The 230,686-nt window shown below is 40.6% G+C and carries 227 protein-coding genes, 3 tRNA genes and 1 pseudogene (2 of these 231 running past the window's edge); 97 read left to right on the plus strand and 134 right to left on the minus strand.

Translation table 11 applies throughout. From position 1 onward, the window contains the following. From ACYQ3L_RS10660 to ACYQ3L_RS10685, 6 genes are all read right to left on the minus strand, one after another. Positions 1-1,193: the 5' portion of a G protein-coupled receptor family protein gene (locus ACYQ3L_RS10660; RefSeq protein ID WP_379996054.1), read on the minus strand. The gene continues 283 nt to the left of window position 1, outside the view; 1,193 of the gene's 1,476 nt are visible here — the first part of the coding sequence; it begins with the start codon at positions 1,191-1,193; its stop codon lies beyond the left edge, outside the window. A 66-nt stretch (positions 1,194-1,259) separates the two neighbouring features. Then, complete coding sequence (gene purL, locus ACYQ3L_RS10665) at positions 1,260-4,955, minus strand: phosphoribosylformylglycinamidine synthase (RefSeq protein WP_379996051.1); 3,696 nt, start codon at positions 4,953-4,955, stop codon at positions 1,260-1,262. Positions 4,956-5,185: 230 nt separating this feature from the next. Beyond that, entirely contained in the window at positions 5,186-5,785 is a 600-nt protein-coding gene (locus ACYQ3L_RS10670) for a hypothetical protein (protein ID WP_379996049.1), read from the minus strand. Then, positions 5,775-6,278, minus strand: a complete 504-nt coding sequence (locus tag ACYQ3L_RS10675) for an RNA polymerase sigma factor (protein WP_379996047.1) — start codon at positions 6,276-6,278, stop codon at positions 5,775-5,777. The genes ACYQ3L_RS10670 and ACYQ3L_RS10675 overlap by 11 nt, the downstream gene beginning before the upstream one ends. Positions 6,279-6,505: 227 nt before the next feature. Beyond that, positions 6,506-7,534: a 23S rRNA pseudouridine(2604) synthase RluF gene (rluF, locus tag ACYQ3L_RS10680; protein ID WP_379996045.1), complete on the minus strand. Its 1,029-nt coding sequence runs from the start codon at positions 7,532-7,534 to the stop codon at positions 6,506-6,508. 158 nt (positions 7,535-7,692) lie between these two features. Beyond that, positions 7,693-8,607 carry an AraC family transcriptional regulator gene (locus ACYQ3L_RS10685; protein ID WP_379996043.1) on the minus strand — a complete coding sequence of 305 codons (915 nt, stop codon included), beginning with the start codon at positions 8,605-8,607 and terminating at the stop codon, positions 7,693-7,695. Positions 8,608-9,001: 394 nt separating this feature from the next. On the opposite strand from ACYQ3L_RS10685, the gene ACYQ3L_RS10690 reads away from it, so the two are divergent. From ACYQ3L_RS10690 to dprA, 3 genes are read left to right on the plus strand one after another with little or no spacing between them, the layout of a single operon-like run. Continuing rightward, positions 9,002-10,321: a UDP-glucose dehydrogenase family protein gene (locus ACYQ3L_RS10690; protein WP_379996040.1), complete on the plus strand. Its 1,320-nt coding sequence runs from the start codon at positions 9,002-9,004 to the stop codon at positions 10,319-10,321. A gap of 41 nt (positions 10,322-10,362) precedes the next feature. After that, positions 10,363-11,034, plus strand: a complete 672-nt coding sequence (locus tag ACYQ3L_RS10695) for an ABC transporter ATP-binding protein (RefSeq protein ID WP_379996038.1) — start codon at positions 10,363-10,365, stop codon at positions 11,032-11,034. Next, the gene (dprA, locus tag ACYQ3L_RS10700) at positions 11,035-12,156 is read left to right on the plus strand and encodes a DNA-processing protein DprA (protein WP_379996036.1); all 1,122 of its coding nucleotides are present in this window, start codon (positions 11,035-11,037) and stop codon (positions 12,154-12,156) included. A 34-nt stretch (positions 12,157-12,190) separates the two neighbouring features. Here the strand turns inward: dprA and ACYQ3L_RS10705 are convergent, their stop codons facing one another. Together ACYQ3L_RS10705 and ACYQ3L_RS10710 are read right to left on the minus strand one after the other, a co-directional pair. After that, complete coding sequence (locus ACYQ3L_RS10705) at positions 12,191-12,838, minus strand: DUF1349 domain-containing protein (RefSeq protein WP_379996034.1); 648 nt, start codon at positions 12,836-12,838, stop codon at positions 12,191-12,193. Positions 12,839-13,176: 338 nt separating this feature from the next. Next, positions 13,177-13,728: an RNA polymerase sigma-70 factor gene (locus ACYQ3L_RS10710; protein ID WP_379996032.1), complete on the minus strand. Its 552-nt coding sequence runs from the start codon at positions 13,726-13,728 to the stop codon at positions 13,177-13,179. Positions 13,729-13,854: 126 nt separating this feature from the next. On the opposite strand from ACYQ3L_RS10710, the gene ACYQ3L_RS10715 reads away from it, so the two are divergent. From ACYQ3L_RS10715 to ACYQ3L_RS10780, 14 genes are all read left to right on the plus strand, one after another. Next, on the plus strand, positions 13,855-14,886 hold the full coding sequence (locus tag ACYQ3L_RS10715) for a FecR domain-containing protein (protein WP_379996030.1): 1,032 nt from the start codon (positions 13,855-13,857) through the stop codon (positions 14,884-14,886). A gap of 218 nt (positions 14,887-15,104) precedes the next feature. Next, positions 15,105-18,566, plus strand: a complete 3,462-nt coding sequence (locus tag ACYQ3L_RS10720; RefSeq protein WP_379996028.1) for a TonB-dependent receptor — start codon at positions 15,105-15,107, stop codon at positions 18,564-18,566. 21 nt (positions 18,567-18,587) lie between these two features. Further along, on the plus strand, positions 18,588-20,372 hold the full coding sequence (locus ACYQ3L_RS10725; RefSeq protein WP_379996026.1) for a RagB/SusD family nutrient uptake outer membrane protein: 1,785 nt from the start codon (positions 18,588-18,590) through the stop codon (positions 20,370-20,372). 126 nt (positions 20,373-20,498) lie between these two features. After that, complete coding sequence (locus ACYQ3L_RS10730; protein WP_379996024.1) at positions 20,499-21,755, plus strand: Gfo/Idh/MocA family oxidoreductase; 1,257 nt, start codon at positions 20,499-20,501, stop codon at positions 21,753-21,755. 35 nt (positions 21,756-21,790) lie between these two features. After that, on the plus strand, positions 21,791-25,216 hold the full coding sequence (locus ACYQ3L_RS10735; RefSeq protein WP_379996021.1) for a DUF1080 domain-containing protein: 3,426 nt from the start codon (positions 21,791-21,793) through the stop codon (positions 25,214-25,216). A gap of 434 nt (positions 25,217-25,650) precedes the next feature. Next, the gene (locus ACYQ3L_RS10740) at positions 25,651-25,881 is read left to right on the plus strand and encodes a hypothetical protein (RefSeq protein ID WP_379996019.1); all 231 of its coding nucleotides are present in this window, start codon (positions 25,651-25,653) and stop codon (positions 25,879-25,881) included. Then, on the plus strand, positions 25,878-27,020 hold the full coding sequence (locus tag ACYQ3L_RS10745; protein WP_379996017.1) for a T9SS type A sorting domain-containing protein: 1,143 nt from the start codon (positions 25,878-25,880) through the stop codon (positions 27,018-27,020). Before ACYQ3L_RS10740 ends, ACYQ3L_RS10745 begins: the two co-directional genes overlap by 4 nt. 23 nt (positions 27,021-27,043) lie before the next feature. Beyond that, complete coding sequence (locus tag ACYQ3L_RS10750) at positions 27,044-29,950, plus strand: hypothetical protein (RefSeq protein ID WP_379996015.1); 2,907 nt, start codon at positions 27,044-27,046, stop codon at positions 29,948-29,950. Between the two features lie 440 nt (positions 29,951-30,390). Continuing rightward, positions 30,391-33,933, plus strand: coding sequence for a DUF6443 domain-containing protein (locus tag ACYQ3L_RS10755; protein ID WP_379996012.1), 3,543 nt, complete (start codon positions 30,391-30,393; stop codon positions 33,931-33,933). Continuing rightward, positions 33,911-34,390, plus strand: a complete 480-nt coding sequence (locus ACYQ3L_RS10760; protein WP_379996010.1) for a hypothetical protein — start codon at positions 33,911-33,913, stop codon at positions 34,388-34,390. The genes ACYQ3L_RS10755 and ACYQ3L_RS10760 overlap by 23 nt, the downstream gene beginning before the upstream one ends. A gap of 235 nt (positions 34,391-34,625) precedes the next feature. Continuing rightward, positions 34,626-35,768 carry an RHS repeat domain-containing protein gene (locus tag ACYQ3L_RS10765; protein WP_379996008.1) on the plus strand — a complete coding sequence of 381 codons (1,143 nt, stop codon included), beginning with the start codon at positions 34,626-34,628 and terminating at the stop codon, positions 35,766-35,768. Continuing rightward, entirely contained in the window at positions 35,731-36,099 is a 369-nt protein-coding gene (locus tag ACYQ3L_RS10770) for a DUF6984 family protein (RefSeq protein ID WP_379996005.1), read from the plus strand. Before ACYQ3L_RS10765 ends, ACYQ3L_RS10770 begins: the two co-directional genes overlap by 38 nt. 402 nt (positions 36,100-36,501) lie before the next feature. Next, positions 36,502-37,734 carry a JAB-like toxin 1 domain-containing protein gene (locus ACYQ3L_RS10775; RefSeq protein ID WP_379996003.1) on the plus strand — a complete coding sequence of 411 codons (1,233 nt, stop codon included), beginning with the start codon at positions 36,502-36,504 and terminating at the stop codon, positions 37,732-37,734. Positions 37,735-37,746: 12 nt separating this feature from the next. Then, positions 37,747-38,262, plus strand: a complete 516-nt coding sequence (locus tag ACYQ3L_RS10780) for a hypothetical protein (protein WP_379996001.1) — start codon at positions 37,747-37,749, stop codon at positions 38,260-38,262. 464 nt (positions 38,263-38,726) lie between these two features. Here the strand turns inward: ACYQ3L_RS10780 and ACYQ3L_RS10785 are convergent, their stop codons facing one another. From ACYQ3L_RS10785 to ACYQ3L_RS10795, 3 genes are all read right to left on the minus strand, one after another. Beyond that, positions 38,727-41,237, minus strand: a complete 2,511-nt coding sequence (locus ACYQ3L_RS10785) for a TonB-dependent receptor (RefSeq protein WP_379995999.1) — start codon at positions 41,235-41,237, stop codon at positions 38,727-38,729. Positions 41,238-41,456: 219 nt separating this feature from the next. Then, positions 41,457-41,807 carry a hypothetical protein gene (locus ACYQ3L_RS10790; protein ID WP_379995997.1) on the minus strand — a complete coding sequence of 117 codons (351 nt, stop codon included), beginning with the start codon at positions 41,805-41,807 and terminating at the stop codon, positions 41,457-41,459. Positions 41,808-41,912: 105 nt separating this feature from the next. Then, on the minus strand, positions 41,913-42,338 hold the full coding sequence (locus tag ACYQ3L_RS10795; protein WP_379995995.1) for a DUF6249 domain-containing protein: 426 nt from the start codon (positions 42,336-42,338) through the stop codon (positions 41,913-41,915). A 229-nt stretch (positions 42,339-42,567) separates the two neighbouring features. Between ACYQ3L_RS10795 and ACYQ3L_RS10800 the strand changes: the two genes are divergently transcribed. Beyond that, positions 42,568-43,122, plus strand: a complete 555-nt coding sequence (locus tag ACYQ3L_RS10800) for an RNA polymerase sigma factor (protein WP_379995993.1) — start codon at positions 42,568-42,570, stop codon at positions 43,120-43,122. Next, positions 43,119-43,499 (plus strand): hypothetical protein, encoded by a 381-nt coding sequence (locus tag ACYQ3L_RS10805; RefSeq protein WP_379995991.1) that lies wholly within the window; start codon positions 43,119-43,121, stop codon positions 43,497-43,499. The genes ACYQ3L_RS10800 and ACYQ3L_RS10805 overlap by 4 nt, the downstream gene beginning before the upstream one ends. Before the next feature lie 6 nt (positions 43,500-43,505). Here the strand turns inward: ACYQ3L_RS10805 and ACYQ3L_RS10810 are convergent, their stop codons facing one another. Then, a complete protein-coding gene (locus ACYQ3L_RS10810; protein ID WP_379995989.1) occupies positions 43,506-44,048 on the minus strand; it encodes a DUF4924 family protein in 543 nt (180 codons plus the stop codon). A gap of 523 nt (positions 44,049-44,571) precedes the next feature. On the opposite strand from ACYQ3L_RS10810, the gene ACYQ3L_RS10815 reads away from it, so the two are divergent. Beyond that, a complete protein-coding gene (locus ACYQ3L_RS10815) occupies positions 44,572-45,852 on the plus strand; it encodes a tyrosine-type recombinase/integrase (RefSeq protein ID WP_379995987.1) in 1,281 nt (426 codons plus the stop codon). Positions 45,853-45,883: 31 nt separating this feature from the next. On the opposite strand, the gene ACYQ3L_RS10820 is transcribed toward ACYQ3L_RS10815, so the two are convergent. The 5 genes from ACYQ3L_RS10820 to ACYQ3L_RS10840 all read right to left on the minus strand — a co-directional run bounded on the left by ACYQ3L_RS10820 (position 45,884) and on the right by ACYQ3L_RS10840 (position 48,771). Next, positions 45,884-46,099 carry a hypothetical protein gene (locus ACYQ3L_RS10820; RefSeq protein ID WP_379995985.1) on the minus strand — a complete coding sequence of 72 codons (216 nt, stop codon included), beginning with the start codon at positions 46,097-46,099 and terminating at the stop codon, positions 45,884-45,886. Positions 46,100-46,474: 375 nt separating this feature from the next. Continuing rightward, a complete protein-coding gene (locus ACYQ3L_RS10825) occupies positions 46,475-46,810 on the minus strand; it encodes a hypothetical protein (protein ID WP_379995983.1) in 336 nt (111 codons plus the stop codon). Positions 46,811-46,886: 76 nt separating this feature from the next. Further along, positions 46,887-47,345 (minus strand): hypothetical protein, encoded by a 459-nt coding sequence (locus ACYQ3L_RS10830; protein WP_379995981.1) that lies wholly within the window; start codon positions 47,343-47,345, stop codon positions 46,887-46,889. Next, positions 47,338-48,213, minus strand: a complete 876-nt coding sequence (locus ACYQ3L_RS10835) for an exonuclease domain-containing protein (RefSeq protein ID WP_379995979.1) — start codon at positions 48,211-48,213, stop codon at positions 47,338-47,340. Before ACYQ3L_RS10835 ends, ACYQ3L_RS10830 begins: the two co-directional genes overlap by 8 nt. 132 nt (positions 48,214-48,345) lie before the next feature. Further along, complete coding sequence (locus tag ACYQ3L_RS10840) at positions 48,346-48,771, minus strand: hypothetical protein (protein WP_379995977.1); 426 nt, start codon at positions 48,769-48,771, stop codon at positions 48,346-48,348. A gap of 332 nt (positions 48,772-49,103) precedes the next feature. Between ACYQ3L_RS10840 and ACYQ3L_RS10845 the strand changes: the two genes are divergently transcribed. The 21 genes from ACYQ3L_RS10845 to ACYQ3L_RS10945 all read left to right on the plus strand — a co-directional run bounded on the left by ACYQ3L_RS10845 (position 49,104) and on the right by ACYQ3L_RS10945 (position 58,601). Next, positions 49,104-49,412, plus strand: coding sequence for a hypothetical protein (locus tag ACYQ3L_RS10845; protein ID WP_379995975.1), 309 nt, complete (start codon positions 49,104-49,106; stop codon positions 49,410-49,412). 1 nt (position 49,413) lies between these two features. Continuing rightward, the gene (locus ACYQ3L_RS10850; RefSeq protein WP_379995973.1) at positions 49,414-50,394 is read left to right on the plus strand and encodes a hypothetical protein; all 981 of its coding nucleotides are present in this window, start codon (positions 49,414-49,416) and stop codon (positions 50,392-50,394) included. 125 nt (positions 50,395-50,519) lie between these two features. Further along, a complete protein-coding gene (locus tag ACYQ3L_RS10855) occupies positions 50,520-50,726 on the plus strand; it encodes a hypothetical protein (RefSeq protein ID WP_379995971.1) in 207 nt (68 codons plus the stop codon). 8 nt (positions 50,727-50,734) lie between these two features. Then, positions 50,735-51,115 (plus strand): hypothetical protein, encoded by a 381-nt coding sequence (locus ACYQ3L_RS10860; RefSeq protein WP_379995969.1) that lies wholly within the window; start codon positions 50,735-50,737, stop codon positions 51,113-51,115. Then, positions 51,075-51,419: a hypothetical protein gene (locus ACYQ3L_RS10865; RefSeq protein ID WP_379995967.1), complete on the plus strand. Its 345-nt coding sequence runs from the start codon at positions 51,075-51,077 to the stop codon at positions 51,417-51,419. Before ACYQ3L_RS10860 ends, ACYQ3L_RS10865 begins: the two co-directional genes overlap by 41 nt. After that, the gene (locus ACYQ3L_RS10870) at positions 51,416-51,610 is read left to right on the plus strand and encodes a hypothetical protein (protein ID WP_379995965.1); all 195 of its coding nucleotides are present in this window, start codon (positions 51,416-51,418) and stop codon (positions 51,608-51,610) included. Before ACYQ3L_RS10865 ends, ACYQ3L_RS10870 begins: the two co-directional genes overlap by 4 nt. An 8-nt stretch (positions 51,611-51,618) precedes the next feature. Then, complete coding sequence (locus ACYQ3L_RS10875; protein WP_379995962.1) at positions 51,619-51,897, plus strand: hypothetical protein; 279 nt, start codon at positions 51,619-51,621, stop codon at positions 51,895-51,897. Then, positions 51,894-52,547 (plus strand): KilA-N domain-containing protein, encoded by a 654-nt coding sequence (locus ACYQ3L_RS10880; RefSeq protein WP_379995960.1) that lies wholly within the window; start codon positions 51,894-51,896, stop codon positions 52,545-52,547. Before ACYQ3L_RS10875 ends, ACYQ3L_RS10880 begins: the two co-directional genes overlap by 4 nt. A gap of 72 nt (positions 52,548-52,619) precedes the next feature. Beyond that, positions 52,620-52,991 (plus strand): hypothetical protein, encoded by a 372-nt coding sequence (locus tag ACYQ3L_RS10885; RefSeq protein WP_379995958.1) that lies wholly within the window; start codon positions 52,620-52,622, stop codon positions 52,989-52,991. A 2-nt stretch (positions 52,992-52,993) separates the two neighbouring features. Beyond that, entirely contained in the window at positions 52,994-53,143 is a 150-nt protein-coding gene (locus ACYQ3L_RS10890; protein ID WP_379995955.1) for a hypothetical protein, read from the plus strand. Positions 53,144-53,191: 48 nt separating this feature from the next. Next, complete coding sequence (locus tag ACYQ3L_RS10895; protein ID WP_379995953.1) at positions 53,192-53,563, plus strand: hypothetical protein; 372 nt, start codon at positions 53,192-53,194, stop codon at positions 53,561-53,563. After that, on the plus strand, positions 53,532-53,843 hold the full coding sequence (locus tag ACYQ3L_RS10900; RefSeq protein WP_379995950.1) for a hypothetical protein: 312 nt from the start codon (positions 53,532-53,534) through the stop codon (positions 53,841-53,843). Before ACYQ3L_RS10895 ends, ACYQ3L_RS10900 begins: the two co-directional genes overlap by 32 nt. Then, positions 53,840-54,499, plus strand: coding sequence for a hypothetical protein (locus ACYQ3L_RS10905; RefSeq protein WP_379995948.1), 660 nt, complete (start codon positions 53,840-53,842; stop codon positions 54,497-54,499). The genes ACYQ3L_RS10900 and ACYQ3L_RS10905 overlap by 4 nt, the downstream gene beginning before the upstream one ends. Further along, positions 54,496-55,059 carry a hypothetical protein gene (locus tag ACYQ3L_RS10910; protein ID WP_379995946.1) on the plus strand — a complete coding sequence of 188 codons (564 nt, stop codon included), beginning with the start codon at positions 54,496-54,498 and terminating at the stop codon, positions 55,057-55,059. Before ACYQ3L_RS10905 ends, ACYQ3L_RS10910 begins: the two co-directional genes overlap by 4 nt. A 6-nt stretch (positions 55,060-55,065) precedes the next feature. Continuing rightward, positions 55,066-55,239, plus strand: coding sequence for a hypothetical protein (locus ACYQ3L_RS10915; RefSeq protein WP_379995944.1), 174 nt, complete (start codon positions 55,066-55,068; stop codon positions 55,237-55,239). Next, the gene (locus ACYQ3L_RS10920; protein WP_379995941.1) at positions 55,226-55,624 is read left to right on the plus strand and encodes a hypothetical protein; all 399 of its coding nucleotides are present in this window, start codon (positions 55,226-55,228) and stop codon (positions 55,622-55,624) included. Before ACYQ3L_RS10915 ends, ACYQ3L_RS10920 begins: the two co-directional genes overlap by 14 nt. Next, positions 55,621-55,947, plus strand: coding sequence for a hypothetical protein (locus ACYQ3L_RS10925; RefSeq protein WP_379995939.1), 327 nt, complete (start codon positions 55,621-55,623; stop codon positions 55,945-55,947). Before ACYQ3L_RS10920 ends, ACYQ3L_RS10925 begins: the two co-directional genes overlap by 4 nt. Before the next feature lie 60 nt (positions 55,948-56,007). Further along, positions 56,008-56,247: a hypothetical protein gene (locus ACYQ3L_RS10930; RefSeq protein WP_379995934.1), complete on the plus strand. Its 240-nt coding sequence runs from the start codon at positions 56,008-56,010 to the stop codon at positions 56,245-56,247. Continuing rightward, positions 56,234-56,935: a hypothetical protein gene (locus ACYQ3L_RS10935; protein ID WP_379995931.1), complete on the plus strand. Its 702-nt coding sequence runs from the start codon at positions 56,234-56,236 to the stop codon at positions 56,933-56,935. Before ACYQ3L_RS10930 ends, ACYQ3L_RS10935 begins: the two co-directional genes overlap by 14 nt. Positions 56,936-57,074: 139 nt before the next feature. Next, a complete protein-coding gene (locus tag ACYQ3L_RS10940; RefSeq protein ID WP_379995930.1) occupies positions 57,075-57,683 on the plus strand; it encodes a hypothetical protein in 609 nt (202 codons plus the stop codon). A 12-nt stretch (positions 57,684-57,695) separates the two neighbouring features. Then, positions 57,696-58,601 carry a hypothetical protein gene (locus tag ACYQ3L_RS10945; RefSeq protein ID WP_379995928.1) on the plus strand — a complete coding sequence of 302 codons (906 nt, stop codon included), beginning with the start codon at positions 57,696-57,698 and terminating at the stop codon, positions 58,599-58,601. A gap of 174 nt (positions 58,602-58,775) precedes the next feature. Here the strand turns inward: ACYQ3L_RS10945 and ACYQ3L_RS10950 are convergent, their stop codons facing one another. The 14 genes from ACYQ3L_RS10950 to ACYQ3L_RS11015 all read right to left on the minus strand — a co-directional run bounded on the left by ACYQ3L_RS10950 (position 58,776) and on the right by ACYQ3L_RS11015 (position 75,366). Further along, on the minus strand, positions 58,776-61,001 hold the full coding sequence (locus ACYQ3L_RS10950) for a hypothetical protein (protein ID WP_459952403.1): 2,226 nt from the start codon (positions 60,999-61,001) through the stop codon (positions 58,776-58,778). Between the two features lie 251 nt (positions 61,002-61,252). Beyond that, positions 61,253-62,344, minus strand: a complete 1,092-nt coding sequence (locus ACYQ3L_RS10955; protein ID WP_379993253.1) for a BACON domain-containing protein — start codon at positions 62,342-62,344, stop codon at positions 61,253-61,255. 71 nt (positions 62,345-62,415) lie between these two features. Next, on the minus strand, positions 62,416-64,305 hold the full coding sequence (locus ACYQ3L_RS10960) for a hypothetical protein (protein ID WP_379993254.1): 1,890 nt from the start codon (positions 64,303-64,305) through the stop codon (positions 62,416-62,418). Beyond that, positions 64,292-64,540 carry a hypothetical protein gene (locus tag ACYQ3L_RS10965; RefSeq protein WP_379993255.1) on the minus strand — a complete coding sequence of 83 codons (249 nt, stop codon included), beginning with the start codon at positions 64,538-64,540 and terminating at the stop codon, positions 64,292-64,294. Before ACYQ3L_RS10965 ends, ACYQ3L_RS10960 begins: the two co-directional genes overlap by 14 nt. Before the next feature lie 133 nt (positions 64,541-64,673). After that, a complete protein-coding gene (locus ACYQ3L_RS10970; RefSeq protein WP_379993256.1) occupies positions 64,674-65,822 on the minus strand; it encodes a hypothetical protein in 1,149 nt (382 codons plus the stop codon). Positions 65,823-65,976: 154 nt separating this feature from the next. Next, entirely contained in the window at positions 65,977-66,456 is a 480-nt protein-coding gene (locus ACYQ3L_RS10975) for a hypothetical protein (RefSeq protein WP_379993257.1), read from the minus strand. Positions 66,457-66,461: 5 nt separating this feature from the next. Further along, positions 66,462-66,986 (minus strand): glycoside hydrolase family 108 protein, encoded by a 525-nt coding sequence (locus ACYQ3L_RS10980; RefSeq protein ID WP_379993258.1) that lies wholly within the window; start codon positions 66,984-66,986, stop codon positions 66,462-66,464. 242 nt (positions 66,987-67,228) lie between these two features. Then, positions 67,229-67,567: a hypothetical protein gene (locus ACYQ3L_RS10985; RefSeq protein WP_379993259.1), complete on the minus strand. Its 339-nt coding sequence runs from the start codon at positions 67,565-67,567 to the stop codon at positions 67,229-67,231. Between the two features lie 214 nt (positions 67,568-67,781). Beyond that, complete coding sequence (locus ACYQ3L_RS10990; RefSeq protein WP_379993260.1) at positions 67,782-69,692, minus strand: hypothetical protein; 1,911 nt, start codon at positions 69,690-69,692, stop codon at positions 67,782-67,784. 79 nt (positions 69,693-69,771) lie between these two features. Beyond that, positions 69,772-73,638 carry a hypothetical protein gene (locus tag ACYQ3L_RS10995; RefSeq protein WP_379993261.1) on the minus strand — a complete coding sequence of 1,289 codons (3,867 nt, stop codon included), beginning with the start codon at positions 73,636-73,638 and terminating at the stop codon, positions 69,772-69,774. 5 nt (positions 73,639-73,643) lie between these two features. After that, positions 73,644-74,021, minus strand: a complete 378-nt coding sequence (locus ACYQ3L_RS11000) for a hypothetical protein (RefSeq protein WP_379993262.1) — start codon at positions 74,019-74,021, stop codon at positions 73,644-73,646. Positions 74,022-74,163: 142 nt separating this feature from the next. After that, positions 74,164-74,592 (minus strand): hypothetical protein, encoded by a 429-nt coding sequence (locus ACYQ3L_RS11005; protein WP_379993263.1) that lies wholly within the window; start codon positions 74,590-74,592, stop codon positions 74,164-74,166. 16 nt (positions 74,593-74,608) lie between these two features. Then, positions 74,609-74,908, minus strand: coding sequence for a hypothetical protein (locus ACYQ3L_RS11010; protein WP_379993264.1), 300 nt, complete (start codon positions 74,906-74,908; stop codon positions 74,609-74,611). Next, positions 74,905-75,366 (minus strand): hypothetical protein, encoded by a 462-nt coding sequence (locus ACYQ3L_RS11015; protein ID WP_379993265.1) that lies wholly within the window; start codon positions 75,364-75,366, stop codon positions 74,905-74,907. The genes ACYQ3L_RS11010 and ACYQ3L_RS11015 overlap by 4 nt, the downstream gene beginning before the upstream one ends. Positions 75,367-75,405: 39 nt before the next feature. Here ACYQ3L_RS11015 and ACYQ3L_RS11020 point away from each other — a divergent pair, with 39 nt between their 5' ends. Then, on the plus strand, positions 75,406-75,567 hold the full coding sequence (locus tag ACYQ3L_RS11020) for a hypothetical protein (protein ID WP_379993266.1): 162 nt from the start codon (positions 75,406-75,408) through the stop codon (positions 75,565-75,567). 25 nt (positions 75,568-75,592) lie between these two features. Here the strand turns inward: ACYQ3L_RS11020 and ACYQ3L_RS11025 are convergent, their stop codons facing one another. The 11 genes from ACYQ3L_RS11025 to ACYQ3L_RS11075 form a co-directional block, all read right to left on the minus strand. Further along, positions 75,593-76,138, minus strand: a complete 546-nt coding sequence (locus ACYQ3L_RS11025; protein ID WP_379993267.1) for a hypothetical protein — start codon at positions 76,136-76,138, stop codon at positions 75,593-75,595. Between the two features lie 164 nt (positions 76,139-76,302). Continuing rightward, entirely contained in the window at positions 76,303-77,109 is an 807-nt protein-coding gene (locus tag ACYQ3L_RS11030) for a hypothetical protein (protein WP_459952404.1), read from the minus strand. A 283-nt stretch (positions 77,110-77,392) separates the two neighbouring features. Continuing rightward, positions 77,393-78,253 carry a hypothetical protein gene (locus ACYQ3L_RS11035; protein ID WP_379993269.1) on the minus strand — a complete coding sequence of 287 codons (861 nt, stop codon included), beginning with the start codon at positions 78,251-78,253 and terminating at the stop codon, positions 77,393-77,395. 110 nt (positions 78,254-78,363) lie between these two features. After that, complete coding sequence (locus tag ACYQ3L_RS11040) at positions 78,364-78,555, minus strand: hypothetical protein (protein ID WP_379993270.1); 192 nt, start codon at positions 78,553-78,555, stop codon at positions 78,364-78,366. A gap of 78 nt (positions 78,556-78,633) precedes the next feature. Further along, on the minus strand, positions 78,634-80,109 hold the full coding sequence (locus tag ACYQ3L_RS11045; RefSeq protein ID WP_379993271.1) for a hypothetical protein: 1,476 nt from the start codon (positions 80,107-80,109) through the stop codon (positions 78,634-78,636). A gap of 52 nt (positions 80,110-80,161) precedes the next feature. Then, positions 80,162-80,491, minus strand: a complete 330-nt coding sequence (locus ACYQ3L_RS11050; RefSeq protein WP_379993272.1) for a hypothetical protein — start codon at positions 80,489-80,491, stop codon at positions 80,162-80,164. A 486-nt stretch (positions 80,492-80,977) separates the two neighbouring features. Then, a complete protein-coding gene (locus ACYQ3L_RS11055) occupies positions 80,978-81,217 on the minus strand; it encodes a hypothetical protein (RefSeq protein ID WP_379993273.1) in 240 nt (79 codons plus the stop codon). Between the two features lie 110 nt (positions 81,218-81,327). After that, the gene (locus ACYQ3L_RS11060) at positions 81,328-81,927 is read right to left on the minus strand and encodes a hypothetical protein (RefSeq protein ID WP_459952405.1); all 600 of its coding nucleotides are present in this window, start codon (positions 81,925-81,927) and stop codon (positions 81,328-81,330) included. Positions 81,928-82,006: 79 nt separating this feature from the next. Further along, positions 82,007-82,219, minus strand: a complete 213-nt coding sequence (locus ACYQ3L_RS11065) for a hypothetical protein (RefSeq protein WP_379993275.1) — start codon at positions 82,217-82,219, stop codon at positions 82,007-82,009. A 100-nt stretch (positions 82,220-82,319) separates the two neighbouring features. Next, on the minus strand, positions 82,320-82,496 hold the full coding sequence (locus ACYQ3L_RS11070; RefSeq protein ID WP_379993276.1) for a hypothetical protein: 177 nt from the start codon (positions 82,494-82,496) through the stop codon (positions 82,320-82,322). Positions 82,497-82,536: 40 nt separating this feature from the next. After that, complete coding sequence (locus ACYQ3L_RS11075) at positions 82,537-82,968, minus strand: hypothetical protein (RefSeq protein WP_379993277.1); 432 nt, start codon at positions 82,966-82,968, stop codon at positions 82,537-82,539. Positions 82,969-83,136: 168 nt separating this feature from the next. Here ACYQ3L_RS11075 and ACYQ3L_RS11080 point away from each other — a divergent pair, with 168 nt between their 5' ends. Further along, on the plus strand, positions 83,137-83,388 hold the full coding sequence (locus tag ACYQ3L_RS11080) for a helix-turn-helix domain-containing protein (protein ID WP_379993278.1): 252 nt from the start codon (positions 83,137-83,139) through the stop codon (positions 83,386-83,388). Here the strand turns inward: ACYQ3L_RS11080 and ACYQ3L_RS11085 are convergent. From ACYQ3L_RS11085 to ACYQ3L_RS11155, 15 genes are all read right to left on the minus strand, one after another. Continuing rightward, complete coding sequence (locus ACYQ3L_RS11085) at positions 83,385-84,065, minus strand: HIRAN domain-containing protein (RefSeq protein WP_379993279.1); 681 nt, start codon at positions 84,063-84,065, stop codon at positions 83,385-83,387. The two genes, ACYQ3L_RS11080 and ACYQ3L_RS11085, sit on opposite strands and share 4 nt — an antisense overlap. After that, positions 84,065-84,559, minus strand: a complete 495-nt coding sequence (locus ACYQ3L_RS11090; RefSeq protein ID WP_379993280.1) for a DUF4468 domain-containing protein — start codon at positions 84,557-84,559, stop codon at positions 84,065-84,067. Before ACYQ3L_RS11090 ends, ACYQ3L_RS11085 begins: the two co-directional genes overlap by 1 nt. 148 nt (positions 84,560-84,707) lie before the next feature. Next, positions 84,708-85,097 (minus strand): DUF5053 domain-containing protein, encoded by a 390-nt coding sequence (locus ACYQ3L_RS11095; RefSeq protein ID WP_379993281.1) that lies wholly within the window; start codon positions 85,095-85,097, stop codon positions 84,708-84,710. Positions 85,098-85,144: 47 nt separating this feature from the next. Further along, positions 85,145-85,309, minus strand: a complete 165-nt coding sequence (locus ACYQ3L_RS11100; RefSeq protein ID WP_379993282.1) for a hypothetical protein — start codon at positions 85,307-85,309, stop codon at positions 85,145-85,147. Between the two features lie 147 nt (positions 85,310-85,456). Beyond that, complete coding sequence (locus ACYQ3L_RS11105; RefSeq protein WP_379993283.1) at positions 85,457-85,729, minus strand: Txe/YoeB family addiction module toxin; 273 nt, start codon at positions 85,727-85,729, stop codon at positions 85,457-85,459. Further along, positions 85,720-85,980, minus strand: a complete 261-nt coding sequence (locus ACYQ3L_RS11110; RefSeq protein ID WP_379993284.1) for a type II toxin-antitoxin system Phd/YefM family antitoxin — start codon at positions 85,978-85,980, stop codon at positions 85,720-85,722. Before ACYQ3L_RS11110 ends, ACYQ3L_RS11105 begins: the two co-directional genes overlap by 10 nt. A 466-nt stretch (positions 85,981-86,446) precedes the next feature. Further along, positions 86,447-88,210: a hypothetical protein gene (locus ACYQ3L_RS11115; RefSeq protein WP_379993285.1), complete on the minus strand. Its 1,764-nt coding sequence runs from the start codon at positions 88,208-88,210 to the stop codon at positions 86,447-86,449. Positions 88,211-88,212: 2 nt separating this feature from the next. After that, positions 88,213-88,854: a hypothetical protein gene (locus ACYQ3L_RS11120; protein ID WP_379993286.1), complete on the minus strand. Its 642-nt coding sequence runs from the start codon at positions 88,852-88,854 to the stop codon at positions 88,213-88,215. After that, entirely contained in the window at positions 88,851-89,222 is a 372-nt protein-coding gene (locus ACYQ3L_RS11125) for a hypothetical protein (protein ID WP_379993287.1), read from the minus strand. Before ACYQ3L_RS11125 ends, ACYQ3L_RS11120 begins: the two co-directional genes overlap by 4 nt. A gap of 77 nt (positions 89,223-89,299) precedes the next feature. After that, a complete protein-coding gene (locus ACYQ3L_RS11130) occupies positions 89,300-90,118 on the minus strand; it encodes a hypothetical protein (protein WP_379993288.1) in 819 nt (272 codons plus the stop codon). 111 nt (positions 90,119-90,229) lie between these two features. After that, on the minus strand, positions 90,230-91,210 hold the full coding sequence (locus tag ACYQ3L_RS11135) for a hypothetical protein (RefSeq protein ID WP_379993289.1): 981 nt from the start codon (positions 91,208-91,210) through the stop codon (positions 90,230-90,232). Positions 91,211-91,317: 107 nt separating this feature from the next. After that, positions 91,318-93,351: a hypothetical protein gene (locus ACYQ3L_RS11140; protein WP_379993290.1), complete on the minus strand. Its 2,034-nt coding sequence runs from the start codon at positions 93,349-93,351 to the stop codon at positions 91,318-91,320. Between the two features lie 10 nt (positions 93,352-93,361). Further along, positions 93,362-94,309 carry a S49 family peptidase gene (locus tag ACYQ3L_RS11145; protein ID WP_379993291.1) on the minus strand — a complete coding sequence of 316 codons (948 nt, stop codon included), beginning with the start codon at positions 94,307-94,309 and terminating at the stop codon, positions 93,362-93,364. 51 nt (positions 94,310-94,360) lie between these two features. Then, positions 94,361-94,741, minus strand: coding sequence for a hypothetical protein (locus ACYQ3L_RS11150; protein WP_379993292.1), 381 nt, complete (start codon positions 94,739-94,741; stop codon positions 94,361-94,363). A gap of 66 nt (positions 94,742-94,807) precedes the next feature. Then, positions 94,808-95,305, minus strand: a complete 498-nt coding sequence (locus ACYQ3L_RS11155; protein WP_379993293.1) for a hypothetical protein — start codon at positions 95,303-95,305, stop codon at positions 94,808-94,810. 797 nt (positions 95,306-96,102) lie between these two features. Here ACYQ3L_RS11155 and ACYQ3L_RS11160 point away from each other — a divergent pair. After that, entirely contained in the window at positions 96,103-96,927 is an 825-nt protein-coding gene (locus ACYQ3L_RS11160) for an MBL fold metallo-hydrolase (protein ID WP_379993294.1), read from the plus strand. A gap of 56 nt (positions 96,928-96,983) precedes the next feature. On the opposite strand, the gene ACYQ3L_RS11165 is transcribed toward ACYQ3L_RS11160, so the two are convergent. After that, positions 96,984-97,706: a pirin family protein gene (locus ACYQ3L_RS11165; protein ID WP_379993295.1), complete on the minus strand. Its 723-nt coding sequence runs from the start codon at positions 97,704-97,706 to the stop codon at positions 96,984-96,986. A gap of 282 nt (positions 97,707-97,988) precedes the next feature. On the opposite strand from ACYQ3L_RS11165, the gene ACYQ3L_RS11170 reads away from it, so the two are divergent. The 3 genes from ACYQ3L_RS11170 to ACYQ3L_RS11180 all read left to right on the plus strand — a co-directional run bounded on the left by ACYQ3L_RS11170 (position 97,989) and on the right by ACYQ3L_RS11180 (position 100,417). Beyond that, positions 97,989-98,759 carry a hypothetical protein gene (locus tag ACYQ3L_RS11170; protein ID WP_379993296.1) on the plus strand — a complete coding sequence of 257 codons (771 nt, stop codon included), beginning with the start codon at positions 97,989-97,991 and terminating at the stop codon, positions 98,757-98,759. A gap of 30 nt (positions 98,760-98,789) precedes the next feature. Then, a complete protein-coding gene (locus tag ACYQ3L_RS11175) occupies positions 98,790-99,770 on the plus strand; it encodes an alpha/beta hydrolase family protein (RefSeq protein ID WP_379993297.1) in 981 nt (326 codons plus the stop codon). A 62-nt stretch (positions 99,771-99,832) separates the two neighbouring features. Continuing rightward, positions 99,833-100,417 carry a DUF1287 domain-containing protein gene (locus tag ACYQ3L_RS11180; protein WP_459952406.1) on the plus strand — a complete coding sequence of 195 codons (585 nt, stop codon included), beginning with the start codon at positions 99,833-99,835 and terminating at the stop codon, positions 100,415-100,417. Positions 100,418-100,422: 5 nt separating this feature from the next. Here ACYQ3L_RS11180 and ACYQ3L_RS11185 read toward each other — a convergent pair whose 3' ends face one another. The 5 genes from ACYQ3L_RS11185 to ACYQ3L_RS11205 form a co-directional block, all read right to left on the minus strand. Further along, positions 100,423-101,379 carry a tetratricopeptide repeat protein gene (locus tag ACYQ3L_RS11185; protein ID WP_379993299.1) on the minus strand — a complete coding sequence of 319 codons (957 nt, stop codon included), beginning with the start codon at positions 101,377-101,379 and terminating at the stop codon, positions 100,423-100,425. Between the two features lie 488 nt (positions 101,380-101,867). Further along, positions 101,868-102,344 (minus strand): hypothetical protein, encoded by a 477-nt coding sequence (locus tag ACYQ3L_RS11190; RefSeq protein WP_379993300.1) that lies wholly within the window; start codon positions 102,342-102,344, stop codon positions 101,868-101,870. 184 nt (positions 102,345-102,528) lie between these two features. Then, complete coding sequence (locus tag ACYQ3L_RS11195) at positions 102,529-104,028, minus strand: PspC domain-containing protein (RefSeq protein WP_379993301.1); 1,500 nt, start codon at positions 104,026-104,028, stop codon at positions 102,529-102,531. Between the two features lie 12 nt (positions 104,029-104,040). Then, on the minus strand, positions 104,041-104,376 hold the full coding sequence (locus ACYQ3L_RS11200) for a PadR family transcriptional regulator (RefSeq protein ID WP_006798402.1): 336 nt from the start codon (positions 104,374-104,376) through the stop codon (positions 104,041-104,043). A gap of 8 nt (positions 104,377-104,384) precedes the next feature. Next, entirely contained in the window at positions 104,385-104,966 is a 582-nt protein-coding gene (locus ACYQ3L_RS11205; RefSeq protein WP_379993302.1) for a PspC domain-containing protein, read from the minus strand. Positions 104,967-105,353: 387 nt separating this feature from the next. Between ACYQ3L_RS11205 and ACYQ3L_RS11210 the strand changes: the two genes are divergently transcribed. Next, entirely contained in the window at positions 105,354-106,481 is a 1,128-nt protein-coding gene (locus ACYQ3L_RS11210) for a GyrI-like domain-containing protein (RefSeq protein ID WP_379993303.1), read from the plus strand. Between the two features lie 77 nt (positions 106,482-106,558). Here the strand turns inward: ACYQ3L_RS11210 and mtgA are convergent, their stop codons facing one another. Then, positions 106,559-107,299: a monofunctional biosynthetic peptidoglycan transglycosylase gene (gene mtgA, locus ACYQ3L_RS11215; protein ID WP_379993304.1), complete on the minus strand. Its 741-nt coding sequence runs from the start codon at positions 107,297-107,299 to the stop codon at positions 106,559-106,561. A 200-nt stretch (positions 107,300-107,499) separates the two neighbouring features. Further along, positions 107,500-108,837 carry an NADP-specific glutamate dehydrogenase gene (gdhA, locus tag ACYQ3L_RS11220; protein ID WP_379993305.1) on the minus strand — a complete coding sequence of 446 codons (1,338 nt, stop codon included), beginning with the start codon at positions 108,835-108,837 and terminating at the stop codon, positions 107,500-107,502. A gap of 183 nt (positions 108,838-109,020) precedes the next feature. Between gdhA and epsC the strand changes: the two genes are divergently transcribed. Then, positions 109,021-109,839: a serine O-acetyltransferase EpsC gene (epsC, locus tag ACYQ3L_RS11225; protein ID WP_379993306.1), complete on the plus strand. Its 819-nt coding sequence runs from the start codon at positions 109,021-109,023 to the stop codon at positions 109,837-109,839. Between the two features lie 27 nt (positions 109,840-109,866). Then, positions 109,867-111,390 carry a TlpA family protein disulfide reductase gene (locus ACYQ3L_RS11230; RefSeq protein WP_379993307.1) on the plus strand — a complete coding sequence of 508 codons (1,524 nt, stop codon included), beginning with the start codon at positions 109,867-109,869 and terminating at the stop codon, positions 111,388-111,390. 200 nt (positions 111,391-111,590) lie between these two features. Here ACYQ3L_RS11230 and ACYQ3L_RS11235 read toward each other — a convergent pair whose 3' ends face one another. From ACYQ3L_RS11235 to ACYQ3L_RS11250, 4 genes are all read right to left on the minus strand, one after another. Then, positions 111,591-112,892 carry a redoxin domain-containing protein gene (locus tag ACYQ3L_RS11235; protein ID WP_379993308.1) on the minus strand — a complete coding sequence of 434 codons (1,302 nt, stop codon included), beginning with the start codon at positions 112,890-112,892 and terminating at the stop codon, positions 111,591-111,593. Between the two features lie 81 nt (positions 112,893-112,973). Then, positions 112,974-113,168, minus strand: a complete 195-nt coding sequence (locus tag ACYQ3L_RS11240) for a hypothetical protein (RefSeq protein WP_379993309.1) — start codon at positions 113,166-113,168, stop codon at positions 112,974-112,976. A gap of 462 nt (positions 113,169-113,630) precedes the next feature. Next, positions 113,631-116,933, minus strand: coding sequence for a fibrobacter succinogenes major paralogous domain-containing protein (locus ACYQ3L_RS11245; RefSeq protein WP_379993310.1), 3,303 nt, complete (start codon positions 116,931-116,933; stop codon positions 113,631-113,633). Between the two features lie 340 nt (positions 116,934-117,273). Continuing rightward, entirely contained in the window at positions 117,274-117,426 is a 153-nt protein-coding gene (locus ACYQ3L_RS11250) for a hypothetical protein (RefSeq protein WP_459952407.1), read from the minus strand. 221 nt (positions 117,427-117,647) lie between these two features. Between ACYQ3L_RS11250 and ACYQ3L_RS11255 the strand changes: the two genes are divergently transcribed. The 5 genes from ACYQ3L_RS11255 (at position 117,648) to ACYQ3L_RS11275 (ending at position 122,710) form a co-directional block, all read left to right on the plus strand. Then, positions 117,648-118,103: a hypothetical protein gene (locus ACYQ3L_RS11255; RefSeq protein WP_379993311.1), complete on the plus strand. Its 456-nt coding sequence runs from the start codon at positions 117,648-117,650 to the stop codon at positions 118,101-118,103. 190 nt (positions 118,104-118,293) lie between these two features. Then, the gene (locus ACYQ3L_RS11260) at positions 118,294-118,899 is read left to right on the plus strand and encodes a hypothetical protein (RefSeq protein ID WP_379993312.1); all 606 of its coding nucleotides are present in this window, start codon (positions 118,294-118,296) and stop codon (positions 118,897-118,899) included. 2 nt (positions 118,900-118,901) lie between these two features. Continuing rightward, entirely contained in the window at positions 118,902-119,201 is a 300-nt protein-coding gene (locus ACYQ3L_RS11265; protein ID WP_379993313.1) for a winged helix-turn-helix domain-containing protein, read from the plus strand. Between the two features lie 62 nt (positions 119,202-119,263). Then, complete coding sequence (creD, locus tag ACYQ3L_RS11270) at positions 119,264-120,625, plus strand: cell envelope integrity protein CreD (protein WP_379993314.1); 1,362 nt, start codon at positions 119,264-119,266, stop codon at positions 120,623-120,625. Between the two features lie 777 nt (positions 120,626-121,402). Then, complete coding sequence (locus ACYQ3L_RS11275) at positions 121,403-122,710, plus strand: Na+/H+ antiporter NhaC family protein (RefSeq protein WP_379993315.1); 1,308 nt, start codon at positions 121,403-121,405, stop codon at positions 122,708-122,710. 21 nt (positions 122,711-122,731) lie between these two features. Here ACYQ3L_RS11275 and ACYQ3L_RS11280 read toward each other — a convergent pair whose 3' ends face one another. Then, entirely contained in the window at positions 122,732-123,496 is a 765-nt protein-coding gene (locus ACYQ3L_RS11280; protein ID WP_379993316.1) for a DeoR/GlpR family DNA-binding transcription regulator, read from the minus strand. A 534-nt stretch (positions 123,497-124,030) separates the two neighbouring features. Here ACYQ3L_RS11280 and glpK point away from each other — a divergent pair. The 3 genes from glpK (at position 124,031) to ACYQ3L_RS11295 (ending at position 127,366) form a co-directional block, all read left to right on the plus strand. Next, positions 124,031-125,518 (plus strand): glycerol kinase GlpK, encoded by a 1,488-nt coding sequence (gene glpK, locus ACYQ3L_RS11285; protein WP_379993317.1) that lies wholly within the window; start codon positions 124,031-124,033, stop codon positions 125,516-125,518. A gap of 348 nt (positions 125,519-125,866) precedes the next feature. Further along, a complete protein-coding gene (locus tag ACYQ3L_RS11290; protein WP_379993318.1) occupies positions 125,867-126,565 on the plus strand; it encodes an MIP/aquaporin family protein in 699 nt (232 codons plus the stop codon). Positions 126,566-126,727: 162 nt separating this feature from the next. Next, positions 126,728-127,366, plus strand: a complete 639-nt coding sequence (locus ACYQ3L_RS11295) for a hypothetical protein (protein ID WP_379993319.1) — start codon at positions 126,728-126,730, stop codon at positions 127,364-127,366. 95 nt (positions 127,367-127,461) lie between these two features. Here ACYQ3L_RS11295 and ACYQ3L_RS11300 read toward each other — a convergent pair whose 3' ends face one another. Together ACYQ3L_RS11300 and ACYQ3L_RS11305 are read right to left on the minus strand one after the other, a co-directional pair. Continuing rightward, positions 127,462-128,604, minus strand: a complete 1,143-nt coding sequence (locus ACYQ3L_RS11300; RefSeq protein ID WP_194223569.1) for an aldose epimerase family protein — start codon at positions 128,602-128,604, stop codon at positions 127,462-127,464. 9 nt (positions 128,605-128,613) lie between these two features. Continuing rightward, positions 128,614-129,609, minus strand: coding sequence for a glycoside hydrolase family 43 protein (locus ACYQ3L_RS11305; protein WP_379993320.1), 996 nt, complete (start codon positions 129,607-129,609; stop codon positions 128,614-128,616). A 183-nt stretch (positions 129,610-129,792) separates the two neighbouring features. Between ACYQ3L_RS11305 and ACYQ3L_RS11310 the strand changes: the two genes are divergently transcribed. From ACYQ3L_RS11310 to ACYQ3L_RS11320, 3 genes are read left to right on the plus strand one after another with little or no spacing between them, the layout of a single operon-like run. Next, positions 129,793-130,773 (plus strand): polyprenyl synthetase family protein, encoded by a 981-nt coding sequence (locus tag ACYQ3L_RS11310; RefSeq protein ID WP_379993321.1) that lies wholly within the window; start codon positions 129,793-129,795, stop codon positions 130,771-130,773. A gap of 27 nt (positions 130,774-130,800) precedes the next feature. Continuing rightward, complete coding sequence (locus ACYQ3L_RS11315; protein ID WP_379993322.1) at positions 130,801-131,508, plus strand: hypothetical protein; 708 nt, start codon at positions 130,801-130,803, stop codon at positions 131,506-131,508. Continuing rightward, complete coding sequence (locus ACYQ3L_RS11320) at positions 131,495-132,271, plus strand: TatD family hydrolase (RefSeq protein WP_379993323.1); 777 nt, start codon at positions 131,495-131,497, stop codon at positions 132,269-132,271. Before ACYQ3L_RS11315 ends, ACYQ3L_RS11320 begins: the two co-directional genes overlap by 14 nt. Positions 132,272-132,523: 252 nt before the next feature. On the opposite strand, the gene ACYQ3L_RS11325 is transcribed toward ACYQ3L_RS11320, so the two are convergent. The 4 genes from ACYQ3L_RS11325 to ACYQ3L_RS11340 all read right to left on the minus strand — a co-directional run bounded on the left by ACYQ3L_RS11325 (position 132,524) and on the right by ACYQ3L_RS11340 (position 137,551). Then, on the minus strand, positions 132,524-133,117 hold the full coding sequence (locus ACYQ3L_RS11325; protein ID WP_379993324.1) for a hypothetical protein: 594 nt from the start codon (positions 133,115-133,117) through the stop codon (positions 132,524-132,526). 13 nt (positions 133,118-133,130) lie between these two features. Next, positions 133,131-133,898 (minus strand): hypothetical protein, encoded by a 768-nt coding sequence (locus ACYQ3L_RS11330; RefSeq protein ID WP_379993325.1) that lies wholly within the window; start codon positions 133,896-133,898, stop codon positions 133,131-133,133. A gap of 695 nt (positions 133,899-134,593) precedes the next feature. Continuing rightward, complete coding sequence (locus tag ACYQ3L_RS11335; protein WP_379993326.1) at positions 134,594-136,231, minus strand: hypothetical protein; 1,638 nt, start codon at positions 136,229-136,231, stop codon at positions 134,594-134,596. 102 nt (positions 136,232-136,333) lie between these two features. Further along, entirely contained in the window at positions 136,334-137,551 is a 1,218-nt protein-coding gene (locus tag ACYQ3L_RS11340) for a phage integrase SAM-like domain-containing protein (protein WP_379993327.1), read from the minus strand. 124 nt (positions 137,552-137,675) lie between these two features. On the opposite strand from ACYQ3L_RS11340, the gene ACYQ3L_RS11345 reads away from it, so the two are divergent. The 4 genes from ACYQ3L_RS11345 (at position 137,676) to ACYQ3L_RS11360 (ending at position 142,482) form a co-directional block, all read left to right on the plus strand. Next, positions 137,676-137,763: transfer RNA gene (locus tag ACYQ3L_RS11345), tRNA-Ser, on the plus strand. Between the two features lie 182 nt (positions 137,764-137,945). Beyond that, on the plus strand, positions 137,946-139,121 hold the full coding sequence (locus ACYQ3L_RS11350; protein ID WP_379993328.1) for a site-specific integrase: 1,176 nt from the start codon (positions 137,946-137,948) through the stop codon (positions 139,119-139,121). 110 nt (positions 139,122-139,231) lie between these two features. Continuing rightward, a complete protein-coding gene (locus ACYQ3L_RS11355; protein ID WP_379993329.1) occupies positions 139,232-141,988 on the plus strand; it encodes a hypothetical protein in 2,757 nt (918 codons plus the stop codon). A gap of 8 nt (positions 141,989-141,996) precedes the next feature. After that, positions 141,997-142,482, plus strand: a complete 486-nt coding sequence (locus ACYQ3L_RS11360) for a hypothetical protein (RefSeq protein WP_379993330.1) — start codon at positions 141,997-141,999, stop codon at positions 142,480-142,482. 93 nt (positions 142,483-142,575) lie between these two features. Here the strand turns inward: ACYQ3L_RS11360 and ACYQ3L_RS11365 are convergent, their stop codons facing one another. The 11 genes from ACYQ3L_RS11365 to ACYQ3L_RS11415 form a co-directional block, all read right to left on the minus strand. Beyond that, positions 142,576-143,073 carry a hypothetical protein gene (locus tag ACYQ3L_RS11365; protein ID WP_379993331.1) on the minus strand — a complete coding sequence of 166 codons (498 nt, stop codon included), beginning with the start codon at positions 143,071-143,073 and terminating at the stop codon, positions 142,576-142,578. Positions 143,074-143,166: 93 nt separating this feature from the next. Then, on the minus strand, positions 143,167-143,475 hold the full coding sequence (locus ACYQ3L_RS11370; protein ID WP_379993332.1) for a hypothetical protein: 309 nt from the start codon (positions 143,473-143,475) through the stop codon (positions 143,167-143,169). Between the two features lie 106 nt (positions 143,476-143,581). Continuing rightward, positions 143,582-144,007: a D-Ala-D-Ala carboxypeptidase family metallohydrolase gene (locus ACYQ3L_RS11375; protein ID WP_379993333.1), complete on the minus strand. Its 426-nt coding sequence runs from the start codon at positions 144,005-144,007 to the stop codon at positions 143,582-143,584. A 5-nt stretch (positions 144,008-144,012) separates the two neighbouring features. Then, on the minus strand, positions 144,013-144,510 hold the full coding sequence (locus ACYQ3L_RS11380; RefSeq protein WP_379993334.1) for a hypothetical protein: 498 nt from the start codon (positions 144,508-144,510) through the stop codon (positions 144,013-144,015). Positions 144,511-144,613: 103 nt separating this feature from the next. Next, complete coding sequence (locus tag ACYQ3L_RS11385) at positions 144,614-146,956, minus strand: hypothetical protein (RefSeq protein ID WP_379993335.1); 2,343 nt, start codon at positions 146,954-146,956, stop codon at positions 144,614-144,616. A 104-nt stretch (positions 146,957-147,060) separates the two neighbouring features. Next, complete coding sequence (locus tag ACYQ3L_RS11390; RefSeq protein ID WP_459952408.1) at positions 147,061-148,275, minus strand: InlB B-repeat-containing protein; 1,215 nt, start codon at positions 148,273-148,275, stop codon at positions 147,061-147,063. Between the two features lie 22 nt (positions 148,276-148,297). Further along, positions 148,298-149,773, minus strand: a complete 1,476-nt coding sequence (locus ACYQ3L_RS11395; protein WP_380000111.1) for a hypothetical protein — start codon at positions 149,771-149,773, stop codon at positions 148,298-148,300. Beyond that, the gene (locus ACYQ3L_RS11400; RefSeq protein ID WP_459952409.1) at positions 149,760-150,503 is read right to left on the minus strand and encodes a hypothetical protein; all 744 of its coding nucleotides are present in this window, start codon (positions 150,501-150,503) and stop codon (positions 149,760-149,762) included. Before ACYQ3L_RS11400 ends, ACYQ3L_RS11395 begins: the two co-directional genes overlap by 14 nt. Then, positions 150,503-150,991, minus strand: coding sequence for a hypothetical protein (locus tag ACYQ3L_RS11405; RefSeq protein ID WP_380000115.1), 489 nt, complete (start codon positions 150,989-150,991; stop codon positions 150,503-150,505). Before ACYQ3L_RS11405 ends, ACYQ3L_RS11400 begins: the two co-directional genes overlap by 1 nt. A gap of 69 nt (positions 150,992-151,060) precedes the next feature. After that, on the minus strand, positions 151,061-152,473 hold the full coding sequence (locus ACYQ3L_RS11410) for an SU10 major capsid protein (RefSeq protein WP_380000117.1): 1,413 nt from the start codon (positions 152,471-152,473) through the stop codon (positions 151,061-151,063). Between the two features lie 17 nt (positions 152,474-152,490). Beyond that, positions 152,491-153,288, minus strand: a complete 798-nt coding sequence (locus ACYQ3L_RS11415) for a hypothetical protein (RefSeq protein WP_380000119.1) — start codon at positions 153,286-153,288, stop codon at positions 152,491-152,493. Positions 153,289-153,509: 221 nt separating this feature from the next. On the opposite strand from ACYQ3L_RS11415, the gene ACYQ3L_RS11420 reads away from it, so the two are divergent. From ACYQ3L_RS11420 to ACYQ3L_RS11450, 7 genes are read left to right on the plus strand one after another with little or no spacing between them, the layout of a single operon-like run. Beyond that, the gene (locus ACYQ3L_RS11420) at positions 153,510-153,800 is read left to right on the plus strand and encodes a hypothetical protein (RefSeq protein ID WP_380000121.1); all 291 of its coding nucleotides are present in this window, start codon (positions 153,510-153,512) and stop codon (positions 153,798-153,800) included. Then, the gene (locus tag ACYQ3L_RS11425; RefSeq protein WP_380000123.1) at positions 153,797-154,297 is read left to right on the plus strand and encodes a rhomboid family intramembrane serine protease; all 501 of its coding nucleotides are present in this window, start codon (positions 153,797-153,799) and stop codon (positions 154,295-154,297) included. Before ACYQ3L_RS11420 ends, ACYQ3L_RS11425 begins: the two co-directional genes overlap by 4 nt. Further along, positions 154,260-156,350, plus strand: a complete 2,091-nt coding sequence (locus tag ACYQ3L_RS11430) for a terminase large subunit (RefSeq protein WP_380000125.1) — start codon at positions 154,260-154,262, stop codon at positions 156,348-156,350. The genes ACYQ3L_RS11425 and ACYQ3L_RS11430 overlap by 38 nt, the downstream gene beginning before the upstream one ends. An 11-nt stretch (positions 156,351-156,361) precedes the next feature. After that, the gene (locus tag ACYQ3L_RS11435) at positions 156,362-156,805 is read left to right on the plus strand and encodes a hypothetical protein (protein ID WP_380000127.1); all 444 of its coding nucleotides are present in this window, start codon (positions 156,362-156,364) and stop codon (positions 156,803-156,805) included. Next, complete coding sequence (locus tag ACYQ3L_RS11440) at positions 156,802-157,032, plus strand: hypothetical protein (protein WP_380000129.1); 231 nt, start codon at positions 156,802-156,804, stop codon at positions 157,030-157,032. Before ACYQ3L_RS11435 ends, ACYQ3L_RS11440 begins: the two co-directional genes overlap by 4 nt. Further along, positions 157,029-157,256 carry a hypothetical protein gene (locus ACYQ3L_RS11445; protein ID WP_380000131.1) on the plus strand — a complete coding sequence of 76 codons (228 nt, stop codon included), beginning with the start codon at positions 157,029-157,031 and terminating at the stop codon, positions 157,254-157,256. Before ACYQ3L_RS11440 ends, ACYQ3L_RS11445 begins: the two co-directional genes overlap by 4 nt. 39 nt (positions 157,257-157,295) lie before the next feature. Further along, positions 157,296-157,637 (plus strand): hypothetical protein, encoded by a 342-nt coding sequence (locus ACYQ3L_RS11450; protein WP_380000133.1) that lies wholly within the window; start codon positions 157,296-157,298, stop codon positions 157,635-157,637. Between the two features lie 39 nt (positions 157,638-157,676). Here ACYQ3L_RS11450 and ACYQ3L_RS11455 read toward each other — a convergent pair whose 3' ends face one another. From ACYQ3L_RS11455 to ACYQ3L_RS11470, 4 genes are read right to left on the minus strand one after another with little or no spacing between them, the layout of a single operon-like run. After that, positions 157,677-159,641 carry a portal protein gene (locus ACYQ3L_RS11455; RefSeq protein ID WP_380000135.1) on the minus strand — a complete coding sequence of 655 codons (1,965 nt, stop codon included), beginning with the start codon at positions 159,639-159,641 and terminating at the stop codon, positions 157,677-157,679. Beyond that, positions 159,638-172,141 carry a MuF-C-terminal domain-containing protein gene (locus ACYQ3L_RS11460; protein WP_380000137.1) on the minus strand — a complete coding sequence of 4,168 codons (12,504 nt, stop codon included), beginning with the start codon at positions 172,139-172,141 and terminating at the stop codon, positions 159,638-159,640. Before ACYQ3L_RS11460 ends, ACYQ3L_RS11455 begins: the two co-directional genes overlap by 4 nt. Positions 172,142-172,153: 12 nt before the next feature. Next, complete coding sequence (locus ACYQ3L_RS11465; RefSeq protein ID WP_380000140.1) at positions 172,154-173,407, minus strand: hypothetical protein; 1,254 nt, start codon at positions 173,405-173,407, stop codon at positions 172,154-172,156. A 1-nt stretch (position 173,408) separates the two neighbouring features. Beyond that, a complete protein-coding gene (locus ACYQ3L_RS11470) occupies positions 173,409-174,023 on the minus strand; it encodes a virion core protein, T7 gp14 family (protein ID WP_380000143.1) in 615 nt (204 codons plus the stop codon). Positions 174,024-174,141: 118 nt separating this feature from the next. On the opposite strand from ACYQ3L_RS11470, the gene ACYQ3L_RS11475 reads away from it, so the two are divergent. Next, positions 174,142-174,618, plus strand: coding sequence for a helix-turn-helix domain-containing protein (locus ACYQ3L_RS11475; protein ID WP_380000145.1), 477 nt, complete (start codon positions 174,142-174,144; stop codon positions 174,616-174,618). A gap of 138 nt (positions 174,619-174,756) precedes the next feature. On the opposite strand, the gene ACYQ3L_RS11480 is transcribed toward ACYQ3L_RS11475, so the two are convergent. From ACYQ3L_RS11480 to ACYQ3L_RS11635, 32 genes are all read right to left on the minus strand, one after another. Next, the gene (locus ACYQ3L_RS11480; RefSeq protein WP_380000194.1) at positions 174,757-175,470 is read right to left on the minus strand and encodes a BRO-N domain-containing protein; all 714 of its coding nucleotides are present in this window, start codon (positions 175,468-175,470) and stop codon (positions 174,757-174,759) included. Positions 175,471-175,711: 241 nt separating this feature from the next. Beyond that, a complete protein-coding gene (locus ACYQ3L_RS11485) occupies positions 175,712-176,125 on the minus strand; it encodes a hypothetical protein (RefSeq protein ID WP_380000147.1) in 414 nt (137 codons plus the stop codon). Positions 176,126-176,138: 13 nt separating this feature from the next. Beyond that, entirely contained in the window at positions 176,139-176,786 is a 648-nt protein-coding gene (locus tag ACYQ3L_RS11490; RefSeq protein ID WP_380000149.1) for a hypothetical protein, read from the minus strand. Continuing rightward, complete coding sequence (locus tag ACYQ3L_RS11495; RefSeq protein ID WP_380000151.1) at positions 176,783-177,229, minus strand: hypothetical protein; 447 nt, start codon at positions 177,227-177,229, stop codon at positions 176,783-176,785. The genes ACYQ3L_RS11490 and ACYQ3L_RS11495 overlap by 4 nt, the downstream gene beginning before the upstream one ends. Positions 177,230-177,239: 10 nt before the next feature. Continuing rightward, positions 177,240-177,503: a hypothetical protein gene (locus ACYQ3L_RS11500; protein WP_380000154.1), complete on the minus strand. Its 264-nt coding sequence runs from the start codon at positions 177,501-177,503 to the stop codon at positions 177,240-177,242. A gap of 11 nt (positions 177,504-177,514) precedes the next feature. Beyond that, complete coding sequence (locus ACYQ3L_RS11505) at positions 177,515-177,787, minus strand: hypothetical protein (protein WP_380000156.1); 273 nt, start codon at positions 177,785-177,787, stop codon at positions 177,515-177,517. A 495-nt stretch (positions 177,788-178,282) separates the two neighbouring features. Next, entirely contained in the window at positions 178,283-178,570 is a 288-nt protein-coding gene (locus tag ACYQ3L_RS11510) for a hypothetical protein (RefSeq protein ID WP_459952410.1), read from the minus strand. A gap of 165 nt (positions 178,571-178,735) precedes the next feature. Beyond that, positions 178,736-178,945 (minus strand): hypothetical protein, encoded by a 210-nt coding sequence (locus tag ACYQ3L_RS11515; protein ID WP_380000162.1) that lies wholly within the window; start codon positions 178,943-178,945, stop codon positions 178,736-178,738. Positions 178,946-178,986: 41 nt separating this feature from the next. Continuing rightward, positions 178,987-179,331 (minus strand): hypothetical protein, encoded by a 345-nt coding sequence (locus tag ACYQ3L_RS11520; protein WP_380000164.1) that lies wholly within the window; start codon positions 179,329-179,331, stop codon positions 178,987-178,989. Then, positions 179,328-179,675, minus strand: a complete 348-nt coding sequence (locus tag ACYQ3L_RS11525; protein ID WP_380000166.1) for a hypothetical protein — start codon at positions 179,673-179,675, stop codon at positions 179,328-179,330. Before ACYQ3L_RS11525 ends, ACYQ3L_RS11520 begins: the two co-directional genes overlap by 4 nt. A gap of 3 nt (positions 179,676-179,678) precedes the next feature. Then, a complete protein-coding gene (locus ACYQ3L_RS11530) occupies positions 179,679-179,987 on the minus strand; it encodes a hypothetical protein (RefSeq protein ID WP_380000168.1) in 309 nt (102 codons plus the stop codon). Between the two features lie 41 nt (positions 179,988-180,028). Beyond that, positions 180,029-181,486 carry a replicative DNA helicase gene (gene dnaB / locus ACYQ3L_RS11535; RefSeq protein WP_380000170.1) on the minus strand — a complete coding sequence of 486 codons (1,458 nt, stop codon included), beginning with the start codon at positions 181,484-181,486 and terminating at the stop codon, positions 180,029-180,031. After that, a complete protein-coding gene (locus ACYQ3L_RS11540) occupies positions 181,452-181,703 on the minus strand; it encodes a hypothetical protein (RefSeq protein ID WP_380000172.1) in 252 nt (83 codons plus the stop codon). The genes dnaB and ACYQ3L_RS11540 overlap by 35 nt, the downstream gene beginning before the upstream one ends. A gap of 1 nt (position 181,704) precedes the next feature. Next, a complete protein-coding gene (locus ACYQ3L_RS11545; protein WP_380000174.1) occupies positions 181,705-182,550 on the minus strand; it encodes a Lin1244/Lin1753 domain-containing protein in 846 nt (281 codons plus the stop codon). 136 nt (positions 182,551-182,686) lie between these two features. Continuing rightward, positions 182,687-184,717, minus strand: coding sequence for a DNA cytosine methyltransferase (locus ACYQ3L_RS11550; RefSeq protein WP_380000197.1), 2,031 nt, complete (start codon positions 184,715-184,717; stop codon positions 182,687-182,689). A 38-nt stretch (positions 184,718-184,755) separates the two neighbouring features. Next, on the minus strand, positions 184,756-187,275 hold the full coding sequence (locus ACYQ3L_RS11555; protein WP_380000176.1) for a DNA methyltransferase: 2,520 nt from the start codon (positions 187,273-187,275) through the stop codon (positions 184,756-184,758). A 4-nt stretch (positions 187,276-187,279) separates the two neighbouring features. Continuing rightward, positions 187,280-188,431, minus strand: coding sequence for a DNA polymerase III subunit beta (locus ACYQ3L_RS11560; protein ID WP_380000178.1), 1,152 nt, complete (start codon positions 188,429-188,431; stop codon positions 187,280-187,282). Between the two features lie 26 nt (positions 188,432-188,457). After that, a complete protein-coding gene (locus ACYQ3L_RS11565) occupies positions 188,458-188,667 on the minus strand; it encodes a hypothetical protein (RefSeq protein ID WP_380000180.1) in 210 nt (69 codons plus the stop codon). A gap of 13 nt (positions 188,668-188,680) precedes the next feature. Continuing rightward, on the minus strand, positions 188,681-189,136 hold the full coding sequence (locus ACYQ3L_RS11570) for a DUF4494 domain-containing protein (RefSeq protein WP_380000182.1): 456 nt from the start codon (positions 189,134-189,136) through the stop codon (positions 188,681-188,683). After that, entirely contained in the window at positions 189,129-189,677 is a 549-nt protein-coding gene (locus ACYQ3L_RS11575; RefSeq protein ID WP_380000184.1) for a recombination protein NinG, read from the minus strand. The genes ACYQ3L_RS11570 and ACYQ3L_RS11575 overlap by 8 nt, the downstream gene beginning before the upstream one ends. After that, entirely contained in the window at positions 189,658-190,107 is a 450-nt protein-coding gene (locus tag ACYQ3L_RS11580) for a recombination protein NinB (protein ID WP_380000186.1), read from the minus strand. Before ACYQ3L_RS11580 ends, ACYQ3L_RS11575 begins: the two co-directional genes overlap by 20 nt. 21 nt (positions 190,108-190,128) lie before the next feature. After that, complete coding sequence (locus ACYQ3L_RS11585) at positions 190,129-190,422, minus strand: hypothetical protein (RefSeq protein WP_380000188.1); 294 nt, start codon at positions 190,420-190,422, stop codon at positions 190,129-190,131. 175 nt (positions 190,423-190,597) lie between these two features. After that, positions 190,598-190,885 carry a hypothetical protein gene (locus tag ACYQ3L_RS11590; RefSeq protein ID WP_380000190.1) on the minus strand — a complete coding sequence of 96 codons (288 nt, stop codon included), beginning with the start codon at positions 190,883-190,885 and terminating at the stop codon, positions 190,598-190,600. Beyond that, positions 190,882-192,762: a HEAT repeat domain-containing protein gene (locus ACYQ3L_RS11595; RefSeq protein ID WP_459952411.1), complete on the minus strand. Its 1,881-nt coding sequence runs from the start codon at positions 192,760-192,762 to the stop codon at positions 190,882-190,884. The genes ACYQ3L_RS11590 and ACYQ3L_RS11595 overlap by 4 nt, the downstream gene beginning before the upstream one ends. Before the next feature lie 19 nt (positions 192,763-192,781). Beyond that, the gene (locus ACYQ3L_RS11600) at positions 192,782-193,594 is read right to left on the minus strand and encodes an HNH endonuclease (RefSeq protein ID WP_380000268.1); all 813 of its coding nucleotides are present in this window, start codon (positions 193,592-193,594) and stop codon (positions 192,782-192,784) included. After that, entirely contained in the window at positions 193,578-194,498 is a 921-nt protein-coding gene (locus ACYQ3L_RS11605) for an ATP-binding protein (protein WP_380000270.1), read from the minus strand. Before ACYQ3L_RS11605 ends, ACYQ3L_RS11600 begins: the two co-directional genes overlap by 17 nt. Positions 194,499-194,509: 11 nt before the next feature. After that, positions 194,510-194,851, minus strand: coding sequence for a hypothetical protein (locus tag ACYQ3L_RS11610; RefSeq protein WP_380000272.1), 342 nt, complete (start codon positions 194,849-194,851; stop codon positions 194,510-194,512). A gap of 145 nt (positions 194,852-194,996) precedes the next feature. After that, positions 194,997-195,114, minus strand: a tRNA-OTHER gene (locus tag ACYQ3L_RS11615). A 78-nt stretch (positions 195,115-195,192) separates the two neighbouring features. Beyond that, entirely contained in the window at positions 195,193-195,336 is a 144-nt protein-coding gene (locus ACYQ3L_RS11620) for a hypothetical protein (protein WP_380000274.1), read from the minus strand. A gap of 63 nt (positions 195,337-195,399) precedes the next feature. Next, a complete protein-coding gene (locus tag ACYQ3L_RS11625; RefSeq protein ID WP_380000276.1) occupies positions 195,400-195,618 on the minus strand; it encodes a hypothetical protein in 219 nt (72 codons plus the stop codon). 4 nt (positions 195,619-195,622) lie between these two features. Then, positions 195,623-196,378 carry a hypothetical protein gene (locus ACYQ3L_RS11630; RefSeq protein ID WP_380000278.1) on the minus strand — a complete coding sequence of 252 codons (756 nt, stop codon included), beginning with the start codon at positions 196,376-196,378 and terminating at the stop codon, positions 195,623-195,625. Beyond that, positions 196,375-196,551 (minus strand): helix-turn-helix domain-containing protein, encoded by a 177-nt coding sequence (locus ACYQ3L_RS11635; RefSeq protein WP_380000280.1) that lies wholly within the window; start codon positions 196,549-196,551, stop codon positions 196,375-196,377. The genes ACYQ3L_RS11630 and ACYQ3L_RS11635 overlap by 4 nt, the downstream gene beginning before the upstream one ends. A 344-nt stretch (positions 196,552-196,895) precedes the next feature. On the opposite strand from ACYQ3L_RS11635, the gene ACYQ3L_RS11640 reads away from it, so the two are divergent. Genes ACYQ3L_RS11640 through ACYQ3L_RS11665 form a run of 6 tightly spaced genes read left to right on the plus strand, consistent with a single transcriptional unit; the run spans position 196,896 to position 199,564 of the window. Beyond that, a complete protein-coding gene (locus ACYQ3L_RS11640) occupies positions 196,896-197,753 on the plus strand; it encodes a hypothetical protein (protein ID WP_380000283.1) in 858 nt (285 codons plus the stop codon). 3 nt (positions 197,754-197,756) lie between these two features. After that, positions 197,757-198,080, plus strand: coding sequence for a hypothetical protein (locus ACYQ3L_RS11645; RefSeq protein ID WP_380000285.1), 324 nt, complete (start codon positions 197,757-197,759; stop codon positions 198,078-198,080). Between the two features lie 4 nt (positions 198,081-198,084). Further along, a complete protein-coding gene (locus tag ACYQ3L_RS11650) occupies positions 198,085-198,345 on the plus strand; it encodes a hypothetical protein (RefSeq protein WP_380000287.1) in 261 nt (86 codons plus the stop codon). Position 198,346: 1 nt separating this feature from the next. Then, the gene (locus ACYQ3L_RS11655; protein ID WP_380000289.1) at positions 198,347-198,712 is read left to right on the plus strand and encodes a hypothetical protein; all 366 of its coding nucleotides are present in this window, start codon (positions 198,347-198,349) and stop codon (positions 198,710-198,712) included. Between the two features lie 41 nt (positions 198,713-198,753). Beyond that, positions 198,754-199,104 (plus strand): hypothetical protein, encoded by a 351-nt coding sequence (locus tag ACYQ3L_RS11660; protein WP_380000291.1) that lies wholly within the window; start codon positions 198,754-198,756, stop codon positions 199,102-199,104. A 37-nt stretch (positions 199,105-199,141) separates the two neighbouring features. Then, positions 199,142-199,564, plus strand: coding sequence for a hypothetical protein (locus ACYQ3L_RS11665; protein WP_380000293.1), 423 nt, complete (start codon positions 199,142-199,144; stop codon positions 199,562-199,564). A 199-nt stretch (positions 199,565-199,763) separates the two neighbouring features. Here ACYQ3L_RS11665 and ACYQ3L_RS11670 read toward each other — a convergent pair whose 3' ends face one another. Then, on the minus strand, positions 199,764-200,117 hold the full coding sequence (locus tag ACYQ3L_RS11670) for a hypothetical protein (protein WP_380000295.1): 354 nt from the start codon (positions 200,115-200,117) through the stop codon (positions 199,764-199,766). Positions 200,118-200,138: 21 nt separating this feature from the next. Here ACYQ3L_RS11670 and ACYQ3L_RS11675 point away from each other — a divergent pair, with 21 nt between their 5' ends. Next, the gene (locus ACYQ3L_RS11675) at positions 200,139-200,330 is read left to right on the plus strand and encodes a hypothetical protein (RefSeq protein WP_380000297.1); all 192 of its coding nucleotides are present in this window, start codon (positions 200,139-200,141) and stop codon (positions 200,328-200,330) included. Positions 200,331-200,504: 174 nt separating this feature from the next. Further along, positions 200,505-200,711, plus strand: coding sequence for a hypothetical protein (locus ACYQ3L_RS11680; protein ID WP_380000299.1), 207 nt, complete (start codon positions 200,505-200,507; stop codon positions 200,709-200,711). On the opposite strand, the gene ACYQ3L_RS11685 is transcribed toward ACYQ3L_RS11680, so the two are convergent. After that, a complete protein-coding gene (locus tag ACYQ3L_RS11685; protein WP_380000301.1) occupies positions 200,708-200,929 on the minus strand; it encodes a hypothetical protein in 222 nt (73 codons plus the stop codon). The genes ACYQ3L_RS11680 and ACYQ3L_RS11685 overlap by 4 nt on opposite strands. Before the next feature lie 133 nt (positions 200,930-201,062). On the opposite strand from ACYQ3L_RS11685, the gene ACYQ3L_RS11690 reads away from it, so the two are divergent. Both ACYQ3L_RS11690 and ACYQ3L_RS11695 read left to right on the plus strand, forming a co-directional pair. Beyond that, positions 201,063-201,575 (plus strand): hypothetical protein, encoded by a 513-nt coding sequence (locus ACYQ3L_RS11690; protein WP_380000303.1) that lies wholly within the window; start codon positions 201,063-201,065, stop codon positions 201,573-201,575. Positions 201,576-201,777: 202 nt separating this feature from the next. Beyond that, on the plus strand, positions 201,778-202,020 hold the full coding sequence (locus ACYQ3L_RS11695) for a hypothetical protein (RefSeq protein WP_380000305.1): 243 nt from the start codon (positions 201,778-201,780) through the stop codon (positions 202,018-202,020). Positions 202,021-202,330: 310 nt separating this feature from the next. Here ACYQ3L_RS11695 and ACYQ3L_RS11700 read toward each other — a convergent pair whose 3' ends face one another. The 5 genes from ACYQ3L_RS11700 to ACYQ3L_RS11720 form a co-directional block, all read right to left on the minus strand. Further along, a complete protein-coding gene (locus ACYQ3L_RS11700; protein ID WP_380000307.1) occupies positions 202,331-202,489 on the minus strand; it encodes a hypothetical protein in 159 nt (52 codons plus the stop codon). An 80-nt stretch (positions 202,490-202,569) separates the two neighbouring features. Then, positions 202,570-203,343 (minus strand): DUF4595 domain-containing protein, encoded by a 774-nt coding sequence (locus ACYQ3L_RS11705; protein ID WP_380000309.1) that lies wholly within the window; start codon positions 203,341-203,343, stop codon positions 202,570-202,572. Between the two features lie 108 nt (positions 203,344-203,451). Beyond that, positions 203,452-203,715 (minus strand): hypothetical protein, encoded by a 264-nt coding sequence (locus ACYQ3L_RS11710; protein ID WP_380000311.1) that lies wholly within the window; start codon positions 203,713-203,715, stop codon positions 203,452-203,454. Positions 203,716-203,765: 50 nt separating this feature from the next. Continuing rightward, positions 203,766-204,137 carry a hypothetical protein gene (locus ACYQ3L_RS11715; protein WP_380000313.1) on the minus strand — a complete coding sequence of 124 codons (372 nt, stop codon included), beginning with the start codon at positions 204,135-204,137 and terminating at the stop codon, positions 203,766-203,768. Positions 204,138-205,345: 1,208 nt separating this feature from the next. Further along, positions 205,346-208,237, minus strand: a complete 2,892-nt coding sequence (locus tag ACYQ3L_RS11720) for an outer membrane beta-barrel protein (protein ID WP_380000315.1) — start codon at positions 208,235-208,237, stop codon at positions 205,346-205,348. A gap of 672 nt (positions 208,238-208,909) precedes the next feature. Between ACYQ3L_RS11720 and ACYQ3L_RS11725 the strand changes: the two genes are divergently transcribed. Together ACYQ3L_RS11725 and ACYQ3L_RS11730 are read left to right on the plus strand one after the other, a co-directional pair. After that, the gene (locus ACYQ3L_RS11725) at positions 208,910-209,428 is read left to right on the plus strand and encodes a thermonuclease family protein (protein WP_380000317.1); all 519 of its coding nucleotides are present in this window, start codon (positions 208,910-208,912) and stop codon (positions 209,426-209,428) included. A gap of 195 nt (positions 209,429-209,623) precedes the next feature. Next, positions 209,624-211,006 (plus strand): tyrosine phenol-lyase, encoded by a 1,383-nt coding sequence (locus tag ACYQ3L_RS11730; protein ID WP_380000319.1) that lies wholly within the window; start codon positions 209,624-209,626, stop codon positions 211,004-211,006. A 145-nt stretch (positions 211,007-211,151) separates the two neighbouring features. Here ACYQ3L_RS11730 and ACYQ3L_RS11735 read toward each other — a convergent pair whose 3' ends face one another. Continuing rightward, entirely contained in the window at positions 211,152-211,751 is a 600-nt protein-coding gene (locus ACYQ3L_RS11735; protein WP_380000321.1) for a nitroreductase family protein, read from the minus strand. 514 nt (positions 211,752-212,265) lie between these two features. Between ACYQ3L_RS11735 and ACYQ3L_RS11740 the strand changes: the two genes are divergently transcribed. The 9 genes and pseudogenes from ACYQ3L_RS11740 to ACYQ3L_RS11780 all read left to right on the plus strand — a co-directional run bounded on the left by ACYQ3L_RS11740 (position 212,266) and on the right by ACYQ3L_RS11780 (position 220,993). Then, positions 212,266-212,925 (plus strand): HAD family hydrolase, encoded by a 660-nt coding sequence (locus tag ACYQ3L_RS11740; RefSeq protein WP_380000323.1) that lies wholly within the window; start codon positions 212,266-212,268, stop codon positions 212,923-212,925. Beyond that, positions 212,925-213,830: a class I SAM-dependent methyltransferase gene (locus ACYQ3L_RS11745; protein WP_380000325.1), complete on the plus strand. Its 906-nt coding sequence runs from the start codon at positions 212,925-212,927 to the stop codon at positions 213,828-213,830. Before ACYQ3L_RS11740 ends, ACYQ3L_RS11745 begins: the two co-directional genes overlap by 1 nt. A gap of 6 nt (positions 213,831-213,836) precedes the next feature. After that, on the plus strand, positions 213,837-216,413 hold the full coding sequence (locus tag ACYQ3L_RS11750) for a hypothetical protein (RefSeq protein ID WP_380000327.1): 2,577 nt from the start codon (positions 213,837-213,839) through the stop codon (positions 216,411-216,413). Between the two features lie 90 nt (positions 216,414-216,503). After that, positions 216,504-217,409: a glycosyltransferase family 2 protein gene (locus ACYQ3L_RS11755; RefSeq protein ID WP_380000329.1), complete on the plus strand. Its 906-nt coding sequence runs from the start codon at positions 216,504-216,506 to the stop codon at positions 217,407-217,409. Positions 217,410-217,643: 234 nt separating this feature from the next. Continuing rightward, a pseudogene (locus ACYQ3L_RS11760) lies at positions 217,644-218,359 on the plus strand (helix-turn-helix domain-containing protein). 421 nt (positions 218,360-218,780) lie between these two features. Beyond that, positions 218,781-219,371: a hypothetical protein gene (locus ACYQ3L_RS11765; RefSeq protein ID WP_380000331.1), complete on the plus strand. Its 591-nt coding sequence runs from the start codon at positions 218,781-218,783 to the stop codon at positions 219,369-219,371. 9 nt (positions 219,372-219,380) lie between these two features. Then, positions 219,381-220,304 carry a tRNA epoxyqueuosine(34) reductase QueG gene (gene queG / locus ACYQ3L_RS11770; protein WP_380000333.1) on the plus strand — a complete coding sequence of 308 codons (924 nt, stop codon included), beginning with the start codon at positions 219,381-219,383 and terminating at the stop codon, positions 220,302-220,304. A 30-nt stretch (positions 220,305-220,334) separates the two neighbouring features. After that, entirely contained in the window at positions 220,335-220,808 is a 474-nt protein-coding gene (locus ACYQ3L_RS11775; RefSeq protein WP_380000335.1) for a hypothetical protein, read from the plus strand. Positions 220,809-220,920: 112 nt separating this feature from the next. Further along, a tRNA-Gly gene (locus tag ACYQ3L_RS11780) sits at positions 220,921-220,993 on the plus strand. 225 nt (positions 220,994-221,218) lie between these two features. On the opposite strand, the gene ACYQ3L_RS11785 is transcribed toward ACYQ3L_RS11780, so the two are convergent. The 3 genes from ACYQ3L_RS11785 to ACYQ3L_RS11795 all read right to left on the minus strand — a co-directional run bounded on the left by ACYQ3L_RS11785 (position 221,219) and on the right by ACYQ3L_RS11795 (position 226,584). Beyond that, on the minus strand, positions 221,219-222,157 hold the full coding sequence (locus tag ACYQ3L_RS11785) for a metallophosphoesterase (protein ID WP_380000337.1): 939 nt from the start codon (positions 222,155-222,157) through the stop codon (positions 221,219-221,221). A gap of 68 nt (positions 222,158-222,225) precedes the next feature. Beyond that, positions 222,226-223,848 carry an Ig-like domain-containing protein gene (locus ACYQ3L_RS11790; RefSeq protein ID WP_380000339.1) on the minus strand — a complete coding sequence of 541 codons (1,623 nt, stop codon included), beginning with the start codon at positions 223,846-223,848 and terminating at the stop codon, positions 222,226-222,228. Between the two features lie 30 nt (positions 223,849-223,878). Next, a complete protein-coding gene (locus ACYQ3L_RS11795; protein WP_380000341.1) occupies positions 223,879-226,584 on the minus strand; it encodes a TonB-dependent receptor domain-containing protein in 2,706 nt (901 codons plus the stop codon). Positions 226,585-227,130: 546 nt separating this feature from the next. Between ACYQ3L_RS11795 and ACYQ3L_RS11800 the strand changes: the two genes are divergently transcribed. From ACYQ3L_RS11800 to ACYQ3L_RS11810, 3 genes are all read left to right on the plus strand, one after another. Continuing rightward, positions 227,131-227,709: an RNA polymerase sigma factor gene (locus ACYQ3L_RS11800; RefSeq protein ID WP_380000343.1), complete on the plus strand. Its 579-nt coding sequence runs from the start codon at positions 227,131-227,133 to the stop codon at positions 227,707-227,709. A gap of 124 nt (positions 227,710-227,833) precedes the next feature. Then, positions 227,834-228,832, plus strand: a complete 999-nt coding sequence (locus tag ACYQ3L_RS11805) for a FecR family protein (protein WP_380000345.1) — start codon at positions 227,834-227,836, stop codon at positions 228,830-228,832. Between the two features lie 305 nt (positions 228,833-229,137). Next, positions 229,138-230,686, plus strand: the 5' portion of a protein-coding gene (locus ACYQ3L_RS11810) for a SusC/RagA family TonB-linked outer membrane protein (RefSeq protein ID WP_380000347.1). 1,652 nt of this gene lie beyond the right edge of the window; 1,549 of the gene's 3,201 nt are visible here — the first part of the coding sequence; its start codon is at positions 229,138-229,140; its stop codon lies off the right edge, out of view.

Here is a 230,686-nt window from a genome sequence, read left to right on the forward strand (position 1 = left end):
TCACTATAAATAGTGTATCTGGCATCCAGATTGGTGTTTTCGGGAATTTTGTACCATTCCAATACGTTTTTCATATTTATCGGATAATATTTTCCGATGATTTCGTGGTGGGCGGGATAGAATACTTCCTTACTGTTCGGCAGATAATAGTATCGTGCAAACTGCAAAGGATAGTGGCTAATGATATAAGTGCCATATTCTTTGTAATTGCGGCTTCCCAGCCATATCCACGAAGGTGAATATCCTTGTCCGGTCTGTTGGATATATGAGAACATGAACTGCTTCAGAGGTAGGTCGTTTATCCACATAAATGCGGCAACGGCTTCCGTTCCGTCTTTCGTCCGTTCTTTTATTACATCTGTCTGTGTCAGCATGTACTGATGCAATATCCTCATTTCGGGGTCTTTTATCTTTTCAGGTTTCAGGTCTATATAAGGTACGGCATGCATCGCGTTATTTGCCAGCTGCCATCCATCGAATCCGGTCGAAAATTGGTCGAACCCTGTTGTCTTATGCATCTCTCTTTTTACCTGATTGTAAAAAATAAGCGTAACAGCCAGGGTTGCAGCTATTCCTATCCAGCGCATCTTTCCTTTTACCATAAAGAAAAAGCATATAAACAGTGGAGGGAACATAATGGCCGAATAGCGGATATGCAAAGCGAAAAACAATGAGATAAGGAACAGGCAAAGTGCGGCAGGGCCTTTTGTCCTGATATAGTAAATGAATGATGCCAGCATGAAATAAATCATCACGGCAAACAGCAGATCGCTCATCAGAGCATTCGACATGTAGAATGCGACAGGGCTGAAAACAAACAAAAATAACAAAATCCGCCAGAAAACAGAACTTACAGGCGGAATTACATATTTCAATACAAAAGAAAAAGCTGCAACGGAAAAGAAATATAGGATTGTTTGCACAATAAATACTGCATGGATACCCGGAGATATCGCGTGCACTATCTGCAGGAAGTACGAGTATCCGAACGGGCGATAGAATGTAAACATATCTTCAGCTGCCGCATGTACATAAGTACCGGAATCGGAAATTGTAGCAGGATAAGGATAACATGTTTTTAGTACGATATATCCGATTATACAACTTACTATCAGTATAATCCAGTCTGTCCTTTGCTCTTTCGCTTTCAGGAACATAAAGATGGAATTTGATGTATCGTTGTTTTTAGTCATTGGAATAAGGATAAAAGGCACGGGCTGTTGACCCATGCCTGTTTAATATATGTATCTTCTGATTTCTCACTTCTCATTTTTCACTTTTTTCACCCACTCCCTGGCATTCACGAATGCTTCCATCCAGGGAGTAAAGTCATCCTTACGATGTTCGAAAGGATGGTGGCCGCACTGCCAAGTGAAGAGAGAGCGTTCGAGATGAGGCATCATTGCCAGATGGCGTCCGTCTTTCGACACAACTCCCGTAATATTGTAATCGGAACCGTTAGGGTTTCCCGGATATTCACTGTATATATATTTGGCAACTACATTATATTCGGACTCTGCCTTTGGCATAGCAAAGCGTCCTTCGCCGTGTACCGACCAGATACCCAGTTTGCTGCCTGACAGTGAACCCAGCATCACTGAATTGTTTTGCGGAATTTCAACGCTTACATAAGTCGATTCGAATTTATGAGATGTGTTGTGTTCCATTTTCGGATGCCTGTCATGTTCCGGATAGATGAGATCCAGTTCCATCATCAACTGGCAACCGTTACAGACTCCGAGGCTCAGTGTATCTTTGCGTTCGTAGTATTTACGAAGGGTTTCTTTTGCCTTATCGTTGTATATGAAACTTCCGGCCCATCCCTTCGCCGAACCAAGTACGTCTGAGTTAGAGAATCCTCCGCAGAATACTATCAGGTTGATATCTTCCAGGGTTTCACGTCCCGAAGCAAGGTCGGTCATATGCACATCCCTTACGTCGAACCCTGCGAGATGCAGGGAATAAGCCATCTCCCGTTCGCTGTTCGTGCCTTTTTCGCGTATAACAGCAGCTTTCAGCCCTGTTGGGGTAGTTCTGTCAGGGTCGATACCGTATTGAGCGAATTTACCTGTAAACGAAGGGTTGAATTTGAATTGAAGCGGTTGCTTCTTGTAATTTTCGAAACGTTGCAATGCTAGTTTTTCGGTGCTTTGCTTCCTGTCGAGAAGGTATGACGGTTCGAACCATACATCACGCAGTTCGTCTATATTGAATTCCTGACTGAAAGTATCTTTTTGGATAACAAATTTGCGCTCTTCGATAGGGCGGGCAACAATGGCGAAGCCGATGCCGTAATCATCCAGTATTTTTTCTACCAGGTGGTGATGTTTCACCTGAATAAGGATACCCGGATTTTCTGAGAATAATACTTTGATCAGATCAGCATGATGCAGTTTGTCAAGGCGGGCTTCAAGCCCTCCCTGCGGATTGGCAAAGCACATTTCCAGCATAGCGGTAATAAGTCCTCCGGCAGATATATCGTGTCCTGCAAGTATCAGTCCCCTGTCTATCAGTTCCTGTACAGCGTTGAATGCATTCTTGAAATATTCCGGGTCTTTTACTGTCGGTACTTCTTCACCGAGCTTACTCATTGTCTGAGCAAAGGCGGAGCCTCCGAGTTTGAACGTATCGAAAGAAAAGTCGATGTAATAAAGATAAGTTCCTTTGATATATGCCAGCACCGGAGATACGATCTTGCGGATATTCTTCACCTCACCCGCAGCCGATATAATTACCGTACCCGGTGAATATACTTTGTCATCTCCATATTTCTGTGTCATCGACAGAGAGTCTTTACCTGTCGGAATATTTATTCCCAGTTCGCAGGCAAATTCCGAACAGGCCTCTACTGCTTTATATAATCTTGCGTCTTCTCCCGGATTCTTACAAGGCCACATCCAGTTTGCGCTCAATGAAATGCCTTTCAGTCCATCTTCGATCGGTGCAAAGATGATGTTTGTCAACGATTCGGCTATTGCCAGCACAGAACCTGCTGCCGGGTCTACCATCGCAGCCTGCGGTGCATGGCCGATAGATGTTGCTATACCAGTCTTCCCTTTATAATCGAGGGCTACCGCTCCAAGGTCGCTTAATGGCAACTGGATTTCTCCCTGTGTCTGCTGGCGTGCAACCTTGCCTGTTACCGAGCGGTCTACTTTATTTGTCAGCCAGTCTTTGCAGGCAACGGCTTCCAGCTGTAGCACGTTCTTGATATATTCTTCCAGTTTGGACAGATCGTATTCCGGATTTGTATAAACTTCTTCAATTGTCTCGTCGCGCATGATTGTTTTCGGCGCTTTTCCGAAAAAGTCTTCCAGTTTGAGGTCGATAGGACGCTTCCCGTCTGCTTGTTCAAATACAAACTTCATGTCGTTAGTGGTTTCTCCGACAACATACATCGGAGAACGTTCGCGTTCCGCAATGCGTTTAATTCTTTCGGCCGCATCGGCAGGTATAAGCAAGCCCATACGCTCCTGACTTTCATTTCCTACAATTTCTTTTGACGATAAGGTAGGGTCGCCAATCGGCAGTTTTGATATGTCTATTTTTCCTCCGGTAACTTCTACCAGCTCCGATAGGCAGTTTAGATGTCCTCCTGCCCCGTGGTCGTGGATGGATACGATCGGGTTGTTGTCCGATTCTGCCAGAGCGCGTATCACATTCGCGGTACGTTTCTGCATCTCGGGATTGGCGCGTTGCACAGCGTTCAGTTCTATACCACTTGAGTATTGTCCTGTGTCTACAGATGATACAGCGCCTCCACCCATACCGATACGATAGTTGTCTCCTCCGAGGATAACTACTTTTTCGCCCGGTTCAGGTTCGCCTTTCAACGCATCGCGTTTGTTCGCAAAGCCGACACCGCCGGCCAGCATGATTACTTTATCGTATGCAAATTTCTTTTGATTTTCCTGATGTTCGAATGTAAGCAATGAGCCGCAGATAAGAGGTTGTCCGAATTTGTTCCCGAAATCGGATGCCCCGTTCGATGCTTTTATCAGTATTTCTTCCGGTGTCTGGTATAGCCAGGGGCGTTCCGGCATAGTTTCTTCCCATGCCTTCCCTGCTTTTGTACGCGGGTAGGATGTCATATATACGGCGGTTCCCGCGATTGGCAGGGATGCCTTTCCTCCGCCCAGACGGTCACGGATCTCACCTCCCGAACCGGTAGCAGCGCCGTTGAAAGGCTCTACGGTGGTAGGGAAGTTATGGGTTTCAGCTTTTAAGGAGATAACAGATTTGATTGATTTTTTCTGATAAAGGCTGGGTTCTTCTCCTTTTTCCGGTGCAAATTGTTCTATTTCCGGTCCCTGGCTGAAGGCTACATTGTCTTTGTATGCGGATACCAGCTTGTTAGGATTTATCTGGGATGTTTTCTTTATTAATTTGAAAAGTGAACTTTCCTTCTCTTCTCCGTCGATGATAAATGTGCCGTTGAAAATTTTATGGCGGCAATGTTCCGAATTTACCTGCGAGAATCCGAATACTTCACTGTCGGTTAGTTTCCTGTTGAGTCTTTTGCTTACTTCGTTCAGATATTCTATTTCATCTTCACTGAGGGCAAGGCCTTCCTGCTGATTGTAGGCTTCTATATCATCTATTTCGATGATCGGTTCAGGTTGTTTGTAAATCTTGAATACTTCCTGATCCAGCCCGTCATAGATACGTTGAAGCATAGGGTCATGTTTCGCGTCGCTTGTATCTACCGGAAAAAATTCCTCGATACGCATGATTCCGTCGATACCCATATTCTGCGTGATTTCCACTGCATTGGTACTCCACGGGGTAATCATTTCGCGGCGCGGACCAACAAAAAAGCCCGGGATATTTTCTGCTTCGAGCAATGTTGCACCACTGAATGCCCATGTGAGACGTTGGATGAAATCGGCGTTAAGACTTGAGTTTGTTTGAACAGCAATGATGTTCTTGGAAGGGGTTTGAAAGAAGGAAACCATATTTGTATTTCAAGTTAATAAATTGACTTTTTAATAGGCATACAAAGGTAGTGAAAAGAATTATAAAATAATATAAATATAGATAGTGAACGCTTATTAATTTTTGATTGCCGAACAGATTTATTTTAATATATGACAAATAAATCCATATTGCTTTTAGAGCCTGTTTAAACTTTATATATATAAAATTTAAACAGGCTCTTCGTATCCTTCTGCAGCATTTTATTTTCCTAGTCTATTTGCTGATATAATTTCCTGAGGTTATACAGATTCTTTATCCGATTATTCCTGTTTTTTCGGGCTATGAGATAAGCCAGAGGAACCCCGGCAAAAGTACCTACGAGCAGGGCTGTAAAGAATTCGGGAGACAGAAGGAATTCCAGGTAAGGCCTGTTTGCTATATATACATTGACAGAAGTCAGCGTAAGTATAAAAACGACCGGAGGAACAAACTGATTTGATAATGAATATGACGATTTCTCCAAAATATCTATTCTGTATTTGAGCCATGTTTTCAACGGTTGATTAGGGGTGTATTTGTTCATTTTAGAGAACGATATAATCTTGGATATATATGTCGCAATCATTGAGACTGCAAGGATCGTATTGCCTATTACAAAAAGAGGATCATGTAAACGGCTTACAGCCGATAATACCAAATACAGCAAAAATGCCACCGCTATAAATGGCAGGGTATCGAGAGGGTAGAATTTGCGTATCGAAGTTCTGGCCTTGGCCAATAATATCTCGTTTAGTTCATCTTTTGTATAACTGCTTACTTTGCTGTCTATTTCTGATTTCCAGAAATCTTTTAATGTACTATCTTCCATGACTTAATCTATTTAATTGGATTTTCAATTCATTCTTTGCCCTGTTTATCCGTGTTCCAACGTTCGACTTCGATATGCCGAGTATTTCGGCAATCTCTTCATAACTGCGTTCTTCGAGGTAGAGTAGCATCAGCGATTTGTCGAGGTCGTTGAGCCGGTGGATAGCTTCGAGTAATATTTCCATATCTTCTTTTTTATCCATTCCCTTGTGAGGGTCGACTCCCTGTTGCGAATCCGGAAAAGACTCCTGTGTGATAAAACGGCTGTCGGTACGTATCTTTGAGATAGAGGTGTTGATGGCTACATTGTACATCCACGAACCTATCTTTCTTTTGTCTTCCAACTTGGGAAAAGATCGCCATAGCTGATAAACGACCTCTTGAAAATTATCCTGCCTGTCGGTCTCTGTTCGGAAATACACAAGGCAAATTTTATGTATGATTCCCTGATAGTTGGAAAGAATTTCAAGGAAATCTTTTTTGAGTGATTCCATTACCAAAAATATTCATTGTTACTATATAGTCGGACTCAACCTGGATTTATTACAAAAAATACAATATTTGTCTTGAATATTATAATCGATTATCTATTGTCTATTTATTTTTTATCCGTTTCGGATTCACAAAAAAAACTGAATTCTAAATCTCTGCCAAATTAAAAAGGATTTTATTTAGCGGAGATTTAGAATTCAGACTCTGAGAAAAATAAGAATTGAAAATCCTATTTCAGAGGTTTCTTTTTAGATTGATTTTTCGCTTTTGGTTTCGGACCACCTTTCGGTTTGTTGGCGGCAACTTTCTGCTTGCCTACACGTAGTCCGCTGGCCGGTTTACCTCTTCGTTTAGGTTTTACCTTATTCTCATTTTCTTCGGAGGGCGCAGAAGGGGTACTCGACATTTTCTTATTTGTATTACCCGGTTTATCCGTTTTATTGGTCTTTCCGTACTTAGCGGCAATGCTGGCTTTCCTGTAGTCGGTTTTTATATCAAATTCTTCAAGGGCTTTGTTAAAGGCTTTATTGCTCGAAGCCTTATTTGTCTCTGTTTTTTCGGAGTTTTCCAGCAAATCGAATAGGCCTTCCAGTTCGGCGTGTGTCAGGTTGCGCCAGTTTCCCTGTCCCAGATCACCTAGCTTGATATTCATTATCTGTATGCGTTCGAGTTTAAGAACTTCATAGTCGAAATATTCGCACATGCGCCTGATCTGCCTGTTTAGTCCTTGTATAAGCGATATGCGGAACATATAGGGGTTTATTTCTACAATTTCGCATCGGCGGGTGACGCGGTCAAGTATGGGGACACCCTGTGCCATGCGTGTAAGGAAGTCTTTGGTAATAGGGCGGTTCACTTTTACGAGGTAATCTTTCTTATGGTTATTTCCGGCCCGCAGTATTTTATTCACGATATCACCATCATTGGTTAACAGGATCAGTCCCTGAGAATCTTTGTCCAGTCGTCCGATGGGGAATATCCGTTGTTCGTGCCGTATGAAATTGATGATATTATCTCTTTCCTGCGGATCGGTAGTACTGACGATGCCTACCGGCTTGTTGAAAGCGATGTATACCGGCTCGATTTTGTTTATGATAAGTTCTCCGTTTACTTTCACTTTTTGTCCCGGAAGAACTCGCATTCCCACTTGGGCGCGTTTACCGTTGATAGTTACACGGCCCTCTTCTATAAAGCGGTCGGCTTCACGTCTGGAACAAAATCCGGAGTTGCTGATATATTTATTTAGTCTATATTCCATTTCTAATTTATGTGATGTAGGGTAATGATTTCGCGCAAAGATAATTAATTTGTTTTTGTTTATTTCTGTTTGATGGAATATTCATTGATAATGCAGATCAGTATTTGAAACCTTTATTTATGATATTTTAGCTGTTAGCCGTTTAGTTGTTGATTATTTTAAATGTCTTTTATGTTGTCCCTTTTGTTCTCCTGGTATTTTCTCCTGTATTCTTTCGGAGTTATTTCCATTTCCTTGATGAAGGAATTGGAAAAATGGAACGGGTCATAATATCCCAGCCGGAAAGCTATTTCTTTGATTTTTAGGTCTGAGAACTGGAGAAAAGAACATGCTCTCTGTATCTTCAGCTGGTTATAATATACCATAGGCGAAAAAGAAGTTCTCTGGGAGAATAATGTAGTGAAATGAGAACTTGAATAGCCTACAGCATCGGCAATATCTTTCAAGGTTATCTTGTTTTCAAGATTATCTTTCATATAGTGGATGCATTGCTGTATCACATCGTCTACTTTCACATTTTTAATTTCCCTGAACTGGGTAAGATATTTAAGGGAAGCCAGAAAGTGCATCAGGCAGAAACTGATATATTCGAGGTTTTCAGGATTATATCCCATTTCCAGATTCTGATACATGTCTTCAAATAAAGTGATACGGTCGTTATATCTGCTGTTGTCAGACTCTTTTATAATCAGGTGTTTCCCGATGATAGAACTGAACATATGCACATTTTTTCCGTTGAAGTGTATCCAGTATATACTCCAGGGATTGTGACTGTCTGCCCCATAACTATGGCTTTCACCCGCCGGAATGATAAATGCCTGATTTCCTGAAAGGATATACTTTTCATCCTTGCATTCAATCCATCCTTTACCTTTTTCACAATAGATGAGGATATTCTCATTAGTTCCTTCCATTCTTTGCCGAAAATGATATTTTGCATCCGGGTAATAACCGATGTGGGTTACATATAATTGTCTGGTTATTTCGTTCGATTCCTGATATTCCCTTATGTTATAGGGCGTAACGATGGCTTTCTCTCCTTTGAAACCCTCGGCTATCTCAATGTTTTCCATGATTGTTCCGATTAAATAACGTTGGTTTTGACCTGCTAAGATAATGATATTTTCCATGTTCTTGAAAAATGGAAGGGTTTTTCATCTATATAAAGATTATATTTTTACATTCGCTAAACCAACATCAAACCAATGTCACAATCAATTTTTATCGCAGGGAACAACTGTTGAAATATCGGAACCATACAGGCATTTTTTTTAAAATTAAGTTATAAGTTGCAAGAAAAATATATACAAATTTGATAATCTTTGAGTTTTCCGGTCAAATTTGTACATTAATTATAATGCGTACGGATTTACTAAAAATGTATTATCTTTGTGCCAGAAAGTCAAACAGATTAAGTTCGTATATTATCACAAGTATTTATAAAACGCAAAATAAAATTTATCATTAATGAAAATCGCAATTGTTGGTACAGGTTATGTCGGTCTTGTCACAGGAACCTGTTTTGCTGAAATGGGTACAGAAGTCTATTGTGTAGATATAGACCAGAAGAAAATTGAGAACCTGAAAAATGGAATTATACCCATTTTTGAACCTGGACTGGATGAAATGGTAGAACGTAACCATAAAGCCGGACGTTTGCATTTTACTACCGACCTGAGCGTAATACTGAACGATGTTAATATTGTATTTTCAGCTGTGGGGACGCCTCCGGATGAGGATGGCAGCGCAGACCTTAAATATGTGCTTGAGGTAGCTCGTACAGTAGGAAGGAACCTGAATAAATATATGGTGATCGTTACCAAAAGCACTGTACCGGTGGGCACAGCTAAATTGGTAAAAAAGACTATACGTGAAGAATTGGATAAAAGAGGTTTGTCCGATTTGAAATTCGATGTGGCTTCAAATCCTGAATTTCTGAAAGAAGGGGCCGCTATTACGGACTTTATGCAGCCTGACCGTGTGGTTGTCGGAGTGGAGACGGAAGAAGCTCAAAAACTGATGGAAAAACTATATAAACCATTTACCCTGAATAATTACCGTATAATTTATACGGATATTCCTTCTGCGGAGATGATTAAGTATGCAGCTAATGCCATGCTTGCCACACGTATCAGCTTTATGAACGATATAGCGAATCTTTGCGAAATTGTAGGTGCGGATGTAAATATGGTGCGTAAGGGTATTGGTTCGGATGCCCGTATCGGTTCCAAATTTTTGTATTCGGGCTGTGGATATGGAGGAAGTTGTTTTCCTAAGGATGTAAAAGCGATTATTAAAACAGCTAATAAGCTCGGGTACAAAATGGAAATACTTGAGGCTGTGGAAAATGTGAATGAACGTCAGAAAAATATCCTTTTTGATAAACTGATGAAATATTATAACGGGGATATCAAAGGGAAAACCATCGCTGTATGGGGATTAGCTTTCAAACCAAAAACAGATGATATGCGCGAAGCTCCGTCTCTTGTGTTGATAGATAAGATATTAAAGGCAGGAGGTAAAGTAAGGGCTTATGACCCTGTGGCTATGGAAGAAGCAAGGCTTCATAAACCAGGCGATACTATCGTATATGCCAAAGATATTTATGATGCGACCCTTGATGCTGATGCTATCCTGATGGTAACAGAATGGAACGAATTCCGCCTGCCGACATGGGAAGTTATTAAGAAAACGATGAATAAACCTGTTGTTTTTGACGGGCGTAATATCTATAATAAACAGGAAATGAACGATGCAGGTTTCGATTATTTCGGGATAGGCATCTGATTATAATAAGCAGATTCGGGAATTAGCAAATTCGATATAAAATGATTGCAGTAGAAGGAATAACTAAAAGCTTTGGCTCCCTGAAAGTGTTGAAAGGGATTGACTTACGTGTAGAAAAAGGTGAGATCATCTCTATAGTGGGAGCTAGTGGTGCGGGAAAAACTACTCTGTTGCAAATCATGGGAACACTGGACAAAGCCGATAGCGGAACTGTTTATGTTAAGAATGAGAACCTGAGCAGGTTCAACGATTCCCGTCTTTCGGATTTCCGCAATAAGAATATCGGATTTGTATTTCAGTTTCACCAGCTATTACCGGAATTTACGGCATTGGAAAATGTAATGATTCCGGCTCTTATCGGTAAAGTAAAAGAATCGCAGGCCAAAGCCAAAGCGAAAGAACTTCTCGATATGCTCGGCTTATCGTCCCGTATGGAACATAAGCCAAATGAATTGTCGGGGGGGGAAAAACAGCGGGTGGCCGTTGCGCGCGCGCTGATTAACGATCCGGCAGTGATACTTGCGGATGAGCCGTCAGGTAGTCTGGATACTGAAAATAAAGATGAACTACACCAACTGTTTTTCAAACTGCGTGATACACTTGGTCAGACTTTTGTTATCGTGACTCACGATGAACATCTGGCTTCTATAACAGACCGTACCATTCATATGAAAGATGGTATGATATTGGAAAATCAGCCTGAAATTTTATAAATGAGTATATCTGCTGATAAACGTCTTTATCAGATCGCCCTTACCCGCATATTGGGAGTAGGGGATATTACCGCGCGTAATCTGCTGCAGGTGGTGGGTGACGAAGAAGAAATATTCAGGTCGGGCAGGAAATCGTTATTAAGTATTCAGGGGCTTCCGTCCAAACTGGTAGGGGAGATATTAAATCCGGAAGTATTGAATAAGGCGGAGAAGGAACTGGAATTTGTAGAAAAGAATGGTATTTCTACCTATTTTATCAGTGATAAGGATTATCCTCACCGTCTGAAAGATTGTGCTGACGCTCCGGTGCTCTTTTATTTCAAAGGAAAAGCTGATTTTAACGCAGATAAGATTATAAGCATTGTCGGTACCCGCAATTCAACGAATTATGGCAATAGCTTTTGCGATACATTTTTAGAAAAGATATCAGGTGTATTGCCCGGTACTCTTATTATCAGCGGCCTTGCTTATGGGATAGATATACATGCGCACAGGGCGGCTCTTAAATATAACCTGCCTACGGTGGGAGTGCTGGCACACGGTCTGGATATGATTTATCCTGCTGTACACAGGCAAACCGCGATAGAGATGTTGGAAAAAGGAGGCTTGCTTTCCGATTTTCCGGGCAAGACCGAACCTGACCGTTATAACTTTGTTCGCCGGAACCGTATTGTGGCAGGTCTGGCAGATGCTCTTATAGTCGTGGAATCGGACGAAAAAGGAGGTTCGCTGATAACTGCTGAGATTGCCGGCTCATACTGTAAAGATATATTCGCTGTACCCGGCCGGATGTCGGACAGGTATTCGCGCGGGTGCAATAAGCTGATAGCTTCGCACAAAGCCGATCTGTTCCAATCGGCAGAATATTTCCTCCAGCAAATGGGTTGGGACGATGAATCTCAGAAAAAGAAAAAAATGCCGCGTCAGCAAAACCTGTTTGTAATTCTTACAGATGAAGAACAGGCCGTCACAGATAAGCTGGCAACAATAGAGTCACTCCATATAGACCAGCTGGCCAGAGAACTGAACATTCCCGCCTATCAATTATTTACCACCCTTCTGGAGTTGGAAATGAAAGGGCTGATAAAGAATCTGCCGGGGAATATGTATGCCCTTAGCTAAATAATAAGGGACGAATATTATCGCCCCCATTTCATTATTGATTATTCTTTAGCCATTGCAAACGCCGCTGATCCGGTAGATGTGTTACTTTGAAGTTTTCAAATTTGGCATCGAAGCCTTTCCCGTCCGGACATGCTGCCATTAGCCCCACCATAACGGGGATGTTATCCTGTAGATGAGCGTTACGCATCATTGTATATGTTTTGTCGTCGAAGGAATAGAATACTTCCACGGCATCGAGTCTTCTTACTGCTTTAATCCATACATAGGGTGGGGTATTATCCAGCGTGATAACGCTCCAGTCGCTTGTCTTGTGAGTGACAACGGTGCTCAGGTTAAACTTCTCATCAACAAATTCCACACCTGCTTTTATGTAATTTTCGTGGTCTATACGAAGCATTAATCCCATCTGGTCGAAACGGGCCTTGTAATCGCCTGTGATTTTTACTTTCACTTCGAATTCGCCGCCATAGGTTGCATAGTAAAAAGGTGCGTCATCTACCGTGAAACCATAATGTGAGATGCGCCAGTAATCACTTTGCGGGGTAACGAACATACTTAATGTATTATTCTTCACTTCCCATTTTTCGGGTTCGTTGAACCATTGCATCTTTTCAAGGCTTTGGGCCATTGCTAACTGAACTGAGATAATTGCCAGAAGGCAAATGATAATTTTTTTCATCCTGTTGTCCTATTTTAATTTATGTTTATAGCCGATATTTTGGGATATTTCCAGTCCGGTCCCTGTTCGCTCGGACGTTCCCCGTGTGTTGCGTAGTAACCTTTTGCCCTATATAGTAAGACACAGGCGCTGCAGGTATGAATGAATAATATTTCCTCCTGAAAATATAGATTTATTTTCCACATATTACAATATTTCCAGAGACAGTTCCTGAATCTATAATGTCAAGAAGACTTTAGTTCTTCTAACAATGCCATAAACGATCTGCAATGACATAATCTTTTATTCTCTTTTCATTATAGTATTTCTCTATCCCCCGGATACCAAATGTCTCAGTTTCAAATTATAAGCATCATGAGAGTTAGATAATCTTTCAGTTCCTTCTTTAGTACATCCATTACATAACATTTATACCTCTTGGCGGTACGGACAGAAATGTGAAGTTCTTCAGCTATATCTTCATATGACATTTTTTCAATACGGTGCTTTTCAAATATCATGCGATATGTTTCCGGAAGTTTAGCAAGCGCTTTATCCAACATTTCGTAAAGTTCGGTCAATAAATAGAGATCTTCGTTATTTTTTTGAGAGGCCGTTTTTAAGACGAACTCCTGATATCGGTAGGTAAGCCCTTCTTTTTTCAAGAAATTGAGGCAGTGATTACGTACCGAAACAAGCAAATAATTACGTACTGATACAATATGTAGTGTTTTCCTGTTCTCCCACAACGAAACAAATACCTCTTGGACGATATCTTCATATACCGATTGATTGTGAATATATCTTTTGGCATAATTTTGTAACGGCGAATAAAAAAGTTGGAACAATTGTTCAAACGCTTTTTCATCGTCAAGGTTTACTACCTTCTCTAGCAGTTGATCCAGGTCCAAGATATGCGAGGATATATTCATTTCATGTGAATACGCTAAATAAATATTGACAAAGTTAAAAAAAGTTGGCACTTTTTTCTAATAAGATTGTCTTATTTATATATCATATTTTATAAAGTATAAAGAATGGATGAACAGAATTTTGAAGGTAAAGAAGAACTTTTCTACCGTTATTGCAATGGTACAGCGACACCCGAAGAACGGCAACAGGTAGACGGCTTTATAGCGAACCATCCTTCGGCCGCGGAAGAATTGGAGATTGTCGCCCATGCCGTATCGGTCGAAAAAAACATTCGCGAATTGCAGTCATACGATACCGCTGAAGGATTCCGGCAAGTCTTCCGAACCATAAAGAAACGCAGGAAACGTGCCATAATCCGTCATATAATATCACGTGCAGCGGCCATATTATTCCTGCCATTACTACTTTCTTCCGCTGTGTTTGGCTATATGGCTTTCCAAAAATTGCCGTCCGGAACGGTATATGCCGAAATTACGGCAGCCCCTGGCTCAATCTCCCGCTTTGAGCTGCCCGATCATTCGAAAGTATGGCTCAATGCCGGTTCCACCCTTCGTTACCCCAATTCGTTCGAAGGAGATATACGGGAAGTAACGCTGATCGGCGAAGGATATTTTGAGGTCCAATCAGACAAGAAACATCCTTTTTTTGTAACAACCGTTTCCGGTACTAAAATAATGGCTTATGGCACCCATTTCAATGTAAATACTGAAAATAGTAAGATTCAGGCTATTCTTGCGGAGGGAAGTGTGAGTATGTTTGCAGCAGACCGGATGGAGACCAAACTTCGTCCCGGCGAGCAGGCTGTGTATGACGAAATAACCCGCAAGATAACCGTCAGCCGGATAAACCTATACGAGAAACTGGCGTGGAAAGACGGGAAAATAGTCTTCCGGAATGCCCGGTTGAGTGAAGTCTTCCATCAGTTGGGCCGTCGCTATAATGTGGACATCATATTACACGACAAGTATAACCGGTCGGAAGTATATAGCGCACGTGTTACTTTTACAGACGAAACGATCCAACAAATATTTACGTATCTGGAAGCTGCCGCCCCTATAAAATGGAAACTCAGCACGCCGGTACAGAATACAGATTCTACACTGGCCAGACAGCGAATCGATGTATGGCTAAAATAATACTGACAACTTATAAAATAGAATGCCTATGGGGAAGGAATACTAATCTGATACTAAAAAAACAAGGGTAAGCAGCCACTTACCCTTGTCAGGAGAACTTAATCATTTTGGACATGATGGGTCCAAAATCAATGTTGACTAAAATTCACTATAAAAATATGAAAAACAAAAGAATATTTGGAGTTATTATTTCAAATTATTTTAAAATCAGTCGAAGAATGAGAGTATGTATAATATTACTGTTCGCCGTGCTTCAACTCAGCGCGGAGAACTCATATGCACAATCCGTCTCTCTCTCGTTTTCCTTGAAGGACACAACTATAGAGAGTATATTAGATAAAATAGAAGAAGAAACGGAATTTTCCTTTTTGATCCTGGATAAATCAATTGCTCTGAACAAAACTGTTGATAATATTTCTGTTAACAAAGAAAGCATAGATCAGGTACTCAATAAACTATTAAAGAATACAGATATTAGATACCGCATCATCGACAGGCAAATCGTGCTGATGCCCGGTTCTATGGCGTCTACATTATCCGTCTCTCCCGGGCAAGCAGGACATGCCGTTACGGGTATAGTCAAAGATGTACATGGTGAAGCTATTATCGGCGCCAGTGTGCGGGAAAAAGGGACTACGAACGGAGTATTTACCGACACAGATGGTAGATTTAGATTGTCGGTAGAAGACAATGCCGTGTTACAGATTTCTTACTTGGGATATATAAGTCAGGAAATACCTGTTAAAGGAAAATCCGATATTCAGGTTATTATGCAGGAAAACTTGCAAAACTTGGATGAGGTTGTAGTTGTAGGTTATGGTGTTCAGAAAAAAGTGAACCTGACAGGCGCTATTACAAATGTAAAAGCTAATGAACTGACCAGCATTCCAACCTCCAACCTTTCAAATACTTTGGCCGGACGCGCACCCGGTGTGACGATTGTCGGCAATTCGGGACTGATTGGCGCCACTAGCAGTATTCGGATACGTGGCGGGTTTGACGAACCCCTGTTTGTCATAGATGGCGTGATTTCGAACAAAGAAGCTTTCGATGCGTTGGAAGCTACCGAAGTAGATCAGATGAGTTTCCTGAAAGATGCGGCCACCGCTTCCATTTACGGTACATCCGCCGGTAATGGTGTTGTACTGGTTACCACCAAAAGAGGAGATGCCCAGGTCGCCAAGCCTAAGTTTGACTATCAGGGAACCTACTCATTCAGTAAACCGACCAAGACTTTATTCAGCGATTTGTTTACTGCTACTGATGAATTGATCTATCAAAATCGCGTCGCAGAATTTAAAGGGCGGGTACTATCCAACGGGCCTGAAGAATTTGCGTATTTTGAAAACCGCGATTACAATGTTAATGACTGGATATGGCAAAATCCGTGGAATACGAAACATTCAATGAGCGTAACAGGGGGGAGCGACAAGTTCCAGTACTACGTCATGACAGGTTATATGAAAGAAGAAGGATCATATGTCAACCTGAAAAACGACAAATATAATGTCCGTTCCAACCTGACTGCCAAATTATCCAGGGCGATCTCGGTCAACCTCAATTTATCGGCTTACCAGACTGACGGCAAGAGGTTTTATTGGCCGGGGTCACCTGACGACAGTCAGGATGTGTACGATATGTACCGCTGTACCTTTAATGCCATGAGGACACTGCCTTTCTACTCGTATGAAGATGGAACACCAGCCAACAAAATAACAGACTATCCCATACGTCCCGAAATAGGGTCATGGACTGGTTGGAATCCTGTGGATCAGGTAATAGGCAATCGTTATGTCAAAACCCGGAAACGTAATATAAACGGGACGCTCACATTTAACATAGATCTGGGGGCAGTTACCCCGGGATTATCTACAAAAGTGCTGTACAATTATACCGGCGATGACTATATGCGTAAGAAATTCCTGACTTTCCAGAAGAATTACGTATTTCAGCGCGCTGACCCCGCAGGCAACCGTTTTTTGCCTGCTCCCCTAGATAAGACCAAGTACAGTATTTTTACTTTCAATACAACCGAGAGTTTGCAATATGGCATGAGAACCTTATACAGCCAGCAGTTCAATTGGTTCCTCAACTATGACCGGAATTTCGGTAAACACACAGTGTCCGCTATGGCGGTGTTCGAGCAGGCATCCAATGGTGGTGAATACGTTTATGCAAAAGGCGAAAACCCATTGACATATATTGACCAGATGTTTGCCTTTTCCAGCGATACGGAGAAAAGATACGGCGATGCTGAAGAGTATGCAGGCGCTCACCTGTCATGGATTGGCCGTTTCAACTATAATTATGCCCAGAAGTATATCGCGGAATTCTCTTTCCGTTATGACGGGAACACGCTGTTCGCTCCCGGTAAACGCTGGGGATTTTTCCCTTCTGTCTCGGCTGCATGGCGTATTAATCAGGAAAGCTTTATGGAATCTACCCGCGATTGGTTGAGCGACCTGAAACTTCGTTTATCATATGGTACAACTGGTAATGATCTGAATGTTAATAACGTGAAAATCACACCATTTTCATACTTGCCGAAGTATGTTTCGGGCAGTTCTTATATATTCGGTTCATCTTACCTGCAAGGTATTGTATCGGGGGCCACACCGAATCCGGACCTGACATGGGCAACTTCTACTACTTATAATGCAGGGGTTGATGTGGGCTTCCTTAATCATAGGCTGTCTGCTACCATAGATGCATTCTACCGGAAGGAAACAGACATACTTGGCTCGAGAACACTTAAATTGCCCAGTACTTACGGGCAATCCTTAGCTCCCGAAAACTATGCGGAACGCTCGTGGAGAGGCGGCGAATTTACAGCTAACTGGAGGGATAAAGCTGCAGGAGGTAAAATACAGTATTCGGTATATGCCAACATAGGATATGCCAAAGACCGATGGGATGTACTGGATGAATCGGCTGTTTACAAGACCGGGAATTTACAGGATTTGTCACAAGTGGGCTTATCCAGTGGGCGCCAAACAGGACTTATCGCTATCGATCTGATCCGTACACAGGAGCAAGTGGATGAGTTAAAGGCAAAAGGCTTCAAACAGTATGGCCGTGACCCGTATCTGGGAGGTATTCTATATGCAGATACACGCGGCGATGGCTATTCGCTGGGACCTGACGGGAAAATTGACGTTAACGACCAGTATAATCTGCTGTCCGACAATGCAACACCGCGTATTAACTACGGTTTCGGAGGTGAGATTTCATGGAATGGCTTTACTTTGTCCGCACATTTTCAGGGAGTAGGCAACTACGATAAGTTTATGTCGGGTGTTGATGCCGGTTTCTACCAACACGGAGGAGACAACCGTCCTTATTTTCCGATCTGGACGAGTCCTGATGTATGGACTCCTGAAAATCCGGCCGGCAAATACCCGCGTGTAGTGGGTTCGAGCTGGTACGAATCAGGTGTAGGTTACTCCACCTTCTGGAAAAGGAACGGAGCTTATATCCGTCTCAAAAACCTGAATATCGGATACTCGATTCCCAAGACAGTGCTAAGCCCGGTTGGTCTGACCTCGGCGCAAGTGTTCTTCAATGGAACAAATCTATTTTCGATTTCCGAAGTTAATGAACTGATGGATCCGGAACAGGCTTATTACGATTCATATCCTTTAATGAAAACGTTTACAATCGGATTAAATTTCTCATTCTAACTACCTAAAAAGAAATATATTATGAAAAAGTTTTTTATCATTATAAATTGTTTTCTCGTATCCTTTCTTTTGAGTTGCGATACATTGGACATTGAGAACCTGTCGGACTATGATGCCAATAAAGTATGGAACGATGAGGTACTGGCCACTGCATATGTGACTAACCTCTATGCCACGGTGTTCACTAATTGGGATACAGGGGCGGACCAAAACTCGGAACAACTTACCGGTATGCCTTTTTATGCGAACGTAATTACGATTTCCGGCAGTGGCTATAAGAAATGGAATTATACGGTTATCCGCAAAATCAATGAAGCTATTCAAAGTCTCGATCAAGGCGATCTTTCCGGAAATGTGAAGCAGTCTCTTATCGCACAGGTATTGTTTATGCGCGCATATGTATATTTTGAAATGGTTATTTATCACGGAGGGGTGCCTTATATCAAAGTTCCGCAAGACAAAGATAAGGATGATCTCTATGTGAAGAGGAATACGACCGCCGAATGTTATGATTTTATTATCCAGGATCTGAACGATGCTATAAATAATGGCTTACCGGACAAAATCCCGGCATCTTCCAATGATTACGGACGTATAGACAAGACCTATGCAAAAGCCTTTAAAGCCAAAGTATTACTATACAAGGCATCGCCGCAGTTCAATCCGAAATCTCCTTATACAAATTTGTATTGGTCGGATGCATACAATGCTGCCAAAGAAGCTTATGACTGGGCTAAAGACCATGGTAGCGCCCTAACCTCAAACTATGATGACATTTTCCTGAAAGAAGGCGGTACCGAAGTACTGTTTGCGGTTATCAATGAATACCCAAATAAAACCGGTTCTTGGGACTGGTACCTTCGTCCGCAATCGTTAAGTACCGGACAAATACAACGTACGCCTACCTGGGATATGGTTAAGGCCTTTCCAATGGCTGACGGGAAGAAATTTAACGATCCCGGTGGAAAATATTATGTAAGCTCGGAAAATGATTTAATGCAAAATTTCTGGAAAAACAGAGATCCCAGGTTTTACAGTTCTGTTCTATGTTCCGGACAGGCACTTCCTGTAGCGGGTATGCCTGCCGGTTATCGTCAATATACAGCATTAGGGCTGGCCGATGATGCAGATGCATATGGTACTAATCCGAATTCAGGGGGAGCTACTACAACTAAAAATGATGTCATGTCCGGCTTTTATGTTCGTAAAGCTTTAGACCTGTCACTGACACCGGATATAACCGATCAATACAGTGTCGATTGTATCAAGATGCGTTTTGCCGAACTGATGATGATTTATGCAGAAGCTGCCAATGAGACAGGACATTTAGATGTGACGGTAGAGATGTTGAAAGAAATCCGTAAAAGGGCCGGTATTGAAGCCGGAGATGGAAACTATGGACTGCCGGCATCGCCGACACGCGAACAATTGCGTCAGATTATTCTTGACGAACGTAATATTGAGTTCTGTTTCGAAGGACACCGTTTCTGGGATTTGCGACGTACCCGTAATATGATGATACTGAGTAGGCTGCAAAAATACGGACTTGAGAGTATCGCCATCAATCCGGACGGAACAGATATGCCTATCAATATAGCTAAGGAAAAAGCGGCGAACTTTGAGTTGACTCCGGACAATTTCAGATACGTAAAGCAACGGGTACCTTATAATCCGAATGCAGAAAATACTTTTGTAGTTGAAGAGTCATTTTATTTCTTTCCTCTTCAACAGACCGTTTTGGATGAAAATGAAAATCTGGAGCAAAATAATACTTGGGGAGGGACATTTAATCCGGCACTGGAATAATTAGAAATGTATTTAATAAGGATTTATCCCCGGTTATAGTATGATGGCATATCAGCATAACCGGGGGTAATCATGTAATTACAGTGAATTAAAGATTAAAAACCATTTCGATATTTTTTTTATATTATGGAAACAAACAGGAGAGATTTTTTAAAAATTTTAGGGAGTGCCGCCGCCCTGACCATTATTCCCCGTCATGTGATGGGTAATGGCTTTATCGCACCCAGCGACCAGTTGACCAAAGGTATTATCGGTACAGGAAGTATGGGACGCGGACATTTAAAGTATGCGGGTACACGATTGGTTGCTGTCTGTGATGTGGATCGGAGGCATTTGGAACTAGGCAAACAGCTTGTAAAAGATAGAATAGCTGCCTATCATGATTTTCGCGATTTAATATTAGATAAGAATGTGGACATTGTCCATATTGCGACACCTCCTCACTGGCATGGCATCATGTCTGTAGAAGCGGCGAAGGCCGGGAAGGATATCTGGTGTGAAAAACCGATGACCCGTACTATCGGCGAAGGAAAGCGTGTAATGGAAGCCGTGAAGCAATACGGATCGAAATTCCGCCTGAACACATGGTTCCGTTTTGCGGATAACTTCTACGGGCTGGGTACCCCGGTACGGCCGCTGAAAAAACTTGTACAGAGTGGTATGCTGGGTTGGCCGCTAAAAGTAACTATAAGTAAACATACAGGCTTCGACTGGAAGTTCTTCTGGGTGGGAAAAGAAAACCTTCAACCGGAGGCTATTCCTGCCGAGCTGGATTATAATATGTGGCTTGGCCCTGCTCCTTTCAAACCTTACAACAGTCATCGTGTGCATCAAACATTCCGTGGGTATTGGGATTACGACGGAGGAGGTTTGGGAGATATGGGACAGCATTACATTGATCCTGTACAATATTTCCTGGGTAAAGATCATACCAGCCCTGTAAAAGTAGAAGTGGATGCTCCACAACAACATCCCGATGCTATAGGTACATGGCGTTCCATCACATATACTTATGATGATGGCTGCCAGATCGTACTATGGGGTGGCGATTATGGTAATCCCGACACACCATATATATCAGGGCCTAACGGTAATGTATATAAGAATTTTGTTTGTGATATTCCAAACTGGGAGAAGAAGCTGGCAGATTACCCGGAACCGGAAGAACAGGTAACCGATTTTATAGAAAGTGTAAGAACCCGCAAACAATTTGCACTGAATGAACAAAACGGATTCCGTTCAGCCACAATTGTTAATTTAGGAATTGTAGCTTTAAGGCTGAACCGTACGTTACATTTCGACCCTGTGAAATTGGAGTTTATCAATGATGCCGCTGCTAACCGTCTGCTGGATCAGCCAATACGTGCTCCGTGGAATATTTAACCAATAATAAAAACAAACAAGATAATCGTATAATCATGAAAAGAATATATTCATTACTCGGCATACTGTTGCTTTGTTCGGGTATGTTATTTGCACAATATCCGGCCAACAGGACAACCAAAACCATTGTCGCTGATGTTCTGGCGCAAATGCCTGCCCAACAAACCAAACAATATTATAACCAGATAAAAGATCTGGCCTCGACCGGAGAGGAAGGTGTCTTGCTTTTGGTCAAGATGATGAATCCTCCGGGAAAAGGAACTAATTCTCAGATAGAATACGCGCTGAGCGGACTTTCACACTATGTATCGGCTGATGGAATGGAAGCACAAAGGCTGATTACATCAAATGCCTATGTAAAAGCTCTGGATATGGTCTTTGACCGGGAGATCAAAGCTTTTATTATCCGCCAGCTCGAATTGATAGGAAAAGATGAAGCTGTCGCCAAGCTTTCCACTTATCTGGACAACGAATCGTTAAGTGGTTCTGCAGCATCAGCGCTTTCAGCTATTAATACTCCTTCATCCCAAAAGGCTCTGCTGAACGCTTTGAGCGCATCCACCAACGATGAATCGGCCGAAAGTATTATCCTAGCCGTGGCCAAATTAAAGATAGCTGATGCAGAAGACACATTGAAGCGCTTATTGGATACAACCAATCCCGACAAAAGGAAAACGGTTCTGTATGCCCTGAGTAAGGCAGGTTCGAAGGCATCTTTGCCGGATTTGGCATCTGCTGCCGAAAAGGATAATTATACAATGCGGAAAGATGGAGGCAATGAAGCTTACATAGCCCTTATCAAACGGGTATTGTCCCAGGGTGATACCAAAGAAGCGGAAAAAGCCGCGACCGGCCTGATGAAAAAAGCGGAAAAAGCCGGACAGGTACAAACCCGTGAAGCGGCCCTGGAGATACTGATGAAGATAAAACCTGCCGATGCTATGAAGCTGGTACTGAATGCATTGAAAGATAGTAATCGTAATTACAGATATGCGGCGTTAACATTTGCTTCCGACTATGCGGACAGCTACATGTATGGCGAGCTGATAAAATCCCTGAAAAAAGCGAGGCCTGAAGTCCGGTTGGATATCCTGAACTGGCTGGGGCAGGAATGTGATTCACAGGATAAACGCGCCGCTATACAACTGCTGATAAATGAAACTGCTATCGGATATCTGACAACGGGCAGCCCTGAAACAAAGAAATCAGCCGCAAATATACTGACTAAGACAGCCGATCATAAAGCAGTCGCGGCGCTTGCCTATTTACTGAACGACGCTGACCCGAAAACCGTCGAAATGGCTAAGAATGCCTTATCTTCGACAAAAGGGGATATTTCATCGGCTGTTGCCCCGGTAATAGCGGGAGCCAATACTGTGGGAAAAATGGCCGGGCTGCAGTTACTGGCAGAACGAAAATCTTCCGCAAATACAGCTACAGTTCTCGAACAGATGAATTCAAATTCTCAGGATGTAAAAAAGGCCGCTTATACTGCCCTTAAAGATGTAGTTTCCACAAATGACCTGAATAAGCTATATGCTCTCCTTGAAACTGCCGAACCTGAAAATGTTACGTTTGTACAACAGGCAATTGCTGGTGCATTACAAGCTTATCCGAAAGAAAAGCAATACGAGACTATTCTGGCACGTATGAACCAGACTGCTGAAGGTCAAGAATACTTGTATTACCCTGTATTAGCTTCTACCGGTGATGTGAAGGCTCTGGATATTATAGTAGACCGTTTCAACAAAGAAGAAGGTGCGGCTAAAGACGCCGCATTTCAAGCTCTATCCGACTGGAAAGATCTCAATGTAGCTGACGAATTACTTACTATCTGTAAAAACCAGTCAGACATCCTGTATTTCGACCGCGCTATTAACAGGTATGTACAGTTGGTTTCAGACCTTAAACTCTCTGGTGAAAACAGAAGGCTGTTCCTTACGAATGCGATGGAAATAGCCCGTACGGATGCTCAGAAAAATACAATTCTTTCCCGCTTGGGAAATACGGGTTCATATTTGGGAATGCTGCTGTCTGGACAATATCTGGATAACAGGTCATTGCAACAGGCTGCTGCCGGAGCTGTAATGAACATTGCTTTGGCAAACAAGCAATATACCGGTAAAAATGTAGAAGAATTGCTTAATAAAGTAATCAACATACTGGACAACCCTGATGCCGGCTATCAGAAACAGGCTATACGGAAACATTTGAATGAAATGCCTAAAGAGGAAGGGTTCATATCTATATTCAACGGTAAAGACCTGACCGGATGGAAAGGCATTGTGGAAAATCCGATTGCCCGGGCAAAAATGAAACCTGCGGAACTGGCAAAAAAACAAGCTGTCGCCGATAAAGTAGCGGCAGACCACTGGAAGGCTGGTAACGGTATCCTTGCCTTTGATGGAGTCGGAGGGGAAAACCTTTGTACAGTCAGGCAATATGGAGACTTTGAAATGTATATTGACTGGAACCTCGATCCTGCAGGCCTGGAAGCTGATGCGGGTATTTACCTTCGGGGAACGCCACAGGTGCAGATATGGGATATTGACAGGGTGAATGTTGGTGCGCAGGTGGGTTCAGGAGGATTATATAATAACGGGAAGAATCCGAAAGATCCGTTGAAATTAGCAGATAACAAGCTGGGAGAATGGAATACTTTCTATATTAAAATGGTTGGCGACCGTGTAACTGTGAAGCTGAACGGTGAACTGGTCGTCGATAATGTTATCCTTGAAAACTACTGGGATAGGAAACAGCCTGTATTCCCTATAGAACAAATAGAATTACAGGCACATGGCAGCAAGGTATATTACCGGAATATCTATGTGAAGGAACTTGAAAAAACTAAACCTTTTGAACTATCTGCTGAAGAGAAAAAAGAAGGTTTCAGAATACTATTTGATGGTACTAACATGCATGAATGGACAGGCAATACAGTAGATTATCAGTTACAAGAGGGTTGTATAGCCCTCGATCCGAAAGGTAGTCATGGAGGAAACCTCTATACAAAGGACGAGTTCGGAAACTTTATCTACCGCTTCGAGTTCCAGCTGACACCTGCAGCCAATAATGGCGTGGGGATACGTACCCCTATGGGTGTCGATGCAGCTTATCATGGTATGGAAATTCAAATTCTGGATCATGATAATCCGGTTTATAAAAATATTACCCCGTTGCAGGTACATGGGTCCGTCTATGGCATAATCGGAGCAAAGCGTGCAGTTTTTAAACCTATGGACGAATGGAATCAGGAAGAGATAATTGCCGATGGGAATCATATAAAGGTTACCTTGAACGGAGAGGTTATTCTTGATGGAGATATCAAAGAAGCAACAAAAAACGGTACAGCTGACGGACATCAGCATCCCGGTTTGTTTAACCCGAAAGGGCATATAGGTTTCTTGGGACATGGTTCGCCTGTTAAATTCAGAAATATAAGGATTAAAGAATTGAAATAATCTTATTGATAGAATGAGATATAGGGGTTGCCTGTAGATATAATCCCCGGGCAACCTCTTTTACCATATTGTATGGAACGCCATATTTTACTTAGTGCGAGGTAGCTGGCACTGTTGCCCCAGACCTGATAAGAGGTGATTTTATAGCGAGTATGTTACTTTTCATCAAACGATGGGAATGCTGGACGGATAATCTCTTTCTCGTTATTTATATTCAAATTTGTTAAAAAAATAGAAAAAACCTTTTGAAAATAAAAAAATAACATTTACTTTTATCTCGGAATCTGGTTTATATCATAAGTGTCGAGTAACACGGTTCAATTTATTGAATTAATAAAGAGTCATTATGGTTATTATCCTTACTTGGATTCTGCAAAATTTTAACTGGAAAGACAAGCAGAACCTCTAGGCCGGATAAGATTATAACAGTTCCCATGCCTCTTTTTTATAACCTTAACATTCCGGTTGTGGGAATCGCCGGCATCAATCCTGATATGCTGAAAAACGCCATGTATAATTCTTTGAATCGCGGCAGTCTATCCTATATCGTGGTAAGTTTATATGCAGGGGAAGCTTCATATCTAAAACTGTATCCGACAGGACTAAAGGAACAGATGAATTTTGAAGTCAAGAAAACTAAAAACCTTAAAGTAAAGAGTATATGAAAAGATGTATCCTTCTTTTAATGCCAGCCGTAGCCTTATCCTTATACGGACAACTCAACACTTCGCACAACCATTTCCGCCCCGGCGATGTGTTAATTAAGCAACAGGTCGAATATGTTGCTCCCGGCGGTTCCGGGGGAAACAAAACCTGGGATTTCAGCAAATTGAGAACCATCAACGATGAGTACACCCTCACCTATGAATTGCCGCCGCTGGAAGGCGATTCGGTCTATATCGTGGGGGCTAAACGTTACGAAAAGAATAAAGTATCGGACAATGAGCTGATAGTAGGCACGGAACACAACACAATGTACTATTATCACTTAATAAACGATAGTTTGTTACAGACGGGCCATGAGAACCCGTCGGTAAAGCTGGAATATACCTGTCCGATGATACTGATGCATTTCCCCTTGAACTACGGACAAACCACTAGCTCCGCCTATAAGTCGGAAGGCCTGTATTCGGGTACGGTAGGTATCCGTACACAGGGAACAATGACCACTACGGCTGATGCCTACGGCAAGATAATACTGCCTGACGGGGATACGTTAAGTCCTGTACTAAGGATTAAGACGACACAGACTATCTTCGATATACCGGATAAAGACAGTTATACAACAGAAGAAACAGACAATGCCGGCAAGCAGCTGGAAACCTGCCGCTGGTATAGTAAAGGCTATCGTTACCCGGTCTTTGAGACGGTCATAAATATCAATCTTTCAGACAGCACGCAGATATTCTCTACAGCTTTCTTCTTCCCTCCGCAAGACCACCTGTATTTAGACACTGACCCTGAGAATCAGGCTTTATTGGATAAGTTGTGGGAAGAAACAGAAAGAGATACGGTAGGCAAGGAAGTAAAGACAGTCACCCTTGAAGATATAATGGTCTGCAAGCTATATCCGAATCCGGTAGAATCACAACTGAATATAGAATATGAGCTGAAAGAAGACGCAAAGGTATCTTTCGAATTATATTCGATAGAGGGACTGCCGGTAAAGAAGATTACAGCTAAAAGCAAAACAGCGGGTAATTATTATGAGAATATTGATTGTTCAGGCTTGTATCCGAAGAATTATGTGCTCCGAATCACTGCGAACGGAGTATTCGTGAATGAAATTATTATTAAAAAGTAAAAACGGAATCTAATTATATTGCTATGAAAAAAATATTAATAATTACATTACTATTCACATTATTATATATGTGTGCATTATATGGACAGAATGGAGATGTTTTTAACAAACCCTTAGTCAATAATGTTATCCCTCCTTCTCCGACATCATCAGTATTCCTCCAATATACAGGCTATACTCCCTCTTTGTCTATAGGGGCGGTAAATGTGCCTATATCGTTATATGATCTGAAAATAAATGATTTTACACTTCCTTTCAGTTTACAATACTACACCTCTGGAATAAAAGTAACAGATACGGCATATCCGGTTGGTTATGGTTGGTCATTCAATCCGGGTTTAAGAATAACAAGGACTGTAATAGGAAGGCCAGATGAAGCAACAGTGGCATATGATAAGATTATATTAGGTTCTACCATAAATAATGGTGATGTTGAACAGAAATTTGCCTATTTTAAATGTGCGACTTTTGATAACTTCGACTATAATTATTTAGGTCTTCAACCTTATTACAAAAAGCTTATAGATACGCAGTACGACATATTTACAATCCATTTACCTTCTGGAAACCATTCTTTTATAATGAAGGACGGAAAGGTGGAAACCTGTAATAATTTATTAAAAATAAAGGCTTTCGGGTGGGGAAATAAACTAACCGGATTTGAGATTACGGATGAAAACGGAATAATATATTATTATGGTGTTTTTGAAAATGAAAATGTTAGCACCAATGATATGTCTTTATATATGGAAATGCCATCATCCTATTCTCAACAAATACCAACAGCATGGATATTAAGAAGGATAAAACTTCCAGGAGAAAACCAGATTAATTTTACTTGGATAAAAACTACTTCGAAACAATATTTCAACGATTCATATATCCCATCAATGACTGCATATGATTATAAAGATTCCAGAGATCCCGGTTATAGAGACTATCTTACAGGAGGAGGTAGCGAGTCCGACTATGCAAACCCCAGTGTTTATGAGAAAGTGCTTAGCCTTAAACAAATTGATTTCCCTCTCGGAACTATCGAAATAAACTATAAAAATCCAGATTTGTATCCGTATATAGAAACCTTCAAGGTAAAAGACAAAAATAACAGAATAGTGAAGAATATAGATTTCAGCTATAATTCAACCCTGACATTTCTGCTCACCTCTCTGAATTTTTCAGATGAAGGGAAGTATAACTTTGATTATAACCCTATTCGGTTTGAACGTATACAAGATCAGGATTATTGGGGATATTACAATGGAAAGCAGAATCGTTCCCTGATTCCCAGAATTAAATTATCTACTTATGCCGGAACGAACGGGGGAATAATTCCTTTTGTGTTTGGTAATGCAGATAGATCGGCAGACGAATATTATGCAAAAGCCAATATATTAACAAAAGTAAAGTTTCCTACCGGTGGATTTACGGAATTTGAATACGAATTGAATCAGTTCGAAGAACCAACTTCATATCTTGTCTTAGATATTTCTGCAATAAAAAAAGGGAGAGGCTTAAGAGTTTGCAAAATATCGACAAAAGAAAATGAGGCTTCACCCTCCATCGTAAAAACATATAAATACGGCAAATATAGACAAATGACTGGCGGTTATTTTAATTATGACGGATTGGGAAACATCCCTACCATACCTACACCTGAAACTTTCTTTGACTTTTACAACGGATGGTATATCTTGACCCAGCAAACTTATACCCCTCTTATATCTAGGGTCATTAAAATTTATTCTCAGTCCAAAATCGCGTCATTATTTAAAACAACGCCATTGATTCATTATGATTTTATTACAGAATACACAAATAATGAAAATAAGATTGAATATACTTATTTACCAGTCTCCTTCGATGATGTGGAATACTATCCCAGGCCTTTTGTTAGGCATTATCAATACTTGTTTGATAAAGGGCCATATTTAATAAAAAAAGAATCTTATGCATTGAAAAATTCGCAATATGTTCCTGTTGAAAAGGTATCATATACGTATGCATGGACAACTGGGCAATCTTTACCCGGGACTTTTATTGATTTTACTACTTTAAATTTAGAGAAAGACGGACCTCATTTTTTCAGATTCGAAAACTATGAACAGCCACTAGGTGGAGGCTATTATTTTAGTAATGAAATTTATTTCAGTACTGATACTAATATTAATTTCGGCTATAATGTATTGAAAAAAGAAGAGAAAACAACATATACAGACTATGGAGAGATAAGCCAGACAATCAACTATGATTATATAGAAAATACTTTATTAAAGTCAAGGGAATCCGAATTAAGTAACGGCATAACCGAACAGCTTAACTATACCTATCTAAACGTAAATGGCCAATACAGGTCCTTTCCTACGTCTATAACCAGAACTGTGAATGGAATGGCCGAATATAAGACTATTACTTATCAAAACCTAGATAATTTAACATTCTTACCTATAAATATTTATTTATATAAAGATCTGGCAAACAAATGGGATGAACTAAGAATTACCTATCATAATTATAATGCTTTTGGAAAACCTGTTTATGTAACACAAGATGATGCTTCAAAGATTGTTTATATCTGGTCTTACAAAAGTCAGTATCCTATAGCCGAAATAAGGAATTCGACCTATTCGGAAGTTAAAAATATAATACCACAAAATATTCTTGATATTATTGCCGATGCCCATGTCCCCACAACTGAACATCTTGATCTTATTAATAGTCTCCGTCTTCGATTACCTGAAGCCCTAGTTTCCACATATACCTATCAGCCTCTTACAGGTATAAAAAGTGCAACTGACCCATCTGGTTTGACTACCTATTACAGGTACCATATTGATGGCCGTTTAGCTGAAACATATATAATAAAAGACGGAACCAAGATAAGCCTTGAGCGTTATGGCTATAATCTGGTAAACTCAAGTAATAATCAATAATCAGATATACTATGAAATTTTGTTATTTATACATAATATTGCTAGTCTTTCCAGCTTATTTATCAGCTCAGCAACAAATTAATATAGACTTAGGCTCTTTTAGCTCTAATAATACAAGCAAATATTTTCCTTCTATATATGCTTATGAGAATGCTGATGTGAATATTACATTTATATTGAATCATGATTGTGATATAGAAATTTATATAGAAGGATATCCTAATTGTGAAAGTGGTGAGTCATTAGGGATATTGGAATCCTCTATTCAGTTAAAAAATGAACGTACAAATGAAATAATACCAGTCAAAAACTTAGGGGATCGTTTTTTGGTTTACCTTCAATTTCAAAAATTAAAAGCTGGATATTACAAATTATATGCAAAATATGAAACTACATGTTCTCCTCATATGGAGTTTTATACAAGTTTATATGCAAATAATATGGATTTTTCTACCAAAATAGAAGGACCTCCAAGTGAAGAAGGGATTGACTATGGTGAAGATCCATCTGAGAGTAACAATAATTATTTCGACGGAATTTTTAGTAGAGAATATCCCGATCCTGTCAGCCCTAATTTAAGTGCTCAGAATTATGTTTATAAACGTACTTATCGTTCAGATAATAAAAACAGTTATCTTGATCAGATACAATATTATGATGGATTGGGACGGCCCCATCAAATAGTACAGGTAAAAATTACCCCAACCCAGAAAGATCTGGTTTCTTTACAGGAATATGATTCTTTTGGACGAGAATCTAACAGATGGCTACCAGGCGCGGTTACGAATAATAACGGAGCTTTGATTAATACCAGTCTCTTAATGGCCGCCTCTCAGGCTACTAATATGAACTCCGGCTCAGCAGACCAAAATCCGTTTTCAAAGACGGTATATGAAGAATCGCCGTTAAATCGTATCTTAGAAAAATATGGACCCGGGCAAGATTGGCATACTAACAGAAAAAATATAAAAACCGCTCTTATAACAAATAAATATAAAGCAGGGGCTTCATTTGTATTAGCTGATTCACTTGTTTGTGCAAAATATATATCTACAGATGATCTTAATCAGATTAGGATCTCACGTACAGATAACTATGCCGCAAATGATTTATATGTCACCCGGATAAAAGATGAAGGCGAAAATACTTCTTATGAATTTAAAAATAAATCAGGACAGGTAATATTAAGCAGACAAATTAATGAGTCAAATCTAATAGATACTTACTTTGTTTATGATTCTTATGGCAATTTGCGTATCGTAATACCACCGGAAGCTTCTACCCGTTTACTTTCATCATCTGGATGGACAGAGACGGATGATACAATGAAACAATATGCGTATTTATATAAATATGATTCAAGAAACCGTTGTATAGCAAAGAAAATACCAGGTTGTGACTGGATATTCTATATTTATGACAAAGCTGATCAATTAATATTGTCTCAAGATGGTGAACAAAGGCTAAAAAGCGAATGGTTGTTTACCAAATATGATATAACAGGTAGAGTCGTGCTTACAGGTGAAGTCGTGCTAAGTAACACTTATCAAGAACTTCAGAACATTATTAAAACGAAAGTAATCCAAGAAAAATTCAATATAAATAGTCAATGGAGTTATACTTGGACTTCGCTGCAAGGGCTAATTGACTCACACACTTACAAACGAATTTTGAGTGTAAATTATTACGATAATTATAAATTCAGAAAAAGGGTTGATTTCGAGCGAGAATATTTTGCTTATGAAGAGACTACACAAGAATATAATACCCGTTATGGAATAGATGAAAGTCAATATAAGCATAAAGGATTACTCACTGGAAACATTACTGCAATCATGAATGGAGCAGATGAAGTCCATTATCTGTATTCTGCTATGTATTATGACGACCAAAAACGGCTAATCCAAACAAAGGGTAACAACCACCTGACGGGAGGCATCGAAAAAGAATACATCGCCTATAACTTCACCGGGCAGCCGGTCAAGAAACTGCATGTGCATACCAAGGATGCCAACGGAGGAGGAAAGCTGACCGAGCTGTATACTTATACCTACGACCACGCAGGCCGGTTGCTGACCACTACCCACCAACTGACGGACGGGACAACGGTAAAACCGCAGGTTACACTGGCAGAAAACTCTTATGATGATTTAGGAAGACTGAAAACAAATAAGAAAGGAGGGGTAGCAGGTACGCTGGCTACCTATGCTTATAATGTGCGTTCGTGGACGAAATCAATCACCAGCCCGCTGTTTACTGAAACACTGTATTACAATGAAACCTACGGAGGCAGCGTTAAACAATACAACGGAAATATCTCGGCTATGAGCTGGAAACAACTAACAGAACCATTACGTTACTACGCTTACTCTTACGATAACCTGTCGAGGCTGACCAATGCCAATTACGGGGAAGATAACAATGCGACCAACCGTTTTACAACTTCGTATAGTTATGACAAGCATGGCAATATGAAAACGCTGACCCGCAGGGGAAATACCGATGGTTCGGGTACGAACGGAATGGTGGATAACCTGACGATGACACATAATGGCAACCAGCTGGCAAAAGTCAGCGATACAGGAGTAAGTGTGCCTATGAGCAGTTCGATGGATTTCAAAGACTATAGTAATGTAGCGACGGAATATACTTACAATGCCAACGGGGCCATGAATAAAGATTTGAATAAAGGTATAAGCGATATTCAATATAATTCCTTAAATTTACCCCGGATGATGGATATAAAGAGTCCCGTTGCGGAGGCAAGGAACGAATATACCTACAGTGCGTCTGGTCAAAAACTGAAAGTGGTACAGAAATGGAACCCTAATTTTTCTACAGCTCCTGTTATCGGTTCGGGTATCAACACGACATCGCTGACTCAAACCAAGACTACCGATTATACAGGTAATATCATCTATGAAAATAATGCGTTGAAACGGATATTGGTCGATGGCGGCTATTATGAAGGCGGAGTATATTACTATTATCTGGCAGACCATTTAGGTAATAACCATGTGGTCGTCAAATCGGATGGTACTTCGATACAGAGCCTTAGCTATTATCCTTTCGGGATGCATTTTGCTCCGGGAGGAGGTTATGAAAAACAGCCGTATAAGTACAATAATAAGGAATTGGATCAGATGCATGGATTGAATATGTACGATAATCTTGCCCGCTTGTATGACCCTGTGATACCGCATACACCTACGCCAGACCCGCATGCAGAGAATTACTATAGTTGGAGTCCGTATGCGTGGGTGGGGAATAATCCTCTTTCAAACATAGACCCAGATGGAATGGATTACTGGAGTACAAGCGACCCTGAATTAATCAGACAATTTATGAATTCGATGGGTAGTGGGGCTAGTGTTCATAATATGTCGGGTTGGAATCATGCCACTGATACTGAATTCTTAGGTCGGGGGACATTCAATGATGAGACAGGAAAATTCCATACCAGTTATGCCTCATACAAAAATGGGGTAGCTACAGTTACAGGGGTTACTCTTGATACAAATATAAAACCGGGATTAACATCTGACGGATTTGGTTATTCAGGAGCATTTGTATATAAATATGATAACCAATTTTGGGCTACCCTGGGTTATCATACGTATGAAATTACCCTGGGTTCTGGATACATCGCACCATTCGACCCGACAAGGTATTACGATGGTATAACAAACTGGCAAGTTAATACTGATGGTCGAATAACAGGCTTAGCTCCTATTATAGGGTATCCGCCTGGAGTAGGGAAAGGTGGAAAAGGTAGTGGAAAAGGTGGCAAGTTTGGTGGAAAAACAGGCCGAAAAGCTAATCCAGACCGAGTGAATAAATGGACTGAAGAAATTGAAACCTTACAGGAACAACTAAAGAAAGCAACAACAAAAGCAGAGAAGCAAGCTATCCAAGATAAGATTAAGCATGCTCGTTTAAAACAAAAAGCATCAGAACCTCATGGAAGAAAAGGACAAGGATAATATATTCATATTCAAACCTCAAATAGGATTAGGTAAGGTGTTATTTTCTTTTAATAAAGAAGAAGATATTTTGAAAATATTAGGAACTTCTGCTGAGCGAAGTATTGATATTTTTAGTAAGGAAGAATTTGCTATTTACTTAGATTATTGGAATTTAAGCATATTTGTCAGTTTGTATTTTGAAAATAGCTTTTTTGATCGTTTATCAATACATACACAGAATATTATTTTAGATAACTTCTGTTTCTCGCATCATAATCAAAGTGAAATACTATCTTTTATAAGAGAATATCATAATACTTATAAGTTAGATTTTATAGAAAAAATTGAATTTGATAAAAATACAGAAGAGACATGGTATTTTTATGAAAATCTTGGTTTAACTATATGGTTTGATAAAAATGGAATCTCAGATATCTGTGTTCAGAAAACCCGCTCGCGCAGACGTCCCGTCTGAGTGTTGCGTAGCAATAATTATAATCCTGCCGGTATCATCACCGGCAGGATAATTTATCTATAGTATATACAATTTGTTCAGCGGAGCAAAAAAGATACAGCCTGAAAACTATTGCAAAATGTGTTACGTTTGTTACCTTTTAACTATATATGGTTGATAAATGTAAAATTAGCTATGGGAAGAATGAAATAGAAAAAGTGTAACTTTTGTAACTTTTTCCTTAAATTTACCCCGGATGATGGATATAAAGAGTCCCGTTGCGGAGGCAAGGAACGAATATACCTACAGTGCGTCCGGTCAAAAACTGAAAGTGGTACAGAGATGGAATCCGAACTTCTCTACAGCTCCTGTTATCGGTTCGGGTATCAACACGACATCGCTGACTCAAACCAGGACCACTGATTATACAGGTAATATCATCTATGAAAATAATGCGTTGAAACGGATACTGGTCGACGGCGGTTATTATGAAGGCGGAGTATATTACTATTATCTGGCAGACCATTTGGGTAATAACCATGTGGTCGTCAAATCGGATGGTACTTCGATACAGAGCCTTAGCTATTATCCTTTCGGGATGCACTTTGCTCCGGGTATAGGTTATGAAAAGCAGCCGTACAAGTACAATAATAAGGAGTTGGATCAGATGCACGGGCTGAATATGTACGATAATCTTGCCCGCTTGTATGACCCTGTAATACCTCACACACCTACGCCAGACCCGCATGCAGAGAATTACTATAGCTTGTCGCCTTACTCATGGACAGCGAATAATCCGCTGAAAGTTATTGATCCTACAGGAATGGATACGATGTATGTAAATCCACAGGGTGAACCTATTATTACTATACCAGGAGGAGAAGATATAATTTTTCCAGTAGCACGAGATATTTATGTTATTCCTAGAGAGGTAGGGAAAGAACCTATTGACGCTTTTTTATTACCTGGTTTACCTCGTCGAATTCCTCCACAAGGAGGAAGAATAGATGGTGTATATCCTGAATTTGCAATATTAGTTCCAGCAAGGGCTGGGATTACTCTTTCAGCAGAACTTCTAATAAGTACTATGGTGACAATTAGGAATATGATGAGAGGGCCTGGTACTACTAATACGATTGATGCTAGTAGAAGTGGGTTTGTCCAATTTGGGAAAGATTCGAATCAAAAATATCATACATTTCGTCACGTAGATGATTTAGGACTTAATAAAGATGCAGTTGAAGTAGCCGTTAGATCAGACTTATTATCTGCATCATCAAGAATTGTTGCAGGGCAGCCTTATAATGGAGTCATTACCGTTTGTGGAGTAAGACTCCAATATACGGCATATAAATTATCTGATGGAACAATTAATATCGGAAGAATTCATGGAATATAAAAGAAGGCCAACGGTAAAAGAGAAAAAACTTATAGATATATTAGTGCAGAAGTCCTCAATACCATACAATAAAGATTGGGACAAGGAACTTATGGTTAGATCGATGAGTGATGGGGGGATGGGTAGCCTATACCTTTATCCCAAAGACTGTAAAGATGAATTAAGAAGATTTGGAAAACAAATAAGTGAAGTGACATTTAAAGATAAAGATGGAGTTGATGTTGTGGTCTCTTTAAATACTGATGACAAAGGTAATTTATACGAATTGGATATTTGGAAAACTGATTTCAATCAATTAGTTGAGATTCCCGATAATTTAGAAATTGTTTAAATTTTGGTCAATGAAGCATTTTGAATCTAAAACGGCTCTTCCCTCATTCGGCATATATTTCACTTGCGTAGTGCTAAAATTAAGATTTAGTCTTAAAAATAAGGACAATGAGTAAACCCCTCGCTTACGCGGTTTTGTAACCCCGCTCGCGCAGACGTCCCGTCTGAGTGTTGCGTAGCAATAATTATAATCCTGCCGGTATCATCATCGGCAGGATAATTTATCTATAATATATATAATTTGTTCAGCGGAGCAAAAAAGATACAGCATGAAAATTATTGAAAAATGTGTTACGTTTGTTACCTTTTAACTATATAGTTAATAAAAGTAAAATTGATTGTAGGGAGAAAGAAATAGAAAAGTGTAACTTTTGTAACTTTTTTCGTTAAATTTATCGGTCAGATGGTGATAAGCAGTCTGACAGCCAAAGCTAAAAATTATTACACTTATTCGGCTTCAGGCGTGAAGCTGAGGACAGAGCAGCGATACGATTCGAATTATACGGTAACGCCGTCTAATGCGACCAATCCGACAAATGATGGATTGGCTGACTATAAGAATACGGATTATGCAGGCAACATTATCTATGAAACGGTGAAAAGGAGTTCGACCATTACCAACAAAACGAGGATACTTGTTGACGGGGGATACTGGGAAAATAATGTTTATTATTTTTATGTGACCGATCATTTGGGAAATAACCGTATGGTAGCTGACGCCGGTGGCACAGCCATACAGCGAAATCATTACTATCCGTTTGGTATGTCCTTTGCCGATACACCGCTGGCTGAGCAGGGAAAACAGCCGTATAAGTATAATGGCAAGGAATTAGATCAGATGCACGGGTTGAATATGTACGATAATCTTGCCCGCTTGTATGACCCTGTGATACCGCATACACCTACGCCAGACCCGCATGCAGAGAATTACTATAGTTGGAGTCCGTATGCGTGGGTGGGGAATAATCCGATGAAATATATCGACCCGACGGGAATGGACACAATACATATTAATGAACAAGGGCGTATTGCATGGCAAAGTAATCCCTCTGATACTGATGTTTTTTATATAGTAGATGCTAATGGTAATAAAATTACAAATCAAGATGGAAGTTATGTATCCCTATCGTTTAACTCGAAAGTAGTAAATACAATGAGTAATGGTACATATCAATCATATGGATATGATCGTTATGATATAGATGGAACAAAAAATGCGACATCTCTTTTTGAATTTCTTGCGGATAATACAACTGTAGAATGGTCACATGGAGTATATGATAGTGCAGAAGACACAAAATACAATGTACTTACGACTTCTCATAATAGTTCACTTGAGGCTGGAGCAAGTGCAGTTTTCTACGATATGATTGATAATGGGCGTTTTCCATCGATATCGAATCACAGCCATCCCAGAGGAACAAGAATTCCAAGTGGATTAGTGGAAACAGGATATCCATCTGGGGATGTTATTGCTGCAAGAGCTGAAGTACGATATATACAACGGAAAAACCAGAATCGTCAAGCTCCATCGTATAATATTTATATACCTAAGAGTCAAAGACAAACCAACCAAAAATATTTTCCTTATTCTCATACTTGGTATAATTCACCAAGAGCTATTGTTCCATTTTAAAAGATGAATGATATGAAAAAAATAATATTGTTGACTATGATAAGCTGCTCTTTATTTTATATAAAATCTAATGCTCAAGTATATAAAGAGTTAAAGACTAATATAGAATTGCCAAAGTTAAAAATAATAAATAAAAAATTGGAAAAGAACCTAATATCAGATTTAATAAACATAAATAATAAAGATGAATGGAATACTAATCTAGTCTATTCAATCCAGATTGACAAAGTAGAAAAAAGACAATCATACAAGCTAACTATTACTATGTCTGCAATATGTGATATTAACGAGTCTGCAAGTATAGGTTTTTTTAAAATACAAGATTATATTTTTGTAGTAAAAGGTGTTTATCCATGTAGCCTTTATTCGATAAGTACAGAAAAAAAAATATTTGAATGTATCAAAGAATATCGAATAGAAAATGATATACTTGAACCAATATTACCTCTTAGAGTAGAGCCTCCAATATGGATTTATTTATTTGAAAAGAACAAATTAAGATGTATAGAAATGAGAACTTTTAATTAGAAATTTTCACCCGCTCGCGCATACGTCCCGTGGCTGTTGCACAACTAAGCAAATTTAATATTTTATGAAAATAGACATTGTTTACAAAAAAATATCTATTGATAATCCCCCGCTCGCGCAGACGTCCCGTCTGAGTGTTGCGTAGCAATAATTATTCGTCCTGTCGGTGTTATCATCGGCAGGATAATTTATCTATAGTATATACATTTTGTTCAGCGGAGCAAAAAAGATACAGGATGAAAATTATTGAAAAGTGTGTTACGTTTGTTACCTTTTGTACCTTAGCGTTTCTGCATGAAATACAGCTAACTGTTAACTGAAATAAGTATTACCTTTTACTTACATCTCATAAATATAAGAAGCAGAATCCATGTGATTGGATCTTGATTTGCATAATTTATCATAAAATAAAAGAGGTTCTTCAAACCTGAAGAACCTCTGATTTGTATAATTAAGACGCCTGATTAATTCTGTCCGCCACCTTGTCCGCCTTGACCTCCCTGATTTCCTTGTCCGCTGCTCATATTATCATCATTATTGATGCTTCGTTGAGCTTTTTTGATCTGGGCTTTCATTTCTCCGAAACGGAATGAAACAGAAACTCCAAACTGGCGCATTCTGTTGGTATTGAAAGATTCGGAATAGAAATCATCGTTACGGGTGATATTCTTAAACTCACTGTCTTTCTTTAATGGATTCTGAGCATATGCACGGAATTGTAATCTGTCTTTCATAAAACCTTTTGAGAAAGATAAGCTATGAAAGAAGAAAGACGGGCCTTCACCTTGCAGGCTGATTTGGCGACTGAAATAGCCTGTGTTTATATATGCCTTGAAATTATGCGGAAATGAATATTGTCCTCCGGCAAAGATGTTCCCGGTAAGTCCGCTGTTACTCATCTTTGCATTTGATAATGAATTGCTGTTGGATTTAATGTCTACATATCTTCCCGACATATTACTGTATATGCGTATTTTATCATTAGGACTCCAGTTCACATATCCCGAAAGCCCCAGGTTTTTTCGTTCCCCTATATTCTGATATGTGGTAGTTGCAACATCATTATTGAGGGTAGTAATACTTTCGATACCATTGTTTTCGAAATCATAGGACATATTCAGATTGAGGTTCAGCGTCCTGCTGAAAGAACCGAAATTTATACTGAAATTGTGATTCTTGACCGCATCCAGAGACGAATTTCCAATTCTGGTATTATTAGGATTAGATGTATCCTCATATGGATTCAACTGATAAATACCCGGGCGCTGTATACGCATATTGTACCCGAAACGGATATTTTGCGTAGGCTTGAGCTGGTATGTAATTGTTGCCGATGGAACCAGATTGGAGTAATCATTTTTGAAGTTTTTACTTTCATCTTTAGGAAACTTAGCTTCCAGCCATGTAGCCTCATAGCGCAATCCTGTTTTCATTCCCCATTTTTGGAATTTTGCACTGTAACCTCCGTATGCGGCAAGAATGTCCTGCTCGTGCTTGAATTTATCATACATCTGCGGTTTGTTAATCCAGGTTCCGTCTGCATTGAGGAAGTCATAGCCACTATTACTCTGATTGAGACGTATGATGTATTTTACCCCGGCCTCTAAATTATGAATTTTTCCGAATGGAGTAACAAAATCAGTTTGAAAGGTATGTTCTTTCATGTCAGCGTCGGTAAACTGATTGTTTGTTTCTGCTGTTGCCGGAAGAGTACCGTTTATGTGGGTTACCAAGTTGTCCGACTTGCTGTCGTTCGGACTAAGACTGAATCTGTATGAAGCAGTGAATAACTGATCTTTTTTCTTAAAGGTGCGTTGGTAATCGACGTTAATATCTGTTCCTCCATAGTTTTGCGCGGAGCGGCTGTCGAGTTCATATGTATATTGCGGAGCATTGTCTTTTTTCAGCATTTCCGCGATTTGTTCGTTCGTTGATTTGCCTTCACCAAAATAACGGTTGAAGCCTACATTGATGAGGTTAAGTGTATCTAATTCAAAGCTGAGTTCTCCGTTTCCATATTGTCCGTTTCCGTTATTTTTAGAGAACCCGGTTTGGGATAAATACTTGAAGTCGTCGTTTTTTAAATTCTCCCGGTAGAAAGACGACTCGCCTTTCGGACGTTTATATTCATAATAATTGTATCCTCCCGTAAAACCTACGATTCCTTGTTTTATCTGCAGGTAAGCGCCGGCGCCGAATCCGCCCAAATCATCCACACGACCGTTCAATGTGGCGGTATAACCACCCATGGAAGAGTTTTTCTGAGTTATAATATTAATAATCCCTGCAACGCCTTCCGCATCGTATTTTGCCCCCGGGTCCGTGATAACTTCTATATCCTTAATGGTGCTCGCCGGCATGCTGCGCAACACATCTTTCGGATTACTTGTTATCATATTCGATGGTTTACCGTTGAGGTATATTTTATAATTAGAGGAGCCTTTGAGTTGTATGTTTTCTTCTCCGTCGACAGTCACCATAGGTACTTTTTTCAACATATCCAATACGTTATTGGTTTTAGCTTCGGGATCGTCTTCCATGCTGTATGTGATTTTATCTAAATCTACTTTCACCAATGGTTTCTGAGCCGATATGACCACTTCCGACAGAGCCTGTGCATCGTCAGGCATAAGGATTGTGCCGAGATCGAGAGTTTTCGCGTTTCCGATTTCAATGGCTTTTGTAACTGTCTTTTTACCTATAAATTCGGCCGTGAAAAGGTATTCACCCTTTTTGTTCATAGTCAACTGGAACTTTCCGTTGTCATCGGTAGCTACAGCCTTAAGCAGTTGAGGATTAGCTCCTTTGCCTGTTATTTTGATTGTGGCATAAGGTACCGTCTCATTTGTAAGAGAATCTACCAGTTGTCCTTTCACAAGCACATTTACAGTATTGGCCGTCGGGGCATTAGTCTGTGCCGACATAGATGAAAAACCTGCAATAAACAGGGTGATTAACAGGATACGGATTTTCATAAAGAAGTTTTTATATGTTTTTTTAGTTCATTTTGGGATGGCTAAGATATGAATTGATTTTACTTATTGATCCACCTCCTACGAATTTGTCGTAATAATTATATTTTTATCACTAAGCGCAGGTTTATTTTATTCTTTTTAACAAAATAATGCAATTGTTATATAAAAAAAGCGCCTGACAACAAGGTTTAGCGCTTTTAACAATATATAGTTACAAGATTACTGACAGGCCGGAAGTTCTTTTACGGGATACATTTTTCCGTAAAGTTCCAGATATTGGATATTTGCCGTATCAATTTTAAATACCATGTTATTGCGGCTACTTCTGGATACATTTATATCGATATGCAGGATATTGTCGTTGTTCCGGTTTGTACTCCAACCTGTAATACCGTATCCGGGAATCTTGCTTTGGATGGATATGACAGTATCATTCCTGTTGAAGCAGACTTTGAAATCATCTGAAGTCTTGCGGAGAAACCATCCCTGACGGTTTCCCGCAAACCATGCGCCGAAAACGATTGCCAGAATAATGAGAGTGAATAATATCGGGGATAATCTATCTTTCATAGTCAATAGATATTAAGGTCGCGGACCTGTTTATTACTTTGTTAAGATCAAATGAAACAAATGGTTAGGTTGAAATATTATATCGTTGAATATTCAACCTTCAGCTTATTCGTCATTTTTCTTCGATTTCTTCTCGCTCTTTTGTTCTACAAAGTAAGCTACAACCAGTCCGATACCACCGAATACTGCTGCACATGCGGGATAAAGTACCGATATGGTATTCCTGAACTCATGATACATTCTGCTGTCAGTGTCAATAGGGGCTACGGCCAAAAGGTCTACAACGGTAGCGGTCACTACCCCCAGACCCACACCTACAAGCAGTAATCCGATGCGGATAGCCCATGAGCCAACCGAAATATCCCTGTATTTCTGTATCTGCAGAGGACTATTTAATATCTGCGGATCAATACCCGAGGAAAGTTTTTCTATCATCGCCATACGTTCCCTGCGGCGTGCGAACAATTCGAATAAGCGGTAGACTCCGTAAGTTATTATGCCTACTACGCATACGATTCCTATCATTTCCATAATTTTCTAATTTTAGAAGTTAAACATTCTTTTCTAGTTGGTTTGCTCATTTTGACGCAGGGGGTTCGGAAAGGTTACAAAATGAATGAAAAAATATTTATTGTCGGGTCTCGATGTTAAATCGGGTTGCAGCTGTTATACTCATATGGAGTCTCTGACTTCCGGAATATTTTTCTGATTTTTTTCATTTACATTTGTAACCTATTCAATTTTGTTGCGTCATACGGGTATGGCAGATTTTGATGACATTTATTATGTACGCCGGATCAAAGATGGTCATACTGATGCTTTCGTGCATATAGTGCGCCGCTATCAGAGAATGGTATTTACCATTGTCAGCAAAATTGTTTCCCGCAAGGTAGAAGCCGAAGATATTACGCAGGAAGTATTTATCAAGGCATTTCAGTCCCTGAATAAATTTCGCGAGGAATCTGAATTTGCAACCTGGCTCTATCGTATTGCCTATAATACAACAATATCGGAGCTGCGCAGACGAAAACATGAATTTACTGCCATAGAAGATAATTTTGCCAATGTACCCGATGGAGAGATAGCTGATGCAATGGATGAAATAAGTGTTGAAGATAAATTACATTGCCTGGATATAGTACTGAAAAAGCTGCCTCCCGACGATGCTTTACTCATCACGATGTTTTATCTGAACAACCAGAGTATACAGCAGATAAGTGATATAACGAGCAACAGCATCGCAAATGTGAAAGTAAAGTTGCACAGGATAAGAAAATTTATGAACTTTGAAATAAATAAACTCATACAATTATGAAAGCAGAAGAAAAAGATAAGCTCAGGGGTTTATTTCAGGAAGTGGAATTAGACAAACCATCTGCAGCCTTCGAAAGCCGGCTGATGGAACATATACATATAGCTGCTGCAAAGCAAACTAAAAAGAGAAACATTAGATCGATTTTCGCAATTGCCGGGGGAATTATGGGAATGCTTGGTATTCCGGCTTTTATCTTCTGGAAATTAGGCCTGATATTTGAGCCCGAACTGAAACCTGTAGAAATCGATTTGACGTTTACTATGCCCGAGATAAAAATAGATCCGCTAATTATCTCTATAGCATTTGTCGTACTGCTGCTTTTAATCAGCGACACGTTGATCCGGCGGCGTATATGGGAGAAAAAACAGAAAGATTAGATTGAGTTAAACATCCAGACTGCCATCCCTGTCACTCTTATATTTCTGCGACAGGATGCGGAGAAATGAAGATATTTGCGATATAGCGGCTTGCGTCTCTCCTGAAATCTCTTTTTTTTGCAACCTCATCAGCAAATAACCGTATAATGCTGCAAAACATGTTTCCAGTTCCGGAATAGTCTTGTCTGGCGATTTAGACCGCAGTTCTACAATAAATGGCAGGGTTTTGTAATATATTGCCGAATAGTCACTTTCATCAGGTGCTTTTAACAAGCGGAGATGCAAATCTGTGAGTTCTGAAATCACATTTTTGTTTACGATCAGATGCCCTTTTTCCACGACATCCTCCCGGCGCATCATCTCTATAAGGTTTTCGTACCATTCCCTGATTTCTTTTTTCACATGGTCCGGCTGACCGAAACGGGATATGATCTGTTCATCTATTCTGTCTATATCCAGCCTGTTGGCTCGTATCATGTCTTCTACCTGCCACATATATAAAAGGTACTCACCTATATTTTCCTCTTTCAGTTTTTTAGCTATAAGCATTATATGGTAATTATGAATTATAAGTCCTGAATTGTGTACTGATATTATTGCTGTTCTTTAATTTTATGAATTCTGTGCAAAGGTAAATAATATATGGCGGATGTTAAATAAATAGTGTAAATATGTGTACAGATGAGCTTTATTCTTTAATAAAGAAAATATTAAGAGTAAGATTGAACAAAGATATATTAATCAGTGTTCTATCTACAAAACAGGTTCTTACTTTTTTCATAGTGTGTTAGATAGATTGTTTAGTTGATTTTTTATTACCTGTTTTTAATCATAGTATATGTTAGTTTTATATTAGTGTTAAGGTCTGGAAGAGGTGGTTGTGAGAACCGTCTCTTTCTTTTTTATATCTAAAAATATTTATGAGAATAAAATGTTTAAATATCAATATTTTAAGCATTTTATCTATATAGTAAGCCCGGCTATTAACACATTATAGATTTAAAATTAATTTACTTGTACTTACTTTTCAGTACATTTGTTTATAAATTGTTGATATATAATTTATCTAACTATGGCTACATTTAAAGCAGAAGTACAGAATAAACGGGCGGATGGAACTTACAACGTAAGAATACGGGTAACACATAACAGGCAAATACGTCGGATATCGACAAACTTATATGTAACTACAGATGATCTTACAATTAAGAGTTTGAAAATCAAAAATATAAAAATATTGAAAAAGACCGAGTTCCTTGTGCAGGAATGCCGGGAGGTATGTAATGATCTGGGATTCGAACTGTTTAATACACCGATAGAAGATCTTGTCGAAAAATTAAAGAGCCGCCTTCAGGGAGGCGAAAAGTTTTATCTGGATTTTATGCAATATACCAGGGACAAAGCTTCCGGAATGAAAAAGGGTACAGGTGATACATATCTGAGCGTATTAAATTCATTAAAAAGATTCACTAAGCGGGATAGCCTGGATATATCCGAAATAAACACAAATTTTCTGCGGGAATTTGAAAGATTTATAGTCACAGAACCTTCGCAACGCGGGTATAACAGAAAGAAGCCCAGGAAGGAACCAGAAGCAAAGGGCGGGCGTGCTGTATCCAAGTATCTGTCATGTATCCGGGCAATATACAATATGGCAAAGGATGAATTTAATGATGAAGAACGCGGGATAATAAAAATACCCTTTTATCCTTTTAAAAAGTATAAGTTGAAACCGATACCAAAAACGCGTAAACGTGCTTTACCGGTTGCATCGATACAGCAGATAATAGATCTTCCGTATGAAAAGGAAATAGTCGGTGGACGGACAAGCCTTCTCAATCTGGCTAAGGATTGCTTTATACTCTCTTTCGCTCTGATCGGGATAAACAGCGCAGATATGTACCACTCCGGATTACCGGAAAATAATATCATAACTTATAACCGGGAGAAAACGGAAAGCCGGCGTTCCGATGGGGCTGAGATGTGTGTAAGGATTGAGAATTGTATTATGAAGCTGATGGATAAGTATAAAGATGATAAGAAGTTATTCCGCTTTCACCGGCATTATGTTAATCCCAAGATATTCAATGCCGCTATTAATAAAGGTTTGAAGAGAGTCGGCGCACAGATAGGTATAAATAATCTGGAATTTTACTCAGCCCGTCACTCCTGGGCGACTATTGCCCGGTCGTCAGCTGTAGGCATAGATAAATATACGGTGCATGAAGGGTTGAATCATGCTCCGGACAAAGATATGAAAGTGACTGATATCTACATAGATCGAGACTGGTCCGTAATTTGGGAGGCCAACAAAAAGGTTCTGGATCTGTTTGATTGGTTGAATATCCTTTAAAATGAAAACATCGTAACTTTTTGATGAAGTTTTATTGTTGAACTTTCCGTACATCTCCTGTAGACTGTGATTCCGTCTTCGCAATTATAAACCGGCTATTCACATAGTCGTAAGCATCAAACTTCCACTTATATAGGATAGATCTTGAAACATTAATGATCGATTTGTTCGCTTCGTAAAGCGCGGCAAGCGACGTATAAGTAGTGACTTTAAGCGGTCGCTGCCGGATGAAAACAAATACTGTCATATTCTCAAATATTTTTCATTTTTGCAAATATATGGTATTATATTATCAAAAACGGGCTAAAAAACACGCTAATTTTACTACTTCGTCACTTTTGGACGAAGTTTTTTTGTAAAGTATTGATACATAGCAAAATGTGCGTTTTTATAAATTTCGGTAAAATAGAGCCTGTAATCCCGCTTTTACAGTGGGATTTTATATGAGTTCGACAGTGAAACATCGTCAAAAAGTTATGATGTTTTACTTGTATAATAATTATGAAAACTTCGTCAATAAAACATCGTCAAATTTTGACGAACTTTTTTGAGCGATGTTTGATGATGGGGAAAAGAAAGCCCCGCTGGTAGGCGGGGCTGACTAATTGGTAGTATGTCTATCTTACTTTAATAAAGTTAAAACAAGTGAACAGAATGCAATGGCAACAGCTATTATTGATATTATAAAACTTGCTTTGTTGCGTTTGATATATTTTTCAAGACCTCCCTCCTGATTAAGTAATTGTGAACCTTGATCAGTTATCTTGCAGAAATTTTTGTCATGCAGTATATCTGTGTCTTTTTGTATTTCTTCGTTATAATATTTGATGTATCCTAAGCTTTTGGCTTTCTTAATAATAGGTATGCCAAATTTCTTGTCATAGATAATCTGGCTTAATAATATACCATCTGGATCTTCGTCCAATAACCGTAATAATTTGTCGATTTCTTTGTTCATAATATAAAGTTTGATTAAGATTTATATCTATATTATTTATGTAGTATAGTACCTGTGAGCGGGGCTGTATAGTAAATCAGAATAAACTGTCCATTCTTATCTCCTTTTTACTTTCTTTATATTTTCTTATTAAAGAATCAGTTAACTTGTCTTTTGTTAAACTTATTCTATTTTCGATATACCATATCAACTGATCTTCTGATATAAACTTCATTCTCCTATATGGAGAACTGTTAAGATTTAATTTTTCTTCCAAGTCGGATATAAACGGGTGTACAATTTCATTTCGATAACTATCGATAATAGCATTACTGATTATAACCAATGAAATATCCTTATCATAATCATAATCCCGGGCGAATGCTCCGAAATTTCCCAATGCCTGATACAGATAGGATTTATCCCCTTTAAATCCTGTTGTGAAAAAGACCTCTTTCCCGTAAAAACCATTCATTTCCGCAATACTGCTATAATGGAGTACTGTTGTAAGTTGCAGGCCTTCGGGAGTCAATTTAACCGTTTCTTTTTTAGCCATGATTTATTTCGTCTAATAGTTTATATAGTTGTTCTTCCTCCAATATCTGAATGTTATAGCCCTGATCGTTTAGTTCGAAAACCTTTTCCATTTTCTTAGGCCCGGAATCTTTGCCCACAACAAATATGTTCGTTTTGGAAGAAATGCTTCCGTTGATATCCGAGCCGTAGCCCTTCAGGAGCAAGGCCAGATCGTTCCGCAAAGGATAACGGTCGAACACGCCGGAAATAACTACTTTCTTATCATAAAAAATAGTTTCCTTGTTCGTTACACAGCCTAAGTCCTGAACTTTGGCGGCAGATTCGATAACCCTTCCGGGTTCGCTAAATGTTTGCTTAGTTTTATTTTTTTTAGGCAATATGCTGTAATTGGGATTCTCCCCGTTCAGGTACCGCAGGAATATTCCGGTGCAGCATTTTGCATCAGATAAGGCATTGTGATGATTTTCCATAGGGATATCGAATGCCCGGCACAGATTTTCAAGGCTTCTGCTATACCTGTCATCAAACAGATTCATTGTACTTACCATGGAGAGGAACCGGCAGGGTGTGATGTTATAAAAATCGAATTCCTGCAGAAGTATCCGTTCATCGAACCCGTCGCTGTGATGAACGATGACCTGACGTTCAAAATACTGCTTTATTTCCGGCCACAATCCGGCGAACGTAGGAGCATTCCTGGTCATGTCCGGTGTGATCCGGTGTATCCTTTGGCAATTTACTGTTATTTCATTGCCCGGAGGCTGTATCAGGAATTCTTTTTCTTCTACTATTCTGCCGTTACGCACAACGACGAGTCCCAGTGCGCAGGCATGTTTTTGGCCATAGGCCGTCTCAAAATCTATCGCTGTAAAGTTTATGTGTTCCATAATTCCTTTGTGTTAAAACTTTTTATATAAATAATTGTTTACCAACTACTAACCCCGACACATAATGCTGCATGATAATATGTGCGCTGAGTTTATCGACCCGGCCAGAGTTTTATTTTTATACAGATGTGATCATCCAACCCCCTTTTTTGGTGCGCGAGCATCTGTATCTCTAGATACGTTTATTAATGTTTCTATTGTATCTAGTTGCTTATCTATTATTTTTTGCTTCCGGTCTAGTTCCTTTTGCTGATTTTCTATTATTTTTTTTAAAAACTGGATATCATCGTCATTTTGTTTTTCATATTTAGATGTAATATTGTAATCTATTTCATTACGATTGTCTTTTTCGGGACTATATTCCCTGAAGAAATCATAGCCAAGAACCTCAGATATTCTTACCAATAGGTCGGTATCGATACTTACTTTTTCAAAAACTGTCTTTTTTACATTTTGTCTCTGTAAACCAATGAGTTTGGCAAATGATGCACCAGACATTTTCTTGCCTTTTACTTTCAACTCAATTATCTCTCCGATATTTACATGTCTAATTTTCATACTATTAAAGTTAAATTATAGAATTATCTTGTTATTATCATTAGGTAATACTTATAATTAAAATAAATGTTAAATATCTGTGTAAATGTATTACATGTAATATATTTAATTACATTTGAGTTTTAATATTGAAATAATATAATAACCATGAGAGAAATTCTTGTAAAACATTATGTTAAAAGGGCAATAATAAATAGTCTAAACACGAATTATCCCACTGTTAGCAAGGCCCTCCGAGGCCAAACGCATACAGTTTTAGCCATGAAAATACGAGAAAAGGCTTTGGAATTTGGCGGAGTAGAAGTAAAGGATAACGACTAAATACCTACGCTATGGAAATCGATCTCTTTGCCCTCAAACAAGCCATTATAGAAGCGAGCGATGTCTCGGTTCTGGGCGTACTGAAGTATCTCTACCCGTCCTTCGATGAAGTGAAATTCGAGGAAGCGGCAAAGTTGGGAGGTAGTAAGCGCTGGCTGCGTTTCCATATCAAGGAGGGGAATATTACCCAGATACGGCATGGGGAGGCAAAGAATTCACCGATATACTACAGCCGCCGGGAAATCGCCGCGCTAAAGCAGGCGGAAGAAGAGTTTTCGAGATATAACCAGGCTCAAAAAGACGAGTTGAAAAAATCTTAATATGGCGTTAAGTTATTTAGATAGAGTAGTTAAGTTTCAAAAGTTAATCAGGCAGGAAAAACTTAAGTCCAGCGTCAGGACTGTATATATGTCTTTCCTGGACATATTTAACGAATATGGCTGGAAGAAACAGATAAGGATAACTTATAACGAAATTCAGTTTGTAGCCAATCTGTCTCTCAATTCGATAAAAAGGGCCATAATAGAATTAAAGGAGCTGGAGCTGATGGATTACCGGTCGAAACAGGGAAGTAAATATATATTTATCCATCTGGACGGGCTTATTCCCGAAGATACAAGTTATGATGACTTGGTTAAAATGAGGGCAAAATCGAAGAAAAAATACGTTGAACCCTCCGAACCAGATGATACGCCTATCCCTACCAGTAGCCCTGGCCCCAAAGGCGGCGTCATCCGCCGTCAGCCTCCATCCAACGAAACCTACTCCCCCGACGGAGATCATCCGCCCGATGACGGGTTATCCCGGAACTGGGACGACCTGAAACGAAACCTGAGCGAGCTGAATATTCCTCCGGGCGATTATCAAAAAATTGTACAACTGTCAAATTACGGACAGATCGGGCATCCGGTATGGAAAGCGTTCCACGAAATAGGCAAGAGGAAAGGCTCTAAAGATGCTGTTAAAAATCCGGGCGCATGGATTCAGTGGTATATAAATGAAAATCCACCATCTGCTACAGCTCCGGTAGCTCCTGCGCCATCACCACCGCCGGAAACACCGGAAATGCCGGAACTTCGACCGCCTGATGACGGGGTCGAGCGTGACTGGGAAGTTCTGAAAAGCCGTCTGGAGGAAATGAGATGTACCTGGCGCGGGATTCACCAGATCGCGGAACTATCCGGCTATGGAAAGACCGGCAGTCCTGTATGGGATGCATTGGAAAAAGTCCGGGATAGGAAAGACAAAGATATTCCGCCTGGCGCCTGGATAATAGAGTATCTGAATAAAAATACGTCGTAAGGCCCCCTAACCCCCGGAGTGGGGACTGGAATACAACTTATATCCTCTTTGTAGCTTCCCCCTGGGGAGGTTGGAGGGGCTGTTGTCAAAAAAAATCAATGTGATAATTTGCTAATTTATTAATTATGAATCCAAAAGAGCTTGAACATGATAAAAAATATCTGTATACGGGCGGCCCCGAGCCTATTGAAGTAACGTACCTATACGAAACGATCAACAGGTATATGTTCGATAAGAACGGTGAGAAATTTTCGCTGTCTGTCGTATCTGTGAAAATTAATATTGAAGAAATATGCCAAACCGCAAAATTGCGGTTTGACCAAACTAAATAAAAAAAACTATGACAAAAACAATTATTAAAACAGCAGCCGTAAAGGTGATGCTAAGTTACGATTACTCGCACTTCGAGGCGTCGATGTCGTTAGAGAACGAAAGCGGGCTGACCATGCAGGAGATCGACGACGCCCGGAAGAAATGCCAGCGCCTGGCAGATAAGGCCGTGGGCCAGTATAAGAAAGCTAAGAAAATGGCGGAAAACCGGAGCAATGGGGAATACAGGATGCGAAACTTTGAGGACGAATGCAAACGTATTCAGGCCAAGAATGAACAGGACCGCACGGTGGAAGAGATTGCCATTCTTAAGCAGTACGAAGACGAGAACTGGCAGGCCCAGTTTGATTATGACTACGATTACGACGATGATGATGACTATGGACTTTGAAGAATTTATCCGTAAAATGACCAAGTCTGCCAAAGACAGTAATATTCACATGATGGCCTTTGTGTCGGATGGAAGAAGGACCGTATTTGTCACCTTGGGGAATAAGCGTATCATCACGGAGGCTACTGCCATGGCTATGGCAGAGCACCCGGAAGCCTGGATCACAATCAGGGATGCAGTGGATCTTATCGAATCCCGGAACATGAAAGTCACGGAGATCAATACCGAAGACGAAGCTAACGATTACCTGATAGACCTGCATTTGAATAATAAACATCTGAACGATAGCGAGGAAGGCTTATGAAAACATATGAAGTCCAACTATTTTTTACTATTTGCATATTTGCCGGCATAGCCGCAGCGCTCGGATGGTGTACAAAGGAGGTCGCGTTACTGATAGTAATTATCCAGCTACTGGTATTGATTGTGACATTGTTATCACGCATATATACGGCTATTAATAACCACACCGCAAATTTGCGGAATGGTAAATAAACAAAATTATGAGGAAATATTTTATTGAGTTAATACTCTATGTAGGGAAAAACAATCTGGAAGAAAGACTTCAGACCGAGTTCCAAAAGCTGGAACATGTTGTTATCCCAGAAGATAAAATCACTAGTGAGATTAATTTCAGATATGCAAAAGTTTTATCCGATTATCATCGTAATAAAGGTAAGGCTAAAGCTGCCTTTGAAAAAAACACAATTGGGGACAATATTAGGTTCTCTATTGGAAAAAGCATACTGATCGATTTGATTCCAATAAAGAATGAATTGTGATATTAACCACTACGCAAATCTGCGGTGTGACAAAAACGAACAAAAACAATATGGGAAAAATAGTAAACAACATCGCCCTGGTACCCGTGGAACAGGAGACTAACAGCCGCCAGTTCCGCACCAATCCCGACGGGCTATTCAACGCCTCGTCTTTGGCCAGGGAATATAAAAAAGATGTCTACGGCTATATCCGCAGCCAGAAAGTAAAGGACTTTGTCCTCGGTGTCAGCGTCGAGTATGGTCTGGATCCGGCACACGAATTCACCGACAAAGGGAATATCGTGCGGATTATCTCCGGAGGGACCGCTCCCGGTACCTGGATGCACCTCGATATCTTTATTAAGTTCCTTGGCTGGCTGGACCCGAAGCTCGAACGCGACTTCCTGAAGAGCGCCTTCGCGGCGAACCGGAAGCCAGACGATCCTCTCCAGCGTCAACTGGCCGAAACGGAAGCCGGCATAAAAACGCTCCGGAAGAAACTCTCACGCAATCCTCTCTATAAAGATCTTCTCCGGAAAGAAAAGGAGGCGGCAACTATGCAGAAGGAGATCGACAAAGGCCAGAAATCCTGGCGAAAAAACTTATTGAAACAGTTACAAGTTACTGCGCCCTCCGGGCAGTTACAAGTTACAAGAAAAAGTAACTCGTAACCTGTAACTCGTAACTAAAAAGTATTGGATAACCCAAACCGCAGAATTGCGGACTGAAAAAAAGGAGGAAAAATGGGATTAGATACGACACATGAATGCTGGCACGGGCCATATAGCTCGTTCAACGACTTTAGAACAAAGCTTTGTTTACTTATCGGTTTGGATATAAATCAGTTTTGCGGATACAATGATAATGCCCCAGGTTGTGTATTGATGTCCCGGCATACAATTCCGCATGATATTTATCCGCTAATAAATCATTCCGATTGTGACGGGGTATTATTCCCCTATGAAGCTGAATCAGTAGTAGACGGATTGAATGACATACTGGAAAAACATCCCGGATTAAAGGATGACGATCCATATTTTTATGACAAAGTCATTCAGTTCAGGGATGGTTGTATTGAAGCGGTTAATAAAGATGAAACCATAGAATTTAAATAACAATGGAAAACGAAGAATTGGAAAAGAAAATAAATGATTTGGAAAAGAGGGTACAGCTTGACCATTTCCTTGTAACGGCATTAGGTATTTTCACCGTAGTACGTGTCGTTGTTGATATTATTGGCGAATTTATACAAGCTTATTTAAAATAAAATCCCAGACCGCAAATTTGCGGTTTGGCTAAAAAACAAATAAAAATCATGGAAACAAAAGAATTTGAAGGTATAGACATTCCGGAACAAATCACCGACCCGGAAGAACGGGAAGTGTTCGCACTGCTCAAAAAGGCCCAGAATTTAATGGATAAAAAGCACGTGGGCTATGCGTTACTGGTCTTATTCGATGAATCGAAAATAGCCATATCATTTCAAGGTGATTGTCAGAACTGCTTAGAGCGTATAATTAGAAAAGTCCTTCAGATAGACAATAAGTTTATATCTATCGTTATTAAAGCCCTTAGTATGTATTTTTTTGATAAAGCGCATAACTCTACGGATAATACCGATTCAGACGATGCAAAAGTACAAGAACTGATCCGCCATGCCTTCAAGAACGATCCAGCAGGTAATTGACGCGGCCAAATCCGGCGAAGCAGTCTCTCCGGACGAATGCCGGGAGGCTATGCTGGCTTTGCATTCGATGCTATCCTATTCGCGCATGGTACTGGAGGTTATCGCCGACAGTGCAGGCAACGCAGAAAACCTGTATGTCACAACAAATGCTCTCATCAGTGTCGATCTGGTACGCCGCGAACGTGAAAGATGGATGAATACCGTGCCGGCGGAATACTTGGGATACATTGAAGCTATGTGGAAAAAGCAGGAAAAATTTAAATCGAATAAACCGATATGAAAAAGCCTAACCTATCCTATAATAACTATTTTCCGTTCTATACCCGGAATATCTTCGGGGATAAAAAGTATTGCTACAGCATTAAAACGACTATACATATCTCCCGCGAACGGGGTATTCTTATATCCTTGGAGTATGAGCTGAAGAAACTGAAGAAGATTTCCATAAAAAGGATAGAGGACCGGAATAAGCTATATAACGCGATGGACAAGGACACCCATATCACATATATCGATTTTGCAAAAGACGTAAATACAGCCTACCGGTATATCTCCGGAGCTCTCAGGATCCTGACCCCGGAGCCGGCTTACCGAAAAACGTTCATAGGCCTCTCCAGTTATTTTAAATTCAATCCGGAGATGGAACTGGAGATCGATCACTGGCAAAGGGAAATAAATCTGCATTACGGCAAGTTCGAATATAAGATAGTAGACGGGAAGAAAGTAAAGGAGAGTAAAGAACGCGTCGATGACGGCTCGGAAGAAACTGCTATGATGAAACGTATAGATACATTTTTGCGTGTCTACGAAGACCATAAGACATACCAGGAGATTGATAACGATTATTTCAACAAGCAACTGGATGACGAATGGGATTATATCGTGGAGTATTTTGAAGCTCCGAAGTATATACGGAAAAATGAGTACAGGGTATGAAAGGTAAAAAATTATACACGGGTGATATCCCATGCTCCGGATGTGGGAGATTAACAAAGGAGTGCAGGAGATATTACAGGGAATCGATTTGTTTCGATTGTGAAAACGACCTGCGGAAATACCATGAAATAAAACGCCGGACAAAAGAACAAAAGGACACCTATGCTCAATTCTCAGTCATAAATAGCGAATTCGTATATCTTAGCGATGATCCTGATTATGCAAATTTAATCAGCGCCTTAAGATTCCTGTTTGAACTACTGGATACACCTGCCCAGGAGATTCCGGATGAAAGTCCGATTGCTAAAGTACAACATGGGAAATACTGGAACAATTCATTTTCAATAATGAGAAGGATTAATGGCTATGGGAACTCAATACAGTATCCCTTTGTTATCCGGGAAGATATTGCCCTGGCATTAGACGCCCTATTGACCTGTATAGAAGAGTATTCAAAGAAAACATATCAAGCCGGGAAAAAAGATGGAGCTAACCTTTTAAAAAGATTAGGTACCCAGGAGATTACAACCTTTGAATTTTTAGAAAAAGTAAAAAAATAAAACAACATGAAAAAAGTAACCACCTACGGACCCCAAGACCTGACGCATGGCAAATGCACATGCTGCGGGGAAACTTCCTCCGAGATCGTGATCGGGGAGGGTATGTGCGCCGACTGCGTACAGATGATAGATTTTGAAATGATGTTAATGATGGAGGACGGCAAGTATGAACAGGATTAAATTAGATGACATCCTGTCACAGGCCATTATAAAGATGTGCGACCATAACCCCGGCGCCATGGAGGCATTGGCGTACCTGTACCCCGATACAATGAATATCGATCCGGAGAGTCCAAGCAAATGGTTCTATATCTTACTTCTGGATGTATACGGTATATATGGCACGGATATATATGTCCTTTACAGTGATATTTGCGGCAAGGACCTGGCTAAAATGATAGCGGTACTGAAAGCCTCCTGCCATGCGCTTATAGGTATCGACGTTATAAAAGACGCGTGTTCCCGGCAGGACTATTCCGGGCGTGCAATGATACCTGTAGACGAACTGTATAAAAAAGTACGGGATTTATGCCCGAAATTCAACAATAAAAATGATCCACAATGAAATACAAAAAACCTGAATACTTAGCCGGAAGCACAAAAGCCACACCGCAAAATTGCGAAATGGTGACGCCTGTAACCTTTACCAAGGTAGCGCCCAGGCATGAGAGGTCCTGCATCTACAATCCACAGCGTCGTACACTGGAAGACATCGAGAGCGATATCGCCGAAGTGGAAGCCCGGATAGCCAAGGGCATAGATATTGGTCCGGAGTGGAACAAAGTTATGAACCGCTATAATAGTCTGCAGGTAGAATTTAACAATGTATCTGCAGCTAATAATGAAGACTCGGACAGAAAGAAGTACAAAGGGAAAGGACGAGATTGAGATAATGTGCCAATATTTTCAGTTAACAGTTAGCAGTAAACAGTAAAAAAAATAGCCGATATGCCAATAAATGAAAATACCACACCGCAAAATTGCGGAATGAGTACACAACAGGAACCTGAAGCCGGGATATGCAAAGTTTGCGGCTGTACCGATGACCACGCCTGCTATGATCCGGACTACGGTCCATGCTGGTGGGTGGATGAATCATATACTCTATGTTCACATTGTGCCGGCCCGGAAGATCCGGAAAGCCTGGCAGCATTACGATTAATGGATAGTGAAAATGAAGAAGATTAACTTAGAAGTAACCCTCGATGCCACGGCAGCCCAGCTGCAGGAGATTGGCATTACCATACCCGATTTTTGCGGGCAAAAGATGCGAGCCTGGGATTTTAATACGATAACACCCATCGGGCCATGTGCCATGGTATTTTTTTACTATAGCGAAAATGATTATTTTGAAATCCCGATGCGTTATATCCGGTTTGTCGACCTTACAATCGAGGAAGCAAACTTTATTTATCCGGATGCATTGGAACCCAATATAACCATAATTCCCGGCCTTTCCATTGACCGGTATATCTACAATCTGGAACAGAAATATCTACTGACAGGACCTTCCAGAGTGATTTATTATGAAGTAAATCTATCGGACATGAAGCTCCGGGCGATCCTCTCCGAGACGGCGCACCGGTATCGGCTGATAGAAAACTTTGTTCAGGATCTTCGGGCTATAGGTCTCAAACCCGTATGCGACGAAGAGGGTATCAGGCTGGAATATGACTTTAAAGACAGCCTGCAGGTATGTGTTAATAAGCTATTGAACTCATACGTCGGCTTCTGGCGGAGCATAGCGATCATGGTAGGCCATGACCGTGAAAACCGGATAGCCCGGTATTACATAAAATACAATCTGATCACCGGCAAGGACCTGACATATGACGAGCTGATAGCAGCTGTGGAGTATGTGCAAAAGGGGATGTAATGAGCAAACCGCAAATTTGCGGTGTGAGATTAAAAAAAGACAAGTAAAAGTATTGCAGAAAAAAAAATAATAATTACATTTGAAAATCTAAATAGTTATAAATAATAAGAATAGGATATAACTTAACCAAATTACAGACATGAATAAAGCATCAGGATCAACAGTATTTCCCACTATTGAGAAGTATAAGGAAGCTGTAAAGTATTTTGCTGAATTTCGTAAGAAAGAAGTAATACATAACCTAGGAGATGAACACGCCGGAATTATATTCACCAATCTGTTTGAGCAGAGTAACGGTCAACTAAGAATTGTAGCAGGTAGTTTAACAAGCCGGATATCACAGACAGATGAATATCTGTCCGCTTTGAAAGGATTCTTATCGAAAAAAGATACAAAACTGTATATAATGCTTGATTCGATTATGGATCATTCTGGTAATAAAAATAACAGCGAGCTGGATAATTTTAAATCATCGAGACTAAGTGAATTGTTAAAAGGCTTTCAGAATAAAGTTGAGATAATCTTATCTTCGAAACGTTTTTATATAAAGATAGATGACAAACCTAAGCCGATCCATTTTGCCGTCGGAGATGATTCGATGTATAGGTTGGAGACAGATATAAAGCAAAGGCAGGCAGAATGTTGCTTTAATGATTCTACGTTTGCGAAGATACTCTCAGATTCCTTTGATGAATTATATAAAGAGATGTCGTCCGACAAGTCAAAAATTGTTTCTTTGGCTAACTAAACCTTTTACACTTTGACACAAGAATACATAATTGCGCCTATTTTGGTGCTTACTCAGTTGTCCATAGCCTTAAATATAGTGTGTATTGCTGTATATAACAAGGCAAATTTTTTCATTGAAATTATAGAAGAGACAGTATTATGTACTAAAACTGATATTGATAATGAAATAAAAGATGCCGAAAATAAAATTATTAAAAATCATTGTTATATAGAAGGTTTGGATGATAGTAGAAAAAATGAAAGTATTGTTGAAGAGATGTTAAATAGTTGTGACACAGTTCAGCAAATATATTCGAACGAAAATATTAAAAATCTTTGGCAGGAAATCGAATCAAAATGCAAACCGCATTGTTTACCGGGATTATTTGCTTATTGTACAATGTATGCCATGATATTTATGCTATTCCTATTGTTTTTGGAGTGTCCGTGGGTACAGTCTGCGTTAAGGTATTTTGTTTTGTTATCGGTATTGCCAATAATTATATTTGTAGCTATTAAAGCTTATATAGACAGAGTTTTGTATTGCGAGATCGAAAAAATAAAAAATCACGATGAATCCAAAAGGGATAAAAAAATCAAGAGAAAGCAATTGATAAAATCCTTATATGTAATAAATGCATTCTGCGCAATATCAGCTATTTTGGTAGTATCTCTATTATTACCTCTTCTGGAAGAAAAGTTTGTAATATTTTATGTATCCGATAAATTTGTTTTGCTTTTAGCCACGTTTATCGCATATTTTTCTTTTGTGATATACATTGTTGTATATTATTTATATTCACAGAGAAGAAAGACGAAGATAAATGAATTTTTTGAAGAAGGAAGGAATAAAATAACAGAAATGGAAACAGATTATAACGCTATGGTTCGAATTTTCAGAGGTAATATAAAACGTGAGAGTATTACTGCTAAATGAAATCGAAATATTATATATTTGGCCCTGCGTGAAAATCATGCAGGGCTTTTTTTTATTATCTTTTTATGTGATATTTAAATCGCTATTTTTATATTTGTACAAGTGTAATTTGTGTTAGAAATATATGAAACGATTGTTTTTAGATCCAGCCTGTCGCGATGACAGGCTTTTCTATTACACCTCTGCAATTTGAGCGGGATATCCGTTAATAAACATTATCGAATCAAATATTCCGGCATCCGGGCTTACAGAAGTGATGACATCGTTTGGAGTGAAAGTCAATACCATGGTTGTTGCATTCCAATCTACATAGTATTCTTTATCTGTGTCCGCGTAAAGAAAGTTAAAGCTCGCTGCCCATCCGTTTTGGTAATCCCATATAACTGCATCTCCACCACCATAGTCAATTAGAGATATTTGACCGATTGTGGTAATACCATTACCCTCTATCCAATCTTGTGAAGACGCTGTTACTTTTAATGCATTATTTTGAATGTTTATTACATCTACTGAAGTCCCTCCCGGTATTTCAATGCTTTGGTTAATATCTCTGTTAAAAGTAGCTTCATTTATAGGAGTTTGTGGCGCAATTTGAGATGCCGGAATTCCTACAAATGTATCGGGAACTACCGGTTTAAAATATTCAATTTTATAATCGACCATGCCTCCTTCCCCTGAATAATACAGGATGTTTGATACCTGCAGGAAGCAAACGTTGCTGTCATAATTCTGTATTATATGCTTGCGCATCCAGATTCTGTAAACTACTCTCTTTGCTCCGTTATCAGGGATTTCCTCCTGGGTAATGTAGAGGTTTCCGCTTTCGAAATTGCCAGTGGCCGTATTTATTGTTATCCCGGATGGGTTTGGGTTCCACTGTCCTGTATTTACTACTACATTTGCAATACATTGATAGTTGTTGATATCTGCCGCCCTGTTTGATATAATTATATCAAATTTGAACATATCGCTATACCAAAAGCTGTTTTCAGGACGTAGGTCGGACGTTATCTTAGCTACACAGTAGTAGCGGTCTACGGATGCATCCTGGTATGTATCGTTTACGCGGCCATTGGGCATCTCCACGCTTGGAGTCTGCCATCCGGGTGCGCTGCCGCCTCCGGCAGATGTAAGCACCTGCCCTGTTGCGCCTCCTGTAATTACAGAGAACAGATATTTCAGATTATTACGGACCTGCTGAATCTTTGTCCAGATATTCCCGCTTTCAGTATCTGGTATATCGGGTGTGCCGTCTTCGTCTGTCAGTGTGCCTGTAACGGCTTCCGTTATCGCGTCTTCCAGTTCCTGTTCGTCGACATAGTCCGTATTCTCACTGTAGAGCGTCCATGTGCTGGAAGTGCCGGCTACACGCTGGTATACGTTATTCTCCGAAGTAACCCGGCATAGCCATGTTACATCCTGCTCAGTACCTGTTATTACAGGCAGATCGGCTAAAGTGGGTACAGCCGGTTTCCATCGCTGGGAGGCCGTAACAGTAGCATTCACCTGCCCTACTGTCGCGGCGTCGTTGTCACCTGTTCCGTCGGCGACGTTTGTAATACGACGTTTCAGCGTAGCATTTCCAATAGATACTATATTATTAGAGGTAGCGGTAATACTGGAATCCTTACCAAGGACTACACAGCCGCTAACGGTGCCCGATGTTATCCTTGCATTATCACCTATGCATATATTACTGTTCCCGGCATGAGTACTGGCATTATTCCCTATGGCAATCGAATAAGGCCCGGCAGTACTGGAACCGGCTCCGGCTCTTACAGAAGTATCTCCTTTCCACGCCGTAAATACCGGGTCTATTTCCGTATCCGGTATATATACTGCATACTGGAATGTAAGTATATTTTCGAATGTATCGGGTGATATCTCGCTACGAAGCCACGCATACACCGATGGGTTTCCGTTGCCTCCTAGCGGGTTTTCATCTGCATGGACGCGCGTCCATGTCTTATCGGCTGGTTTTTCAGCAAGCGAAGCATCATAGGCCAGTAGGTCGGCATAGGTAGGAAAATCCACCCCCAGCCAGTTGCCCTGCATGGCAGCAAGGGCTTGCAGGCTAGCTGTCAGCCCCGTAATAGCGGAGATCGGATGCTGATCGGCCGCATCGCGATTGGTTAATAATGTATGATCCGTTACCCCCCCGCCGCCCTGTACTTCAAAAAAGTCTGCAAATTCAGCCTCTATGTTATCCGCCGTGATGGGCGTGCCGTTCATCGTGACGCCTTTCGAAAAAGACTCACTGATACATACAGTATCCGGTGGATAGAGCAATACCCTCGCACTGTCATATCTATAAGAAACCGCGTTCTTAGCGACTACAAAAAGCGTACTCCCGTTTCTTTCCGCTTTTATTGAATTGTTGTCTGTTGTAATTATCAGCATATCATTTACTTTTAATTAAAAATTTATTTTACTTTTACATTATGTTTTTTGAGGCAGATATTATCTGCCATGTAATGTTAGTGTTTAAATTCAGGGCATGACCGTGAGGTTTGTGCCCTATTTTTTTTATTTCTTTAATCCGTTAAATATTTGTACTTTTACCCCCAATGAGATTAATTAAATAAATTATTTAATTAATGTGTTTAAGGTTATAAGTAAAGGCTTTGTCGGGAGACAGGGCCTTTCTTGCATTATGCCCCGTTCTGAAACAACTGGAAATACGCAGTCGCTACCGCGCTGTCCGTTATTACCGAGAACGGTGCGAATCTTGGCCCGCCACTATTGGCATCTACCGTAATATGCACATCCGTTACCGTGACGCCATACGCATCTCCTCCTGAGGTGATATCCGCGTGCGCCCATGCCGGCAGGTCATAAATACTCCAGCGTGCGTTCGACGTAACACGTAATGTGAATGTATCCCCTGCTCCGGGCGATTGATGGGCCGCCGGATCAAGTGTGACATAATCCTCAGTTACCACGGCTTGTATATCCATCGTATAATTATCCATGTCTGTATTCACGATCGGAATTGCCATCTCCATGGAGCCGATCCCGTTCGCATCGGTAATGATTGTGCCCACGAGTACACCGGCGGACAAAATATTCACCTGTCTGTTTGCAGGCACAGGCGTTATATTGGCTACCCACACCGTACAGGTCACCGCGTCGGGCTTTGGCTCCAGTGACGAATAGGAAATCGCCTGCCGTTCCGATTTCCCGGAATGGACATTGAACGGTCCTACTTCTTCGATCAGCTCGCTGTCGTGCCGGTTCACCTTTATATCACGCAATAGCAGTTGTCCGGAAGTAATTTCCGGATTAGCCGCCAGCGTCATATTTATATTCGCTATATAAACTGTGCCGCCTGCTTCCTGGGTGACTGTATGCGTCGCCTTGGCCAGACCGTCGATAGTTTGCACAACGATAATGCCCGTGCGTTCATGCCCGGTATTCTTGTACACGGCAATATGTATCGTTCCGTTGCCGTTTCCGGCCAGTGTGTCCGGCCAGATCCATTCAGGCCATTCCGCCATTACCCACGCTTCATCACAGAAGACTTGTATAGGGAAAGACGTATCTTCGCTTTCTTCGGATGTCACAAATACGCCTTTTATATTCTCCAGTTCCGGTTCTTCGTAATCCGAGCTGCTGACATTTACGCTGTTGATATCCTCAATCTCCGGATCTTCAGCGACCGCGCCGGTGATATTTACGCTGCTAACGCTGTCCCCTGATATATCTGTCCCGTAAGGAGGGAGGCCGTTATCGAAATCTGCCATATTTTTAAATGAAAAGCTAAAAGTGATAAGTGATAAATATTTTTAGTTTTTCACTTATCATTTTTCGTTTATTACATCGGATTTACAGTTGTTACCGGCAGCCGTACCTGCATATATGCGCCGGACATATAGATATTGTCAGGACATAGTATTCCGGATTCGGCTAATATCAGGTTATAATACTCCGGATGCCCGGACGTGATATACCTGCCGTCGGCGCCCCGTGCCATCTCGTGCGCCAGTGCGTGATTGTCTTTCATCAGACAGCGGGGATCTTCGGGTAATGTATCGCACCATTCCGGCTTTTGCTTGTTCTGCCAGAAATCGGCGTCGATGGCTTCCGCCGCTATATCGAAATCCTGATTCCAGACACGGCGAAGATGTACGGTACCGGTAACGCTTCCAACAGCCGCCCCACCTGCCGGTACAAGGAACGAATCACCTACATAGTAATTGACGCCTCCGACTGTCACATAATCGGTCGTATTACCTTGGTCCGTGTCGTGTTCCACGATATACCAGTAGTTTGCGGCCAGGTTTCCGGAGGTGATAATATCTTCCGGTATCTTGCTTACTATTCGCACCTGGATGGACTGGTAGTTCAGTATATCGTTTACCTTATACACTACCGGGTTTCCGGAAGCGACTGTAAATGCCGTTACACCGGCCACGCCTTTGAAAATATTATTCCTGGCGCTCAGGGCTGAATTGTAAGCCGTGCCGTTATAGGTTACAGATGCGCTATTTGTGTCGGATGAACGTACCATATAGATCTCACCCGCTTCTATGCTTCCGCTTGCCACTGCCTGCCCGGCGTCACACAGCAGGTTCGGGATGCTGTCTATCAATACACCGAACCTGGAAGGCAGGTCGTTCGGGATATCTATGTTCGTCAGCTTCTTTTTGCCGCCCAGCCATATTATTTTGGAGTCGATAAAGAAGTTTTGGCGCTGGGTGATATCGACAGTTTCGTCTACGGAGAGCGAGTCATCGGCGATGTCCAGTTCCGGGCTATGCGGGTTAGCCGGCGCAAAGCTGGCGGGAATATTATTGCTTGCCGTGATTGGTATCTTAGTACCTCTGGCAGCAGAATAGCCGAATAAAATAAACCTTGGTATTTCGAACAGGTTAATCTCTGATCCCGCCCAGGTAATACCCTCGAAAATTTGATTTTTGGTAAAAATCCAGCGCCCCAATGGCAATGTGATGCCGTAGTCGGTAATATCCGGGGGAACTATCAGCCCGGCAGCCGTACACCTGTTTACAAAGTCTGTCCTTAAATCTTCAGCGGTTGTGCCGGTCAGCGGGGTATAGCCGGTTTCCGTGCCTATGCGGAAATTGCAGTTGTCGAACGCATAGTAATTGTTTTTGTAGCTGTCGAGCGATGCCTGTGTGATAATCAGGTTGCATTTTTCCCATGTATGCAGATTACCGGCCATTGAGCCTATGGTAGAAGAAATGCCGGCAAAGGAATTATTATTCTGGTAAGTGACTGTCGTATTATTGATGGGAAATAAGGCATAGCTAAGGGATGACCTCACTGTAAAAGCCTTATTAGATGTTGTATTGGATAGTATGGTGATGATTTTACACTTTTCGATGGTAATGCCAACTGCCGAGTTGAATATAAGATTATCTAATGTCATATCCTTGAAATACCACCCTAGCACTGATCCGTTTTGGGTTACAGTTCCGATTAATGTTGTCCCGTTGATGCCGGAACCTATAATTTCCATATACCCTGAAGCGCCGGTTTCAATTATATTATATCTATGTATTCCCTGACTCAGTATCATTACTCCGGGATTTCCGGAAATAGTGGGCGAAGCGGGATTAGCAGGATTTCTCCTTGTGCCGTCTCCTGCTATAGCAAGAGGCGAGTAATACTTTGTTGCCGAATTATTTGAGACATCCACGCCAAAAATATCCGTGTACTTATCTTTGAAATTATATCGTAGCATCTTTGTCTTGTTTTAAAGTAACTATTACCCGACCATTTTCAAACACTTCTACAAAGCAGTTATCAAATTCAGCATTGTTAGTCTGCATAGTAGTTATTACATTGCCTTTTACATCCTTAGTTTCGATAATTCGCACAGTCTGGTACATCTGCCGGAACTCTTTCGGCTGTTTGTCGAAGAATACATTGTCATCTATCTCCAATGTCTGGTTGTCTTTTGTTACCTGGTAGATCATGTTTTTTTAGTTATAAGTTATTAATTAAAAGTTACGAGTTACATTTTTAGTTACGAGTTATAGGTTACGAGTAATATTTTTCTTGTAACTTGTAACTGCCCGGAGGGCGCAGTAACTCGTAACTGCTAACTGTTTACTGAATTACGTTTCCTTCCGCGTCCCACATCGACGCCACCGGTATCACCTGTATTCTAGCCGGGAATGAGTCTATCGGCGGCAGGGCAAAGCGTTCGTCGGTAAGCTCGGTAATCGTAAGCGGGATGCTCGTAGGCTCGGTGATCCGTTCGCGATACCTGAAGGCGTCTGTCGTCACCCGGCACCGGAACTCCTGCCCGTTTGGCCGGATAAAATATACTTCCTCGCTTTTTATCATATCGAGTATGAAAGGCATCTCATGCCGTAGCCGGTGGCCTGTCTCCACTTCGATCTTGTCCCTGGACGATGTACGTGTTTTGCGTTCTTCAAAAAAGTCGTAGTCGTTCATCACGTTGTACAGGTCTTCCTCGCCGAACTCGGAAGATCGGGAGGCGCGGGTAGTGACCTCGATCACTTCATATGCTCCCAGCGAGTTCAGGAAGCGCAGCCTGTATTTTTCTTCCGCCAGCTTTCCGGGAGTGATTACAAAGCTGAAGGCGAGGTTTCCGGATGCATATACTTTTATCACATCCGGGATCTCGCCATACTGTTCATCGAATGCCGCGCGCAGGGCCTCTATATCCATCACGCAGACAGGGCCGAATCCTGCTGTGTTTACATCGATAGCATTCCCGGATGGAGATACGAAACTAAGCGACAACTGTCCGTTCAGGAAGACAAAGGGATAGAGCTCCGTATCCCGGAGGCGTACCTCGCTGTCATGTGTCCTGGTGGTGAACAGGAACTGGCGGCGCTGCGAACTCAGACGGTAAGAAAATATGTCATATCCGTTATCCGCCAGGCGCGCGAACACTTTGTTACTGATGCCGCCCCGGAAGGCATTGCCCGTAAACTCGTAGCTGTCGCCGATCCTGACGGTATAGGGAATAATAAAGCCGTCGAGAGACGCTACGATATCTCCTGAAGGAATAACCAGGGGAGTATCCGGTGGATTCAGGTAGCCGGAGAGTTCCATCTTCACCCGGTATATGCCTTCATCCTGGTACGGGAAGTAAGATGAAAAATAGCTACGCCCGTTAACGATGGTTTCCACAACGACAACAGCATCGCTGTCGCTCTCCAGCTCGAAGACAACGGGATTGCCGGCGAAGACATTGGGGCGGGGTATTTTGGTGATAGTGATCATATCAGTGAACAGTTAGCAGTAAACAGTTAGCAGTAAGTGAAAAGTGTAAAGTGAAGAGTGAAAAATATATTTAAACTAAAAGTGAAAAATATTTTTCGTTCTTCACTCTTCGTTTTTCATTCTTCACTTAAAAATGTTCTTCACTTTTAGTTTTTCACTTTTTTTTGTATTCTATATATCCGAAAATAACGACTATCAGCACGAATGCTCCGGCGAACCAGCCCCATTCACTGCCCTGTACGGGTCGCGAATCGGTGAATTCTTTGAGCTGCTGTGTCTCCAGTTTCTTCAGCTTTATCTTCCTCGTACTGTCGGCCTTATTCTCGCTTACGTGTACAGCAGATGATCCTGTATCGCTAACAGCCATGCTAGTTCGCTCAGATTCCCGCCCTGATTCCTGTACTTTGCGTATAGTACCGTCAGGCCGGTACCAGGTTGTTCGAATATATTGTCTTTCGGAGGCGATATCCGATGTACTGTCGCGGCGATGGGTTTGTGAGGCCGCGCTGTCTTTCTGTACTGATGATGCTGTTGAAGCGCTTTCTGTATCTGTTTGTACAAAGCTATCAAGGTTCCGGTTACTCCGGCAGAAAGTAAAAACGATGGAAAGTAGAATAAGAACAGCATATTTCATATGTTTTAATTTGAATATTTGTAATCATTCAGCCTGTTGATCCAGCCCTTGTAAAATACCATTTGTGTAGGATCACGCTTTACCAGATCGTCAATAAAAACTTTCCGGGCTTGGAATATTTTTGTGAATAATCCGGCCTGATCCGGATAGCTATTCAGTGCGGCCAGTGTCTTAGGCCCTACGATACCATCGGCTGTTACACCCAGTATCCGTTGCGGGATTTTGACGCCATGAATACCGGAACCCCACACCCAGTCTACCAGGATATTCGCTATCGACTGGTTGTTTATCTGGTCGGCTTTCCACTTGTTCCAGTAATATTTCCGGAGTACGTCCACCACGTCCTGGCGGGTGATCAGCTTCAGGTCATCGGCGTCGATATCGCCGTCGCCGTCCTTGTCATAGCCCACCTGTTTCCATGTCGCCAGGGTGACGTCCATATTCGTTTTACCACCTTTGTCGTTCTTATGGTCGGCCCATCCGCCTGCCCATTTAAATATAACCGGGATCAGTAATTCAATTTTTGCCATGTTTTTAAGTTATGAGTTATAAGTGAAAAGTTATGAGTTGTTTAAAAATTCAATGTTTAAATATTTAAATATTAAATCTTTGAATCAACTTGCTGTTGACTGCTAACTGTTGACTGTTTATTGTTTTCGGCCTTACGTCCGTTGTATCTAATACTCGTAAGAGTGACACTGATAAAGATAGCCCCCCAACAGAAGGCAATGCTTAATAAAATATAAATTATCTTTTCCATTTTATTTTAGTTTTATAATTCTTCTTCTTTTTTATTTACATCATTATTCGCTTCTATACTTACCTGATTGCCGATATTGATCTTCAGGCGTTCATAAGTAGACATTAGCTGAAAAATAATACTCTGTGCGGCACCGCAGGCTACAACGATTATCGTTGCAGTCTCCCTGATCCGTTCGCCGTCGACAATAACACACCAGGCGGCCAGTATTCCCCAGAAAACAGTAACGATCCACCGGCGGCTCCGGAACTTGACCCAAAACTTGCCGACAAAGAATGTAGAGAGCAGGAAACAGGCCAGACAAATCAGGCCTACTGCTATTTCACTGTGATTTAAATTTAATTGTTGCATGACTTTTTTGTTTCAAAAGTCAGGATTTGGGAGGGAAAGGTAAAGGACAAAAAAAAGTGAAAAACTAAAAGTGAAAAACTAAAAATGAAGAATGAAGAATAAACAGTTACAAGTTACTGCGCCCTCCGGGCAGTTACGAGTTACAAGTAAACGAGATACGAGATACAAGATACAAGTTGTTTACTGCTAACTGTTTACTGTTTACTGTTAACTGCTAACTGTCCAGATACAACTTAATTGTCCTGAATACAGCTTCGCTCACCATTACCTTATCGTCCCGGTCGATGGAGAATGCCAGCTTCTCCGGAAGTAAAGGCTGGTTATCGAACATATAAATATTGTCGAAACGGAAATTCATCACATCCTGTATGCCGAGACGCAGCGGAAGTTTTACCTCATTGAACGAATCGCGGATAACGGCGGCGTATTTGGTCCAGAATTTTTGGTACAGGCCGTTGGTGCCTCCGAATATCAGATCGAAGCCTCCGGGATACGGAAGCCCTTCATCAGCCATGCTGTACCCGTGTATATTCCCGTACACGCATTTATATGCATATTGCGCTTCGTAATTAGATGAACGCCCGCGATAAAAGGCTGTCATAATAGGGCATTTCATCGTATCCTTATTACTTTCTACTACTTTGTCGTCATCTGTTCCGGCGCCGTTCAACGCCTTGAGTGTCGTATTCATATGCCGGCGCTTACCGATGTACAGCATATAGTAATTAGTACCTATATGAAGCATAGTATCGATACGGAAATAGCGCACAAATACCGTCAGGAAAGCTATATGCTCGCGCTTGCTGTCCCTGGTGTCGTAATCATCGTTTACGGAATCTTCCTTATCCTTGTATTCATCGAACAGGTATTGCGAATCGTATTTCCATTCCGTCTGCCCGGCCTCATTGACCGACTTTTGCCAGATCTGCCCTACTTCCTGCATAAAATAATATCCCTCAGGGCCGGATACGGGAGGATACGGCGTATTTATCAAAGGTCCTTTATTCGCTTCGAATTTTTCCAGCGTATCAAAGCTTACATCAGAATATTCTATGGAACGGTTATTTGTGAGCTTTATCATTTTCGAATCGGAAAGGTTGATCTCCGGTATGTCGCTGATCTTATCGTCGAGCGGTATATAATCCTTATTGTCGAGTATATCGTTCCAGAACTTTACATCCACATACTTATAATCGGGACTGATAAAAAACTCACAACCGTAATCGGTACGCGCCGACTGCAGGTAGTCGCTGATCTTCACCGACGGCACCAGTTGCGAATATTTCAACTGTGAATGTACAATTGAATCCGCAGTATTATTCAGCACGGCTATTTTCTTCATTTCCGGATCTGTATCGAATATGGATTCGCGCAGCTCATAGCCGAAATATGCGAAAATACGGCGCAATACATACGATTGCTTCAGGAACGGGCTAATGGCATAACCTTTCGGGGCGTCTATGAATTTGCTGCCCTCGTAATATTTGCGGGGGATGCGTCCGCAGAGCTTGAAGTAAGGCTTGCCGTTCATATCCGTATCCATATCGCCGGCTACAGGATACAGAGCTGAATATTGTTCGTTCAATACCTGATAGAACGTATAGTTCGTAGTACCTTCGGAATTTGTGATATCCTGGTCGAAATGATCCGTCGCTACCGGGAACAGGTAAAAATCATCCTCTATATTACCTACCATCACCAGCTCCATGTACTTGATCATCATGTCCAGGTCGCTGGTGAATGTCCCTGAAACATGGAAGTCCGAAGCCGGGCGCGTGATATCGAAGGCCTGCGACATCTCCGTTTCTTTCATCCGGGCATACATGGGCGATTCGTCCAGATAGACGGCTCCTTCTATCTCCCTGCTGCCTGATCCGATGCGCAGCAGTCCCTGTTTTTGCCATACGCCGGCCTCGACCAGCGCGTCGCGGGTACGCTTGTATTTATACAAAGAAGTGATATCCACGTCTCCCAGGCTGCGCACATTTGTAGGCGTGCGCGGCAGGGTCAGGGGCAGCGACATCGAGGCCTGCTCCTTCAGCATCGGGTTATTCAGCGTAACGCTTAGCTTTGTATTCGGTTTCATATCTAATACGGCGCCGGTATCTTTTAGTCGGATGTGCATGTTTTTTAGTTGAAAGTTGGCAATTGAAAGTTGAAAGTGAAATTTTACTGTTTACTGATGACTGCTAACTGTTAACTGATTAGTATTTCGTGCCGAAACTTTCGTAATCGGTCATTTTTTGCTTTGTATCCATCAGCTCCTGGTAGTTTATTTCGGCCTTCAGGCGGTTGTTTTTTATGAAGTCGTATATCTCCATCAGGATGTCTCGGTTGCCGGGTACGGTTGCTGTCGATGAAGCCCCCTGTCCCCCGCGGGAAGATTGGCCAGGCTCAGACCGGGCTATAAAACCTCCCGTATCTAATCCGGCCATGCGGGCGCGTATCAGGCGGTTCATATCCACGGTGGACACGGTGCCGGCACGCTGTTCGGCGTCGATAAGGTCAATGATGGGGCGGATGGTCGGGTTTTTATAAGCAGCGTTGCTGGCTACCCATTCACGGCTTTGCCCGGCAGGACCTTCGCCGACCAATACAGTAGGCTTATCCACAAACCCGCGCTTATCAGGATCGTAGAGCGCCTTATATTTCTTGCCGGCGTCGGTTTCGGCCTCGACAAAGTAACCGCCTTCCTCTTTAGGCGTGGAAAGTACACGCTCGTATTTCGTATTGCTGTCGGAGTTACTGTTTCCCAAGGTCATATTTTTTACTTTCTGGCGTTCGGCATTGGCGGAGATCAACTGTGCTGCTCCGGTAGCCGCCAGCATTACAGCTGCCACAGTGCCGGCGATAGGCCCGAGCTGGGCATAGCCTGTCATAATAGCCACAGCCGTATTCGCGATAATCTCCGAGGCTTTTACGGCAAACTGCACATCGGCATATTTTTTCTCAATGTCGAGCTTTTTCTGCGCCTTTTCGTTTTCGAGCCGTTCGGTTTCTTCCTTATTGCCTTTAGCCGCTTCGATGCGCACGTCGTATTCGGCGTCGAGCTTGGCGGTTTCGGCTTCCATCAGGGCGGAGACAAGATTAGAACTTTTTTCGTTCCAATGCTGTTGCTCTTCTACATATTTAGACGCATATTCCATTCTCAGCCTGAACTTGGCTTCTTCGAATTCTTCTTCGGAGAGTAATTTTTGTTCGTGCTGTAGTTTCAGATTCTCCAGCTCGCTGTTGTACAGTTCGCCGACAGAGGCTAATCCATACTGCTCCCTGACAGCGAGTCGCTCGTCTTCGTATTTTTTATTGAGTTGGGTAAGCAGCTTCTGATAGGTTTCATAATCTATCAGGTCAGCCGCCAGTAAATCCTGAAGGCCGCGCTGTTCACGGGATTTATCTTCAGCTACGGTAGTTAAACCATACCCGGATCGCACATCATAGTTTTTATCACGGTCGGAGCGCTGCAAGGCCCTGCGTTTGGCTTCGGCATCAGCTTCAACTTTTAGCGTATCCGCGTTTGCTTTCTTAACGGCCTCGGCCTTGATACGTCCGTTTTGTAGTTCCAGGGCTTCTACATCCATGCCGTACTTTTGCAGGATGGCCAGACGGGTTTCGGTTTCGGCGATATCGATCAGCTCCAGTTCCCGGGCCCTTTGCTCTTCACCGAGGTTACGCTCTTCCAGGGCTTTCTTTTCACCGTCTACCCATGCCTGAAGTATCTGCAGGGAAATATCACGGCCATGTTCGGCTTCGGCCAGCTTATTGGCGTCGAACTGGGGGAGAAGTTCGAATTGCGAGTTACGCGTATCGGCCTGCATCTTCCCGATATCGGCCAGGAATTTTTCATCTTTCACCTTGAACTCGTCCAGAAAATTGCCTATAAGCTGCATCCTGTCGGCATAGTATTTATAGTCGCTTTTCAGGGTTTCATATTTCAATTCTTCATCCGTCTGGTTGTTTTCGAAGGCGTATTTCTTCAGGGCAAGTATTTCGTCTTTATGCGCGTTTTCGAGATTTTCGAGGCGGGTAGCCAGTTCTTTTTTCTGTTTTTGCAATTCCTTTTTATCTTCATCGTCTCCGGTACCGCCTCCTGTTTTTTTTACTTCTTCTTCACTTATGGGTGTAATATATTCCAGTTTGCTGTTTTTTGTAAATTCGGTAAGAGATTTAAAATCTTCTTTGACGGATTTCAAATAATCCTTATACGCATTTTTGTTACGAACAGCAGCTTCTACAACAGCTTCATTTACCTTAACTATATTTCCGGATAACGCTGCCTCTATAGTCTTCCCTAGCAATATAGCCTGGCCTATTCCAAAATCAAAAGCCAGCTTCATATTATTATATAGCAATTTGAATCCAAAGGCAACCCCACCTACGGATATCCTGAGCAGTTCAGATCCATTGTACGCAGTGACAAAATGATTGTACAGATCTATCAGCTTATTCATTATATCGGGCAGCTGCCGTTCGGCGAACCGTGTTACCCAGTCCGCTATTTTACCCGATACCTGACTCCATAGTTTATTTATCCATAAAAATTGATTCCCTACTTTGAGCTGTGCATTCTCCCACTTCACAGTTGCTTTGGTTGCCATATCAGCTGCAGTAAGCGCCCGTGGTCCTTGTTTTTCGAGTTCCTTGTTAACCAGAGCGATCACACCTTTGGCAAAGGATCCTTCTTTTGCCATCGCCCGGCTTATCTCTACCGAAGAAAAACCAAGGTCATCCAGTACCAGTTTCGACTGGCGGCCTATACCGTCGATAATCCTCCTCTGGAAATCGTCTACTTCCTTGCCCATATCGATAGCCCGGCGGGCCGCAAAATCAAGCAGGTTGCCGACTTCCGAAACAGGAATTTTGTATTTATCAGCCTTGACTGCCGCCTGCATCAGGGTGAAATCGTTAATAAGCCCCCGGGTTTGCTCGCGCAGCTTGTCCAGCAGTTTTGTATCGCCCAGGCCACGGAAAGCACGGATGACGCCTTCGGCCTTGGATGCCACTTCTATCGACGTGCCTATCCATTCACGGGCTTTATTGATAAGGTCGGTAAAGAAACGGATAACCTGATAGACCATCATCAGTAGGAAAACTTTACCTATCGTTTTGCCGGCTTCCTGCGCTGCTTTTCCCAACTGGCCGAAGCGGGTTTTTATTATATCGCCTCCGGCGGCTACTTTCTTTTGCTGGGCTTCGACCAGTTGAAGCTGTTTATTGTATCTATTCCATTCAGCCAGGTTTAGCGATTTGGATATATTGGCCAGCCGGAAGCGCAGGTATTCGGCGCTGGCAGACAATTGGTTCATCGTCATATCCGTAATTTTGATTGTACGGATAAACTTTTCGCCCGGCATGGACATTTTTATCATCTGCGTCTCCACCTGGTTCAGCATGGCCGATGCCTTGGCATACGCGGCAGGCGTCATTTCTTTATTCATATTGGCCAGCCTGTTCCTGAGCCTGTCGGCAGCGGCAGCCAGTTGGTCCATACTCTTGCCTTCGAGGCTTATGTATTTACCCATAGCCTCGGATTTCACTATCAGTTTTTGTTTTTGGGTTTCGACCTCGAGAAGCTGGTACCGGTATTTTTCCCACTTCGCCGGATCGAGCGCCTGTGACGTGCTGGCAAGTTTACCCTGTAGGTATTCAGCGCGATTCGAAAGTTGAATTACGGTCATATCCGTAACCTTCATCGTGCGGTTCAGGGCTTCGCTCGTATTTTGCAGGGTATTGATAGTGGTGTTATTCTTGTTTATCTGTGTAGTATTATTATCGATATGCTGGGTTAACCTCTGTATATTCTGGGATAACTGCTTAGCCCTGTCGCTGGCGCCCTGTGCCTGTTCACGGAGTAGTTTCAGTTCCGCGTTATACTGCTTAATCAGCCTTTCGTCTTCCTTGATTTCCTGCTGCAGCTCTTTATTCTCATCCTTCAGCCCGCGGATACCCGCTTTGGCATCTTTTGCCTCCAGTTCTATCTCCTTGACACCCTTGGCCAACTTATCGAGGTCGATAGTCGCTTTGTCTACGCCTTCGCTTTTGATGACTAGCGTTACTAAATCTTTTGTTATCATAGGATTCAGATTTCGATTTTTGTTTCTTTGAGTTTTTCGGCGATAAACCGTGCCAGTCCGCCGCGGGTACGGCTGTATATATATCCCATCAGGAAGCCCCATACATATTTATTGTAGATGGGCGTGTATCTCTTCTTAGGCTTATCGCCCCGTAGCCGCAGGTCGAGGAAGCGCATATAGAGCGGATAGGTGATGGTAAGGGTAGTGCCTTCGCTTCCGGAAGTGACGCTGTAAGGATTCGATTTCATATGGGCCGACAATGCGCCTGTGCGCCTGACGGTATCGCGCCCGGCAATGGTCGACTGTATGCCTGACAGTTCTTTTCCCGCCTTGGAGAATGCTTCCGGCATATTGATCGTATATGTATTATTTTCTGTTATCATACGGCTAAATTAGCCGCGGGGGAGGGAGTGGGAAAGGACAAAAAAAGTGTAAAGTGAAGAGTGTAAAGTGAAAAATGGCGCGAAGCGGGAAAGAAAAAGCCCCGCCGGGATGGGCGGGGCTGATATGTTCTTTAGTATATATTTATAATTGCACTTTCAATTCTTCACCTGTTAATGAAAAATAGAGGTTTTGAAGTTGGTGAAGATATTTTAAATCATAAGGGATAAAAAAATCTACCTGATTTTGGTTAAATATCCATCCTTTCCATATTATAGAACCATTATCTTCAATATAAAACCTTATGTGAGAAGAATCTCTGGCTGTACTGCCTTGAACATGTAAGTGTAAATAATCATATCTAGTCTCAGGATCATTATGTTTTGTTAAACCACACTTCAATAGTATATCTTTTGTCAGGGGGATAGGCTCGAATACTAATTTATCCAGATATTCATTTCTTACTCCTTTTTCTTTCATTGCCATGTCTTGTATTACACCATAACCTATCTCTGATACAATTTCACCTAGAAACAGAATACTATTGCCTATTCGTAATTCATTTGATTTCATTTTTAAATTAATTTTCTTAAATCTTCCTTTTCTGTAATTGAAGTTTAGCGTCCTGGGCGATAATACCCAGAATACAAGAAATATCACTAAAGCTTATCTTATTGTTTTCGAGTAGGACCTTTAATCCGTCTACAGAAGATATAGATAGAATGCTTTTCAAAACGATTGACATTGGTATACCGTTATTATCAAACTGCATAAGTTCATGTTTAGTTAATACACCCTTCAGTCGGCATAGTTCAGTTACAGCAAGCAGGTAATTATAATCTGCTTTATAAAAGTTGGCAATTTCCTTTATGGCGTTTTCAAGTATCATTTTATAGTGAGTTTTCTGTTCAGCAAATATTCTACGTCTCTCTCGTCTTCACTTTTTAATACGATTTTGGCTATTTCTACGGTCAGGTGATAAAACACTTCTTCCGTGTAGTGAAAATACCGTATAGTACGGTCGACATAATTATTATATTCAGCCATAACTCTAATCCCGGCGGCAGATGTATAATAAAGTAAGAATTGCAATCGCATATTGTCCCGGTACCTTACAATATAATCGAACGGATATTCCCTTAATACATATTGGAAGATAACATCATCAAAAGGCCTCTCTTCGCGGGCAAAACCATAAGACTCTAATTCAGATATAAACGTATCTAAAGACTCTGTTTGGTCATTACATCGGCGTGGGCTATGCATGATAATATCCGCACGGTTAAGTTGCATGCGGACAAGGAAGTAAGAAAATATCTGGTATGTACTCGAAGGACTGTATTTCATATTCCCGGTTTTTAAAATAACAGTGCAATGTACTAATTTATGGAAAAACGTACAAATGTGCGACTAACTAAAAGCCGCCCTACTTATCACAAGCAAGGCGGCAGAATCAATAAAAACCTAACACAAACCATGAAAAAAACGAAAAATGAAGAAACAACATTCGTTGAAGCAAAGGCGATGCAATTATCTGTCTACTGTTAACTGATAACTGCTAACTGTTTACTGATTACTTCCCCTTCAGCATATCATATCCCTGCCGGCGTATCATGACCGTCCAGCCATATGAAGGCATATCGTAGGACAGCCAGGGCGTGATAATATGGTCGGCCTGGAAGTTCTTCAGCCAGGGAACACATTTTTCTTCCTGAATCATCATGTGGCGCATCCGGCAAAGCATATCGAGCGCACGGTCCGATTTGATGGCTCGCTCTGCCAGGTCGTTATTGCTGTCGCGCCCCGGAAAGGCTATCGTGATGGCTATCAGGAACGATTCGCGGCGCACGTTCGGCGGGGCTATCTCGTTCTCGATCTGTCCGTAGTCGACAAACATAAAGCAGTCCTGGGCGGCGGAGATGGCGCTTGCCACGTTCTGCGTGTCGGGTCCGAAAATATAATGTTTCACATCCGGAAGCAGGGCCGGAGGCAGGTCGTTCACCTCCTGCATCCACTGCGCATACTCCGGAAGCTCCGAGCGTCCGTTGTTAAATACTTGCAGTACCCCGGCTTTCTGCGGGAACCGCGCGAAGAACATAAATATATCTTTTACCAGCATAGTTTTTTTTAGTTACGAGTTACTTTTTTAGTTACGAGTTACGAGTTACAGGTTACGAGTTATAAGTTACGAGTAGACGAGATACGAGATACGAGTTATTCACTGCTTACTGTTTACTGTTTACTGTTTGTAACTGCCCGTAGGGCGCAGTAACTTGTAACTACTTAAATTATCGAATTAATTGTATTAATATCCAGCCCTGTCTTCTCCGCTATCTCCGACAGCTTCATATCCGCGCTGTGCAGGGTGCGCACGGCATCTATTTTTTTCTTCCGGAGGATTTCGAGGTATTCGGTCAGCGACATATCACCTACTTTGTCGATATCGCCGTAACCGTCTTCCGACAGCGCGTAGATACCTTCCTTTAGTCCGACCGAGAGCTTGTTTTTACCTGTATCCTTTCCCCGCTGCCACAGGATGCTGAAGTGTGTTTTGGTAAATAGCATCAGTACCAGCGCTTGGAAGTTCAGTGCCACGGCTTCGAGCGTTGCCGGATCGGCAGATGCGAACAGGGCGGCATTTCCGTGTGCCCGGTCTGGTGAATACGTGCATGGACAATAGAGTATCGCTGCCAGCAGGGGCAGCAGCTCCGGATTTTTGGCTATGCCCGAAAGGCATTCCGAGGCGTCGACATACTGGCGGGCTGTAAGCGATACGGACAGCAGGGCGCAGGAAGTATTGACGGTATAGCCCGGATAGGAGCTTTCGCCAATGGTGAGATCTGGCAACAACTGCGCGGCAAAGCAGGCATCGAGTTCATATATATATTCCGCACGGCGCAGGACGCGGCCTTCCGGTGAATCGGGCAGGTCGCCCGGCTCCGTTTTACGTGCTATACGGCGCAGTTCCGGAGACAAGCTGGCCCATACATCCTTCGGGTACCTGATGGAGAAAATAAATGTGATTTTCGACTGCAGCAGGTACAGGTTCTGCGCGATGGTGTCCTCATGTTTCCGGGGGATATAACGCATATCCACGCTCAGCACGAAGATAACGAAACGCAGGCGCACGTCTGACATGGACAGCACCCCGGCAGCATACATCCTGAGCAGCCCCGCCAGGTGTACGAATTGCTCCGGAGTCAATGCCTCCCAGCTGTTGGGGATGGTGTAGGGTTTACCTTTGATTTCTATATCCAGCCCCCCAACCCCCCGTAGGGGGCTTTCAGAGAGGGTATTTGTTTTTAAATCATTCATATTATTCTATTTTTTAGGGTAGGGGCTAAGCCTCCCCTCCGGGGAGGTTGGAGGGGCCTTACATTAAATAATACTTATTCCCTTCATCATTCAGGTTGGTCCCGGTATCCACATCGCCGGAACTATCCGTAAGTGCCAGGTCTATATTACCCAGCAGGCTGTCGGCGTCGGACAGGAAGTTGTCGGCCATATTGGTAAGGGCGTCGCGTTCGTCCTTACCGTTGCGCGAGAGGGTGTTGTCGTCGAAATAGTTACGTATGGTCGGCGGCAGCTCTATGATGTCGAATTGCAGCAGCGTGCGGGCAATGATGGTATATACGAGCGCTGTATCGAGGTTAGGCAGTAAATCATTCCGTCCGGCGGCATTCAGTTTTTCGTAATATCCGTTGAAAGTCATCAGCAGCTCTTTCTTCTGAATCGGCACGGTACGCATAAAGTACAGGTACGACGTATCGATGCTGTAAAAGGCTTCGAAGTCGAGCACGGTAAGCAGGCGCAGGCCGTCCATCTGGCGGGCTATCCATGTATTGCTCCAGTTATAGGCCGGATCTTCGCTCAGGATATGTAGGAGCGAATCCATCGCGTTGTGGTAGTTGTCGATATACTGCCGGCGCATAGCCTCCAGCTCGTACTTGTAAGTATCAGCTTTTTTCTCGTGCCGGTTGCTGACGGTAATAAATATATGATAGCCGTACATGATACGATTGGCCCAGGCGGATCGCAAATACATCAGGGCATCGGTATCCGTTTCCCCGGCTATCTGTGTCCAGATGCTTTCGGAGATAACGCCCGTGATGGACTTCCGCGCGGAGATGGCCATGGCATTCAGCGAAGCGAAATTAACGCCCGCTTTTTCGACGCCGGGAGCCGCTTCGGTGAAGTCGGCAAGGGTAGGGAAGAGTTGGGTGAGAACTAACATATAATTAAGAATGAAGAATTAAGAATTAAGAATGAAAAATTGCCAATGTTTTAAGCTAATAGCTGTTAGCTAATGGCCAATAGCTTTTTCATTGGCACATTAATTAAATATTATTCAGCAATATCTACGGAATCGGAGCTAAACCAAGGTTCTGTTATTCGTCCGTCAGACGTTAACCGGGTTAATCTAACAGATACATAACCATCAATATACTCAGCTATAGCGGTTATTTTACCTTCGAATCCTGATATGGAATCTTTTGCCTGTTTTCCTTTCACTGTTTCAAAATCAATCTTTTTCATTTTGCTTTTTTTTTAAAATTATTTAATTTATCACTTATCACTCTTAGTTTTTCACTGTTTACTGCTTACTGTTTACTGTTAACTGACATTCAGCGAATCCATCCGTTTATTCTCCGACACCTGGCTCTGCCGGCTCGGTATTTCCCGGTAGTAGCCGATCCTGTATCCGGCTTCGTACTTCTTCGGGAAATTCACCTGAAGTGCATAATTGAATGCTTCGCTGCAAATTTCGTCGTCGGCGGTAAGCGAGGCCAGATATACGATGTAGTTGTAATATACATCGGCTCCCGACTTGGAGATAACGCCCTCCTGCGATATGCCCGTAATGGAAGGGTCGAGCCCCATCGACGACACGAGCACGCCATCGACACGCTTGTCATAGGCGATCAGAGCATCGATATATTCCTTGTACTTCATGTCGATGGTTTCGAAGCGCCAGCGCTCTTCCTCCTTCGCGCCGGTACGGAACGAATAGGATACGAAGCTCTTGCCCTGGTTGTTCTTCCCGGACAGGAATTCGGTAGCTTTCTTTATCTCCGAGTTCATATAGCGCACCAGGAACGACTCGCTGTAGTCGGTGCCTATGTCTATGCCGTTGTAGGTAAGCAGGGGCTTGCCATCAGCCTTGCGCTTCTTGTTTTCCTCGCAGATAGCCTTTATCTGGCTGCGTTTGGATACGATCCACGCGTCCGGGATAATGATATGTATCTTGGCCGAAAGCGAGTTCTTCAGGAACGAGTTGATATAGTCGGGGCTGTCGTTCGCGCCCTGTATCCAGGGTTTGGTACCTAAGTACGTTTCATTACAGCCGTAGAAGTCGCCTACCGTGCTTTGCTTATGGTGCGAGATGGCAGCATACCGGTAGCGATGAATTTCGGCGATATCGAAGCGCGGATAGATCTTGAACTTGGTAGTGGCCAGTCCCCAGGCGCCGAAAGCAATGTAACGGAAATCGCTGTAGTTGGGAATTTCCATCAATGCATCGAAGGTCTTGGCCGTGGCCAGGCGGCAGTATTTGTTTTCGGCAAGCTCGATGCCTGTAATCGGGTAGCCGATGCCGAACTGCGCGCCTATGGAGAAGCGGTGCTTGGCAAAATAATCGTAAAACGTATAGAAACGCCGGATAAGGCTCATGGCGAAATCGGTATATGAGGCCTCTATACCGTTCTTTTGCCACGACTCCAGCCAGCGGAATACTTCCGGGTCGCGGTACCACTTGCGCTGGAGCGTGCCATCTTCGCCCGTGGTGATATAATAGCCGTGCGGGCCTTTACCGTACAGGAACTTCACCTGCTTATCGATCAGCCGGGGATGCAGGCGGTTACGCTTGATGGTATACTCGATTTCCTCACACTGGAGGTTGTGCTCGCCGCGGGCGTATACGTTATACCCGTTCACATTGAGCCACATCGGGATAACTGGCTGCATCACGGCCTTTTCAAATCCGGGATCGTTCAACACGGAGCTGTTCATCGGGCGGTCGCCGATCTGGAACGTCGTTACCGTGTCTTCGGCGATGCACAGGCCATAGTTGCCAAGGGTGGAGATTTCCATGTTTTTAAGTGAAAAGTGAAAAACTAAAAGTGAAAAATTTACTGTTTACTGTTTACTGTTTACTGCTAACTGATATGATTTTCCTCAATCTATAATTATCCACAGCGAAGCCGATATAGCGCATCAGCACCCGGTAACAGGTACGGGGCTGGCCGTCGGCATCGCTGTACAGGAAGAAATTATCGGAGTCGATGCTGAACTTGTCTTTCGGCAACTGGGTACGGAAGGTGCAATGTTCCTTCGTTACCAGCTTTGCCGATGCTTTCCCCTTCGATCTCGAATAAGGAAAAAAGCAGATCGTAAACCTGCATTGCGGCTCCGGCAATTGCGATACTTCACGCGCCAGGCGCACGGCTTCGGATATGCTGATCGTTTCTTCCATGCAGCGAAAGTAGGAGACGGCTGTAAAAAGGGAAAGGACAAAAAAAGGTGAAAAGTGAAGAGTGAAAGGTGAAAAATGGCGCGGGGGGCTTTACAGTAAAAGTAAGCAGTAAGCAGTCGATTCAGGAAAAAATCGGTTTTTGCTGCCATATATAGGAATCAGTTAACAGTAAACAGTTAGCAGTAAACAGTCGGTTCCGAAAAAAAATGCAAAATCGCCGCCATATATGCGGAAACAGTGAATAGTGATCAGTTAACAGTAAACAGTGCCGGAAAAATTTTTCAAAAAAAACGCTAACTGTTTACTGTTAACTGAAAAAAGCCCCGACCTTCACAGGCAGGGACTTCAACAAACTAAAATTTAAACTTATTATACATCGAAAGATTATTGTTTTACAAAGATAAAGTTAATTGTTTAGTTACGAGTTACGGGTTACTTTTTCTTGTAACTTGTAACTGCCCGAAGGGTACAGTAACTTGTAACTAATTAACTATTCTCCCTTATAGTTATCTCCACCGTATATTTATTCCCGGTGAATATATGCGTATCACATCCGGGCGACTTGGTACGCGATACCTGGAAACAGTCGCCTTCTCCCAGGCCGTCAGTCTTGGCCTGCATTTCGCCGACAAAAGCGAAATAAGAATGTATATACGCTATCATAGCGCGGAACCTGAGCGCCTTGTTATCTGCAAGGGGTTTTGATTTTGGTGTTTTGGTAAGCATATGAATATGAGTTAGAAGTTATGAGTTAGAAAAAAAAATGCGTTTTTGCTGCCATATATGTAAATCAGTTAACAGTTATCAGTTATCAGTTAACAGTGCCGGAAAAAATTTTAATTACCGGGGACGCCTACCAACTGATATAACAGCGTAAGCGGCGTGAGCTTTCGGATGTCATGGATACCGACCCTGTGGCCTCCGGCGTGTATCCGGATATCCGACGCGCCCCGAAACGCTTCCCGGTACAGGTAAGAATAGGCATGTAATACGGCGTTTTGTGTGCAAGTTCCCTCTATAGTATGTGTCATCAGGCGCCCGCCTTTGGATGTGAAAGCTATATCCAGTGTTTTCAGCTCCGGAGATATCGGCCCCCTATCCCCCGTAGGGGGAACTTTTTCTACTTTATCTGTAGCCTCCCCTTGGGGAGGTTGGAGGGGCTTTAACTGTTCACTGATTGCCTCCGGCTCCGGTTTCAAAATGGATTCACCGGCCATATATGCAGGGGCGAGCGCTCCATCCGCGGCAACCTCCGGAGATTTTTTTTCATTTTCCACTATCAACTGTCCACTGTCCACTATTGACGGGCGCAAGTCCCGGCTGATGGAGGCGCCGGACACGGTTATTATTTCGTCCTGGTACTTGCCGGTTATCCGGAAGTCGTGCCAGTCATCGCCGGGCATAGCCGGGAAAGGACCTATGTAGTTTACTTCCATAACGCCGCAATTGGTGTTGTATATGTAAGTGTGTCCGATTGAGAGAGTTACAGGGTTCATAGGGGGTATAAGTTATGAGTTATAATATTATTACATTTTCGATTCGCCCGGCCGTTGAACATGTAGAAGGGTGTTTCTTATATTCATTGCCCCATTTGCTCATTACCTCGTCAGCCTGAACGGTTACAAAACCGTTTTTTATTTCGGTTACAATACCTTTCACTTTCTTATAAAATGAACCTTCCGGCATTGCTACTATCTCTACTCTCTCACCTATTTGTATTGCTTTCATATATTATTTATTTTTAATTAGTTATTCCCGTTGTTTAATTGCAGCCCCCGGGAGCTGCAACCCATCACAATTTATTATTGCCGACTTTGGACGGCGGGGGTTAATTAAAATTAGGCTCCGGGATCCAGTCCCTTATATCGTTTACCTTTGTGATAAACTGGCATTTTAGCCAGTCGTTCATATCGTTGCTACTCATATAGGCTTTGTTAAGGGCCTCGATTTCTATCGCTTGCTTTTCGCTTATTTCTTTGCCGTCTAAAAAATATCTTGCTTTCATATGTTTGTATGTTTTTGGCCCCCGGAGGGGCCGGGGTTAATTATCTTGGTAAAGGGAAAATAAATTCATGCCTGTGTACTGGTTCGTGATCAGATCCGATGTAAAACAATCCGTTCGCGATGCCTTTCACTTGTTTTTTACAATTATAATATGTGTCGAATACGTATTGTCCGATGACAGGGGTCGCCGGTTCATCTTCCTTATTCTCTACAGTTAATTCTTCAGGTTTCACAGCAAACCAATAGCAATCTATATCGAGATATACACATCTGCCATCTTCAAGAGGTGTACGAAAACCTAAAATTGTATGTCCTTCGAACTTAACGCCGTAACCGTTCGTAAAGGTTACCTTATCACCTGTTTTTAAATCAACTCCGGGGAGGCTATCCAATACGTTTATATTACGGGATTTTGCCCAATTCTTAAAATCTGTAGCGTGGATTTCGTTTCTGTTTAACTCTGTTGCTTTCATTGTTGTTTAATTTTAGTTAGTTATTATTTCTGATACAAATGTAAAGTTATCACTTTTCATTATCAAATTATTTGATAACTATTTGCTTTACGTTAACATTATTTATGAAAAGCGATAGCTTTACAAAACTATAACTATGTACATTTGTATCAATAACAATGTATATTTATGAGTTTACGTATAAAGGAAGTATTGAAAGAAAAAGGCTTATCGATAAATGAAGTAGCTGAAATAATGGGAATATCTAGGGTAGGGCTATCACAGCACATAAATGGCAATCCCTCCTCTGAAGTGTTGGTAAGAATTGCAAAGGCTATAGGATGTAGCGCATCAGAATTTTTTGAGCCTTTAAAGGAAAATATAATAATATGTCCTAAGTGTGGTAATAAAATGGAAGTAAAAGAAAAAAGCGATGGTTAATCATCGCTTTTCTTATCTTTAGGAAATAACATAATTTTAAGGCTTATATCTTCATTGTCTTCATAGGCATTTTTATACGATACATATACATTGTAACCATATTTAATAATACCATTTGTCACTTCTGGAGATAGCGAGGCGGGTATATATCCTATATGTTCTCCTTTACTTATAACTTTTACGGCGAAGTGATCATGTTTATTTGTAGGTTCTCTTTTTAAGTGTACAGGATCACCAACTCTCAAGTATCGAGCTACATATTTTGCGTTATATGATCTGTAATATATACCATTTACCCAGCATTCAATTTTTCTTACTTTAAATTTCTTTGGTTTCTTTTTTTGTTTTTCTCTCTCCTCAATAAAAGTAGAATATAGTATATCATCTATAGGGTTTCCCCTACTTGGATTTGGCGGCTTATAATCTATAAAACCTTTTGTTGTATAAAACCGTTTATATCCATCCTTTAAAGGTGGCTCTTTAGTATTATTTTTCTCTCTCTTAGGAAAATCTATTCTACCATCAGGATAAACCTTTATAGGCTCTTCAGTTTGAGATACCGGGATATTTTTACTATTATGTTCTTTTTTGTTTTTCTTATTTTTATATGGCTTGAATAGAATATATATAGAGTAAAATATTAAGAAAAGCAATACCACATAGGCAATAATTTTCATTACCAATCATCATTATTTGCTTTAATGCCAGATTCTAAACTAGCGATTATTTTTTTTACTTTCGAGTCAAATAGTATTAATGGGGCTTCTTTACAATTTTTAAATAAAGGGAAACTTTCAATAGATCCTTTCATGGGTTTATTTAATCCTGGAACAAAGGTATCAACTCCGAAATCAGATATTTCATATTTATATCTTCCATCTTTAAATTGTATAGTTAAAGTGAAAGTATATATTTTATCAATAATACCCTTAGCTACAATTACAGAATTAACAACTTCACTTTGAACAACATCTTTTGAGATTACAAATGTTTTACCAAGCCATAATTTAGCATTGCTATATAAGGTTGCAGAAGATGCATTATCCACTATTACAACACCCTCATAAAATACCCGTCCGTCTTTAAATGGTACAATTTTTTGACAATCAATATTTTGTGATTTAGATGCAATTGTTGCAAATAATAATAGTATTAATAATACTTTTCTCATAAATAGTTTAATTTTAGTTTATATTAAGTTTTAGCAAAAGTATAAAAAAATTTAACAATCATATATTTAAGGTCACAATTTGCGACCTTGAACAACAAAAAAAGCCCCGTACGGCTCGATACGGGGCTTAGTGTCAAATATAAGCTATTTATAAAGAAATGCTTACCGAGCCTAATTTTTTAGATAAGTCATTCAGGGCGTATTTAAGTTTATCTATTTCTGCCTGGGTAAACCTGGCAGGCTTGCCGTTTACCGTATTGCCATTTATGCGCTGGTATAACCACGCATCCGTTTTATTGAAATAAGTCTTTGCAATATATACCAGGGAGACGGCGGGTATTATATCCTGTAGCTTTTGTTTCATTGCCAGCTCTGTAGCTTTGTCGGCGGTATCCTTTGCAGATTCTACCAGGGAGGCGGCGAACTTGTCACCATCTATATCTATTAGTTCCTGCATTTGCCGGTCTATATCATCGCGTTCCTTATCTGTAGACGCTTTTACAAATGCTGCTTTCAGTTCATTTATCTTTTCTTTCATAGGATTTTGTTTTTGTCCCCCTTCCTGATGGAGAAGGGGGGCTTTTGTTAATGTCCGATTTCTTTTAATTTCTCTGTTATTATCTCTATTTGCTCGTCAAAGTATTGCTTTAGCTTTTCAGACCTGGCAGATACTTCTTTGTAATAGGATAGAAGAAAGATAAGTTCTTTTTCAAGTTCCTTCTTTTCTTTTCTCATTTCCCGGTTCAACATGTTAAATAGCTTTTATATTTGACTATACAAATATAATAATGTTTTCATTATTATGCAAGAATTTCATTGTTTATTTTCAGTTTTTTTGATATAAAAAAGGCGCCGGTTCTGGCGCCTTCCCCGGATAAGATCCCGGGCAGTTATTTATCACTTCTTCGTATAATGGTATCTAAGGGATAATATATATACCTCTATCATATCTTCATGTACGGAATATATAATACGATGCTCTGCATTTATTCGTCGCGACCAATAGCCGGTAAGATCATGCCGCAAAGGCTCCGGCTTTCCTATACCGGTAAATGGGTGTTCTTCTATATCTTCCAGAAGGCGGGTAATCTTATTCATAATACCAACGTTGCCGCTTTTCTTCCAGTACTCGATATCTTCCAACGCCTGAGGGGAATAAATCATTTCCATAGATCAGGTGTTTTTATAGCTTTACCCTTACCAGCTTTCAAGTCATTTTCAGCGGCTTTTATCCGATCTACCATAATCGGCGAAACCTTAATATACTCGGTTTCTTTTATAGAATTGTATTCATCCAGGGAGAGAACTACAACGCTCTCGTTGCCGGATCTGTGTACAATTAAAGGCTCACTATCATTAATAACCTTATCAAGATAACTTTTAAGATTATTCCTTAATTCTGTGTAACTTGCTGTTTTCATAATTCTATATTTTATTTATAAGTACAAATGTAAGTACAATATTATGTACTTACAAGTTATTTGATAATTTTTTTTACAGATTATAATAAATATGCCAGGCATCAGATATTAATGCCCTCCCTGGTATATCTATATCATTTCCTATTGTCCACACAAAAAAAATGGTAATCAATAACCATATATGTAATGTATATATAAACATCTGTGTATCAGAGTAAAATATCATGTGAATGTTAATGTTTTATTGAAAATGTTAATTTTAACTTAAATCACATTTCCAGGGATCCACCCCTCCTGAAATGCGCCGGATTGAATTAGCGTTCGCGGCTGTCTCGAAAGATGTAAAAAGTTTTATCTTTTTTATTTTTCAAAATAAAGATTGATTTTTAACGGGTTGATAAGTCAGCCGATGTAAAACAGGTATGATTATATAGCTAAAAAGATAAATTTTAGAGGATAAAATGCCTCAAATGACAGTGTTTTCAGGTAAATTGTCGGGGATTGAGCTGAATTCGTTAGGTAATAAGTGTCCATAACGGCCAAAATAGAAGTAGATAAGCGCCGATGGTAGCTGCGTGGATCTTCCGGCCTGTAACTTCATTGGTATTTTCTTCTCCGATGTCTTATCAAGCTCTATTTTGCCGTCTATAGTCTTTTTCATAGGGCTAAGCATGATGGAAGAACAGAGGTTCGGGCATTGGTTTTCGCAAATGTAAGGGCGCGGAAAGGCTGCGAACTTGTTACTGAAGATATAATCCAGTAACTTCTTTTGCTGCCAGTAGTAGATCGTAGGCTGTCCCTCGTTCATTAGTTCTACATAGAACCCGTAACGTTCGAGTTCGGCCTTCAGAAGTCGGGCGTCTGTGGTTATTTGCTCCAGTTCCTCCTTTGTCTTATTCCCGGCGCGGTCGTAGTACAACTTGAGATGTTTATTGCGGGCATCATCACCGAAGAAGTTGTAAAAATCGAGAGCAAGGTGTGTCTGATCTGCAGGAGAGTAGCATGTGAACTCTTTGATCGTACGGACTTCCTCCCCGAACCGTTTCTCCTGGGATACCGTGAGGCTCTGGAATTTGCCGGGGTCATAGCCAAGAAGCAATTCATCGTCCGGATTGTAATATTTGAGATAGCCAGCAGTAATGCGGAAGCCTCCCATGAGCTCTACCTTCAGCAACATGTCGTTTTTATAACTGTCGCTAAACTGGTGTACCTTGGGAACGTAGTTTGCAAAGAAGCGGTCGACAACGGCCCGGATCCGGATAGCACAAATAGCCGTCAGGAATTCTTCCATATCGAGTGTCTCCAGCTGCGTTTTGAAATACTTCTGTCCCAGGAAGTCTTTATTTACGAATGAAGATGCACGCATGTAATAAGAAGCCTGTGTGCGCATTCTGCGAAGCCGGTCCTGCCATAGATATAAAGTTTTAAGAGCCTTTTCGTACTGAGGATATAAGGGAGTGATTTCCGAAATATGGCGGCGCTTTGCCTTAATTTCGTTCTGAAGCCACTCGAAATGCATTTTTATAGCCATAGCATCATTGACAGGCTTGGCGACGGAAGCAATTTCGTTAATCAGATCGATATTCATATTGGATTCGTATTCTTCAAACCAGTTATCTTCACCCAGATCGACGCGAGCCGTATCCGAAACACCGGTTATACCCTGATACAAATGGTGATTGCGAACATCGCGGTTGTCACTACCACGAAGCGCAGGGAAAAGACGTGTTTTAAGTTTCTCTCCTTTATTATGCTTCATCTCCTCTATGAAAGCATGTACGCCGGACCGGCCAGCTACGGAATCGGGTTGATCGGATGACACCAGCTGGAGGTTAAAACCATTGCGGAGCACAATAGAATGGCGCGGGTAATGTATCGGATAGCGTGGGCGTGAAAAATGCTTTGGTAGCTTGGCCGTGCCTATTACATAGTCGATACCTTCCTCTAACATGCACCGTTTACCGTTAAGAATAGGTTTATTGAAATAGGATAAAAGGTTAGGAACAATATTTGACAACAGGGCTGCATATGTTTTATGTACCAGGAAAGCTAATTCACGGGGCATAGCCTCAGATACACGTAATATACGAGGTCCCATAACGCCCTCCGTTTTACCTCCGGCACGGGCTATCTCGGCTATGAGAACATTCGGGTCGATCAACGTGGCGCGGAGCTGCGCCATGTTCATGTAATATTCCTGCGTCCAGTCTACCTGTTCATCCCAAATCATAATCAGTCGCTTTCTATTACTTCGTATGGAGTATCCGGTAAATCCGCGTCTATACGCAGCCTCTTTTTCTCAGGTTCGTCGACAGGCAGGCTATTTATAAGATTGAGATAATAACCTTCATTGTCCTTCCGGGCGATTTCTTTAAGGCTTTTTTGCTCAAATCCCAGATTTATAATGCTTATATTCGGCGAAAGAAGGAATACCGGTACAAAGCCCGTATCAAGGCTGGCGGCAATACTTGATTTCTCCCGGCATTCTTCCGCGGCTTTGCGGAACATGTATGCGGCACGGAAATCTTCGGCCTGGATGGCTTTTTCGGCGTCTTCCTCGTATTTATTGGCAAAATCTATATACCAGACCTTATCCGACACAACATTATCGACATGGAAGTATTCTATGGCTGAATAGATGCGCTCCTGACAGGTCCGCAGGCTTATTTTCTTTTTGAACTTGGCGACAATACGGACTTTAAGGCTTTCGGCAGCCTTGGAGATATTCCGGTTCTTATCATATTCCTGGTACGCCATGGATATTTCCTGAAGCCATTGCTGAGTTTCAGGAGGAATACCTTCGGATTCTCCCGTTTCAAGAAAATGGGAAATTATGGCCGGATCCAGTTTGGATAATATTTCGAAATGTGTCATAGTCTATTGTTCTCTATTACAGATTCAAATACAGATTTCGTTTCGGTATGCTTTTGCAGGAGGGCTTTGTCGGTATCCCGGTGATCGATCCGCTTATCGCTACGGAGATAAGACTCGTATCGTGAGATGTTGCAGCAACAGCGGTTATATTCGTCCATAAAGCGGGTATGATCGAGGGCGAACAGTTCCTCCAGCCTGGCATATGTACTCCGGTGGGTAATCAGCGGATGTTTCTGGATCCACTTGCCGGTATCGTTGAATGCCTGGAGCTCCCTGAAACAAAGAAGGTTCCTGATGCGCAATTCTGCCATTTCCATTACAGCCCTTTCGGTCGGCCTGGTATCGAGCAGTACATCAAGAACCTTCATCTGATTATGTGTATTTATCCTGTCGGAGTAAATCAGGGTCGCCGTTTTAACGTCATCATCGAGGTAATTTCTCCACTTTATTTGGGGGTACTCTTCTTCTTTGAGACGCTTTTTTTTTCAATGGTGGCCTTATTCTCCAGGTCGGCTTCCTTAACTGCTAATTCGGCGGCCTTTTCGGCTAATTCGCTTTCTTTTTCATCCAGATCTGCTTCCTTATCTTCGAGACCTTCCTCCTTATCCGACAGTTCGCTTTCCTTTTCGTCCAGTACCGCTTCTTTCTCTTTCAGAGCTTTAGCAGCAGTTTCTGCTTCAAGTTTTTTACGTTCCGCATCCTCCTGTTCTTTCCTGAGTTTTTCTGCGGCATCGGCTTCAAGCCTTTTACGTTCTGCCTCTTCCTGCTCTTTTTTGAGCTTGGCGGCAGTTTCACGGGTAGTAATGGCTTCGGCAGTCAGTTGGATGTTAAATTTGTCGCCTTCGACAAGAACCAGTTCGATCTCTCCGGGAAAAATATCTTCGTCTATAGGCCAATCCAAAGCAGCAATAAACAAAAGCAAGCCTTTTGATATTTCATCAATAAGATGCTTTATATCGATCGCTTTTTCGATATCCACCTTAGCAATATAACGGGCAAAACGCTCCCTGAGGGTTTCCGCCTGTGCTTTCTGGAACTTCTCCTTCGCAAACTGCCGGCGGAATGCAACTATGTCGCAATTGGCAGTAAGGCCAAGCAGAGCATACAATACGTCGTCCGCGTACTTCTGGTCCTTGCCCGAAGGTGCCGAAATCAGGGGATGACGCTTATCGATCGTTTTCAACAGGGCTAAGTCTGCCTCCAGGTGGGAGACAGACCGGAGCATGTTGAATTGTCCTCTTTTTTCTCTATCTAGTGAAACCATAATTTTTAAATAGTTATGAGTTACGAGTTACAAGTTACAAGTTACGAGTAACATTTTTCCTGTAACTGTAACTGCCCGAAGGGCGTAGTAACTCGTAACTAATTAGTTAATTTATATCCTGTTTACTTCTATCAGCGTATTGGCGTCGAATACCTTCAGATTCAGCTGAGAGCCTTTGGATGCCGTCCATGTGGCGCCATCCACCAGGAGGAACGGACCACCATCGGGAACAGTAGCAGCATAGGTTTCACCGTCGCCAATCAGGGTGATAACCCTTCCCACGTCGGCGGCTGTTATGCCGGATACCGCGTTAATAGCATATGTAGCTGCCGTGCCGTCAGGAATGATATAGCGGTTGTTGCCGGCAACTACTGCCAATGTGGTACTGTCGGCTGCATTGGTTGCAGGATTCTGCTGTACAATGGCGCCGATGTATGTCCATGGCAACTGGATGGTTATCTGGGTAAATGTCATGGTCAGGTACTGGCCGTCGGCGTCATCCTTGTATTCATAGCCGCTAAATACGACACCTTTACAGGCATTGCCTATACCGTACATATTACCGGATTCGCAATGCTTGAAGATTATTACGAACTTCAACCCGAAATAATCTTCCACAAAATTCTTCAGCTCGTCGCGGGTACCACCCATTACGGCAGTAAAGGTATTCGTCCCGTTTGCCACTATCGCGCCGGCATCTTTGGTACCGGAGGATAAAAACGTAGGTACGGAATGCGTATCGAATGCATGCATGAATTTGCCGGGCAGCATCGGAATAGTCGTGACCTCCCGATTCGCATTAACAGTAGGGAAAGGAACGCTATCATCGATATCCTGCACAGGTATCGGGTATATCTTATCCCCGATGGCGGATCCGGCGACTTCGCGATCCGGAACATCATTTATAGATACCATGGCGCACATGGCGTAAGTTCCGGTACCGGAACCAATGAGGATATTATACAGGGCATTGTCAGGCTCGGATACAGCCCCGTACACGGTAAGGGCAATAAAAACAAAGCCAATGATCATCAGAAAGCGAGACAGCAGCATATGGCGGCGCGCTGCGGCTTTCCGATTAACGTATTTCATATGTTTATCTAAGTGAGTCATATTTTTAATTAAATTAAAAGTGAAAAATTAAAAGTGAAAAGTGAAAAATTTTTCGTTCTTCGTTTTACACTTTTCACTCTTATTTATTATCGTACTCCCGGTACGTTAGGTTGCAGGGCGGCATTGATAGTGCGGACGCCTCCGACTGTACGCTCGAGCTCGAAGAATTTCGTTTTATCCGAATTCGGAACCAGCATGATATAGTCGCCTACGGCTGTAGGATTGAATGCGGCAGTGATCTCCGAGAACTTGCCGGCCTTGGCTATTGTCGTAGGATTAGTATCGCTTCCGATCTCCAGGATATAGGCTACCCCGTCGCGCGGAGTAGTGATATCGGCCAGAGCTGTAGCGGCGGTATTGTCCTGCGTAACGAACCAGAAGCCTTTAGACCCGTCGATAGTGGTAGATCCATCGACAAGGAAGGAAGCCGGTTTATTCATAAATATACGCTGGCGCATGAATTTGTTGGCATCGAGAGCGGCTTTGGTATTAAACTTAATGCCGACGAAAGAGGCGGAAGAGCCTTCTTTCCATACGCTCCATGCCTTGTATATCTCCATTCCGCGCTCGAACTGCAAGGCAAGCATTTCGCCCGGCAGGTATTCAATACATTGCAGGTTGCCCGGTTCCTCTATCAGGATAAACGGAAGATTACCCTCATTAGGCAACCAGATAATAGGCGTGTCGATATCCGGTACCTTGTTCATCATATTGTCGGGACCGGTGAAGTCAAGATCCTTGCCATATTTTGCACGACAGTTCTTTTTCCACCACAGGCGGTGATTGGCATTCAGGATAACGGAAAGCCTTTCGAAAGGTACTGTATAGTCCTCGGTGATTGCCAGTTTGATATCTTCCAGCATATCCTGAACGGTTTCGAGGAATGTAGCTTCAGTATAGCCCATATAGGCTGCATCGTCATGAATTTTGAGTTTGAACTCATGCGCATAGCGGATAAGTGTATAAATAATCCCTGTGGACGAGTTCAGGTAATGTCCCGGCACTCCCGTTTCAGGATGTACGTAAATACCCATTACACGGCGATGGTTCTGCTCGCTGATGGCCTGAGTCATTACATTCAGTATCTGCCATTCGATAATCGACCACTTCATCGGGTCGGAGCCTTCCGTATTCAGGTAACCGATATACATGCGCTCGATTTCCTTCATCGGCTTGAAGAGCAATTTTATCATTGCGTCATCGACGTATGCCAGTTCCGGCTGAAGCTCCATCTTGCCCTTAAACACTTCTCCTAACTGCCATGCCTGAGATACTGTGTCAAAGAATGCGGAGAACATGATCTCGCGGTCCTGAACACCATAGCGGCGCGGGAATACGTTGTATACGTTATACAATGTAATCAGGCGGGCGATCAGGGCATCCTGGCGTCGGATCAGGTAGTAATCCGGAAGATTGGCAGGATTTAGTCCGGAATAATCGTTTGTAAATTCCCCGGCCATCAGGCGCGTAGCGTCGAGCATGTTGTTTTGCTTCAAATACGCATAACGCTGTGACAGGCTTTGCCCGTAAGATTCGAATTCCCGGGTAAACTCTTTTGTTTCAGCTTTAGTAGGCTGCGGACTCTGGTTCAGATAATTCGGATTCGCTGCAATCTTGTTCCAACGCTTATCGAGCGAGAACATGGAATGAGTAATACCCAGGAAATGGGTTTTGTTTGTACCCGGCCCGTTGATATTAAACACAGGCTTTGTTTCATCTTCCGGCTTATCCATATTGGCACGTGCCGCCAGGGCTTCGATAGCGTCAGCCATTTTCTGCACGGCAGCTACAGGATCGGTATTGTCCGAAGGCTTCGGAGGCTCTTTACCGTCATCGTCACCACTGTCATCGTCATCGTCGCCAGTAGATCCTACAGGCATTACGCGGTTGGCAATGTCAAGAATCTGGTTTCGCTGCTGTTCTGCCTGCGCACGGGCGGCGTTCTCCTCCTGGAGAGCCGCGGCAACATCGGAGTCAAAGTCACGCCCCGGATTTTGTGTATTATATTCCGAGGCTACGCTCTTCCAGTCGTCTTCTGACATCTTCTTATCTTTCGATTTATCTGTCAGACCGAGTATTTGAAGAACGGTGTTCAATGCTTGAAAAAAATTAAATTTCATTTTACTATAATTATAAGTAAGACATTAGGGATTTCCGGTTATTCCGCCTTGTGGCCCATTCCTTCCCCATAGCGTCAGTTTCGGCAAGCGCGGAATCAAAAGAGGTAAGACCGTCTATCAGCGTTTTTTCGATAGCCGGAGGTGAAGCATAAAAGGATTCGCCGCGGAAAACAGGATCGTCATCAGGAAGGTCATTCAGTTGCGGACGGGCGGCGCGGACGGCAGCCTCGAATTGTTGCTGCAGCGGATCCAGTTCCTCACGGATAAATTGTTCGGGTTTACCTTTCAGAAGATCCTCGTATTTTTTGTTTTTCAGGTCGGAACGGGTCGCGACTTCACGGATACGCGTAATACCGATCTTTTCTAAGTATCCCATGATATTAAGGCCGTCGACCATGGTGCCGATACTGCCTATCAGGTCATTTTGTGTCAAAGCTTTAACGACTTTACCATGCACACCTATATAATAAGCGGCGCTGGCGGCTACTTTTTCCACCAATGTATAAACAGGCTTATCAAGGCCTATAAGCGTTTTTGCCACTTCGTCAAGATACCAGGCTTCGCCGCCTCCGGACTTAACGTGTAAAAAATGAGCGTTGATGGAAGGATTGGCTTCGGCTGCCGTAAGATCCTGTACAAACTGCTTTGAAGAGAACCACCAATAAGAATCGGCCATAATCAGGCCTTTGACCGGATGGTAGGCGATGGATCCGGGCTTAATTTCGTCGGAAGAGTAATCGGTAGTAGTATAAATTTCCCGCTCCGGAGTCGAAGCTAATAGCGGGACAGACTCCAAAGCCATGCGGGCCTTGTAGGAAGGATAGTCTTCTCCGGAGAAATTAAACTTATCCGCGAAATGGATAACAGAAAACAACGCGGCAGCCAGTTCGGCCTCGGAGCAGAAGAAACGCGCCGAAGCCGAAGAAAGCAGGGAAATGAGTTGCAGGTAAGGATTCATACACTATTGTTTGACACAAAATTGTGCAAACAATAGCGTGGTGGAAAGGACTTATACGCTAGGGAAAACGGTTGTTCTGAGAGCTACGGATAATATATCCTGCTGCATGCCGCTGACTATGTATGCGACAACGGGATATTCAGGAGAGCCATAAACGGTATGGGAGCCATCGGTATAATATACGATCATGATGCATGTGCGCGCATAACCGTATTTAGCGGCGACCGCCTCCGGAACCTTGTCTATTATAATATCGCGTGTAAGCGAGAAAACGACACCGGAATCGGTAAGATCCTTATCCATATCGACATTGAGACTGGCAGATGTTAGTTTGTCAAAAGAGCGTCCGGGTAGCGGGTATACATTTATATTATCGGCGGAAGCAATATCTTCCATTAATATTATATCGAAAACAGAGCATATTTCTTTCATAAAATGTTAAAATTTACAGGACATCGGTGGACGAAAAAAACATTGGATTTAACATTAAAATTAACATTAGTCATAAGTACGAAGTTTACCTTCCTTTTCCATGCGGGCACGGTAATATTTTTTTACCAGGGCATCGCAATGCTGCGCATAGTCGATTTTATATATTTCGCAAAACCGCTCTATCAGAATTTTTATTTGCTGGTCCGTATACTCCCTGGTAAGGGATAAGGTACGGAAAAATAATTCGTCGAACAGGATCCGGATATTTTTTTCAAACTCAATCTGTTTCGACAGGGGAAAATAGTAATAAGAATCGGGTCTTTTGCGGACATTGTCGCGTGTACCCAGCGAATTTATATAGAGTTTCAGTTGTCTTTTGCGGTAATGAACGGGCGGGATAAACTTGCAATCTTCCGGTACTTTACTCAAAAGCCTGTATAATAGCGTACCTATATAATGATCCGGAGGAACAACAGCCGCATAATTCTCTCCATCGAGCAAACCTGTGATAAAGGCTGCCAGATAAGAATCTATATTGACTATTATTGAGTTTTGCGAGTTCATATTTTTATCAATTACAAATCAAAAGTATAAAATATATAACAGTTATTAGAGGCTTATTGCTTTTAATAATTCGATTTTGATAATATATGGTATTATATTGTCAAATAGGGGAAGATATAGGAAAAATAATAAAGGTATCTGGTCAGTATTGCTCTTTTTATCGATGGGAATTAGATTAGAAAGATGATTATTTTTAAAACTTCGTCAATTTTGAGCGATGTTTATGTCGAAATTGTGGTTGTACTTAATATTTATGTCGTGGTTCTTACACATTATATAATATATAGATTAAGATTAAGACCCCCTCTATCCCCCATGGGGGAAGATTGGAAGGGGGAATTTTTTTTTGATTGTTTTAAGGAAAGAATTTTTATAAGGGATAGATTTATTTATTTCCGGGTGGTATTTTGCCTGTTTTTATGGCTTACGGTGAGATTTATAAGCATGTCTTGTATCTCTGTTAGGCAAGCTTTAATAAACATGCGGAAAGGGCTTTAAATTCGATTTTGAGATTCTTGAAAAAGAATTAGAAAGGCATTTTTGCTACTTCGTCAAAAAATGACGAACTTTATAATTGATTCAGAATAGTTAATTATTTGAAGAGAAAGATGATGCTTTGTTGACATATGATGTAATTTATAAGATTGTAATAAATTGATAATTATATTGTTATAAGTGTAAATAGTGTGGTTGTGAGAACCGTCTCTTTCTTTTTTTAGCCAACAGTTAATAATCAGGAACTTGTATCTTGTTTTACTTATAATTTATAACTCATAACTTTTTTATATCTTAGAGGTATGTTTGACATTAAGATTATAGAAACAGGGTATATCATGGCCGACGGCGGGGCCATGTTCGGGGCTGTGCCAAAACGTGCATGGCAGAGGAAATACATATCTGATACCGAAAACCTGTGCCCGCTGGCTATGCGGTGTGTCCTGGCGGTAGCAGATGACCGCCGGATACTGATAGATGCCGGGATGGGAGATAAGGATCTGGATAAAGTATCTTATTACCGTCCGTATAACTTACAAAATGCAGTTGAGGCTGTAAAACAATCAGGATATACACCCACGGAAATAACGGATGTAGTGCTTACGCATCTTCATTTCGATCATTGCGGAGGTGCTACCCGTAAGGATGAAAGAGGCGAGCTTGTACCTTCTTTCCCGAATGCCCGCTACTGGCTTAGCCGGGAACAGTGGGAAAATCATCTGAAGCCTAACCGTTTGGAGAAAGATTCTGTTTTTGCAGATAATATCCTGCCTGTATACGATTCGGGGCAATTACATTTAATAGATGAAGATACGCTATTATGCGATGGGGTTGAGTTGCAACTTTTCGACGGACATAGCGAAGGGCAGCTGGTTGTATGTATCAATACTGATGACGGAGTATATGCCTTTCCCGGCGATCTGGTACCGACATCGGCTCATGTGCCGCTGGAATGGATTTCGGCTTATGATATTTGTGCGCTTACATCATTGTCCGAGAAAGAGCGATTTCTGGCTGATGCCGAAAAAAAAGGATATACGCTGGTCTATTGCCATGATGCGAAAGTAAAGACAAGTAAAGTAAAAAGGCTTAACGATGATTATATAGCTTCGGATAAGGATAAATAAAAAAGCCCGGAGTTTTTCCGGGCCATTCATCTCGCTTACTTACACATTACCAATCATTAAAATTCCATTGGTACATCTATTAACAAGATACGTGCATTATCCGAATCGGCAGTTATTTTAACGGTATCGGTTTCCTGTATGCCGAAACCGTCGCGGTGATGTAGTTTCTGCCCTTCGACAGAAAATTCACCTTCTACCACCATGGCAAAAACGCCGTTGCCTTTTCTTTTTATCTTATACTCTATTTCCTTTCCTTTTTCAAATGTACCGATATTGAACCAGGCATTCTGGTGTATCCACAATCCGGTATTATCTGCGTCATCTTTCGGGCCTACTATCTGTACCAACTGGTTCTTGCTGTGTATGTAGTCAAAGGCCCTCTGATCGTAGCGAGGCGTCACATTCCTCTTTTCGGGAAAGACCCAGATCTGAAAGAAGTTCACAGGTTTGTCTTCATTCGAATTGTATTCGCTGTGGGTGATGCCGGTTCCCGCACTCATAACCTGTACTTCTCCGGCGCGTATTACTTCGGTATGTCCCATGCTGTCCTTGTGTTCCAGATCACCATACAAGGGTATGGATACGATTTCCATATTATCGTGAGGATGTGTTCCGAAGCCTTCCCCTCCTTTTACAATATCGTCGTTCACTACACGAAGCGCACCGAAATTGATACGTTCCGGATTGTAATAATTGGCAAAACTGAATGTATGGTATGTGTCCAGCCATCCATGATAAGCATGTCCTCTCGAAGATGCGCGGTACAATGTTGTCTTCATAAGATATTCCTTTCTGTTTGTCGTGTAAATATTTTGAATATAAACACTTTAATTGAGATAATGTTTTTTTACACCACAAAGTTAACGCTTATTTATGTATTTGTAAAATAATAAAAATTATACATATTAATAAATATATTTATAGTTATGGGTATAGATTCCCCATTGTCGCCTCTTTTATTTTCCGGAAATATGAAAAAACATATATTTAATAACAAATAGCCTTTTTTAACAACAATAAATTATTAACTTTACAGTTAAAGTAATTAAATACGGAAGGTTATGAAAAAACTGGTTTTTATATTACTACTGGCAATTTCAGCTACTGTGTATAGTCAGACAGAAGTGCCCAAGGATAGTTTTCCTCCTTTGAAAAAAGAATCGTTGAACCTGAATGAAAAGCTTGACAATTATCTGCAGTTCAACAATGAGAATGCGACTAATCAAACCAAAACAAAAGCCCCGCTTTATCATCCTTTAATAAATGAGGATGACATGTATAGACTCCCTGACGTAAGTCTGCCGCCCCTGGATGTTTATTTGGGTCCGCCTCTTGAGAGCAATACGTTTACGAGTTTTCCGTTCGCCAATGATTTTAGCTTTTATGGAGGACAGACCTTTTCTGACAGGATGTGGTTATCATCGTCGTCGTCATACAATACATATCCTCTGCTGGGGGCGACAAGGAACGTAGGCCTGAACTTCAACTATCAACCTCTCGACTGGCTGGTTGTCTCTGCCGGACCTTACGGGGCAAAATATAACTTGTTTGGCGCTACTTATAATGATGTAGGCGTTAACGGGGCTGTTAAATTTATCCTGCATGACCGTATCCGCCTCAATGGTTACGGGCAATATTCTGTCAATGGCGACCGCAACGGAGTGGCCGGCCCATTGATGAATATGTATCCTCAGACTTATTATGGAGGTACTATAGAAGTGAAAATAACCAAAAACTTCGGAATAGAAGGCGGAGTGATACGCGAATTAAACCCGTTTAGCGGGAAATGGGTGAACAGGCCTTATTTTGTGCCTGTGTTCTACACTAAATAAGATTGAATCAGTTTGTGGATTATCCTGATAATGAAATATAAAAAGCATCTTAAAATAGGGCTTGGAATATTAATTGCAATATTTATACTACTAAATGTTGCCATTATTGCCCAGGCATATAGTCTGTCCCATTTCGATGAAAATGCTAGGCCGCTTACACTCGACTATAAGCCGACATTCTTCGAGTCGGTTAAGATTGCAGTCAGCGGGCTGGACCTGGCCAGGCCACGTACAAAGACATATCCGTTGCAGCCCTACGACTCTCTTCGTATTCCAGCAGGAGAAGGCCGGCTTCTGGATGCATGGCTGTTGCACACGGATACACTGAAGCGGGGACTGGTAATTGCATTCCATGGATATATAGATGAAAAATCATCGATGCTGGATAGGGCAGAGGTATTTTTAGATATGGGCTATGATGTACTGCTTGTAAATTTTATGGGCGCAGGAGATTCGTATGGCAACCAGACTACACTGGGCTATCTCGAAGCGGAGAATGTGAAATTTGCGCATAGCTATGCTGTTAGTCAGCTTCAGGAAGAAAATATTATCCTGATAGGTTTTTCGATGGGTGCAGTCGCCATAATGAAAGCCCAGGCCGATTATAACCTGCTGGTAAAAGCTCTTGTACTGGAAGCTCCATATGCTACATTTCAGGAGACAGTGAATGCTCGGCTCGACAAGTTACAGATGCCACACTTTCCCATAAGCAAAATGTTTACTTTCTGGTTTGGCAAGATTAACGGGTTTGACGCATTTGAAGCTAATCCGCAGGATTACGCGCAGAAGATCCAAGTTCCGGTATTACTTATGTGTGGGGGAAAAGATCCCAATATTCCTGAATCCGAAACGGAAAGAATATTCAGCCGGCTTCTCTCCAAGCATAAAGAGCTGAAGATATTCCCTGATTCGCCGCATGAGAGTTATTTGCTGAAATATGGCGATGAATGGTGCAATGTTGTTTCATACTTTGTGAATAATCTGGAGAAAATGAATGTGTATAGTGAGTAAGGCGGCTAATTAATGATGACAAGTCTTATAGTGTATTCCATAACTAAGCTACGCATGTGTATATGAAAAGATGGCGGATGATACTTTTGTTTTCTCTCATGAATCTGTGCATTTATGCTCAGCAGGATGACTTTTACAAGCGGCTGTCAGCAGCAGCTATAGAGCTGACAAAAGATAAAGTTACTTATGATCCCCGTTATTATTCCATCCCTTATCCTAATGGAGATGTGCCTTCCGGTAAAGGTGTATGTACCGATGTGATTATAAGGGCATACCGGAAGTTGGGTATAGATTTGCAGCAAAAGATACATGTGGATATGAAAGCCAATTTTGGCAAGTACCCCAGGAAATGGGGGATGAAGGCCACAGACAGGAATATTGATCACCGCAGGGTTCCCAATCAGGCTACGTATTTCTCGCGTTTCGGGATTGTACTGAAAATATCGGATAAAGGGAGTGATTATTCACCCGGAGATATAGTGACATGGGATCTGGGAGGAGGAGTCACGCATGTTGGGATCGTTACCGACCGGAAGTCATCGGATAGTAAACGCCCGCTGATTGTTCACAATATAGGTAGAGGCCAGGTTCTGGAAGACTGCCTGTTTAGTTTTTTTAGAATAACAGGACATTACCGTTACAAATAGCATGGCTATTTATATCTGGAGAGAGGTCTGAGTTTCTTTATCGCTTTTCTTACGGTTTCGTGTGTGTCGAACTTATTTTGCGGGTCAAGATGTAGTATTTTCCCATAGTCATCCAATGCCTGTTTGTATTCTTTTTGCGCTTCATAAACTGAGGCCCGTTTTTGATAGGCGTTTATGTTTGTGGAATCCAGTCCTATAGCCTTATTGCAGTCTGTCAGGGCTTTGTCATATTCCTTTTGCATGATATACGCTCCTGCTCTGTTGCTATACGCTTTTATGTTGGTAGAATCTATAGCTAGTATCTTGCCATAATCAGAGATAGCCTTATCGTACGCTTCTTTAGCCAGATAGGTATTTCCCCGGTTAGTATATACATCGATAATGTAGGAAGGATTTAGCTTAATGGCTCTGTTGTAATCTTCGAGAGCCTTATCGTACTCGCCCAGTTCTTCGTAGATAATACCGCGATTGTAATAAGCGTCTGAGTAGTCGGGATTCAGTTTAAGGGCTTTGTTGTAATCTAATATAGCCAGGCTGTCTTCATTGATAATCTGATAAATGCATCCCCTGTTGTAAAATCCTTTCGGAGAAGTGGAGTCTATATCTATTATAATATTGGCATACTTTATCGCCTTCTTATAGTTTTCCAGGCTAAGATATTCATTACTTATAAAAGTATTCCCTTCTATCAGTAGTATATTTTTCTTCCGGAGAGTGATAAGGTCTTCGTCAGCATTTATACGTTCAATGATTTCTTCAAAGGCTTTAATGCGTCCTTTATGATTATCCAGGCTATCCATAACCCGGTTCATCCGGTATCTGAATTCTGCTATATGTTTGTCTTGTTTTATTTCCTTATCGAAAAGTCCACATGACGACATGCATGCTGAAAGCAGAAGGATTACGATGTAAATACGTGATTCTAAGAATATTTGTAATGTTGCGTTTTTTATCTTTATCATATCTAAAACCTGAAATTAATAAGCCCGTCTAGTCTCGATATATTGTAAAACAAAGATATTAAAAAATTATATATAATGTGACAATGCGATAATCTGATATTATCATTTCTGTAAATATTATTTCAAAAGCTTATCGATAGTATAATTCTGCTAGCGTTTAGCTGATAGTTTGTCACTCCTTGAATTGTCATTGCCGGGGCCAAATGTTTAATTATAAATGTGTGAAAAAGTAAAAGCATCTAGCCTCACGGATAAATGCTTTCTGATTAGTAGTGTTATTTTTTTATCTAAAATAAAAAGTACTATGTGTATTATGCTCTATATATATTTAACGCAAAAAAGACTGATGTGTTACATCAAATCAATTATTTGTGATTTTTTAATGAAACTCTTATTGTTACTTAATTATCTAAGTATTTGCGGTGATGGGAAAAGAGGTTTTCTATAGCTCTTTTTATTCTGTAATATTCCGGTATGTTTATGGAGCGTTAGTGTGTGAACAAACCACGTTCGAAAATGTCCATAGTATTGGCTTTCAGTATCTTATTCTTGTCTATCTTTAATTCTTGTACAACTTCATCTTTTATGTCAGATACTATATAAATAACAGAATCCTTACAGGAAAGTGTTTTTATTCCTTGCTTGTCATCCATTGTGAAATAGTTCTTATCTATTGTTTTGTATATGCCTTTTAGCGGTTCGGCATAATTTTTATAATAATAATAGGTCTTGTCGTTTTTGAACTCATAACTCACCTTATAAGCCTTGTATCTGTTATTGATGTAATCTTCTATTGTTTTCTTTAAAGAAGGATCAGTAACGTACACCTCCGCTTTTGTTTCTGTATATATCCAATGCCCTTCTATGCTTTTGGCATAGGCACTCTCTTCCCTGTCACACGACGACAACAGAACCCCCAGAGTTAATATTGATATTAAAATGTACTCTCTATATTTACCTTTCATAACCCAAAAATTAAGGTTATTTCACAAAATTATATATTATAAACGAAAAAACCTCCGTTTTGTTGTGTTTTTTTAATGAAAATCGGGTAAAATTTCTACTTTTTACCCGATTTAACAGATGGAACTAAATCCTATTTATTATCAAAATGAAAAAACGTTTCACCGAAGGATCTTGAGGAACAGCTCAATCAAAATCAAAATCATAATGATAACCAAAGCAATCATAGCGGTTGAATCTTATAGAATTGATATGATAGGACTCTTTAAGGGGTGTTTCCATGATCACTTTCTTGTTGCTCGGAGCAGTAACAATAACCTCAAATGATTCCAGGTTCCACTTGTCTTTATTATTATACCATTTCGGGTTAATAGTAATCAGCGAGTCGGTTATATTATAATCCAGGTGTAATGCTTCAGCTTTCCTTTTTGCTGTAATATTGTTGTCGGCATAATCTTTCTTGAGTATTTCCACTTTGTAATCTGTCAAAGATGTATCTTGTTTGACTTTTATATATGGTAGGATGCAAACCTGTCTGTCATTCATTTTTTCCCCTTTGTAAAACATAATCGGGTTTTGCGGTTGAGGGTTTGTAGTCAGATATTCATCTCCAAGCTTTATAATCAGGGTGTCTGACTTTGTGTTTACAGGTAAATGCTCTACAGCTTCAGCCTGTTCTCTATGTGAATGGGCAAACTTGATACTCTTATTGCTGATATATACTACTGCCCCTATCCATATCACCAGTCCGATGATGAAGCTGACCAGCGTCTGTGATGTGAATGATGAGCGACGTAATATTTTAATCAGTAAGCTGAGCAAAGCTCCTATAGGAATTAACGTTGCCAGTACAACAGCTATTTTCAGATTGATGGAGTTGTATCCAAGCAGCACCAGATAATTATTCAGCCCAAATAATTCTGTATCCATATAGAGCCATACTAATGTGATAATCATACTCAGCATGGTGAAAAAGATAATAATGGCAAAGACCCCGACAATGATATTTATTATTATATTGAGTATGGTTCCTATGGCACTGCCCTTATACTTTCGCGGAGCAGGCTGGGAGCGGTCTTCTATATTTTCAATGGAGGGATCGGCTCCGGTCATGGATAGTTTTTGATTGAATGTCCTTGCCACCGGCATGACTATCCATAGCACAATGTATGCCAGTACGATTGTTCCCACTACTTTGAATGAAAGAAAGCTGAAGAGGAATACAATACCTGCCAAAAAGATACGGACTGCTGTAGGGTCAATCTTGAAATAATGACCGAAGCCGCTGCATACACCGCCTATAAGCTTGTTATTTTCGTCCCTGTACAGTTTCTTTTTAAAGAAATTAGAAGGATCATCTCTGTTTTCACTATCATGGTAGGATTCGTTTTTAGGCATGCCTTCTTCCGTTTCTCCGGATACGGCTTCATCGAAATCCTTCGGATTGCCCATTATTTTTGTGATTTCCTGAGCATCGGTTATCGATACTACGCCGTCATTTCCATTGATTCTCATTTGCAGTAACTCACTGAGGCGCGACTCTATATCTGCAATGATCTCATCAGCTTCCGGATTTCCGCTGAAATGCCTTCTTAAAGCTTTCAGATAACTATCGAGGACATGGAAAGCATCTTCTTCAAGATTGAATGCCAATCCGCCTATGCTCACTCTTACAGTTGGTTTCATCGTATTTCGGTTTTATTTGTTTCTGATATTGTCTATAACCCTGACCAGATCTGTCCATACGGTATCGAGTTCGTCTAACACGGCACGGCCTTTATCTGTGATTGTATAATATTTCCGCGGAGGTCCTTGTGTAGATTCTTCCCAGCGATAACTGAGTAATCCCTGATTTTTCTGGCGGGTAAGGAGAGGGTAAAGTGTTCCTTCTACGACGATCATTTCCGATTCTTTCAGTTCGTTGATAATGGCCGATACATAAGCGTCGCCTTTCGACAGGATGCTGAGGATACAGTATTCCAGTATTCCTTTGCGCATCTGGGCTTTTATGTTGTCTACATTTATTGTTTCCATATTGTATATTATTTGCGTTGTGATGTAAATTTTCTGATATTATCTGCTGTCGGGGCATACCCTCTTAGTTCCAGTTTCTGGGCTATGGTTTCGGCTCTCGGCGATACGATCCACAGAATGAAGTAAGCAAGAATGGTACTGCCATAGGCAAATGCCAGTGCTACGAACAGCAGCCTGATGATGGTGACATCTACTCCTGTATATGTTGCAATTCCGCTACATACGCCAGCCAGCATTTTGTCGTCCATGTCGCGATAAAACTTTTTGTTCCCCTTGGAGTATTCTTCTCCCGGATCATAGCTGCTTTGCGATGAAGCCTGGTTCTCATTTTGGTTTTTGGGTTCCACTTCGCCCAGGTGGTCAATGACAACTTGTACAAGTCTCATGTCTACTACCTGATTCGAAAATTTCATTTCTTTCTGAAATATTTCGGCAACACGCGCTTCCACGTCTTCCATTACTTCACGCGCTTCTTTTTTGTCGGAAATAGTTTCCTCGAAACGTCTCAGGTATTCTTTCAGTCTGTAATAGGCATCGTCTTCCATTGTGAAGTTGATCCCTCCTATGCTAACTTCTATAACTTTTTTCATAACCTACTATTATTTTATGCCACTTATTATATTATACATTGTTGTTTGTATTGCAAATATATAAATAAATATTAGTACCATGCAATACATAATACTGTATGAATTTAATAGTTAGTAAGTATTATTTTGATTATTAATTAATTATGCGTTTAATGTTTTCTTATATTAACTTTATTTAACTTTCTTGTTGGGGAGTATTCTTGCTTATTACCATATTTCGCAAGAATGGACAAGCGATAATAAAGACATATTTTATACTTTTGGTTGAAGAATGATTGTCCAAATATGGAGTTGAATAAATTAGCTTATGAATCAGGATACTATGATTATTTGGAATTTTTGTGGATTTACTAATCATAGACGTTGAATAAAGAAAGTCTGCCTGATATGGGAAACGAAATATGTCAAAGTTGTGGAATGCCGATGGCGGCAGTAGAGCATTTTGGAACAAATGGAGATAAAAGTCCGAATGAAGATTTTTGCTGTTTCTGTTTTCAGAATGGAAAATATACAGATGACTTCAGTTTTGATGAATTTGTCGAGGACTCTCTGCAATATCATGACGAAGCTGAAAAACTGGATGGGCACACCCTTACATTAAATGAGGTAAGCTTAAAAACAAGAGTGAAACTGCCAGGTTTAAAGCGCTGGCAATCTCATCAGTTTACACATCTGGAATATTACAAATCGGTAAATAAAGCTGTAGACTATATAAACGATAATCTGTCCACAGTCATTAGCCTCTCCGGTCTGGCGGGCATAGCCGGGCTTTCGAGTTTTCATTTTCACCGGATATTCAGGGCTGTAATGAATGAAAACCCCGGCGATTATATACAGCGTTTACGATTAGAAAAAACGGCATTTAAATTGCATACTACGCGATTATCACTGGCTGATATTGCAGAGCAGGCAGGCTATCAAAGTCCTCAGGCATTATCAAAAGCATTTAAAAAGAGATATGGCATTACGCCATCGGCCTACCGCATGCAGTCCGACGATCTTACAGTGTCGATGGATAGCCCTGTGGAGAACCTTTTTTTAGAACCTGAAATAAGGAAAATAGCGTCGAAAGAAGTGTTCTACCTGCGTGTGGCAAATCCTTACAAGCAGGCAGACGCATTTCTCAAGGCATGGGATAAGCTGGTCAGTATTGTCGGTGTGAACGGGATACCCGATAGTAACCATGAATATCTATCATTAAGCCGGGATATTTCTACTATAACAAGTCCTGAGAATTGCAGGATATACACATGTATAAATGCTGAGAGTGCTGTTAGACCTGGTGGGCGCCTGGGACGGCAAACAATAGAAGGCGGTTTATATGCGGTTTTTACTTACCGGGGGACGTATAAGGATATGGATAAGGTGTATTGTAACATTTACCGGTACTGGATACCAAAGAGTGAATATGAATTACGGGACAATATGTCTTTCTCCAAATTCCTGAATAGCCCCGTGCTGGTTCCTGAAAGTGAATTACTGACGGAAATATATATTCCTGTCAGTAAAATTTGAGGAAAACCTCAATATTTAGAAGGTACTTATCCGGCTAGCTTCTCCAACTTCTTTCTGTTCGTGTTTCCATAACGATGCTATTTTTTAGTGTTCTTTTTAGTACTTTTCTTTACATCTTTTTTGGGTTCGGGTTCCTTGTCAAAATCAACCGGACTTACTTTTCCCATCAAGTCCAGTATCTTTCCCTGACGCTTTATAATATAAGGAGATGGCTTTGCCGAACTGAACCGTATGGGATTGGGCAATGTAGCGGCTATCAGGGCAGATTCGCCTGCAGTCAGTTTTTTTGCTGTTTTTTTGAAATGGGCTTGTGCAACGGCTTCCGCGCCATAAATATTTTTACCTGTTTCTATGGAGTTGAGATATACTTCCATGATTCGTTCTTTGCCCCAGATGGTTTCTATGAGGAATGTGTAGTAGACTTCCAGTCCTTTACGGATATAGGAACGGCCTGACCAAAGGAAAACATTTTTTGCCGTTTGCTGGCTGATAGTGCTTGCTCCCCGCTGCCGTTTGCCTTTTTCAGCTTCGTTCATAGCCTTTTCTATCTGGTCGAAATCGAATCCCGAATGGTCTAAGAATAAATTGTCTTCGGAGGCGACCACAGCCAATGGCAGGTATTTGGATATTTCACCGAGTGGAACCCATGTATGTTTGCAAACGACCTCCTCTCCCGAAAAAAGTTGTGTCGCATTGTTCCATATCATGAGCGGAGTATAATACACAGGTACAAATTTGAAAACGATAACTTGTAATATGCTGAATACAAACAGAAATATTACGATTCTCTTTATCCATTTAAAAACCTTTTTCAGCATATTTCTTTATATAAAAAGGGTGATTATATTTTTTTACTTTGAAACGCAAAGTTAGTGACAATTATTTGAGATATGCAAAAATATATGCTGTAAAATTAAGGGTAAATATTCCGGTATATAGCCAGTCTCTTCATAAATCAAAAAGCCCCTTGGATTTCTGCATCCAAAGGGCTTTTCTCACTCGATTGATTAATTAGTAGTTATACAACTCCCTGCGCAATCATTGCACGGGCTACTTTCATAAATCCCGCAACATTAGCACCTTTTACATAGTTGATATATCCGCCATCCTCTTTTCCGTATTTCAGACTCTGAGCATGTATGTTTTTCATTATCTGATGCAGCTTTTGGTCTACTTCCTCCTCTGTCCATTGCAGATGCATGGCATTCTGGCTCATCTCCAGCCCCGATGTGGCGACACCTCCGGCATTTACAGCCTTGCCCGGAGCAAACAGGGTTTTCTTCTCGATGAAGAAATCCACAGCTTCGGCGGTACATCCCATATTAGATACCTCGGCTATACAGGTAGCACCGTTGGCAACCAATGTTTCCGCATCTTTCAGATTCAGTTCATTCTGTATGGCGCATGGTAAAGCAATATCTACTTTCTGTTCCCATGGTTTCTTACCTGCAAAGAATTTAGAATCAGGATATTTATCAGCATATGGGGCTACGATGTCGTCACCGCTGTTGCGAAGTTCGAGCATGTATTCTATCTTATCGCCGCTGACACCATCCGGGTCATAAATATATCCGTCAGGTCCGGAAATGGTAATTACTTTAGCTCCGAGTTCCGTCGCTTTTGTGACGGCACCCCATGCTACATTGCCGAATCCCGAAACGGCAACGGTTTTTCCTTTCAGGTCTATATTTTTGGCTTTGAGCATTTCGTTCACAAAGTATAATGCGCCGAAACCTGTAGCTTCAGGACGGACTAGCGAACCTCCATATTCGAGTCCCTTGCCGGTGAAAGTACCTGTGTTCTCTCTTGCCAGTTTTTTGTACATGCCATACAGATAGCCGATTTCGCGTGTGCCGACACCAATGTCCCCGGCAGGAACATCTGTATCAGGGCCTATATTGCGCCAAAGTTCAAGCATGAAAGCCTGGCAGAAACGCATAATTTCGGCATTCGATTTACCTCTCGGGCTGAAATCGGAACCTCCTTTACCGCCACCCATAGGCAGTGTAGTCAATGCATTCTTGAAAGTCTGTTCAAATCCTAAGAATTTGAGTGAGGATAGGTTGACAGATGCATGGAACCGCAAGCCTCCCTTGTAAGGGCCGATAGCGTTATTGAATTGTACACGGTATCCCAGGTTTACCTGAATATCGCCTTTGTCGTCTACCCATGCTACACGGAATGTGAAAATCCTGTCGGGTTCCACCAGACGTTCGATAATACGGTTTTTTTCAAACTCGGGATGCTGGTTATATACATCTTCAATTGATACAAGCACTTCTTTTACAGCTTGCAGGAATTCATGCTCGCCGGGGTGTTTCGCCTCCAGCTCTGATAAAATGTTATTTATTTTCATGATTTAACTATTAAATCGGTTCTTGACTATACAAATATATAAATAAACAACGATTTTAAGTAATATTTTGTTTTGTTTTTCATATAGAAATACATGATTTAAAACATACAAAAATTAAGGAGAATCATAATTCCTGTTTTTCTGTATTTAATTATTACATTTGTTGTTTTCAAAGCTGAAGTTATGACTAATATATACGAAATTGCGAATAAACTGAGAGCCGAGTCAAAGCACTTGCCGATCAATAGAATTGAACTGGAAGATGCGCTGAATACACTGATCCACAGAGTCCTGTTCCCGATTTGCGATCAGGAGAAGTCCAGAGAGAAAAAACTGTATTATTTTTATTCCATTCTGGTGGAAAATATTGCCGCGTTGTCGGATAGGAAAACTGCGGAGGCGATGGTTGATAAATTCATATCCGGGTTGCCGGAACTTCAGGATAAGCTGTATGACGAAGCGGCTGTCTACTTTGAAAATGACCCAGCCGCCAAATCGATAGAGGAAGTTATTCTTACCTATCCCGGTTTTTTCGCACAGGTGGTCTATCGTATTTCCCACGAATTTTATAAGATGAATACGCCTATTATCCCCCGGTTATTTTCCGAATACGCACATTCGAAAGTGGGTATAGACATCAATCCGGGAGCGGAGATAGGGCGGGCTTTTTACATCGACCACGGAACAGGGATCGTGATAGGGGAGACTACAATTATCGGTAATAATGTAAAAGTTTACCAGGGAGTTACTCTGGGAGCATTATTTGTAACCAAAGGCCTTGCCAATGAAAAACGGCATCCGACCATCGAGGATAATGTGGTTATATATGCCGGGGCGACTATATTGGGGGGTAAAACCGTTGTTGGGCACGATTCCACAATCGGGGGTAATGCCTGGCTGACAAAAAGCGTGGTACCCTATTCACTTGTTCAGCAGAATTCAGAGATAAAGATACATAATACACTTAATGCGGGAGAACATATTATCGATTTTAATATATAGTATTCACACCCATAAAAGCTATTAACCATGAGGTCGGGAATGATAAAGTCTTTTATATGCATGCTGGCATGCCTTTTTTTTACAGTAGCCAACGCGCAAACAAGTAATCTTCTGCCTGCTCTGCCGATAAAATACGGTATGGCAACTCTTTCCGGAAAAATAACGGGTAATATGCCGGATGGCCGGAAAGTAACGGAATTGGAGATGATGATTAACAGGCCCGTCTTTGATTTTGTAGCCTATAAAATTCCTATAAAGGACGATGGCTCTTTTAGCCTTAGTATTCCTGTGTTTGTAGTGAATGGTTGTATCATAAGGTCCCCCCTGTTTCAAGGAAATCTTTACATGGTACCGGGCGAAGAAACAAAGCTGGAAATAAACTTTGACGAAAGGGGAGAAAGCCATGTGACCGTTAATGGCAGCCTGAATATTACCGCCTACGATACCATGAATATGGGACCTGCCTTATCCGCCATTCTAATGAATAAGCCCGATAATCCCGATAAAGATTGCAATATGCCACACGATGCATATGCGAAGTCTGCAAAAGAGCTTACCACATATTTACTGGAGGAGGTAAAAAAGGACGCCAAGCTGTCTGATAATGCAAAGACGATTGTTGCATATGAGATGAAAGCATTCCTTTCGGATGTACTATTTCTTGAATATGAAGATAATATGCATTTGAGATACCGGGGACTACATGCCGATACACCGGAAAGTGAAAGACCTGAGTTTAAGCCGCAAAAGCCGGGGATAGATTATTACGCAGTCTTCCAATATATGAACTTTAACGATCCTCTTTACTTTTATTCTTCTTACTTCCAGATATTTATTCAGAAATTATTGAAGGACGCAACTCTGAATATCCAGCCAATAGAAGAACTGGCGCCGGAAGAATGGCTGACCCGGATAAAAGGTGCCTTGAAAATAATTACCGGTACCGATAGTGGCCTTTTTTATGATATGGTTGTTGCGGGTATTTATGCCAAACAGCTGAATGCAATGAATCCATTGACCGAAAAACAGAAGAAGAATGCTGAGGGCTATTTTAAAGACAGGGCTTTTGTTGAGATGTTATTAGCCGAGAATGATAAAGTGGTTAAAATCATAGAATCGAGAGATAAATCATCAGGGCTCGTTATAAACAAAACACCTGCTGTGGCAAAAGAGGAATTAATGGATATCATCGTAGCTAAATATAAAGATAAGGTGGTATTCGTTGATTTCTGGGCAACATGGTGCGGACCTTGCCTGATGGCCATGAAGCAGGCCGAACTTGTGAAATCGGAACTGAAAGATAAAGGTGTGGTTTTTGTTTACATTACTAATCCTTCATCGGTACGTTCCACATGGGAGGAAAAAATTCCAGAAATAGGTGGAGAGCACTATTATATAACTGATGAAGAATGGGGTGCCATACTCGAGCAATTCGATTTCGAGGCTATCCCTACTTATCTGATATTCGACAAAAACGGCAAACTGAAAAGAAAGAGTATTTCATTTATGGGTACGCAGAATATGAAAGCATGGATTGAAGAACTATTTTGATTATCATTTGTTTATTCAACCTTACGCCGCTGGCGCGGACTTCCAGTCCGTGCCTTGCTTGATAGAGCAAAATGTTTGCTACGCAACACACAGACGGGACGTCTGCGCGAGCGGGGGAAAGGTATTGGATATAAACTTGAGAATAAAGTCAATTTAGCTTTCCCAGAAACATTTTTTCATGCAGAAGATTTCTAAGCCTGCTAATTCAATATTCCCGTGTCTGCCAGCCTTGCGTATCGTCCCTGCAAAATCCCCTGTCCGTCTATCACATAGAAGGTCGGCGTGCCGATAACCCCGAAGGTGGTAAAATCCGTTCCGCCAAAACCCCGGAAATCACAATATCTGGCTTTCCACGGGAAAGTCCCGGATGTATTCTTAAAAACAGCTTCGTCCTTGTCTGCCGCCACAGATACCACTTCATAGCCTTTCTCCCGCAAGAGCGGATAGTTGCCTTTCAGTTGCTGCATCTCGTTCTCGCAGGCATTACAGCCCGATTCGTAGAATACCAGCAGGGTTTTGCCTTCGGGTAGTTTGCCCTGCGACAGAGCCGGAGCCTTACTTCCCTTCCTTATCTTCAGTAGTGTATAGACTGACGCAACCTTTCCCTCAGGTTCTTTTATACGGTCGTCATTCAGCAGGAAGAAGGCAAACTCTATCTGCTGGTCATGCCAGCCTTTCTTTTCACAAAACACGATTACCTTTTCGCACAGGGCCGCGTAGGCTTCATCCGAAGAAATGCGGTTGACCAGACGGATCATATCGGAGATAAATGCCGGGCGGTTTTCTTCTTTGTAGCTGTACCAATCCATAAGCTGCTCCAGCACTCCCGCCCAATGCCCTGAGGTGTAAAGCGCCTCCGGGTCTAATCTGTCCAGTACGAAATCTTTCAGCAACCCGGCTATTTCCTCCTGACCGGAAGCCAGGACAGGAGGCAGCCCCCTGGTAACATCCACAACCTGCGCGAAGCGTGCCGCATAGAGGGGATTAGCTGCCGTCTCTTCCTGCAGGAGGGTATAAGCCTGCTCCTGATTCTGTAGCTCTGTGTTAAAGATGGAAAGTAATTCGTTATTGTCCTTATATGCTTCTGCCGCCATACGCATGGCGTCTATCCTGCCGAGGATATCCTGCTGGCGGCGGTAACGGCTGTTCAGGTAAACGTTCTCCCGCGTACCGGTGTAGACAATCGTTTCTTCCGATGGCTGGGCTTCAGGACAGGAGACCGAGAAATTCTCGCCGCCCGCGAAGATCATATCCAGTCCTCCGCCACCGGTGAGCTGCCACTGCGTCATGCCCCGGAAACCGTTCATCCTGTCCGGCAAAACGAGCTTTGCCCTGCCTTGCCCGTCGAGCGTCCCGGTAGCGATTGTATCTTTTCCCTCACCGCGGAATGCCCGGAAATGCCACTTCTGCCCTGCAAAGTGCGGGAAGTTGAGTTCCACGCTCTGGCTGTAGGCAGCGGCTATTGTGAATGTTGTAAAAACCAGTAAAAATATACGTCTCATTTATTCTTCTGCTTTATTCATTGTTTTAAGTTCTTTATCTCTTATCATTTAATAGGCAGGCTTATCGTCTATATCTTTCAATTAGCGCTTGCCTGCACGTTGCAGGCGTATCAGTTGGGTTAACCGCCCGTCCGTCGGGGGAGCGTGTACCTTTTGCATACCATCCCTTTGTTCACATCGCCGGAGGTAGTCGCGGATAACGGCTTTTTTGCTGTGGCTGCGCCCGCATGGCGTTTTAAGCCGTGTTATGAATAAAAGCATTATATAGATCAGCATATTATCGACATTAAATTTTTTTACTGCCTTTTGGCGTAGGCTTTGCCTGCGTCAAGGTAAAAAGAAAGTTCTTGCTTTTAGCCCTACATAGACAGAGCCTATGCTGAACGAGGGTGCAGGCTTTCTCCCGCCCGTTTGTTCCTGTAGGGAAAACAAATCCCCTACAGGATAATGATTAACCTGCCAGAGTGCAAAGCGGATAAAATCCTTTATTACAAGCTGTTAGCCCGGATTTTCTTTTCTTTGTTTACACATTGTCTTGTTTCTGAAAAACTCCGGTTCACGGAAATTGCATGTAATTGACATTTAATCAGTATTTTATACCTATTCCCGCTTTCTATGTCTTTTTCAGTTATAGGAGGGTGTCTTTCTAACACTCTATTGGTGTACAGAGATATTTATTAAACTCCTCCTGCTTTTAATGCAGGAGGAGGAATAGATAAATAGACAAATAAACCGGAGTTATTCTGCTATACACCGGACAGAAGAGCCGTACGTGCGGTTGGGGCCGTTGTAGCCCGTACTCGCGCCGCTACTGTACAGGCTCATGCCGTACGCGATGTTAGAACTGAGCTCCGTACTACTCCAGTAGGAGCCGTTGCTGCCCCGGTCGTTCAACTGCCCATTACTGGGGTTGCGGTAGCCGGCAGCCGGCAAATACAGAGCAGGCCCAAATTTCCGCCCACTACTAAAGTTTGTCTCGCTTGTGTTCCATGTAGCTCCGGGGGGTATTGTTTGTGGATTCAGGGAGGTATTGATAACACCTGTCCACTCAGAATTTTTTGGTAAACGATAATTCGGAGGGCAAGGGTCATTAGCCGTTTTTGAAGCGTCTGACCATGAGCCGTTAGGTGCGTATGTAGTATTCCAACCGGCGATAGCACCGGCCGGTGTATCGACGGTAGCTACGACTGTAGAGCGTCCCCACTGGTAGTAATCTCCATTCAGTCCTTTAGCAGGAGTATATGCGTCAAGGCCTTCGTCCGCTCCCAGGTTATGGCACATGAAGGCTTTCCACTGCCCGGATGCAACGAAAGCTCCGCAGCAAACGCAGTCCTGTATTTTTACCAGCAGCGGCACAGATACGTCTTTCGTTCCGTCGTTATAAATAGCGTAGATGGTAACCAGGGCAGCCTGGTCACGGGTACGGCCGTAGATGATATCTGTGACCTCACTCAATGTAGTCTTGTAATTTACAGTCAGGTTGATGACTTCATTATTGGCTATCGTACCCGTTTTACCTCCCGAATACGATACCACGCAGCCTTCGGTATCCACCACCACGAAACGCAGATTGCTTTTTGTCCCGCTCGCCGCTGCAGTAAAGGTGTAGGTTACAGGGCCCAGGGTCGCAAAGTCTGTTGCAACAGTTTCCCTGGCAGACTGCGGACCGCAATCGGTCGTCCAATTCGACTTGTTTATATCAAAACAGGTCTTTCCCCTAAGTGTACCGGCTCCACGGTCCATAGTCGCAGGGTTCTCGGATACCGTTACTTTATATACGCCCGATGCCATTGTGCCGGGACATCCATCGACCGATACCACACAATAATAATAATATGTATCTGGCGAAGTAGAACTAGCAATGTAAGTACCAGTGTTCGCCCCTGATATGGCGGTACCTCCTGTATTTGAATTGGAAGAGTTGCTATACCACTGGTATTTCGGTGTAGGGCTACCCGAAGAGAAAGTCGCCGATACCAAACCCAATGTTGTGCCTGTGCCGGCTACTGTACTTTTTTCTGTCAGTGTATTCGGGAATACATTCGTTATGGTAGCACAGAATGGTTGTACATCGGTTATTTCATGGGAATTCACTCCCGTTCCGCAGGCATTGGTTACCTCTACCCGGACTTCAGCGGCGCCTGTATTATCAAACATAACCACAGCATTAGGGGTATTGCCGCCGCCCGATTGCAGGGTGGCATTGGTAATTATCCAGTTGTATCCTGTAGCGGGAGTAAAGTCTATGCTTGCGGCATAGGTCACTATATCATTCAGGTTCGGATTTACATTGCTGCGGTCAAGTGTTACAGTAGGCGTTGCCGATGTCAGGTAGGGAAGGTTGCGGTGAGCCATAGGACTGGTACAGCCATCCGTTACCGTAGCATAGTAGTCGCCGCCGGAGGTAACGGTGATCGTTTGGGTGGTTCCGATCAGCGCGTTATCTTTATACCACGCATAAGTAAAGCTACCCGAGCCGGAAGGGATAACATTCAGTGTAGCCGTACCTGAGCAAAGAACCGTATTACCCGTGATAACAGGCCGCGCGGGAATAGTTCCGATGGTGATTGTCTCCACGGCCAACGCCTCCTGCGCGCAACTGCCCGGTTGGGTGGCGCGGCAACGGATGACCACGCTCGTCACGCCCGACGGAACGGTGTACATCACCGAGCTGCCCATGCCGATCTGCGTATTGTTTTCATACCAGGTATAGGTATAAGCCGCGTTGTAACTGCCGCCGGATACGGACAGCAGGATAGAGCTGCCCGCGCAGAATGTGCCGCCTTTGTCTATCACAGGCTCGGTAAGGGAACCGCCCGAATTGGGATTTTCTATAACAGCAACCGTTTCAGACGGACGCGAATAACAGGTCGCGTCCTGTACCACGGCGAACCAGTTGCCAATACCTACCGTCACCTCTGTACCCGTTATATTGTCTGTTCCGTTAGTGCCGTCCTGCAATATGCCGTTTTTAAACCACAGCACCGTACCGCCGCTGTTCGGGTTCAGGGCTACCAGTTTGGTTGTCCCGGCCGGGCCGCAGACCATACCATTGTTACCGTTTACTACGATGCTTACGGGCTGGGGGGCACCTGTACCGCTTTTGGTTACGGTCACTGCATTATTGGCCCTCAGGTTGCAGCCGATATAGCCCATCCAGACATCGTATTTTCCTTCCTGAGTGACAACAAGGTTATTTACACTGCGGGCAACCTCGATATTATTACGTGTCCAGATTACGTCCGCAAGCGTACCCGGAGCGGTGATCTGCGTTTCGTCTATCGACAGGTAAACAGCGCCGCCCGTGCAGAATGCGATATTCTTTCCCGGAGGAACGGAAGTGATTTCAGGGGCTGTACCAAGGGTCGTATCGCATGCGTGGCCATCCTGTAAAAACAAAAAGTCCTTGTACAGACCTGTGCAACTACTGGTTACGCGAACGACCACGGAACGCTGGCTTATCGAGTTGTTAGGCTGGAAGGCTATGCGGAATATACCGTCAGCCTCGTTTACATCCGTCAGCGTGGCGTAATCCTGCCCGGCCACTATAATGATGGTGAACGGCCCGTTGAGGCAGTCGGGGTCGGTCACGGTAAATTCATCGTCGCAACCCGTACCGTCAGCCGCCACATTCTGGCAGGGATCGGGACTGATGACCATCAGCGAATTGCCTTCGCAGAGGCTGACCCAACGGCTGGCGTTCCAGTATTCATAGCATTTGGTATCGGTGTTGAAGATGGCAAGCCCGGGAGCATTAAGCGATTCGTCGGCGGTGACATTGCTGCTGCCCGTGGGGTTGGCAGGATTAGTTGTGGCTGTTCCTAAAAAGTAATCACGCCAGGCGTTACGCTCGGCGGTGGTCAGATGTGGCAGGCGCAAGCCCCCTTTTGTACCGGCGGTGGAAATCTCCAGTACGGAAAAATTCTGGGGAGGTACACCGTCGCCGATAGTTACCTGCGCATAGGATGGCATTGACAATAGCGCAAATAGCGCAGCCAGCAAACAGGCCGGCATGAGGGTTTTCATTTTCTTTGGTTTCATAAAGCATGTTTTTGGGTAAATTGTGTTGCATATATTTGTTGTAAAGAGGATTGTTACACTGAGTTTCCCTGAGAAGGCACCGGGAGTATATACCCCCATGTAGCTCAGCAGGTACTCAGAGTTTCTCAGAGTAAGCAAAAACTTAGGGAACCTGGCAGCCCCGGGAATACAGGGATGTAAAGTAACGGGATAACGTGTGGGAAAATACAATGCAGAACCACCCTGCCTGGCAGCACGGGATAAATCTGACGGTTCGGGATTTGGTTGTGTGTTATATATATTCAGCGATGCATTGAATGCGCGCGCGTATAGAATGTGTAGGATCGCCGGAAAGGTAATACTAAGGCTTAGTCTCTCTCTCTCTCTCTCTCTCTCTCTCTCTCTCTCTCTCTCTCTCTCTCTCTAGTAAAATATAATTAAGCGCCAAATTTTCAGGAAGAAAAATGGCGTGTGATATTGTGTTTTTTCTATATGTTTCCGTCGTTATATGCATAGCGGAAAACGGTTTTTATTGTTCATTCAGGAAGTGGATGATGTATGATTTTGACAAAAATAGGGATAATTTTTTGATTTATCCGTCATCCTGTTATAAAAAAAATCAAACTACGGATGAGGGTTTGTGGTTTTGATGCGTTTGGCCTAAAAAGAAGCGGCAGAAAGCTGGATTACTATAATATTTTTCTAACTTTGTGAAAATTAAATCCATTATGCCTCATGGGAACAGGAGCAAACAGAGACACATCAACATTAATCAAGGATACTTTTAAAGAAGCTATCGACAGTCTGGCGAAGGATTATAAAGGCAGTTCTCTGACCGATATCTTTATCACTGTGGATAAAGAGAGTGGGGAAGTAGCGTTCTATGACGACGAGGAAAACAAGGTAGCCGAGATCGTGATCTTCAATTGGGTAGACAAAGTCGATGATTTGCCTGATGAAAAGGTTATATCCGTCTTGCGTAAGGTGACTGAGCAACTGGATGAAGAAAATATGTTTTCTTCTCTGGATTTGTTCAAACCTTTCTCTGTCAATTATGCCGATGAGAATTTTGTTGTGATAGAAGAACTTTTGCTTATCAGTGAAGACGATGTCGTGAAAATAGACAACGACCTGATGGAAAAGTTTGACCGCGAATTTGATGAGTTTCTCGATAAGTTACTGAAAGAGTAACGGCTTTATCCATCACCATTTTAATAACTGCTTTGCGCTATACAAACTTACGGTTTTTATAGGAGGGTTATTCTTGTATGGCAAGTTGCCGGGTAATTTATATCGGTTGCTTGTTTCCTGAAAAAATATTACACAGCTTATTGCATATCTCAAATATAACAGTTTACTTTGTGTTTCAAAGTAAAATGCTATGGATACAAATCTGGATGATATAAAACATATACGTTCCATGATGGAACGCTCGAGCAAGTTCTTGTCTATAAGCGGTATGTCAGGTGTATTGGCAGGTACATCCGCTATTGTAGGAGCAATAGTGGCATACCTTGTCCTCGAAGGGCGGTTTACATTTACCGGTTCACTATTGTACGATTTTATCCTCATTGCAGCCGTGGTACTGATTTCTGCCGTAACGGCCGGACTGACATTGTCTGCCCGGAAAGCAAAGTTAAGCAATGCGAAACTCTGGCAGCCTGTAACCTTGCAGATAGCGAAGGATTTTTGTGTTCCACTGGTAATTGGCGGACTGTTTTGCATTATCCTTATATATAAGCATGTCGCCTATCTGGTAGCGCCCGGCATGCTGATATTCTATGGATTGGGACTTATCGCAGCAGGGGCGCGTACATACCGCGATGTGAAAATATTGGGAGCATGTGAAATCATACTCGGGCTGGTTGCTGCTGTAGTAGTAGGCTACGACCTGATATTCTGGGCTGTCGGATTCGGAGTTTTACATATAGTATATGGTATCCTTATCTATTATAAATATGACATGAAGTCTGCTAAAAACGGTTGAATATGAAAGATATTATATCAGGATTGAATAAGGTCTTCGACAGCCGTGTACGCCTGGGGATAATGTCGGTACTGATGGTAAATGACAGCGTGGACTTCAATACGATGAAAGAGTTGCTTGATGTTACCGACGGTAATCTGGCAAGTCATCTCAAAGCATTGGAGAAAGAAGAGGTTATTGAGGTCAGGAAACAGTTTATAGGACGCAAACCTAATACTTCTTATCAGGTTACCCCATTGGGACGAAAGCTGTTTAAAGAACATATCGATGCGCTTGAAAAATTAATAAATCCTTTACCGTAAAATTTTTTATTAATATACTTTGAAATTCAAAGAACTTTTATTTAAATATTAACTTAGAACTTATGAAAACAAACTTTGGAACAAACGTAGACATGCTTATCGTCAAAATCGTTGTCGTCGCTGTCCTTGTAGCGGTAATGCTGCTACCTATTACTATGATAAGAAGCCTGATTGAAGAAAGAGAGCAGAATCAGCAGGCGGCTCAGGACGATATTGTGAACAAATGGGGAGGAGCGCAGGAATTGACAGGCCCTGTACTGGTACTGCCTTATCAGAGCGGTATCGATAAAAACGGTAATCCGCTTATCGCTTACTCTTACTACCTTCCCGATGATTTTCGTGTAGACGGCAATATCACTGCGGAGGAGCGTGCGCGCACATTATTTCATACGCTGGTGTATCAGTCGGATATGAAAATCAGTGGAAAGTTTAGCCTGCCCAATTATGCGAAACTGAATATAAAAGAGGAACAGGTGATATGGCAGGATGCTTTTGTATTAATTGGTATTCCATACCTGCAGGGAGTAAGGAATAAGATTGAGTTTAATGTAAATGGAAAGTCACTGCCGGTACAGCCCGGTGTGAAAAGCAACACGCTTATCGATTCGGGTGTGACAATCGGTATGCCTGTCGATCCGTCGGTAGAGAGTTATGAGTTTAGCTTCAATCTTGGATTGAACGGTAGTGGAGGGCTTTATTTTACCCCGATAGGAAAGGAGAATCGCATTCATCTGAAGTCGTCGTGGAGTACGGTTTCTTTCAATGGGGATTTTTTGCCTGCCGACCGTGTAATTAATAATGAGGGATTTGATGCCAGTTGGAATGTATTCGATTATAATCGCAACTATGTGCAGATGTGGACGGGGAATAACGAGGTGATCAAAACATCTTCTTTGGGTGTAGACTTACGGTATCCGGTAGATAAATACCAGATGACAATGCGTTCGGTGAAGTATGCAATAATGTTTATCGTCCTTACATTTGTAGTCTTCTTCCTTGTAGAATTACTAAGCAAGAAGCGGATTCACCCGGTGCAGTATTTGCTTGTCAGCTGCGCGTTGGTGTTGTTTTATACCTTATTGCTGGCTATATCAGAGCATCTTGGCTTTGGCCTTTCATACCTGATTTCGGGGGCGGCAACCACATTGCTGATAACGGCCTATTCCACCACCATGTTCCGTAATGTGAAACAGACAGCTATTATGGGACTCTTCCTTACAGTGCTTTACGCTTATCTGTATATTATCCTGCAACAGGAAAATATGGCCTTGTTATTCGGCGCGGTCGGATTATTTGTCGCCCTTGCCATAGTGATGTACGTTTTGCGGAAGGTGAACTGGTATAAGAATGAAGATGAAAATAATGAAGCCGGAGAGATCTCTCCGGTATACACACCTGGGGATGGGGATCGTGATATGAATTAAGTTTAGTCGGTCAATATTATCGAGGGCGTAAAGTGCATAAGTAATTGTGTGCCTTTATGCCCTTTGTTTTTGTTTACGTTGATTGAATCATTTTTATCATTTTATCCCTGAAGATATTAAAGATGTTTTATCTATACTATGCGGATGTGAGCCGGATTATCAAAAAGGATACTCTGCTCGCGCAGACGTCTCGTCTGTGTGTTGCGTAGCAAACATTTTTGCCCTGTCAACAAGACACGGACTGGAAGTCCGCGCCAGCGGGGGGCGTTTTGTTTTGTCTCACGCAAAGACGCAAAGTTTTACATCTTACGAGTTGTTGCTGATGACTGTAAATAGTGTTACCTTTGTTACCTTTTTTGATAGTTACAAGTTTGCCTCGCCTTCGCTTCGGCGAATGTTATTTCTGCGCCCTAGGGCAGTTACGAGTTACAAGTTGGTTTACTGTTTACTGTTCACTGAAAAGGTTGTTACCTTTGTTACTTTTTTGATATAGTTACGAGTTGCTTCGCCCTTCGGGCAGTTACAAGTTACGAGTAGACAAGATACGAGATACAAGATACGGGTTGTTAACTGCTTACTGTTGACTGTTAACTGATATATCTGTTACCTTTGTTACTTTTTAACTAAATGTAGTTAATAAATGTAAATATAGAGATGGATTATAAATGATGGACCGGATTTTGTAACTTGGCGTCCCAGTGTGAGAATACTGTTAATTGCTGACCGTTAACTGAAAAAGGCTATCTTTGCATCCGGTTATTAAAAAAGATTGAACAAATGAATCAAGATAAAAAGTGGTATCACTCAAAAGGCTGGGCATTGATGCCGTTGGCAGTGTTTTTCCTGCTGTATGTCCTTACCTTTATTTTCACAGGAGACCTTTATCAGATGCCTGTTTCGGTAGCCTTTATGACAGCATCCATGGTCGCGGTCTTATATTCGAAAGGAGGGAAGCTGGCAAACCGCATCACCCAGTTTTGCCGTGGTGCAGCGAACGAAACCATTATGCTGATGGTTGTTATCTTTATTCTGGCGGGAGCATTTGCTGGTACAGCCAAGGCAATGGGGGCGGTGGACGCTACGGTGAATATGCTTCTCTATCTCTTGCCGGAGCAATCTATATTGGCAAGCGTATTTATTGCAGCTTGTTTCATATCCATGTCTATGGGTACATCTACCGGAACTATTGCCGCTTTGGCGCCTATTGCAGTAGGAGTCTCGTCTCAGGCAGGACTCGATTTACCTATGATGCTGGGAATTGTGATTGGCGGGGCTATGTTCGGAGACAATCTCTCTTTCATATCCGATACTACGATTGTGGCTACACGTACGCAGGGATGCCAGATGCAGGATAAGTTCAAGGTGAATATCCGCATTGTATTTCCTGTTGTCATTCTGGTGCTTCTGCTTTATATTTATCAGGGGCTGGAACTGACCGGCGGAGCTTCTGTTTCGGCAGAGCAGGTAGAATGGGTAAAAGTGCTGCCTTATCTGGCTGTATTGATTACAGCTTTGGTGGGAGTTAATGTGATGGTCGTACTGGCTTTGGGAATTATTCTTTCGGGTGTGATAGGTCTTATAACAGGCGGCTTTGGCGTATGGGACTGGACTGCGGCCATGAGCCGGGGTATCGTCGTGGATATGGGAGAACTGATTATTGTATCGCTGATGGCGGGAGGTATGTTCGAACTGATACGCTTCAATGGGGGAGTCGACTGGCTGATAGGCAAGATGACCCGCAATATACGGTCGAAGCGTTCCGCTGAATTTTCTATCGCCGGACTTATTTCGTTAACCAATCTTTGCACGGCGAATAATACCATCGCCCTGATTATAAGCGGGCCGATAGCCAAGAATATCAGCGATAAGTTCGATTTGGATAACCGGAAAATAGCCAGTCTGCTCGATACTTTCTCTTGTTTTGTTCAGGGCCTGATACCTTACGGGGCACAATTGCTTATAGCTGCAGGGTTGGCTAATGTGAGCCCTGTGCAGATTGTACCTTATCTGTATTATCCTTTGCTGATAGGACTTGCGGCAATAGCATCGATCATATTCCGTTATCCGCGAAAATATGCCGCGTAATGCTGAATGATATAGGTATCCTTATACGAGAGTGACCATTATGTCGCGTTCACGGAGCATATCTATGATGTGAGCAGGCGCGTTGGTATCTGTAATAATATGGTGTATCTTGTTCAGATCGCATATTTTGCAGAAGCCTCGTTTGCCGAACTTTGAAGAGTCGGTCAGTATGATTATCTTTTGTGCCGCGTCTATCATTTGCTGGTTTATGCGGGCTTCGCTCATATCACTGGTAGTCAATCCGTAATCGAGGTCGATACCATCCACGCCAAGGAATAGCTTGTTGCAAGACAGGCTTTCCAGTATATTTTCGGCATAGTGGCCAATGACCGAAACAGAGTTCTTTCTCATATTACCGCCCAGTTGCACTATTTCAATATTCGGGTTGTAGCACAGGGTCAGGGATACTTTTACCGAAGAAGTGATAACGGTGATGTTATGATCGACGTTAATCTCATTTGCGAGAGTGAGCAGAGTGGTGCCGGAAGCTATGATTATTTTATCGTTAGGCTCAAGCAGGCTATTGGCGGCTTTGGCAATTCTTGTCTTTTCCTCCATCTGCATCTTCTCTTTCACATCTATATGTTTATCAGCAATGATAGAACTCAGGCTACTGGCGCTTCCGTGATTACGATAAAGCATTTTTTTGCTTTCGAGATATTTTAAATCTTTACGAATCGTAACTTCCGAAACCTCTAGTTTCTCGCTAAGCTCCTGAACCTTTACATAGCCGTCATGCTTCAGCTGTTCCAGTATGAATTTATGTCGTTTAGCTATATTTCCCATATTTCAAGTTGAAGATTACAATTACCAATTGCAAAGATATGAAAATTTTTAAGAACTGAGTATTTTAAAAACTTGAAAGATATTAGTTTCGTTTTGTATTTCATGAACTGGATTTGGATTGTGTATTGTTTGATAAATACTGTTTTTCTGGAGGACTTTGATTTTGTTGGTTTCGAAATATTTTATTTTATTTGAAAAAAAAAAGTTTCGAATTTGATTAAGAGCTAAACCGGAAAGATTGCGGGAGTGAAAGTATATGACGAATTAGGAAAACAGGAATATACCCTTCAGGCGAAAGTAGTAATAAACGCGACCGGAATTTTCGTCATATCGCGACATGGCCGAAGATGTGGTGGACAGAACTGGTGCAACATTACCTGCTTGTTCCGTATAATCCCGATAAGTAAGTAAAAAAAGTATTTAATGTAATATTTTTAGTCATAACTAACTATTGCTGTTGCAGATATAAAAGCAATAAATAGGTCTGAGACCTTAAAAGGACACAATTTTTTTAACCTAATCAATATCAACCACATGGAAAAGTATATCTTATCATTCGATGCAGGAACTACAAGTTCAAGAGCTATAGTCTTTGACCATAAGGGCGAAATATGCTCTGTTGCACAAAAGGAATTTCCGCAGATATTTCCACAAAGCGGATGGGTAGAACACAACCCGCGTGAAATCTGGGCTTCGCAGGCTGCCGTTGCTGCTGAAGCAATTACGAAAATAGGAATCAACGGTACTAATATTTCCGCGATAGGTATCACCAATCAGCGAGAGACAACCATCGTCTGGGACAGAGAGACCGGCGATCCTGTCTATAATGCCATTGTGTGGCAGGACAGAAGGACATCCGAATATTGCGATAAACTGAAAAACGAAGGACTTCTGCCTTATATTAAAGACAAGACCGGGTTGATCGTGGATGCGTATTTCAGTGCAACAAAAGTGAAATGGATACTGGATAATGTGGAAGGTGCCAGGGCAAAAGCCGATAAAGGGCAGCTGGTATTCGGTACTGTAGATACATGGATTGTCTGGCAACTGACCAGAGGAGAAGTACATGCCACTGATGTATCCAATGCGTCACGCACCATGTTGTACAATATCCATACGCTGGAATGGGATGATGATTTGCTGAAATTGTTTAATATCCCTAAAAGTATGATGCCGAAAGTATGCGCATCGAGTGAAGTTTACGGACATACCAAGACTACGATCTTCGCGTCTAAAGTTCCGATAGCAGGCATTGCCGGAGACCAGCAGGCTGCATTGTTCGGACAGATGTGTGTCGATACCGGTATGGTAAAGAACACATACGGCACAGGCTGTTTTATCCTGATGAATACCGGGGAAAAACCTGTTGTATCGAAAAATAACCTGGTAACTACTATCGGATGGCAAATCGGCGGGAAAACGACCTATGCGCTTGAAGGAAGTATATTTGTGGGAGGTGCTATCGTTCAGTGGTTGCGTGACGGCCTTAAAGTAATCAATTCCTCTTCCGAAATAGAACAACTGGCTATGCAGGTACCTGATAGCGGCGATGTATATTTTGTTCCTGCCCTGACAGGTCTGGGTGCCCCGTACTGGGATCAGTATGCGCGGGGTACGATCGTAGGGATTTCCAGGGGGACAACTTCTGCCCATATCGCCCGTGCCGCCCTCGAAGGTATTGCTTACCAGACTATGGATGTTATCAATGCGATGATCCTGGATGCAGGCGTGGGATTGAAAGAGCTGAGAGTGGACGGAGGTGCTGCGAAGAATGATTTGTTGATGCAATTCCAGGCGAATGTACTCGGGCAAACGGTAATTCGTCCGCAAACAACGGAAACAACAGCCTTAGGCGCAGCCTATCTGGCAGGATTGGCTGTCGGCTTCTGGGAAAATATCGAAGAAGTGAAGAAGCAATGGCATGTAGATTCCCGTTTCGAAGCCGATCCGAAAGTGGATATGCATCTGGCTAAGAGAAAATGGTCTGAAGCGATATACCGCGCACAATCGTGGGTGAAGTAAATCACTGAACATATTTTGATAACACAACACTAATTAGTCGTTATTTTAAATCGGGTCATGATGAAGGATTCGTCCCGGGTTCTTCATCCGGTTCCGGGAGCTGGCAAGCTAAAATAATACAGAACTAAGAGCCTGTTTAAATTTTGCCCGTTCCAATTTTTAGGACTATTTTCAGGCTGATTTATTCTTTTGAGAAACGATAATAGCGGGCTATTGGAGTTGAACAAAAGGGTAAATCAGACAAAAAGAGACTAAAAATGAACGAAGAAAAACTGAAAAAATATTCATAGAAAAATATTCGTGGAAAATTTAAACAGGCTCTAAATTAACCTTTTAATAATTAAGACCATGGGACAAGATATTTTATTCGAATTCATTGGCACAGCCATACTTATACTTTTTGGTGCAGGTGTATGTGCAAACGTTTCTTTAAAGAAAACATTGGGTAATAGCGCCGGATGGGTCGTTATCGCCTTCGGTTGGGGATTCGCCGTATTTGTCGGAGCCTTCATTTCAGCTCCGTTCTCGGGCGCTCACCTCAATCCTGCCGTAACAATAGGTCTGGCTATTGTAGGCAGCTTCAAAGGCAGTATTACCGGCTATATTATAGCCCAGATGTTAGGTGCGATACTTGGCGCATGTATCGTTTATCTTATGTACAAACCACACTTCGATGCGGAAGAAAATCCGAATGCAAAGCTGGGGGTATTCTGTACGGGGCCGGCTATAAAGAATTGGTTCTCTAACTTCTTCAGTGAAGTTGTCGGTACATTTGTTCTTGTGTTTGGCATTCTTTACGCTGCCGGTGCGGAAATAGCAGGTCCATTGCCTGTCGCAATCCTTATTGTAGCCATCGGTATGTCGTTAGGTGGAACAACGGGTTATGCAATCAATCCCGCCCGTGATCTTGGCCCCCGGATTGCCCATTTTATATTACCGATAAAAGGTAAGAGGGACAGCAACTGGGGATATGCATGGCTGCCTGTTGTAGCGCCGATATGTGGCGGATCGCTCGCAGCCTTATTGTATATTGCTCTCGCTGCTTAAATAATTCGTAGAGGCATTCTTTAACCTTTCAAATAGTTAATTATGAAATACTTTAAACTAACAATTCTCGCATTATCCCTTTGCTTATTGCCGTCATTATTTCTGCTTGTTTAGGATGAAGAGAAGTACACCCCGGTAGATTTTCCCCTGCAGTTGAAGAATATGCATCTTTGGAGAGGATTGCAGGTGACTAATACCGCTTTAGGAGTTGTTGACCTGCATCTTAAGGATAAAAGCAACAGCTTTGCCGTCGGGCTGTGGGGCGGTGCCGGATTTACGGGTGATTACAAAGAATTCGACTATTACATGTCATATTCCAGGAGTGGGTTTACAGTTGCGTGGTGGGATATCTATAATTTCTCGAAAAACGCGACATATAACAACAGGCAGGTATTTAATTACAGTGCACGGGATACAGTGCATTTTATGGACCTCTCGGTAGCATACCGTTTTCAGGGAAGTTTCCCTCTGAATATTAGCTGGACAACGGTTATTTTCGGGCGCGACAGAGGGGCTTTGAATGAGAAAAACCTTTATTCGACTTATATGTCTATGGATTATCCCGTTCTCAGGGGAGGTATAGTAGATGTGGATTTGGGGGTTGCCGGAGCATTTGCACTGAATCCGGAGGACGGTACCGATGCGCATTTCTATGCAAAAGATGCGGGGATTGTAAATATAAATGTTACAGCATCGAAGAAGTTAAAGTTTGGAAGCTATATTTTGCCCGTGTCGGTAATGGGTATGTTTAATCCGGCTAATAATGAAGCGGATTTGCAGATCGCATTAGATATATTTTAGCCACTCCTTTTTAATTAAACGTAAGTTTGTGTGTTAAAGAAAGAAGCAGCCCAGATATCCGGACTGCTTCCCATTGTTTCATATAAGATGAAAGCTTATTTCTTTACAGAGAATTTGAAAATTGTTTCGCTCTGATATTTTTCTCCCGGACGAAGCGTAGTTGTAGGCCAGTCTTTTTTGTTAGGAGTATCAGGATATTTCTGAGTTTCGAGACATACGGCTGTACGGTGTTGATAAACAATACCTTTTTTGCCTTTGTCGGTTCCTTGCATAAAGTTACCTGCATAGAACTGCATTCCCGGTTCGGTTGTATATACGTCTAATACGATACCGGTCTTAGGAGATTCTAATGTAGCGGCGACTTTGTTGATATCACCACCTGTATTCAGTACCCAGTTGTGGTCGTATCCTTTACCGTTTACCAGTTGAGTGAAAGTCGCATCGTCGATTCTTGCACCAACGGCAGTCGGTGTGCGGAAGTCCATTGGTGTGCCTTCTACAGTAAGGATTTCTCCGGTAGTCATGAACGTAGAATCAATAGGAGTGTATTGATCTGCATGCAATGTAAGCAACCAGTCTGTATTTTTAGAAGTAGGATCGCCGTCCATGTTGAAATATGAATGGTTAGTCAGATTCACGACAGTAGGTTTATCTGTTTCAGCTTCATATTTTATCTGAAGTGCGTTGTCGTCGCCAAGAATGTAGGTTACTTTCACATTCAGGTTGCCAGGGAAGCCTTCTTCTCCGTCTTTCGACAGATAGGTTAGTTCCAATATATTGTCGGCTGCAAGTTTAGCGTCGAAAATTACGGTGTGGAATCCTTTGTCACCACCATGCAGAGTATGTCCGAAGTTATTCTTTGGTAAATCATATTTTACATCATCAATCTGAAATGTTCCGTTTCCGATACGGTTACCATAACGTCCGATGATAGCACCATAGTTAGATGGTATATTGATGTAGTCCTGAATAGAGTCGAATCCCAATACGACATCTTTCTTGTTCCCGTCTTTATCCGGAACCATAATGGAAACAATACGGCCTCCGAGATTTGTTATACAAACTTCCATTCCTCCAGGATTTGTAAGTACGTACAAATCTGTTTTCTTTCCATTGACTTCCGTTTCAAAATTCTTCTTATCCAAGCCTGATTCCGTAAGCTTTCCTACAGGGGCTTTTTCATTACATCCTACAAAAAGCAGGCTAGCAGCGATTGCTGCAAAAAACATTTTCTTCATAATTTACTTTTATTTTAATGAGTTGATTTCTACACCTTCATTTGTAATCACTACAGGTTTGATATAACCGTTTTCGTCAAAGTACATTTCGTCTATACATGTTATCCTGTGGTTTCCATCAGTTTCGGTTAACGGACGACGGTGATATACAATATAGTATTTATCGGATTTGGGTTCGTGGATCACGGAGTGATGTCCGGCACCCCTGCCAATATTCGGATCTTGTTGCAATATTTTACCTATACGTTTGAATGGCCCGAACGGACTGTCGGCAATGGCGTATGCCACACTATAATCAGGTCCGGTCCATCCGCCTTCCGACCACATAAAATAATATTTACCGTCTTTGATGAACATAAATGGGCCTTCTACATAGTTTTCGGGAGTTACTTCCTTATACATCGTCCCGTCTTCGAATGGGACAATGCCGGTAAAGTCATCTTTTAATTTGGCGACATTACAATGTTTCCATCCTCCATAATATATATAATAACTGCCGTCTTTATCTTTAAAGACAAATTGGTCGATAGGTTGCGCGCCATTATAGAACTTGTCGATAAGCGGCTTCCCGAGATAATCTTTAAACGGGCCTTCAGGTTTATCTGCGACGGCGATTCCAATACCTCCGTATTCGTTATCATTCTGAATATCATTTCCGCCAAAGAGCAGGAAATATTTGTTATCTTTTTTGATTATGGCCGGAGCCCATAAAGCTCTTTTTACCCATTTTACGGCTGATGTGTCGATGATGCGTTCATACTTGGTCCAGTTAACCAGGTCTGTAGAAGAAAATGCATCCATGAAAACCTGCTCGTCGTAAGGAGCGGAATAAGTAGGATAAACCCAGTATTTGTCATCGAAAATGATACCTTCCGGGTCGGCATACCATCCTTCGAATATAGGATTTCCGGATGTCTTTTTAACACTTTGGACTGATTGTTTGTTTTGGCTCCAAGCCTGCATTGCGAGGATGCTTAGAATAATTAGTAAGGAATTGTTTTTCATCGAGAAAATCACTTTTTTGTTAATGACCCATAAAAATAGGAATAATTTCAAATTAAAATGTTCTATTTTAGAATATTTTGATTTTTGTTGTTAATAAACTATCTTTGCTAGGGTGCACGAATAAAAGAATAAGTTCTCCGTTTTATAGATTATTAAATTGTAATTATAAATAACAGTTGATAAATGAAGAAGTCTCTATATAGCTTCGATGAGGTTTTAGATATTGTAAATGCTCAGATTACTCAGATAAACTATACCAACAAACCCCAATCGCTTTTCGATCCCATAACTTATATACTTTCTTTAGGCGGAAAACGGGTTCGTCCGGCCTTGGCCCTGATGTCGTATAATTTGTATAAAGATGATGTGGAACGTGTTATGCCGATTGCGCTGGCCATAGAAGTTTTCCACAATTTTACCCTTTTACACGACGATTTGATGGACAGGGCTGATATGCGCAGGGGCAAACCGACTGTTCATATTAAATGGAATGATAATACTGCCGTGCTATCGGGTGATGCAATGCTGATTGAGGCGTATAAGGAAATAGCAAAGACCGAATCGGAGGAACTACCTCGTGTGCTGGACCTGTTTTCTGAAACAGCGACTGAGATTTGTTGCGGACAGCAATATGATATGGAATTTGAGCAACGACTGGATGTTACCATCCCCGAATATCTGGAGATGATACGGCTGAAAACGGCTGTGTTATTGGCTTGTGCTTTGAAGGAAGGGGCTATTGTTGCGGGTGCTTCGGATACTGATGCGGATAGTTTATACGATTTCGGTATCAATGTAGGCTTGGGATTCCAGCTGAGGGACGATCTGCTCGATGTATACGGAAACAGTGAAAGTTTCGGTAAGAAAATTGGCGGCGACATACTTTGTAATAAGAAGACATTCCTGTTGATTACGGCATTAACCGAGTCATTGACCAGAAAAGAGTTGCTGACATGGATAGATAAAACGGATTTTGAGGAAAATAAAAAAATAGAAGCAGTAACTAAGATATATGATAAGCTTGACTTGAAAACAAAGTCTGAAAATCTTATCAGTGAGTATTATGAGAAAGCAGTAGGCTGTCTGGATAAAGTCAGTATAAGTGATGATAGAAAGACAGAATTGCATAAATTAGCGAAAAATCTGACGTCCCGAATATCTTGAATTTTTAAATTTTAACCCTTAACTACTATGCCGTATCGTCGTTTGCCAAATACAGATAATGCACGAATAAAGGCGTTGAAAGCAGCAATCGAAAAGCATAATTCCCTTTTCGGACAAGGTGTCATATCTCTTGATATCCGCAGGATGGAACTAATGCTGCGTAACTTTGAGAACGCACAGCTTCGTTACCGCGATAGCCTTGAGACTCAGGCTGCATCGAATAGGAAATTTCAGAAACTGGTAAAGAATGCCAGATTGTATATCTCTCATTTTATACAGGTTATGAATTTGTGTGTTATCCGTAACGAAATAAAAAAAGAGCAGAAGCAACTTTATAATATCGATCCGGATAATTTCACGGTACCCGATTTAACGAGTAATGATGCATTGCTATATTGGGGAGATAGTCTTATGAAAGGAGAGCAAGCCCGTTTGGGACAGGGAGGAGCTCCTATCTATAATCCTACTATCGCAAGGGTAAATGTAGCTTTTTCACAGTTTAAGGACGCCTATTTTAATCAAAAAACATATCAGAATACGACCACGCGCCAGTTGGATGTACTTAGTGAACAGAGGAAAGATATGGACAATGTTTTGTCAACATTGTGGAACCAGATTGAATCGGCATTCGCAAATCTTCCGGCCAGGGAACGTTTAGAGAGGTGTAAGGAATATGGAGTCGTATATTATCTGAGGAAAGACGAAAAAGAGAAAGAAGAACGTGAAAATAATTGATACACATTCGCATATTTATTCTGAAGAATTTGACAACGATATCGAAGAAGTTATTCTAAGAGCAAAACAAGCGGGAGTAGAAAATATTTTACTTCCGAATATTGATGTGGATTCAATAGGGCGTTTGCATAATATAGCCGGCAAATATACAGGTTATTGCATTCCCATGATGGGATTACATCCTACAAGTGTAGGAGAGGACTGGCTTTCTCAGATGGAAATTATTAAACAGCAATTTACTAAACGTTCCTATATCGCTATTGGTGAAATAGGACTGGATCTCTATTGGGATAAAACATATGAAAACGAACAGAAACAGGTATTCGAAGAACAGCTTCGCTGGAGTATAGAATATGATTTGCCGGTAGCCATACATTCACGCGATGCGATACCGGAATGTGTAGAATGTATTAAGAATGTAGGTCCCGAAAAGCTGAGAGGGGTATTTCATAGTTTTGGAGGAAGTGAGGACGAATTAGCCGGAATACTGGGGCTGAAAAATTTTTTATTGGGAATCAACGGGGTTGTTACGTTTAAGAATTCTACATTGTCAACTGTTCTGAAACAGGTCGATTTATCTAAAATAATCATTGAGACCGATTCGCCTTATCTCGCTCCTGTACCTTATCGCGGCAGGAGAAATGAGTCGTCGTATACAATAAAGATTGCTGAAAAACTGGCTGAAATATTTGGCCTGCATACAAGCGATGTAGGAGAAATAACGACAGAAAATGCAATAAAGCTGTTTGGATTGGAAAAATAATTTTATCTTTGCAGCCACAATAGTTTTGGAGAGGTGCTCGAGTGGTTGAAGAGGCACGCCTGGAAAGTAAGCTTCTATATAAAAATACCACTTTTCAAACCACACAAAGTCAACCATTTATCAATACATTTTCACTTAAATTTATTTCAATCGTAATATTGTACACACTTTTGTGCACACTATGTGTTGGTTAATACTAATTTTATTTATTTTGTACATCTAAATTAGATGTATAATTACAATTATTATTTTTTAAAAAGGCAATTGATCTTCTTCATAATCCATATCATTATCCATTTGCCTTAAATGTTTAGAATATAAAATAGGTATTAGATTTTGCTTAGATATTATATCATCAGTTGCTATTTCATAGTACATTTCTTCTTTTGCTATTTCATATTCCAATTTAAATATCCTTTCAGTAGAATCTTTATCAATATTATATTCTTTCAGTTTTATACTACTTAAAACACCATCTGAAAAATATAAATATATTTCTCGCTGAAATACTGTCTTGTCTGGTAGGAAATATGGTTTATACATAATACGATGTGGTCTTAATTGCAAAGTAATATATCCGGTAAACCAATTAGCCATAACCTCATCAACATTGCCAAAATAAGTAGATAAAGAAACAGATTTATTATAATCTGTAATTTCATGACCTGATAATGTTGTTAAATACAATGAATTATTTTTCAGTAACCATTTAGTTAATGATAATTCCGGTTCTATTTTAGGCATGTTTGTGTGTTTTTCAAAATATTGCTCAATTGGGTCACAACTTAGATCAAAAATTTCTTTGCATTCATATAATTCAAGTAGGATTATTCTATTAGCTTCCATTGTAATCATCTGTTTATTTATATAAATCTGAATCATGCAACAGATAAAACCAATCCTCTGGAGCATCAGGTTTAGCAACTAGGCTAACAACAGGATTAGCAATACCCTCAGCAGTTTCAAACTTACTGCTAGCACCGCCAATGGCATTACCTGCATCGTTGGTCATAAACAAAGCACCAGTCTTAGGTGACTTGTGAATGTTCAACTTAGAAGTTTTAGCTCGTTCCTTAAACTCAGCAACAGTCATTGTAGAATCTTTCTTTAGAATGAATTGCTGTCGTTCAGTTTCGATTAATTTTGTTACACGAATCTTATTTGAAATATCAATCATTATATTGTTAATATTCATTGTTTTTCTGAATAACCATGCTAGCGAATGAATTACTTTCTGATCCTTTTTAAATTCCCATGTTACATCATAGTAATACTCCATTTCTTTTAATATAAAACAAGAAAATTCTTTTTCATTTTCTTCTCCAAATCTAATATAGTCTCCGGCATTTTGAATTATAATCATAGATTGATATTCTTTTTTTAGTTCATTAATAAGGGGAGTATAATATTCTAATAGCTTTATTTGCTTTTTCTCTGATATACTTATTTCAGGAGATAATGAATTTTTAATTAAACTAGAAGCAAAGTAAATAAGCGCGATTGGTGGTAATAATATTGAAAAAAGTAAATGAAGAAATGTATCATCTTTATTTTTGATTTTTGGTAAACTACATAAAAAGCTAATAAAAGCGATAGTGCACCATAATAAGAAATTTTCGATTGTCATAATTATTTTTTTTAATAAAAGAGGCGTGATACTATCTTATTAGTTCAACGGTATCACCACAACACCAAGCCATAATAAGAAGTCCACGCCCAATAGCATGAACATTTACTTATTATCGTTGTGGCTGTTAAAAGTGGTGATTTTTTGAACCAACGAATAATAATGCAAATGCACTATATGTATGTTTCGAATTTATCTATCCATAGGCAATGATTATTATAGTTTCAACAAAAATATAAATTCTTGATGACTATTAAACCATCTCAAGGATAATAAAATCTTAACATAGGCGTGGACTATATTTTTCCCATCATAATGGAATGTAATTCAGTTATCAGGATTATTTCTTATTCCTAGATTGGATATAAGCGATTAGGCATCGAATAAGAAAGCCTATAATGATTATTAGCATCCAAATTAACACGTTAGCAGCATTATTTGTCATATTATTTCAGTTTTAGTTAAACTTGTGGGGGCTAGTCGCCTTTACCAATAAAGGGCTAGGGTTAGTTATAGTCTATGGAGTACTCAAATACACAGTATATACAGTTAAATATATAGCATAATAACTGTACGGGTGTATTCTTTTATTACTCAAAAAAGGTAGGAATATAAGCAATCTTATGCTCAAACACACAAAATCCAATATGCCTTTATTACTAATTTTATTGGGCTATGTTACGATTTTTGTAAGGTTAGTTGAGGTTAGGGATTATTCTTTCTATAATTTCATTATCTAAATCTTCATTTTGGTAGTTCCAATATTCAATTTTCATTTTTGGTTCTACTCCTATACATTTTGCCAGTTCCTCCATCATAATATTGAATATATAGCCCTCATTACCTGCGGTGGTTGCAATTGAATCATGTATTGTAAAAACTGGCACTTGTCGGTCTGTTTCAGCCCATATTCTCTTACAGCACCTATGAAGTATAATCTCACTTTCTATTGCTTGTAATAAACATGCTAAACGTGCGTATGGCTTTTCTTCATTCAACCCTGCGATAGCCATCTTTATTATCCTAAAGACTTGCATTACAGCAGGAAACTTCTCTTTATAATACTTAGTCAGCCAATAATTTTCATCCTCGGGGTTATGTCTGTTGCTTGAGAATAATATCTGGAACATTGCTACTTTTGCTCTATCTCGGCTTATCTCTATATTTTTTTCATCTTTGACCCAATGTGCTATTGTTTCATACATTTGCCCCGATGCCACAATGCTTTTATATTCATCGAAAATATCAGCATGTAACCCTTGAAGCAAATTTCCCATTATAATGGAGAGGGATTCTCCAGTTGATTTTCTATATAAGAAAGGTTGTTTGATATTATCAGGTAGGGTGTAAAGGTTTATTGGTAATTTTGAGTTTTCACTCCAAAATTCAGGGTTGAATAATAAACAAGCAAGATAAGGTTGGCTGTTGCTAATATCAATAGCAACTAACGGTTGATTATCATATGTTAAGAAGCTCCTGTAATCCTTTTGCATATTAGTTAATACAGAATGTAGGCGATGCACATTATTGTCAATCTGTGCCTTAAAATCATAAATTTTGAGTGCTTCTAGATTGTATAGAATAGCTCTGTATTGGTCGTTCGGGTGCTTCTTTTTACCAGTATCTTTATTCAAATCCCAACTATCTTCTCCCAATTCAATTTTTTTATTTAAAAGTAGGTCTGCATACTGTTCAGCTTTAGTATAGTCAATATTTATTTTCTTTTGTTCGTACCAATATGCCAAGTATGGATAGTTGCGTAACGTATTTTCGTCTTTACCAGTCGATTTATCTTTTTTTGCATATATTGGGTCTATCATTTTTAAGTTGCCTTTCTTGTCAAATGCCTTTCTGTAATAGTGTATTTTGGGTTTTGAATTATTATATCTTTCAGCCCATTTATAGCCCCTTGAATGAACTTTTGGCAGATAATGAGGGTCACATTCTATCACGCCTGTAAGCTCCAAATAATCCAGATAGAATCTATAATCTGTAACTTTTTGATTGAGCATAATTGTATTGATGGGTACAAATCCATCCTCTCTTATCAAATCTTTATTTCTGGCAGGAATAGAGCCTAATAAACCCAATATGTAAATTATTTTATCAGGATCAAAACGTAAATTATATTTTGTTTCATCAAAGCCATATTCTAAAGGTGGGTACTGCTGTAAATGTGCTTCAAGGTCAAAATTACCTGCTAACATTGCATAATGACCTGATGTTTTAAGGGTAACAAGGATCTTACTAACCTTTAATTTCCTTACAGGAGAAACTCTACTATAATCCTTATCAATACCTAATAATCTCTTAATCCAACGAATCCTATCCATTATGCTGGTAAAAACGATTTAACATCTTAGCAAAAATAATAAAATAAATGAGGCGAACGTATTGTATATTCCAAATGTCACCCCATATTATTTATATATTCTTTAAAGGAGATTTTTCATAGCTTCATCAATCTGACTATTTTCGAAGCTGTCGAGGTAGATTTGAGTAGTAGCCAAATCAGAATGACCTAAAGCCTCACTAATCAATGATACATTAACGCCCGATTTCTTCAATATGCTAGCGAAAGAATGTCTTGCGACATACGTTGTAATTGGAATTGACAATCCCAAAGCATTCCCTATCTTTTTTAATGATTTGTTGGCAACATAAGTAATTTTCTTTATCCGTCTATACTTCTGTTGCAAGGTAGTATGTGTATCATCGTCTATAATTGGGAATATATAATCTCTGTCAACCTGAACATATTTGTTCACAATCTCGATAGCCTGTGTTTGGAGAGTAAAGCTTATATGCTTTTTTGTCTTATGTCGTTTATATATCACCCTGCCGTCAACTATATTATCTTTCCTTAGAAATGCCATGTCAATCATATTAATGCCGCAGCCTAAATAACTGAACAAAAATAAATCTTTACTCAACTGCAATCGTGAATGTTGATGTTTCGGTATTGTTGTGATATCAAAATCTATGATTCTTTGTATATCAGCTTTAGATATTGCCCTTTTTACAGTCTCCTCTTTTAGCTGTGAAGTGTTATAATTGTTGAACGGGTAATAATCTGCTTTAACAACATTTTCTTTTATCGCCTTATTATATGTGGCTCGGAATGTACGTATCTTTATGCTTATCGTATTGCCTTTATTACCCCGACTCCTTAGATATGTTTCGTATCTGTTCAAATAGGCTACATCCACATCTGAAAATAATATATTTAACTTTGAAAATTGCCGTAATGAATTGAGTAAAGCTTTGTAATGTTCAGCATTTCCTATTTTATTTTCATTAGTGAGGTTCGATATTATTGTTTTTAAATATTCTTCGACTGTTATTTTCTTTATTGGCTTTTCGACCTTTTCGACTAAAGTTGTTAAAGAATAGTCTTTCGCTATTGTTTGATACTCTAGAACTTGTTGTTGGTACTCTTTTAACTTTTCAGTTATAATCGCTTCTATATATTCTCGGTTAGGGCAATTGGGTTTAGGCTTGTTTTTAACAAAATCCCAGTGTTTGGGATCTAGAGTAATCCCTGTTCTAAGGTATTTCCTTTTATTATTCTTCGTTAATTTTACAACTAAAGGAACTGTTCCATTTGCTAAAGGTCTTCTTGCATCGCAAGTTACAACAATGATTGTTTTCATTTTATGTGCACACTTTTGTACACATAGCTTGCTTGAAAGTGTCTAAATATGTTGAAATATCAGCTTCCTTAAAAATTAGTTTGTGAGTACCAAAATATCTTGTATCTTTGTCCCACAAATAAAAGGAGAGGTGCTCGAGTGGTTGAAGAGGCACGCCTGGAAAGCGTGTATACCCCTAAAGGGTATCGAGAGTTCGAATCTCTTCCTCTCCGCTTTAAAAGTGGCTTAAATAGCCACTTTTCTTGTTTTAATACGGCTTTAATAGCTGTTTTGTGTTCTGTACTTGTCGGTATATTTCTGTCTTTTTCTGTTAAATTTGATACCAAAATACAAAAAGTATCAAAACGGGTATCAAAATTTTGTATCTTCGCAAATATGCTAAATCCAATAAGTTATGAAAGATTATACCATGCGTTTTATTTTCGACAGAAAAAACGAAACCGGATTTCGAGATAATGAAAAAAAAGGGAAATCCGAAAAACATCCAAAAAGAAAACTCAAAGAAACCGGATTGCTTCAAATAGAGGTTCGTAAGGACGGAACAGATAAACGGGTTTATATATCGACAAATTTAAGAATAAAGCCGGAACAATTTTCAGATAAAAACGGATTCACCTGCAAAAACAATGATAACGCAAAGTCTATCACCGGAAAAGCGCATAGCCGTTTCAGGGAAATAGATATTTTTGTTTCATCCGATAAATGCCCATCGATCGAATATGTGAAATATTGGGATAAGCAGGATTTCTCCGCTATTTCGGTAGTAGAATTTATTAATAGTGAGTTAAGGCGCACCAATGCATCTGTTGCCGTAGTGGAATACAATCATTCATTTATCAGGAGGCTGGAAGAATACGGCAAAATAAAAACATTCGAGGATATTACCTATGACAATATAATCGGATTAGATGCCGTGTTACGGAAATATATAATATCTGAACCGACTTTATATAAAAGGCATTCGTTATTCAAGGGATATATTCGGGAAGCTATTAACAGGGGTTTATTTAAGGGCCCTAATCCATACTCATTATTTAAAAATAAGAAGGGGAAATCGAAAGATCCAATCTTCCTGACAGAGGAGGAAATAAATAAGTTAAAAGAATATCAGCCTAACTACGGTTATCTGGAGAGAACAAAAGATTTATTTTTATTCCAATGTTTTTCCGGCTTAGCATATGCCGATCTAATGAAGTTTAGCAAAGAATCAATAAAAGAAATAGACGGTTATAGGGCCATACAGAGCAATCGAGAAAAGAATGATGAAAATTTTATAACTCTCTTTCTCCCGGAAGCTGAAACTATCGCTAATAAATATAAGTACGAATTGCCCAAGGTAACGAATCAGAAATACAACGAATATTTGAAAGAAGTTGCAATGGGAGCCGGCATAAACAAGCCTTTAGTATCACATTCGGCCCGGCACACATTTGCGACATATCTGCTAAACAAAGATATTCCGGTTGAAACGGTATCGAGGGCATTAGGGCATTCGAATATCAGGCAAACCCAGCACTATGCCCGGTTACTGGGTAAAAAGGTAATTGATGATATGAAAAAGTTACTATAAAGCCTATTATTGTTAATATAAAATTATTTATAAGTCTGTAAATCTTTCATATATTTAAACATCCTGTTTGCTTTTTATAATAAATACTTTTGTTTAAAAGATGATTTATTATGAAGCAAAATTCGATAATTATACCGTTAAAAGGCATTGATCGCTCAACTTCCGATCCGCTGTCTGAAAACGGAGCGATGGATGAAGTTATTAACCTGAGGCACGTAAACGGCTCATTGACGCCTTTGGGAGAGTATCAGACCCTTAAAGATACTTTCGGATCTGATATCGATGTGTCTGCGTATGACCTTGTATTTCTGCATAAAACAAATATATTCGAGCATTTTATTGTGTTGCAGGACGGCACTTTATATTATTTAAATGACAATATAAAGGAAGATATCGAAAATTTTCCATCGGGTTTAAATATACCTTCCGATGTTTCTCTATCGTATAATGGTAATATTATAGATGTATCTTACTTTCAGAATGATGATATAATTAACTTTTACCTGTTCTGGAACGGGGAGAAGTATATTTATATGGATTTAGATTTTATTGTCCCGTTGGTGGAGCTGCGGAGGACAGCCCGAGATGATTTAACCTATTCCTTTTATTCTGAAACAATCTTCAATATAGGTACAACTAATGAAATAAGGGATGCGAAAGAACGCCGTTTTTCCGCTTTAAAGGGTTATATAAATGAATCGGCGTATAATATGCAGGCTGCTGGTAATATATGTGGCAGTTTCTCGTGGATGTACGCGATTAAATTATATGACGGTACGTATATAAAGACAAGCCCTTTATTCTTTTGTACACAATTAGATCCGAAAAATAGGAACTATGCTAATTATGATAATCCCGATTATAATAATTATTCTTTCTTTCAATATTTTGGAGCGACAGATGAACGCTATTATAGTGATACGCAAGCAATTTATAAAGTAAAAGCTCAACTCCTAGGATGTAAACCGGATGTAATATTTAATTCTCTAAAAAAACTAAAGCCGGTAAAGGATATTATTCTTTCGATAGACCTGTTCATATCTTCTCCTATTATTCCTATAAGACAGGATGATAATTTAAATTTATTGATGCAAACTCCATTTCCTTATTTAAAAACAGACGATGAATTAACAAAGGAATATGAGAAAAAATCACCGTTATTTAAGTTCGCTTCATTTGAATTGGATGATCTTGATTTAGACTTAGAAGGAACCCCACAGGTAAAGCTCGTTACCGATTTTGACTTCAATAATCTGACGCTGGGAGAAGCATGGAATAGTGATTTTGATAATTACGCAAAAATGATATCCGTGGTTTCATATCTTTATAATAATAAAATACATAAAGCTGATATAACATCAAAGCTGGCTAATATATTCCCTTTCAAATATTATCAGGATCAGCCTATAAGATTCGATAAAAAGGATGGGACTTACACATACGAAACACCTGCATCCAGTAAAAGAATATCAAACTTTAGTACCCTGTCACAGCTACTGGTAAGAGTATTATTAAAGACTTCAAACGGAGATGCTTCTACAGCTTGTGTCAGATATTTCAGTATTAACGGGAATGAATTTCTTGCATACGATGGAACTTATATTAATAAAATCAGCGTGTTATTATCATATCCTGATATAAGGGCATATAGGATGCAGATCGTTCTAACGTACAATGATGGGACGACAAACGGGACTATAATAGATGTCCCGTTAAAACCTCATCCGTATTTTAATCTTGCTTATTATTTAGCTGATGGATTAAGGCCTATAGATTATCCAACAGATTATGAAATATTTAATATTGATTGGTTTACGCCTAAAAATCTAATATCAAAAAGCCCTAATATTATAAAGGTATCCGAAACGGATAATATATTTGTTTACCCGTCTGAGAATACATATACGGTCGGTGCCGGGAAGATACTGGGCCTTTGCTCAAATACGAAAGCTATTAGTACGGGCCAGTTCGGGGAATATCCGTTATATGCTTTCTGTTCGGATGGTATTTTTGCGTTAGGCCTTGGCTCGGAAGATGTCGATTATGCATCTATACGCCCGGTATCTAGGGATGTATGCAATAATCCGGATAGTATTATTCCTATCGACAATGCGGTGGTATTTTCAACTAACAGGGGATTATTAATGATTTCCGGAGAACAGATAACTGAATTATCTAAATTCGTAGAAGGCAATCCTTTTAATTTCAAAAGTGGAATAAGTACCATAAATTTATTAAACCAGGCCCTGGATAATGATAATCTTGTACGTCTCTCCGGATCTATATCTTCAGTAGACTTTAACGAATACCTGAAAGAGGCTAAGATCGGGTTTATTTATAACCACAACAGGGAATTGATCGTTAGTAACTCGGATTATGCATACAGCTATATATTCTCATTTGTCTCGCAGGCATGGACTAAAGTTGATTTTGTACCGGGCAAGTTTATGGCAAACTATCCATTGCTGTACGGTATATTTGGCGGCAAGATATTTAATATTACAGACGAAAAAACGGATGTCGCTAAAGAAACATTTTTTCTAACAAGGCCTATAAAAGTGAACGGCCAGAATTATATCAGGCCGGTACGGATAATTTTAAGGTCCCTTATCAAACCGAATAAATACTCGGGACTATATGTATTCGGTTCTGTCGATGGCCTTACATGGAGATTTATAGGAGGGCGTGAATATAACGGTAAACTATCCCATTCTGACAATCTGAATGATTTTGCCCACATCGGATGTGATGCATCCCGGGAGAAAATAAGATATATCCGCATAGCATTTGCGGGTAACGTAAAATATGACACAAAGTTAGACTACTTGGAAGTATACGCATTGCCAACAATTGATAACTCAAATTAAATAACATTATGGAACATCCTTTTTATTATAAATTAGAAGATATACACGAGAAAGTATTTGAACGGACATCCCTGATAGCCCGGAGCAAGAAGGTTGACGGAGTAGTTCCTGAGCACCTAATATTCTACAGGCAGCATGATACTATATTTAAAGACCTATTCGATAATGCAGCTTCAGATATATTCGATGCGCTTTCTGGATATAGCAAAAGTAATCATATTCCCGATAATGTAGAGGATGAGGCGTACGATGAGCGCAGCTGGTTTATAAATATTGATATGCCGGATAAATTCGATACGAATCAGGCCGGTTATATCAATACGGAAATAAAAAATGCGCTTATCAATAATATAATAAGCGCATGGCTGATGCTGGCTGGAACGGAAGACGGGAATATATACGAAGCATATTACACTAAAAATATATCGAATATCCTATTCAAATTGAGCCAGAGAAATAAGATAATAAGGCGACCGTTTAATAGCTTTCCGTAATATTATTTATGAAAAACCCAAAAGCCGCCCATCTTCCCAGACAAGCGGCTCCATCCTTACCTAACACAATACCATGAAAAACTCAAAACATTCTCAACCTTTCTTCCTCATCGATCCCGCCACTTTCGAAATAATAAATATAACCACAATCCCGATCACAAAATAAATCCACTCCGAACCCTGTATAGGCCTGCTGTCATCAGTATTCTTTTTTTTTACCTCCTCTTTTTTCTTGGCCTTGGTAACTGATGTGCTATCTACTTTCGTTTCTTTTACCGAATTATCCGATGACTCCTGATGAGAGGATTCCTTTTCCTGCTGATCTATACCCCGCCATTCCTTACTGATACTTTTTATTGTCCCGTCCGGATTGAAGTCCGTTACTTCCAGGTACCGGACTTCATTATGTACTTTTTCTTTTGAGGAAGAACTTTTTGTTTTTATGTCCGCACTGTCCTTTGTAAGGATAGAGGCATTCTTTGCCGTTTCGGATGACAGCTCTGTTTTCCGGTTCATCTCTCTGTTGCTCCGGCAACCTGCCAGGGCAAGGCATATAAGTATAAGGAGTGATATTGTGAGTGCTTTTTTCATAATGTTTTCTTTTTTCCTGCCTTATATCTTCGTGTCGGCCTGTTCTCTCTAAAATAAAGCGAACGAAGGAAATTTAATAGTCTCTTCATAATTTTATCCTTTCACCTGATTAGTTAATACAGCCATTTTCTTGCATACATCCTTTGCCATATCTGGTATTTTTGTTTTCAGATCCTGTAAGGCTTCCGTTACTTCTTTATTTTTAGGAATGTTCTTATCGTAAAATTTTTTCTGGCATTCTTTACTACAAAAGAATAACCGTTCGTATTTATCGGTGAACAATACAGGTATTTTGTAAATAAATCCTTTATTCTGGGCTTCGCATCCTATGGCTCCCCATTTCTGGGTAGTAGTAGAAAAGAGGAACCGGTTACACTCGTCACATTTTATTTGAGTTTCCATAACTACATTATCTCTATTTAAGACACTCCGGCATACACCAGCATCCCGATCATTAAAATAACGAAAGCCAACCCTATAATAAGCGCTCTGTCTTCAGTGTCTATTTTCATGGCTTCGTCCCCTTGCTGTACAATACCTGCTTCCGGTTACCTTCCCGGTTGTACGACAGATGCAGGAAGTTATTACGTCCGTCCTGATACAATATGGCCTGGTCGAAATCCAAACCACTCTTAAGTAAAGCAGCCAGCAGCTTGCGCGGTTCCTTTACCGAAACATCGGCGGCCTGCCCTTTTGTGTGTTGTGAATTTGGGACACCCCCGACTGCTTTATTAGTTTCCTGACTCCGGAAGCCGCTATTTATTATAAACGGCTCATTGTATATATCCCTTAACGGTTGCAATAGCCTTTTGGCTAAGGCTGTCAAATTCAATTGCTGCTGTACATCAGGTATATTCCTTATACCCTTTGCTACTGCCGTATTGGAATGGCTTAGCTCTTCCAACGTGAAATTTTTAGTTATTTGTGTCGCCATATTATTTATTTTTTCGTTTTCCTCTTTTCCTTAAATTCCTTATACAGATCGCATATATAGCTATTTCCCCCATCATCCGTATATTCCTTATACTTCTCATCTATATATTCTTCGCTTCGCAAAGCCGGGTTTGTCAGCAACAGCTTCAGTTCTATACGCTTGTTGATAAGCATCTGCTTTTTCCTGTATTCCTCACTGTCGCCTATAAACTTATCTACCGACTTCTGGAAAGTCCTATCGAGCTCTATATGCTCTTTCAGCTTATCCGTTAGCTTGCTGAACTCCTGCATGGACACTTCGCCCTGCTGCCGGATCACCTCCACATACTTCTGGTGAATAACCTCTGCCGCGCTTACATCGTCAACCAGGGCCTTGCTTTGCTCGCTCAATGCGTTAGCATTCGCCTTTCTCCTGTTGGCCCGGTAATGGATAAACCAGCCCCCGCCCAGCACGATAGTAGCGATAGGCATCAGCACATCCGTAATCAAATCCTTTATTTCCATCTATTTAATATTTATTATTATATTTACATCGTTTAAAATGTGTTAGAAATATATGAAACGATTGTTTTTAGGGCTAGGCCTGTCGCGAGACAGGCTTTTTCTATCACACCTCTGCAATTTGAGCAGGAGATCCATTGATAAACATTATCGAATCAAATATTCCGGCATTCGGGTCTATGGAAGTTATAACGTCACCTGGAGTGAAAGTCAATACCTTGGTTGTTGCATTCCAATCTACATAGTATTCTTTATCTGTATCTGCATACATGAAGTTAAAGCTCGCGGCCCATCCGTTTTGGTAATCCCATATAACTGCATCTCCACCACCATAGTCAATTAAAGATATTTGACCGATTGTGGTAATACCATTACCCTCTATCCAATCTTGTGAAGACGCTGTTACTTTTAATGCATTATTTTGAATGTTTATTACATCTACTGAAGTCCCTCCCGGTATTTCAATGCTTTGGTTAATATCTCTGTTAAAAGTAGCTTCATTTATAGGAGTTTGTGGCGCAATTTGAGATGCCGGAATTCCTACAAATGTATCGGGCGCCGTTGGTTTAAAATATTCAATTTTATAATCGACCATGCCTCCTTCCCCTGAATAATACAGGATGTTTGATACTTGCAGGAAGCAAACGTTGCTGTCATAATTCTGTATTATATGCTTGCGCATCCAGATTCTGTAAACTACTCTCTTTGCTCCGTTCTCAGGCATCTCCTCCTGGGTAATGTAGAGGTTTCCGCTTTCGAAATTGCCAGTGGCCGTATTTATTGTTATCCCGGATGGGTTTGGGTTCCACTGTCCTGTATTTACTACTACATTTGCAATACATTGATAGTTGTTGATATCTGCCGCCCTGTTTGATATAATTATATCAAATTTGAACATATCGCTATACCAGAAGCTGTTTTCCGGCCGTAGGTCGGATGTTATTTTAGCTACACAGTAGTAGTGGTCTACGGGTTGGTCCTGGTATGTATCGTTGACGCTTCCGTTCGGCTGCTCGTTACTTGGAGTTTGCCACTCCGGAGGATTCGCACCACCTGCAGATGTAAGCACCTGCCCTGTTGCGCCTCCTGTAATTACAAATAACAGATATTTCAGATTATTACGGACCTGCTGAATCTTTGTCCAGATATTCCCGCTTTCAGTATCTGGTATATCGGGTGTGCCGTCTTCGTCTGTCAGTGTGCCTGTAACGGCTTCCGTTATCGCGTCTTCCAGTTCCTGTTCGTCGACATAGTCCGTATTCTCACTGTAGAGCGTCCATGTGCTGGAAGTGCCGGCTACACGCTGGTATACGTTATTCTCCGAAGTAACCCGGCATAGCCATGTTACATTCTGCTCAGTACCTGTTATTACAGGCAGATCGGCCAAAGTGGAGACAGCGGGTTTCCATCTTTGGGAGGCCGCGACAGTAGCATTCACCTGCCCTACTGTCGCGGCGTCGTTGTTACCTGTTCCATCCGCGACATTGGTAATCCTTCTTTTTAGGGTAGGGTGACCTATAGAAAGTTCTCTATCTGTTGTGGTTTGTGAATTAGCCCCTAAAGCTATAGAATTTGTACTACTAGTTACGGCATTAACCCCTATAGCTACAGAACTTTGAGCACTGGCTTTACTTTGAGCAATAGCTACTGATGAATTCCCTGAGGCTTCAGAACTATAGCCAATAGCTACTGAATAGCTCCCTGATTTACTATTACTGCCGAGAGCGGTACCGGCATTTGCGCTAACAGTGGAGTTAATTCCGATAGCTACAGTTGCGCTACCCGAAGCATTGGCATTTGCTCCGGCCACGATAGAATTACCTCCTTTCCATGCCGTAAACACCGGATCTGTCTCCGTATCCGGTATATATACTGCATACTGGAATGTAAGTATATTTTCGAATGTACCGGGTGATATCTCGCTACGAAGCCACGCATACACCGATGGGTTTCCGTTGCCTCCATTCGGGTTTTCATCTGCATGGACGCGCGTCCATGTCTTATCGGCTGGTTTTTCAGCAAGCGAAGCATCATAGGCCAGTAGGTCGGCATAGGTAGGAAAATCCACCCCCAGCCAGTTACCCTGCATGGCGGCAAGGGCTTGCAGGCTTGCTGTCAGCCCCGTTATCGCGGAGATAGGATGCTGATCGGCAGCATCGCGATTGGTTAATTGTGTATGGTCGTCTGTCCCGCCCGCCCCACCAGCCTCCGGGGCTATCTCTTCGAGTAAGTCACCCAAGTTATCAGGGGTGACATCTACCCCGTCGATACTTACACCCTCACTCATAGGATGATCCAGGAATGAGGCTACCGATCCAATTTTATACACATAAAACCTATCCCCTGCATTGGATAGCTTAAAGTCAAGATGTCCTTTAAGATAATAATCTACCTGTCTATCGTTTATCTGCAATCCTATTTGCTTGGCTGTCGATGTTATTTTTAGCATAATATTCTATTTTTAAATTATTTATTTACTTTTACACCGATATTAACTGAAATTTCTACTTAAAAAAGGCTGTAATGCGTAAGCATGCAGTCTTTTTTTTATCACTATCCTACCTGATAATTAGAGCCATCCTGCATATCGGAGATAAAGACAGTACCGTTAGTATTGTCTTCTAACTTCCAATAAATAGTATAAGAACTACCGGCAATAAACTCACCACCATCTTTATCATTAGAGATAGGAATCGTATCTCCCGGAGCTATAGTATACGTGTTAGCATCTTCCCATCTGAAACTGCCGGGATAAGGAGCTACGGAGACAAATGCGAAAAATAATAACGATGTATTCTGAACATATATTGTCAGGGGATTATTCGCCGTCCACACCGCGTTAACTGTCAAATTACCTGCCGGCATAACAAACGTATCACCCAGCCCGTAAGTAACTCCCGGAAATGCTCCGGACACAAACCCCGCGAAGGTATAGCCGCTCCTTGTGGCAGATGCTGGCAGGGTGATAGTCGCGCCGGCGGGATAATTACCCGATGGAGTACCGCCGGTTACTGTACCGCCCGCCGGATAGAGTTCGTATGCGTAGGTAGTTGCATTAATAAGATTCCTGTATGGATCTATGTTCCTGTTCGGGAAGCGTTGTATAAAGGCTGCCGCATCTACTCCTGTAACTGTAATTCCGGTTACGTAAGAGGGCGCTAATATGTTATCGGTGGAGCATACTCTATCATTATGTGCGAATACCGTTGCGGGTATATTCCCAATGTTTAATAAAAGGATATTGTCGCTATTGAATATAAGATCCGTTTGGATGCTCGTTACGCTAATAAGCGGAGAAAGATCCACCGATATTAAGCCTAAGCATCCGAATAATAAATATGACCCTATACTTGTAACATTCGCAAACGGAGATAAGTCGATAGACGTTATACCGCAAGCCGAAAGAAAACTACTTCCTATACTCACAACATTCGTAAACGGAGATAAGTCGACAGACGTTAACTGAGTAGCAGCTATCATGAAATCAGTGCCTATACTTGCAACATTCGTAAATACCGATAAGTCCACGGATATTAACTGTGGAAGATTACGGAGAAAATTAGTATTCAGGGCGTTAATATTCCTGTATGACTCTCCGAATACAATATTCTTTATATTGTTTTTAGAAACGTTTATTCCTTTTATGGTCATACTCGACGCAGTGACACAGAAGTTAGTTATCGGCGTATTGCGTAAGCTAAATCTATGTTGTATGCCGGCTGTATCTTCATAATAGGAATCATTATTGGAGTATGTCCTTCGTCTCATATTTTTAGCTATTGGCTGGTTATTAATTCGGATCTCCTACTCTCATGCTATAGTTTCCTGTTATCCCGCACAAAATATTCACTTCCGCTACTTTGCCTGCCGGAATGCTTACTGTAGGCTGACCGTAATTGTTCCTTAACCCTGTTACCGTAGGCAGTGTAAGTGTAATGGCGGACGCTCCTGTATTTTCAACCTCTATTACCATCTCGTAGCAGGATTTAAGACTGCTGATATTCGCTATCGACATTGTTGCACTGGCGGATATCTGGCATAATGTGTATGAAGCTGTAGCCGGGATATTTGCTACGGAAGTGAGCGACTGGGAAGCTAACTTGAATGCGATATAAGGCAGGGCATCAGCTAAGGATGCAGCCAGCGCATCCCAACCTACTACCGACATAGAGCCGTCGTTTTCCACGAATACCTTACCTGCGTTACCCGCTATCGCCGCAACGCCTTTTACGAGCCCCAGCACATCTGTCGCCGCCTGATTGACTGTATCCGTTCCCCTGTCTATCCATTCGAATACTCCGGGGGATGTTTCCAGATAAGTCCACGCGTGACCGGCCGGTGCGTCCTGATCGAGATTGACGACGGTCGCATTATCCAAAGGGGCTGCGCCTTTTATGGCTGTCCATGCATCGGTAAGCTGCTGCTGTGTAGGAGTGTTTCCCAAATTAGCCGCTGCACGTCCCGTCCCTTTTATAATTGCAATATCCGCCGTATTTATGCCTATCTGTTGGAAGCTCTCTTTCGGCATGGCCCCATCCTGTACTTCGGAAGCGTTTGGTATTACGTTGCTTGTATTACTTGTTATTCCGGATAACAGGTTTTTAGATGTTTCATTCAGTTGCAGACGTTTTGTTGTAGGGTTGTTGTCTATGGAGATATCGGAGAGGACGGATTGGTTGAGTTTGGTATCGGTGTAGCTATTAGCATCCTGTAATACATTTTCACCTACAGCATCGGTATAGTCCCTTGATTTTCTTTCTACATTAGATAACCTGTACTTATCTTTGAAATAGCACCACAATGAGAATTCAGTTATTTCATCAGGTTGCAATATAATTGATCCTCCGTAATCATTAAAAATAGGCGATTCTGTCGGTAGCGATATGGTTATGGGATTTTGAGATACATTTTTAATTATGATACGCATCTCATATCCGGGCTTCATACATTCCAATCCCTGGAGAGTAAATTGTTGGTCAATTAATGCCTCTACGGCGACATTACCCTTTGGTTTCAGATTAAATAATGTATCTACAACTTCATACCGGGTCATAAACCGGGTATACATATTCGATGGATCTAATCCTTTCCACTCCCTTTCTTCTATATCCCAGTATGCGAATGTCTTTAAAGACTGAACAAAAGCAAACCAACCGTAATATCCTTTCGGATACCTTTCATATATATCATATATAGAGCCGTATGCGCCTTTATAATCCTGAAAGGGAACACGGTCTTTTCTGTCTATTCTATTAAATCCGCTCATTGTCTGCAATTTTTATTAATTGTAATTTTTCTATTGCTGCCTGTTTTGTTTTGTCGGATAATTCGGATTGCTCATAAATAAGTTGAACAATCGAGACTATAAGGTAAATGAATACAGGAATAAGTCTGCTGTCTATATCTTCCAGTATCTGGCTATTCTCGTTATCCATGTCAATAGTTAGTTTTGGTATGTAATAACCGAAATCAATTTTATGCTCTCTGTATGTTTTAGGAAGTGAGTAGTATTCTAACTTTTTACCCTCGCTTGTTTTTATAACAGCGCATACAGGCGATGATACGCCGCCCCGTAAATAAGGGTTGAATTGATTCATATATGCCGGACTGTCCGAGGTAATAATTTTACTAACCGGGCGCTCCCAGCCTCTCATTTTGAATAATTTCAGTGAATGAAAATCTTCCGGAAGTTTTATATAGCCGCTGCCGTCTTGATTTTTTACAATATCTATAGGAGCATCTTCCGGCGATAATTCTTTGGACGGAAGTAAATCACCCGGTGATAATTCTATTAATAGGTCGTAGGCTTCGCTTATGGATTCTTTTATGTAAATCTCTACTGGTTTGTCGTATCTTTCAGGGTCAAGGACAACCAACCCGTCAGTCAAAGGAGTAATCACTGACGAATCGGGATCAAGTACAGCTAACCCCGAACCATACGGGGTTAGCTCTTGTAATTTCACCTTAACCTTATATATAAGATCCTTTATAGTCATTATTCATTGAAAATTCTCCAATTCGGGAAATTAAACCCATTTTCTTTTGCCAGAATAACCAGGCTTTCAGCTGTCAGGGCATTATTTAATATTTCAGGGCTTACGCCTTTTGAACCCATAAATTCCCGCACCTGCTGCTGATTGGACACATGCTCCGAGTATAAATCCGGATTTTGAGGAACGCCGACGCCTTTACCATTATCGAGCGTTACTTTCTGGCTGAGGCTCTCTGTACCTTCTTCATCAGGTGCATCTTCCTCTGTCTCGCTTTCAACGTATATCTGTTTATCCTTGAATCGCTGAGATGCCTTAATGGCTTTTATCACAAGAGGATCCTTTGACATATACCGTCCTCCGATAATGGAAGTACCGTTGTTTGATCCTCCTGTATATTCTATACGCACGCCTTTACCATTATCGAGCGTTACTTTCTGGCTGAGGCTCATCAATCCTTTTAGCCTGAATATGACTATAGTTATTTTTGACATGTTTTTTAATTTTGATTATGATAATAAGCGGAGCTATGATATTGACTATAACTCCGCTTTTAAATTATATTAAGCTGCTTTCATTATTTTACAATGGCAGGATGGATATCCCAATCCTACGCAGAAGCTTTCCGAGTTAACGGTAGTGTCCGACTTCCTTACACCAAGCTGCTCCTGGTCATATTGTTTTGTAGTTCTTGCTTCCCATATATATTTATACAGGTAATCAGGATCTAATACATAGGCATTTTCTGCGTCATCGTACAAATCCAGCAATTCATGATGGATCAGATATAGTGTACCGAAGTTTGTTCTTATGGTAGTCCACTCTATACCCCATTGTACGTCTGTGCCTGTTGTAATATCTTTGTACAATGTCCAGTCTATTTTACTTACATTGGATATAAACTTGGAACCGGCAAAAATAGCGCGTTTCTTAGATCCGCTGTTTTTAGTAAATATATATTCGAGCATGTCCACGAAATCGTCTTTAGTAAACGTCGTATATTCGTACTCTTTGAACATATATTTAGTGATACCGTTACATGTATACACATCTACGTTCTGATCATCATCATACGTCATACCTTTCTCTCCATACATCAGGGAGCCTTCCATTTCCATACGCCATTCAAAGATAGCAGCCTCATTCATATCTTCTTTTTCCCAGTCCAGTATCTTATCCTGTTTTTGGTACCATTTCGAAACGTCTATCTGGCACATGAACGTTTGCGCATAGTTATTGTCTATCGTAGGATAAGAAGATGTAGGAGGTGTTTTTACGTCAAATTCAGTGGCCGCACGTCCCAAACGGAATAGTTTCGTATTTGCCGGGATAGAAGGTATGAATTTTTGTGTTTTAGGTCTTAGAGCTGTACCCGTTAATGCTCCCCCGTTGGTCGCGTATACAGTGATCTGGTTTCCTGCGATGCTTTTTACTCTCAATTGCAGGTATACCTTTGTACTACGCACAGTACCTGATTCGTCGTATCCATATACACCTTTTACACGTATTGTACTGGATTTTGCGAATATAATAGGGTTGTCTACCGTTAACACAGCTGTCGAACTGGTTGTTACTTGTGTATAAGCACTCGTCGCAAATGTCTCGAATGGCTTTATATCAACACTTCCCCATTTTGCTTCTATGGAATTCGTATTCCGTGGGGTCATATGACGCAGCATAGTATCAAGTATGGCTTTATCCGGCCTTACTTTTATTATCTCATCATCATAAAACGGTTTTAATAGCTCTGATTGGACATTTTTACCGGTATCGACACTGACTTCCCCGGCTACATGCTTTCCAAGATTATCAGCTCCGGGAGAGCTTGGATCGGCTCCTGTGTTGTTCGGTGTGAATATGCCTTCTGCCGCATGTACGGAGCCCGCATCGGTCACTCCGATAATAGCGCATGCAAGGGAAAGTAGCAAAATAATCAGCCCTCCCTTTCCAAAATAGTTTTTAAAAATTTCTTTCATTTTTTTATAATTTAATGTTACTTAATTAGTTCCGTATTTGTTCCCCAGCTTCCGTTTTTCCTTGGTGTAGAAATTCTTTCTTCCGGTTTATTCTGAGGCTTGCCGCTTGTGGCTCCCAGTGTAGGAACTCCGTCTCCCCCTCCATTATCGTTACGCACCTTTTCTACTATTTTCTGGGTACGTCCTTTCGCTTCTCCGGCTTTTATAGCACTGTCTACGTCTGTATCGTAGTCATATGCTTTTTTTAAAGCCTCCAGTCCTTCTGTACTATACACTCCTGAAAATGCAGGCATATAGATAGTATCATAAGCCCATTGCAGAAATTCCGAAAACTGCTCTTCGGTCATGCCGTTATTTTCGGCAAATGCTTTGAAGACTTCTTCCGATTTAGATATGTTATCTTCAAATTCTTGTTGCTGTTTAGCAGTTCTATCAAATGCATCCTGTTCAGACTTCATCCGCTCGTCCTCTGCCTGAATTATTTCTTTAAATTCTTCGCTTTCGGGATCAAGCTCCAATATAGATTTTCCATACATTTTCACAATGTCCGGCAACATATTATTTCCGGACATAATAGATTGGAGAAGGGCTGCGTTCCGGGGGTTCTTCCTTACTCCTTCCGCAAGTTTATTACTTGTATCGTTCACCTTTCCGTATCTGTCGAGTATATGGTCTATCGCATCGTCATCGCTTTCAAAGATCATGTCTGGACTATTTGATTTCAGATAATCCATCATTCTGGAACGTCCTCTTAACGGTTGTTCTTCCGGTTCGGTGACTACTTCCTCAGCCATTACTTTTTCTTCATCTTCCATTATTTATAATTTATATAAAACTTAAAGTATTACTTTACAAATTTGTTATATATAATTGTATTTAAAAGTGTTGAAAAATTAATTTTTTATGTTTATTTCTTATTATTTTTACAGCAGAATCATTTTTTTATAATATGTGTACGCTTAAAAAAATAAAGGATCGGGATTTTAATTTAGCTTACAAAGAAGTGATTCGTAGATATGGACAAAAAGCCAGATTTATGAAAAGGATAGATATCGTGAATGAAGCGGTAAATATGCCGGCTCCCCGATATTACATAACTGAGCATGAAGCTGGAAGAATGATAAATAAAATGATGAAAGGCTATATTCCGCAGCACAAAAGAATGGAAAGGCGCAAGATGTATTTCGATATGTTCAATGCTTTTCTGGAATGGAGGATAAATAATCCGGACAGTAAAATATCTGAAGGTATAAATTATGTGATATATAATGAGGCTCCCGGATTTTATATAACGGCGCAATATGCGTCACAAATAAAAATAAGATGAAATATATTTTTATAATAATATGCATAATTGTTTATTTTTTGCCTGTCGATATCCTTTTGGCTGGGTATTCAGATAATAGTCCGGTATATACATTCTTTATATACATGGTATTTCACAAATCGTTTATTCATTTATCATTGAATATGATGTCTTTTTATTTCATATATGGATCAATAAATATAAAGGACAGATTATTTCTTCTATTATATCCGGGCTCTGTGCTTATCGCATTTTTGTCATCTATGCCGGAGCCTACCATAGGAGCATCGGGATTGATTTATATATTATGTGGTATACGCTCAGGAGCTATAATAACCATTCCGTATAAGTTTATTCCGTTTTTCACTTTAGTTATTTCTTCTATAACTATAGGTTTTCTACTGCCGGGTATTAATGGATTAATCCATTTATTAGGCTTCTCATTGGGATTTTTAGCATATATAGTTAAGTCTATTTTTAATGAAACTGACAGCGTCATACATAAGGGAAGAGAATAAAAAACGTAACAGGGATTTACGGCAGGAAGAAGATCAGTATAACCCTTATATTGGTGCAGGATCGAATACCGTAGAAAGAACTCCTTTAAGGATAAGTGATTTACCTATTCCTCTCTTTTATGCACCTAAAGAAATGCTTTGTCATGACCTCATAAAGTCACTGGAAAAAGAAGGTTCCATATTCGCTTATCTGCAAAAATTAAATATACCACCACAAAAGGAGAATGTAAGGAAAATAATCATAGCAGTCGAGAAAATAAGGATTAAGACGGATTTTGAATACACAGCAGCTTCTTATTTCAAAATAAAACCTAAACCCAAAAAAGACCCTTTTACCGGACAGGATATTGTTATAGAAGGGGATATCCCATTTATATTGAACAGAGGACAGCGCAAACTTTTAAAAGTATTGGAATCATTCAGGCTCAGGCGGAAATCCATCAGGATAATCCTGTTAAAAGCCAGGCAATGGGGCGGCTCCACGCTTGTACAGTTATATATGGCATGGATGCAACTATTCCATCACCGGCAATGGAATAGTACAATATGTGCGCATGTTGAAAATACAGCCAGAATTGTAAAGGGCATGTATACTAAGATTTTAAAATACATACCTGTCGAATTGGTCGATAATGTAAATTATTTGATGATGCGGCCATATGAAAAATCGGCAAAGACATCTATCATAGAAGGTCCCGACTGCCGTATCACTATAGGGAGTGCCGAAAAACCGGATGGTGTACGCGGGGAAGATACAGTAATGGCGCATTGTACCGAAATAGGAATTTGGAAAGTAACAAAAGGAAAAACCCCTGAGGATATATTAAATTCGGTTACTTCCGGTATACCTATGGTAGCTGATTCTATAGTTGTCTATGAGAGCACGGCTAAGGGCGTGGGTAATCTTTTTCATAGGGAATGGCTAAGGGCTAAATCAGGAGAAAATAATATGACTCCCGTATTTATTTCATGGTTTGATATTGAAAACAATGCAGTAAAAATAGACAATGTCATTGATTTTATTAACTCGATGACAGATTATGAATATAACCTTTGGGAAAAAGGGGCGACGCTTGAGCAGATAAATTGGTATAGGAATAAATCTAAAGAATACCCTAACGAATGGGGAATGCGTCAGGAGTTCCCGTCCGATGATATCGAAGCATTTCAGAGTTCCGGGAAGCGTAAGTTTGATATATACCAGGTACAGAACATGCGTAAATTCAATAAAGAGCCATTGTTTTACGCTACCGTCGAATCTACTCTGCTTCTTAAAGAATGCGATGATTCTGATAAGCAAAAGGAATTTCTAAAAAATTCATTTATAAAAAAACTGGAAGGCGTTCCGAATAAAGAGGATAATCTTCTTAAAGTATGGGCTCTTCCAACAAAAGAATATATACGTCGTCGGTATGTCGTAAGTGTCGATATCGGAGGTAAATCCGACAAAGCGGACTGGTCTGTCATTACCGTTTTCGACCGGAAATATATGACTGAAATAGGCGGAGTTCCGGAAAAAGTAGCGCAATGGAGAGGGCATATAGATCACGACTTATTAGCGTGGCTGGCAGCTATGATAGCTACAATATATGACAATGCGTTACTGGTATTTGAATCTAATACATTTGAAACAGAAAAAACGGAAGGCCAGCACTTCGAATACATACTTGATGAATTAGGCGGCGCATATGATAATCTGTATTGCCGTAATTCGGCGCAACGCATAAAGGAAAATTTACCTCCTAAATGGGGATTCCATACGGGTGAGTCCTCAAAAACAATGATTATGGACAATATGACAAAAATGTTACGTGAGGAAGGTTATTATGAACGTGATCTGGAATGCTGTAACGAAATGGATCAGTACGAAATCAAAGAAGACGGCAAACTTGGAGCTATCGAGGGCTGTCATGACGATATATTAATGTCTACGGCAATAGGGGTATATGTCTGTTACGACTTTAAATATTTTCCCATGCCCGAAATATATATTCCATATGAACATAAAAATCATAATAAACAACCAAAAATCAGAAATGAATCAACATTTTAAATAAATAATTTATGGAAAAATCAATCAAATCAAATGTATGGTTAGAAACCATGACATTTTTAATAGCTACAAAAAACTGGATCATAGAGATCTGGCTATTGTTTATCCTGGGTCTTAGGCTCCGTATGGCTATAAAGTTAGCCGATATGAAGCATTTCATCAGAGATAAACGCTATTTTGTATATCCAGACAGGATAAGCGGGGGGCTGTTGGTTCTGAATAACGATGAAATCGATATCCGGAAAAAACAAAAGTTAATGCCTCCCGGAATGAAATATCTGGAGATAAGGAACCGGTGCTTCTACGTTACGGCGACAAAAAGGTATGGGACGGATGCGCCTACAGAGATAGAGAAAAAGGAGATGAGGGATCGTTACCTGAATTGGCAGAAACTATTGAAGCCTTTTTTCAGGAAAGCCAGGGTAGGAATACCGGTAGTAAAGAAAAAGAAATGAAAATATATACCGTAAAACGTAGAAGGAACGGGCTTTCCTTTTTATTGGATGAAGACAGGATAAAAGCCCGCTCCTGGATATATGCCGAAATCAAACTTTTTATCGGGAAATTAACGGGGAGATATGACGCCTCATGCCATATAGATGGAATGCTTGTAGAAGAGATACCTGTAAGCGTTGATAATATGTTGGATATAATGATAATGATTAAAACAATAAAACTATGACAGAGAAAAATTGGAAAGTAACAATCGATATCAGTAAAATAGGACAAAAAAACACTTTAGAAACATATAACCTGTCCGCATGGAAAAAGAAAATAGGTTGTTATGGGAAAAGAGCGGCTAAAAGGATGCTATATTGTGCCCCTGAATGCCAAGTGTCGCCGACAGGAAATGGATATTGCCTGGCAAAGGACGTTTGTAAGAATTACGTCGAAAGGAAGCATTAATATGTTATATAATTATTTACACAAATAAACAATAATGATATGTTTAAACTTAATAAAGAATTAAAAAAAGGAGATACGCTGTATATAGACGCATTAGCGGATGGAATACATGAATTTCTTGTAGAATCGGTATCAATTAACAAAAATTGCATATCCGTAAAGATAGAACGCCGGAATGATTACTACGGAAGTCCATTCCTATTCGGACATAAAAACGGAAAAACCCTTTCATCCGATTCAGAGATATTTTACGTGAATATAGGCCATGCGAAAGATGCGGTATATGAAAGGGTAACCTCGAGAATATGGATGGATTATATAAGATCCAAGAAAGAAATTAACAGGATAAACGAAATAATAGAACAAGAATCATCCATATAAATAACGTATATAGAGAGCCGGTTAATACCGGCTCTCTCTTTATCCCTGAGGCATAAAATTACCACTCAGCATATTCATCGCTTCAGGGTTTACCTGTCCCTGTATCTCCTGCATCATTTCAGGAGAAAATCCCTGCATCTGCCCGTTCTCTGCCGATTGTTCAGCCGATTCTACGGACTGTAGCAATCTGTCTTTAAATGGCAGTGTTGAGTTTTCAAGCAGCATCTTTAATGTTATGGCTCCGCCTTTGAACATATCTAACAGGAATGTATCCATGACAGACCTGTACGCAGCAGTAGATGTGCTTTGAGCAAGTGATATATCCATCTCCGAGTTTTGGACGGTTTCAGGATTATAATATTTCGACTCTTTTGAATAATACACCCCGGCCGTATTAATGAACTTCCTGGAGTCATAATACTGCTGCAACACTTTCATTAGTTTTATATCCCTGTCTGTGCGCAATGAATTGAATGAGTTTATAAGGTGTACTACATTAGTGGCCGCATTCTGCGCCTCCTGTGCATAGAGGCTGGCAGCAGTACCAGCTTTTGGCTCCTCCCCTCTTGCAGCTCCGTGAACTCCTGATATGTCGTTCATAAATGACATCATCAGGTTTATCATTTCATAGGTACCTACATTGTTATTATCCGCCTTTATCTGGTGTATCGATTCGCTTATCTTAATACCGGTCTTAGGTTTCATAACAATAACGGAACCAACTTTTACATAGGATTCAGCTATAGATTCAGGAGATTGCCCATTCAGCGCATCTGCATCTATTATAAGCGTATTCTTTGCCCCTGAGCTTATGATAAAGTCCTGGAGTATATACATCCGGTTAAGCATCCTTTGCGGGTCTATAAGGTCTTCTACGAATGAATGAGGTTCACCGTCGAACGAAGAATAGAAATTAAATGTGTAAGGATGGCCTTTATGCCAGTATGGGGATTCTCCTTCCGATAACACATTTCCGTATGGAGTTAGAAATCTGTAATACCAGTATTGGTGTATAGCCCACTCATACTTTATCAGCAACACGTCATCTATATCCACGCCCTGGGCAGTCGCTTCATTTATGCGCCTTTCATTCTCCGCTTTTATTCCGGATTCTTTATTTATATCTACCCAGTATAAAGACCCCTCAGCTTCATCGATACATCGTAGCCTTTGTTTGCTCTCAAATCTCCAGCTTTCTATTACTCTGCATGTATAATCATCCTGCGGAATATAAAAATCAAGGTTATCGATTCTTTTAGTGGTCATGTTTCCATACGATGATGATATACGTGTATTTATACCGTGGTATAATCCCCGGATATAATCAGCATCCTGTTTATTCTTCGCAAATGCCCTTAATACGTCAGCTATCCTTAAATCATGTATTTCCCCGATATGCCTTAAATCCCATCCCCTGGGGTCTTCCATATCCGCGTTCCAGAACATACGCGCCGGATTATTTATAAGTACGATACCGTCAAGCATTCCATTGGACGGTACTATGTCATACTTAATCTTGTAAAATGCGCATGCTGAAATGGCGTATTCGAACAGGTTTATAGCATCCAGCTCGGAAGTCTTATTCAGTTGTTCGTTAGCTTGTAAGGCTATTGTCATCATTTCGCCTATTTTTACTTCATCGCTGTCACGTACCGTACACACAGGTTCCGTCTGATTCGTCCTGAACTGTCCGACAATAGAATTCAGGAACCTGCGTATCATATTGTTCTGTAACGGGGTTTTACCCTGCATCATAATAGCCTGGCGTTCGGTTATAAATCCTCCCGGTCTGTCAGGATTAGGAATTAGATCTTCCCACTGCTTGCCGTATACATAACGACCGCAACGTTTACGTTTATGCCTTAATTCCCTCAGATCATACCAGTAAGCGGCACATTCTTGCAGTATATCCTTGTTATCGGCATAGTGCACGCTGTTCAGTACTTCGGATGCTTTATCGGCTTTTATGCCAAGCTTTTTTTTGTTGAATATTTTATGATTCATCTGCGGTCTATATTTATTTCTTCAAATTCCTTAATTAATTCTTCCTTTAGCTCTTTAATATATTGTTCCTGTTCTTTCAGTTCCGGCCCTTTTAACTCTTTAAGCAATTTCTCCTCATTTTTTATGTCGTTTACATAATCTTTAAGATATGAATATTCTTCGATTTCAGGCTTATCTTTTATTATACCGTCAAAGCTGTCCGGATATTCTTTTTCATATTGTTTATATTTATAATCGGCCGCTTCAATCTTTTTCGATATATTATAGTATTTATTATTCAGGTAGCTGTTATTTTCTTCAATATCCGCTTCTGATATATAGAATGATCGCAGAGGAGTATTCCTTACCTTTACTTCTTTTTCGGGGTCTGCCGCCCTGTCTGCCGTATCGGCCAGTCGTGATGCGAAAGTGAACTGCCCCCCAAGGTACGCGTTAAACACGTGGTATACCTTATCTGGGTTATAGTCTATATGTCCCTGTTCTACATTATCCCCGCCGGTTATATCATTTATGGCTTTCGATAAATCAACCATCCATTCCGGGGTTTTATATTCGCCTTTTTTATTCGTAAGAGCCTGTTTGTGTCCTGGCGCGTTTTCGTTCGCATATTGGTTATAAATCCTATTTCCGGCAAAATCCTGATTTATCGCAAGTTCAAAGAAAGGACGAATGCGGTCAGGGGTTAATTTAACCAATGATTTTGCGCCTATATCTTCAATATTGCCAACATCACTTCCCAGCGGATTTACAGGGAATAGATCTACCAATCCAAGGATACTATTACCGGCTGCCGTCAAAGCATCTTGCCGTCCTTCACAAGCCATCATAAAATTATCACCCATGCGTGTAAATACGCGTAATTCATGGGGCAAGCTGTATTTTATAAATCCGCTGCCCGTATAGATGCAAAGATGATTCTGCCTATCCCAGTCGCTCAGGTTGTAGTATTCTTCCAGTCCGTCATCACCGCCTATAGCGTAAGCCAGTAAAGATGCCAGATATGAAAGGCTACCGAATACGGCTACAGCTGCTGTCATTCTCGCCTTATTCTTAACAGCTACGCCTGCCAGGTTATACGCCGCTTGCAAAGCCGGGTTCACAAACATGTAATATCTTCTAAGGAAATCATTACCCATTTGCCCTGATCCGGTCTGGTTAAAGTTAACAGTTACATTCTTCGCGTCAGATATAGCCCGGTAAACCGATCGGCCATTTTCTATACTTGTGACGTATACAGAAAAACGGGACAGATTTTCGGCTATTTTATTAATGGCATCGATACTATCCGGCACATATTTCATCAATTCCAAAAGATTTGGATATCCCCTGATTTCCCGCTTAATATCCTTTTCTATATTTCCCTGTATCTTATCCAGTTCCAATGCCTGCATATAACCGGTTTCTCCACCTTGGAGTATAAAATCAGACAAGTGGCGGTCATATTTATTCGACATATCCATTTTTCCACGGATAAACCGTTGTAGCGCCATGAATGAACCCGGTATATTTCCTTGGAATTCAAGTGCATATTTAGCTCCTTCTTTTACACCTAGTATCGTGCTGGAAAACAGATAGTCCCGTTCAAAGTTTGTTACAATGAAATTCGGATTACGTGAAGTTACATTTCGGGCCCTCCAGTTTTGGGCCTTTTCTGCTGCATCTGCCGTTTTGTGCAAAAACTTCAATACACGCCCGTATTGTTTAGTATTTGTTTTCCGCTTGTGTTCTATAGTATTTATGCCCTTTATAGCACGACTCACCGCAGGATTGGCATTAATATATACTGAATATTCCGTACCATTCACATATACCGGTATCGTATGCTGTTCTTTCTGTATTGGTGTTGTAAATAATCCCAGATCGAATTTTCCCTGATGCGCTTTGCCTTCTTTCGAAAGTTCATACATGCGTTTATTAAACGATTTGATATTATTCGCGTACACTTCCGGATCTTCGGAATATTCTGGTTCTGTGGCTTGATATACAGGTTCGCCATCTGCATTTACTCCGGTTTGCATATACCACGTTTTATCGCGTGTTATTAGCCCTGTTTTATCTTTTCCGGCTATCCTGTACCATGATTTATTCAGGTCATTCCAATTTGCGAATTTAATAGCGCTGCTTCCCATCTGGTTTATATAAGCGAACGGAGATTCACTTCTGGAAACCCGCCCATTAGCTCTCTTCACCGGATCGGACATATAAGTGCCCATAGATGGGGAATAGTCGTAAATATCCTCTGCTACTGTTTGGTCGTGTCCGCGGAGAGGTATATAGTACCTTTGTTGTTTCAGCCTGTCATACTCTTCTTTAGAGATCCTTCCCGATTCATACAATGTCTTCAATATATAATCGGTACTCTTCTTTTTTGTTTCCCAGAATTCATTTATAAGTTTATCGCCTGCTTTATTTTCAAATTCAGATATGAAAGCTTCTGCGCTTGTCCCGACCTCTTCCTCTACGGCTGCCACACCGGAATAGTCATTCGGTAGACGGCTTTCAAAATCAGCTATTTGCTTTTCAGTTGCTTTAGGATGTTGTTCCTTATATGTATCTATAGCCTCCCGCCTCTTCAGCGGATTGCGCTCCAAAGAGCCGAATTTAAGTATCGCGTAATTCTCGATATCCCGCAGGCTAAATCTTTTTTTCTCTATTTCGGCTATCTTAACTGACAATGGCTTCATGTATGTTTTATCGAATGCATCGTATTGAGCCTTAATTTTACTTCCCGTAGAGCTTACCCGCATATGATAATCATCGATATCATCTATCCTGGTACCGGCCTTACGTAATGTATCGAGAAATATCTTAGTAGGTAACCATCTGTCGAAGTACGCTTCCCTGAATTTATTAAAATCCCTTCTTAATTTTTTATCCAGTCTTTTTGCATCTTCTTTACTTATACCGGAATTTAAATCTTCCGCTATATCCTCTACCGCCTGAAACCTTATATCTTCACTCTCACTGCTGAAATCTCCTGTATTTTCGGTAGCAGATTTTATTTGATTAGGATCGAACACAACAGTTTCTTCCCTAAAATCACCATTAAAATACACACCGTCATAGCCCTCCGATTTTAGATTATCGGAAAATTCAATGGAAACATCCCTGTCATTCTTTTCTGATAATTCTAAATTTTCTTCATTCGTTGCATAATATGGCTCCCTTATATTAAGGAAGGCTTCTATACTATTATCCCCATAACCGTAGCTTTCGCTTTCATCTCCATAGAAATAGAATCCGTCACCCAGCCAACCTGCATCTGTATTTTGTCCGTTTCTGGTTGCGTCAAACTCGGTAAATATATTCGGGCTTCTATGATAGAATATCTTTGGTTCCCCGTTGTTGTCCAACATCTTACTTGCCTCTTCCGGATCATTCTCCCAATCACCAAACCAGTTTTTGAAGTTAGCGGTACGTACTTGCAGCCATTGCCTTTCATCCAGGTTAGTAGGCTTACCATTTGGGGCAAGCATAAATGTACCGTCATTAACCGAACTCTGCTTTATCTGCTCCATTTCGGATACTATCTGTCCCCTAGCGTCTCGCCGTACTTCCGATGGTATAGCATCTATTATATAAAGGTTCCCATCTTCACCTTCCATTACATTTTTAAGATGGATATCCTCTATAGTTACTTCCCCGTTACTGAAAGCATCAAGCCCGGAAGGATTCATCCCGAAGTTGTCTTTCATATAATTTTCAACTCTCTTTTGCTGGTCGGTAAGGGATTTAATGGAGGTAACCTGACTATTGAGCGACTTACCCTTAATATATGGCTGTTCCACAACAAAGGAAAATCCCTTATCGTTTTCAGTAAAGCCAACAATTTTATACGGAGTATCTTTAAATAGTTGGTTGAATAATAAAATACGGTTATTTAAAAAGTCAGCTGGAGTGTCGCTGTACTTGGAATAGTTAACTACCTTAGTTACCGTTTTGCCATCTTTATTAAGGTAAACATCCGCTTCTTTACCGGATGGCATTTTCTTTGCGGCATTGGATGCTATCTCTTTTTCATCCATCCATATGCCTTCCTGTTCAGCGTATTCTTTTAAGGATTTTTCCTGTTCGGATTTACCTGATTGTGGTCTTTGTACATTTCGTCTATCTGCCTGTCTATAGCTTCCCAGTCGGGCGGCGACTTGTGCATTTCTTCCACGGCCTTTTTCATTTTCTCCTGATGCTTCTGAATCTGCGGCCAGTATTTGCTTTTCGTTATATCGTACATTGCCGGTGCTATTAGTTTTCTCAAAGTTATCGCTTTTTTTCGAATCTACAATATTTTTACCCCCCAGCAATTCTTTTACAGCCTTGTCTGTAAAATCCTCCAGCGTCATATCCTCAACATTCACAGAGAACGAGAAACCGAAGGCTTTTTTAATAGAATTCCATACATCATTAAGATATGCTTTCACACGGGCATACAGAGATAAATCCTGCTGTTCTTTCCACACAGATTCTCCTTTGTTTCCAATAAACCTTGCGAGAGCTTCGTCTGCAATCCTGTCTATAGCTTCATCAGTAGGTTTATTAATAGAATCATTATTTTCTACCGAAAGACTTACCTGCCCCGCGCTTGTACCTTTTAATAGATGACGGTATGCGGGATCAGTAAATACCTCATTGAAATACCGGGATTCCTTTATAAGCTCCTTCCCCCTGGCCCATAATTCAGGATTATTTGCTTTAATAAAGCTGTTCCATAAATGCCCGAACTCATGTACAGGAGTATTTGCGTTCATCTTATCCGGATCGAGGTAAACACCTCCATCCTTAGTGACGAATCCGTAAATATCTCCCTGAGGGGTGGACATGAACCTTATCTTATCCACTATCTCGACAATGGCATCATCAAATACAACATAGTTAAAGCCTTTTTCCCCGTCAGATGGCCTGAATGTGCTTTGAGCCGGATATTGAATACCGTCAAAGCCTGCCCGAAGGAGAAATTTGGATGTATCCGCCTTGCTTTTAAAGATTCTGGTGTCCAGACCGTAATATACACTCTCTCCGGTTAAATTTTTGCTGAAATCCCTTGGGAATGTAGTATTGAATTCTTTTTCCAGTTGCCTGTCTATGATATTCATCTGTTCATCCGACAGAGGCTTATCCCACCGTATAAAGTTCAGGTCATCATCTACATTTACTTCATATAGGTTTGTCTTACCCTCAGGTAACAGCTTTCCTGTCTCCAGTATCTTTATTTCTTTTCTTACCCGCTTCTTGTCGCTCCAATCTTCCTGAAGTATTTTCCGGAGATATTTCAATGCCTCATCTACATCTCCGTTTGCAGATTCTAACGCTTCCTTTGCAAGTTGATTAATGGTAGCATTTTCTACATATTTTTCAGGTTTTAGGGTTTCAGCGTACCATTTGGCGATATCCTTGCGTTCCGTGAAATATAAACCCCAGCCGAAAGCCTGTACTCCTTCTCCCGTACCCATGAAACTTGTAGAAAAAGCCTTGAACGAATGCGGACTGCCATGCCATAGCCTCATGAACCGTTCTGCGCCTTCTTTACCAGCCAGGTTATCTAGATACTCACGCATCTTCACCTTATCCACAATCACATTCTTTGCAAGGCCTGTTTTCTTTAGCTTTTTTATCAGGTCATTGAACTTTTTAGCGGTAATCGTTTTGAAAGGAGATTGAGAAATATATTCCCTTGCGCTTGTATTTTCAAAGTTTTGGACTATATTTGTGGCAGAATCGAGGAGTTTTTTAACGTCAGCGGGGTTACTGCTGTTTAAATAGCTTCTCGATTTTATTTTTTCACCCAACCATTCATATAGTTTTTCCTTGTTTCCGTAATCCATCAATCCCTCGTTTATCCAATTAGCTATATTATTTGTTGTCCTTGGATGGATACTTCGAATACTATTGACTTCAAGTTTTCCCCTATTGCTATTTGTTTCTATTACTGCTACAAAGTTTTTACCACCTTGTTTTAGTTCTGTGAGTATTACATTACTTCCTATATGCGTAGCACTACGGAATACAGCCAATGGATTGTGTATAGCTCTGGGTAGGTCTTTAACCTCTGATAAATCGAACGGGTGGTTTTCCTGATTTGATTTATGTAACAATCTTGCGCTCGCCATTTCTATAGGCAAATCCGGTATTCCCGCGCTTTGCAATATAGAAGAAGGATTGCCCAGCGAATAAGTATGCCCTTTCGGCAATGTACCATCTATCTGCTGTTGTAATTGTTGATTAAAGGTATTGTTTACGGATTCAAGGGTATTGGAGGCCTGCATAGCTTTAATTCCTCCTTCTATCCCATCACGAATGAATATCTGATCTTTACGGGAAACATCTTCCGTTTCGGAGGCTAAGGTATTAAGGCGTTCTTCCTGAGTCATATTCATTCGGGATTGAACATTACGGGCCTCAACTTCTCCTCCCAACTTACGGTATTTGATAAACGAACTTGTATTATCCATATCATCAAACAACTGCCAACGATCCGCATAACCATATTTTTGAGCAAGCGAGTCAAGTTTTTTTCCATAAAAATTAATAGGAGCTAAAGACCTGTCCCCGTTAGACGTCTCTGATAATTGATTGAATAAGTCAATGGTGCGCCCACCCTTAAATTTAGTATTTGTTATAAATTCTATCGAGCGTAATATTTCAGGATAATCATCTTTAAATGTAGATGTATTGCCCCCTTCAGCAAATCCTTCTATATCCTGTATGGCATGTTGTATTTCATGTAACAATACATTCCTGAATCCTTCATCGATAGCATTGATATCGAACAGTTCACCAGATTGCATTTTTCCATCTTTATATGCAGGGATATATGCTGATAATTCAATTGTTTTGGTTGAAGAATTCCATGAACCTGCCTCTAACCGGGTATCGACTATTTTAACCTTAACATCTTTCAACTTAGGATAGGCTTCGAATAATGCTTTGTCAACCAAAGCCTCTTCTAATGGAATAGACTCACTTGTATCTAAATCTTTAAATGCTTGCGTAGTATGGCTGTCAGGTATCTCATACCTCCATTTGCCATCCGCACCACGCTCCCATCCGGTAGCAAGCTTGATTGCTTTAGTGTCCTTCTCTGCCGTTTCCATATCACGGGCAATATTAAGATTGTCAAGTCTCGTTGTGGCTTCTTCGTATTGATCCAGGTTAGCGGCTCCCTGCTCTCCGATGAACTGCATCCGTATATTACTTTCATCTATAGTGCTTCCGATATCTATCCCGCGTCTTTTGGCCTCTTTTTGCAATTCAGGCAATAACAGTTCTTCCGTCATAGCAGGAATGCCTGTTTTACCATCATTCGTGTTCGTGGGGGTATCCAAATTCTCCACATCAAAGGAATTTACTATATCGAAACTATCCATTTCTTTGGACAATGTTTCCATACCTGGAGCATACCTGGCACTTTCGTAGAACGATTTGAGATATGGGCGGACATTATCACCCAGGTCTTCTATCATCCGGTTTGCGAAGTCTGCAAACTTACGCGCTCCGGCTTCTATATGGTACATTGCCATTTGTGTACCGATGGTAAACAGTTCCGGATCAAAACCCATATTCAGATTGTTGAGCTTGTCCCGCATTCTTTTTCTTAATTCTTCGTATTGTTCGGAAGAGATAAGCGTATTAGATGCACCATAAGGAGAAGAGCCTTCTTGAGTCTCCGGTTGTTCGTTTACTGTTGACTGCTCACTGTTTACTGTTGGCTGATTTTGTATCTCCTTATACTCTGCAAACGGTTTGATACGCTTTGTATCGCTTTCTGCCCATTTACGGAATGTTTCCACATCTACTTCCGTGATATTGCCTAATCCCTGCCAGCCTTTTTCATAGTTGGATAAATATGCTTCCCTAGCTTCATCTATGGAATCGAAACCCAGCATTACCTTATGCTCATCAAAGCTGCTATCCTGAGTAACTTGGTCTATAACGAATACTTTATTGCTCTCAGGATTACCGCCCAAGAACACATCAATATGGTCACTATCTTTACCCTCAGTACCACGAATATAGCCGTAAGTATTATTCATCGTGACGCTCCATTTCTTACCGGTAGCATCTACACCACTACGGACAGAGCCTTTTGGCTGCTCTATGGAGATATCAAAGCCTTGTATAGTTACATGTCCTTTCTTATAGTTCCCGGCTTCTTTCTGGGCTTCAGTAGGGTTAGTATCTGTTTCAGCTTCAGCCTGTGCAATTTTATCTTCAATAGTTTTCGGAGTATCAGATACTTTACTATCTTTGTTGCCAGAAGATAGTCCGGTAGAGTTGGGAGAATTTACAGCTGTTTCAGATATGCGGTTCTCAGTGTCCATTACCGGACTATCAGATAATCCCTCATCAGAAGTATATTGCGGATAATTGGGATTCGCCAGAACTGACTTTTGTTGAGGGGTTATCATTTCACTCTCATACAAAACTTCTTCATTTCCGCTTATCCCCTTTTCCTTGTTAAATACTGTGGATATCGCATTTACATCAATATCTCTTCCAGCTTTTTTAACATCCACGCCCACAACGACAAATCCATTATCGGTATCTATAGTTGTATAAAGTCGGTAACCGTCTTTTTTATCCGTCTTTCGAGTAATAGCAAATGGATTTTTTATAGCTTCAGGCAATTGCTTCCATATTTCAGGAGTTAATGTATGGTCGGCATCTTTATTTATATGCCTGGATATTACACCGTACGACATCGTAAATTTATCGCCTGTAATACCTAGTCCTTTCATAAATTCAGGAGTTAGGGCTACATTAAAATGTTTTCTTTTCAATCCTTCCGCATCTCCCGCGAATATTTTATCAATAGCCTCATCAAACGACACTTCATTTTGTCCTAATTCCTTCGACCCCACATCATGTAATACATCTTCAACTGATTCTCCAGCAGTTCCGTTAGTTGAGGATGCTCCGGCAGGTTGTTCGCTTGTATCAATGTCGATGACAGACTGCTGAACGCTTCTATCAGTTCCTCCGGATCTTGTATCTTCTCCAGCCTGAACATCTGTTCCGCTACCTGTTTGCTGTCCTTTCTCCAGCTGTTCATCACTAACGCTACCTTCTGATTCATTTTCAGTATTATTTGATTTAACTTCGTATCTTTCCCTTATCACATTATCTATAGCCTCTTTCCGAATCTGCCATTCAGAAATGGCTTTGCGTGACGCTTTCTTTTTATTGATACTATCTGCACTGTCTAACTTCTTTTGTTCGGATTGTATCTTTTTCGCAATATTATCAGACACGGAGATAAGCTCCTTGTGCGTTTCTTCCGGACCTTCTTCATTCTCATACAGTGTAGCAAAATCGGCAGGGCTTTGTTCCAGGAGAGCATCATAATCTATCTCTCCGTTTTTCTGTTTAGGGGCGTTAGCTATGACTGCATTCAGATCAGGCTCAGACTGCGCTGATCTTTCTTTAAGTATATTCTCTATCTCCTGGGGATAATTTTGCTGAAATTGTATTTCTTCGGCATTCCATTGAGTATCACCATTTATAATATTATCCGCAATACTTGTTGCTGTTACCGCGCCGGTTTCTGACACATTGCTTTGTTTTGCCAGCGTATAACCCTCATTATTCGAGATTTCAGGTTGCAAATTATCAGTTTTTTGTTGTGCCTGTTGACTACTAACTGCCCCCTGATTTGTCAGTCCGATAATATTTTCAACAGGCACAACATTTCCGTCGATATCTATCATGCCCTGCGAACGTAAACCGTAAGCATCGTTGACAGTACCCTGTACCGTTTCGCCTCTCTCATTCCTGTATTCAACCAGTGAACCATTATCCACACCCTGTATATTATCCTCGTCTATGATTTGGCTTGGCTGTATGGCGATTTGCTGAATTCCTTGTGGTGTTTCTACCGAAAGCAGATAATTACCGGACTGATCCATTCCTGCTATTTCTCCGAATAAAGGAATATTATTTACATTCGCACGTACTGTCTCTCCCTGCTGGTATTCCCTTGTTTCGTCATTAGCGTCCTGAATATCTATTTGCTGCTGGACTATATTCCCGGCTTCTTTTATCAGATCCTCCGAACTTTCATCGGATAATACCTCAAGTATATCATTCTTGGAAATCGGCTTCCGTTTGCCATCGGAAGGGTCGCTATAGTAGAGTATATCCGGCGTTTCCTGGATATTCACCGTTCCATCCTCATTTAATACAATATTACTATCCCCAGTCAGGTTTATTTCTTCAGGATATAATTTTGTTCTTATGGTAATGACGCGGCCACTAGTCGTAGAATTATCCCTAACCATGTCGGATACAGTTTGTTTAGACTGATCTATACGGCCTTGCTTGGCTCCCTGATAAGCATCGTAAGTAAGGGAAGCTTTATACATGTTTATCGCCGCTGTCTTCTGTGCAGCACTATATGAATTATTATTAAGTATGTCATGTAAAGCCTGCTGTTTATTAATAATCGGAACATTGGACATAGTAAGCGTTGTTAGCGGAATACTCATGTCGCTAACTTCCTTGCCGGATAATTCAGGAAAATGAGAGTAATAGTTGGTTACGGATTTATCATATGACCTGCGAGCCCCGTACTTCATTATCTTGTCACCCCCAAAGCTTACCAGGCCCGCCCCACTTCCTATTGAAAGTGTTGTAAGGAATGTAATAAACTGTTGATTCGGGTCTGTCAGGTCAGACCATTTAGCCTGTCCGTCTTCGAAGAATGAATGTAGTATAGTAGCGATCTGTTCTTCTGTAAACTCGGATGGAATACCATTCCACCCTGACTTTTGCATGAAATCCGTTACCAGTTGTTTAAAAGGTGATCCCGCAATCTTTGTCCCGGCTTCGACCGCATTTCCGGATAATAATCTTTTCAGGGCCGATGTGCCTTGATTTATAGCTCCACCGGAAAACTCAGATACATTCTCTATTGTATTTGACGTGAATGCATTTAACAGGGCATTTGTAAAACCCATCTGTTCTGCATTACCCAGATAATAAGGTTTACCGTTCGCATCATAGCCGTATGTAACCTGCCCCGTCATATTGTCGAACATATCCCTGTAAGTATGAGGGTTTATCGCTGCTATTATAGAGCTTCTACCAACCGCGTCTGCTACATTAAGTCCTGCATTAGTTAGTTGGGCTCCAATCCGGGCCGTAGCTGCTTTTGTACCTTGCCTGACAGTATTGGCTGCTATGTTTTTTATCCCTGTTTGAGCTGCTGATTTAGCGCCTTGCGTTATACTTCCGGCAAGTCCACCGGTAATTGCAAAACCTGCCATAAATGGCATTGAACCCATAACTGAACTTGTAGCTTTTTGCGCCGTAGTCTGCCTGTCTCCCATGATATCCTGGTATGCCTGGTTGTTAGACATGGCAGACATGAGCAATCTATCTTCATCAGTAACCGTTCCGCTTTCTATCCGCTTCTGCAACTGATTTACGGCAAACCAGTCATTCATGGAGTTGGCAGCCTGAAAGGCTCCCAGGGTAGTAATATCCATTCCCATTTCTCCGCCTCCGCGTACAGTTTCCCCGAATATCTGGTTTAATATGCTTGTATCCCCTTCCTTAATTGCCTTCATGAGATTCTTTTGCTCATTGATCTGTCTCCTCACAGTACTAAGGGTAATCTGTTCATCGGTCACACCCTGCCCCGATGACTGAGTTGCCCCTCCTAGCATCTTGTTTCCAAATATCTCCTGCCATGAAGGAGTATTCTTTTCTTCGAGCTCCTTTAATTTAAGTTCATTCTCTTTAATGCTGTTCTCAAGAGACTGGATGTAATCTTTTTCCTGTTTTGCTATATCCTGTCCGAATTTTGTATTGGCGATGAAATCCCTGATAAGTTCTGATTGTTCGGGGGTATTTTCATTTACAGTTCTATGATACATACCACCACCCATTATACTTGGATTGTACATGGGTATCTGCCTTTCTACCATATTAGATTTCAACCACCGTCTAGCCGCTAACGGCAAATCCTTATCCTCTATCGAACTGTCCGATACACGATAATTCGTATTGAAATAGTCTTTCATTGCCTGTTTTTGTTCAGGCGTATAATCCGGATTATCTTGTGTTGAACGTAACCAGTCTTTCCGTTGATTATATATATCATACTCAAGGTTGAATCTTTGCTCAGGTGAAAATCCGGCAAAAGGATCGCTTTTTTGTTCAGGCTGTGCAAATTGAATTCCTTGTGCTGTAGCTCCCCCGATAGCCCCGCCCATTATACCCGCATAATCCTGAGGAACATTGTCGTCAGGCTGTTGCACAGGAGTTTTTTCGACCGGAGTATCAGTTTGCTTTTGAATATTCGATTGTCGCGGGGTTGAGTTAGCTGATATTGCCGCTGAAGCTCCAGCCATGCCGGCGGCATATCTATTTTTATCATATTCGGATATTTCTTCCTGTGTAGTTTGCCTGCTACCGGGATATTTAGACATAAATTCACGCTCACGTCCACTAGGTACTTTTTTATATGCACCCTCATTATTTATATATACATTAAAATCAGGCATAATAAATCTAATTTAATAGTCCTCAAAATCCTCTTCGTAAGTATCACCTGCATCAGCAACTTGCATACCGGCCATTTGCCTTACAGTGTTCATAGCAGCAGGACTACTATTGATAAATTGTTTTACAATCTCATCTAGAACATTCCCCTTTATCTTTCCACGTTTGATACTATTTGCCATCATTCTATAGTCCGGATCAGATTCTATTACAGGTAATATATCTGCCATTAATTGTTTAGAGCTGCCTTTCCATGCGCTTTCCGGCACACTTATAATATTTCCGGTAGACTGATCCAATATATCAACTGTTTTACCTTTACTCTTAGGATTAGCTATATCATTTTTTACTTTACTCTCATACGCATTAGCTCTCTGCCTGTTCGTCCGGGCATTCATTCCGGATACATCTTCCATTGCCTTATTGTGTCTTGCACGCTCCTCACGGTCTAGCTTTTGAGCTTCCAGTTTCGCGGCTCCTTCCGCTGCTTTACGGGCTTCCTCTTTATCCTTCCCGGCAATTATCCTATCTTTATAGGCCAAATCATAGGCCGTTTTTATGGCCGCCTGCTTTTGTTTTTGCAGGTTAAGATCATATTCATACCGGGATTTCTGCATATTAGATCGTAAAGTTTCACGGTTCAGCCGGTTCTTATAGTTTTCCATCATAAATTGCGCTACGCGTTCGGGCCTTTTATCAGCTGCCTGCCTGTACAGGTTCGTCATATTTTCAACAAAAGCATTATATTTCCCTGTAGCCGGCTCCCTTTTTTCTACATTAGCTCCACCCTTTGCCCCGATAAAATCGCTAACAAGGAAAGCGATATCGGCTAGAGCGGGAATATATGAAAGCGATCGTGCTTTATCCGAATCTGCTTTCTTCTTCGCGACATCCTCGTTTATCATGTCGATCATGGAGGACAGATCAGGGGCTTTACCAAACTTAGCGTTCAGCTCATCATCGCTTACGTTATACGAATCAAATGTTTTTGTCGATGTCGGAAGAAGGGTTTCTGCATATTTGCCGGCAGCATCTGTTAGCGACACATCCCCGGTATTTGGTAACAAATTGTTATTATCTGTAGATACAGTACCCGCACTTTGAGGCTTATTTTGTGATAAATCGAAAGCCGAAGCAGGCACAGAAGACACAGGGGGCGTTACTGCTTGCTCGCTATCCTGTGTAGGAACTACAGGCTTAGGCTTGTTATCATTATTTGTCAGCCTTTCCTTAACAATATCGTTAAGTGTACCTAAATTGAAAGCCATATTAGTTTCCTCTTAATTTTAAAATATCATCCGGATTTGTCGCATCACCAAAGCTTTTAAGATCGAAAGGCTTAGGAGCTACAGATGTTTTGGTAGACGGATTAGATATTAGCTGGCCAGCCAGCCCCATAGCACTATTAGCACCTGTATTAATAGCATTAGATGTCATATTCCCGTACTGATTCACCTGGTTTTGCTTCGCTCCCATCCGCATACCGAATATATTACGCTTATTGGCTTCATACCTGTCCTGTATCCTGTCTCTAGCAGCGGAACCCTGAGCAGCTATTTTGCTTATCAGGTCACTATATGCTCCGAGATGGGTCTTCCGGTTAGCCGCTACAGCTTCCGGGGTTGCACCGGTAACGGCAGCTGTCTTAGTATCTATCTTAGCCCTGTCTTTCAGATAATCATGGGCTTTTTGAAGAGCAGCAGCATTTTCTGTACGGTCGAGCTGATTTTTGTAGAACTCGTTTCTGTACACATCTTCATTACGCTGGTCTTCTGCGTCGATCATGCGCTGTTGTTTCTTCTTTGCGTTAGCGCCGCCTATTGCGCCGCCTATTGCGCTTGCCGCGCTTATTATAAGCGGTATAGCCATTAAAGGGAATGCCATATTTATATTATTTAAAGTATTACTTCATAAAAGTAAAGTAAGACTTTATATATTAAAGTGTTCATATATTATTTTATGGGCAATTAATTATTATTTTTACAGAAAAATATTACAAGGTATGGCATATACAAAAACAGATAAGCTTAAGGCTGTAAGATGGTACAGGGATAACGGGAAAAATCAGAGAAAAACATGCGATAAATTTAAAATAGATCCTTCAACTTTTCGCGGCTGGCTAAAATTATACAAGGATGTATTGGAGGCTAACCAGGAAAATTCTACAGCTATAGCACGTATAGAACACATGCGGGCAAACAATATTATCCATTTTGAGGAGAAGCAAACATATTTAGCAGAGCAAGTCTGCGAACTAGCTTATAACAGATTAATAGAACTTATTCCACAGGAAAAGAATATATATAATCTCGTGACTATTATAGAAAAACTAAATCCTGTAAAATTACAGGAACTAAATAAGGGCAATAAGGTCGATTCCGCACATACCCAACTGGACGATATACTCGAATCATATAATAAAAAATGGCGTGAATCCCGGCAGATAATAGATATAGAGAGCGAAGAGGTGAAAGGGTAAAAAGAAAAAGGCCACCCTAAAGCAGCCTCTAACTAATAACTATAACACTATGAAACAATACAAAGATAGCGATCTAATATTTAGGCCGCCTGTATTCTATAACTGATTTTATCTTCCCTTTGTATTTTTCTTATTGAATTACCGTCTAAGTAATTTGGGTAGATACTCCAATGCTAGTGGATCTTTATCTTTGAAATATTTATGAGCATGCTTGGGAATCCATTCTTCGTTTATAAATCGAATAAATATGGGTAAGGCATCTATATGGTACATATTGGCATCTGCCTCCCGTCCATCAGGGAATGAATGCCTGTAAGTTTTATGAGTATTGAAAAACTCGGAATTATACCTTTTTAAGAAAGCGGCGAATGTACGGCCTACGCTAATATCAGGCATCATTTGGGTGCCATGTTCTCCTTTGTCGGGTATAGAGTAGCCAACTTTCTCCAGTTCCATATATAAGCGGGCATACATTTCGGATATAACCGAAAAATGGTCTTTAGGCAATTTGTGATAATTGTCTTTATACCGTTCAATGAAATTAGGTAGTGCTGCCCGGTCTATTTTTCCGTAGTACCCTTTCTTATGGATAGAAGGCACAACCTCGTCAAATAACCATGTTTCAAACTTTTCGGCAGAAGGTAATTTTGAACTCACAATAAGACGATAAACATTACCTTCCGCAATGAATTTCATATTTGTACCACCAACCCCATTCGGATGAGGGATATAACAATTCGTTATATCGCCTGATTTACAATGATCTATAATGGCTTTCGCCGGATTTTCATAGCCAAGCATCTTAGCCACATCAGAAGCGCAGAAAAGTATTTTACCCTCCGGCGTCTCAATAGTCCTGACTTCGTTAAATAAATGCTATTCTTCTGATTCATACTTAAATACTTGCAAAGACATATTGATATTAAATCGATTGTCTTTACCTGATAATTCCTGTTTTGCCATACTGGTATAATTATAGATTTAACATTTACCCAAAAGTATTAAAAAGAAATCTAATCACATTAAATTAGGACTCAAATTATTTACAGCCTATTTAAGCTGTGTTTTGTTAATACAAATAAATTAGGCTGTATTATATTATAGACTTCCATTCGGTGACTATAAAATTAGTATTTACATCAAATATTACTTTATTAAACTCTCTGAATACATCTTTATTGATATAAGCTGTATCGAATATTTCTTTGCCTATTACTTGTCCAACTTTATAATATCCTTTAATTAAATATTTCTCATCAAGATTTCTGTATGTCGGTATGGGCAGTTCCTCTTCTACCTTTCTCCATCTGTTTAGGTGGAAGATGAAGTTTGCGCCAGCTTTGAATGACTCTCTTGCTTGAATTGAACAAGCTGTTGAAGCTTCCCAACAAAACAATTTATCATTTTCGTTTGAGCATCCGCAAATATATTCCTGTGATGCGATGTAATCGGTTTCATCTTTATGTTCATTACTCGCTTCCTCTATAAGTTTATCTATTTCTGTCATGGGTTAGTCTGTTTTAGTAAATTATCTTCCAACGTTTTACATTAGATTTATCAATAGTTAGTGTTCCTTTGGGAAAATATCCATCTTTAGGCCAATTAGGAATTTCATTATACCTCACATATTCAGGTCTATTAACTTGAACTTTTGTTTTATCAGAATGAAATACACCTTTTAATTGCCCTTTAAAAACTTCAGGTATATCAACATCGAATAAAAGCAATCCACATTTAGGTATTTCTTCGGATATATCGTTCCAAAGAAACTCTTTATACAATTCGTCCATTCTCCTTGAAACTGAATGTTCGATAACGTACCCCCTTCCGGCTATTAATCCGTCATCTTCCCTGAATAGGGTTGTTGAATAGATAAACTGCTCGTTCTTGGCAAGATTATAAACCTTCTTCTTATCCCAACCAAACGCCTCTTTGAATATCCTACTCGGTGTACCAAATTTACGAGCATCATATAGTATAACTACAAGTGCGAATATATCTTGATCCGTGAGATTAGATATATAAATCTCTGCGCTATATATCCAGGAGAACTTATATTCTTTGTAATCGTAATTATCCTTGATATTTGAGTCATCGTATATCCTTCTCTTTAGTTCAAAAAAGCGTGTAGCCTCTTTAACTTGTTCTGTCGTTAATTCTGCTTTCATACCTCTATCTTTAAATCGTTTCCTGTTAGTGACTTGAATAATCTCTGAGCCTGATGCACATAATCAATGAAATTAAGATGCACGGTATTTACACCATCAGATATAAATTCACCTATTTGTTCTATTTCGGGATACCAATGCGTACCAATCCTCATTAAGATTAGATGTGTAGATGGATCGTTTAGCATTATGGCAACCTTATTTTCTCCTAATCTCTTCGCCCCTGCCTTCAACAGTATATCTTCTGTTAGTGGGATAGGATAAGCATCTTTTATTTTTAAAATCTGCTTACTATCTATAGGTGTACAGTAGATAGTATCTTTATAAATACCTATAACCTGAACCTCATGATATGCATATGTTTCATTATTAGGTTCGGGATTATAATATTTTCGAAATATTCTATTCCCTATCATCAAATCGCTTGCTTTTATTTCTTCCATGTCCATTAATTTAATATTCATTATCTTCATCACATACACAATTAAACCAGTCTAAAGCACCGCAAGCATCACAATAGAGAACACCCCGATGTGCTTCCTCATGTATTTTATATTCCAATTCTTCATCAACTACAATTGGCACATAGAAATCGCACATTTCGTTTCGCTCAAAATACTCCTTTGTCGTTTTATAGTGAATCTTAACACATGAGCAACCGCTACAATCAACAGGCGGTTCGTCATTCCAACATCTACATATGTATTTTTCTTCCATGTTATTTGAGTTTAATCTTCTATTGTTATGGTAATCCCGAATAAGCAAGTTAAATATTTAGCCCCCATAGAAGCAACGTAATATCCTATTTGCTTTTCGCTTTCAAAATCTCGTTTAGTAGCATAACCGATGCTAACTAGATACTCCCAATCTTCATCAATTTTAGATGTGACGAATCGGTTTCTATATGCATCGTATCGACTTTTCTTTAACTTTTCATTTCCTAATCCGATAGCATGTCGCATTATTTCTATTTGGCGTAATGATAATTTAGGTTCTTTCATCTGTTTATCTGTTAATCAATTATAATTAAATCAACAATATATGTTTCTATGATGTTATATTTGTGCAACTGTGAGACATATATCATATATTGTAGAGAGGGGTTTGGTAGCGCAATCACCCCTCTCGCCTATTATAGACGTTTATTTGTTATTGGTGTGTGGAATTTCTTTTCCACTTTAATATATAAAACTCATATTTACGTTTAATTACATTATCGAACGTACACAAACTAGATCCATCAGGGAACATCGCAAAAAGCTTAAATTCATAACTCAAAATCCGGAAGGAATAAGAGTTGAAAGACCGCCATTTCTCACGAGTAAATTTCATTTCTCTTTTGCTTTAATTATTTAAAATGTTCTTTTAGTTCGGCGAGGGTGGCTTTATGAAAGCCTGCTGATCCTATTACGAAATCCTCACCTTTGTATTTTACTGTGATTCCGCAAAACTCTCTTGATTTACATAAATACATTTCTTTTACATCGGGTATTAGTTTATTCGAAGTCAGTTTTAAACCACTGCATATAATCGCTATCTTCTCTCATAGCTGTTACTGCTTGAAATAAACAGTCGTTGCCGATGCAGTTAATTATATCAGGCTTTAGCATATCTGTATCTTTCCATGAAATAAGATAAAAACTTATTTTTGATTTGGTATCCGTGTATGTGGCGATCATGTCTCCTCGTTCATGGCTAAATGGGTGCTTTTTCATACCTACCTTTTCGCGATGCTCTCTATTCTCAGGCGTGTTATTCCCAATACAACTGTAAATAAAACTCATAACTATTCTTTGTTTAAATAATTTCTTATCACTTTAATCCTAGATTTCATATATTCATCCCACGATGGAGAATTATCATCAGGTTGTTCACAGCATCCGTACATTGATTCTATATCGGACATCATATCCTCAATAGCTTGCTTTACATTTTTGGGTATTTTCATCTTATTCCTTGTTTAGTTCGTTGATAAGAGCATCGGCGCATTTCACGGCGAATGATGAAGCTTTTATTGCATCACTCACTTCTGGGTCTGCTAATATCCCTTGCATAGCCATAGCAGCGAATAGTTCTCGCTTGGTGAGACCCGTTGTGTGTATTTCCGTACCTTGTACGATAGGGAAAACTCTCCCTGATCCATCTACTGTTGATTCCATAATCTTCTATTCTTTATTTTAGTAATGAGGGGTTAATTACCTCAGTGACGGCGGTGTGTACTCCGATATTTATCATTTATAGCTTTTATCTCATCATATATTGAGACAGGCACAATAATTCTCCCATTAGGTGTTATAAGACCTTCTTTTTTGTAGAATCGTGTAAGATGGAAAGATACATACAATTTATTTGTACTGTTTACTTTCAATCCATATAGAATAAAAGCAGCATCCATTAAATCTTTAAATTCTACTCTCATGTCACGACACGCTCGATCTTCACCTTTGAATAGGAAAAGTTCTTTCATTACATCAAAACCGTTAATGCTGTCATATACATCAATAGTTTCTTTATCTACTTTATCTTTGTTTTCTATCTTTCTCATTCTATTAAGGTTTTGGCTTTATCTATTAATACTTTTCTTTCGGCTGATCTAATATTATATTCAAGATCAGTCTTTGCTTTTTCCATATCACAAGTACATTCTACAATCTCTCTCAACGCCTCTTTGCAGGCTGTTAATTGAGATGAGAGAGCTTCTATATCCTCATTTTTGATATTCAAGACCAATTCCATACATGTGATGATTTTATGTTGCTCAACTTTAAGCAATCGTACCGAAGTTTCAATCATGTCCCTTACATTTTCAGATAATACGTTTGCAGGATTACTGATTATGTTTTCTAAATTTTCAATAGCTAAGTTGTAGCCTTCTTGTTTCTTTTCCATAACCTATTCTTTAATTTTGATTAAATCATTTCTTATGAATTTTACCCTGAGGACGTCCCATACAGCCTGACAATTAGGTACAGCATGCCTGTCAAATCCATCAATGGAAACGTTAATCATAAGTTTTTCGAGAACTTCTTTTTCTATTGGTAGCTGGCCTTCGGAGTCGTGATACCCTACTTTTAATTCTGTATAGATTCCGGCCATTTCTTTGCTCAGGCAATAACCGGCATTATCAGGACGCCAGAGAGTAAGGTAACGGTCTGTTTTTGCCGTATGCTTTAGGCTTATTATGTAATATTCCTTTTTCATTTTTCTTTCTCTATTAAATATACTTTCATAAATTATTCGTTTTAAAATGGCATTTCGTCTGATTCTGAACTTTGCACCTTCGGAGTAGGAAATTGAGAGCTTTGATAAGATGCCGTATTATAATCGAAGAATTGAGCCATACCCTCACTGTGTTTATATTTCACAGTCCCTGTAGCTCCATTTCGATGTTTTGCAACTATAAGCTCTCCGTAATTAGATTCTTCCATGCCATTCTCATCCGTAACTTTCATATCATAATACTCTGGCCGGTGATTGAATATTACGATATCAGCATCTTGCTCTATTGCTCCGGATTCACGCAAATCAGATAACAATGGTTTTTTATCAGCCCTGGATTCATTACCACGATTCAACTGAGATAGAAGGATAAAAGGTACTTCGAGCTCTTTTGCTATCTTTTTAGCTGTACGTGACATCTTAGCAACCTCTTGTTCACGGCTTCCGCTTTCTTCATCATTTTCCGCAAGCTGAAGGTAGTCGCCGATAATTAAACCGAGCTTACCTTGCTTTTTCAAAACCCTACATTTCGCCCGGATATAGCCCATAGATGCACAAGGATTATCATCAACATAAATAGGCAAACTCCATAATGCTCCTATCGCTTTCTCTATCAAGTCCACTTCTCCATTAGTCATGTAACCTGACTTGAAGTTTTCAGGATCAACTTTCGCCTCTGACAGAATTAAACGATTAGCCAAACTCACATCCGACATTTCCAAAGAGAAGAAAGCGACCGGATAACCTTGCCTTGCAGCTGCTTTAGCATGCCATAAGGCAACTGCAGTCTTACCCATCCCCGGACGTCCGGCTTCAATAATCAAATCTCCTTTTTGCCATCCGTTGGTTTTCCGGTTTAAGTCCGCAAACCCTGTATCAATACCTGACCTGATATTCTTCCGTGCCAGTTCGATTCTCGAATACATCTCATCCGTTGCCTTTTTTAGAGAAACAGAGAGATGTGATCCTGTCATTTTACCGACTAATGACTCCTGAAGTTCTTCCAGATTCTTTCCTGATGTGAAAAGAATATCAGATATATCTTCATTCTCATTTATTTTGTTGATAATAGATCTGGCTTCTGTTATCGTTACACGCTCTATTGCTTTTTGTTTTATGATATTTGCATGAAAAACAATATGTGCAGATGAGCCTACCTTTTCCGTTAGTCCTGCGATATAGACCGGCCCCCCGATTTCAGCTAACTTGTTACCGGATTTAAGTTTTTCTGTAACAGTAAGCATATCTACAGGGCGACTTTCACCATTCAAAATTCTAATTGCCTGATATATCAGTTTATTCGATTCCACATAAAAATCATCCGGCTTTAGAATATCCTCGATAGATTGATAAGCTTCTTTTTCTATCAAAATGGCACCAAGAACGGCTTCTTCCAATTCGACTGCTTGAGGCGAGATAAAACTATCACATAGGTCATTGACGGGCTTAGTCTTCTGGTATGATGTAAACTTGCTTTTCATTTTCTTTAGCTTTTAGCTTGACTATTGTAGCAACTGTAAGATTCTTATATTCGAACGTATCTATACACTTATTCACCGTGTCGGTTATTTCCTGCTCTGTAAATTCAAGTTCTTCAATTCTTTCGAGTAATATTTTGAAGAATTCCATGGGTTGCTGCGGAAAAGCCTTGCTTAATCTAAGTATTTGATTGGCTATGTAATTACTACTTGCTTTCATATTATTTATCTAATAGTTTATTAATAAATTCATCATCATCTAAAGAATTTCCATTAGTACGGTTATCAAAATTACCTGTTAGGATCTTTTCGAAATTAGTTGGTCTTATTATCCAATCGAATGTTGCACGCCAGTTTCTTTTATTATCTCCTTTCAAAAAATTACTTTTAGCAGATGATAATATGACGCTAAAGAATACATCTTTGCCATGCTCCTTAATTCGTGCGCGCATCATTCCCTTTCGAGATTCAGATAAAGGATACCTAAGTTCTCCAAATACACCTTTTGTCTTATCATTGAACCATTCTATAAACTTTTGATAATCGATATTTTCAGCGTGGGGCTTTTCAGTCCCACTTAGAGGTAATTCGTTAGAATTATCTCTATAATTAGAATCTTTAGATTCTTTTACTTTACTATACTCTACTTTACTCTCCTCTGTTGGTTTTTCTTTCAACGGTCGTTGAACGGTCGTTGAACTACCGTTGTTCTTTGCTCGTTTTTCTGCTGATTTTTTCCCAGCTAAACTCCTTTGTTCTCTAATGTTTTCTAGAGGGTTCATCCTATCATTAAAACTTTCCGAATAAAAGAATTCGCCATCATCAGTAAACTTAAACAGTCCGAAATTCTCAACGATGCTTTTAACTAGTTCAGCACTTACATGTAAATCAAAGGCTATTAGATTATAATCTTTGGCACACATGTAATTAGAACTTTCAAGTATCCTTTCCAGGATTGCGAAATACACTCCATACCCTTCCATCTTATGCCTCATTCGCACGGCGATAATTCTATCATCATTACGAGCATTGCCGTCATGTGGAAAGTAAAATGTTTTCTTTGCCATATTTATTTAAATTCTAATTGATTCTGACCTCTTTTTGAGAGTTCATCTTTATATTGCTTGAGAGCTTCACGGGTAAATGTTTCATTTTTCATCTGTATAATCTTTAATTGTTTTCATGCTATATTCCTTTTTAGTTTTAATAGCTTTTGGCTATAGCCTCGCATAATACACGAGCTTGGTTTACTTCGACTGCATTACCTATAAACTTCTTTTGATCTGCTTGAGAACCGATAAGAACATAATCTTCAGGAAATCCCATTATCATTTTAAGTTCCGGAATACGGAGCATGCGCATCTTAATATCAATCAGTCCATACAAAGCCATAAACTCTTTTATTTCCTTTGTTTTGGGACTGTCAGCATCATATATCTCATATATGATAGTATCACCTTCTATTTTAATGAAAGATGGTATGTTCTGAGGCTCTGAAGATGCTTCAATCAGATAAGGTGGTGTTTTATCCATCCTTGCAATCAGAGTAAAACATGGACGCTCTATATCTTGTCCTGTCCTACTGTATTGGGCATCGACTATATAATGCCATTTGCGATTGGCGGTTATAGTTGGAGCCGGTTCTTCAAGCGATGAACCAATATTATTAAAATTGGTATTCATTAGCCACTTGTCACATTTAACAAGACTATATTTCGGATTCTGAGTTAATGCGCCTAAAGGCTTATTTATGCTTGACGGCTTAGATTGCCCAAATTGCTGATCTACGAAATGACACTGTACAAGATTTTGTTTTGGAACTTGCGTAACAGCCGGACAAGGTTTGTTGATGTCGCTGTGCTGACCACCACCTGTATAATTATTCATAATAAACTTAGGTGTTGTTAGTGCCAACCTATCTTTAGTTAGTAAGGTAGGACACGGATCATTTACGCTCTTAGGTTCATCCTTATAATTGTATGAACATATTAACGCTTGAGAATCTTTTGTTCTTATCACCGGTGCGGGTTCATTTATTCCGGAAATCATATGATCCGGATTGCCTGAATAATATTTAGCTATAAATTTCGCATTGACTACCGAATGATGGTCTATCGTGGTTATAGCTCTCGCAGGCTCATTAATTGAGCTGTTCTTACTATCGGGATGTCCTGAAAAATGCTTGCAAAGGAACGAAGCCTGTACAACACCTAATCGACCTTGAGTACTTACCGTTGGGCATGGATCATCAACACTTGGTGGATTATGCTTTCCTGTATTTCCATTTATGGAATTATACTTTAGTAACCATTTATCTTTACCGCCTGCTACATGTATAATACAACCTGACAGAACGCGATCTAAAGTAGCTTCAACAAGTTTTTTTTTCCTATCGAATATACTTTCGCCTTCATCTGAAAAATCTAAGCACTCTTTTACTGGTTTATATTTTAATGTTGTATCGAATAAGTCTTTTGATCCGTGTTTACTATGAGTGCGTTCCGGCCATTCAATAGGCATATCGGGTTTTGCAAACTGTATAAACAACCGCTTTCGACTTGTATATGCTCCATAATCAGCAGCGTTTAAGATACGATGTTCATATTCGAAGCCAAACGACTTGATCCTGTCTCGCCATTCGGCATAATACGTTCCTTTTAACTCTTCTATCGGTTTGTAAACTGGATTGATAATCCACTTCTTTGTTTTCTTGTCTATCTTAATATCAAGAGGACAGTAATCAAGGCCTTCATCTGTCTTTTTTACGACAGGTTCAACAGGACCATAATCCAGGAACTCTTCTACATTTTCAATCTGAATCAAATCAGGTTCAATTGCATTGATATATCGATATAGATGTTCTGCTAAAGTTCTACTATCCGGATTGCGGGATAATCCTCCTTTTGCCTTGCTGAAATTTGTACATTCCAGAGAGGCCCAAAGTACGAACTTTGCATTCGGTTGCCTCATTCGTATTTTTTTAACCAAGCTTACAATTATCGAAAAATCAAGCGTCCGGATATCTTCTGTAAAGTGTAAAGCATCCGGATGATTGGCGAAATGACTTGCTATTGCGTTTTTATCGTGATTAATACAAATGATAATCTTTGCTACCTTCCGGCCGTTTACGGTTGCTAACTCCACCCCGGTAGATGTTCCTCCGGCCCCACAAAACAGATCAATATAATATATGTCTATCCCCTCATTTACAAGTTTATCCAATAGGATAATCATGTTTAATGATGTAATGGGATTCAGTATCGTGTTACTTTTCATACCGCCTCCATTTCCATTAAATCAAACAATGTCGGTGTAGATGCTTTCATTTCCGCTTCGCGCATGTAACCCAGTCCATCAAACCAATAATCATAATTAAGTTCTGAAAGGAAAGCCTTGCGCCTTTTCTTTAAAGCACAATATCCAACTGTACCAATACCCCCGAAAGGTTCATATACCTCATCCCCCTCATTACTATATCTGTCAATCAGACGGTCTACAATATCCAACTGTAACGGACAAATATGATTTTGGCGATTCTGTTGCGTTTGGCGGGTGTTAAGTGTTTTCATCCGGGCCACATCATCCCATACCATCGGATGATCTGTTGTCGGATCGATAGCCATAAATGTACGGGGTAGAATATTTATTCTATCCATCATTTCGGCAATCTCAACATGACGTTCATAATTATATACATTGTTCCGGTCAAAGTCTTTGAATAGTAACCGTACCTGATCTATTTTCATGTTGGCAATATGCTCAGCTGTCAATAATGTATTTCCGGACGATTTCCAGAAGGCATGCGCATCTACTTGCCATCGTGCCAAAGAATATGATTCCGGGTCCTTTATTACCGGAATGTCTGCATAGGCTTTACTTTTATTTGTTTGCGGCTTGCGGAACAATAGGACATATTCAGGACAACCGACACCCATTTTTGAGCCGTCTTTACACATCTCAGTATATCCGAGCCTGTAAGTCTGATTATTTTCCCTTACTACATCGGTCACAACCGTTATCATTCCCATAAATTCAAATCCGTGCTTCATATAATGGAAAATACACATGGCATGGAAAGGATCGATTGTCGGCATACCTGTACCCGTAGCATTTCCGAATAATACACGGTCCTTAACATGGATACAGGCAAGGCGGCCCGGCTGCAAAATCCGGTACATCTCCGGAGTTAAGAAATCCATCTGCTGAAAGAACTTATCATTATTGAGGTTATGTCCGAAATCGTTATATGTTGGCGTGTACTCGTAATGATTAGAGAATGGAATAGAAGTAATTATCAATCCGGAAGAATTGTCCGGCTTTTTGAAAGCCTCTAAAACACAATCATTATTTACAGACACGAAGTCCGTTCCTTTATATTCTTCACGACTGGCAAACATCCATCGCATCATCTTTTCTTGTGCATCCAAGCCGTAAAGCCCGTATTTACGAACTATTTCGGCCATATTATCCACGAGCTTATTGTGTTGCTCCCATTTCAATATGAAATCCTGATAAATTTTACTTTCAGATTCGGCATATACCAGATATAGGTGTACATTATGCTTTTGCATAAAACGCCAAATACGGTGTATAGCCTGAAACTTATCGTGAAATTTATCATCAATTATCATTATCGCTTTATGGCAATGATATTGAAAGTTCAATCCCTCTCCTAGCATCGAAGGTTTTGCAGCCAGATATTTTAAACGGCCATTTTTAAAGTCGTCAATAATAATATCAGCCTCCTCATCCTTTTGCGTGCCATATACGGCTTTGCATCCGGGGACAGCTTTACAGATGGCGTGTCGTTCAGCCTCTAAGTCGTGCCATATTAAGAAATGATCGTCTTTGTTTTCCGGACGGTTCAGTATCTCAACTATGCGATCTACTTTTACATCTAAGTTATCCCGGCGTTCTTTCGCTTTGCCTCTGAAATCCTTTGTTGAGGCTTCCCGCAACATTTTAACCTGTCCGTCCTTATTTACACCTGCAGTCGAGTTGTCTACATTTACAACCTCCTCATGTGCTATCAAGTCCGGCAACTCATATCCTTCATCAGAATATCCAAGATCAGACGGTTTTGTCAGGAACAACGCCCATGTTGACATCCATAGCCAGAACTCCTCTTCTTTGTGTTCATATAATGTCAGGTTATTAGCTTTTGTACTATCGCGTTTAAAGAAGCGGGTTAAGGCTTGTCCGGTATCCATGATTCCCAAATATCCGGCATAGTGTATCAATTCTTTATATCTGTTCGGTGATGGTGTCGCTGTAGCAACGTAACGATATGGAACCGGAGAGAATTTAGGGAGAAACTCCTGATATGTTTTTGTCCCGTAGTCCCGTAATACAGAAGCCTCATCGAGCGATGTCATAATGAAGTAATCCGGTTTTATATCTCCGTCACGCACACGCTCATAGTTGGCTATCATTATGTCCGTCTTACAGTCTATTACATCTGTCATGTATCTTACATAAGTCACATCCATATTAAGATGTTCCTTTGCCTGAGCTTTGAACTCTATGACTACACGCTTAGGACATACGATGAGGGCCTTACCTCCTTTGTGCGCAATTATCTGCTTTGCTATTTCCAGTTGGGTTACAGTTTTTTGCAACCCGAATGACGAAAATATAGCCCTACATCCGCCCTTTATAGCCCATTGCACAGTGTCTTTTACATGTGGGTATAGTGTAGGCGTTAATTCGCTCTTTTCAATATCAAATCCTGTTTGGCTGCTGATAGCCATTTTTAAGGAAAGAAAATTGATATATTCCTGTTCTCTTGTCATATCCTTATTTCAATATTAAAGGCATTGATAATAGTGTTAATTCACATTCCTCCTCATCTTTTTCAGGCTTTATGAGGATAGGCCTTTCAGGGGCTGAAAATGCCAGTATTGCATTTCCGTTTATAACAGATAGTATGTCTATCATTTGAGGGCCGCTAAACCCGATAGTTATTTCTATGTTACTCCCGGAGTCTATTGATTCTTTTGCTGCCTTAGTGCTAAATTCGTCAGCAGTTGAAAGGGTAGAATCTATCATACCTGATTCTAATTTTATCAATCCTACCAGGGGATTAGCCACAGTTAACAGACGATTCAAGACAGACGATAAATATTTACTATCCACATGCATCTTTATTTGGTTGTTTTGCGGAAATACGCTGTTGTAATTTGGATATCTACCCTCAACTAACCGGGAGGTAACTATTATCTCTAAAAATGAAAAGGAAACATTCGACTCGCTCGATATTATCTCAACTTCTACACCCGAAATACCTTCTATAAGTGATGATGTTATATTAACAGCACTCAGCCCAAATATAAAACTCTTACATTCCGGACACTTAACCGAATTATCCTTAAACCGGGACATGTATTGTCCATTTGTGGAAACAAAAACAATATGATCTTCTTTTAAGTCAAAGAATACGGCTGTTTGTGTGGGCTTCATTGCATCTATTCCGGCAAACTTCTTTGTCATGCTTAACCCCCGGCGCAATGATTCTATAGGCATTTTAAAAGATTGGCCTGTTACCGCCTTCATCTTTTCGAAGTATGTTGCATCCATACCGGGAATGATAGCGTTACCTGTAGAGTGGGATAATGCAATGGTAACACTTGCATTTTCGCTGTCAGCCGGATCAGGAACTCTTGTTACTTCAAAATGGACAGGCTGCTCCGGAAGGGTCTTTAATATGTTTATTATTGACTTATCTACACAAAACGTCAACGAATTATCCACCTCAACAACCTCCAGTGATGTTTCAATTTGTATCTCTGTTGTTGTTCCTGTGAGTTGCAGCGTTTTATTGCTGCCTAATTCGAACAGTATATATGTGTAAACCGGAAGTGTCGATTTGTCTAATACAGCTTTACTGACTCTTTGCAGATGGTGCAGTAGCTCATTCTTAGACACCTTAAATATTACTTTTTCTTCCATAGTTATTTTTTCTTACGATATTCTTACTAAATTTTTTCAGAGAGTAATTTCATTAATTCATCTTTCGGCGTGTGATGGTTTACGCCTACCATATCACAAAAGAGGTCTTTTAATTCGTATGGGGGGAGTTCGGAGATATATGCTGCTATTTCTTGGTTTGAAATACAAGCGTCATTTAATTCTTCCGATATATTTTGCGCATTGGTCTTTATTTGACCGTATATTACTTTTGCCATAATCTGAAATATTTTATGTTAACACTATCTTTTTCTTCTGATCCTCCGCATATGGGAATACATCCATTAGCTTAGTTTCCTTTACCTCTGCGACCTCATAATCCGCAAGTGTACCCTCCATTCCTTTTTTTATTACAACTTGCGCCTCATCGATATCAGAGGCCTGAGCTAACATGTAAACAGGTGTTTTCTTTTCAGTCCCGGCTCTTTCGTCTAGTGTTACAAATAGTACTTTTGCCTTGAAAAAGCGATCGCCGTTGTCATTGAAGAATAGTTCAGATAGTTTAGCCCTTTTGATGTCTGTGATAGTAAATTCACCACTGATGTAAGGTCGTATTTCTTCTGTTATTCTTGCTTCTGCTTCGGTAAACGAAAGAGCATCTACCAAATAAGGCTCAGTTACTTTCTTTTGCATTCCATTATCTAAGGTCTTTTCATAAGACACTTTGCATTCAAACCAATTATGCATATTCTTTAATTTTAAGTTTATAATATTTTATTTTTTCTTTTATTTCCTCAATAGTGAGTTTTAAAGGCTCATTCCGAATCTCTAACAATGTTTCGTACCTTTCAATCCCGATGCGCATAGACAGGGATAAAGAGTACTCGGTAGTGTTTCCATGTTTATGTTGATTACAGGCTACACATTGGCCGTGTACGTTATCTTCGTTGAATCGGATATTAGGATAAGCGCCTACCGAAAAGAAATGGCCAGCATCGTATTTTCCTGTTAAAGTACATCCGCAAGAAATACAAGGTTTGCCTTTGTCTCTAAGTCGAATATATGTGTTGAATACTTTTTGCAAGTCATTGAGCCACTCCGAACGTGTTTTTAGCTTCTCCTTTATTTTATCCCTCTCCTTTGCCTTATCTCTCTTTACTTTGTGCTTTGCTTTCTCCATTAGACAAGAAAGGCACAATCTTGATACGATTATACTATTTCTGTATATTGGTTCAAAGTCTTGTTTGCAGCTTCGACACTTGATTAGATTACGTGTTATCGCTATCATCTATATTTACATGTTGGTTTCTTGTTCTCCATTCCGGATCGGGTTCAGGTATCTCGATATAGAAATATTCTAAAGCATAATCCCTTACCAAGTCGCAATAAGTAAAAAACTCAAGCGTAGTCATTGCAGATGTGGAACGTGGAAACGTTACTATTTCCCCTGTTTCCCTGTTTACAACACTATCTTTTGTGAACATATTCTTGCAAAACTCATGCGCCTGTTCTACGCTTGTGTATTCCCATCCCTCATTTATAGCAGCCTGTAAAAACATCGGGTAGATGCACCCCCAAAGCCATGCATTCTGGTGGTTAGTACGCTTCTTCCGCTTTCCGGTTATCTCTATCATTATAATAGATGGTTGCTCAAGCAGCTTTAAGATATAGGCGTATATCTTTTTTTTGATTTCGGGGTCTCTTTTTGGAAATTTCATATCCGAATCAATAATTTTTTCCTAAAATGGAAGATCATCTTCATCTGCCATGGGAGCATTCTGTATTTCCTCCGGACTTGGAGCTTTAGGGGTTTCATTCCAACGTTTCAGATTACCACAATAAATAGGCTTTTCACCCTCTGACCTCTGGTCTTTCGGTTTGGAAGCTATTATATTGTGTGTGTCGCCATATTGCGATTCCGATTGCCTTTCGGCTACTGCAATATTCAGGTATACTTTGCCGTTATCGGCTTTCTTAAACAGTTCCTTCGGTATGTCCGATACGCATATCGAACCTATTAAAAAATCACTCATAGTCTTTTTCTTTTTTGTATGTCACTTTCACATACCCAGTCTTAGCCGTTTCTTTCTTATACTTTTCGGCTAATTCCGGATTTTCTTTTTTGAATTTAGCTGAATCAAAACCTATTGAATTTCAGCTTTACTTTCTCTATCTCATAGATAGCTTGTTCCTGTTCTTCCATTTTTTTTAAAATCTTGGGTTATTGTTATACATAGGCGCGAGCCTCATTTCTTCTTTTGCCTTGCTGATCAATGTGCGGCACCATTCCAGTTGATGCGTGGCCGACCTGTTCAGGCGTTCACACCAGTTGACAAGGTATTGCTCCTCTTTACAAAGGCTGTCGATAATTTTATTAACCGCCTTGGAAGTTGCGCCGGCTTCTTCTGCCTGTTCGCTCATTGTGATATTCAGGAAAGCATCTATCGAGGTAAGCTCCTCTAGTATCCGGACGGGAGATGTGATATCCAGGTTCATTTGTTAAATGTTTCGTCGAATTTCTTATCGAGTTGTTCCAGTATGCGGAGCCTTTCATATGGGTTCTCCGACATATCGAGGGATATGATTCTGATAAGGAGTTGCTCCCTGCTTCCGATAAAGCAGCCACAGGTATAAAATGGCTTTTTGCTGTTATATTTATACCACAGGTGATTCGTTCCCTGCGTAGCTACATAATTATCTCCTATCACATATTCCCTTGTATCTGTATAGCCAGGTGTAGATGGATTGGAGGCAGCACGCCTGCGAACATTCCAATTACTGTCTTTTGCCAGTTCTGTTAATGCATCAGCCGGTGTAGATGGATTGGAGGCAGCACTACTGCGAACATTCCAATTACTGTCTTTTGCCAGTTCTGTTAATGCATCAGCCGGTGTAGATGGATTGGAGGCAGCACTACTGCGAACATCCGAATCACTATCTTTTGCCAGTTCTGTTAATGCATCAGCCGGTGTAGATGGATTGGAGGCAGCACGCCTGCGAACATTCCAATTACTGTCTTTTGCCAGTTCTGTTAATGCATCAGCCGGTGTAGATGGATTGGAGGCAGCACTACTGCGAACATTCCAATCACTATCTTTTGCCAGTTCTGTTAATGCATCAGCCGGTGTAGATGGATTGGAGGCAGCACGCCTGCGAACATTCCAATTACTGTCTTTTGCCAGTTCTGTTAATGCATCAGCCGGTGTAGATGGATTGGAGGCAGCACGCCTGCGAACATTCCAATTACTGTCTTTTGCCAGTTCTGTTAATGCATCAGCCGGTGTAGATGGATTGGAGGCAGCACTACTGCGAACATTCCAATTACTGTCTTTTGCCAGTTCTGTTAATGCATCAGCCGGTGTAGATGGATTGGAGGCAGCACTACTGCGAACATTCCAATTACTGTCTTTTGCCAGTTCTGTTAATGCATCAGCCGGTGTAGATGGATTGGAGGCAGCACTACTGCGAACATTCCAATCACTATCTTTTGCCAGTTCTGTTAATGCATCAGCCGGTGTAGATGGATTGGAGGCAGCACGCCTGCGAACATTCCAATTACTGTCTTTTGCCAGTTCTGTTAATGCATCAGCCGGTGTAGATGGATTGGAGGCAGCACTACTGCGAACATTCCAATTACTGTCTTTTGCCAGTTCTGTTAATGCATCAGCCGGTGTAGATGGATTGGAGGCAGCACTACTGCGAACATTCCAATTACTGTCTTTTGCCAGTTCTGTTAATGCATCAGCCGGTGTAGATGGATTGGAGGCAGCACGCCTGCGAACATCCGAATCACTATCTTTTGCCAGTTCTGTTAATGCATCAGCCGGTGTAGATGGATTGGAGGCAGCACGCCTGCGAACATTCCAATTACTGTCTTTTGCCAGTTCTGTTAATGCATCAGCCGGTGTAGATGGATTGGAGGCAGCACTACTGCGAACATTCCAATCACTATCTTTTGCCAGTTCTGTTAATGCATCAGCCGGTGTAGATGGATTGGAGGCAGCACTACTGCGAACATTCCAATTACTGTCTTTTGCCAGTTCTGTTAATGCATCAGCCGGTGTAGATGGATTGGAGGCAGCACTACTGCGAACATTCCAATTACTGTCTTTTGCCAGTTCTGTTAATGCATCAGCCGGTGTAGATGGATTGGAGGCAGCACTACTGCGAACATTCCAATTACTGTCTTTTGCCAGTTCTGTTAATGCATCAGCCGGTGTAGATGGATTGGAGGCAGCACTACTGCGAACATTCCAATTACTGTCTTTTGCCAGTTCTGTTAATGCATCAGCCGGTGTAGATGGATTGGAGGCAGCACGCCTGCGAACATCCGAATCGCCGTTTAAAATCTTATCAATTTCTTCTTGTTTCATAATAATTTTTATTTAATTTTTAATCAGCATCCAGTATCTGAATGCCAAGTATTTTTTTATCTGTTATTAATTCCCTGTGCTTCTCAATAAATTCAATAAGTCCTTCAACATGTGCCTGTAATCTCGGTACATCCCGCTCTTCAACATAGGCGTAATGCTCTGTATATGTGTCATAGAAAAAGCCGGATTTAAGAATGTTGATATGAGCCACATTGTATTCAAAATCGTTGATATTGTTCCCCTGTTGGTTCAGGCAGTATGGGTATACCAGATGTTGCCAGTTGTGCCTGAACTTCCCGACACTATACCTTTTAGTCATTTTAATGTCATGAACAGACACAGGCATTAATTCATCTATATATCCATATAGCAATACATCCCCGTAACGGGTATTAAGGATACCTTCTGTCCGCAATTGAGTAGTTGCGCCTTTGAAATAGCCTGCAAATTCTTTACATAAGGTTAGGGGAAAAGTAAAAGTATGCCCATTGATACATGATATAGCTTCCTGCTTATCATTCAATATAATAGTTATGACCTTGCCTGTGTTTTGCATAAATACCCCTTCCTGGATCTCTTGAAAACTTCTGTTTATAATACAGTCTACCACCTCATTAAAAGCTGTTCCCCTATCCGCATCTTCACTATCAAATGGTACCCTGTTAATCGTATCTATCAAGGCCATCCGTTGGATTTCCCGGAACTCCTCCTCCGTATGCGGGGGATTCTCGGAGAATCCCCAATACTCGTTATAGATACGGGAGCTATTGATATAGCCCTCATATCTATCTAATAGAGTAGCATACATGCAATATTTAGGCTGCCTGTTCATATGCCTTTGTGTCTTTATTATACTTCAGATTTAATGCCGTCAGCTTGTCTGCGAATAGTCTTCTGGCTATAGCCATTGAATTGCCGATATGAGTATATTTATCGATGCGTGAAGCAAAATCCTGCGCTGAAATCGCATCTGTTATCAACTCGATATCTATCTTCAACTCTTCAATGAGTTTGTTGTATGCTTCAATATCCGCTTGTTTTGCGTCCAATCTTGCCAGGTATGGTTTAATAACCGAATCGGTGAAGAACGTATTATTTGTTGTCGCTTTCCCGGTATTATCTATAATGGTAGGAATGTTCATTACCGGGGGCAGGTTACAGGTATTTTTCCCATCGTTCCGGCTTGTGGGGTCAAAAGTGATTGTTCTGGCCCTGTCTTTTGCTTCAACATATCCCAGCAGGTCAAGTTCCGTCACAATGGCGTTGTAGTTCTTTTCACGGAGCGCCGGAATGAATACTGTATCTTCACCTTCTTTTCGGGTGTCCCGATGTCCGACAAAGATGATATTCTTGTTTAAATTAGATAGGTTGCGCACGAATGTAGAGAACTCCTGATTGATTCCACTCCAGTCGTTAATTCGTGGAATATTGCCTTTGCATTTGAAATCGATGATATAATCCATCATCTTGCCGATCGTATCTATAACGATTGTTTCGAATGCTGACAAATCCTCATTCAATACCTGGGTAGCTTCAATCCATGAGTTGATTTGCACAATACCAACTCCTTGCAAATGTGCATTATTTATGCGTTTCACTCCACCATCGAAGTCTAATAATAGAGGCTTTGGTGCGCTCAATGCCAGTGTTGATTTACCCATGCCGGCTTGACCATAGACTAACATCTTGATAGTTCTTGGAAGCTCCAGTTCATTACTTGTTCTGATTAATGTCATAATATTTATATTTAGTTGTTAATTTGGTTGCTTGAATAATAGCCTTGTTCCGCATTATAGTTTAAATCCGATATCCTGTCTGTCAATAATTCTTTCAGGCAATCCTCATACTCGGCGAACGCCTCCAGATCTTCGCTCATTATATATATCTGCTTCAGAGCGATAACACGGGTATTAAACCCTTTATAATCGGCTTCCACCTGAATCTTTATGCCGTTACCGCATTCAAACTCGAATGTCTTGTAGCCTGAATAGTTGCCGTCCATTTTGGATATTATCATATCCGCCAAAGAATTGAAATCCCGTATGACAGGGCGGTATTCCGTTATGTTATCCAGTCTGATTGTTTCCATCTTTATTTATCGATTAAAAATTGTTTGCTTTTATAAGGGAGTGCCATAAGTGACACTCCCGGGTTGCTTTCGTGTCGCAAGCAGCGTTAGCGTTAAAAGTGAGAGCTCTCTAAAGGGTCGTTTTCATCCATCGTTCCTGACCTTGTGGAGTAAACCGGATTCGAACCGGTACAGACACCGCAGTTATTAGCTGTAATCGGTTGCGAACCTTACTTTGTCCTAAGTGGCACTCGCTTTGCGTCTACCATTTCCGCCATTACTCCGTATAAAGCGGATACCAGCCTCACGGCTATCCCGCTTAAAACCTTAACACAAACTGTCCAAAACTTTACACAGAGAATCTATGTGCTATCGTCTTTTTTCTTCTTGCTTTTACCCCTGTCCTTTTCATTTACCAGCCATGCGAATGTGACTGTAATTGCAGACATAATAATTGCTAAAAATATACTCGCTACAATCTCCATATTAGTCATTATTATATTCATCCATATCGTCGTTATCACCCTTGTACAGCAAGTAAAGCAGTACTATTATTGCTATAATTACTGTCATGGCCGTATATTGATATGTCCGTTTTCTTCAACCGCGAATCGACCCTCTGATTGCAGAAACTGGATCATTTCTATAGTTTGTTCCTGATCTTCGGAATCTGCGTATACTACGCCTTCGTTGCGTGTGCAGCATCGGAATAATATTATAACTGCTGCCATTAGTAATACAGCCAGGAGTATTTCGGCCTTGTCGGCATGGAGGAATTTCTTTTTCATGAGGTTAGTCTTTTAATGGCGGGATTACTTTATACCAGTTACAATCTTCTGTCGGCCAAGGGCAGGTGATTATATCACCGCGTACATTCAGGCACACTACTTTTTCATGGTCTAATACCTTGCATATATTACACAGGTCTATATTATGTATTTCCTTTTTTACGGAAAGGCATACAGCGGTATCTCCGGGCTTTAAGTCTTCACGCTTACACGGGGTTAGTTTGCATTGGACTTTTTTGAAAAAAGATGATAAACTGTATCTATTTATATTTACATCAAAATTGCCATCATTAAAGCCTAACAGTTGTTTGTCATCATTGAATCCGATATGGAGCAAATCACCATAATCCAGAATAGAATTTATCTCTATCTTATATATGTGGATATGTTCAGGGAGTAATACATCCTTCTCGATATCTTCCAACCGGAGGGTATCAGGGTTCCATCTCTTACCGTCTTTAGCTAAGGCGTCAAAGAGGGTTTGTTGCTCTTCGGGTGTGGCAGGACGGGGATTTCCTTCTGTAAACAGGATGCCATGTATATCCAGGTCCTTATTTTTTATTCTACAGCATGCAAAATATTTATAGCTTAATTTTGCTACAAGTTCCTGATGAATAAATATAAACTCTATACCATAAGATAATGAATATAATATATCACCCCGCTTCGGGACAAACTTTTTCTCTTCGATAATTACGATCTTATCTTCAGGGTCGATGATGGCTATACAGCCGGGAGGGATAGGAATGGTTTGTTTCATGGAATTAAACTTTTAAAATATTCATCTATGCTATTTTTATCAAATAGCCGTCTCCTGTTCTTGTCCACGAAGGATATTATATATCCCTTTTCAATAAGGTTGTATATGGCATCTTTTTGCAGCTCCATATACTCCTTGGTTTCTTCGAATGTCAGATATTTTCCAGCTACCATACGATAAAAAACAAACCCCGCATTAGAGAATCCTTTTGGCTAAATTCAACTAATACGAGGTTGCTTAAATTATTTATACTTATTCTATCCTGTTGCCAAAAGGGATAGAAAAAAGCTGTTAACTGTCAAAGAATAAAACCGATTCGCTATATTTGTAATTGCTAAATCCAAATAAATCTGCAATTGTATTGCGGAACGGATCGGCTTTGTTTTGCAAAGATGCAGAAAATATTTCAGTAAAACATTATCTCACTGAAATATTTTAAGTAAAGTGTATAATTTAGAATTGAGTATGAATAATAAATGATAATAAATAACTTAATTTCAAATATTTACAAATAAATATGAATGAAATATTAAATGTGAATAGTAATAATATCACTGCAAAGGACATTCATGGTAGCAATATTAACCAAGGGAATAATAATGAAATACCTAACGATGGAGAGTCAGATGAGACACAACTTTATAGGCATATAAGTAAAATAGAAACTGATATCGAAAAGATAAATGGAAAAATAAAGCGTAAATGTGTCTTTTTCTGGATATCCGCATTCTCTTTTCTTTTTAGTTTAATTACTATTTGTGGCTTTTTCGTATCAAAAGATACTGTTATAGTAGAAGAATCCATTGTTTTAGTGATTGTCGGAGTACTTGCTACATTTATAGTTGTAGGAAATTATTATCAGGTAGATAGGATTGAAGATAAATTTTCCGATAAACTGAAAGATATAAAAGCTGAAATTCAATATCTTATAGAGAAAAATGAAAAGGTTTTGGACGAAAAGATCAAAGAATATAAGTCCGATCAGTCAATTCCAGTAACACATAGGCTTAATATTAAAATAAATGAAATGGTTGATTCTATAAATCTAATACGATCTACTCCATTTAAAAATAAGGTAGAGATGCAACTATTAATAGATAAGGCCTATAATGCACGAAATTTATATATAAAATATATAGAGGAAAATAGGATTTTTATTGACCTTACTATTGTGTCATATGCTCAAGATATAACAAATGAAGTAAACAGATATATAACTTCTTTACATAGAATTATCCTTTTGCTTCCCAGGCATGAAGAACTAGATAGTGCGATTAAAAATAGCACGGAAATAGAAAATAATGTATTTAATAATAAAATACCAGATTTACAACGTAAAATAGATGATCGGTTTAGAGAAATTTATACTAAATAATATATGAAACGAATTATTTTTATTCTATTATTGGCTTTAATTGCAGGTTATCTTCCGGCACAAAGCCGTTATCAAAAAGGATATACTAAAAAAGACGGTACATATGTACAGGGTCACCGGAAGACAAAGTCGAATAAGACCAATAGGGATAATTATTCTACAAAGTCCAATACTAATCCTTATACGGGAAAGAAAGGAAGCAGGGCTAAGGACTATAGTCCTGAATCTTATAATTACGGTTCGGGAAAGAGTGTAAAAAAAGGTAGCAAGGGAGGAATGTATTATAAGAGTGATAAGGGAAAGAAAACATATGTACCTAAGAGATAGTAGTATGAAGAAATATATTCTATTATTCATTCTGGCTATTTGTTTTATTTTTTATGCCTGTGACTCTAACAGTGATAATCATAGGATATATGAACTAGAGTCAGATATATCCGAATTAGAAAGTAAAATTGGAGTCAACGAATCTGAAATATCTGACCTTCAAGATAAAATCAATGAACTGGAGGAAAAATTCGAAGAATTAGAAAACGAATTAGAATCTACAAAAAACGAATTAGAATTTATGCAATTAAACAGAGGTTTTTAACATGAAGCATATAATATATACGATAGTAATATTTTTTGCATTTACCTCATTCTCTTTTCCTGACTATGAAGAATGCAGTGTTACGGCTTTTTATAGAGCGTCCGATATTCCATATGGAACAAAAGCATTGGATAATTATGACAATATAGTAGAGATAGAAACATTATTAATTCCTGATAAAGAAATAAAAGCAGGAAGATATAAGGTTAGTGTAAAAAGAATAGATAGTAATTTATATCAGGTAGGAGGCACGGACTTATATATAGAAACATCAATGTGCCTTGAATTAGCAATATATGATGATGCCATTCTTAATGTAGTAGATTATATGGGCTATAAAATGGGAACATTAATATTTTTAGAATAATAAAGAATTTAATTACTAATGTAATACATAACAACGTAACTATGAAAAAACAAAAGTTTTTACTGGCATTTATTATGCTTTTGATACTTACATCCTGTGGTTCATCTTTCTCCCGGAAGTCCGCAATGGTTGACCCTGGAATGAAGAAATCTGAAGTTCTTGATATTATGGGAGCTCCCGGTAACAGGCAATTTCAAGGTGATTCGGAGGCATGGCAATATTGTTCCACCGGAATGGGTTCTGATAAGTATTGGGTTATTTGGTTTACCAGAGGTGCAGTTGTTGGAATGACAACTTATAATGGGTATGGTACCGGAGCGTGTTCACAGTTTTATAAACAAATTAATTGGGAAGATAAGCCGGATCAGACGATTGAAATAAGACGGAGATAAAGCAATCAACTAACAACTAACAACCGGGATGAAAAATATGAAAATAAAAGGATGGTTATCTAATATTAGAAACGCAAAACGTTTGTATATAATTAGTCTAATAGATATTACTGTATTAGATATTTTGGGAAATCATTGTTGGAATAATGGTAGTGGTTCCGAAATGAATATAAATAAAGTTATAGATTTAATAAATAGTGAGATTGGGATATATGATACTGATTTAATATATAAAAGAATAGAATATCTAATCGTATTGGATTATATAGAAAAATCACACGATAATGGAATTTGTATCAGTCCTCTTGGAAGATCGATCCTCGCGAATCAGCAGTTGCACATATCATCAAACAGCAGCTTCTTTGCGTATAGTAATTATATATTTATGGGGATTGCTGTGATTATTGCTTTAATCTCTCTTTTTATATCTATGATTTCGATATTGCTTCATAAAATATGACGGAGTATAAATATAATAGAGATGCCAAGGAATGTTATATTTAGGATAAGCAGTACCCTTGCTGCATCAAGTGGCATTAATGCGCTAATCAACAATAATAATATTATAGCAACTATAATGTATATTATTAACCATTTAATAAATAAACGTTTCATATGGTAAATATAATAATTAATTAAAGAGTATTTAAGTAAATATTTTAAATAGTTATATCAGGAAATTCCGCTTCGGCATTAATTTTATCCAGAGGCATAAATGATTCAACCTTGCTTAGCTCTTCCTTTTCGCTCGCAACCATATCGGGAAATGATGATAATCTGGATAGGTTAATATTGCGAATAACAGCATTCCAATACGCTTTGATTACATGATATGGGATAAGATATATGAGATGCAGCCTTTTAAAAGGGATTCTTATATTAATGGATACGACGGTATCATTATAGTTACCTAATTTATCGAACGTTAAAGAGTAGCAGTAATTTTCTGCCTGCGTATCGTAGTCTGACGCTTTAAGGATTATATCATTTATATCGGAAGATTTAGTATTCATGTCATTTTAAAATAATTATATATGAAAAATTTTATTGAGTTAACAGAAAAAGATAATGGGAAAATATTGGTGAATGTATATCATATACTTGATATTAGCATAGACAGGGGAGAAACTATAATATGGACGTCTGTAGTATACGGAACTTCTGCAAAAGTTTTCCATGTTACCGAATCATACGAAGAAGTAAAGAAACTTATTGATAAGTTATAGTCATTCAAAGTCCTCTACTTTTTCAACAGTATATCGCAATACAGGTATCTTGAATAGGTAGTAAGTTATTTGGTGCACATATATAGTATATAATGAGCATCGGGTACGTTTCCTATCTTTATCAAGACGGGTATGAATAATAACTTTTTTGAACATAACAATATAATTTAAAATATGAGTAAAATTCAAGAAATCAGAAATTATTGTGTGTATCTGAATAACGACACCAAACAGTATCAGTTATTATTAGATCGGGAACTGGAACAACTAAGAAGCCAGAACTGGCGTGTCCTTAGTATGTCTACATCATGTTATCATAGGAACGATCTACAACAAGTTGGTCAATACATTAATATCACCTTGCTTGTGGAACAACTCTAACGAATAGTGTTCCGGAGTATAGATTCCTTGCGGGCTTCTAAATACTTATCGGATATGGCCAGTATTATACCGCACAGGTATTTTATGTGATTGGAAGCGTCCGGCCATCTTTCGTATTTCTGGATAAAAGTGATAGCATCCTGCTCTGTAGTCATACGGGTGTATTCATCGTTATCTCCGTATTTTTCAAATAATTTATCTAACTCCGGTAAGTTCATAACAATAATAAATTAAAAAGCAGAAAGCAATGCACATATATGGGATGTACACTGCTTTCAAGGTTAAATAACCAATATCTTTTTTGTAATCCCCATATGATTACGGATACAAATATACAGAAATATTTTCAGTATGAACACAAAAGAAAGATTAATACAGTTTTTATCTTATTTAGGTATAAGTCAAGGCAAATTTGAAGATTCTGTAAATTTATCAACAGGGTTTGTAAACAATGTTGGAGATAGCATTAGAAAAAAATCTTTAGATAAAATAACAGATATATACCCTGAATTGAATACAGCATGGCTTCTTACTGGCCAGGGTGAAATGCTTAAAAGTAGCGCAAATATTAACTCCATAGGCAGGGATATGACGGGTTCCAGCATACAGCAGGGAAATAATAATGTTTATGGAAATAAGGTCAATATAGCTGATCCGGCAGCCAAAAAAATTATAGAAGGAGATCGAATCGAAATAGAAAGAGAAGTCTATGCAGAAGATAAACTCCTACAGGAAATTAATAACCTGAAAACCGAGATTGGGCATTTAAAGGCTACAATTGCAGAGAAAGACAAACGTCTGGAAGATAAGGACAGGACTATAGATGCCCTCAATCGACTAATAGACAATCTTTCTAAAAAATAAAAGGTAGTTTTTGTATGTTAAGAAATAAGGACAAACGTATTTATAACAACAATCATATGGTAAAGTTTTGAGAGTAAATATGTTATTCAACAGATATTAAATAATGGAAGTATCGGTAATACAAAGTAAGAACTTTTAAAATCACAAATTATGATCTTAAATAAAACCAAAGAATGATGAATAGTAACCAAACATAAACCTTATGAAAACATTTTCAATTATTTTCTTATCCTTATTCCTGTCTTCATTCATTGCAGGAGATGCGCACAATGAAGCAAGTAAGGAATCAGAAGCAACCGTATTGATCTGCACCGGTAAATATTCAAAGAGATATCATAATTCCCAGTGTAAAGGGATGAAGGCCTGCAAGGGAGAACAAAAGAAAGTAAGTCTATCGGATGCTAAGAAGATGGGATTAACTCCTTGCGGATATTGTTATAAATAGTATAATTTTGATACTTTGTTGATACCTTAATTGTAAAAGTGGCTTCTGTAATAAAAAAAATAATCTCTTCCTCTCCGCTGAAATAGACAGCTATACGATGTATAGCTGTTTTTTTATTTGGTTTAATTTTAGGACAGTGTCCAAAATATTGTGTAAATGAAAACTACGGGTTGAAAACTTGTAGTTTTTTTATTTACTGATTTTGAATAAAATACTTATTTACGGATAGAATTATATCAATTACACAATAAGGACAAAATTAAATTCCATTATAATAAAGATTTAACTTTGTCCTTGTTGGATTAAGTAACTATGATGCTAAAAAAATAATTATACCCATGAGGATAAGCATAGTTATAACTATAATATTTACACCTTTCCCTTTATTTTTCTTTTCATCTTTCTCATAAGCGGCTTGTGATACTCCAATAATAATTAATATTGCTATACCAACTAAGAATCCTGTCATAGTTTATCATCTGTATTTTTAGCTATAACGGAAAATAATATTTCATGCTTGCCGTGTTAATTTAATGCTGTCTATTATTCTTATTCGTATACAAATGACATACGATTTGTATCCCATTTGTCTCTCTTTGTTATCGTTTCAACATAATCGTCTTTATCAAAAGTATAATCAAACTCGATAGTATAAGAATCATATTTTCCTATACATTCAACTTTAGATACTAAGTTAGGAGAATCTTTACCCCAAAAACCAGCGTAATAAGCAGGCCAAAACAAGTCCATTGTTTCATCTCTGCCAAATAAGTCGCCTAAAAGAAAATAATTCTTTCCTTTGGCTAAATGACTTGACGGTGTAAACTTATACTCTGTTACTTCATTGTCAGAATATTGCCAGGCAGTTAAAATATTCCCATTGTTATCATATTTGATTTCAATTCTAGTATTATTGTCTGAATCGGGATAAGTGACTTTTGTCAAATATCCGTTAGAATACTCACAATTAAATCTATATGGCGAATTATCCAACGGTGTATTACCAGATTCTGCAAAGCTTGCATTATTTAATTGTAATGTTTGATTTATTTCTCCAACAATAGAAACTTTTTTATCTGAATAAGTAATAACAATAGGTTCATCCGCGTCTTCTCCTTCAAATATTATATTACTAAGTTTCCCATTTGTATAACGAAAAGAAAAGCTATCGTAAATATTGTTGTCCGAATCGGACTTTACAACTTTTGATATTCTTTTTCCGTTTGTACCATTGTCTAAATCGTCATCGCTCGAACAAGCATTAAAAGATAGAGTAAAGGCTGCTAATAATAGCATTTCTGTAATAAATTTAATCTGCTTCATAAAATTTGTTTGTTAATCAATTAATTGTTAATAACTAAAATATATTTTTTCCAAATATGCAAGGGATGGGGATAGGTGAATTAGATGTTTCATTCTCACCAGTGGATACTATTTTTCAAAATATTTATCCATTGTTGTATGTACAGCATCCTCTATTATTTTTATAAATTCATCTCTCGTTAAACTTCCAAGTTCATGTTGTACTTGAGGATATGCATTTATTAAAGTTTCTTTAAGTTGAAATAACCCCATTGGTAAAACAAATCCCACTTCTGGATTATTTATACCTAATTCCCTTATTGTTTTTTGTGCAATTTCATCACAGTCAGAAAGAAACTGTTCTTTAAGTTGTCTAATTAATTCGTTTTTCATATAACTTCTTCTGTATTTAAATATTATTTATCATAAATTAGCTAAATTATTTATGACCATATTCTGAAACTGATACTATCAGGTTGATTTAATTGATATATGTTTGTTATTCCAGACATTCTTTCTAATTGTTCAGACATATTATTTACTCTAGCTTCAAATGTGCAAAAGTCTATTGTTTCGCCACTATGAACTTTTACTTTTGTAGAGTTGTACAAATCCCAATCAGTTCTTCCATTAGGTTTCAAGTGTTTCTCAAGATTCAAGACTTCTGCTTTTATTGCTGTTGCAAGCCCCCGAATTGTCGGTGTGATTTGTTGTCCATTTGCTAATAATTCCTGTTGAATTTGGAACATACCGGTGCTAATTTTATATGCACTGACTTTGACAGCTTCTTTTGAACCAAAATTGAATAATCCCATAATTGTAATTTTTGTGTCCTTTCGTTCCCATAAAAGACAGGTTATATAAAATAAAAAACGCAGGAACTATTAATCATATCCATTTAGAGGTATCGCCAAACACCCACACCATAGATAGACAACAGAACCTGCGTCTATATTATATATAACATTAGTATATACAAGATAGAACGCAAGGTTTGTCGCTATTATCCTTATGGTGTTAAAAAATTGGCGATTTTCTAAATGAGGATAATATCTTAAACGCTTTCGTTAATCAATAAGTCCCTTCAATTACCAACACTTTGATATTTGAAATTAGGACAAAGGTAATAAAAGCATATGAGTTACAAATATTTGTTTGACTTGAATTAGCAAACTCTTTTAATTTCTGATTAATTCCTTCTTCTAATTAATTTTTCTGCTTTTACTTCTAGAAAAGATTGTTGTTATACAGTTGTAAATTTTCAATTTTAAGTGAGTCCGAAAACTCTGTATTTCCGCTTGTCTTTTCGTTGACCGATAAATGAATAAAATTTGTGCGTAGGATTATAGTTTTATATCATAGGACAGGCGGGGACATGAATCTATCTAGACCGTAGTCTTAATGTCATATATAAATTTTTACTTTTTGCTTATGGGGAGGGGTAATTTTTGAGATAAGGTTAATATTGTGAATGTATCTTTGCCTTTCCTAAAAATATTCCTTATTTACATTCCCCTTATACAGAGGATAACAGAAAAGAATAAGAAATTTTAGAATCGGGTTTAGTCTAGCAAAAGGACATTTAATGATTTCACTTTTAAATGGAATTAATTTTCGTCTTAAATATTTTGAATTGGAATTATAATCACAATGCAGAGTCCACACTCTATTGTTAAATTTTTTATTTTTTATTTTTTATTTTTATCCTATTTTTCATAACTTTAGATTTTAGCAATATTAAACAAAGGTGTGCCTATCGTGGGTTCCGATAAGCAGAGATAATGATGTCACAGAGGGACTCAACATTGAAAAAATAATAAACAAATTAAACATTTTCAACAATGGAATATTTTCCTGTACTATACTTCGTCTTGTAGATAGGTGTAAATATCCCTTGTATCATTGCCTTCGGTATGTACCACAATACGTTCGGCTATACTGTCCCGGATACCTTTCTTTGCAGCTAGAGTTCAGAAGGATGAGTCTATCCCCGGCGCCGGTATGGGAATCTTTGATGCAACTGTCAAAATACATTCCTGCCTCCGCGTCCTCTCCGGTTACCGTAATCACCGTCACCACCATAATCCTGGTTTTCGCTATCCCGCTGCCTGCCACGTCCCCTGTTGTCCCTGCCTCCTATATTATTGAACCGGTATGCAAACGAAACCATAAAATAGCCAGTCATCGCATTATTTTTCACATCTTCTAAATAATTAGCCGTAACATTCCGCCTGATACTCAGGCGTTGTTGCAGTATATCGTTTATCTGGAGCCGGAGCGACCCTCTGTTCTGTTTCAGAAACTGTTTACTTATCTGGGCGTTCCAGATCAGTTCATTCAGGTTATATCCGGATGACAATCCCCTGTTTGCCGTGTAGTTTATATCTGAAGCGACAGACCAGTAATAAGGTAATGTTAAATTCGTATTGTAAGTCAATCCGAAATTAAAGGTTTCTGTACCTTGTTGATTTACAATTACGGTATTGGATGTCTTGGAATAATTGACGCGTCCCCTGAACTGGCCGTAGAAGAAATCGCTGGAATAGCTCAAATTAAGTTCTTGCGAGGCATTTATCGTTTTGGAAATGTTCCTCTCACTTTGTTTATTCACGGTATTATAGCCTACCTGGTTGTTGTAACCGAGGTTTGCACGTGCACTGAACTTTAGCCGCTTGCTCTTATTCAGAGGCTTTGCGAAATTTATCACCGCATTCGTATTCCATGTCCCGTTCTCATTTATCGGGCTTGAATACTGCACCCCTGTATTCTCTTCATAGGTGGTATAGTTGATTATCTGGTTCTGGGTGAACTGATGGCGGAGGTTTACAGAAAAGGCTTTCTGGCTTTCCCTGTTATTAAACTCGTACTCAAGGGAAATATTATGGTTGAATGCCGGCAGCAGGTCCGGGTTTCCACTGCGTATATGCAAGGGGTTCGTGTTATTCGATGTGGGGTCCAGTTGTGTAACGGAGGGTTGTGTTGTGCTGCCGTTATACCTGAAACGGAGATTCCTCCTTAATTCCCGCGTATTATCAAAACGGTAAGTGAAATCGAGCTGAGGAGCGATGTTCGCGGCAGTCCTCCCGGGCAGCCGGTTCACTATGGAATCATGGCCTGCGCCGTACCAGTCCTCTACATAGCTTTTGCTGCCGGTATGGGTCGGTGCTACCCTTAATCCGATGTTGTAAGTATATTTAGGGCGGACCGACCTGAAGTTTGCCCTGATATTCTGGTTTGTGTTTTTTGTTTCCGAACTTTTATTATAATCGGGGTCTATGTAGGTATAGGCTCCTGTATCTTCTTCATAATCCAGCGTATGCCTTTTATTGTTTGTATTGTTAAATTCTATATTATAAGAAAAATCAAGGAAATTATTAGTCCATACCGGTTCCACATAACTCAACGTTAAACCGTAGGAATATCTCTCCTGGTTCGATTCCACCAACTGGTCCCTGTTTGTATTTCTACCGGGAGACAAGTAGAAGATATTTTCGGAATTATTTGTCCCCGAACCGGAACTTTTGTTGAGGCTGTATGTTGCGCCAAAACTGATCCGCCGCCCTTTATCCGAAAGCTTCCGTGACATATCGAGGCGCAACCGCGTACTAAGCCCGTCTGTCTTCATTCTGTCCTGCGAGTTGCTCTCGTTCACCATCGTAGAGTCTTTGTCTCCTGCAAGCGTCTTTTGATAAGAACTGGAATGTGATTTCGAATAATTATAAGACAGGTTGGGTGTGAATACGATCATGGTTGACGAATCTACCTGATATTCCAGCTTCCCGTCAAAATTAAGGTTGTTGCTGTAATCGCGGTCTGTGGACACGCTTTTCCGGTAAGATACGCTATCTTTGAGCAGGTTTTGCCTGAACCTGTCATTTTCGGCATAGCTGTCGCTGTAATTATAACTGATGTTGCCCCCGAACTTGATCTTATCATTCACTATCTTGGCTATGTTCACTCCGAAGGTATTTGAGCTCGTTATCCCGCTCCTTCCACTTCGTCCCCGACCCGAACGGACATTATTTCCTCTGTCCGACGATCCCTGGTTATTGATGTTGTTGGCATTGGCGATGAATGAAACCTGGTCGTTCTCCAGGAAGCGGTTGACCATTACGTTTTCGGTATAGCGCATACCATCATCCTTATTATTCCGCGTCAAAGCGCCCAGTCCGGACGTAACATTACCCATCCAGCCTTTCTTCATGCCTTTTTTAATCGTAAGATTTATAATTGTCTCTTCGTCTCCATCGTCAATTCCGGTTAATATGGCCATATCGGACTTTTTCTCTATCACCTGTACTTTATCCACAATATCCGCCGTGAGGTTTTTGGTTGCCATTTTAGGGTCGTCCCCGAAAAATTCCTTTCCGTCGACAAACACCCGTTTTACCTGTTTCCCATTGGGCTTTATTATATTCCCGTCCGCATCGACTTCCATGCCGGGAAGCCTTTTGATAAGGTCTTCCACGACAGCTCCTTCGGCCACTTTAAAAGCACCCGCATTATATTCGAGCGTATCTTCTTTTATTACAAGTTCGGGAGGTTCGGCCATAATGGTTATATCGGACAACATGATATCATTCGTCTTCAGGAAAATGGTATCCAATACCAGTTGCTGCCTGTTAAACCGGTTTTGGGGAATAGCAATGCGTGCGGTATCATAGCCCAGTAATGTTACCTGAAGATTGTATTGTGCAGCCGGAATATTTTTGATAATAAAAATGCCCGACTTATCGGCAGCTTCCCCTTTTACCAGTTTGTTGCCGGAATACAATCCAACGACAGCCATTTCGATCGGCTTATTATCGGTAGAATCTATTATAACCCCTTTTATGGAATAGGTACTCCCTGTGTTTGTCTGGGAAACAGAAGCGACAGGGATAAACAAGAGGAGAATAAAAAAAATGTTCTTCATAGTTATGGTTCTGCATACTTTTTGTATTGATAAGACTGGTTTTGTTTAAAATAGTTTAATCAATGTATAAAAAAGTTTACAGATGGCTTTGTAAATAATCTTATCAGCGGTAACCGGCAAGGCTTTTTATTTAAAATATTACAGATAAAAACACATCATTTGGCAGCCTCTTTTCATTATATTCCGGCATGCGCTTTACCCGTATTAGCTGAGATTGAATGTTCTATTGTTTCCGGTTAGGCGCGATCGGAGACTGCTTATGTTACTTTTTCTCCTGCGAAAAATAGATAAGGAGAGGAGTTAAGTATGAAAGAACAGAACGTTAAAACTCAGTTACTGGTTCGCATAATTTGGGAAAATCTTAATTATCTTTGCCGAATGGAAATAGGTAATGTAGAGATATTCTCTGTCGCTAATATTTTGAGGGCTGCTATATTTTTGGGACTTATACTTGGTGGTATTTTTAGTCTGTACAGAAAGAAAAAAGTATTAGGTATGATTCTCTTGTCACTTGCTTTCATTCCATTTATTTTTACAATGGTGCTTATCTTATTGTATTGGCTTTCTTAGGTGTCCTTATTTTCTTCTGTCTCATCCTTCTATTGAGATTTTAGCTTTGATAATTAATGTTTATGCATACTAAAAGATGATTCATATTTTTTATAATTACTGATGAAAAGATTACTATATATCCTGTCTCTTTTACTAAGCTCTGCGCTGATTATTTATACAGCTTATACAGGAGAGGGGGAGAGTGATACCCGGCCGGAATCATTGACAGGAAAAGTAGTAAGTGTTGCCGACGGTGATACTTTTACCCTGCTGACAGATAATAATGGACGGATGAAAGTTCGTCTCTATGCTATAGATGCGCCCGAACGTGGACAGGATTTCGGAACCAAATCGCGCGAATTCCTGAATGATTTATGCTATGGGAAGACGGTTACTATAGAAAAGAAGGATACAGACCAGTATGGCCGTATCCTGGGCATTGCATTTGTGGATGGTATGAATCTGAATGAAGAAATGGTGCGTAATGGCCTGGCCTGGTATTACAGCCATTATGTGGATGATCCGAAACTCGACGCTCTGGAGCAATCGGCACGCCGTCAGAAGCTGAATATATGGAGTATGAAGAATCCGGTTCATCCTCACGAATTCAGAAAGAACAAAAGGAATAATGGTAAATAAGCAAACTTTATTCATCTGCTGACAGGTTCGTTTTGTGATAAAATGATAGAAAAATAAACATGAATACAGTTTATTTTCTCATATAAATAACTTATATTTGTTGAATGTTGTCGTCTGTTTTGTCAAATAGATAGCTGTTGGCCTTGGTTAGTATATATTCTCGATATAGAAGTTTAATCCTAAAATATCTACAGTATGGCATTCTCAAAGAAACCATGGGCAGAGCCCTACCGCATCAAAGTTGTAGAACCATTGAAAACAACAACACGTGAACATCGTTTAAAATCTATGAAAGAGGCAGGGTGGAATACGTTCCTGCTTCATGCCGATGATGTGTATATAGACTTGCTTACCGATAGCGGTACAAATGCGATGAGCGATATGCAATGGTCGCGTATGATGATAGGTGACGAAGCCTACGCAGGTAGCCGCAGCTATTATTACCTGGAAGAAGTTTGCCGGAAATATTACGGATATAAATATATCCTGCCTACCCATCAGGGACGGGGGGCGGAAAACCTGTTGAGTAAATGTACTATCACTCCCGGACAGTTTGTTGCCGGAAATATGTATTTTACCACTACCCGCCAGCACCAGGAAATTGCAGGGGGTACCTTCGTGGATGTGATTATAGATGAAGCGCACAAGAGTCAGTCGGATCACCCGTTCAAAGGGAATATAGATCTTGATAAGTTCGAAAAACTGATAAATGAAAAAGGTGCCGGAAATATAGCATATATTACAGTGGGAGCTCCCGTAAATATGGCCGGAGGCCAGCCCGTAAGTATGGCTAATATGAAAGCTGTATCCGAACTCGCTCATAAACATGGTATTAAGGTAGTGTTGGATGCAACCCGTAATATAGAAAACGCTTATTTTATTCAGCAACGTGAAGAAGGATATAAAAACAGAGCTGTAGAAGATATTAACCATGAATTTTGTTCGTATAGCGATGCCGCGACAGTAAGCGCCAAGAAAGACCTGTATGTGAATATAGGAGGGTTGGTAATGTGTAATGACCCCGACCTGTTTGACGAACTCCGCAGCCTGATTGTGGTTTACGAAGGTATGCCTACCTATGGAGGACTGGCGGGGCGCGATATGGAAGCAATGGCACAGGGATTGATAGAAGCCGTTCAGGATGATATGATTGCTTCACGTGTAAGGCAGGTAGAATATTTTGGTAATCTGCTAAAAGATGCCGGGATTCCGATTGTATTGCCGATAGGGGGGCACGGCGTATTTCTCGATGCCAGAAAGTTTTACTCCCATATTCCGCAAAGTCAGTTTCCGGCACAGAAACTAGCCGCCGACCTATATATAGAATCGGGAGTGAGAGGTATGGAGCGGGGGATTGTTTCGGCGGGAAGGAACAAGGATACAGGCGATCATTATTATCCTGCGCTGGAACTGGTCCGCCTTACTATTCCCCGGCGTGTATATACACAGGCGCATTTCGATGTGGCGGCGTGGAGCATTATGGAAATGTACAAGAACAGGGAGAAGGCAAGAGGTTTGAAGATGGTGTACGAACCTAAATACCTTCGCTTTTTCCAGGCTCGTTTCGAAGAGCTATAAAAAATAGAAGGGATTTGATGTAATAGTATTTTGATTATAACTTAGAGGAGGTCTGCGACCTTATCTATAGATTAGTAGTGAGAGATTAAACAAAAAAAGCGGATGAATCAATACTCATCCGCTTTTGAATTATATAATCGCCTGCTTATTTAAAAACTAAAACTCTTTCTTCGAGAGATTGAAATTCTTTTGGCGCAGGTTCGCTGGTAGGAGTGCCGAATGGCATTTGAGCGATCAATTTCCATTTAGCATCGATAGAGAAAGACTTAGCTACTTCTTCATCTATTATAGGGTTGTAGTGTTGCAGCGATGCACCGAATCCGGCTTCTTCAAGCATTGTCCAGATGGTGAACTGGTGCATAGCCGATGTATGTTGCGACCATACAGGGAAGTTATCACTGTAAGAAGGAAATGCTTTTTGTAATCCTTCCACTACGCTCTGGTCTTCGTAGAACAGGACTGTGCCGTAGCCGGCAGCAAAGGCATTATTTATTTTTGCTTCTGTCGAAGGAAACGCGTCGGCAGGAACCATTTTTTTCAATACTTTCTTTACGATATTCCACAATTTCTTATGATTGTCGTTCAGCAAAAGAACTACTCTGGTCGATTGAGAGTTGAATGCTGACGGAACATTTAATACTGCAAAATCAATGATTGCTTTTATCTCATCATTCGATACAGGGCTTTTGTCACTGATGCTGTAATAAGTCCGACGTCCTTCGATTGCTTTTTTCAAATTCTTCATAATGCGTCTGTTTTTGTGTATCACTATTATAGTTTATTTGACTATTTAACATTGAAGTAAGCTTAAAAGTTTTAGCAGAAAGTATAAAAATAATAATAGATATCCTTATAAATATTTATATAAATAATGCGAATCAGTATTTAGACAGGTGATCGTAGGAATGAAGCACTGGCCTTTTGCTTGCTTTTGGGCAATGCCAAAAATAAAGACAATCCCGGGAGGGCGTGGGGGCGTAAGAGGAATGAGCTAAAAGCTTCCGGAAATAGATAAGGAGAGGGGTTATACATAAAAGAACAGGAGGCTAAAACCCAGCTGATACAGGAAAGACGCATGCCGGAATATAAAGAAAAGAGGCAGCCGGATGGTGTGTTTTTATCTGTAATATTTTATTAACTAGCGTGATAAAAAGCCCTGCGAATTTAAAATTAAGCCTAATGCTTATAAAAGTGATAAAAAGGGCTGCGACCATATCCAAGTATTTCGTACATTTGTGACTCAATTTAATATTTAACATATGTCGTTTTCAGGAGTAATTTTCGATTTTAACGGGACATTGTTTTGGGATACCAAATTGCATAACAAAGCATGGGATATTTTCCTGACAAAGCATGACTTATATCTTTCCGATGAAGATAAATTTTCAAAAATGCACGGGAAAAATAACCGGGATTTGTTCATCTCTATTTTTGGAGGGCAACTTTCCGATCATCAGATAATCGATTATACAATGGAAAAAGAACTGCTCTATCAGGAATTATGTTTAAAAACAAACATGCATCTGGCTCCCGGGGTTACCGGTTTTCTCGATTTCCTGAAAGATGAAAATATTCCTTTTACAATAGCAACGGCATCAGGAAAAGAAAATCTTGATTTCTACTTCGAATGCCTGCCGCTCGCCAAATGGTTCGAATATGATAAAGTTGTCTACAATAATGGTAAGATAAAAGGCAAGCCCGATCCTCAGATATACCAGACTGCATTGTCTGTAATAAATAAAAACCCCGGGGAAGTAATTATTTTTGAAGATGCCGTCGCGGGTTTACGGTCGGCAAAAAATGCCCGTGCCGGAAAAATTATCGTAGTCGATTCCAATGATGACGACTATACTGATTGGACCGATTGCCAGATTATTAAGAGTTTCGATGAAGTAGACAGGACACAATTCAAGCGTTGATGAAGAGAATACACACCGATATATGCCCTGTTTGCGGAAGTAACGAACTGGTTCCGTATCTGTCCTGTAAAGATTATCTGACAACACAGGAAGTCTTTGATATTTACCAGTGTAAAACTTGTGGTTTTGCGCTTACGCAGGATTTCCCTGCCGAAGACGAAATCGGCCCTTATTATGATGCCCCGGAATACATCTCCCATTCCGATACGCACAGGGGGATTATAAATACCTTGTATCACTGGGCCAGGAAGATGGCTTTGAAATCCAAATCGAAAATAGTAGGCCGCTATGCTTCTAAAAGAACGGGAATGCTCCTTGATATCGGTTCAGGTACAGGCTATTTCCTGAATAAGATGAAAGAAGAAAAGTGGATTGTGACGGGTATCGAAAAATCGGAGTTTGCACGTAAGTATGCAAAGCAGAAGTTCGATATCGATTGCCAGAGTTCCGATTATCTGTACAAGGTTTGCGAAAAAACAAAAGATGTCATCACCATGTGGCACGTACTTGAACATATGGAGCATCTGAACCGTGTGATGGGACATCTTTCCGCGACATTGAAAGACGACGGGGTGGTTATCATCGCATTGCCTAACAAAAGTTCCTTCGATGCCGCTCATTATAAAGAGCACTGGGCGGCTTATGACGTACCGCGGCATCTTTGGCATTTCTCGCCGTCCGATTTCGGGCGTCTGGCAAAAAAGCATCATTTCGAACTGGTAGATGTGAAGCCGATGTATTTCGATGCTTTTTATATTTCTATGTTGAGTGAGAAGAGTAAGGGCACTTTTCTGGCCACTATAGTAGGACTGGCAAAAGGAGGAATATTCTTCCTGCGCACACTGGCCGATAAGAAAAGAAGCAGCTCGCTGATTTATATACTGAAGAAAAACAATAAAAAATAAATTAGGATGATAAAAAAAGAACAATCATTAGCCGGGAAAATAGTACCGCATATTATTGCAATTGTAGCTTTTTTGGCAATAACGATGATTTATTTCAGTCCGTTGATGGAAGGTAAGGTTTTGTCGCAGAACGACGTGATGCACTATACCGGGGGCTCACAGGAATTACGCGAATATTATAACAATGAAGGGGAATCGTCCGCGTGGACCGGCTCTATGTTCTCGGGTATGCCTGCCTACCAGATAGGGATCTGGGGAGGTAGTCCCAACTTTCTCGATTATCTAGAATATCCCCTGAAAGCTTTGGGTGGAAATTCAGCCGGGCCTGTATTTGCAGGGATGCTGATGGCTTACATCTTATTCTGCCTGATGGGTTTCAAACCCGGATTTTCCATACTTGGGGCGATCGCCTATTCACTATCATCCTATAATATCGTCATACTCGAAGCCGGACATGTTACCAAAGCGTGGGCAATAGCTTATATGCCGCTGATCGTGGCGGGAATAATGGTATTGTTCCGGAAGAAAATACTTCTCGGAGGTTTTCTTGTCGCCTTGGGACTGGCATTGCAGATTAAAAGCAATCACTTGCAGATAACTTATTATACGGGCATTCTCTGTGCAATTCTGTTCATCGTGTTTGCTGTGCAGATGATTTCAGAGAAAGACATAAAATCTTTGCTAAAAGCTTCGGGAGCAATGGCGGTTGCTCTGGTACTCGCTGCTCTGTGCAATATGGGCAGTATCTATGCCAATATGGAAATGGCAAGGGAAAGTACACGTGGAAAATCGGAGCTTACCGCAGCGGCATCTTCTTCCGGAGAAAAACAATCTACAGGGCTCGACAAAGACTATGTTTTTGCATGGAGTTACGGGAAAGCCGAGACTTTCACCCTGATGATACCGAATATGTATGGAGGTGTATCCGGCGGTACATTGGACCAGTCTTCGAATTTGTATAAGGAAATGGTGAAACAGGGTGCGCAGGTAGACCCTAAAGGAATAAAGGCCTATACATACTGGGGTGCGCAGCCATTTACTCAGGGTGCCGTATATTTCGGGGTGATTATATGTTTCCTTTTCGTACTGGGGATGATTGTTATCCGCAGCAAGGTAAAGTGGGGACTGCTGATTGCCACAGTATTCTTTATTTTTCTCGCATGGGGTAAGAATATGGAATGGTTCAATGATCTGTTCTTCTACCATTTTCCTCTATACAGTAAGTTCAGGGCAGTATCTACGGCTTTGGTTATTCCGGCCCTCACGATGGTGATAATTGCCGTATGGGGACTGAAAGAGTTTTTTACGGCCGACATTAATAAGGACAAACTCAAGAAAGCGCTTTACATCTCTCTTGGTATAATAGGCGGGTTGTGCCTGTTCTTTTGGGTTGTCCCGGGCTTCTTCTTCAATTTTATATCGGAAACCGATGCGGCATGGCGCGCGCAGATGCCCGACTGGTATTATAATGCGCTGCTTGCCGACCGTGAAGACTTATTATCGGCAGACGCATTGCGTTCACTGATATTTGTATTGCTGGCAGGTACGGTGCTGTTTTTCTCACTGCGGACAAAAATGGAAAAACAAAAGCTGGCGCTATATGGATCTATAGCTATCATCTTACTGGTATTGACAGACCTTTGGGGTGTGGATAAACGTTATCTGGACGAATCTAATTTTGTAAACAAAAGCACATACGAAACCCAGAATTTTCCTCAGTCGACTGCCGATAAGATTATCCTGCAGGATAAGCATCCATCGTACAGGGTATTGAATCTCGGTAATACATTCGAAGACGCCAATACGTCTTACTATCATAAATCGATAGGCGGTTATCACGCGGCCAAGTTGAAACGCTATCAGGAATTGATAGAAGCGCGCCTCGGTAGTGAAGTCGGTTTTATCCAGCAGAAAGCGAGTGCGTTATTTCAGCAGGAGGTTGCCAAGCTTCAACAGGGACAGGGTAGTCCCGAGAGCATCAGCCGGGCTATGCAGGATAGTGTGTCACCTCTATTTGCTGCCACAACTTCACTGAATATGCTGAATGCCAAATATGTGATATATCATCCGGAACTGGCGCCGATAGTGAATCCGTACGCCTTGGGCGCGGCATGGTTTGTACCTGCGTATAAGTTTGTAAATAATGCCGATGAAGAAATTGCCGCCCTTAATACGCTTAATCCCCTTGAAATGGCGGTTGTAGATAAACGTTTCGAACAGGAGTTGTCCGGATTGAATATCATATCCGATTCTGTAGCTACAATTGAAATGACAGAATATAAACCGGATATACTGAAATATAAGACGAAAGCTGCGACCGAACAACTTGCCGTATTATCGGAGGTCTATTTCTCCGACGGCTGGCAGGCGTATATAGACGGTAAGGAAGCGCCGCATTTCCGTGCCGACTGGACACTGAGGGCGATGCGTGTCCCTGCGGGCGAGCATGAAATCGTATTCAGGTTCGAACCTGAGGATTATTACCTGAGCCGCACTGTTGCTACCGCTTCATCTGCAGTTCTGGTATTGCTGCTTATCGGTATGTTGGTAGTGCCTTTTGTCAGGAAAAAACGAGAAGAATAAATATACTCTTGTCATTCTGAACGAAGTAAAGAATCTACAAAACATGAGATTCTTCACTTCGTTCAGAATGACAGAGAAAAACGAGACAGGATGAAATTTTCCGTCATATTTTGTACTTACAACAGGGAGAAGTATATCTACAATGCCCTGAAAAGCATTGCGGAGCAGGATTTTCCATACACGGACTATGAGATAGTCCTGATAAATAATAATAGTACGGATAGAACGGCAAGTGTCTGTGATCTGTTCCGGAAAGATTATCCTCAGGTGGTGTTCCGTTATCTTATTGAGACAAACCAGGGACTGTCATATGCCCGGAACAGAGGTGTGAAGGAGAGTAGGGGAGATGTGCTTGTCTTTGTAGACGATGACGCTACTGTATTCGAGTCATATTTATCCTCTATAAATAATTTTTTTGATGCGCATCCGGAGGTAAATGCCTGCGGAGGCCCTATCGTTCCTGTCTATGAGGTGGAAAAACCGAAATGGCTTTCCCATTATACCGAACAACTTCTTGGTGGTGCGTTGTATGAAGGCGAAAAGGTAAAGCCTTTCAGTAACGGAAAGTATCCCGGAGGAGGAAACTCCGCATTCAGAAAAGAAGTTTTTGAAAAATACGGGCTTTTCAATGTCGAACTCGGACGGAAAGGTACAGGGCTGATCGGAGCGGAAGAAAAAGACCTTTACGACCGGCTTACACGTGGCAGCGAACAATTCTACTACCTGCCGCAGATGGGTATCCATCACTATATACCTGAGAAAAAACTGACCAAAGCACATTTTATAGAACTGACATATTCCATAGGGAAAAGTGAGCGTATCCGCACGAAAGGTGTTTCCCCGAAGGCATACCGGAACAGGGTATTGGCGGAATGCAAGAAATGGATTGCATCACTTGTCCTGTTTGCCGGATACACACTGGCGCTCTCTCCGGGTAAGGGCTGGAAATTACTGCAATTCAGATGGTATGTAAGCAAGGGGTTGCTGAGTAAATGATTTGGAAGCTGTTTGACTTATAACGGAATCAAAACAATTAAAAAGTAAAAACCTCCACTGGCGTGGACTTCCAGTCCGTGTCCTGTTTGATAGGGCAAAAATGTTTACTACGCCACACACAAGCGGGGCATCTGCGCAAGCAGAGGCTATGTAAGCGTAACTGAAAATTTATCAAAACCAAATATCTTTATCTGTATAAGAAACTGATTATTAACATTAATATTTAAGTATCTTATGAAGTATAAAGAGAAAACGGCCTCAGAGATTATCAGGATGATAGAACAGGACTTGTGCAGCATCTCCGAAATATGCAAAACATTCAAGATCAGCCGCAAGACATTTTATGAGTGGAAAAAGGCAAAACCGGGGTTCGGCGAAGCGGTGGAAGAAGCCATCGACCACCGCGAAGAGGTGATGATAGCCTCGGCACGTATAGGCCTGAAGCAACTGCTGGCTATGTGCAGAAAAAAGAGAAGGTCACCTATATCCCCGATAAGAACGATCCGGTGAACGAGGTGGAGAAATGCCGTGTAGTGGAAAAGAAATTCTGCCCGCCGAGTATCCGCGCGATAAAGTACGTACTCGACCGGGAGGAAAGGAGGAAGGACAGAGACCGCTTGCTTGCATCGGAGCGCCATCCGCTGGTCATTGAAGTACAGGACGAGGAAACCAGGCGGCAACTGATGATATTGAAAGGGAACGGCTTCCGTCCGGGCGGCTCGCTCAATCCGGAAGTGGTGGCGGCCGTGGACAAGGAACTGGAAGAGGAAGGCAAAGTGAAAAGTGAAGAACTGAAAATGGAAAGTGAAGAACGAAAAGTGAAAAATGAGCAAGGGCAAGTTATGGAGCAGCCGCCTGTCGCTCAACCATCTGCCGCTCCGGTAGAGAAGCCCAAACCAAAGAATCTCTATCCGTTCCTGCCGCCGGGATATACATCTAGAACGGATTGAAGAAGGGGTAAATAATAAGTGAAAAACGAAAAGTGAAGAACTAATTGAAAATCGGCGGAGCCAAAAGCGAAGAACGAAAAATTATACGAGATACAAGTTGTTAACTGTTAAGTTCACCGCTTTATTCTGTTATTCTCTGCTGTCATTGGCTCCGCTTCGCTCTGCCGAACGTTGTTTCTGAGTGGAACGAAGGATCTCATTCGATTTAGGAGATGTTTGCCTCGCCTTCGCTTCGGCGATTTGCAATTCACTTCGTTCAACATGACTCAGAGGATATAAGGATTCAGAACTTAACAGCCCTGCCCCGGAAGGGGACTTACATTGAAGGTAAGAAGTAATAAGTGGGAAGTTTTAAGTAATAAGTGGAAAAAACTGTTACTTTTGTTACTTTTTAGATTAATATTATAATATACAATTATATATGAAAAAGAATAAGAAAAATACGGTTTACACGGTTATTATCTCTGTGGTAGTCGTCATTATACTACTTTTTTTCCTGAAAGGCAGTATCTACCGGATGGCTGTGAAATATGAGGATGCCGGAGGGCGCAAATCATATGATATAAAGGACGAGAAACTGGCATCTTATATCCATCAGAGCCTGCCAAACGATGAGTCGCTGGATGCGAATATAGATATAGAAACCATTATTGATTTATCCTTGGATATGACGAGTGCCGCACTCGATTATTCATCCGTGTATAACGATAGCGAGCCACCCGAAGCATTTGAAAACAGGGGTGCGAATTATGTGGGTTACGCCGCATTTACCGCGGCAACAGGCAGTTACCTGATTAAGCGTTTCGGGATGGACAAGGAATGGGAGGCTAGATCAAAGAAGGGTAAGTTGTATCTCTTTGGAAAAAATATGCAGAAAGATGCCGTGGACGGATGGTTTAAAGACCATGACTTTGTCATTTTCAGAAATAAAAAAACAAAGGAAGAAATATATGTAGACCCCGTGGCATTCGATTATTTCGGGACAAAGCGGGTCGATAAACGCGAAAAATGATAGGGAAGTTTGATAAGTTCTGCTCAAATAAAAGAATATGCATATAGTCTCGGCTTTGATGCCTGCGGCATTTGCAAAGCGGAGGAGGTCGATGCTGAAAACCGGGAGGGATATGTAAACTGGCTTAACGCGTCTTACTGTGCCGATATGGATTATATGGCGCGTAACAAAGATAAACGTTGTAATCCCACCCTGTTGGTGGAAGGCGCGCGGTCTGTTGTTTGTGTAGCGCTTAATTATTATCCTGAAACGAAACAACCGGAGGAAATTCCTCAGTTTGCTTATTATGCATATGGGAAAGATTATCACGATGTTGTAAAACATAAGCTACAGCAACTCTCTGATTTTGTTAAGTCATTGGAGACATCGGCCGAAGGACGTCCGTTTGTGGATACAGCTCCCGTACTGGAGCGTTATTGGGCAGCGAAGGCCGGGCTAGGGTTTATTGGTAAGAACTCATTGCTTATCATTCCCGGCAAAGGGTCTTATTTCTTTTTGGGGGAATTGATCCTCAATGTTGATCTGGAATATGATAAACCACTGTCCCTTTCGTGTGGTAATTGTACGCGCTGCATCGACGCTTGCCCGACAAAAGCAATTGTTGCACCCGGTGTAATTAATGCCAATAAGTGTATTTCGTATCAGACGATAGAAAATAAAGGAGAGATAGACGGGGCTGTTGTGCCTAATCTTAATAACCGTTTTTACGGATGCGATATTTGCCAGCAGGTTTGTCCATGGAACCGGTATTCGAGGCCGCATAAGACTATAGAGTTTAATCCGTCGCGGGCTTTCCTGGATTTATCTTTTGAGAGGCTGGATAAACTGACGGTTGAAGAATATCAGGAGATCTTCAGAGGTTCGGCAGTGAAACGGGCTAAGTATAGCGGGTTGAAACGAAATCTGGAAGCGTTAAAACGCAGTAAGAAGTAATATTGAATGTATGATTTACGTTATATATAAATGAGAAAGATTATAAAGATATTAACAATAGGCCTGTTGATGGTTGTGATTTCTTCCTGCGGGAAGGAGGAGGAGAGAAACGTTATACCGGTGGAACAGGTAAATTTTAAGCTGAACTTGAATACAATTGATGCTGTTTTACGTACTCCCGGTAATAGCAAAGAATATATAAATGGAAAATATCCTGTGTTGGCCGGTGAATATTTGGGATATGGCGGATTGCTGATTGTCAACAGTTTTTATGCTACGGACAGGCCGGAACTGCTGGCGTATGATCTTAGTTGTCCTTACGAGGCGTTGAGATCAGTATTGGTAAAAGCATCGGATGATGGTAATGCTAAATGTTCGAAATGCGGTAGGATTTATAACTTAATGGAGCGGGGGAGAGTAATATCGGAGTATTCAGATTTGCATTTACAAAGATATTCAGTCAGTTCGACATCTAATCCGGATGTTTTTTACGTTACACGTTAATTTTACATGGATAAACCTTGCAGAAAGCAAAAACATTTTTTACATTTGCACTCGCTAAACGGGAATTGGTGTCATAAAGTTGGTTCGGAAGAGTTTCCCAGGCGGCCAAAATGCGAAAGTAGCTCAGTTGGTAGAGCACGACCTTGCCAAGGTCGGGGTCGCGGGTTCGAATCCCGTCTTTCGCTCGGCTCTGAAAGACATCAGAGGGGAAATGAAGATAATAGCTTCCGGATCAATAGATTGGAGGCTGTTTTTGTTATTTGTTCCAATGAAAAGACTAAGAAAAGCTACTAACGGACAATAAACTGCACATTATCGAAGTTACATTGAAGATATATATTTAATAACTAACGCCTTTGAATAATCCCATATCCAATATATCCAAAGGCGCTTATTTACTAAAAATAACCTTATTTTACAACCTTATTAGAATATATAACCTCTGCCTTATGATTTATAAAATAAAATTCTACAGCGTCTTTTGATACAGTAAATACCGAGAATCCCGGGTCTCCGTTACAGAATATGGTTCCATCTACGGGATTTACGCTACGGGATAGAGCGGCAGCCGAATTCACAATATAATTGACCTTTTTACCCTGAGGCTTTATATATTGAAAATTATGGATATGTCCGCAGATATAGAAATCGACGGCATTGTTTTCCAGAATACCGCCTATTCTTTTCTGCATATCGCTGCGTTCGGATATATCCTTGCCCGTATCAGCATAAACGGGATGATGGCCGATAACGAATTTCCAGCGTGCATCTGATTTGGAAAGAGTGGATTCCATCCATTTTAGTTGCTCATTTATATCCTGCTTGCAGGCATCCGGGTATTCATCCTTTTCCTCACGGTATTTATCTATCAACGGAGGGGTATCTATATAAACGAACAGGCACTTATCATCGCCTTTCCCTATTTTCATTTCGATGGAATAATACCGTGCAGGAGCATTCCATCGCCGGCTGATATGCGTATAATCCAATACGGCCTGCGTATTGCCCTTGTATTCATGGTTACCCAGGATTACATTCCACGGAATCTGTAACTCGGGATTATCGTATATAAGCTCGAAGTTTGTCATCCAGCGCGGATCACTTACGCTCGCAACTCCCATGTAATGATGCGAATCCCCGGCCAGAGCCACAAACTCGATACTGTTTTGTTCCGCTACTTCGCCCATTATCTTTGCAATGGGTTTCTGTTCATAATACCCTTGCCGTCCCATATCGTTGGCTACGATAAAATTTAATCCTTTGGGCAGTTTAGGCAGGCTTTGCACCTGTGCTTGTATTGAAACAACGAAAGCAAAGAGAATGAGTAATGCAGAATTTAGTTTTTTCATATGTTATCTTTTACAGAATTGCATTGTGCAATAATATACACAATGCAATAAACTGATTAATACTGTTTTTAGTTTGTCCCGTATGCGCCGAAACGGTTGGCCGGAGCCGGTGTCTTATAAGCTGTACCCCCTACAGTAACTCCTGTAGATGAGAAAAGCGGAGTCATCTTCGCATCTGATCCGTTATAAGCCCCGGTAAGAACCGGAGAGCCGGACTGGACATGGAGATCCCATGAAGAATTATAGGTATAGCTTGTCAATGGATCGGTGTTGAACGGATAGTTCACAAATTTAGGGTCTTTTGCCGCATCGCCAGCCAAAGCACTTACAAAACTATTTACATCGACATATTGAGGATATACATTCTTATTGGATTTCGTATAGCCGAGGAATGACGTGATAGTTCCTCCCGCTATATCCTGCGGAAGCGTGCTTTGCTGTGAACCCGATGCATAAAAGTTATAGTCTATCACTGAATTCGTATCACAACCATCCGATATACTGACAGTTCCCCATTTCGGCGTCATTGCTTTAAACTTGCAGTTTACGATCAGGTTATTGAATATGCTTACCAACGCTGCCTTCTCGATATATGCAGAACCGCCTTTTTCGCCGTCGCGCCTCCATCCGGCATTGATAATCGTATTATTATACGCTTTAATCTGTGCCTGGAAACGGCCTGCCGTATCATCCTGCCCGGAGCTCGACAGTTTCAAGCCATTTGTATTGGGGCTGTACATAACATTAAAGGCAACATCGGCCTTACATCCGGCTTTAACGTTTACGGCTTCAGCCCCTGTATAACCGTTCGCATGGAACAGGTTATTGGCAACAATCACGTTACCTCCCATAAAATAAGTAGCATCGGACGCTCCATACCTTAATTCCGAATTGATAAGGACATATTTTCCGTTCACATTATTGGTCGTGATTTGAGGTGCAGCATCGTCACCCGCAGTATAGATACCGGCTACGGCTGAAGGTGAATCGGCCACAACCGGAGCGCCTGTATATTCGATAATTACATGGTCGAACAGCATTTCCCCGCAATCCGAAGTGCCGACTATTCCGCCCCATAGTCCGGCGAAGATATTCGCAGAAGTACGTTTGCCCGGAGCAACTGAAAACAGGACAGGATTCGTTGTAGTCCCTTTACAATACAGGTTACCGGCTACCATAAACTCTATTTTCGTATGGCTGGCGCCCACGCCATTGTCATCGAAAATCACCTGTACACCTTCTTCAATTGTCAGGCTGCTACCTTTGGGAACACTGATATGCCCCGATACGTTTACTACCGTATTTTTCTCCCATACACCCGATACATTACCGCTGACATTGTTCAGCTGATCCCATGCAACGGTTACGTCGCATGTGGCCTTGAGTGAAGCATCCTGTGAGGATGTTACTGTAATTTGTGCCGTACCTACGCCTACGGCTGTTACCTGTCCTTTATTATCGACAGTGGCTACAGCCGTATTGGAAGAACTCCATGTTACATTCTTGTTGGCTGCATTATCGGGAAAGAATGTGCAAGACAACGTTTCGGTTATTTCAGGTTTCAAAGTAACCGAGGTCTTAGACAAGGTAATCCCGGCCAGTGATACGTCATTATCCTTTTCGTCTTTACAACCTGTAAATATTGTAGCAAACACTACGATCATTACAGAAAATAGTAATTTAATTTTCATACGCTTTGTTTTTAATCTAGTTATTATTTTTTAGAATTTATATTTCATTCCCAGCATCATATTTACGCCGTAATGGTCGTAGCGTTCGACTACTCCGCCTTTATACCGCCTGACATTTTCCTGCCCCTGGTTATTGCTGTTGGATTTGACATACTGTATCATCGGTGAATTGGTCAGGTTAGAGGCTTTTGCAAATAAGGCCAGTCCCGTTTTGAACTGTTTTTCCACCGAAGCGTCCAGTTGAGTGTAGCCGGCTTGCCAGCTATCACGGTTGTAATACCTCGATACGATGCAGATACGTTCTCCTGTGTAAGAGAATGCCAGCTGGGCATCCCATCCGTTATAGGTATCTTTATATAAGAGTGAAAAATTCACGACATGGCCGGCCTGGCCGTACAAAGGGCGGCTTTGGTCCATATAAGTTGTAGTGTGCCCGGAGCCTCCGCCTGTATTATCCGGAATTTCTTCCATTTTTGTAGTGGTAATCCGCGAATGGGTGAACGTATAATTCGCCTTTATACCAAACCTGCTGAAATATTTTGTTACATCGAACTCTACGCCATAGTTGTACGCATCGCCGAAATTCATCGGCATATAGTAGGTGTCCTGTCCGAAGCCGCTCATCATCCCGAATTCGATAGGGTTTTGTATATTTTTATAGAAGAGGCCTAACATAACCTGTTCCGACTGACGGGGAAAGTATTCATACCGCAGGTCGATGTTATGGGCAGTCGTATGTATAAGATCAGGATTTCCCCTTTCCTTATAGTCTTCATAAATCTGGCTGTACGGCACTATCTCAAAAAAGCTCGGGCGGTTAAGGGACTTTGCATACGAGAAGCGGAGGTTGGCGTCTTTGTGCAAGCCATATTTGACATGCACGCTGGGCAGGTAGTCAGTATATTTCTGATTCCCTTCGTTTTGGGCGCCTTCTGTCGGGAATTTCAGGAAGTAGCCCTGTTCAGTGTGTTCAGCCCTTAGTCCGGCTATTATTTCCAGTTTATTATACGTCAATTTAGACTGGATATATGTCGCGCCTATCTTTTCGGAGGCATCGTAATTCAACGGGTCGCTCAGATTCCCGAATTCCTTGACTTCAAATTTTATTTCATCGTAGTTATTCCAGTCTTCGCCCCTGACAAGGATTCGCTGTGTTTCTTCCGGTTTACTTTCGTCAAAAGGCCTGAATGTATATTCGTTGTAAAAGCTGGTACGTTTTTTATCCCTGTACATCCCACCGGCGGACAGGTTCAGCACAGACTCTCCAGCCTTGAAGCTGTAACCGAGGTTCAGGTATCCGGCCTTATCTTCATCCGAATTGTGTTCCCACCGGCGGGTCGCTCCCGTATTCTGGGAAACCCATGTAAGTTCGTTTACTGTCGATATATTGATCTGGGTATTGTCCGGGGTTTCATTCGTTGCTTTCGAGTAAACCCCGGACCAGTCAATCTGAAGTTTATTGCTGAAAAACGTATGCATTCCCTTAAGGGTATTATTTAAAATGGTCTGACGGTTCCAACGTAAGCGGACAGTTTCACTCTGGGTTTCAAAAGCATCCCTTACCTGTGAATTGCGGAAATCCATGTATGCACTATATAACATTAACTTATGGTTCGGTGAAAAGCGATAATCGAGTTTCGCATGAACACCGCTCCGGGTCTGGTTATCGGAAAAATAACGGTTCGTGATGCTTTGAATGCCATCCGAACCCACAGCCCCGTACATATCGCTGTTGCTCCCTCTGCGGCTGTTCTGAAAACTACCCGCAAGCATTATTCCCAGATGGTTTTTAAGGAAACGGTCGCCATAAGAGAATCCGGCTGCAAGATTGGGTAAAGCCTTACCGGAAGAGACCTTCAGGTTATGGGTTGTAAAGTCTTTCATTTTTACGGGATATGCAAGGCCATACTGTTCGTTAGGCGACTGTTTATCGATGGTGTTGCTTTTGAACGACTGAAAATCCCTGTCGAAGAAGAGAGAATTATATCCCGTAGATATATTTGCCGTGAGTTGTCTTTGGGTAGGGGCGTCTTTCATAACCATATTCACGGCTCCGCCAATCCCGTCGCCTTCCATGTTTGCCGTCAGGGATTTTGTAACTTCAAGCCTGTCGAGGAGTTCCGCCGGAAAGATATCAAGCGGTACGAAACGGTTTTTATTGTCAGGGCTTGGTATTTTCACTCCATTGACCAACGTATAGTTAAAACGCTTGTCCATTCCTCTCAGGATAGCATATTGCCCGTCACCGCTGCTGTTCCGTTCCACCGTAACCCCCGAAACGCGTTGAATCACGTTTGCAACCGTAATGTCCGGCGATATTTCAATAGCTTTGGCGCTCACTACATTTACCACATTCATCGCATTGCGTTCGATTCCACGGGCATTGGTTTCTGTGTTCTGGCCTCCATCACCATAGATAATAACTTCCCCGATATTCTGATCTTTCGGTTCCAGCCAGATAGTTACGCTGTTACCGGCGTCCTTTATGGAGGTTTCCGATTGGTTATATCCCAGGAGCGTGCAACAAAGGGATACAGGATACTTTTGTATTCCGTTAATACTGAAACTGCCGTCCAGACCTGTGGATGCTCCTTTCTCAGGCTGGTTTTTTATAAAGAGGATAGCCCCGATAATTTCTTCGCCGGTTCCGGAGTCTTTTACTATTCCTTTAATGGATTGGGAGTATGTACTTATCGAAAAGAATACAAAAAAAACTATTGTCAATAAAAATTTCATAGTAATGTATTGAGATTATATTCACTGCAAAAGTATCCGGGAGTTATTACACGACCATTAAGAAATTTTAAAAATATTATTACATAATAATTCTGTGAAATTATATCTCAGTATAGATACCAATGTGCAGAATAACAGGTTGATTGACAGCAAGCAAATACCACTCCCCTGACCATTAATACTTTTACATGTTACGGTAAGAATGCCACTACCGCTGCAATTGCGCATGCATTACCCAACACAGAAGTTTTCTTTAATCCAAAGTTTAGATATATTGGCGAATTGAATTTATTGGAACACACGAGTATTGAATTTTTCCAAATCCGGCTGAAGATAGACAGTCAGGAGATTGGTCCGGATATGGAAGCCATTTCGTATAAATCTGGGATATGGAGAAAAATATCAGTAAGACTATAGGATGGGAATATATGAAATAATTTCTTTAAAATTCCACTTATTACTTTGGGCTGGTTAGCAAAACAATATTATATTTGCCGTGAGAGGGAGCAATAGCTCAACGTTAATATAGAAATCCAGAATGAATCCATGATAAATATTCCAGATGAACATAAGAAGAAACGGACAGTTGGTTCATATGGGGATTTTACGTCTATGTATGAAATGTTTGCACCTCAGTTATATACCTTTATATTTAACTTTACACGGTCAAAATCATTGACCCAGGATATTGTTCAGGAAACCTTTCTAAAAGTATGGATCAGATATAAAGAAATCGATGAGTCATTATCATTCAGATCCTATTTGTTTACAATAGCGAAAAACCATATGCTAAATGAATTCCGTAAACAATTGAATAACCCTGCCTTTCTCGATTATGTACAATTAAGCATGGAAGAAGAGTCAACGGAAACCATGGTTGAACAGAAAATAGACTTCGATGAATTTAACCGCCTGCTCCAGCGTTCGAAAATGAAATTATCCTCCCGGCAGGCACAGATATTTGAATTGAATAAAGAGCAAGGCTATTCAGTCCGGGAAATTGCGCAAATGCTTAATATTTCCGAACAAGTCGTTAGAAATCAATTATCTTTGGCCTTACATATCTTACGCCCTGAAATGAAAAAATACTCGTTGCTCTTTATACTCCTCTTTATCCAACTCTGAAATCTTTTTAATTAAATGTTTTATAACATATCTTATGGCATGTTATAATTATGGCCGGACTGTGTATAATATATACATGTTGTATATGTCTTTTATAAATAAGGGTGAGCCCGTTTAATTCGAAATGACAGAATCGAGAATATATTATTTACTGTCCCGTTATGCTGACAAGGAGATAGGCAAGGAAGAACTGCTGGAATTGAAAGAACTGGTGAATAGTTCGGACAATTCATTATTAGGCGGAATGTTTGAACACCTTTGGTGCAATTTTGATTATAAAGACGGGGAGGCTGATAAAAAAGAATTGGATAAAATATATTCCGGCATACAGAAAAAGCTAAAACGGAAACGAGTAAACATGTTTTTATATCGTACATTAAGGTATGCAGCAATAATACTTATACCGCTCTTGTTCACTCTTTCCCTTTATTTTTATCAGGACCGGGAAAAAATGTATCAGTTAGGTCAGAAAGAAATAACTATAGACGTTGCAAAAGGACAAAAGGCCGGAATAACCCTTCCGGATGGTTCCAGAGTTTATCTAAACTCAGAATCCTCATTACGCTATCAGCAGAGCTTCGACTATAAGGATAGAAAAGTAGACCTTACGGGAGAAGCTTTTTTTGAAGTGAAAAGAGACACTACAAAGCCGTTCATTGTTTATACAAAACATTTAAATATAGAAGTTTTAGGAACCACCTTTAATCTCTATGCCTATGAACAGGAAAACACAATAGAAATGGCTCTTGTTTCGGGATATGTAAAGATCGAAACGCATACTGTGCCATCTGAGGTGATGTATGTCAAATCAAAAGAGAAAATATTGTTTGATAAGATATCGGGAAAGCTACACTTAGAGAAGACAAATACACTCTTTGAAACAGCATGGATGCGCAATGAGCTGGTTTTCCGTTCCGAGCAGATAGAATCTGTTCTTACCAAAGTAGAACGAAAGTATGGAGTGAAAATACACGTTGACGGAAAATGGATTGAGAATGACCGATTTACAGGATATTTCTATAGCGATCATGTTGGAGATGTCATGGAGATACTCAGAATGCACTATAAATTTGAATATAGAATGAAGAATGATGAAATATGGATCATTACAACTACTAATTAATTGATTATTAACCTTAAAAAAGAAAAACATGAATTCCACATGAAAAGGCCGGAGAATGGATAAGATTCTCCGGCAATAAGTTAACCTTTTTCATAAATGCGATCCCCACCGCATAAATTATTTGTATTAACCTTTAAAAATTGAGTATGTTAAATTATCGAAAAGGTCAATTATGCTACATAAACAAAGGTAGCAAAAAAAAGCAACTGTCTTTTCTTATTTGTGCTATATTTTTATTCATTAGTCCAATTGGGATATTAGCACAACAGTCAAAGAATATCACAGTTTCAGTCAAAGAAGTTACATTGCAGCAGTTCTTTGAGGAAATAGAGAAACAGAGTACCTACAAGTTCTCTTACAGGGATATTGTATTGGAGAATAAAAAAGATGTTACGATCAATGTTTCAAGCCAACCGGTAGAGTTTATTCTGAATAAAATTCTTCCTCCCCGCGGCTTAGCATACAAAGTAATGGGAAATTCAGTCATTGTTACTGCTGTGGCAGAGCAACAGAAGGAAGAACCAAAAACGATTAGCGGAATCATTGTTGATAGAGCAGGAGAACCTCTTATTGGAGCTAATGTAATAGTAAAGGGAACAACGAATGGAACGATAACCGATCCGGAGGGTAATTTTTCATTAAAAGCGTCGCCCGGTGCGATCCTGGAAGTATCTTATGTCGGATTTAACAAACAGGAGGTGCATGTAGGCTCCCAACACTCCTTATCTATCTATATGGAGGAAGATTCAAAAGCACTTGATGAAGTGATTGTTATTGGATACGGAACGACAAAACGGCAGGATTTTACAGGGTCTGTTTCTTCAATTAAACTGGAGGACTCTCCGGTGGCTCTGGCTTCAAACTTAAATGCACTGGAATCCATCAAAGGCAATGTAGCTGGTCTTGATATTGGTGCCACAAACTCTGCCGGAGGACAACCTTCAATGCAAATGCGGGGCCAGAAGTCTATCTCCGGATCCAATGATCCGTTAATAGTCGTAGATGGAGTTATCTATATGGGAAGCCTCAATGACATTAATCCCAATGATATTGCCTCCTATGATATATTAAAAGATGCGACATCGGCGGCGGCTTATGGTTCGCGTTCAGCAAATGGTGTCATCATAATTACAACCAAAAAAGGACGTTCAGGCAAGCCTATCATCAACTTTAATGCTTCCGGTAGTTTGCAAACCTGGCAAAACCGCCCGAAGCTAATGAAAGGTGAGCAATGGCTGGAATCTGTTTCGGCCCGGAACAATAGTTCGGATTTATCCTGGCTCACTCTGCAGGAAGCAACCAATAGAGAAGCTGGCCGGGAAATTAACTGGCTGGATGAATCTACCCGTACAGGTTGGGTACAGGATTATTCGGTATCTGTTTCCGGCGCAGGCGAAAAATTAAATTATTATTTGTCCACAGCTTATGCTAATAATCAGGGCGTTATTATTGGTGACGATTTCGACCGTATTTCTGTACTCGGAAAAGTCAATGCAGATATCACAAGTTGGCTGCAGATAGGTGTTGATGGTGCATATACACGATCCAACTATCCGGGTACGAGAGCCAATATATACATGGCAACTGTTATGACTCCTTATGGGGTTATGTATAGAGATGAAGAAAATAAATTACTGGAAAGATATCCTCAGACACAGGCCTTGATCAATCCTCTCTGGGGAGTGGATGACGGTACGCATGACAGGTATGATGAAAGAAATAACTTTCGCCTGAACGCTTATGCAGTAGTAAAGTTACCCTGGCTTCCCGGGTTGAGCTATCGATTCAATTATTCGGGTAATCTGAGCAAAAATCAGGTAGGTGAATTTTATAATGAACGGTATTTTGTAAGGC

Source organism: Dysgonomonas termitidis, assembly GCF_054657735.1.

Bases quoted from the DNA above. Each gene is read 5' to 3' on its own strand.
- purL (WP_379996051.1), bottom strand. From the start codon at position 4,955: ATGGTTTCCTTCTTTCAAACCCCTTCCAAGAACATCATTGCTGTTCAA.
- ACYQ3L_RS10670 (WP_379996049.1), bottom strand. From the start codon at position 5,785: ATGGAAGATAGTACATTAAAAGATTTCTGGAAATCAGAAATAGACAGC.
- ACYQ3L_RS10675 (WP_379996047.1), bottom strand. From the start codon at position 6,278: ATGGAATCACTCAAAAAAGATTTCCTTGAAATTCTTTCCAACTATCAG.
- rluF (WP_379996045.1), bottom strand. From the start codon at position 7,534: ATGGAATATAGACTAAATAAATATATCAGCAACTCCGGATTTTGTTCC.
- ACYQ3L_RS10685 (WP_379996043.1), bottom strand. From the start codon at position 8,607: ATGGAAAACATTGAGATAGCCGAGGGTTTCAAAGGAGAGAAAGCCATC.
- ACYQ3L_RS10690 (WP_379996040.1), top strand. From the start codon at position 9,002: ATGAAAATCGCAATTGTTGGTACAGGTTATGTCGGTCTTGTCACAGGA.
- ACYQ3L_RS10695 (WP_379996038.1), top strand. From the start codon at position 10,363: ATGATTGCAGTAGAAGGAATAACTAAAAGCTTTGGCTCCCTGAAAGTG.
- dprA (WP_379996036.1), top strand. From the start codon at position 11,035: ATGAGTATATCTGCTGATAAACGTCTTTATCAGATCGCCCTTACCCGC.
- ACYQ3L_RS10705 (WP_379996034.1), bottom strand. From the start codon at position 12,838: ATGAAAAAAATTATCATTTGCCTTCTGGCAATTATCTCAGTTCAGTTA.
- ACYQ3L_RS10715 (WP_379996030.1), top strand. From the start codon at position 13,855: ATGGATGAACAGAATTTTGAAGGTAAAGAAGAACTTTTCTACCGTTAT.
- ACYQ3L_RS10720 (WP_379996028.1), top strand. From the start codon at position 15,105: ATGAGAGTATGTATAATATTACTGTTCGCCGTGCTTCAACTCAGCGCG.
- ACYQ3L_RS10725 (WP_379996026.1), top strand. From the start codon at position 18,588: ATGAAAAAGTTTTTTATCATTATAAATTGTTTTCTCGTATCCTTTCTT.
- ACYQ3L_RS10730 (WP_379996024.1), top strand. From the start codon at position 20,499: ATGGAAACAAACAGGAGAGATTTTTTAAAAATTTTAGGGAGTGCCGCC.
- ACYQ3L_RS10735 (WP_379996021.1), top strand. From the start codon at position 21,791: ATGAAAAGAATATATTCATTACTCGGCATACTGTTGCTTTGTTCGGGT.
- ACYQ3L_RS10740 (WP_379996019.1), top strand. From the start codon at position 25,651: ATGCCTCTTTTTTATAACCTTAACATTCCGGTTGTGGGAATCGCCGGC.
- ACYQ3L_RS10745 (WP_379996017.1), top strand. From the start codon at position 25,878: ATGAAAAGATGTATCCTTCTTTTAATGCCAGCCGTAGCCTTATCCTTA.
- ACYQ3L_RS10750 (WP_379996015.1), top strand. From the start codon at position 27,044: ATGAAAAAAATATTAATAATTACATTACTATTCACATTATTATATATG.
- ACYQ3L_RS10755 (WP_379996012.1), top strand. From the start codon at position 30,391: ATGGATTTTTCTACCAAAATAGAAGGACCTCCAAGTGAAGAAGGGATT.
- ACYQ3L_RS10760 (WP_379996010.1), top strand. From the start codon at position 33,911: ATGGAAGAAAAGGACAAGGATAATATATTCATATTCAAACCTCAAATA.
- ACYQ3L_RS10765 (WP_379996008.1), top strand. From the start codon at position 34,626: ATGATGGATATAAAGAGTCCCGTTGCGGAGGCAAGGAACGAATATACC.
- ACYQ3L_RS10770 (WP_379996005.1), top strand. From the start codon at position 35,731: ATGGAACAATTAATATCGGAAGAATTCATGGAATATAAAAGAAGGCCA.
- ACYQ3L_RS10775 (WP_379996003.1), top strand. From the start codon at position 36,502: ATGGTGATAAGCAGTCTGACAGCCAAAGCTAAAAATTATTACACTTAT.
- ACYQ3L_RS10780 (WP_379996001.1), top strand. From the start codon at position 37,747: ATGAAAAAAATAATATTGTTGACTATGATAAGCTGCTCTTTATTTTAT.
- ACYQ3L_RS10785 (WP_379995999.1), bottom strand. From the start codon at position 41,237: ATGAAAATCCGTATCCTGTTAATCACCCTGTTTATTGCAGGTTTTTCA.
- ACYQ3L_RS10790 (WP_379995997.1), bottom strand. From the start codon at position 41,807: ATGAAAGATAGATTATCCCCGATATTATTCACTCTCATTATTCTGGCA.
- ACYQ3L_RS10795 (WP_379995995.1), bottom strand. From the start codon at position 42,338: ATGGAAATGATAGGAATCGTATGCGTAGTAGGCATAATAACTTACGGA.
- ACYQ3L_RS10800 (WP_379995993.1), top strand. From the start codon at position 42,568: ATGGCAGATTTTGATGACATTTATTATGTACGCCGGATCAAAGATGGT.
- ACYQ3L_RS10805 (WP_379995991.1), top strand. From the start codon at position 43,119: ATGAAAGCAGAAGAAAAAGATAAGCTCAGGGGTTTATTTCAGGAAGTG.
- ACYQ3L_RS10810 (WP_379995989.1), bottom strand. From the start codon at position 44,048: ATGCTTATAGCTAAAAAACTGAAAGAGGAAAATATAGGTGAGTACCTT.
- ACYQ3L_RS10815 (WP_379995987.1), top strand. From the start codon at position 44,572: ATGGCTACATTTAAAGCAGAAGTACAGAATAAACGGGCGGATGGAACT.
- ACYQ3L_RS10820 (WP_379995985.1), bottom strand. From the start codon at position 46,099: ATGACAGTATTTGTTTTCATCCGGCAGCGACCGCTTAAAGTCACTACT.
- ACYQ3L_RS10825 (WP_379995983.1), bottom strand. From the start codon at position 46,810: ATGAACAAAGAAATCGACAAATTATTACGGTTATTGGACGAAGATCCA.
- ACYQ3L_RS10830 (WP_379995981.1), bottom strand. From the start codon at position 47,345: ATGGCTAAAAAAGAAACGGTTAAATTGACTCCCGAAGGCCTGCAACTT.
- ACYQ3L_RS10835 (WP_379995979.1), bottom strand. From the start codon at position 48,213: ATGGAACACATAAACTTTACAGCGATAGATTTTGAGACGGCCTATGGC.
- ACYQ3L_RS10840 (WP_379995977.1), bottom strand. From the start codon at position 48,771: ATGAAAATTAGACATGTAAATATCGGAGAGATAATTGAGTTGAAAGTA.
- ACYQ3L_RS10845 (WP_379995975.1), top strand. From the start codon at position 49,104: ATGGAAATCGATCTCTTTGCCCTCAAACAAGCCATTATAGAAGCGAGC.
- ACYQ3L_RS10850 (WP_379995973.1), top strand. From the start codon at position 49,414: ATGGCGTTAAGTTATTTAGATAGAGTAGTTAAGTTTCAAAAGTTAATC.
- ACYQ3L_RS10855 (WP_379995971.1), top strand. From the start codon at position 50,520: ATGAATCCAAAAGAGCTTGAACATGATAAAAAATATCTGTATACGGGC.
- ACYQ3L_RS10860 (WP_379995969.1), top strand. From the start codon at position 50,735: ATGACAAAAACAATTATTAAAACAGCAGCCGTAAAGGTGATGCTAAGT.
- ACYQ3L_RS10865 (WP_379995967.1), top strand. From the start codon at position 51,075: ATGACTACGATTACGACGATGATGATGACTATGGACTTTGAAGAATTT.
- ACYQ3L_RS10870 (WP_379995965.1), top strand. From the start codon at position 51,416: ATGAAAACATATGAAGTCCAACTATTTTTTACTATTTGCATATTTGCC.
- ACYQ3L_RS10875 (WP_379995962.1), top strand. From the start codon at position 51,619: ATGAGGAAATATTTTATTGAGTTAATACTCTATGTAGGGAAAAACAAT.
- ACYQ3L_RS10885 (WP_379995958.1), top strand. From the start codon at position 52,620: ATGGGATTAGATACGACACATGAATGCTGGCACGGGCCATATAGCTCG.
- ACYQ3L_RS10890 (WP_379995955.1), top strand. From the start codon at position 52,994: ATGGAAAACGAAGAATTGGAAAAGAAAATAAATGATTTGGAAAAGAGG.
- ACYQ3L_RS10895 (WP_379995953.1), top strand. From the start codon at position 53,192: ATGGAAACAAAAGAATTTGAAGGTATAGACATTCCGGAACAAATCACC.
- ACYQ3L_RS10900 (WP_379995950.1), top strand. From the start codon at position 53,532: ATGCCTTCAAGAACGATCCAGCAGGTAATTGACGCGGCCAAATCCGGC.
- ACYQ3L_RS10905 (WP_379995948.1), top strand. From the start codon at position 53,840: ATGAAAAAGCCTAACCTATCCTATAATAACTATTTTCCGTTCTATACC.
- ACYQ3L_RS10910 (WP_379995946.1), top strand. From the start codon at position 54,496: ATGAAAGGTAAAAAATTATACACGGGTGATATCCCATGCTCCGGATGT.
- ACYQ3L_RS10915 (WP_379995944.1), top strand. From the start codon at position 55,066: ATGAAAAAAGTAACCACCTACGGACCCCAAGACCTGACGCATGGCAAA.
- ACYQ3L_RS10920 (WP_379995941.1), top strand. From the start codon at position 55,226: ATGAACAGGATTAAATTAGATGACATCCTGTCACAGGCCATTATAAAG.
- ACYQ3L_RS10925 (WP_379995939.1), top strand. From the start codon at position 55,621: ATGAAATACAAAAAACCTGAATACTTAGCCGGAAGCACAAAAGCCACA.
- ACYQ3L_RS10930 (WP_379995934.1), top strand. From the start codon at position 56,008: ATGCCAATAAATGAAAATACCACACCGCAAAATTGCGGAATGAGTACA.
- ACYQ3L_RS10935 (WP_379995931.1), top strand. From the start codon at position 56,234: ATGAAGAAGATTAACTTAGAAGTAACCCTCGATGCCACGGCAGCCCAG.
- ACYQ3L_RS10940 (WP_379995930.1), top strand. From the start codon at position 57,075: ATGAATAAAGCATCAGGATCAACAGTATTTCCCACTATTGAGAAGTAT.
- ACYQ3L_RS10950 (WP_459952403.1), bottom strand. From the start codon at position 61,001: ATGCTGATAATTACAACAGACAACAATTCAATAAAAGCGGAAAGAAAC.
- ACYQ3L_RS10955 (WP_379993253.1), bottom strand. From the start codon at position 62,344: ATGGCAGATTTCGATAACGGCCTCCCTCCTTACGGGACAGATATATCA.
- ACYQ3L_RS10960 (WP_379993254.1), bottom strand. From the start codon at position 64,305: ATGCTACGATATAATTTCAAAGATAAGTACACGGATATTTTTGGCGTG.
- ACYQ3L_RS10965 (WP_379993255.1), bottom strand. From the start codon at position 64,540: ATGATCTACCAGGTAACAAAAGACAACCAGACATTGGAGATAGATGAC.
- ACYQ3L_RS10970 (WP_379993256.1), bottom strand. From the start codon at position 65,822: ATGATCACTATCACCAAAATACCCCGCCCCAATGTCTTCGCCGGCAAT.
- ACYQ3L_RS10975 (WP_379993257.1), bottom strand. From the start codon at position 66,456: ATGAAATATGCTGTTCTTATTCTACTTTCCATCGTTTTTACTTTCTGC.
- ACYQ3L_RS10980 (WP_379993258.1), bottom strand. From the start codon at position 66,986: ATGGCAAAAATTGAATTACTGATCCCGGTTATATTTAAATGGGCAGGC.
- ACYQ3L_RS10985 (WP_379993259.1), bottom strand. From the start codon at position 67,567: ATGCAACAATTAAATTTAAATCACAGTGAAATAGCAGTAGGCCTGATT.
- ACYQ3L_RS10990 (WP_379993260.1), bottom strand. From the start codon at position 69,692: ATGCACATCCGACTAAAAGATACCGGCGCCGTATTAGATATGAAACCG.
- ACYQ3L_RS10995 (WP_379993261.1), bottom strand. From the start codon at position 73,638: ATGATAACAAAAGATTTAGTAACGCTAGTCATCAAAAGCGAAGGCGTA.
- ACYQ3L_RS11000 (WP_379993262.1), bottom strand. From the start codon at position 74,021: ATGATAACAGAAAATAATACATATACGATCAATATGCCGGAAGCATTC.
- ACYQ3L_RS11005 (WP_379993263.1), bottom strand. From the start codon at position 74,592: ATGAAATCAAATGAATTACGAATAGGCAATAGTATTCTGTTTCTAGGT.
- ACYQ3L_RS11010 (WP_379993264.1), bottom strand. From the start codon at position 74,908: ATGATACTTGAAAACGCCATAAAGGAAATTGCCAACTTTTATAAAGCA.
- ACYQ3L_RS11015 (WP_379993265.1), bottom strand. From the start codon at position 75,366: ATGAAATACAGTCCTTCGAGTACATACCAGATATTTTCTTACTTCCTT.
- ACYQ3L_RS11020 (WP_379993266.1), top strand. From the start codon at position 75,406: ATGGAAAAACGTACAAATGTGCGACTAACTAAAAGCCGCCCTACTTAT.
- ACYQ3L_RS11025 (WP_379993267.1), bottom strand. From the start codon at position 76,138: ATGCTGGTAAAAGATATATTTATGTTCTTCGCGCGGTTCCCGCAGAAA.
- ACYQ3L_RS11030 (WP_459952404.1), bottom strand. From the start codon at position 77,109: ATGCGTTATATCCCCCGGAAACATGAGGACACCATCGCGCAGAACCTG.
- ACYQ3L_RS11035 (WP_379993269.1), bottom strand. From the start codon at position 78,253: ATGTTAGTTCTCACCCAACTCTTCCCTACCCTTGCCGACTTCACCGAA.
- ACYQ3L_RS11040 (WP_379993270.1), bottom strand. From the start codon at position 78,555: ATGAAAAAGATTGATTTTGAAACAGTGAAAGGAAAACAGGCAAAAGAT.
- ACYQ3L_RS11045 (WP_379993271.1), bottom strand. From the start codon at position 80,109: ATGGAAATCTCCACCCTTGGCAACTATGGCCTGTGCATCGCCGAAGAC.
- ACYQ3L_RS11050 (WP_379993272.1), bottom strand. From the start codon at position 80,491: ATGGAAGAAACGATCAGCATATCCGAAGCCGTGCGCCTGGCGCGTGAA.
- ACYQ3L_RS11055 (WP_379993273.1), bottom strand. From the start codon at position 81,217: ATGCTTACCAAAACACCAAAATCAAAACCCCTTGCAGATAACAAGGCG.
- ACYQ3L_RS11060 (WP_459952405.1), bottom strand. From the start codon at position 81,927: ATGGAAGTAAACTACATAGGTCCTTTCCCGGCTATGCCCGGCGATGAC.
- ACYQ3L_RS11065 (WP_379993275.1), bottom strand. From the start codon at position 82,219: ATGAAAGCAATACAAATAGGTGAGAGAGTAGAGATAGTAGCAATGCCG.
- ACYQ3L_RS11070 (WP_379993276.1), bottom strand. From the start codon at position 82,496: ATGAAAGCAAGATATTTTTTAGACGGCAAAGAAATAAGCGAAAAGCAA.
- ACYQ3L_RS11075 (WP_379993277.1), bottom strand. From the start codon at position 82,968: ATGAAAGCAACAGAGTTAAACAGAAACGAAATCCACGCTACAGATTTT.
- ACYQ3L_RS11080 (WP_379993278.1), top strand. From the start codon at position 83,137: ATGAGTTTACGTATAAAGGAAGTATTGAAAGAAAAAGGCTTATCGATA.
- ACYQ3L_RS11085 (WP_379993279.1), bottom strand. From the start codon at position 84,065: ATGAAAATTATTGCCTATGTGGTATTGCTTTTCTTAATATTTTACTCT.
- ACYQ3L_RS11090 (WP_379993280.1), bottom strand. From the start codon at position 84,559: ATGAGAAAAGTATTATTAATACTATTATTATTTGCAACAATTGCATCT.
- ACYQ3L_RS11095 (WP_379993281.1), bottom strand. From the start codon at position 85,097: ATGAAAGAAAAGATAAATGAACTGAAAGCAGCATTTGTAAAAGCGTCT.
- ACYQ3L_RS11100 (WP_379993282.1), bottom strand. From the start codon at position 85,309: ATGTTGAACCGGGAAATGAGAAAAGAAAAGAAGGAACTTGAAAAAGAA.
- ACYQ3L_RS11105 (WP_379993283.1), bottom strand. From the start codon at position 85,729: ATGGAAATGATTTATTCCCCTCAGGCGTTGGAAGATATCGAGTACTGG.
- ACYQ3L_RS11110 (WP_379993284.1), bottom strand. From the start codon at position 85,980: ATGAAAACAGCAAGTTACACAGAATTAAGGAATAATCTTAAAAGTTAT.
- ACYQ3L_RS11115 (WP_379993285.1), bottom strand. From the start codon at position 88,210: ATGATTTGGGATGAACAGGTAGACTGGACGCAGGAATATTACATGAAC.
- ACYQ3L_RS11120 (WP_379993286.1), bottom strand. From the start codon at position 88,854: ATGACACATTTCGAAATATTATCCAAACTGGATCCGGCCATAATTTCC.
- ACYQ3L_RS11125 (WP_379993287.1), bottom strand. From the start codon at position 89,222: ATGAAGGTTCTTGATGTACTGCTCGATACCAGGCCGACCGAAAGGGCT.
- ACYQ3L_RS11130 (WP_379993288.1), bottom strand. From the start codon at position 90,118: ATGGTTTCACTAGATAGAGAAAAAAGAGGACAATTCAACATGCTCCGG.
- ACYQ3L_RS11135 (WP_379993289.1), bottom strand. From the start codon at position 91,210: ATGAAATACGTTAATCGGAAAGCCGCAGCGCGCCGCCATATGCTGCTG.
- ACYQ3L_RS11140 (WP_379993290.1), bottom strand. From the start codon at position 93,351: ATGAAATTTAATTTTTTTCAAGCATTGAACACCGTTCTTCAAATACTC.
- ACYQ3L_RS11145 (WP_379993291.1), bottom strand. From the start codon at position 94,309: ATGAATCCTTACCTGCAACTCATTTCCCTGCTTTCTTCGGCTTCGGCG.
- ACYQ3L_RS11150 (WP_379993292.1), bottom strand. From the start codon at position 94,741: ATGAAAGAAATATGCTCTGTTTTCGATATAATATTAATGGAAGATATT.
- ACYQ3L_RS11155 (WP_379993293.1), bottom strand. From the start codon at position 95,305: ATGAACTCGCAAAACTCAATAATAGTCAATATAGATTCTTATCTGGCA.
- ACYQ3L_RS11160 (WP_379993294.1), top strand. From the start codon at position 96,103: ATGTTTGACATTAAGATTATAGAAACAGGGTATATCATGGCCGACGGC.
- ACYQ3L_RS11165 (WP_379993295.1), bottom strand. From the start codon at position 97,706: ATGAAGACAACATTGTACCGCGCATCTTCGAGAGGACATGCTTATCAT.
- ACYQ3L_RS11170 (WP_379993296.1), top strand. From the start codon at position 97,989: ATGAAAAAACTGGTTTTTATATTACTACTGGCAATTTCAGCTACTGTG.
- ACYQ3L_RS11175 (WP_379993297.1), top strand. From the start codon at position 98,790: ATGAAATATAAAAAGCATCTTAAAATAGGGCTTGGAATATTAATTGCA.
- ACYQ3L_RS11180 (WP_459952406.1), top strand. From the start codon at position 99,833: ATGAAAAGATGGCGGATGATACTTTTGTTTTCTCTCATGAATCTGTGC.
- ACYQ3L_RS11185 (WP_379993299.1), bottom strand. From the start codon at position 101,379: ATGATAAAGATAAAAAACGCAACATTACAAATATTCTTAGAATCACGT.
- ACYQ3L_RS11190 (WP_379993300.1), bottom strand. From the start codon at position 102,344: ATGAAAGGTAAATATAGAGAGTACATTTTAATATCAATATTAACTCTG.
- ACYQ3L_RS11195 (WP_379993301.1), bottom strand. From the start codon at position 104,028: ATGAAACCAACTGTAAGAGTGAGCATAGGCGGATTGGCATTCAATCTT.
- ACYQ3L_RS11200 (WP_006798402.1), bottom strand. From the start codon at position 104,376: ATGGAAACAATAAATGTAGACAACATAAAAGCCCAGATGCGCAAAGGA.
- ACYQ3L_RS11205 (WP_379993302.1), bottom strand. From the start codon at position 104,966: ATGAAAAAAGTTATAGAAGTTAGCATAGGAGGGATCAACTTCACAATG.
- ACYQ3L_RS11210 (WP_379993303.1), top strand. From the start codon at position 105,354: ATGGGAAACGAAATATGTCAAAGTTGTGGAATGCCGATGGCGGCAGTA.
- mtgA (WP_379993304.1), bottom strand. From the start codon at position 107,299: ATGCTGAAAAAGGTTTTTAAATGGATAAAGAGAATCGTAATATTTCTG.
- gdhA (WP_379993305.1), bottom strand. From the start codon at position 108,837: ATGAAAATAAATAACATTTTATCAGAGCTGGAGGCGAAACACCCCGGC.
- epsC (WP_379993306.1), top strand. From the start codon at position 109,021: ATGACTAATATATACGAAATTGCGAATAAACTGAGAGCCGAGTCAAAG.
- ACYQ3L_RS11230 (WP_379993307.1), top strand. From the start codon at position 109,867: ATGAGGTCGGGAATGATAAAGTCTTTTATATGCATGCTGGCATGCCTT.
- ACYQ3L_RS11235 (WP_379993308.1), bottom strand. From the start codon at position 112,892: ATGAGACGTATATTTTTACTGGTTTTTACAACATTCACAATAGCCGCT.
- ACYQ3L_RS11240 (WP_379993309.1), bottom strand. From the start codon at position 113,168: ATGCTGATCTATATAATGCTTTTATTCATAACACGGCTTAAAACGCCA.
- ACYQ3L_RS11245 (WP_379993310.1), bottom strand. From the start codon at position 116,933: ATGAAACCAAAGAAAATGAAAACCCTCATGCCGGCCTGTTTGCTGGCT.
- ACYQ3L_RS11250 (WP_459952407.1), bottom strand. From the start codon at position 117,426: ATGCATATAACGACGGAAACATATAGAAAAAACACAATATCACACGCC.
- ACYQ3L_RS11255 (WP_379993311.1), top strand. From the start codon at position 117,648: ATGGGAACAGGAGCAAACAGAGACACATCAACATTAATCAAGGATACT.
- ACYQ3L_RS11260 (WP_379993312.1), top strand. From the start codon at position 118,294: ATGGATACAAATCTGGATGATATAAAACATATACGTTCCATGATGGAA.
- ACYQ3L_RS11265 (WP_379993313.1), top strand. From the start codon at position 118,902: ATGAAAGATATTATATCAGGATTGAATAAGGTCTTCGACAGCCGTGTA.
- creD (WP_379993314.1), top strand. From the start codon at position 119,264: ATGAAAACAAACTTTGGAACAAACGTAGACATGCTTATCGTCAAAATC.
- ACYQ3L_RS11275 (WP_379993315.1), top strand. From the start codon at position 121,403: ATGAATCAAGATAAAAAGTGGTATCACTCAAAAGGCTGGGCATTGATG.
- ACYQ3L_RS11280 (WP_379993316.1), bottom strand. From the start codon at position 123,496: ATGGGAAATATAGCTAAACGACATAAATTCATACTGGAACAGCTGAAG.
- glpK (WP_379993317.1), top strand. From the start codon at position 124,031: ATGGAAAAGTATATCTTATCATTCGATGCAGGAACTACAAGTTCAAGA.
- ACYQ3L_RS11290 (WP_379993318.1), top strand. From the start codon at position 125,867: ATGGGACAAGATATTTTATTCGAATTCATTGGCACAGCCATACTTATA.
- ACYQ3L_RS11295 (WP_379993319.1), top strand. From the start codon at position 126,728: ATGCATCTTTGGAGAGGATTGCAGGTGACTAATACCGCTTTAGGAGTT.
- ACYQ3L_RS11300 (WP_194223569.1), bottom strand. From the start codon at position 128,604: ATGAAGAAAATGTTTTTTGCAGCAATCGCTGCTAGCCTGCTTTTTGTA.
- ACYQ3L_RS11305 (WP_379993320.1), bottom strand. From the start codon at position 129,609: ATGAAAAACAATTCCTTACTAATTATTCTAAGCATCCTCGCAATGCAG.
- ACYQ3L_RS11310 (WP_379993321.1), top strand. From the start codon at position 129,793: ATGAAGAAGTCTCTATATAGCTTCGATGAGGTTTTAGATATTGTAAAT.
- ACYQ3L_RS11315 (WP_379993322.1), top strand. From the start codon at position 130,801: ATGCCGTATCGTCGTTTGCCAAATACAGATAATGCACGAATAAAGGCG.
- ACYQ3L_RS11325 (WP_379993324.1), bottom strand. From the start codon at position 133,117: ATGGAAGCTAATAGAATAATCCTACTTGAATTATATGAATGCAAAGAA.
- ACYQ3L_RS11330 (WP_379993325.1), bottom strand. From the start codon at position 133,898: ATGACAATCGAAAATTTCTTATTATGGTGCACTATCGCTTTTATTAGC.
- ACYQ3L_RS11335 (WP_379993326.1), bottom strand. From the start codon at position 136,231: ATGGATAGGATTCGTTGGATTAAGAGATTATTAGGTATTGATAAGGAT.
- ACYQ3L_RS11340 (WP_379993327.1), bottom strand. From the start codon at position 137,551: ATGAAAACAATCATTGTTGTAACTTGCGATGCAAGAAGACCTTTAGCA.
- ACYQ3L_RS11350 (WP_379993328.1), top strand. From the start codon at position 137,946: ATGAAAGATTATACCATGCGTTTTATTTTCGACAGAAAAAACGAAACC.
- ACYQ3L_RS11355 (WP_379993329.1), top strand. From the start codon at position 139,232: ATGAAGCAAAATTCGATAATTATACCGTTAAAAGGCATTGATCGCTCA.
- ACYQ3L_RS11360 (WP_379993330.1), top strand. From the start codon at position 141,997: ATGGAACATCCTTTTTATTATAAATTAGAAGATATACACGAGAAAGTA.
- ACYQ3L_RS11365 (WP_379993331.1), bottom strand. From the start codon at position 143,073: ATGAAAAAAGCACTCACAATATCACTCCTTATACTTATATGCCTTGCC.
- ACYQ3L_RS11370 (WP_379993332.1), bottom strand. From the start codon at position 143,475: ATGGAAACTCAAATAAAATGTGACGAGTGTAACCGGTTCCTCTTTTCT.
- ACYQ3L_RS11375 (WP_379993333.1), bottom strand. From the start codon at position 144,007: ATGGCGACACAAATAACTAAAAATTTCACGTTGGAAGAGCTAAGCCAT.
- ACYQ3L_RS11380 (WP_379993334.1), bottom strand. From the start codon at position 144,510: ATGGAAATAAAGGATTTGATTACGGATGTGCTGATGCCTATCGCTACT.
- ACYQ3L_RS11385 (WP_379993335.1), bottom strand. From the start codon at position 146,956: ATGCTAAAAATAACATCGACAGCCAAGCAAATAGGATTGCAGATAAAC.
- ACYQ3L_RS11390 (WP_459952408.1), bottom strand. From the start codon at position 148,275: ATGAGACGAAGGACATACTCCAATAATGATTCCTATTATGAAGATACA.
- ACYQ3L_RS11395 (WP_380000111.1), bottom strand. From the start codon at position 149,773: ATGAGCGGATTTAATAGAATAGACAGAAAAGACCGTGTTCCCTTTCAG.
- ACYQ3L_RS11400 (WP_459952409.1), bottom strand. From the start codon at position 150,503: ATGACTATAAAGGATCTTATATATAAGGTTAAGGTGAAATTACAAGAG.
- ACYQ3L_RS11405 (WP_380000115.1), bottom strand. From the start codon at position 150,991: ATGTCAAAAATAACTATAGTCATATTCAGGCTAAAAGGATTGATGAGC.
- ACYQ3L_RS11410 (WP_380000117.1), bottom strand. From the start codon at position 152,473: ATGAAAGAAATTTTTAAAAACTATTTTGGAAAGGGAGGGCTGATTATT.
- ACYQ3L_RS11415 (WP_380000119.1), bottom strand. From the start codon at position 153,288: ATGGAAGATGAAGAAAAAGTAATGGCTGAGGAAGTAGTCACCGAACCG.
- ACYQ3L_RS11420 (WP_380000121.1), top strand. From the start codon at position 153,510: ATGAAAAGGATAGATATCGTGAATGAAGCGGTAAATATGCCGGCTCCC.
- ACYQ3L_RS11425 (WP_380000123.1), top strand. From the start codon at position 153,797: ATGAAATATATTTTTATAATAATATGCATAATTGTTTATTTTTTGCCT.
- ACYQ3L_RS11430 (WP_380000125.1), top strand. From the start codon at position 154,260: ATGAAACTGACAGCGTCATACATAAGGGAAGAGAATAAAAAACGTAAC.
- ACYQ3L_RS11435 (WP_380000127.1), top strand. From the start codon at position 156,362: ATGGAAAAATCAATCAAATCAAATGTATGGTTAGAAACCATGACATTT.
- ACYQ3L_RS11440 (WP_380000129.1), top strand. From the start codon at position 156,802: ATGAAAATATATACCGTAAAACGTAGAAGGAACGGGCTTTCCTTTTTA.
- ACYQ3L_RS11445 (WP_380000131.1), top strand. From the start codon at position 157,029: ATGACAGAGAAAAATTGGAAAGTAACAATCGATATCAGTAAAATAGGA.
- ACYQ3L_RS11450 (WP_380000133.1), top strand. From the start codon at position 157,296: ATGTTTAAACTTAATAAAGAATTAAAAAAAGGAGATACGCTGTATATA.
- ACYQ3L_RS11455 (WP_380000135.1), bottom strand. From the start codon at position 159,641: ATGAATCATAAAATATTCAACAAAAAAAAGCTTGGCATAAAAGCCGAT.
- ACYQ3L_RS11460 (WP_380000137.1), bottom strand. From the start codon at position 172,141: ATGCCTGATTTTAATGTATATATAAATAATGAGGGTGCATATAAAAAA.
- ACYQ3L_RS11465 (WP_380000140.1), bottom strand. From the start codon at position 173,407: ATGGCTTTCAATTTAGGTACACTTAACGATATTGTTAAGGAAAGGCTG.
- ACYQ3L_RS11470 (WP_380000143.1), bottom strand. From the start codon at position 174,023: ATGGCATTCCCTTTAATGGCTATACCGCTTATAATAAGCGCGGCAAGC.
- ACYQ3L_RS11475 (WP_380000145.1), top strand. From the start codon at position 174,142: ATGGCATATACAAAAACAGATAAGCTTAAGGCTGTAAGATGGTACAGG.
- ACYQ3L_RS11485 (WP_380000147.1), bottom strand. From the start codon at position 176,125: ATGACAGAAATAGATAAACTTATAGAGGAAGCGAGTAATGAACATAAA.
- ACYQ3L_RS11490 (WP_380000149.1), bottom strand. From the start codon at position 176,786: ATGAAAGCAGAATTAACGACAGAACAAGTTAAAGAGGCTACACGCTTT.
- ACYQ3L_RS11495 (WP_380000151.1), bottom strand. From the start codon at position 177,229: ATGGAAGAAATAAAAGCAAGCGATTTGATGATAGGGAATAGAATATTT.
- ACYQ3L_RS11500 (WP_380000154.1), bottom strand. From the start codon at position 177,503: ATGGAAGAAAAATACATATGTAGATGTTGGAATGACGAACCGCCTGTT.
- ACYQ3L_RS11505 (WP_380000156.1), bottom strand. From the start codon at position 177,787: ATGAAAGAACCTAAATTATCATTACGCCAAATAGAAATAATGCGACAT.
- ACYQ3L_RS11510 (WP_459952410.1), bottom strand. From the start codon at position 178,570: ATGAGTTTTATTTACAGTTGTATTGGGAATAACACGCCTGAGAATAGA.
- ACYQ3L_RS11515 (WP_380000162.1), bottom strand. From the start codon at position 178,945: ATGGAATCAACAGTAGATGGATCAGGGAGAGTTTTCCCTATCGTACAA.
- ACYQ3L_RS11520 (WP_380000164.1), bottom strand. From the start codon at position 179,331: ATGAGAAAGATAGAAAACAAAGATAAAGTAGATAAAGAAACTATTGAT.
- ACYQ3L_RS11525 (WP_380000166.1), bottom strand. From the start codon at position 179,675: ATGGAAAAGAAACAAGAAGGCTACAACTTAGCTATTGAAAATTTAGAA.
- ACYQ3L_RS11530 (WP_380000168.1), bottom strand. From the start codon at position 179,987: ATGAAAAAGGAATATTACATAATAAGCCTAAAGCATACGGCAAAAACA.
- dnaB (WP_380000170.1), bottom strand. From the start codon at position 181,486: ATGAAAAGCAAGTTTACATCATACCAGAAGACTAAGCCCGTCAATGAC.
- ACYQ3L_RS11540 (WP_380000172.1), bottom strand. From the start codon at position 181,703: ATGAAAGCAAGTAGTAATTACATAGCCAATCAAATACTTAGATTAAGC.
- ACYQ3L_RS11545 (WP_380000174.1), bottom strand. From the start codon at position 182,550: ATGGCAAAGAAAACATTTTACTTTCCACATGACGGCAATGCTCGTAAT.
- ACYQ3L_RS11550 (WP_380000197.1), bottom strand. From the start codon at position 184,717: ATGATTATCCTATTGGATAAACTTGTAAATGAGGGGATAGACATATAT.
- ACYQ3L_RS11555 (WP_380000176.1), bottom strand. From the start codon at position 187,275: ATGACAAGAGAACAGGAATATATCAATTTTCTTTCCTTAAAAATGGCT.
- ACYQ3L_RS11560 (WP_380000178.1), bottom strand. From the start codon at position 188,431: ATGGAAGAAAAAGTAATATTTAAGGTGTCTAAGAATGAGCTACTGCAC.
- ACYQ3L_RS11565 (WP_380000180.1), bottom strand. From the start codon at position 188,667: ATGGCAAAAGTAATATACGGTCAAATAAAGACCAATGCGCAAAATATA.
- ACYQ3L_RS11570 (WP_380000182.1), bottom strand. From the start codon at position 189,136: ATGCATAATTGGTTTGAATGCAAAGTGTCTTATGAAAAGACCTTAGAT.
- ACYQ3L_RS11575 (WP_380000184.1), bottom strand. From the start codon at position 189,677: ATGATAGCGATAACACGTAATCTAATCAAGTGTCGAAGCTGCAAACAA.
- ACYQ3L_RS11580 (WP_380000186.1), bottom strand. From the start codon at position 190,107: ATGAAATTTCCAAAAAGAGACCCCGAAATCAAAAAAAAGATATACGCC.
- ACYQ3L_RS11585 (WP_380000188.1), bottom strand. From the start codon at position 190,422: ATGAGTGATTTTTTAATAGGTTCGATATGCGTATCGGACATACCGAAG.
- ACYQ3L_RS11590 (WP_380000190.1), bottom strand. From the start codon at position 190,885: ATGAACCTGGATATCACATCTCCCGTCCGGATACTAGAGGAGCTTACC.
- ACYQ3L_RS11595 (WP_459952411.1), bottom strand. From the start codon at position 192,762: ATGAAACAAGAAGAAATTGATAAGATTTTAAACGGCGATTCGGATGTT.
- ACYQ3L_RS11600 (WP_380000268.1), bottom strand. From the start codon at position 193,594: ATGAACAGGCAGCCTAAATATTGCATGTATGCTACTCTATTAGATAGA.
- ACYQ3L_RS11605 (WP_380000270.1), bottom strand. From the start codon at position 194,498: ATGACATTAATCAGAACAAGTAATGAACTGGAGCTTCCAAGAACTATC.
- ACYQ3L_RS11610 (WP_380000272.1), bottom strand. From the start codon at position 194,851: ATGGAAACAATCAGACTGGATAACATAACGGAATACCGCCCTGTCATA.
- ACYQ3L_RS11620 (WP_380000274.1), bottom strand. From the start codon at position 195,336: ATGAATATAATAATGACTAATATGGAGATTGTAGCGAGTATATTTTTA.
- ACYQ3L_RS11625 (WP_380000276.1), bottom strand. From the start codon at position 195,618: ATGAAAAAGAAATTCCTCCATGCCGACAAGGCCGAAATACTCCTGGCT.
- ACYQ3L_RS11630 (WP_380000278.1), bottom strand. From the start codon at position 196,378: ATGAAACAAACCATTCCTATCCCTCCCGGCTGTATAGCCATCATCGAC.
- ACYQ3L_RS11635 (WP_380000280.1), bottom strand. From the start codon at position 196,551: ATGGTAGCTGGAAAATATCTGACATTCGAAGAAACCAAGGAGTATATG.
- ACYQ3L_RS11640 (WP_380000283.1), top strand. From the start codon at position 196,896: ATGAATGAAATATTAAATGTGAATAGTAATAATATCACTGCAAAGGAC.
- ACYQ3L_RS11645 (WP_380000285.1), top strand. From the start codon at position 197,757: ATGAAACGAATTATTTTTATTCTATTATTGGCTTTAATTGCAGGTTAT.
- ACYQ3L_RS11650 (WP_380000287.1), top strand. From the start codon at position 198,085: ATGAAGAAATATATTCTATTATTCATTCTGGCTATTTGTTTTATTTTT.
- ACYQ3L_RS11655 (WP_380000289.1), top strand. From the start codon at position 198,347: ATGAAGCATATAATATATACGATAGTAATATTTTTTGCATTTACCTCA.
- ACYQ3L_RS11660 (WP_380000291.1), top strand. From the start codon at position 198,754: ATGAAAAAACAAAAGTTTTTACTGGCATTTATTATGCTTTTGATACTT.
- ACYQ3L_RS11665 (WP_380000293.1), top strand. From the start codon at position 199,142: ATGAAAATAAAAGGATGGTTATCTAATATTAGAAACGCAAAACGTTTG.
- ACYQ3L_RS11670 (WP_380000295.1), bottom strand. From the start codon at position 200,117: ATGAATACTAAATCTTCCGATATAAATGATATAATCCTTAAAGCGTCA.
- ACYQ3L_RS11675 (WP_380000297.1), top strand. From the start codon at position 200,139: ATGAAAAATTTTATTGAGTTAACAGAAAAAGATAATGGGAAAATATTG.
- ACYQ3L_RS11680 (WP_380000299.1), top strand. From the start codon at position 200,505: ATGAGTAAAATTCAAGAAATCAGAAATTATTGTGTGTATCTGAATAAC.
- ACYQ3L_RS11685 (WP_380000301.1), bottom strand. From the start codon at position 200,929: ATGAACTTACCGGAGTTAGATAAATTATTTGAAAAATACGGAGATAAC.
- ACYQ3L_RS11690 (WP_380000303.1), top strand. From the start codon at position 201,063: ATGAACACAAAAGAAAGATTAATACAGTTTTTATCTTATTTAGGTATA.
- ACYQ3L_RS11695 (WP_380000305.1), top strand. From the start codon at position 201,778: ATGAAAACATTTTCAATTATTTTCTTATCCTTATTCCTGTCTTCATTC.
- ACYQ3L_RS11700 (WP_380000307.1), bottom strand. From the start codon at position 202,489: ATGACAGGATTCTTAGTTGGTATAGCAATATTAATTATTATTGGAGTA.
- ACYQ3L_RS11705 (WP_380000309.1), bottom strand. From the start codon at position 203,343: ATGAAGCAGATTAAATTTATTACAGAAATGCTATTATTAGCAGCCTTT.
- ACYQ3L_RS11710 (WP_380000311.1), bottom strand. From the start codon at position 203,715: ATGAAAAACGAATTAATTAGACAACTTAAAGAACAGTTTCTTTCTGAC.
- ACYQ3L_RS11715 (WP_380000313.1), bottom strand. From the start codon at position 204,137: ATGGGATTATTCAATTTTGGTTCAAAAGAAGCTGTCAAAGTCAGTGCA.
- ACYQ3L_RS11720 (WP_380000315.1), bottom strand. From the start codon at position 208,237: ATGAAGAACATTTTTTTTATTCTCCTCTTGTTTATCCCTGTCGCTTCT.
- ACYQ3L_RS11725 (WP_380000317.1), top strand. From the start codon at position 208,910: ATGAAAAGATTACTATATATCCTGTCTCTTTTACTAAGCTCTGCGCTG.
- ACYQ3L_RS11730 (WP_380000319.1), top strand. From the start codon at position 209,624: ATGGCATTCTCAAAGAAACCATGGGCAGAGCCCTACCGCATCAAAGTT.
- ACYQ3L_RS11735 (WP_380000321.1), bottom strand. From the start codon at position 211,751: ATGAAGAATTTGAAAAAAGCAATCGAAGGACGTCGGACTTATTACAGC.
- ACYQ3L_RS11740 (WP_380000323.1), top strand. From the start codon at position 212,266: ATGTCGTTTTCAGGAGTAATTTTCGATTTTAACGGGACATTGTTTTGG.
- ACYQ3L_RS11745 (WP_380000325.1), top strand. From the start codon at position 212,925: ATGAAGAGAATACACACCGATATATGCCCTGTTTGCGGAAGTAACGAA.
- ACYQ3L_RS11750 (WP_380000327.1), top strand. From the start codon at position 213,837: ATGATAAAAAAAGAACAATCATTAGCCGGGAAAATAGTACCGCATATT.
- ACYQ3L_RS11755 (WP_380000329.1), top strand. From the start codon at position 216,504: ATGAAATTTTCCGTCATATTTTGTACTTACAACAGGGAGAAGTATATC.
- ACYQ3L_RS11765 (WP_380000331.1), top strand. From the start codon at position 218,781: ATGAAAAAGAATAAGAAAAATACGGTTTACACGGTTATTATCTCTGTG.
- ACYQ3L_RS11775 (WP_380000335.1), top strand. From the start codon at position 220,335: ATGAGAAAGATTATAAAGATATTAACAATAGGCCTGTTGATGGTTGTG.
- ACYQ3L_RS11785 (WP_380000337.1), bottom strand. From the start codon at position 222,157: ATGAAAAAACTAAATTCTGCATTACTCATTCTCTTTGCTTTCGTTGTT.
- ACYQ3L_RS11790 (WP_380000339.1), bottom strand. From the start codon at position 223,848: ATGAAAATTAAATTACTATTTTCTGTAATGATCGTAGTGTTTGCTACA.
- ACYQ3L_RS11795 (WP_380000341.1), bottom strand. From the start codon at position 226,584: ATGAAATTTTTATTGACAATAGTTTTTTTTGTATTCTTTTCGATAAGT.
- ACYQ3L_RS11800 (WP_380000343.1), top strand. From the start codon at position 227,131: ATGATAAATATTCCAGATGAACATAAGAAGAAACGGACAGTTGGTTCA.
- ACYQ3L_RS11805 (WP_380000345.1), top strand. From the start codon at position 227,834: ATGACAGAATCGAGAATATATTATTTACTGTCCCGTTATGCTGACAAG.